The organism is Paraglaciecola sp. (genome assembly GCF_039964565.1).
Classification (GTDB): Bacteria; Pseudomonadota; Gammaproteobacteria; order Enterobacterales; family Alteromonadaceae; genus Paraglaciecola.
Map to the genome: position 1 here is coordinate 57,672 of NZ_JBDVXF010000045.1, position 230,686 is coordinate 288,357.

173 protein-coding genes and 2 pseudogenes (2 of these 175 only partly in view) are annotated in these 230,686 nt (G+C 41.8%); 85 read left to right on the top strand and 90 right to left on the bottom strand.

The genetic code is table 11. The annotated features are described in order from the left end of the window. The 10 genes from ABJK37_RS22110 to rsmI form a co-directional block, all read right to left on the bottom strand. Positions 1–814, bottom strand: partial view of an iron ABC transporter permease gene (locus ABJK37_RS22110; protein WP_348358351.1) — the 5' portion only. Its footprint begins 278 nt before the window's first position; the window shows 814 of its 1,092 coding nt (coding positions 1–814); it begins with the start codon at positions 812–814; the stop codon falls past the left edge of the window. Next, positions 804–1,658: an ABC transporter substrate-binding protein gene (locus tag ABJK37_RS22115; RefSeq protein WP_348358353.1), complete on the bottom strand. Its 855-nt coding sequence runs from the start codon at positions 1,656–1,658 to the stop codon at positions 804–806. The genes ABJK37_RS22110 and ABJK37_RS22115 overlap by 11 nt, the downstream gene beginning before the upstream one ends. Before the next feature lie 40 nt (positions 1,659–1,698). After that, on the bottom strand, positions 1,699–2,835 hold the full coding sequence (locus tag ABJK37_RS22120; RefSeq protein ID WP_348358355.1) for an HmuY family protein: 1,137 nt from the start codon (positions 2,833–2,835) through the stop codon (positions 1,699–1,701). Between the two features lie 14 nt (positions 2,836–2,849). Continuing rightward, entirely contained in the window at positions 2,850–4,760 is a 1,911-nt protein-coding gene (locus ABJK37_RS22125; RefSeq protein WP_348358825.1) for a TonB-dependent receptor, read from the bottom strand. Between the two features lie 346 nt (positions 4,761–5,106). Then, on the bottom strand, positions 5,107–6,414 hold the full coding sequence (locus ABJK37_RS22130) for an acetylhydrolase (RefSeq protein WP_348358357.1): 1,308 nt from the start codon (positions 6,412–6,414) through the stop codon (positions 5,107–5,109). Positions 6,415–6,430: 16 nt separating this feature from the next. Next, positions 6,431–7,639: a DUF3089 domain-containing protein gene (locus ABJK37_RS22135; RefSeq protein ID WP_348358359.1), complete on the bottom strand. Its 1,209-nt coding sequence runs from the start codon at positions 7,637–7,639 to the stop codon at positions 6,431–6,433. Between the two features lie 90 nt (positions 7,640–7,729). Beyond that, the gene (locus tag ABJK37_RS22140; protein WP_348358361.1) at positions 7,730–8,386 is read right to left on the bottom strand and encodes a 2OG-Fe(II) oxygenase; all 657 of its coding nucleotides are present in this window, start codon (positions 8,384–8,386) and stop codon (positions 7,730–7,732) included. A 214-nt stretch (positions 8,387–8,600) separates the two neighbouring features. Further along, the gene (locus ABJK37_RS22145; protein ID WP_348358363.1) at positions 8,601–9,146 is read right to left on the bottom strand and encodes an exonuclease domain-containing protein; all 546 of its coding nucleotides are present in this window, start codon (positions 9,144–9,146) and stop codon (positions 8,601–8,603) included. Between the two features lie 40 nt (positions 9,147–9,186). Further along, entirely contained in the window at positions 9,187–10,164 is a 978-nt protein-coding gene (locus ABJK37_RS22150; RefSeq protein WP_348358365.1) for an FAD:protein FMN transferase, read from the bottom strand. Next, entirely contained in the window at positions 10,161–11,000 is an 840-nt protein-coding gene (gene rsmI / locus ABJK37_RS22155; protein WP_348358367.1) for a 16S rRNA (cytidine(1402)-2'-O)-methyltransferase, read from the bottom strand. The genes ABJK37_RS22150 and rsmI overlap by 4 nt, the downstream gene beginning before the upstream one ends. A 145-nt stretch (positions 11,001–11,145) precedes the next feature. Here rsmI and ABJK37_RS22160 point away from each other — a divergent pair, with 145 nt between their 5' ends. Genes ABJK37_RS22160 through dolP form a run of 4 tightly spaced genes read left to right on the top strand, consistent with a single transcriptional unit; the run spans position 11,146 to position 14,668 of the window. Further along, the gene (locus tag ABJK37_RS22160) at positions 11,146–13,089 is read left to right on the top strand and encodes a penicillin-binding protein activator (protein WP_348358369.1); all 1,944 of its coding nucleotides are present in this window, start codon (positions 11,146–11,148) and stop codon (positions 13,087–13,089) included. Then, positions 13,076–13,450 (top strand): YraN family protein, encoded by a 375-nt coding sequence (locus ABJK37_RS22165; protein ID WP_348358371.1) that lies wholly within the window; start codon positions 13,076–13,078, stop codon positions 13,448–13,450. Before ABJK37_RS22160 ends, ABJK37_RS22165 begins: the two co-directional genes overlap by 14 nt. A 42-nt stretch (positions 13,451–13,492) precedes the next feature. After that, a complete protein-coding gene (locus ABJK37_RS22170; RefSeq protein ID WP_348358374.1) occupies positions 13,493–14,086 on the top strand; it encodes a phosphoheptose isomerase in 594 nt (197 codons plus the stop codon). A 3-nt stretch (positions 14,087–14,089) separates the two neighbouring features. After that, positions 14,090–14,668 (top strand): division/outer membrane stress-associated lipid-binding lipoprotein, encoded by a 579-nt coding sequence (gene dolP, locus ABJK37_RS22175; protein ID WP_348358376.1) that lies wholly within the window; start codon positions 14,090–14,092, stop codon positions 14,666–14,668. Between the two features lie 37 nt (positions 14,669–14,705). Here dolP and ABJK37_RS22180 read toward each other — a convergent pair whose 3' ends face one another. The 11 genes from ABJK37_RS22180 to ABJK37_RS22230 all read right to left on the bottom strand — a co-directional run bounded on the left by ABJK37_RS22180 (position 14,706) and on the right by ABJK37_RS22230 (position 24,022). Then, positions 14,706–15,647, bottom strand: coding sequence for a hypothetical protein (locus ABJK37_RS22180; protein ID WP_348358378.1), 942 nt, complete (start codon positions 15,645–15,647; stop codon positions 14,706–14,708). A gap of 271 nt (positions 15,648–15,918) precedes the next feature. Next, a complete protein-coding gene (locus ABJK37_RS22185) occupies positions 15,919–16,323 on the bottom strand; it encodes a ClpXP protease specificity-enhancing factor (RefSeq protein ID WP_348358380.1) in 405 nt (134 codons plus the stop codon). Positions 16,324–16,337: 14 nt separating this feature from the next. Further along, positions 16,338–16,970, bottom strand: coding sequence for a stringent starvation protein SspA (sspA, locus tag ABJK37_RS22190; protein ID WP_215927522.1), 633 nt, complete (start codon positions 16,968–16,970; stop codon positions 16,338–16,340). Positions 16,971–17,171: 201 nt separating this feature from the next. Further along, positions 17,172–17,906: a cytochrome c1 gene (locus ABJK37_RS22195; RefSeq protein WP_215927520.1), complete on the bottom strand. Its 735-nt coding sequence runs from the start codon at positions 17,904–17,906 to the stop codon at positions 17,172–17,174. Further along, complete coding sequence (locus ABJK37_RS22200) at positions 17,903–19,171, bottom strand: cytochrome b N-terminal domain-containing protein (RefSeq protein ID WP_348358383.1); 1,269 nt, start codon at positions 19,169–19,171, stop codon at positions 17,903–17,905. Before ABJK37_RS22200 ends, ABJK37_RS22195 begins: the two co-directional genes overlap by 4 nt. Before the next feature lies 1 nt (position 19,172). Further along, positions 19,173–19,805, bottom strand: coding sequence for a ubiquinol-cytochrome c reductase iron-sulfur subunit (petA, locus tag ABJK37_RS22205; RefSeq protein ID WP_348358385.1), 633 nt, complete (start codon positions 19,803–19,805; stop codon positions 19,173–19,175). A 275-nt stretch (positions 19,806–20,080) separates the two neighbouring features. Continuing rightward, positions 20,081–20,473 (bottom strand): 30S ribosomal protein S9, encoded by a 393-nt coding sequence (gene rpsI, locus ABJK37_RS22210; protein ID WP_215927513.1) that lies wholly within the window; start codon positions 20,471–20,473, stop codon positions 20,081–20,083. Between the two features lie 12 nt (positions 20,474–20,485). Further along, a complete protein-coding gene (rplM, locus tag ABJK37_RS22215; protein ID WP_348358388.1) occupies positions 20,486–20,914 on the bottom strand; it encodes a 50S ribosomal protein L13 in 429 nt (142 codons plus the stop codon). A gap of 239 nt (positions 20,915–21,153) precedes the next feature. Next, on the bottom strand, positions 21,154–21,960 hold the full coding sequence (locus tag ABJK37_RS22220; RefSeq protein WP_348358390.1) for a M23 family metallopeptidase: 807 nt from the start codon (positions 21,958–21,960) through the stop codon (positions 21,154–21,156). Further along, a complete protein-coding gene (locus ABJK37_RS22225; RefSeq protein ID WP_348358392.1) occupies positions 21,953–22,828 on the bottom strand; it encodes a 6-carboxytetrahydropterin synthase in 876 nt (291 codons plus the stop codon). Before ABJK37_RS22225 ends, ABJK37_RS22220 begins: the two co-directional genes overlap by 8 nt. A gap of 69 nt (positions 22,829–22,897) precedes the next feature. Then, entirely contained in the window at positions 22,898–24,022 is a 1,125-nt protein-coding gene (locus ABJK37_RS22230) for a nucleoid-associated protein (RefSeq protein ID WP_348358394.1), read from the bottom strand. Between the two features lie 114 nt (positions 24,023–24,136). On the opposite strand from ABJK37_RS22230, the gene ABJK37_RS22235 reads away from it, so the two are divergent. From ABJK37_RS22235 to ABJK37_RS22280, 10 genes are all read left to right on the top strand, one after another. Beyond that, positions 24,137–24,355: a DUF1414 domain-containing protein gene (locus tag ABJK37_RS22235; protein WP_215927505.1), complete on the top strand. Its 219-nt coding sequence runs from the start codon at positions 24,137–24,139 to the stop codon at positions 24,353–24,355. A gap of 15 nt (positions 24,356–24,370) precedes the next feature. Continuing rightward, positions 24,371–25,918 carry a DUF3413 domain-containing protein gene (locus ABJK37_RS22240; protein WP_348358397.1) on the top strand — a complete coding sequence of 516 codons (1,548 nt, stop codon included), beginning with the start codon at positions 24,371–24,373 and terminating at the stop codon, positions 25,916–25,918. Between the two features lie 138 nt (positions 25,919–26,056). Continuing rightward, complete coding sequence (locus ABJK37_RS22245) at positions 26,057–26,464, top strand: hypothetical protein (protein WP_348358399.1); 408 nt, start codon at positions 26,057–26,059, stop codon at positions 26,462–26,464. Between the two features lie 27 nt (positions 26,465–26,491). Next, a complete protein-coding gene (locus ABJK37_RS22250) occupies positions 26,492–26,953 on the top strand; it encodes a hypothetical protein (protein WP_348358401.1) in 462 nt (153 codons plus the stop codon). 83 nt (positions 26,954–27,036) lie between these two features. Continuing rightward, positions 27,037–28,434: an imelysin family protein gene (locus ABJK37_RS22255; RefSeq protein ID WP_348358403.1), complete on the top strand. Its 1,398-nt coding sequence runs from the start codon at positions 27,037–27,039 to the stop codon at positions 28,432–28,434. 73 nt (positions 28,435–28,507) lie between these two features. Then, on the top strand, positions 28,508–30,199 hold the full coding sequence (locus tag ABJK37_RS22260; RefSeq protein WP_348358405.1) for a di-heme oxidoredictase family protein: 1,692 nt from the start codon (positions 28,508–28,510) through the stop codon (positions 30,197–30,199). Further along, on the top strand, positions 30,199–31,644 hold the full coding sequence (locus tag ABJK37_RS22265) for a di-heme oxidoredictase family protein (RefSeq protein ID WP_348358407.1): 1,446 nt from the start codon (positions 30,199–30,201) through the stop codon (positions 31,642–31,644). Before ABJK37_RS22260 ends, ABJK37_RS22265 begins: the two co-directional genes overlap by 1 nt. A gap of 8 nt (positions 31,645–31,652) precedes the next feature. After that, positions 31,653–32,852, top strand: a complete 1,200-nt coding sequence (locus ABJK37_RS22270; protein ID WP_348358409.1) for an imelysin family protein — start codon at positions 31,653–31,655, stop codon at positions 32,850–32,852. Positions 32,853–32,898: 46 nt separating this feature from the next. Continuing rightward, the gene (locus ABJK37_RS22275) at positions 32,899–35,148 is read left to right on the top strand and encodes a TonB-dependent receptor (RefSeq protein ID WP_348358411.1); all 2,250 of its coding nucleotides are present in this window, start codon (positions 32,899–32,901) and stop codon (positions 35,146–35,148) included. 16 nt (positions 35,149–35,164) lie between these two features. Continuing rightward, positions 35,165–36,265, top strand: a complete 1,101-nt coding sequence (locus ABJK37_RS22280) for a DUF1513 domain-containing protein (protein WP_348358413.1) — start codon at positions 35,165–35,167, stop codon at positions 36,263–36,265. A gap of 247 nt (positions 36,266–36,512) precedes the next feature. Here ABJK37_RS22280 and ABJK37_RS22285 read toward each other — a convergent pair whose 3' ends face one another. Further along, the gene (locus ABJK37_RS22285; protein ID WP_348358415.1) at positions 36,513–37,502 is read right to left on the bottom strand and encodes a zinc-dependent alcohol dehydrogenase family protein; all 990 of its coding nucleotides are present in this window, start codon (positions 37,500–37,502) and stop codon (positions 36,513–36,515) included. A gap of 114 nt (positions 37,503–37,616) precedes the next feature. Between ABJK37_RS22285 and ABJK37_RS22290 the strand changes: the two genes are divergently transcribed. Further along, complete coding sequence (locus tag ABJK37_RS22290; RefSeq protein ID WP_348358417.1) at positions 37,617–38,507, top strand: LysR family transcriptional regulator; 891 nt, start codon at positions 37,617–37,619, stop codon at positions 38,505–38,507. A 180-nt stretch (positions 38,508–38,687) separates the two neighbouring features. Here ABJK37_RS22290 and ABJK37_RS22295 read toward each other — a convergent pair whose 3' ends face one another. Continuing rightward, positions 38,688–39,194 carry a ricin-type beta-trefoil lectin domain protein gene (locus ABJK37_RS22295; RefSeq protein WP_348358419.1) on the bottom strand — a complete coding sequence of 169 codons (507 nt, stop codon included), beginning with the start codon at positions 39,192–39,194 and terminating at the stop codon, positions 38,688–38,690. Between the two features lie 201 nt (positions 39,195–39,395). Between ABJK37_RS22295 and ABJK37_RS22300 the strand changes: the two genes are divergently transcribed. Next, entirely contained in the window at positions 39,396–40,388 is a 993-nt protein-coding gene (locus ABJK37_RS22300) for a helix-turn-helix domain-containing protein (protein ID WP_348358421.1), read from the top strand. Positions 40,389–40,402: 14 nt separating this feature from the next. On the opposite strand, the gene rlmA is transcribed toward ABJK37_RS22300, so the two are convergent. Beyond that, the gene (gene rlmA / locus ABJK37_RS22305; protein ID WP_348358423.1) at positions 40,403–41,239 is read right to left on the bottom strand and encodes a 23S rRNA (guanine(745)-N(1))-methyltransferase; all 837 of its coding nucleotides are present in this window, start codon (positions 41,237–41,239) and stop codon (positions 40,403–40,405) included. 163 nt (positions 41,240–41,402) lie between these two features. On the opposite strand from rlmA, the gene ABJK37_RS22310 reads away from it, so the two are divergent. After that, positions 41,403–44,732 carry a S41 family peptidase gene (locus tag ABJK37_RS22310; RefSeq protein WP_348358425.1) on the top strand — a complete coding sequence of 1,110 codons (3,330 nt, stop codon included), beginning with the start codon at positions 41,403–41,405 and terminating at the stop codon, positions 44,730–44,732. A 59-nt stretch (positions 44,733–44,791) separates the two neighbouring features. Beyond that, the gene (locus ABJK37_RS22315; protein WP_348358427.1) at positions 44,792–45,700 is read left to right on the top strand and encodes an MBL fold metallo-hydrolase; all 909 of its coding nucleotides are present in this window, start codon (positions 44,792–44,794) and stop codon (positions 45,698–45,700) included. Here the strand turns inward: ABJK37_RS22315 and ABJK37_RS22320 are convergent. Continuing rightward, positions 45,690–46,589, bottom strand: a complete 900-nt coding sequence (locus ABJK37_RS22320) for a LysR family transcriptional regulator (protein WP_348358430.1) — start codon at positions 46,587–46,589, stop codon at positions 45,690–45,692. The two genes, ABJK37_RS22315 and ABJK37_RS22320, sit on opposite strands and share 11 nt — an antisense overlap. 122 nt (positions 46,590–46,711) lie before the next feature. Between ABJK37_RS22320 and ABJK37_RS22325 the strand changes: the two genes are divergently transcribed. From ABJK37_RS22325 to ahpF, 5 genes are all read left to right on the top strand, one after another. Next, on the top strand, positions 46,712–47,161 hold the full coding sequence (locus ABJK37_RS22325; protein WP_348358432.1) for a DoxX family protein: 450 nt from the start codon (positions 46,712–46,714) through the stop codon (positions 47,159–47,161). Between the two features lie 23 nt (positions 47,162–47,184). Beyond that, positions 47,185–47,793: an NAD(P)H-dependent oxidoreductase gene (locus tag ABJK37_RS22330; protein ID WP_348358434.1), complete on the top strand. Its 609-nt coding sequence runs from the start codon at positions 47,185–47,187 to the stop codon at positions 47,791–47,793. Further along, complete coding sequence (locus ABJK37_RS22335) at positions 47,793–48,749, top strand: glutathione S-transferase family protein (RefSeq protein WP_348358436.1); 957 nt, start codon at positions 47,793–47,795, stop codon at positions 48,747–48,749. Before ABJK37_RS22330 ends, ABJK37_RS22335 begins: the two co-directional genes overlap by 1 nt. Before the next feature lie 561 nt (positions 48,750–49,310). Beyond that, the gene (gene ahpC / locus ABJK37_RS22340) at positions 49,311–49,874 is read left to right on the top strand and encodes an alkyl hydroperoxide reductase subunit C (RefSeq protein ID WP_348358438.1); all 564 of its coding nucleotides are present in this window, start codon (positions 49,311–49,313) and stop codon (positions 49,872–49,874) included. Positions 49,875–49,948: 74 nt separating this feature from the next. Further along, positions 49,949–51,538, top strand: coding sequence for an alkyl hydroperoxide reductase subunit F (gene ahpF, locus ABJK37_RS22345; protein ID WP_348358440.1), 1,590 nt, complete (start codon positions 49,949–49,951; stop codon positions 51,536–51,538). Between the two features lie 168 nt (positions 51,539–51,706). On the opposite strand, the gene ABJK37_RS22350 is transcribed toward ahpF, so the two are convergent. The 6 genes from ABJK37_RS22350 to ABJK37_RS22375 form a co-directional block, all read right to left on the bottom strand. Then, a complete protein-coding gene (locus tag ABJK37_RS22350; RefSeq protein ID WP_348358442.1) occupies positions 51,707–52,477 on the bottom strand; it encodes an EAL domain-containing protein in 771 nt (256 codons plus the stop codon). Between the two features lie 427 nt (positions 52,478–52,904). After that, positions 52,905–53,666: an SDR family oxidoreductase gene (locus tag ABJK37_RS22355; protein ID WP_348358444.1), complete on the bottom strand. Its 762-nt coding sequence runs from the start codon at positions 53,664–53,666 to the stop codon at positions 52,905–52,907. After that, positions 53,666–54,574, bottom strand: a complete 909-nt coding sequence (mmsB, locus tag ABJK37_RS22360; protein WP_348358446.1) for a 3-hydroxyisobutyrate dehydrogenase — start codon at positions 54,572–54,574, stop codon at positions 53,666–53,668. Before mmsB ends, ABJK37_RS22355 begins: the two co-directional genes overlap by 1 nt. Before the next feature lie 11 nt (positions 54,575–54,585). After that, positions 54,586–55,740 carry an enoyl-CoA hydratase/isomerase family protein gene (locus tag ABJK37_RS22365; protein WP_348358448.1) on the bottom strand — a complete coding sequence of 385 codons (1,155 nt, stop codon included), beginning with the start codon at positions 55,738–55,740 and terminating at the stop codon, positions 54,586–54,588. Between the two features lie 38 nt (positions 55,741–55,778). After that, complete coding sequence (locus tag ABJK37_RS22370) at positions 55,779–56,936, bottom strand: acyl-CoA dehydrogenase family protein (RefSeq protein WP_348358450.1); 1,158 nt, start codon at positions 56,934–56,936, stop codon at positions 55,779–55,781. A gap of 8 nt (positions 56,937–56,944) precedes the next feature. Continuing rightward, positions 56,945–58,441, bottom strand: coding sequence for a CoA-acylating methylmalonate-semialdehyde dehydrogenase (locus tag ABJK37_RS22375; protein WP_348358452.1), 1,497 nt, complete (start codon positions 58,439–58,441; stop codon positions 56,945–56,947). Between the two features lie 228 nt (positions 58,442–58,669). Between ABJK37_RS22375 and ABJK37_RS22380 the strand changes: the two genes are divergently transcribed. Continuing rightward, the gene (locus ABJK37_RS22380) at positions 58,670–60,343 is read left to right on the top strand and encodes a response regulator (protein ID WP_348358454.1); all 1,674 of its coding nucleotides are present in this window, start codon (positions 58,670–58,672) and stop codon (positions 60,341–60,343) included. Then, a complete protein-coding gene (locus ABJK37_RS22385) occupies positions 60,330–61,157 on the top strand; it encodes a transporter substrate-binding domain-containing protein (protein WP_348358456.1) in 828 nt (275 codons plus the stop codon). Before ABJK37_RS22380 ends, ABJK37_RS22385 begins: the two co-directional genes overlap by 14 nt. A 69-nt stretch (positions 61,158–61,226) precedes the next feature. On the opposite strand, the gene ABJK37_RS22390 is transcribed toward ABJK37_RS22385, so the two are convergent. The 3 genes from ABJK37_RS22390 to ABJK37_RS22400 form a co-directional block, all read right to left on the bottom strand. Beyond that, on the bottom strand, positions 61,227–61,766 hold the full coding sequence (locus ABJK37_RS22390) for a manganese efflux pump MntP family protein (protein ID WP_348358458.1): 540 nt from the start codon (positions 61,764–61,766) through the stop codon (positions 61,227–61,229). A gap of 254 nt (positions 61,767–62,020) precedes the next feature. Next, on the bottom strand, positions 62,021–66,364 hold the full coding sequence (locus ABJK37_RS22395; protein ID WP_348358460.1) for a family 16 glycosylhydrolase: 4,344 nt from the start codon (positions 66,362–66,364) through the stop codon (positions 62,021–62,023). Between the two features lie 95 nt (positions 66,365–66,459). Further along, a complete protein-coding gene (locus ABJK37_RS22400; RefSeq protein WP_348358462.1) occupies positions 66,460–67,179 on the bottom strand; it encodes a PEP-CTERM sorting domain-containing protein in 720 nt (239 codons plus the stop codon). 766 nt (positions 67,180–67,945) lie between these two features. On the opposite strand from ABJK37_RS22400, the gene ABJK37_RS22405 reads away from it, so the two are divergent. The 4 genes from ABJK37_RS22405 (at position 67,946) to ABJK37_RS22420 (ending at position 79,748) form a co-directional block, all read left to right on the top strand. Next, complete coding sequence (locus ABJK37_RS22405; protein ID WP_348358464.1) at positions 67,946–70,153, top strand: S8 family peptidase; 2,208 nt, start codon at positions 67,946–67,948, stop codon at positions 70,151–70,153. A 268-nt stretch (positions 70,154–70,421) separates the two neighbouring features. Next, positions 70,422–74,954, top strand: coding sequence for a two-component regulator propeller domain-containing protein (locus ABJK37_RS22410; protein WP_348358827.1), 4,533 nt, complete (start codon positions 70,422–70,424; stop codon positions 74,952–74,954). After that, entirely contained in the window at positions 74,944–76,710 is a 1,767-nt protein-coding gene (locus tag ABJK37_RS22415) for an EAL domain-containing protein (protein ID WP_348358466.1), read from the top strand. Before ABJK37_RS22410 ends, ABJK37_RS22415 begins: the two co-directional genes overlap by 11 nt. A 2-nt stretch (positions 76,711–76,712) precedes the next feature. Further along, the gene (locus tag ABJK37_RS22420) at positions 76,713–79,748 is read left to right on the top strand and encodes a sigma 54-interacting transcriptional regulator (RefSeq protein ID WP_348358468.1); all 3,036 of its coding nucleotides are present in this window, start codon (positions 76,713–76,715) and stop codon (positions 79,746–79,748) included. 80 nt (positions 79,749–79,828) lie between these two features. On the opposite strand, the gene ABJK37_RS22425 is transcribed toward ABJK37_RS22420, so the two are convergent. The 6 genes and pseudogenes from ABJK37_RS22425 to ABJK37_RS22450 all read right to left on the bottom strand — a co-directional run. Next, positions 79,829–81,508 (bottom strand): Mur ligase family protein, encoded by a 1,680-nt coding sequence (locus ABJK37_RS22425; RefSeq protein WP_348358470.1) that lies wholly within the window; start codon positions 81,506–81,508, stop codon positions 79,829–79,831. A 13-nt stretch (positions 81,509–81,521) separates the two neighbouring features. Continuing rightward, entirely contained in the window at positions 81,522–84,338 is a 2,817-nt protein-coding gene (cphA, locus tag ABJK37_RS22430) for a cyanophycin synthetase (protein ID WP_348358472.1), read from the bottom strand. A 175-nt stretch (positions 84,339–84,513) separates the two neighbouring features. Continuing rightward, positions 84,514–85,332 carry a cyanophycinase gene (locus tag ABJK37_RS22435; RefSeq protein WP_348358474.1) on the bottom strand — a complete coding sequence of 273 codons (819 nt, stop codon included), beginning with the start codon at positions 85,330–85,332 and terminating at the stop codon, positions 84,514–84,516. 2 nt (positions 85,333–85,334) lie between these two features. Next, positions 85,335–86,507, bottom strand: coding sequence for a beta-aspartyl-peptidase (gene iadA, locus ABJK37_RS22440; RefSeq protein WP_348358476.1), 1,173 nt, complete (start codon positions 86,505–86,507; stop codon positions 85,335–85,337). Between the two features lie 128 nt (positions 86,508–86,635). Beyond that, entirely contained in the window at positions 86,636–89,674 is a 3,039-nt protein-coding gene (gene amt, locus ABJK37_RS22445; protein ID WP_348358478.1) for an ammonium transporter, read from the bottom strand. Between the two features lie 348 nt (positions 89,675–90,022). Beyond that, positions 90,023–90,247: pseudogene (locus ABJK37_RS22450) on the bottom strand (hypothetical protein); the annotation flags it as partial. 350 nt (positions 90,248–90,597) lie between these two features. Here ABJK37_RS22450 and ABJK37_RS22455 point away from each other — a divergent pair. The 5 genes from ABJK37_RS22455 to msrA all read left to right on the top strand — a co-directional run bounded on the left by ABJK37_RS22455 (position 90,598) and on the right by msrA (position 96,048). Beyond that, positions 90,598–92,169, top strand: coding sequence for an NAD(P)/FAD-dependent oxidoreductase (locus ABJK37_RS22455; protein WP_348358480.1), 1,572 nt, complete (start codon positions 90,598–90,600; stop codon positions 92,167–92,169). Positions 92,170–92,481: 312 nt separating this feature from the next. Further along, the gene (locus tag ABJK37_RS22460; RefSeq protein ID WP_348358482.1) at positions 92,482–93,051 is read left to right on the top strand and encodes a gluconate 2-dehydrogenase subunit 3 family protein; all 570 of its coding nucleotides are present in this window, start codon (positions 92,482–92,484) and stop codon (positions 93,049–93,051) included. Beyond that, positions 93,039–94,748: a GMC family oxidoreductase gene (locus ABJK37_RS22465; protein ID WP_348358484.1), complete on the top strand. Its 1,710-nt coding sequence runs from the start codon at positions 93,039–93,041 to the stop codon at positions 94,746–94,748. The genes ABJK37_RS22460 and ABJK37_RS22465 overlap by 13 nt, the downstream gene beginning before the upstream one ends. A 353-nt stretch (positions 94,749–95,101) precedes the next feature. Next, positions 95,102–95,548, top strand: a complete 447-nt coding sequence (gene msrB / locus ABJK37_RS22470; RefSeq protein WP_348358486.1) for a peptide-methionine (R)-S-oxide reductase MsrB — start codon at positions 95,102–95,104, stop codon at positions 95,546–95,548. A gap of 2 nt (positions 95,549–95,550) precedes the next feature. After that, positions 95,551–96,048 carry a peptide-methionine (S)-S-oxide reductase MsrA gene (msrA, locus tag ABJK37_RS22475; RefSeq protein ID WP_348358488.1) on the top strand — a complete coding sequence of 166 codons (498 nt, stop codon included), beginning with the start codon at positions 95,551–95,553 and terminating at the stop codon, positions 96,046–96,048. A 74-nt stretch (positions 96,049–96,122) separates the two neighbouring features. Here the strand turns inward: msrA and ABJK37_RS22480 are convergent, their stop codons facing one another. Beyond that, the gene (locus ABJK37_RS22480) at positions 96,123–97,190 is read right to left on the bottom strand and encodes an ABC transporter substrate-binding protein (RefSeq protein ID WP_348358490.1); all 1,068 of its coding nucleotides are present in this window, start codon (positions 97,188–97,190) and stop codon (positions 96,123–96,125) included. 193 nt (positions 97,191–97,383) lie between these two features. Here ABJK37_RS22480 and ABJK37_RS22485 point away from each other — a divergent pair, with 193 nt between their 5' ends. Continuing rightward, positions 97,384–99,762, top strand: a complete 2,379-nt coding sequence (locus ABJK37_RS22485) for a penicillin acylase family protein (RefSeq protein WP_348358492.1) — start codon at positions 97,384–97,386, stop codon at positions 99,760–99,762. 79 nt (positions 99,763–99,841) lie between these two features. Here the strand turns inward: ABJK37_RS22485 and ABJK37_RS22490 are convergent, their stop codons facing one another. From ABJK37_RS22490 to ABJK37_RS22505, 4 genes are read right to left on the bottom strand one after another with little or no spacing between them, the layout of a single operon-like run. Then, positions 99,842–100,567 (bottom strand): response regulator, encoded by a 726-nt coding sequence (locus ABJK37_RS22490; protein WP_348358494.1) that lies wholly within the window; start codon positions 100,565–100,567, stop codon positions 99,842–99,844. Next, positions 100,564–101,619 carry a histidine kinase gene (locus ABJK37_RS22495; protein WP_348358496.1) on the bottom strand — a complete coding sequence of 352 codons (1,056 nt, stop codon included), beginning with the start codon at positions 101,617–101,619 and terminating at the stop codon, positions 100,564–100,566. Before ABJK37_RS22495 ends, ABJK37_RS22490 begins: the two co-directional genes overlap by 4 nt. A gap of 18 nt (positions 101,620–101,637) precedes the next feature. Next, positions 101,638–102,441 (bottom strand): nuclear transport factor 2 family protein, encoded by an 804-nt coding sequence (locus ABJK37_RS22500; protein WP_348358498.1) that lies wholly within the window; start codon positions 102,439–102,441, stop codon positions 101,638–101,640. Next, positions 102,438–103,979 (bottom strand): PQQ-dependent sugar dehydrogenase, encoded by a 1,542-nt coding sequence (locus ABJK37_RS22505; protein ID WP_348358500.1) that lies wholly within the window; start codon positions 103,977–103,979, stop codon positions 102,438–102,440. Before ABJK37_RS22505 ends, ABJK37_RS22500 begins: the two co-directional genes overlap by 4 nt. Positions 103,980–104,329: 350 nt before the next feature. Between ABJK37_RS22505 and ABJK37_RS22510 the strand changes: the two genes are divergently transcribed. From ABJK37_RS22510 to ABJK37_RS22520, 3 genes are read left to right on the top strand one after another with little or no spacing between them, the layout of a single operon-like run. Beyond that, on the top strand, positions 104,330–104,812 hold the full coding sequence (locus ABJK37_RS22510) for a hypothetical protein (RefSeq protein ID WP_348358502.1): 483 nt from the start codon (positions 104,330–104,332) through the stop codon (positions 104,810–104,812). Continuing rightward, complete coding sequence (locus tag ABJK37_RS22515) at positions 104,805–105,095, top strand: transcriptional regulator (protein ID WP_348358504.1); 291 nt, start codon at positions 104,805–104,807, stop codon at positions 105,093–105,095. Before ABJK37_RS22510 ends, ABJK37_RS22515 begins: the two co-directional genes overlap by 8 nt. Before the next feature lie 17 nt (positions 105,096–105,112). Then, positions 105,113–105,826: a CPBP family intramembrane glutamic endopeptidase gene (locus tag ABJK37_RS22520; protein ID WP_348358506.1), complete on the top strand. Its 714-nt coding sequence runs from the start codon at positions 105,113–105,115 to the stop codon at positions 105,824–105,826. An 87-nt stretch (positions 105,827–105,913) separates the two neighbouring features. On the opposite strand, the gene ABJK37_RS22525 is transcribed toward ABJK37_RS22520, so the two are convergent. The 3 genes from ABJK37_RS22525 to ABJK37_RS22535 all read right to left on the bottom strand — a co-directional run bounded on the left by ABJK37_RS22525 (position 105,914) and on the right by ABJK37_RS22535 (position 107,514). Next, positions 105,914–106,501: a CBS domain-containing protein gene (locus ABJK37_RS22525; protein WP_348358508.1), complete on the bottom strand. Its 588-nt coding sequence runs from the start codon at positions 106,499–106,501 to the stop codon at positions 105,914–105,916. 63 nt (positions 106,502–106,564) lie between these two features. Then, positions 106,565–106,825 (bottom strand): hypothetical protein, encoded by a 261-nt coding sequence (locus ABJK37_RS22530; RefSeq protein ID WP_348358510.1) that lies wholly within the window; start codon positions 106,823–106,825, stop codon positions 106,565–106,567. Between the two features lie 224 nt (positions 106,826–107,049). Beyond that, positions 107,050–107,514: an immunity 22 family protein gene (locus ABJK37_RS22535; protein WP_348358512.1), complete on the bottom strand. Its 465-nt coding sequence runs from the start codon at positions 107,512–107,514 to the stop codon at positions 107,050–107,052. 542 nt (positions 107,515–108,056) lie between these two features. Here ABJK37_RS22535 and ABJK37_RS22540 point away from each other — a divergent pair. The 3 genes from ABJK37_RS22540 (at position 108,057) to ABJK37_RS22550 (ending at position 109,874) form a co-directional block, all read left to right on the top strand. Beyond that, a complete protein-coding gene (locus tag ABJK37_RS22540) occupies positions 108,057–108,467 on the top strand; it encodes a BLUF domain-containing protein (protein WP_348358514.1) in 411 nt (136 codons plus the stop codon). Between the two features lie 81 nt (positions 108,468–108,548). Beyond that, positions 108,549–109,400 carry a M90 family metallopeptidase gene (locus ABJK37_RS22545; RefSeq protein ID WP_348358516.1) on the top strand — a complete coding sequence of 284 codons (852 nt, stop codon included), beginning with the start codon at positions 108,549–108,551 and terminating at the stop codon, positions 109,398–109,400. A gap of 45 nt (positions 109,401–109,445) precedes the next feature. After that, positions 109,446–109,874, top strand: coding sequence for an FKBP-type peptidyl-prolyl cis-trans isomerase (locus ABJK37_RS22550; RefSeq protein ID WP_348358518.1), 429 nt, complete (start codon positions 109,446–109,448; stop codon positions 109,872–109,874). A 78-nt stretch (positions 109,875–109,952) separates the two neighbouring features. On the opposite strand, the gene ABJK37_RS22555 is transcribed toward ABJK37_RS22550, so the two are convergent. Continuing rightward, positions 109,953–110,777, bottom strand: a complete 825-nt coding sequence (locus ABJK37_RS22555) for a ThuA domain-containing protein (protein WP_348358520.1) — start codon at positions 110,775–110,777, stop codon at positions 109,953–109,955. A 480-nt stretch (positions 110,778–111,257) separates the two neighbouring features. Here ABJK37_RS22555 and ABJK37_RS22560 point away from each other — a divergent pair, with 480 nt between their 5' ends. Then, positions 111,258–112,553 carry a PAS domain-containing methyl-accepting chemotaxis protein gene (locus ABJK37_RS22560; RefSeq protein WP_348358522.1) on the top strand — a complete coding sequence of 432 codons (1,296 nt, stop codon included), beginning with the start codon at positions 111,258–111,260 and terminating at the stop codon, positions 112,551–112,553. Between the two features lie 344 nt (positions 112,554–112,897). On the opposite strand, the gene ABJK37_RS22565 is transcribed toward ABJK37_RS22560, so the two are convergent. After that, positions 112,898–113,911 carry a hypothetical protein gene (locus ABJK37_RS22565; RefSeq protein WP_348358524.1) on the bottom strand — a complete coding sequence of 338 codons (1,014 nt, stop codon included), beginning with the start codon at positions 113,909–113,911 and terminating at the stop codon, positions 112,898–112,900. A 282-nt stretch (positions 113,912–114,193) separates the two neighbouring features. Between ABJK37_RS22565 and ABJK37_RS22570 the strand changes: the two genes are divergently transcribed. The 5 genes from ABJK37_RS22570 (at position 114,194) to ABJK37_RS22590 (ending at position 121,667) form a co-directional block, all read left to right on the top strand. Then, positions 114,194–115,504 (top strand): sigma 54-interacting transcriptional regulator, encoded by a 1,311-nt coding sequence (locus tag ABJK37_RS22570; protein ID WP_348358526.1) that lies wholly within the window; start codon positions 114,194–114,196, stop codon positions 115,502–115,504. A gap of 360 nt (positions 115,505–115,864) precedes the next feature. Further along, positions 115,865–117,262 carry a cytochrome ubiquinol oxidase subunit I gene (locus ABJK37_RS22575; RefSeq protein WP_348358528.1) on the top strand — a complete coding sequence of 466 codons (1,398 nt, stop codon included), beginning with the start codon at positions 115,865–115,867 and terminating at the stop codon, positions 117,260–117,262. Positions 117,263–117,264: 2 nt separating this feature from the next. After that, positions 117,265–118,266, top strand: a complete 1,002-nt coding sequence (gene cydB, locus ABJK37_RS22580; protein WP_348358530.1) for a cytochrome d ubiquinol oxidase subunit II — start codon at positions 117,265–117,267, stop codon at positions 118,264–118,266. 16 nt (positions 118,267–118,282) lie between these two features. Further along, complete coding sequence (cydD, locus tag ABJK37_RS22585; protein WP_348358532.1) at positions 118,283–120,007, top strand: thiol reductant ABC exporter subunit CydD; 1,725 nt, start codon at positions 118,283–118,285, stop codon at positions 120,005–120,007. Between the two features lie 4 nt (positions 120,008–120,011). Next, positions 120,012–121,667 (top strand): ATP-binding cassette domain-containing protein, encoded by a 1,656-nt coding sequence (locus ABJK37_RS22590; RefSeq protein ID WP_348358534.1) that lies wholly within the window; start codon positions 120,012–120,014, stop codon positions 121,665–121,667. 118 nt (positions 121,668–121,785) lie between these two features. Here the strand turns inward: ABJK37_RS22590 and ABJK37_RS22595 are convergent, their stop codons facing one another. After that, positions 121,786–122,214 carry a MarR family transcriptional regulator gene (locus ABJK37_RS22595; RefSeq protein ID WP_348358536.1) on the bottom strand — a complete coding sequence of 143 codons (429 nt, stop codon included), beginning with the start codon at positions 122,212–122,214 and terminating at the stop codon, positions 121,786–121,788. A gap of 110 nt (positions 122,215–122,324) precedes the next feature. Here ABJK37_RS22595 and ABJK37_RS22600 point away from each other — a divergent pair, with 110 nt between their 5' ends. The 4 genes from ABJK37_RS22600 (at position 122,325) to ABJK37_RS22615 (ending at position 125,304) form a co-directional block, all read left to right on the top strand. Then, positions 122,325–123,104, top strand: a complete 780-nt coding sequence (locus tag ABJK37_RS22600) for a siderophore-interacting protein (protein WP_348358538.1) — start codon at positions 122,325–122,327, stop codon at positions 123,102–123,104. 254 nt (positions 123,105–123,358) lie between these two features. After that, positions 123,359–123,664: a hypothetical protein gene (locus ABJK37_RS22605; RefSeq protein WP_348358540.1), complete on the top strand. Its 306-nt coding sequence runs from the start codon at positions 123,359–123,361 to the stop codon at positions 123,662–123,664. A gap of 227 nt (positions 123,665–123,891) precedes the next feature. Then, a complete protein-coding gene (locus tag ABJK37_RS22610) occupies positions 123,892–124,344 on the top strand; it encodes a DUF1294 domain-containing protein (protein ID WP_348358542.1) in 453 nt (150 codons plus the stop codon). 486 nt (positions 124,345–124,830) lie between these two features. After that, the gene (locus tag ABJK37_RS22615; RefSeq protein ID WP_348358544.1) at positions 124,831–125,304 is read left to right on the top strand and encodes a peroxiredoxin; all 474 of its coding nucleotides are present in this window, start codon (positions 124,831–124,833) and stop codon (positions 125,302–125,304) included. A gap of 86 nt (positions 125,305–125,390) precedes the next feature. Here the strand turns inward: ABJK37_RS22615 and ABJK37_RS22620 are convergent, their stop codons facing one another. Both ABJK37_RS22620 and ABJK37_RS22625 read right to left on the bottom strand, forming a co-directional pair. Then, positions 125,391–126,161 (bottom strand): DUF1080 domain-containing protein, encoded by a 771-nt coding sequence (locus tag ABJK37_RS22620; protein ID WP_348358546.1) that lies wholly within the window; start codon positions 126,159–126,161, stop codon positions 125,391–125,393. 153 nt (positions 126,162–126,314) lie between these two features. Further along, positions 126,315–126,734: an MAPEG family protein gene (locus tag ABJK37_RS22625; RefSeq protein ID WP_348358548.1), complete on the bottom strand. Its 420-nt coding sequence runs from the start codon at positions 126,732–126,734 to the stop codon at positions 126,315–126,317. A 119-nt stretch (positions 126,735–126,853) separates the two neighbouring features. Here ABJK37_RS22625 and ABJK37_RS22630 point away from each other — a divergent pair, with 119 nt between their 5' ends. Together ABJK37_RS22630 and ABJK37_RS22635 are read left to right on the top strand one after the other, a co-directional pair. Beyond that, positions 126,854–127,498: a TetR/AcrR family transcriptional regulator gene (locus ABJK37_RS22630; RefSeq protein WP_348358550.1), complete on the top strand. Its 645-nt coding sequence runs from the start codon at positions 126,854–126,856 to the stop codon at positions 127,496–127,498. Between the two features lie 604 nt (positions 127,499–128,102). Then, positions 128,103–129,269: a DUF5009 domain-containing protein gene (locus ABJK37_RS22635; RefSeq protein ID WP_348358552.1), complete on the top strand. Its 1,167-nt coding sequence runs from the start codon at positions 128,103–128,105 to the stop codon at positions 129,267–129,269. Positions 129,270–129,663: 394 nt separating this feature from the next. On the opposite strand, the gene ABJK37_RS22640 is transcribed toward ABJK37_RS22635, so the two are convergent. After that, positions 129,664–130,251, bottom strand: a complete 588-nt coding sequence (locus tag ABJK37_RS22640) for a TetR/AcrR family transcriptional regulator (protein WP_348358554.1) — start codon at positions 130,249–130,251, stop codon at positions 129,664–129,666. Positions 130,252–130,392: 141 nt separating this feature from the next. Here ABJK37_RS22640 and ABJK37_RS22645 point away from each other — a divergent pair, with 141 nt between their 5' ends. Together ABJK37_RS22645 and ABJK37_RS22650 are read left to right on the top strand one after the other, a co-directional pair. Then, positions 130,393–131,037, top strand: a complete 645-nt coding sequence (locus ABJK37_RS22645) for a peroxiredoxin-like family protein (RefSeq protein WP_348358556.1) — start codon at positions 130,393–130,395, stop codon at positions 131,035–131,037. A 35-nt stretch (positions 131,038–131,072) separates the two neighbouring features. After that, positions 131,073–132,170: an L-dopachrome tautomerase-related protein gene (locus ABJK37_RS22650; RefSeq protein ID WP_348358558.1), complete on the top strand. Its 1,098-nt coding sequence runs from the start codon at positions 131,073–131,075 to the stop codon at positions 132,168–132,170. A gap of 336 nt (positions 132,171–132,506) precedes the next feature. Here the strand turns inward: ABJK37_RS22650 and ABJK37_RS22655 are convergent, their stop codons facing one another. From ABJK37_RS22655 to ABJK37_RS22665, 3 genes are all read right to left on the bottom strand, one after another. Continuing rightward, positions 132,507–133,814: a type II toxin-antitoxin system HipA family toxin gene (locus ABJK37_RS22655; RefSeq protein ID WP_348358560.1), complete on the bottom strand. Its 1,308-nt coding sequence runs from the start codon at positions 133,812–133,814 to the stop codon at positions 132,507–132,509. Positions 133,815–133,817: 3 nt separating this feature from the next. Next, entirely contained in the window at positions 133,818–134,069 is a 252-nt protein-coding gene (locus ABJK37_RS22660) for a helix-turn-helix domain-containing protein (RefSeq protein WP_348356826.1), read from the bottom strand. A 731-nt stretch (positions 134,070–134,800) separates the two neighbouring features. Further along, positions 134,801–135,919 (bottom strand): hypothetical protein, encoded by a 1,119-nt coding sequence (locus tag ABJK37_RS22665; protein ID WP_348358562.1) that lies wholly within the window; start codon positions 135,917–135,919, stop codon positions 134,801–134,803. A gap of 581 nt (positions 135,920–136,500) precedes the next feature. On the opposite strand from ABJK37_RS22665, the gene ABJK37_RS22670 reads away from it, so the two are divergent. From ABJK37_RS22670 to ABJK37_RS22680, 3 genes are all read left to right on the top strand, one after another. After that, positions 136,501–136,641, top strand: a complete 141-nt coding sequence (locus ABJK37_RS22670; protein ID WP_348358564.1) for a hypothetical protein — start codon at positions 136,501–136,503, stop codon at positions 136,639–136,641. Continuing rightward, the gene (locus tag ABJK37_RS22675; RefSeq protein ID WP_348358566.1) at positions 136,635–137,789 is read left to right on the top strand and encodes a DUF4124 domain-containing protein; all 1,155 of its coding nucleotides are present in this window, start codon (positions 136,635–136,637) and stop codon (positions 137,787–137,789) included. Before ABJK37_RS22670 ends, ABJK37_RS22675 begins: the two co-directional genes overlap by 7 nt. Positions 137,790–138,348: 559 nt before the next feature. Next, positions 138,349–139,308: an ImmA/IrrE family metallo-endopeptidase gene (locus ABJK37_RS22680; RefSeq protein WP_348358568.1), complete on the top strand. Its 960-nt coding sequence runs from the start codon at positions 138,349–138,351 to the stop codon at positions 139,306–139,308. A 734-nt stretch (positions 139,309–140,042) separates the two neighbouring features. On the opposite strand, the gene ABJK37_RS22685 is transcribed toward ABJK37_RS22680, so the two are convergent. The 6 genes from ABJK37_RS22685 to ABJK37_RS22710 form a co-directional block, all read right to left on the bottom strand. Further along, positions 140,043–140,306 carry a hypothetical protein gene (locus tag ABJK37_RS22685; RefSeq protein WP_348358570.1) on the bottom strand — a complete coding sequence of 88 codons (264 nt, stop codon included), beginning with the start codon at positions 140,304–140,306 and terminating at the stop codon, positions 140,043–140,045. A 1-nt stretch (position 140,307) separates the two neighbouring features. Then, complete coding sequence (locus ABJK37_RS22690; RefSeq protein ID WP_348358572.1) at positions 140,308–141,252, bottom strand: hypothetical protein; 945 nt, start codon at positions 141,250–141,252, stop codon at positions 140,308–140,310. Beyond that, entirely contained in the window at positions 141,252–142,619 is a 1,368-nt protein-coding gene (locus tag ABJK37_RS22695; protein WP_348358574.1) for a hypothetical protein, read from the bottom strand. Before ABJK37_RS22695 ends, ABJK37_RS22690 begins: the two co-directional genes overlap by 1 nt. Beyond that, a complete protein-coding gene (locus tag ABJK37_RS22700) occupies positions 142,619–143,407 on the bottom strand; it encodes a hypothetical protein (protein ID WP_348358576.1) in 789 nt (262 codons plus the stop codon). Before ABJK37_RS22700 ends, ABJK37_RS22695 begins: the two co-directional genes overlap by 1 nt. Next, positions 143,404–144,738, bottom strand: a complete 1,335-nt coding sequence (locus tag ABJK37_RS22705) for a hypothetical protein (protein WP_348358578.1) — start codon at positions 144,736–144,738, stop codon at positions 143,404–143,406. Before ABJK37_RS22705 ends, ABJK37_RS22700 begins: the two co-directional genes overlap by 4 nt. A 223-nt stretch (positions 144,739–144,961) precedes the next feature. Then, entirely contained in the window at positions 144,962–146,845 is a 1,884-nt protein-coding gene (locus tag ABJK37_RS22710; RefSeq protein ID WP_348358580.1) for a class I SAM-dependent methyltransferase, read from the bottom strand. Positions 146,846–147,630: 785 nt separating this feature from the next. Between ABJK37_RS22710 and ABJK37_RS22715 the strand changes: the two genes are divergently transcribed. After that, positions 147,631–148,434 carry a restriction endonuclease gene (locus tag ABJK37_RS22715; protein WP_348358581.1) on the top strand — a complete coding sequence of 268 codons (804 nt, stop codon included), beginning with the start codon at positions 147,631–147,633 and terminating at the stop codon, positions 148,432–148,434. Between the two features lie 180 nt (positions 148,435–148,614). On the opposite strand, the gene ABJK37_RS22720 is transcribed toward ABJK37_RS22715, so the two are convergent. After that, positions 148,615–149,328, bottom strand: a complete 714-nt coding sequence (locus ABJK37_RS22720; protein WP_348358583.1) for an NYN domain-containing protein — start codon at positions 149,326–149,328, stop codon at positions 148,615–148,617. Between the two features lie 496 nt (positions 149,329–149,824). Here ABJK37_RS22720 and ABJK37_RS22725 point away from each other — a divergent pair, with 496 nt between their 5' ends. Beyond that, entirely contained in the window at positions 149,825–150,778 is a 954-nt protein-coding gene (locus ABJK37_RS22725) for a hypothetical protein (RefSeq protein WP_348358585.1), read from the top strand. Between the two features lie 10 nt (positions 150,779–150,788). After that, on the top strand, positions 150,789–152,369 hold the full coding sequence (locus tag ABJK37_RS22730; protein ID WP_348358587.1) for a S8 family serine peptidase: 1,581 nt from the start codon (positions 150,789–150,791) through the stop codon (positions 152,367–152,369). A 952-nt stretch (positions 152,370–153,321) separates the two neighbouring features. Here the strand turns inward: ABJK37_RS22730 and ABJK37_RS22735 are convergent. The 4 genes from ABJK37_RS22735 to ABJK37_RS22750 form a co-directional block, all read right to left on the bottom strand. Then, the gene (locus ABJK37_RS22735) at positions 153,322–155,481 is read right to left on the bottom strand and encodes a molybdopterin cofactor-binding domain-containing protein (protein WP_348358589.1); all 2,160 of its coding nucleotides are present in this window, start codon (positions 155,479–155,481) and stop codon (positions 153,322–153,324) included. Further along, entirely contained in the window at positions 155,478–155,939 is a 462-nt protein-coding gene (locus tag ABJK37_RS22740) for a (2Fe-2S)-binding protein (RefSeq protein WP_348358591.1), read from the bottom strand. Before ABJK37_RS22740 ends, ABJK37_RS22735 begins: the two co-directional genes overlap by 4 nt. Before the next feature lie 410 nt (positions 155,940–156,349). Beyond that, on the bottom strand, positions 156,350–157,234 hold the full coding sequence (locus ABJK37_RS22745; RefSeq protein WP_348358593.1) for a hypothetical protein: 885 nt from the start codon (positions 157,232–157,234) through the stop codon (positions 156,350–156,352). A gap of 57 nt (positions 157,235–157,291) precedes the next feature. Beyond that, positions 157,292–158,542: an AAA family ATPase gene (locus ABJK37_RS22750; RefSeq protein ID WP_348358595.1), complete on the bottom strand. Its 1,251-nt coding sequence runs from the start codon at positions 158,540–158,542 to the stop codon at positions 157,292–157,294. 536 nt (positions 158,543–159,078) lie between these two features. Here ABJK37_RS22750 and ABJK37_RS22755 point away from each other — a divergent pair. Continuing rightward, complete coding sequence (locus ABJK37_RS22755) at positions 159,079–160,014, top strand: WYL domain-containing protein (RefSeq protein WP_348358597.1); 936 nt, start codon at positions 159,079–159,081, stop codon at positions 160,012–160,014. 9 nt (positions 160,015–160,023) lie between these two features. On the opposite strand, the gene ABJK37_RS22760 is transcribed toward ABJK37_RS22755, so the two are convergent. Both ABJK37_RS22760 and ABJK37_RS22765 read right to left on the bottom strand, forming a co-directional pair. After that, the gene (locus ABJK37_RS22760; protein WP_348358599.1) at positions 160,024–161,154 is read right to left on the bottom strand and encodes an ADP-ribosylglycohydrolase family protein; all 1,131 of its coding nucleotides are present in this window, start codon (positions 161,152–161,154) and stop codon (positions 160,024–160,026) included. Positions 161,155–161,205: 51 nt separating this feature from the next. Further along, entirely contained in the window at positions 161,206–161,991 is a 786-nt protein-coding gene (locus tag ABJK37_RS22765) for a hypothetical protein (protein ID WP_348358601.1), read from the bottom strand. A gap of 382 nt (positions 161,992–162,373) precedes the next feature. Here ABJK37_RS22765 and ABJK37_RS22770 point away from each other — a divergent pair, with 382 nt between their 5' ends. Beyond that, positions 162,374–162,631: a hypothetical protein gene (locus ABJK37_RS22770; RefSeq protein ID WP_348358603.1), complete on the top strand. Its 258-nt coding sequence runs from the start codon at positions 162,374–162,376 to the stop codon at positions 162,629–162,631. 611 nt (positions 162,632–163,242) lie between these two features. Beyond that, positions 163,243–163,827 carry a hypothetical protein gene (locus ABJK37_RS22775; protein ID WP_348358605.1) on the top strand — a complete coding sequence of 195 codons (585 nt, stop codon included), beginning with the start codon at positions 163,243–163,245 and terminating at the stop codon, positions 163,825–163,827. 164 nt (positions 163,828–163,991) lie between these two features. Here the strand turns inward: ABJK37_RS22775 and ABJK37_RS22780 are convergent. Continuing rightward, positions 163,992–164,750 (bottom strand): annotated as a pseudogene (locus tag ABJK37_RS22780) (IS3 family transposase); the annotation flags it as partial. 361 nt (positions 164,751–165,111) lie between these two features. On the opposite strand from ABJK37_RS22780, the gene ABJK37_RS22785 reads away from it, so the two are divergent. The 7 genes from ABJK37_RS22785 (at position 165,112) to ABJK37_RS22815 (ending at position 173,127) form a co-directional block, all read left to right on the top strand. After that, positions 165,112–165,600: a hypothetical protein gene (locus tag ABJK37_RS22785; RefSeq protein WP_348358607.1), complete on the top strand. Its 489-nt coding sequence runs from the start codon at positions 165,112–165,114 to the stop codon at positions 165,598–165,600. Positions 165,601–166,075: 475 nt separating this feature from the next. Next, positions 166,076–167,722 (top strand): Calx-beta domain-containing protein, encoded by a 1,647-nt coding sequence (locus ABJK37_RS22790; protein WP_348358609.1) that lies wholly within the window; start codon positions 166,076–166,078, stop codon positions 167,720–167,722. A gap of 697 nt (positions 167,723–168,419) precedes the next feature. Next, positions 168,420–169,616: a hypothetical protein gene (locus ABJK37_RS22795; protein WP_348358611.1), complete on the top strand. Its 1,197-nt coding sequence runs from the start codon at positions 168,420–168,422 to the stop codon at positions 169,614–169,616. Beyond that, entirely contained in the window at positions 169,616–170,035 is a 420-nt protein-coding gene (locus ABJK37_RS22800) for a hypothetical protein (protein ID WP_348358613.1), read from the top strand. The genes ABJK37_RS22795 and ABJK37_RS22800 overlap by 1 nt, the downstream gene beginning before the upstream one ends. Before the next feature lie 122 nt (positions 170,036–170,157). Further along, the gene (locus ABJK37_RS22805) at positions 170,158–171,378 is read left to right on the top strand and encodes a porin (protein ID WP_348358615.1); all 1,221 of its coding nucleotides are present in this window, start codon (positions 170,158–170,160) and stop codon (positions 171,376–171,378) included. A gap of 133 nt (positions 171,379–171,511) precedes the next feature. Next, entirely contained in the window at positions 171,512–172,711 is a 1,200-nt protein-coding gene (locus tag ABJK37_RS22810) for a hypothetical protein (RefSeq protein ID WP_348358617.1), read from the top strand. Then, on the top strand, positions 172,711–173,127 hold the full coding sequence (locus tag ABJK37_RS22815; RefSeq protein WP_348358619.1) for a hypothetical protein: 417 nt from the start codon (positions 172,711–172,713) through the stop codon (positions 173,125–173,127). Before ABJK37_RS22810 ends, ABJK37_RS22815 begins: the two co-directional genes overlap by 1 nt. A 6-nt stretch (positions 173,128–173,133) precedes the next feature. Here the strand turns inward: ABJK37_RS22815 and ABJK37_RS22820 are convergent, their stop codons facing one another. From ABJK37_RS22820 to ABJK37_RS22830, 3 genes are all read right to left on the bottom strand, one after another. After that, complete coding sequence (locus ABJK37_RS22820; protein ID WP_348358621.1) at positions 173,134–175,179, bottom strand: EAL domain-containing protein; 2,046 nt, start codon at positions 175,177–175,179, stop codon at positions 173,134–173,136. A gap of 249 nt (positions 175,180–175,428) precedes the next feature. After that, positions 175,429–176,481, bottom strand: coding sequence for a diguanylate cyclase (locus ABJK37_RS22825; protein WP_348358623.1), 1,053 nt, complete (start codon positions 176,479–176,481; stop codon positions 175,429–175,431). 449 nt (positions 176,482–176,930) lie between these two features. After that, entirely contained in the window at positions 176,931–180,044 is a 3,114-nt protein-coding gene (locus ABJK37_RS22830; protein ID WP_348358625.1) for an Ig-like domain-containing protein, read from the bottom strand. Between the two features lie 422 nt (positions 180,045–180,466). Between ABJK37_RS22830 and ABJK37_RS22835 the strand changes: the two genes are divergently transcribed. Next, a complete protein-coding gene (locus tag ABJK37_RS22835) occupies positions 180,467–181,237 on the top strand; it encodes a hypothetical protein (RefSeq protein ID WP_348358627.1) in 771 nt (256 codons plus the stop codon). 65 nt (positions 181,238–181,302) lie between these two features. Here ABJK37_RS22835 and ABJK37_RS22840 read toward each other — a convergent pair whose 3' ends face one another. The 5 genes from ABJK37_RS22840 to ABJK37_RS22860 form a co-directional block, all read right to left on the bottom strand. Next, positions 181,303–182,226: an alpha/beta hydrolase gene (locus tag ABJK37_RS22840; protein ID WP_348358629.1), complete on the bottom strand. Its 924-nt coding sequence runs from the start codon at positions 182,224–182,226 to the stop codon at positions 181,303–181,305. Between the two features lie 176 nt (positions 182,227–182,402). Continuing rightward, positions 182,403–183,971 carry a sodium/sugar symporter gene (locus tag ABJK37_RS22845; protein ID WP_348358631.1) on the bottom strand — a complete coding sequence of 523 codons (1,569 nt, stop codon included), beginning with the start codon at positions 183,969–183,971 and terminating at the stop codon, positions 182,403–182,405. Between the two features lie 12 nt (positions 183,972–183,983). Then, positions 183,984–185,462: a mannitol dehydrogenase family protein gene (locus ABJK37_RS22850; protein WP_348358633.1), complete on the bottom strand. Its 1,479-nt coding sequence runs from the start codon at positions 185,460–185,462 to the stop codon at positions 183,984–183,986. A gap of 4 nt (positions 185,463–185,466) precedes the next feature. Further along, on the bottom strand, positions 185,467–187,104 hold the full coding sequence (locus ABJK37_RS22855; protein ID WP_348358635.1) for a DUF5060 domain-containing protein: 1,638 nt from the start codon (positions 187,102–187,104) through the stop codon (positions 185,467–185,469). Further along, on the bottom strand, positions 187,094–190,033 hold the full coding sequence (locus tag ABJK37_RS22860) for a glycoside hydrolase family 2 TIM barrel-domain containing protein (protein WP_348358637.1): 2,940 nt from the start codon (positions 190,031–190,033) through the stop codon (positions 187,094–187,096). Before ABJK37_RS22860 ends, ABJK37_RS22855 begins: the two co-directional genes overlap by 11 nt. A gap of 358 nt (positions 190,034–190,391) precedes the next feature. On the opposite strand from ABJK37_RS22860, the gene ABJK37_RS22865 reads away from it, so the two are divergent. Both ABJK37_RS22865 and ABJK37_RS22870 read left to right on the top strand, forming a co-directional pair. Further along, entirely contained in the window at positions 190,392–191,972 is a 1,581-nt protein-coding gene (locus ABJK37_RS22865; protein WP_348358639.1) for an alpha-L-fucosidase, read from the top strand. Between the two features lie 178 nt (positions 191,973–192,150). Further along, positions 192,151–193,929: a sialate O-acetylesterase gene (locus tag ABJK37_RS22870; protein WP_348358641.1), complete on the top strand. Its 1,779-nt coding sequence runs from the start codon at positions 192,151–192,153 to the stop codon at positions 193,927–193,929. A gap of 43 nt (positions 193,930–193,972) precedes the next feature. Here the strand turns inward: ABJK37_RS22870 and ABJK37_RS22875 are convergent, their stop codons facing one another. The 7 genes from ABJK37_RS22875 to ABJK37_RS22905 all read right to left on the bottom strand — a co-directional run bounded on the left by ABJK37_RS22875 (position 193,973) and on the right by ABJK37_RS22905 (position 203,760). After that, on the bottom strand, positions 193,973–195,463 hold the full coding sequence (locus tag ABJK37_RS22875; protein ID WP_348358643.1) for an arylsulfatase: 1,491 nt from the start codon (positions 195,461–195,463) through the stop codon (positions 193,973–193,975). 100 nt (positions 195,464–195,563) lie between these two features. Next, on the bottom strand, positions 195,564–196,931 hold the full coding sequence (locus ABJK37_RS22880; protein ID WP_348358645.1) for an SGNH/GDSL hydrolase family protein: 1,368 nt from the start codon (positions 196,929–196,931) through the stop codon (positions 195,564–195,566). A gap of 135 nt (positions 196,932–197,066) precedes the next feature. Next, complete coding sequence (locus tag ABJK37_RS22885; protein ID WP_348358647.1) at positions 197,067–197,945, bottom strand: AraC family transcriptional regulator; 879 nt, start codon at positions 197,943–197,945, stop codon at positions 197,067–197,069. Between the two features lie 33 nt (positions 197,946–197,978). Beyond that, positions 197,979–199,814 carry a sulfatase-like hydrolase/transferase gene (locus ABJK37_RS22890; protein WP_348358649.1) on the bottom strand — a complete coding sequence of 612 codons (1,836 nt, stop codon included), beginning with the start codon at positions 199,812–199,814 and terminating at the stop codon, positions 197,979–197,981. A 417-nt stretch (positions 199,815–200,231) separates the two neighbouring features. Further along, positions 200,232–201,596 (bottom strand): family 16 glycosylhydrolase, encoded by a 1,365-nt coding sequence (locus tag ABJK37_RS22895; RefSeq protein ID WP_348358651.1) that lies wholly within the window; start codon positions 201,594–201,596, stop codon positions 200,232–200,234. Between the two features lie 41 nt (positions 201,597–201,637). Further along, entirely contained in the window at positions 201,638–203,242 is a 1,605-nt protein-coding gene (locus ABJK37_RS22900; protein ID WP_348358653.1) for an alpha-L-fucosidase, read from the bottom strand. 161 nt (positions 203,243–203,403) lie between these two features. Beyond that, positions 203,404–203,760, bottom strand: coding sequence for an L-rhamnose mutarotase (locus ABJK37_RS22905; RefSeq protein ID WP_011573711.1), 357 nt, complete (start codon positions 203,758–203,760; stop codon positions 203,404–203,406). 165 nt (positions 203,761–203,925) lie between these two features. Between ABJK37_RS22905 and ABJK37_RS22910 the strand changes: the two genes are divergently transcribed. The 3 genes from ABJK37_RS22910 to ABJK37_RS22920 are packed head-to-tail and all read left to right on the top strand — an operon-like array spanning position 203,926 to position 210,646. Then, positions 203,926–207,165, top strand: a complete 3,240-nt coding sequence (locus ABJK37_RS22910; protein ID WP_348358655.1) for a glycoside hydrolase family 2 TIM barrel-domain containing protein — start codon at positions 203,926–203,928, stop codon at positions 207,163–207,165. A 2-nt stretch (positions 207,166–207,167) separates the two neighbouring features. Beyond that, positions 207,168–209,051, top strand: coding sequence for an arylsulfatase (locus ABJK37_RS22915; protein WP_348358657.1), 1,884 nt, complete (start codon positions 207,168–207,170; stop codon positions 209,049–209,051). A 14-nt stretch (positions 209,052–209,065) separates the two neighbouring features. Continuing rightward, positions 209,066–210,646, top strand: a complete 1,581-nt coding sequence (locus ABJK37_RS22920; RefSeq protein WP_348358659.1) for an arylsulfatase — start codon at positions 209,066–209,068, stop codon at positions 210,644–210,646. Here ABJK37_RS22920 and ABJK37_RS22925 read toward each other — a convergent pair. Then, a complete protein-coding gene (locus tag ABJK37_RS22925) occupies positions 210,643–211,524 on the bottom strand; it encodes an AraC family transcriptional regulator (protein ID WP_348358661.1) in 882 nt (293 codons plus the stop codon). The genes ABJK37_RS22920 and ABJK37_RS22925 overlap by 4 nt on opposite strands. Before the next feature lie 169 nt (positions 211,525–211,693). Here ABJK37_RS22925 and ABJK37_RS22930 point away from each other — a divergent pair, with 169 nt between their 5' ends. From ABJK37_RS22930 to ABJK37_RS22945, 4 genes are read left to right on the top strand one after another with little or no spacing between them, the layout of a single operon-like run. Continuing rightward, the gene (locus ABJK37_RS22930; protein WP_348358663.1) at positions 211,694–213,091 is read left to right on the top strand and encodes a c-type cytochrome domain-containing protein; all 1,398 of its coding nucleotides are present in this window, start codon (positions 211,694–211,696) and stop codon (positions 213,089–213,091) included. A 2-nt stretch (positions 213,092–213,093) separates the two neighbouring features. After that, positions 213,094–214,335, top strand: coding sequence for a 6-bladed beta-propeller (locus ABJK37_RS22935; RefSeq protein WP_348358829.1), 1,242 nt, complete (start codon positions 213,094–213,096; stop codon positions 214,333–214,335). A gap of 8 nt (positions 214,336–214,343) precedes the next feature. Then, positions 214,344–217,568, top strand: a complete 3,225-nt coding sequence (locus tag ABJK37_RS22940) for a DUF1553 domain-containing protein (protein WP_348358665.1) — start codon at positions 214,344–214,346, stop codon at positions 217,566–217,568. A 9-nt stretch (positions 217,569–217,577) separates the two neighbouring features. Beyond that, complete coding sequence (locus ABJK37_RS22945; protein ID WP_348358667.1) at positions 217,578–218,996, top strand: DUF1501 domain-containing protein; 1,419 nt, start codon at positions 217,578–217,580, stop codon at positions 218,994–218,996. A 453-nt stretch (positions 218,997–219,449) separates the two neighbouring features. Here ABJK37_RS22945 and ABJK37_RS22950 read toward each other — a convergent pair whose 3' ends face one another. Both ABJK37_RS22950 and ABJK37_RS22955 read right to left on the bottom strand, forming a co-directional pair. Then, on the bottom strand, positions 219,450–220,367 hold the full coding sequence (locus ABJK37_RS22950) for a DUF1080 domain-containing protein (protein WP_348358669.1): 918 nt from the start codon (positions 220,365–220,367) through the stop codon (positions 219,450–219,452). Between the two features lie 44 nt (positions 220,368–220,411). Beyond that, entirely contained in the window at positions 220,412–221,764 is a 1,353-nt protein-coding gene (locus ABJK37_RS22955) for a family 43 glycosylhydrolase (RefSeq protein ID WP_348358671.1), read from the bottom strand. Between the two features lie 694 nt (positions 221,765–222,458). Here ABJK37_RS22955 and ABJK37_RS22960 point away from each other — a divergent pair. From ABJK37_RS22960 to ABJK37_RS22975, 4 genes are all read left to right on the top strand, one after another. Then, positions 222,459–226,109: a TonB-dependent receptor gene (locus ABJK37_RS22960; RefSeq protein ID WP_348358673.1), complete on the top strand. Its 3,651-nt coding sequence runs from the start codon at positions 222,459–222,461 to the stop codon at positions 226,107–226,109. A 76-nt stretch (positions 226,110–226,185) separates the two neighbouring features. Continuing rightward, positions 226,186–227,886, top strand: a complete 1,701-nt coding sequence (locus ABJK37_RS22965; RefSeq protein ID WP_348358675.1) for an Ig-like domain-containing protein — start codon at positions 226,186–226,188, stop codon at positions 227,884–227,886. 88 nt (positions 227,887–227,974) lie between these two features. After that, positions 227,975–229,498, top strand: a complete 1,524-nt coding sequence (locus tag ABJK37_RS22970; RefSeq protein WP_348358677.1) for a tryptophan halogenase family protein — start codon at positions 227,975–227,977, stop codon at positions 229,496–229,498. 29 nt (positions 229,499–229,527) lie between these two features. Continuing rightward, complete coding sequence (locus ABJK37_RS22975) at positions 229,528–230,196, top strand: putative glycoside hydrolase (protein ID WP_348358679.1); 669 nt, start codon at positions 229,528–229,530, stop codon at positions 230,194–230,196. Between the two features lie 233 nt (positions 230,197–230,429). On the opposite strand, the gene ABJK37_RS22980 is transcribed toward ABJK37_RS22975, so the two are convergent. After that, positions 230,430–230,686, bottom strand: the 3' portion of a protein-coding gene (locus ABJK37_RS22980) for a sugar-binding domain-containing protein (protein WP_348358681.1). It continues 2,296 nt past the right edge of the window; the window shows 257 of its 2,553 coding nt (coding positions 2,297–2,553); its start codon lies off the right edge, out of view; the stop codon is at positions 230,430–230,432.

Here is a 230,686-nt window from a genome sequence, read left to right on the forward strand (position 1 = left end):
CCACCAGCCAAAGCGTGAGTCGCTTATATTTGGTTACTGCCAGCCCCATACATTGCGCTTCGTTTTCTCCTAAAGCTAACATATTCAACGCTTTGCGCAGATGTAAAAACACACCTATAGCCGGCACACCCACAGCGCCAACAAAAAGTACTTTTTGCCAATTTATCCCCCCCAAACTGCCCATGGTCCAATAGGTAATTTGACGCAATGCGTCATCATTTGCCATATAACTAATCGCACCTATGTGAGTAGTAGCCAAAGCATTCACTGCCACACCAGCCAGTATCAAAGAGCTAATAGCAGTTCCCATGGGGGTTTTAGCGACTAATAACACTATCCAAACAGCAAGTAACGCACCGATGAAAGCACTAGCGGCGATTAAATACTGGCCCGCTAATTCCAGTTCGGGGTAATGATTTATCAACGCCAAAGTCGTAGCCGCAGCTGCCGCTGCTCCAGCCGAAATACCAATGAGTCCAGGATCGGCTAAAGGGTTTCTCACTAATCCTTGCATAGCGCAACCAGACATTGCCAATAAGGCACCTACAAATATTGCCATCACCATTCTAGGCGCGCGCAACTCAGAGAATATGTACCAATGGATTGTTTGCTGATGAGTTAAATCTTGAGAGGTGAATTTTTGTAGCACCAACTGGAACATCTCAGTTGACGACTGTGCAACACTTCCCGCTTGCAGACCAACCACTACTAAAAGCAATCCCAAACCAGCCGTAAGCCAAATCCCTCTCTCGTACTTTTTCTGACGCTGAGCTAAGACCGCTTGTAAGGTAACGGGTAAACTATCAGTGTACATGTAGCGTATTCACACTTTCTATCACTGTTGCAAGTGCTTGCGGGTAACGTGGCGACAAACCTAGTGCTTCGCTACTATTCATCGCGACTAAAGCGCATTTTTTCCCCGCTGATGTAGCTTTCAAGGCCGGGTGTTGACACAAACTTTGCAAAGCCTCCGGCCCCTTGACTCTGTGACTGGCGACAAAAATCAAGTCGGGATTACCAGCCAAAATAGACTCATTATCCATCACTTTGTAATCTCTTAGATTTGCGGCAACATTGCGAATGCCCGCGTCGTTAAACAAAGACTGAGGCACGGTATTGTTACCCGCAACTGTTAGTCCGCGCTCACTATCGGACATCACAAACAAAGCACTTATGGAAGGATTTTTGTTTTGCGCTAGTTTAAGCTTGGCGACCTGTTGAGTAATACTTTCAACTAGTAAAGACGCTTGATGCTGCGCATCTAATAACCGCCCCACATCCTGTATTAGCTGTGTTAATCCCTGAAAGTCTCTTTGCTCTCCTAATATATCTACCTTTACTCCTGCAGCGGTCAACTGAGGAATAAGGCTAGCAGGTCCAGTGGATTGGGTACCGATCAAGTGAGAGGGTTGAAAACTCAACACCCCTTCAGTACTTAACTGCCTGAAGTAACCAAGCTTAGGTAAACTAGCTGCAGGCGACGGGTACAGACTGGTACTATCTGTTGCCACAATCAAGTTTTGCTTACCCAAAGCATAAATAATTTCAGTAATGCTGCCACCGGCACTGACTATTCGCTCGGGACTATCAGCGCGAGCATGAACTGCGTTTACCATAAGGATAAAAATGAGGGCAATAGCCACTACTAATTTATACATAAACTTACTCTCAAAAATGGTGGGCTATCACCCACCTAGATTAATCAGAAGATAACTCGTCAAAACGAAAACTATAATTTCCTGAGGTACCCGCTTCATCGTAATAACTGGTTATTTGAAGTTTGTAAGTAGCAGCATTGGTTTTAAGCAGGTAAACACCATACTGTGACCATAATAAATGACCACCATTTAAGTTGTACTGATACCAAGGGGTCGAATCAAAGGCTTTGATAGTGGTTAAATTGGATTGAAATCCATAATATTGCTCAGCTTCGCTGTCGATTCCTAGGTAACTGTTTTCACTATCTAACAGCGCGCTGGCTTCGTCAGCTATAAATATTTGGAAATCGGCTCCTATAATATCTTCATCTGTCAGGCAAGGTATCCAAATATCCCAAGAATCTTCTTGATTAACGACTTGTGCCAGATCAAAGTCGACGTATATACCGGTATCACAAGACGTTGCATCCAGCTCTAGGTCTATTTCAGGAGCAAATTCTGTTTCTCCATCTAAGGCACTTTGATGTTGAACACCTAGTGTAATAGTAGCCATAGTGCGACCAGAGGTCGTTAAGGATTTGGCTCTAAACTTAGTATATGCACTGTCTGCACTGACAATAAAATAAGCATCGTCTGCAGCACTTACTACGTGGGTAGTAAAATCGTAATTGTAAAAATTCGCTCCAATAACATATTCTTCAGAATCAATACTGTATGCGTCGTCATCAGGTAAGTCATCTGCACTTATTGCCAAATAATCTTCAAGCTCAGTGTCAGCATCAGCATTTAAAAATATTTCAGAGAGTGCGTTTCCTTGGTCATCGTAGAAGTCGCTGTTGACGTCTGTAACGTATGTGCCTACTGTGTTTTCGGCATGGGTATTAAGGGAAACTTTGGTACGATTGAACGCGATGTCCCACTGGCTATCTGATACCGCTTCTTCATCAGTTAACTCGAGTACTGTTGCCGTTTCTAAATCAAAATACACACTCTTTGGCTCAGATGTAGAGCCTGTGGTGAACGGACCGTAAACTTCTCCTTCTACGACCTCTTCTTCTACTGGTGCCGGATCGGGAATCACACCTGTTTCTGAGTCGTTGTTTGAGCTAGAACTGCCACATGCACTCATCAAGGCCCAAATACCAATACTCAGACCTGTAGTTAAATTTTTGTTCATTTCTTTGGTTTCCATTAATAAAATTGGTATGAGATACCAGCAAAAACACGTCTGCTCGACAGTGGTCTAACATCAAGTAGTCCAGCTGCAACCGCATCTGTGTTTTGGTGGTTATCAAATACGTTGTCAACACCAGCCACCCAGTGCCAATTTTGGTTAAAATTCTGACTAAGGCTTAGATTCAAGCTACTCCAATCATCTTGTTCGATCCCTAGTTGTTGTGCTGTTGGATAACTTCCGTTTTCATACACAAGGTAAATCAAGCCATGAATATCAAATGGTAATTGCCAATCAAGGTTTGCTTTAATTTGATGGGTGGGGCGGTCACTAAGATGCGCCCCTTTGTGATCGGTGGCATGTAAATAACTGTAACTAAGTTGATAATCTACCTTTCCCCAAGCTAAGTTAGCTGACAGGTCGACACCCTTGAGTACCGCTTCTTCTACATTGCTATAACGAGAGATAAGCAAACCAGTAGATGCTGATGCTTCGACATCTGTCACCGTTTCAATAAAACCTTCCGCTTTTGAATAATGTGTATTGACGCTTAAAGAAAAGTCTCGATTGGAGCTTCCTGACTGCTTAACAAATGTGAGTTCTAAGTTAGCACTTACTGCTGTTTCAGGCTCCAACTGTTCGTTACCTAACACCATGTAACCTAGGTTGCTATGGTCGAATACGTAAAAGCGTTCTTTGAGTGTAGGCACTCGATAACTTTGGCCCACGCCCATTCGTAATTTCCATTGCTGCTGTTGGGTTTCTGAAAAACTAAATAATGCGTTCACCCGCGCTGCACTGTGCCAACCAAATTCACTATCACGTTGAGCACGGATCCCAGCGAGAACTTCATGCTCGTCTATTTGCAAGCTTAATTGGGTATAAGCTTCAACACTATCTCGGGCTTTGTCATCTATCTCAACTGTGCCTGAAGTCCCTTGTTCGGTTGCAGTTTTGATTTGGAATAACTCGTCGGTATGCAAAACAAATCCTGATACCAACTCTAAATCCTCGATATTCCATAGATACTGACTGTCTATTTCCATCAAAGTAATATCCGCGTCCCGTAAGGAATTTGAGTCGCCGCTGGTTTCAAGGTGATTAATATAGCGGCCTTGTACCCGCCAAATTTCTCCTTGATTCAACGCGAGGTCGTATTGCCATTGCTCTACCTCAGATAAATAACTTATTTCTCCAGCTTGCCCTGGGATTTCGTAACGTTGTTTTTGTTTATCATCACTGAAATAACGCGCTTTCAAGCTCAGCCCGAATGCATCATCAAACTGTTTCGATAAGCCTAAATTTACGAAATGCTTGTCGGTACTCGGCGCACTTTGCGCGATGGTGTTGGGATCATAATCGAATCCGGGATCTTCAATTTTTTGCAGACTGATATTGCCACGCCAACCCAGTATATTTTGGCTAGCGTCTAGCTGAATTTGATGACCGATATCCGAAGAATCGATATTGTTTTGAGTGTAACTGCTGCTTTGATATTTTAGTTTGAGGTGATTTTTGGACTCTTTACGAGTAATAATATTGATGACGCCGCCCATGGCAGAACTACCGTATAAGACTGATGCGGCCCCCCTTAATACTTCAATTCGCTCAATATCAACCACACCAATTTGGTCCAAATCCACTGCCGATCCTGTTGGAGAAATCAAAGGCTGGCTATCCATCAATATCAAGACATGGTTCTCGTCAAAACCCTGCATTTGCACCGTATACCCGTCTTTAGCGTTACGTTTAGCCACCACCCCCGGAATATAATTCAGTGCCCCTGCTAGGGTGCCGTGACTGAGTTTTTGCAATTGTGCTGCAGATATCACATCAATCGAAACAGGGCTATCAGATTGGTCAATGGACGAGCGAGTGCCTGTTACTACTATTTGTTCCATTGCTGTGGATCTAGCTTGGTTAACCATACACAAACCAAACAAACACAATACTACTGCTGTCAACTTCATTTAATCTAAATACGAATCAATATCATTTACACTAATAATAAGGCCGATTCCTTATTAGAGTCAAGGTGTTTTTGGATAACAGGTGAAAACGAGGCGAATTAAGCAGCGACTATCGGTAAAACGACGGTAAATGGTTGTTAGGCAAAGGGATTAGAAGCTTGGTATTGGCTGAGCAGATAAACTCAAGAAGAAATAATATAAGTCACACTTAGCGCCAGTGACCATACTGACGCCAAGTGCAATCGGCTGGGCTTTGTAATTGGGTTTGCCCTACAGCTAGCTGCAGAGCAGTGCAGAAGCCTTGCTATTTACGAACAAACTTCATGCCAACCGCCCATCGGTTAGCAAAGCCAGGCCAAGGATCATTTAAGTTACCTTGAGCATCCTTGCTTTGAGCTGCGTTTTCACGTTTAGGCAGGTATTCACAAGCGCTAGTTTGTTGTTTAACGTAACAATCTAGGAACGCTAAAGTCATGTGTTGATTAATGCGATTAAGGGTTTCACTACTCCAAGCGGGTTCGTAATAATGCCCTAAATCCGCATCTGCTGCATAGGCGATAGCAGGCGCAGGGTGCGGCGCTACGTTATGTCGTGCATTTTCATACACCAGCATAAACGTGTCTTTTACTGGCGATTGCTCAAATAGTTTTTTTACGCCATTTTCAAATCCAGACACATCATCAAGGGAGCCACTAACGTATAAACTCGGTACTTTGATCCCATCTAACTTATGTAAATTTTGCTCTTGGCCCCAAGGGGCATAGGCCACCATAGCTTTCCAGCGGCTATCAACTTGTTCTTTTGCCGCATTGCAGATATTAAACACCCCTAACAACGCTTTTGCCGCAGGCTCTGGAAATCCAAAAGCTTGTAGACCTTGTTGGGTAAAATTGTAACAACCACCTACTGTATTAATTGCGCCAAAACCTCCCATGGAATATCCAATCACCGATGCGAGGTCTGTATTGACTACTTTTGCCAATTCAGACTTAGAAGAAGCAAAGTAATCCAATACAAATTGTTGATCCCGGGCTCGATTGATTAAGGTACTGGGAAAGCCCGAAAAAGGTGCTTCTTTGAAGTCTACTTCACCTGTGGTGGAGTCTGTATGATCAATGCCAACTACTACATAACCGTGGCTCGCTAAATGTTCACCAAGATAAAACATAATGGTGCGGTAGCCTGTATACCCATGAGATAACACGACCAACGGATAGGTTTTTTCTTGGCTGGCTTTAGCATCCCTAACACTATTACCCTGCAGTAAAAATGATTTATGAGTGCGGGTGACATTCTCGTAGGTTGCCAGCACATCAGTTTTTTGAGCCATGGCTGGATACCATACTTCTAGGGTCAATGAACGGTCTTGCAAGCTTTTATAATCTGTAGCACTGAGTTGTTGCGGGTTGGTTGCCTTAATAGTTGTGACACCCACAGAGTAACTACCACGCTTACCTAGTTCGGGGGTAACATCTGGTTGCGTTGTATATAATTGCTGGGCCTTATCACTTGCAATAACTTCGGTTGCAAAAACATGACAAAACACAGCACTACGACACGCAAAAAGCGTGGTTAATACGGTGTATCTAAACAGGGTTTGAAAAAAGTTCATTCTATGTTCCTTGGTATTATTGTTCTATTTGAAAAGCTTGATTTGATGCCATAAATTGGGTGACTCGCTGCATGGCGTTTTCACGAATATTGCCGTAAAACAAACTGTAGTCGAGTACGTGGTAACTGTTATTGGGCAGAGATAGATGGTTAGAAAAAGCGTTGTCGGTTTGCGACATGACTTCAAGTCGGCCATCACTCATGCATTGTGCCCAAGTTAACTCAGGAGTTAATCTTGGCAATTCTTGGAAAATAAATCCCGGGTTGTTGGCTAACAACATATCGATTGGCGTACGCTTAAACTCGACCGGCATCGCACCTAAATGTGCAGTACTTGGGATCTTGTCAGTGGTCATTGTCCAACTCAATGGATTCACACACAATGTTGGCTTGGTAGTGCCATCTTCCAATTGACTCGATTCCCAGCCCGTTGGATACCAATGGGGAACCTTCGCGTCTAATTCACCACCTTGACCATAAGTATCGAAGCTCACAACACAACCGGTTTGATTGGCTTCAGTGCAAGGTTGTATCTGCTGAAATCCCCTTTCAAATTTATCTTTAGGCAACCAATAACCTACTAAATAAGCAGCTACCAATTGTTGATACAGTGAGGTGTTATCTATCTTTTGTTCTAATAGTCGTAACGCATGAGTCGTACCTTGACTATGCCCAACTATGACAAAAGGCCGACCTTGATTGAAATGAGCTAGATAATATGAAAACGCCGCTTCGACATCTTGATAAGCTAAGTTCAGTGCTTGGGTACCTGCTGTAAACTTGTCTGGTATAAAAGCTTGAATATTGGCTTCACGGTAGTGAGGCGCATAAATATTACAGCAGCCATTAAATATACTCGCCATGCTAGATAACATGTATTCAATTGATTGAGCCTCAGAGTTTTTGTTTTCCATAGTAGAATTCCATCCACCAGGCCCGACAAAACCAGTTGAATGTATAAAAAACACATCGACTTCTTTTTGAGCTAAATCTTTACTGGTATCCAATGCCATTGGCACCAAATCAGAGGTATCATTTTTGTCTGGATGAGCGACCCAAAAATAGGCGTTGCTGTACTGTGGTGCAACAGGTGCGTCCGCCATCGCAAAAATTTCTGGTGGAGCAAGGTAACTTAATACCCATTGACGGCCAAACAAAATCAAAATTACGCATAATATCACTAGAGGAAGAATCAGCCAGTAGACAATTTTTTTGAGGGAGTTCATACAATACTCTATAACCAAAGCGCCTATATTTAGCCTAGTTCGGTACATATAAACAACTCAGCAATTTAAAGAGTAATTTATAACGCTGAGTTATTGGTTAGGATCCAGATGAGTTGTAGAGTTGTTGTTTACTCTATACCAGCCAGCAATACTGTATCGGTCAGTGTTACTCCTAAGTACTTCGTGTGGAAAAACGTCACTTAGAAATATAATGCAACTGTTAAATTGCGGCTTAACCACAAGCAAAGGAACGTCTTGCTCATCAGCATACATAACTAACTCGCCACCCGCGTTTGTTTGCCAATTGTTGTTCAAATAAAACACTGTACTTAATATACGATTACTGCGACCTTTAAAAGCATCAATATGTCGCTGGTAAAAGTCGCCTTCTCCGTAATGAGAGAAATGACATTCAAAATCGAACAATCCCATAAACAAACGTCTATTTAAGCCTAATCGCAATTGTTCCATAGAGTGTAAGTAATGAGTTTGCGCCTCTGATTTATTATCTTTTCCATCAAGCCACAAAGTAGAGTCGCTTCTAATTTGGGTATTAAGCTGTAGGTCGTCTTTGCGACCAATTCCTGCAGGCTTAAAAGCACTTGAAGACAAGAGTTTGGCTTCTTGCAACAACTGTGTAGCAAGCCACTGAGGCAGAAACTCTTGTAGCTGGATATAACCGCACTGTTGCAGAGCATCCGCTATTTCATCTATCAACAATTCACTTAAATAAGTATTCTCAATCACAGGCGTTTCATCGTTTTAACTGGCTGCTTATTTTAACAAGTGCATGGTTACTTTCGCCAGAATTAATCCGATAAAGTGTGTTTGACCTAAGAATGCTTGCTATGAAAAATGGCGAAACGTGTCGGTTTGAATATTAAAAACCAGCTGAGTTGATATGTGGGCCCCGTAAATGAAAGACATGTTTCGAATTAGGGCAAACCAGGCTAAGCTAAAATCAAGACAACTGCAATTGACTATTTTGTTGATTACACATCAGTTGCGTGGTTACAAAAGTCTTTTGAATAAGGGCAGCATCGCTACTGGCTCGATGACGCTGCTCTTGCATTTGTTGGAATAGGGTTTCCTTGGTGTCGTGCCACAAGGGCATTTGTATTTCCTTTAAAATCATTTCTAATGAGCTGACATGAAATTTCATCACCATTTTGGCCGCATTAAACAATTTTATTAACCAAGTATCATCTACTACCCACCCGTCTGAATAGACAACTTGGCCCGCTAAAAATTGATTCAGCTGTGAACACACCTCTTGTACAACCAAGCCTTTTTCTGCCAATACTTGGCGACTAATGCCGTGCAAAGATTCGGCTCTAGTATCCCAATGTGTCCAATCCTGTTGTGGTTTAATCAAACAACAGAATCGTTCTCCAGCTTGATTGATGACCCCTACTTCTATTGGATAACTGGCGGCACCAAAACCACTGGCCTCCACGTCAATAATATTAGGAATATGCAGGCCAGCCTGGCCTGTAGCTTTATTCATTGTTTCTACTCATTAAATAACATACAAAAAATAGTGAAAATTATTCAACCAAGGTATTGGAATAATGCAACTTGCGCTGATTATCCACAATAATGCCATCATATCCTGGTGTCCGATTTAGCAAGTCCATTCCTTTTTGCACACCTAAAACAAACACAGCAGTTGACAACGCATCATTCAATGTACTGCGGTTGCCAATTATGGATACACTTTGCACCTCGTAGGCTGATTCACCGGTTTTTGGCGATAAAATATGATGATAACGCTTTCCGTCTTGTTCGAAATAACGTTCATAATCACCTGAAGTCGACAACCCAGTGTTTGCCAATGGCAAAACTACACTTTGTTTGTGTTGATTTCGAGGATCTCGAATACCTACCATCCAAGGTTTACCTAACCTGTCGCCCAACAATTTAGTATCACCGCCAGCTGTCACTAAAGCATGTTTAATGCCACTTTTTCGCAACAATTCGATGGCATTATCTACTGCATGACCTTTGGCAATGCCACCTAAATCAATTTTCACATTGGGATGGGCGAAAAAAATTCTGTTTTTGTGAGAATCGAACCTTAAATGCCTAAAATTAACGGCCTTTAATAAATCAGTTATTTGGCTTTGTTGGGGTTTTAGATGCGCTCGGTAATTGTAAAGGTAACCCACGCTCGCAAAAGTAATATCGAAGGCGCCGCCGGTTTCCTTTGCGAGTTCCACAGATAACACGATAAGGTCGAATAACTCTTTAGAAACGGCTACATAGTCTTTAGCCGCGTGTTTATTGAGTAGACTCAATTCGCTACTTTCAATGTAGGGACTCATGGCCTGATCAATCCGCCGCATTTCATCCATTACCATTTGAATTGCCCCTTGACCTTGTTGCGGAGAATCACTCCACAGCTCTACATGTATATTAGTCCCCATTATTGCCTGACTGTCTTCAAACCATTTTGCCGTTAATGCACCTGAAAAAAGCAGATTGCAGAACATCAAAATGCAAATAAGTAGGCTTTTTATACTCATAAGTTAAGCTCTAACCCGAGTTGATAAAGCTGATTTTTCTTTAGTCCATATTGAGCAGCTGTGACCGCTGCAGCTTTTTTAAGCGGCAATTCTTTAACCAAAAGCTTTAGTAAGTTAAGTGCATCTGCAGACACTTCTGTTTGATCTTGTTTTTCACCGGCGATCATTAAGACAAATTCACCTCTTTGATGATTGGCATCGGCTTCGAGCCAAGTTAAACAATCTTCTGCAGTACCTGAATAAAAGGTTTCAAAGGTTTTTGTGAGCTCTTTGGCCAATACCATTTGGCGACTTTCACCCAACTCAATCACTATTTGTTTTACCGTTTCTGCCACCCTGCGAGGAGATTCGTAAAATACACTCGTACTGGTTTCAGTGAGCAATCGCTGCAAAACCTGCTGCTTAGCCACTGCCTTAACGGGCAAAAAACCTTCAAATTTAAATCTATCTGTAGCTAAGCCAGCAGCGCATAAGGCCGTTATAGCTGCACAAGGTCCTGGCAACGGCACCACTTTGACCCCAGCTGCGGAGCAGTGACAGACCAAACCATAACCAGGGTCGCTTATAAGAGGTGTGCCTGCATCAGAAATTAACGCAATGTTTTGACCGAGATTGAGTTTTTCAATCAATTGAGTGGCTCGCTGAGATTCATTGTGATCATGTAATGAGGTCAGTCGCGTTGAAATATCATAGTGCTGCAACAAACGCTGACTATGCCGGGTATCTTCAGCGGCAATTAAATCCACCTCACCTAAAATACGTAATGCTCTAAGGGTAATGTCTTCCAAATTGCCAATAGGCGTGGCGACAATATATAAGGTGCCTGACTCAATCAATGATAACTCTCCCAATTAATGCAATTGTCTAACCTTGATCCTAGTATGGGCTTTATCGCACATCCTAGTCACAAAGCATTAGATATTTATATCCGATACTATAAACTAACATGGTTATTATCACTTTATTTAATGGGTACCATCGATGAGTTTTCGAGCGTTAGTGATGTTTAGTATCACTATTTTGTGTTTTTTTTCATGTTCTAGCAGCCCAACTCGGCAACCTCAAAAAATTACAGTAAAACCAACTGAAAAAATCGTCGAACAAATCAAAGACAGTGCTTATTATTTGACCCAAGCAAAACAAAACTATGCGAGGACCAATAACCTCTACCAACGCAATGAGTATTTATTGCACGCCGCTGAAGCGTTGCAACTTGAGCAGCAATGCGAGAAAAGTATTCGAGTACTAAAAGTGCTACAGCCAAAGTTACAAGATAATCGCCACATCACTCATGGCAATGTGCTTCTAGCAGAGTGTTACTTAATACTGTCTGATGAGGTATATGATAATGTAGAAGTCATACTTGCCAATTTGCAAGGAGATTATGGTTACCAAAAGCGTATTGCCGCGATAAAAGCGCAGCTTTTCGTCAATAAAAAACAGTGGCTCAAAGCAGCTGAAGCGTTACAAGCCACCAATATTGAAGACTCCAAGAGAACTCAAACAATTTGGCAGTGGGTTAACAAGCTTTCCTTAAGTGATTTAGAAAAGGCGCGACTGTCAGATACCACTCTACAACCTTGGTTGCAGTTAGCGATTATCGTAAAACGTTTTGCTTTGGATCCTGAGATGTTTAACCAACAACTAGTCAATTGGCAAAATAGGCATTTAGGGCATCCGTTAGTTAGTAATCTTCCATTAGAGATCCAACAATCGTTATTAGAGTCTCCCATTCAGGCAAAACGCATCGCAGTGTTACTACCATTGACTGGCAGACTCGCCAATCAAGGCCAAGCAATAAAGGAAGGTATATTGGCCGCTTACTTGGAAAGTTTAGATTCTGCGGAGCTTTATTCAAATAATGCATCACAAGACGGAGAATTGTCTAACGATGCCTTAGCAGATACAGCAAAACAGTACCGCGAAATTCGCTTTTTTGATTCTGCGTTAAAAACGGCTCAACAACTAAATGAAATGGTAGCGGATTTTGATGTGGTATTAGGACCTTTAGTGAAAAAGCAAATAATTGAACTGCAAGCTGTATTACCTAAAGATAAAATATTGCTAGCCTTAAATAGAGTGGAGTTAACAGCTAAGGGCCCGGAAATAGGGAATTTGGATTCCCTTGAAGAATCCAATTCCTCAATAACCGAACACTATTTTTTTTCGTTAGCGCCAGAAGATGAAGCGCAACAACTCGCACAACATATTCAGAAGAATCAGTTGGTTCGACCGATCATATTTGCTGCAGACAATCCAACCACGCAAAGAATGGCTGCGGCATTTATTGCCACATGGCAAGAAACGCCTAATGCTACTCGACCAGACTTAAGCATTTTTACTGACAACAAAAACATGCGTACACAAGTATCAGAAAAGTTGGACGTTGCTCAAAGTGATAAGCGTATTAAACAAATCGAAACGCTGGCCGATGTTGAAGTGTTTGGCGTAGAAAGAAACCGTCGCGATATTGATTCCATAGTATTATTTGCCAATCCAGAACAAACTGCTCTGCTCAATCCAATTATTGAAGCCAGCCTCAGCCCTTTTGCTCGAAAATCACTTTCGGTATTTGCTTCTTCACGCAGCTATAGCGTTGATCTCAATAATAACAGTCTAAGAGATTTACGGAACCTCACCTTTACAGATATGCCTTGGATGTTACCTGAGCATCGTTGGCAACCCTTAGCGAATCAAAGTCAACAACTATGGCCGCAACGCCAAGACACTTTGTTACGGTTATTTGCTATGGGGTTCGATGCCTATAATTTACTGCCGAATTTACGTCGTCTAAAATCATTACCGCAAATCGTCAGCCATGGATTAACCGGCGAAATCAACGTAGATGAACAAGGTGTATTGCACAGAAGTTTACCTTGGGCACAAGTTGCCCAAGACAGAGTAAAATTACTTGCAATGGATTAAGCAAGCACTGTCCACTGTAATTGGCAGTGAAGCTGAGCGTTTTGCTCGAACCTTCTTGGAACAGCAGGGTCTCACATTTGTGATGCAAAATTATCGCTGTCGTACAGGTGAAATAGACTTAATTATGCAAGACCAAGATGAACTGGTATTTGTTGAAGTTAAGTATCGTAGTAGCAGTCAACACGGCTCTGCAATTGAATTTTTTCATCCAAGTAAAAAACGTAAGTTTGAGTCTGCGGTTATGCACTATATGCAAGAAAAGGGCTTTAATCCAAGTATCGTCCCACATAGAATTGACGTAGTGGGCATTGAAGGAAAAGATCGGCAACCACACAATGTCAATTGGTTAAAAAGTGTTTAATTCAAACGCACCAATCTTAAATATAATTTACGTAGGAGTGTTATGTTAGATAGCATTAAGGCCAATTTTACCGAAAGTATCCAAATAAAAATTGCCTCAATTGAGTTATTACCCGAAGCCATTTCAAACGCGACCTATATGATGGTCAACGCGTTAATTAATGGCAATAAAATATTATGCTGTGGCAATGGTGGCTCCGCGGTCATCGCGCAGCACTTTTCTTCGTTGTTACTAAATAAGTTTGAACGAGAAAGGCCTAGTTTACCTGCGCTAGCACTAACCGCTGATGGCGCCACGTTATCGTCTATAGCCAACGATTTTACATTCGATGAAGTGTACTCAAAACAAGTGAGCGCTTTAGGTCAAGCTGGCGACATTTTGTTTGTTATCTCCACCAGTGGCAATTCCCATAACGTGATCAAAGCAATGGAGGCTGCCCTAAGCCGTGATATGACTATAGTAGCGCTCACCGGTATGGACGGCGGCAAAATGGAAGGGTTAGTCAGCCAACACGATGTGGAAATCCGCGTACCGTCGAACCGCACCGCGAGAATTCAAGAAGTTCATTATTTAGTAGTACATAGTCTTTGTGAGGGAATAGATAATTGTTTATTCCCAGAAAATTTTCAGGAGTAACCCGTGTTTAAAACTAAAAATATTTGCCTAACATTGATACTCTCAACGGCCCTATTGTTACAAGGATGCGCAGGATTAATTATCGGTGCTGGCGTAGGTGCCGCATCTGTAGCCCATGACAGGCGCACTATAGGTACTCAGGTTGACGATACCACAGCCGCTAGCCGTATCTCGAATGCACTGGCAAAAGACTTGGCTGTACAAGAACAAACTAGCATCACAGTACAGGTATTTAATGGTACCGCTTTATTAGTGGGTCAGGCGCCCACTCAAGAATTGATACAACAGGCTCAAAACCTTGCTGCAACCGTTAAAAATATTAAAAAGCTCCATAACCAAATTCGTTTGGGTGCCCCCATTCCAGCAGGTGTTATTGCCAATGATGCTTGGTTAGCCTCAAAAATAAAAACCAAACTGATCGCAGATAAACGTATAGATGGCCTACATATCGAAATAGAGGTTGAAAACGGTGAAGTATTTTTAATGGGGTTAGTCACTGAACAAGAGTCCAATATAGCCGTAGATATCACCCGTAATATCAATGGAGTAAAACAAGTGATTAAGGCATTTGAATATACTTAATGGGGCTTCCTAAGCCACTATCCTAACCACAAGATTATTAAAGTAGGCCGATTGCCGCGAGAGCTTCTCTAAGCTGGACTTCTCTGCCCTCTTTCGGCCAACCTACAATCTGCCTTACCAAGCTATTTTGTTCGAAAAAATAAAAAGTGGGTGTTCCCCAATAAGTAATTTCAGACCATTGATCCTTTTTATATACAAAACTATATGGCTGATGGTCAGAGATATAGTTATATTCAAGAACTTCATTGAGCCGCAAGTCACCATTTTGTCGCGTTATCCAAGTTGAATGTTTAGCCATAATCTTGCGTAACTCTGGCTTGCCTTTTAACCACTCTGAGAATCTTTCTGAAGGCTGGCAAAATAGTGATCCTACCACTACGACGTGGCGTTCACTGAGCAACTCGTTTTTCTCTTGAAGTTTTCCACTCTCAAGAAAAGGTGTAATAACCTGCCTGCTACCTTCTAAGTTCCCTGAGAGTTTAAATACATAGTCGTCACGGTCCAATTCAAATTTTGTTTTCAACTCTTGTGCTTCAGCGAACATCCAATTAGCTATGTATCTAGAGTACAAAGTCTCGGCGTATCGTTTTTTATTTAAATCCTCGGAAGGTAGTTCTTTCAATAATCTAGTTATGAAACTAAGCATACTGTCGTTTTGAGAGTAAAAGGTGATTTTATGCATCAACTGATACAAGACATCTTTATCATTTGTAGATAAGTTTTTTAGCGTTGCATCGGTAAAATCTGACTCTATGCAATTTTCAAATAACGCAACGAATTTTTCAGCCCGAATATCTGTAACCACTGTTTGGTTATTCTCTTGTAACTTATCTTGCACACTTAATTGTTCTATCGATAAAGCTTCATTCCATAAATCAGTCACTGAACCACAGTTAGTCACACCTTCAACAACAGTCGATATCAACAATAATTGAAGAAGTAATGCATAACGGTAAATCATAAACAATAGAATGCGCACTGAAATACCTTCCTGATTAGTATTTAGTATTTTTCATCATTGGAATTTGGATACTGAGGAACTAAGCGTGATTGCTAACGGAGAAATGAGAATAGGCAGTTTCATTATTAATCCCTAAAATGAATATCAAATGTGCGGGCGCGCATTAGATATAATAAGGATAATATTTTAACCTGCAATCTTTTTATGATTTAGAATGATTTCGGGCATCATATAGAACCAACACTAAGGGTTGGTTCTATATAAGTTGAGGGCTTTTCGAAAACCCCAGCTACTTAACAACCGTTAAAGTAGGTTTACCCTTCTTCGGCTTTGTAGCAGGTTCTTGAGGTGCTGGCTTAGACTCTGATTCTCCTGAGCCTATGTTTTCTTCAACAGTAAAGACAGTACCTGCACCATTTTCTTTCGCGTAAATCGCTAATACGGCAGGGCAAGGAACAACCAGCTCTCTAGGCACACCACCAAACCGTGCGTTAAACATGATTTCGTTCAATCCTAACTGTAAATTACCCGTTGACGCAGGAGATACATTTAACACTATTTGACCGTCCTGGACAAACTCTTGCGGAACTTGGGTTCCAGCATAATGCGCATCGACCACTATGTATGGAGTGAGATTGTTATCTACAATCCAATCATAAAATGCGCGTAATAAGTAAGGTTGATTAGGTGTCATATCACTTCTAGCCGTTAAAGTGGGTTGTGTATTTCACGTTCTTGGTCTGTCAATGACGCAATGAATGAAGGTCTTTCAAAAATACGCTTCATGTATGCCTTGACGTCCTTACTACCAGTACCAGTTAATTCAATGCCTAATGCAGGTAAACGCCACAGTAATGGTGCTAAATAACAATCAACTAGGCTGAACTCTTCACTCATGAAATAAGGCGTTTCAGCAAATAATGGTGCTAAGGATAAAAAGGCTTCACGTAATTCATTACGAGTCGCTTCTAAATCACCTTTTTTGGCCATAATCTTTTCAGCCAATACGTACCAATCGTTTTGAATTCGATGCATTGTCAAACGACTTTGACCACGAGAAACCGGATACACTGGCATAAGTGGAGGATGCGGGAAACGCTCATCCAAATATTCCATTATGATATGAGAATTATATAGAACTAGCTCTCTATCAATTAAAGTCGGTACAGTACCATAGGGGTTTAGTTCAAGAAGATCTTCTGGTAACTCGTTAGGAACAGTAAAACTGATTTCTACGCCAACACCTTTCTCGGCTAACACTATACGTGCTTGGTGGCTGTATATATCTATCGTGTCTGAAAACAACGTCATTATTGAACGTTTATTGGCGGCTACAGCCATCTATATATCTCCTAAATGTCTTACATAATCGCATAGTGACTAAGATTGCCCTTAGGCGTTTACGCATTGTTTTTTCTTAGTAATTTGTGGGTCACAATCGACTAATTAAAAACGGAAAAGAAAGGGGCATATACGTGATATATAGCCCCTATCAAAATTTTCGCGGATTATACACTAAATTCATTAAAAATGTGCTACGAATTAATGTACATCTCTCCAATATTCTTTCTTCAATAAATATACCAGTACTAACAGCACTAATAAGAATATCATCACCCAACGACCAATTTTTTCTGATTGTAATCGTGAAGGCTCACCGATATAGACTAAGTAGTTCACCAAATCTAACACTGCAGTGTCGTATTCAGCTGCGCTAAGTTCACCACTGCCATCAGCTTTTATACCAACATAACGGTCAACCATTTCACCGTCTATCAACATTTTTTCTGTGGTTTTTCGTGGTACACCTTGCAGCTCTTGCAACGCGTGTGGCATGCCTACGTCAGGAAACACTAAGTTATTCACACCAAACTTAGTGCTTTCGTCTACGTAAAAGCTTCTTAAATAAGTATAGATCCAATCTGCACCACGCACTCGCGCAACTAGCGTTAAGTCCGGAGGTGGCGCACCAAACCATTTCGCACCTGATTCACTAGGCATAGCATTTTTAATGTGCTCTCCAGGCTTTTCACCCGTAAATTGTAAGTTAGCTTGGCCCAACTCAACAGGTATACCTAAGTCTTCGAAAGTACGTTGGTAACGCTGATACTGAGTTTGGTGACAACCTAAACAGTAATTCATAAACAATTTAGCGCCGGTTTGTAATGACGCTTTATCGGTTAGGTCATACTCAGCTTTATCAAGATGAACGTTGCCGCCAGCAGCCATAACACCCAAAGGCAATAACAAGGACAATACAAAAATTATCTTTCTCATTCTGTGATCCTCGCTGGAACTGGTTTAGTACGCTCATTTTTACTGTAAATAAACAACAACACAAAGAAACCAAAATACATAATAGTGAGTATTTGCGATGCAACGATTTTCCAATTCTCTTGAGGTGTGCCACCTAAGTAGCCTAGGAATATAAAAACAGCTGCAAAAATCATTAGATTCCACTTGTGTAATCCACAACGGTAACGCCAAGATTTCACTTTACCTCTATCAATCCAAGGCAATAGGGCTAAGAATATAATCGCTGCAAACATCGCAATAACACCGCCAAGTTTATGAGGTACCGCTTTCAAAATTGCGTAGAAAGGCGTGAAATACCAAACAGGGAAGATGTGTTCTGGTGTTTTTAACGGGTTAGCAATCTCAAAGTTTGGATGCTCTAGGAAGTACCCACCCATCTCTGGGTTGAAGAACATGACGTAACAGAAAGCGAGTAAGAAGAAACTAAAACCGACTAGATCTTTCAACACTATATGTGGGAAAAACGGCACGATATCATCAACAATGTCGTACTTGTCAGTGTAATACTCGTGTATTTTGTAGTTAGTTTTTTCGTCTTCCGAAAGAGAACCTTTCTTACGCTTGACGTCAGTACCGTCTGGGTTATTAGAACCCACTTCGTGCAATGCTACTATGTGCAAGAACACCAAAATCACGATAACCAAAGGTAATGCAATAACATGTAGTGCGAAGAAACGGTTCAGTGTTGCGCCAGAAATAACGTAATCACCTTGGATCCAAATCACGAGGTCAGGACCAATCACCGGAATAGCACTAAATAGCGATACGATTACCTGCGCCCCCCAATAAGACATTTGCCCCCAAGGAAGTACATATCCCATAAAGGCTTCCGCCATTAGCGCCAGGTATATAAACATACCGAACAACCACAGTAATTCACGAGGCTTCTGGTAAGAACCATAAATCATGCCTCTAAACATATGCAAATACACCACAATAAAGAAGGCCGACGCCCCTGTGCTGTGCATATAACGTAGAATGTAGCCGTACTCAACATCACGCATGATGTATTCCACTGAAGCAAATGCTTCTTCAGCGGTAGGAGTGAAACTCATCGTTAACCAAACACCTGTTACAATTTGGTTAACTAAAACGATGGTTGCGAGAAACCCAAACATGTACCAAAAGTTCATGTTACGGGGGGCGGGATATTGAATTGCGTGCATATTCGCAACGCGCATTATGGGGAGACGATACTCAACCCAGTCCATCAAATTTTTCCACATATTATGCTGCCCCTTCTTCGGAACCAATCAAAATAGTATTGTCGTCAACAAACATATAAGGCGGCACTACTAGATTTAAACCAGCTGGTACATTTTGAAACACGCGACCTGCCATATCAAATTTAGAACCGTGACAAGGGCAGAAAAAGCCTTCTTCTACTCCTTCTACGTACTCCGCGAACGCGCCGTCTTTCAAGTGTTGGGGAGAACAGCCTAAATGAGTACAAATACCCACCAATACTAGATATTCTTCTTTTAAAGAACGATAAGGGTTTTTGGCAAACTCTGGTTGTTGCTCTTCATCGGAGTTAGGATCTTTTAGTTGTTCGTCATGGGTAAGCAATGACGCAAGTAGCTCAGGTGTTCGACGCGCAATCCAAACGGGCTTGCTGCGCCAAATAACCCGAATCAACTGACCTGGTTCGATTTTACTTATATCAGCTTCTACGTCAGCCCCAGCAGCTTTTGCTTTAATGCTAGGGTTCCAGGATGCGATAAAAGGCACTGCTGCACCGACTACACCGACACCACCCACAACAGAAGTCGCCACCGTTAAAAATCGGCGTCTATTACTATTGACTGGCTGGTTTTCGGTTTCAGACGAATCATGCGCATCTAAAGATACATTGCTCATCCACTAATCTCCGAGGGTTAATTTGGCTGACACTTTATAATTTGAATAATATTTGACTCAAAAAATAAAGTTTTTCTGTTAACCGAAAATGATAAAAGAAAACCCACATAAAAGACAAGGAAATCGTTAATAAAATGAAGAATTACTGATACTTAAGGTATTTTTAAGAAAATATTGAAGGGATGATGTTTTTTTGTACAAAACGTAAACAATAAAAAACCCAGCAAAAGCTGGGTTTTTTGAATGTCTTTTGTAAAAAGACTGTCGCCTGACAATTAACGTTTTGAGAATTGAGGACGCTTACGTGCTTTATGAAGACCAACCTTCTTACGTTCAACTTTACGTGCATCACGAGTAACAAAGCCCGCTTTACGTAATGCTGGACGAAGAGTTTCGTCAAATTCCATCAAAGCACGTGTAATGCCGTGACGAATTGCACCAGCCTGACCACTAATACCACCACCAGCAACGGTGATGTACAAGTCAAACTTTTCAGTCATTTCAACTAACTCTAGCGGTTGACGCACGATCATACGTGCAGTCTCACGACCAAAGAATACGTCAAGAGGACGTTGATTTACTACAATGTTGCCACTACCTGCGCGAAGAAAAACACGAGCGGTAGAACTTTTGCGTCGGCCAGTGCCGTAATATTGATTATCTGCCATCTGTAATGCTCCTTAAAGGTCTAAGACTTGAGGCTGCTGAGCAGCATGTGAATGCTCAGGACCAGCGAAGACTTTCATTTTGCGGAACATATCGCGTCCAAGAGGACCTTTAGGCAACATACCTTTAACCGCTTTTTCAATGATCATCTCTGGCTTGTGGGCTTGTAACTTTTCAAAGTTAGTCTCTTTAAGACCGCCTGGGTAGCCACTATGAGCGTAGTACATTTTGCCTTTGGCTTTGTTGCCAGTAACAGTAACTTTCTCAGCGTTGATCACAACTATATAATCACCAGTATCCACATGAGGAGTGTACTCTGGCTTATGCTTACCGCGTAAACGGCTAGCAATCTCAGTCGCTAAACGACCAAGAGTTTTGTCTGCGGCGTCAACCACATACCATTCACGTTTTACCGTTTCTGGCTTTGCAACAAAAGTTTTCATTTTAAAATTACCCGAAATATATAAATAATCGTTACGTTGGTTTTATGTTCGATATTTAACTACCGACTGCTACACAAAACCGCTAAAAATCAATACTTTGACCCCTTCGAGTCGTATGATTCATCCGCTTTCCCACAAGCGGGGGCAACTGGGCAGGGCGCGAATTATACAGATGTTGAAGGAAAACGCGAGGGTAAATTTTGAGCTTTTTATGTGAAAATCATCTTTCTAAAGCAATTTTAACGCTTAGGCACTAAAAGAGCAGGATCGAGTCTCTCTTTAAACCAGTTAATTCGCCAGTCTAAATGGGCGCCAGTGACTCTGCCTGTGGCTCCAATTTCGGCTACTAGGTCACCTTGTTTAACCTGGGTACCTGATTCAACATGGCCTTGACTTAAATGTAAGAAAGTTGAAGTCACTCCAAAGCCGTGGTCAATTATCATAGTGCCACCAGAATAATACATATCAGGTACCCACAAAGTAACAACTCCGTCTGCAGGAGCAAACACAGGCGTACCTGTTGGCCCAGCTACATCTACACCAAAGTGAGGACGTTTGGGTACGCCGTTAAACACTCGTCTACTACCATACACACCACTAATGGGGCCCGCGGCCGGCCAAATAAAATCTTGGGTAAAGTCTAACCTATCGGCGTCATTTGCCCGAGCAACGCCGATTTGCTGGTTATCTTGTCTAATACGTGAAAGAACTGATTCAGGAGGACTGACGTATTTACTCTCAACTCCTTCTATTTTTTGTTCTACATAAGTGCGCTTTATTAATGTTAAAGTTTTTTCCTGCAGAATACCTTGATCGTTTTGCCACTTTAATTTTTGTTTCAGCTCAGCATCACGTCCAAACCCAAAAGCAAAGTAGCCCTGGTCTGAGACGCGCACCGGATGACCATTTAACCAAAATTGGCTGCCAGCAGGCACTTCTCCACGAATTAAACTACCTTGAGTCATTTCGCCTATGAGCTTGATATCTTCAGCAAACGCGCCTAGCGAAAACAAGCATAACCCACATATGGTTAGAAACTTACGCAAAAGCAATAGCTCCTTTTCCGACCCCTTCGAAGGCCAATACTTTAAAACAACTGTTTGTATTCATACGTTTATGTTCATCAGCCATAAACTGCGCTAAACATTCTACAGTTGTATCTGTGGCAATCATTTCAGATTCTGCTTTAGGGATAGCCAGTTCAAATCTACCTTGAGAAGATTCATAAGCGAATACATGATGAAGACTGGGATCTGAATAAAGCAACGAAAACGCGGTCTGTTTGATATCAACAATGTCTTCATTTGAACCTATGTATATATCACACCAACGTTTTGCCCAATATTCTTGCCATTTCGTACTTTCTTGCTGGTTTTCGAATACAACAACCTTAGACCGATGACCATGCGCAATCCGTTGGCAATTTCCGTCGTGCTTTTTAAGACCATGGGTGTAGTGATAAAAAGGAGTATTAATCACTTCTGCTCGTAAGTTAAGCTCAATACCAGCCACGTTTTCAGGTAAGTGAGTAGCAATAACGTCTTTAAGATAGTCGCTCACCGAAGGCATCGTCACATTTTGTGAATACACAAACGCATAGGCTTCTGCCGGACAATTTAAATGTATCGATTTTCCACTTGGACGCATAAATTCTACTGTGACTCTGTCAAATTTTTCATCGTGTTCAATACGGCTATAAGCATGTTCGACAGGTACCAACAACTTATGATCTATGTACTCATCAATTAGATACTTTAATTGCTTCTTCACTTTACCAAAGTCCAAAACCATGCTTTCTTCATTTAAATCACCGCTTAGAATCACGTCTACTATCCAGCTTTCCCCGACCATACCGCGCTCTGGGCAAAGGTAAGAAAAATCCATTACGGTTAAATCGTTAACAAATAGTTGCATAAATAGTGGTTATGTCCTGTTCTGAGTAAAGTGTTTGGTCGTTATATTATAAAGAATACTGATCAGATGTCAGCTTTGTGATTTCAAAAGTTGATCTTTTAAATTTGGAGGAATGCCTCTGATCATCAAAGTATCTGAACCAGCATCATAACTCACTCTATCACCTAGTAATTTACGCTCAAAACTGAGGGAAATACCGCCTCCTTGACCACTAAATTTTGCCAAGGTTTTTAAGGCGCTTCTGTCAGCTTGAAATTGCTCTTCTACCGGCGCTTCTGCTTGTTGGTTAAACGTTTCAAAACTAACATGGTCACTGGGTAACTTTGCCGCTAGCTCTTGAATTTGAATGTCTTCTCCGGCCTCAAGTTTTTCTTTATAATAATCAGACACGGTAGAACGTGCTTGATGTTTTTCTTCAGGATCTAATTGCTCAGCTGCCAAAAATGCATCAACAGTGGTTAACAATTGTTTATTTTGCTGTTTAATATCTACCAATTCTTCACAACCGATAAAATGCATAAAGAAATCGGATACTTTACGACCCATACGACCTTTAATAAAACTAATGTAGCGCTGCTGTTCAGCTGTTACCGCTAGTTGCGTCAAATCAATTCTCACCGCCAATTGCATTTTGGCTAGATCGAGATGGTCACTGCTGGTGAGCTCTAATTCACGATTGATTTCTACATGCTGCTTAGTATTAATAATCGCTATCATCAAATAATCGGTTGCTAGGAATTGGTAATGACTAAATACTACAAACCCGGTTTCCAACGTGCCGGTATCAATTAAAGATTTCTTCAATAACTCACTGGCTTGTATACTAAATTCAACAAAATCGGTTTCTTCAGACTGCATGGCTGTCAGCAGAGTTTTAAAAGACACTGGATGTGGAGTCAGAACTTGTGATTCTTCTCCCGCTGACGGCTCTTCTCCCGCTGACGGCTCTACTCCCGCTGACGGCTCCTCACCAGCTAAAGGCTCTCTACTAACACTGACTATTTCCGCATTTTCAGTGACGAACGCCCCTACCCCTTTACCGGGTTTAGTATTAAACGCGTGATTAATTTGTTGCGCTAAATTTTCTATTTCAGGACTTATTTCAAAACAACTCGCTCTGGGAACTAGTGTTAACTCTTGTTGTTGGTTAACGGCTAATTGGTGCACAACAAAATGATGGATCAATGCGCTCACATTTTTTCCTTACAAAAATCAATTAAACTTGGTCGCTGGTTTATTCGCATTTTATCTAGACCATTGTTATTATCGCTCAAATACACTGTACTACATATTCCTGAGTCAAATCACATGCCACAACAGTCCAAATACTCTGACAGCCAATTTGAAGCCATCATGCATGACATCATTATTGCTCTAGAGAAAAATAATGCGAATCGAGACCTTTCCCTTATGGTGTTAGGTAATGTCGTAACTAATATTTTCCAGCAACAAGTACCTGAAAAGCAACGCCAACAAATGGCCGAACAGTTTACACAAGTGCTGTTAAAAAGTATCAATGGAAAATAAAAAAAGGTCGGCAGAATGATCCTAGCAGAAACCCCACGTAGAAAATTAGTCACCCAATTAGTCAATTGGGGTCATTGGTTTGCACTGCTAAATATTGTAATTGCGGTAACCATAGCCGCGATTTATATTCTTAATTCTCCAGCCCCTGGTTCTGCAATCGGAACATTTTATTTGTTCACTAATTGGATAAGCCACATTGGTTTTTTGACCTTTTTTGGTTTCGTGATACTCATTTTACCACTGTGTTACTTGGTACCCAACGCCAAAGCAGTCAAAATCTTGAGTTCGGTTTTAGCCGCCTTTGCCTTAGCTTTATTAGCGTTTGATGCATTGTTGTACAACAAATATGGGGTACACCTAAGTCTTAATTCGGCACAACTCATTCGTAATGAAACACAAACTGCCATTGCGCAATTTGGGTGGCAGCAATGGGGATTTTTGCTGTTACTGTTTACCGTTTGGTTGTCATTTCAATTGATTGTGGCCAACGCATTATGGCAACGTATCAGTCGACTACAAAAACGCAAATTAGGCCTTCCCATTAGCATCTTTTTTGTTAGTTGTTTTGTTATTAGCCACGCCTTACATGTATGGGCCGATGCTAACCTTTATCAACCAATTGTGCAGCAAGATAACATGTTTCCTTTATCCTACCCTGCTACTGCCAAAACATTGATGGCCCGATATAGTTTACTCGACATTGAAGATTACCAACAACGCAAGGCATTGCAATTTAACCAGACCATCAAGGGCATTGCTTATCCTGCGGAGCCCGTTTATTGCTCAGTCAATACGAGTAACAAAGTATTATTACTGTCAGTAATAGAAGGAGACATGCCAAGTGCCATAACGGGACTGTCCAAGTTTGAAAATTATTATCAGCTCCAAACATCGGTAGACAGCGGTATTACTACAATCTTGTATGGCTTACCTGAGTTGTACCATGGCGCTTTACAAAACTATTCGCCGTTGCTCTTACAGTTGCCAAATTCGATGGGGCTGCGGGTTTCTTTATATCTGAAAAACACCAACAATCGCAGATTGTCTGCCTATCAAGAAAATTGGCAGAATTTTAAGCAAGGACTTTTGGATGCCAAAAGTAATTTATCAATTGGCTTTGTTCAAGCGCAACAAATTAGTGAACTTTTAAGCAGTGAAGTGTTAGCTGAATATCGCGTTATAGTGAACAACTTAGAGAACCAAAACGCTTTAGACAATCCATTGTTTACTAATGTCAGTATCCATAAATCTATGGGCAGCCTCGAAGATATAGCTCCCACTGCACTCAACCTACTTGGCTGTGCAGCAAAGTCTCAAGCTTACAGTACCGGGCATCCACTCACCCAAAAAAGTAATCTCAACTACATTGTTAGTACTCGAGGTAACAAAGTGTTATTACTAACTGACAAGCAACGAATTGAAATCATGAATAATGGCAATGTTCGTGTGTTCAACTTAAAAACAGGAGAAGAAGTCTTTAGTCAGGTTGATCCCAACATTCTTAGTCAGGGTATTAAACACTTGAGTCGCTTCTCTGCTAAGCGCACCAAGAAAGCGTTTTAAAATATTGTAGACCTTTAACTGGATATTTCATTATAGATTGCGCAACTTTCTGTTGTTTTTTTGTATTTCCATATTGACTTAAAATTAAAAGCACCATAATGTAAATGATAATTGTTATCATTTACATTATGGTGCTTTATGTCTTTTACTTACTGCTTTACTTTTTCTTCCGTAGAAATGTCGGTGCGTTATGGTGACAACGCCAGCAACGACGACGTTATCGGTTGTTATGTGCATCTGGGTTTAGAGCGAGCCAAGCAACTTGAAGATATTGTTGCCGTGCGCAATGCCTATATGCGAGTGCTAAACACCCTTATAGATACTATGTGTGACCACTGTCTAGCAAGCGTCTGGCGTAAACAGTGTTATCGTTATATAAAACGTTTACTACCATTGTTATATGAAATATTAGACCAGCACCAATACCTTCAAAAAATTAGCGAGATTCAAATTTTATACAGCTATTGCTTCGAACAAACGCCAGCGTCAAAGCAATCAAATAAAATGGAGGTTTCAGCCCTACCCATTGTGAAAAAACAGCCTTAGATCACCAATATTGAAGAGGAGTCTGTCATGACAGAGTACAAATATATCTGCGCTAAACATAGATTTTGGGTTGATGCACACCCAAAGGACGCATTTGAAAGCATACAACAAATCACGAAACTAGCCGAACAGTGGCTACAAAAGAATCAACCCAATCAAGCGATACCCTATTTAGGTACAGCCTATGAAACAGCAGAAATAATATTCGATAACCGTTTAGAATCACCACAACTCACCACCTGTTTAACTTCGTTGGCGATTATGCTAGCCCACGCTTATGCTGCAACTAATCAAATTAATGCTGCTAACTCCTTACTCAAGCATCTGAATACCAAAATGAAGTGCGCCATAGATTGTGCGTTAGGATACAACACAAAAGTCGCATTTTTTGAACATTGCTCAAAAGCAATAAACGAGGCCAAAAATGACATCATATTTGCCTCTGCGACATCCACAGTAACAACCAATCAATTTTCTCAAATTCACTAAAAACTGCTTTTAGCTATTGACATAACTTTAACACGATGGATAATGAGAACTATTCTCATTACTGCAACTTAAACGGATTCAACATGAAAAAAATTTCGATTTCCTTGGCTTTGCTTTTGGCTATTTCACTAAGCGCCTGTGTCGATGACGGTGAAGATGGGGCGCAAGGCACTGCTGGTGCGGATGGAGCATCGGGAACTGATGGTGTAGATGGAGTAAGCACTTTTGTTACAAGTACAGATGTCATTACTACAAATGCGAATATTGCATATGCTGCGTATGCTGACTCTTTAATTTCAGCACAAACTTTACGCAATAACATTGCTACTTTCATTGCAGATCCTTCTGAGACAAATTTTAGTAACGCCAAACAAGCTTGGCTAGATTCGCGCGAACCCTATGGTCAAACTGAAGTGTACCGTTTTAGAGAAGGTCCAATTGATGCGTTATTGGCAGACGGTACAATAGGTGAAGACGGAGAAGGTCCTGAAGGCCGAATCAACGCATGGCCTTTAGGCGAAGCTATTATTGATTATGTTGCAGTTGTTGTAGACGGTGACTCTGGCCCTGAAAGTGCAGCCAATGCACTAAGCGGAAACGTCATTGCCAATACAGCTGACTATCCAACAATTAACGCTGAAACAATCCAAAACGTGTTTGAATTCGGTGAAGACGAAAGAAACGTCACCACTGGTTACCATGCCATTGAATTCTTATTATGGGGACAAGACTTAAATGAAGATTTGAGTGGTTCAGGCTCCAGAGATTCAAGTGGAGGCCAACGCCCAGTAACCGATTACTCAGTGACTGTTGGTGCATGTACATCAGGTGAAGTAGCTGTAATCGATGATATATGTACTAGACGTGGACAATACTTATTAGCTGCAGCTGATGTCTTAATTGATGATCTAACCGCAGTAGTTGAAGCGTGGGAACCTAATGCTGGTGTTCATTACACATCCTTTGTTGCTGGCGGTGATGAATCTCTAGCGAAAATAATGGAAGGCATGGGACGTTTAAGCTACGGTGAATTAGCCGGAGAGCGTATCAATATTGCACTTAAAACTGACTCTCAAGAAGATGAGCACTCATGTTTCAGTGACAACACCCACAGAGATATTTTCTTAAATGCAAAAGGCGTTCAAAACTCTTTTAATGCTAGCTACACACGTATAGATGGCGAACAAATCGAAGGCGCTTCTATCTATGATTTGATGGTTGTTGAAGGACAACACGAACTCGCAAATAGTTTACGTGCCTCACTAGAAGCTACAATGGCAGCTGCTGCAGTAATAGATACTAAAGCGAAAACAGGCACACCTTTTGATGTATTAATTCAGCAAGGCATCAATCAACCTAATGTTGTAGCAGTCATTGATGCATTAGTTGACCAAACTGATTATATCGAACAAGCTATAGTAGCTTTAGGTATTACCGCCAACGATTTACGTCAAGATACAGAAGAAGATATTGGTGGCTAATACACTTTAAACAATCATTTTTTATTGGGGCGAATTCGCCCCTTTGTCGTTTTTAAAAAAGAGTGAAATATAATTGAAAACCTCAGTATCAGCTAATATTAGTAAGCCACTTCAACCTTTAATAGTTGCAGTGGCTTTAACGTTTCTAACGGCGTGTGGTGGTGGTTCAGACACCTCTGCCACATCTCCTGTTGTCGTTTCGCCTACTCCAGATCCACTACCTGTGCTTGACCATAGTGGTTTAACACCGTTAGAAGCTGACACTATTGATAATACTGAGTATTTATCAGGGGGCGATGCCACAGTATTTGTGACTGATGAAGACGCTTTCAGTACCCGTCCCGACCCGATAACCGATGATTTTACTTTAGATGGTAACTTCACTTCCGGTGATCATATTTTTAGAACACCTCACGATGGTGCCGGTCCATTACTTAATACCAGCAACTGCCAAGGATGCCATCTAAACGACGGCCGTGGTGTACTGCCTGATAATAAAGACCAACCTTTCACCAGTATGTTAGTTAAAATTGGCGATAGCTCAGGCGCAGCGGATCCTATATATGGTGACCAATTACAAACTTTTGCTGAACAAAGCTTTACTACTTCAGACTTTTCTTCTGGATGGCCATCATACAAAGGCTCCCTAAATGGTGATGTACTAGTGGGCGAGGCATACACTTATATTGAATTTGAAGAAATAATCGGTAGTTATCCAGACGGTACTTCCTACAGTTTACGCAATCCAATCTATAAAACTAAAGACTTAAGTTTTGGTGATTTCACAGCCGATATTCGTTTTTCACCAAGGGTGGCGCCACAGGTTTTTGGCGTCGGTTTATTAGAAGCGATTCCTGAAGAATACATTCTAGCTTTGACCGATGACAACGATGCCGACAACGATGGTATTTCTGGTCGCGCATCTATGGTCACAGACGCGATCACTAACGAATCCCGTTTGGGGCGTTTCGCCTACAAAGCGCAAAACCCAAGCGTGTTGCAACAAGTAGCGGGGGCTTACAGAGGCGATATAGGGATCACTAGTAACATATTTATAGAAGAACCTTGTACTAACGCTCAAACAGCCTGCCAAACACAAGCAGAACGCGAAACAAACGTAGCCGATCAGGCTGACATCAGCGACCTAGAGCTGGCGCAAGTTGAATTTTACAACCGCGTACTAGGTGTCCCCGCAAGACGAGGATTTGACAGTGCTAACTTACAGTGGGATGCCGACATAACTGCAGGACGACAAGCATTTTTTGAATCAGGCTGTGTAGGTTGTCATACGCCTAGGCATGTTACCGAAGAAGCAGCAGGCAGTGTATTAGGCGAAATAGCGTTTAGTGGACTGGAAGAAAACGCCTCCCCCATTGAAATGTTATCCAATCAAACCATTTACCCTTATACAGACCTACTGCTACACGATATGGGTGGCAGTTGTTCGGTGACGCGCGAAACACCAGATGAAGTCAATTGTACTAGTGGCGAAGAATGTATGTATGTGCAACGTTGTGATGGCTTAGCCGATGGCCTAGAACAAGGCATGGCATCTGGTACAGAATGGAAAACACCTGCTTTATGGGGAATAGGCCTTGTGCAGACCGTTAATCCTGATGCGACTTTCTTACATGATGGCCGCGCACGTACCATTGAAGAAGCGGTGTTATGGCATGGTGGCGAAGCCCAAAACAGTTTAACTGCCTTTAAACAACTGAGTAGTGAACAACGCTCCCATGTTTTAGCCTTTATTGAATCACTTTGATGACAAAAAATAGCATTTGGGTCATCATTTTGATTACCTTCGCAACCAGTTGTAGCAAAGTATCGGTACCCAAATTTGAGCAGTCAGAACACCTTCCAGCGGGAGGCATGACTGGTAAAGGGTTGTCAGATCGAAGTTTTGTGCAAGTAGGAAGAGATGTAGACCGAAGAGAAGAATTAGACTTCTGGACAGGATTCTCGCTTTTTCGCGATCCTTGGGTAATTGCTCCAAGTTCCACAAAAGATCGTGATGGTTTAGGGCCTTTATTCAACACGCGTTCTTGTATTAGTTGTCACTCATCAGGAGGAAAAGGCCCTGCACCGATTGAAGGTATCTCTAAACCATCAGCTTTAGTGATGCGTTTTGGTTCTAGTGATTTAAGTAGTTTTAGCGACCCTATCTACGGTGCTCAATTACAACCTCGCGCTATTGCCGTGACTCACTCTAGTGTGAAGCCTGCTCTTCAAGGAGAAGCGCAATTACAATTGAGCTATCAACTAATATCAGGGCAGTATGCTGATGGCACTAGCTATACCTTGCGCCAACCCAGCTATCAACTAGCCGATCTAGCTTATGGTGACTTAGATCAACGTACTAAACTTTCTCCACGTTATTCTCCGGTGATTTACGGATTAGGGTTATTAGATGCGATCAGCGAACAAGATCTCTTAGCGCAAGAGGACATCACGGATAACAATCAAGATGGTATCTCAGCTAAGTACAACCGCGTCCCTATCATGCCTTCCAACCACGACACGGCTACATTCCATAGTTCAGACTCGAATGCAAAAGGAATAGGCCGATTTGGGCACAAAGCCAAACAACCTAGTTTGTATCAGCAAGTTGCCGCAGCGTTTAGAGATGATATAGGCATTACCAATACGGCTTTTGCTGCTGAATCCTGCAGTAGCGCACAATCAAACTGCCAAGCTGCCGCTAACCTTGGTGGCCACCAATCAGTAGAGATTCCTGATAAATTACTTAATTTAGTCACCCAATTTAACCAATTGGTTGCGGTACCTGCGGCTAGAAACCTCAACTCGCCTCAAGCACAACAAGGTCGAGTACTATTTTACCAACTAGGATGTGAGTCTTGTCATACAGCTAAATACAAAACTGATTCAAAATATCCACATACTAGTCTTGCTAATCAAGTGATTTGGCCATATACCGATTTAGCGTTACACGATATGGGAACGGGTCTAGCAGATGGAGTAAAGGAATACGATGCTGATGGCCAAGAATGGCGAACCCCTCCTTTGTGGGGAATTGGCGCCAGAAAGAACATTCGTAAAGAAAATTTGTATTTACACGATGGTAGAGCCAAAACTGTCGCCGAAGCTATTCTATGGCACGGTGGTGAGGCGCAAACTAGTCAACAATTATTTATTCAATTAGATCTTGCACAACGAAATGCTTTACTAGCGTTTTTAGATGCCATTTAGGAGTTGTTATGCCCCCCCCTTTACAATATTTGCAGTCATTTACAAAACTCAGCTTAGCTGTTTCTATGAGTTTAACACTAGTGGCCTGTGGTGGCGGAGGTGGTAGCACCTCATCAACTCCTACAGTACCGGATCCTGTGGTCGATCCAACACCGACACCAGCCGCTGATCTAAATGCCGAATTTGCTTTGTATCTTACTGATTTGACCGATAATCATATCATTCCTGCTTATGCTGATTTTCAAACCAAAACCCAAACATTGCAGACTCAAAGCCATTCTTTTTGTACCGCGAGCTCTGCTAACAATTCGGATTTAACTAGTTTCAAACAAAGCTGGGTAGAAGCAGTTCAAGCCTGGCAAAAAATTCAATGGCTTAATTTAGGTCCGGTACTAGATGAAACACGTTCACTGCGTATTCAATTTTGGGAGCCAGGTACAACTGCGGTCGAAGATGGGGTAGAAGCTTTGTTATTAAGGCAAGGCGAAACCATTGATGCAGACCTAATATCGGGAGTTAACGTAGGTGCTCAAGGTATCCCAGCATTGGAGTATTTGCTTTATCCGCAAAATAGTAATGAATCACTCCTCAACGCTTCAAACAAAAACAAGCGCTGCGAAGTTGCAATCGCGATTGCTGATAACTTATTTAATATGTCCAGTAAGATACATAACCAGTGGCTTACTTCTGGCGGCAATTATCGAGAAACCTTAATTACCGGAAGTAATGAATTTACTTCTGTGCAAGATGCGGTAGAAGAACTTGTCACTCTGTGGCTCGAGCATATTAATATAGTGAAGGACGATAAAATAATTGCTGGACTTGGCGACGCTTCTCCTGGCATCGCAACCCATTCAGAACATTACTTAAGTGATGAATCCTTGACTAGTTTGACACTCAACGCAGCAACATTTTTAGATATATTTACTGCTGGAAGTGGACAAGGTTTTGACGATATTTTAACGACGACTTTGGAGCAACAAACAATATCGACTCAGGTGAACACTACCATTACCGCCGTCATTGATCGTATAGCAGGGATTGAGCAATCATTGGACACCTATTCAGCCGCTATTGCCGATGCCAACGGTCGTGCCGAATTAACGGAACTGGTAGAAGAACTCAACGCAATCCGTGACATATTAACGATTGAGTTTCTCGAGGCTTTAGATATTAGCACCGGTTTTAATGCCACTGACGGCGACTAGTTTCCCTGAACATCAACCAATACGACATTCAAAGGATCATTAATAAGTGACTAATAAGAAAACATCTGCGGGTTATTTCAAGATAAGCAGTATTCTCGGTGTAACTTGCTATCTTAGTGCTATTTTGGCGTTACCCAGTGTACATGCTCAACAGTCGCAAACCCCTGAAGTCAACGAAAAAAGCGCTGGTAACGCTTCCCAGATATCTGATGTAATCCAAATTTTCGGCGACAAAAACGCACTGGAAACAGCAACAGGTTCGGGCTTTGTATTAAACGAAAGCACATTAGAACAGTTTGAGTTTGATGATATTCACCGGGTGCTGCAAAGTGTACCTGGTGTATATATTCGTGAAGAAGATGGTTATGGATTACGCCCGAATATCGGCTTGCGGGGCGCAACTAGCGAACGAAGTAGCAAAATAGCTTTGATGGAAGATGGGGTATTAATTGCGCCTGCACCATACTCCGCTCCTGCGGCGTATTATTTTCCTAATGTATCTCGTATGACCCAACTTGAGGTATTCAAAGGCCCGTCTGCTATCACCTATGGTCCCAACACTGTTGGTGGTGCAATTAACATGTTGTCTCGCTCAGTATCGGCAAATGACAGCGGAGAGTTAGACTTAGCCCTTGGTCAACAAAGTTATGGTAAAGCACACGGCCACTATTCAAAAAATTTCGACAACCTAGGCATAATGATTGAAGGTGTACATCTACGAGCTGATGGCTTCAAAACTTTAGCCGAAGAAGACAACACTGGGTTTGTGAAAAATGAAATATTAGCCAAAGCTCACTACGACTTTACTGACGATCCCTACAATCAGCAAATCCAGATCAAAATTGGTTATTCAGAGGAAGTCTCTCACGAAACCTATTTGGGTTTAACTGATAGTGATTTTAGCGAGGATCCCTATCAACGTTATGCCGCTAGTCAAAACGACAAGTTTGATTGGGAACACCTACAAATGCAGGCGTCCCACTATATTGAGTTAAGTCCAGATATGACAGTGTTAACCCAATTATATCGTCGTGATTTTAATCGTGATTGGGATAGATTAAGCGGGTTCGATTCAAATCGTAGTATTGATAGTATCTTATCGTCCCCTGAAACCGGGCTCAATGCACGGTTTATGCAAATAATTAAAGGTGAAGTAGACTCACTCACATCTGATGAGACTTTGATCTTCAGCCTAAACGATCGCACCTTTTATTCTCAAGGCATTCAGTCAAAACTAACTTGGGAAAGTTCTTTGGGTGACGCTGATATGACAGTAGATGCAGGCCTACGTATTCATCAAGATCAAGTTGAGCGACTACACAGAGCCCGCTACGTAGATATGCTCAGCGGCCAATTAGTGTATGCCGGACAAGCAGATAAAGTCGAAACCAGCAACAAAGATACCACCACAGCTGTTGCCGCTTTTGTGAATACCAAAATACAACTTGGTAATTTACACACTTCATTTGGTTTACGCTTGGAAAGTATTGACGGCGAGTCTAACGATTACGTATTACAAACCGTTCAAAATAACGACGACACTGTCATTTTGCCCGGTGCAGGACTGTTTTATCAAATGAGTCCAACACTCGGTATTTTGGCTGGAGTAAATAAAGGTTTTGTGCCCAATAGTCCAGGTGAAGAAAGCAATATCGAGCCCGAAGAAAGTTGGAATTATGAGTTGGGGCTGCGTGCAAACATCGCCAGTTGGCAACTTGAAGCCATAGGTTTTTTCAATGATTACAGTAATCTAAAAGGTAGCTGTACCTTCTCTAGTGGTTGCACAATAGAACTTGATGTTGAATTTAACGGTGGTGAAGTAGATATTTACGGAGCTGAGTTAAGCGCCAGTGGTAATTTCAGCTTCGCTAAGGGTTTAGATATGCCCATTAAAATAGCGTATACCCACACTCAGTCCGAATTCCAAACCTCATTTAATTCAACTTTCTCCCAATGGGGTAATGTCACTATTGGAGACGAATTACCTTATTTACCAGAAAACCAATTTAATTTACAAGTTGGTTTAGCCGGCGAAAAGTGGCAGGTCGACTTAGCTTATAAATACATTACCGAAATGTCTGAAGCATCAGGTACAGGGGTAGAATTGGAAGGTGTGATGACTTCAGATATTAGTCAAATTGATCTCGCGGCTTGGTACCAAATAAACGAAAGTTTAAGGTTATATTCTAAGCTAGATAACCTGACTGACGAAGTTAATATTGTATCTCGCAGACCTTTTGGTGCAAGGCCAGGCAAACCTAGACAATTCGTCCTAGGTGCGAAATACGCCTTTTAATCGGCTAGGATAGTTAATGTCGTTAAGTCGTAGACAGTTTATTTGTGGGGCGAGCCAAGCGGCATTAGCTGCTTGGCTGTTACCCGCATGTACCACTCAAAAAGCCGAGCAATGGTTAGTCAGCACCTGCAATGATCAACAAGGGCAAAGTATGGCAGCTGCGATTAACAATCAGGGACAGATTGTAAGCACGGTTAAATTACCTGCCCGTGGGCACGACTCATTAGCCTTGCCACATAAGCCAGGTCATGCGTTAGTGTTTGCGCGCCGACCCGATCGTTTCGCCTTAGAGATCGATTTTATCAATGCTAAAGTTGTCAGTCATATTCAAAGCCAACAAGACACGCATTTTTATGGCCATGGCGTTTTTTCAAAAGATCGTCAATATCTATTCACTACCGAAAATCAATACGATAAAAAACGTGGATTAGTAGTAGTGCGCGATGCACAAAACTATCAAGTTTTAGACAGATATGATTCTGGTGGAATAGGCCCCCATGAAATAGCATTAATGCCTGATGGAAACACACTAGTGATAGCCAACGGCGGGATTGAAACACATCCCAACCAACCAAGAAAAAAACTCAACATTGAATCAATGCGCCCTAATTTGGCATATTTAGACATTAATTCAGGCAAAATCACAGCGAGTTTTGCGCCACCAGATAAACAATTAAGTCTTCGACATTTAAGTGTTCGACACGACGGAGCGGTGTTTGTAGGTGCACAATATCAAGGCCCCAAGGCAAGTATTCAGCCTCTCGTATTTTCACACCATGGAGAACAACAGTTACAAGCCTTTCATGCCTCACAAGCTCAGTTATTCAAAATGCAACAATATACCGCCAGCCTAGTAGTGAAAGATAGTTTACTGTGCGTAAGTTGCCCCAGAGGTTCGCACCTTAGTTTCTGGGATACCACCACTCACAGTTATATCAATCAGCAACCTTTTAGAGATGTGTCAGGACTGGCCTATTCAGATGGCAGTTTATTAGCATCTAGTGGTAAAGGGTTACTCAAAAAGTTGAATTACTTTGATCCTATTACCGGACCTGCCGGAATTAATACCTTGGCATTAAAGTTTGATAATCATATGACAATGATTGACGCTGCTTAAAAAGCCCAACGCCAATTAGAGAGTTGTAGATTAGGAGTATTCTCTTCTACAACTTCAGAGCGCTGACACAAATCGCAAAGCTCAGTCATATAAAAGAGGGATTGTTTCATCCCTCTTCTACCTAGAAGCTTACAATCGTTCAACAACAAAGAAATGACTTGTTGAACCCGCTGTACACGTATTTATACCAATCACTACTGCTTGAGGTGACATCAAATACCGAATATCCAGTCATCTCAGTCCCTAACTATTTAATATCAATAACCACTTTGCCCATGCCTTGACCACTTGCAAGACGGTCGTGGGCTTTACCGGCAGCTTCTAAACTAAAGCTTTGTTCGTCGAGAACAGGTCGTAAAGCTCCTGCTTCTGCGATTTCAGTTAACTTATTAAGGATTTCAGCGTGGGCTGCACGTTTGTAGTTGTGCAACATAGGGATCAACATAAATACAACGTGTAACGACAGTCCTTTAAAGTGCGCAACACTTAAATCAATTTCCACTAATGATACTGTTGAACTCACTTGACCATTTAGGGCCGCGGCGTTAAATGAATTTGTCATGTTTTCGCCGCCTACAGAATCAAATACCACATCGAAACCTGTACCACCGGTATGTTTATTCACATATTCTTCAACCGTTTCAGTTTTGTAGTTGATACTTTTTGCACCTAATTTTTCAATTAATGCGGTTTGTTTCGCACCGCCCCCAGTGGCAAATACATTAGCTTCCATATGTTTAGCCAGCTGTATCGCAATATGACCCACACCGCCTGAGCCTCCATGAACCAGAACATTTTGACCTTTGCTGGTATTGGCTCGAACCAAACCTTCATAGGCAGTAATTCCTACTAGTGGAATCGCTGCTGCTTCACGCATACTTAAGTTTTTGGCTTTCTTAGCGATTAAATTAACATCCGCTACAATATATTCAGCCAAGGTACCAGGCAGTTCAGCTAATCCACCAGCACAACCATACACTTCATCACCAACCGAAAATTGCGTTACACCTTCACCAATGGCTTCGACTGTTCCAGCAAAGTCCATACCTAGGACCGCAGGTAAGGGAGGCGCTAAAGGTAACTCAGCCCCCATTTGACGGATCATAGTATCCACAGTATTAACACTACTAGCTTCAATATTAACTAAAACGTGGCCTGCTTTTACTTGCGGTTTGGTTATATCCGCTAACTCAAAAACGTCTGAACCACCAAAACTCTTTATGACCATTGCTTTCATAACTATTCCTCAATTGACTTATTTGTGTGATTTAATGGAGTCAGTATATTTATTAATTACCAGTTTGATAATAAACTGCAAACTAGAATCACTTTATAGATTACGTTGATAATCATGAATATCGAACACCTGAAACTTTTTATCAGAATCGCCACTACCCACAACATTAGCTTAGCTGGAAGCGAATTAAGGTTGTCGCCGGCAGTAGCCAGCGCCCATATTAATAAATTGGAAGATGGCTTAGGAGTACGTTTAATTCATCGCACCACCAGAAAAGTCTCACTTACAGAAGAGGGCAAGGCTTTTCTTCCTTACGCAGAAGACGTGATATCTAGCGTTGAAGCAGCCAGAACCTCTGTCGGGGCCGGTAATTTTTTACCAATAGGGACTTTACGGGTCGCGGCGCCTGCTTCGTTTGGACGTATGCATATATTACCAGCACTGACTGACTTCCTAGCGCTGTATCCAGATCTCAATGTAGATTTAAAACTCTCGGATACCATAGTGGATTTAGTTGAAGGTGGCTTTGATATAGCAATTCGCAATTCGCAATTAAAGGATTCTAGTTTAATTGCTCGCAAGCTAGCTCGTGATACGCGTATCCTGTGTGCGTCACCAGAGTATTTAAGGAAAAATACCGCACCTGCCACACCACATGATCTAAATTCTCATCAATGTATAACATTAATGGGACTGGATGATTGGGCATTTCAAACCCCAAAAGGAGATGTTCACATTAAGGCAAAAGGTAATTTCAGAACGGACAATGGAGAAGCAGTGCGTGACGCTTGTATAAATGGATTAGGAATTACCATCAATTCTCGCTGGAGTATATATAACCATCTAAAAAGTGGAGAACTGGTGCAAATTCTTGAAGATTACCCGCTTATCAGTCACGCCGACATTTGGGCTGTGTATCCTAGTTCTAGATTACTGGCTCCTAAAGTAAGAGCCTTTATCGATTATTTTACTGAAAAATTTGGTGATACTCCCTATTGGGAATAAAAACGACGCTAATAACTTGTGTTCTTTACCTCAAAAACGCTGCTTAGGCGCCCAACAGGATGAAAAGCTTAGGTGCTGGCGACTTTATTAGGTACCGGAAAAATAGGCCGATTGCAGTAAACTGAACACTCCAATACGTTATTGTGGATAGTTCGATGACTGACGGCCCTTCGATTCATTTTAATTTTCCGCGATCTGTATACTGTCACTATCTGTCTCGATGAAATGATCAAGAATGATAAAATCATAGGCGCTGTTATCTCTGGAATACCTAGGTTTGCAATGGATCAGAACTAAAACATCTTGTGTTGTAGGCGCACCTAAACACTTTCCACTGCCTTCATTTTTGATTTTTCCTGCCTTGGTTATTTCCCAAGTATCGGTGCGATCCTTGCGACATGGCGCATAAGATAACGTTTTCCTACTACTGCCTTTATGCCCGGAGGTTGATAAACACTTCGATTGATTGTGATTGTAAATCACCATGTGTTGCACAGTCTCTGAAGATTGGGAAGTAAACAAACCAAGCTGCATTTGTAGCGCGACGTTATTTGGCTGAGCAGCATGGCTAGTATTCCAGCACAACACTGTGAGCATCAGCACCATAAAAAATGATCCAATTATGTTTTGTTTACTCTTTACCCACCCCAAGACGACAAGCGATTTTATTACTAAAGAACGATTCATAGTCAGCACTCTTATTTGCAAATGAGTCGTTACTTTAAAACTTTGCTTAACAACAAAAGAGTGGCCATTTACGCTACTTAAAGGTCTATTTGGACATTTTACAACAATGTCTAAAATGCCCCTTAAAATGTCTATATACCCACTTGGTTATGAGATACATTACTGTAATGATGTGAATTTCGAATGGAAATTTTGCTAAAGATGAACATCGCGATCCTCGTTACCGATAGATGCCAAGCATCTAGCATTCACTTAGTGTTAGATTTATTTATTGCGGCAAACTATATTGCCAAAGATAATTTTGGCTCTGATTCTAATGTGTTTAATATTGAGTTAGTGGGCGTAAACAAAAAAGCGAAAGCATATAACCAAACTTTTATTGATGGTATTAAACCTATTAAGCTGGCAACTAGACCGGATATCTTAATTATACCTAGCGTATTCGAAGCAACAATCAATGTAGAGAATGCGCTTAATTGTATGCGTCGCCACACCACTATTATTACAACAATAAGATCTTGGCACAACAAAGGAACACTTTTAGCCAGTGCTTGTACGGGAAGCTTTCTATTAGCAAATTCAGAGTTGATGAAAGGCAGAGAGTTAACCTGTCACTGGGCTTCTGCTAACCTTGCAACTCAACTTTTTCCTAAAGAGTCCTTTCAAATTAACAAGCTACTAATAGATCATGGGGATGTCATCAGTGCTGGCGGCTCCTCGGCAATTGCCCAATTGATTCTGTATCTGATGTCACGTGAGTATAGTCGTGAGCTAGCCGTGATAACTGCCAAGATCATGTTAATTGAAGTGAATTTTGAAGGGCAAAGCCGCTTTGCTATTTTTCGACCAGCCCATGACCATAATGATCCCCTAGTATTAGCACTTCAGGAACTACTTGAGACAAAGGTTAGTAGCCCTTTCGATCTGACGTTATTCGCCAAACAACAGGCTTTGAGCGAAAAACAAGTAGTAAGACGTTTTAAAAAGATGACAGGTGAAACCCCTTTGTCGTATTTGCAAAAAATGCGCATTGAAAATGTAAAGATGGCACTGGAATCTGGCGCAAAATCTCTAAACAAAACGATTTGGGATGTGGGTTACGAAGACACCACTTCTTTCAGACGTTTATTCAAAAAAAATACTGGTTTAACCATGCAAGAATACCGCACTAGGTTTTCAACCTTGTATGCCTAAATAACCCGGTAACCTTAAGAAAGTCTTGAATAAACACGAATGTCAAAATCCGTTGTAAACTGTTGTAAATTATCTACTAACTTTTGCTTTTTCTCAGCGGTTGCCGACCAATAATACGGTGTCATCATTAACAAATTTTCTCTTTGTTTCGATTCAGTCAATTGCATACCAAAACTGAGATGTTGTCGCTCAGTTTCAACAAATCCATGGGGAGTGAGTTGCTCAGTTTTGTGTTCGACCGGTTTATCATATAACGCCTGTTTAAACTCAATTAAGTGATTTGCCGCTGGATTGACTGTTATCCATATTCCCGCTGTTTTTAAGACTCTGTGGATTTCTTTCTCACTGCTAGGCGCAAAAATTTGTAAAATAGCGTCCTGACTAGTGTTTGCCAATGGTAATTGAAAGGTACTGGCTACCGCAAAATGATTTTTCGGATATTGCTTAGCGGCTTTCTGGACTGCAAATTTTGAGATATCCAAGCCGCTATAGCTCACGCGAGAATTAGATTGATCACAAAACTGGCTGACTTGTTCCATGTAATACCCCTCACCACAACCAGCATCAAAAAAATTCACTTCGGTTTGATCTTTAAGGCTTAAAAGATGCTGCTTAAAAATTGTTGCAATAGCCTCAGCTAGCGGTTGATAAAAACCTTGCTCTAAAAACGCCCTACGTCCATTAACCATTTCTTTGTTGTCACCGGGCTGCTTACTATTTTTATGCTGTGCCAATAATAGGTTAACGTAACCTTCCTTTGCCACATCAAAACTATGACCATTGATACACGCCCAAACTTTATTGCTAAGTAACAACATATTTGAGCAAGAGGGGCATTTCCACAAAGACATAAATTGTTTATTAACCTTGTTTAGATTGAAGTGATAGAAGGGTTAGATTGTAACACCATCATGGACTTGTTGAGCGCTTTGTTATTATCTGGGCTTTTGTTTTATTATGACGAGATATGTGAGATTGTTTGCCTCAGTACAGCAATCCCATAGGAGCCAATAAATGCGCGCAATGTTTTTAATCTGTTTACTGCTAGTTACTCAACCTGTTTTAGCCCTAGGAGGCTATTATCGTTTTCCAGATATACACCAAGAGACTGTAGTTTTTACCGCTGAAGGCGACTTGTGGAAAATAAAACTCGGGGATAAACACGCGCAGCGCTTAACCACACATCCCGCAGAAGAAAAACAAGCCAGCATTTCTCCCGACGGCAATTGGGTCGCCTTTGTTGCGAATTATAGCGGCACGCCAGAAGTACACGTAATGCCCATCCAAGGAGGCATTGCTAAACGTGTCACTTTTGAAAACGTAGCAGTAAAAGTACAAGGCTGGGACGCTAATTCGAACATTCTATACAGTTACAATGGCCGTGTTGGGCCCACCGGAAATTGGACCCTTAAACAGGTTAATCCCACCACCTTAATCACCACAACGATTCCTTTGGCAGATGCAGTACAAGGCAGTATTTCTGCCGACAACGTCTTGTATTTTGCTCAATTTGGCTTACAAATTTCTTCAGACAACGCTCGTGCATACCAAGGCGGTGCTAAAGGAGAATTATGGAAATACAACCTAGGTTCAAATAAAGAAGCCACGCAACTCACGAGTAAACACCAAGGGTCGGCACGTACCCCTATGATAGCCGGCAAACGTTTATACTTTATTAGTAACCAAAGCGGCATCGATAACATTTGGTCTATGAAATTAAATGGTAGAGATCAACAGCAACATACTGACTACCAAAATTGGGAAGTGAGAAGTGCACGGCTTACGGGGAATAAAATTGTTTATCAACTAGGGGCAGATATTAAAGTCTTTGATATTGGTAGTGAGGAAAGCAAAGTGGTGGATATCGCGCTTACATCGGACTTTCCGGAATTAAGAGAGCATTGGGTGAATAATCCGTTGAAGAATCTCAGCTCGGCTAAACAAGCTGGCGACGCAAAAAAAGTCGTGTTAACTGCTCGTGGTCGAGTCGCCATCGCCGCGACCGATGGCACTAGGTTAGTTGAAATCGCCACCCCAAAAGAGTCGCGAACCCGAAAGGCAATATTAAGTCACGATAACAAATTAGTTTATGCACTTAACGACAGCAGTGGTGAAATGGAAATTTGGCAATATCCAGCTGACGGCTCACTTGGTGGTGAGCAGTTAACCTTTGACGGCAACATTTTTCGCTGGGATCTGTACTTGTCTCCTGATGGAAAATCTATCGCCCACGATGACAAAAATGGCGATCTTTGGCTATTGGACTTAGCCACTAAAAGCAATAACAAAATATTATCGAACAGTGAAGGCATGTCTGCAATTGGCTCATTGACTTGGTCAAATGATAGTCAACTTATTGCCATTACCTACAGCGGGATCAAGGCCGAACGCAGCCAAATATTATTGATAGATACGGCAGATAATACCCAGCAGACACTGACAAGTGAAAAATATGAATCATTCTCTCCGGTCTTCTCTAACGACTCGAATTGGTTATATTTTTTGTCTAATCGTCATTTTGCCAGTTACCCCAATTCCCCCTGGGGAGACAGAAATATGGGCCCCAGTTTCGATAGAAAAACCCAAATATTCGCTATCGCTTTAAAATCAGACGCTAAATTTGCGTTCCAGCCACCGACTGAACTTGATGGATTAGAAAAGTCCAAAGACGAAGCTCCAGAAAGTAATGAAAAAGATCAAGCGGAAGATGTTTCCTCTGAAGCTGAATCGTCAGAAGATTCATCTGCAGTTGAATCGACTGCAACAGAGCCTGCTAAAGTAGCGGTCGACTGGCCCAACATCAGCGACAGATTATGGCAAGTGCCTGTTGCGTCTGGGAATTACTCCAAATTGTTAGCCAACAAGAAATTTCTGTATGTGTTAGACAGAATCACTGAACCGAAAGCGCAACCGAGTTTAAAATCAATAGCCATACAACCCAATACTCAACCCAAGACATTTTTAGGCGCAGTGCAAACCTTTAGTTTGTCTAACGACGGTAAAACATTGTTCATACAAAAATCTGGCAATAAAAAAGAGATGTATTTAGTGCCAGCAGGAGCCAAGTTTTCAAGTACCGCTAAAAACACCCGAGTGAGCACTTCTGATTGGAAGTTACGGGTCAACCCACAGCAAGAATGGCAGCAAATCTTTCATGATGCATGGTTAATGCATCGCGATTCGTTATTCGATAGAAGCATGCGTGGCTTAGATTGGCCGGCGGTCAAACAAAAATATCAACCATTGTTATCACGCTTAACAGATCGCCACGAATTGAACGATATATTCAAACAAATGATGGGCGAACTAAACACCTTACACTCCCAAGTACGTGGTGGAGATTTTCCAACTGATAACAACATGGCCAAAGCAGCGACTTTAGGGGCGCAATATTCTAAAGGCGCTCAAGGTGTAACGATTAAACATATTTACCGCAACGATCCTGAACTTGTTAATCGCCTATCACCATTAGCTAAGCCCGGTGTGGATGCCGAAGAAGGCGACACCATAGTTGCTATTAACGGTCTCACTATACAAACTATTCCAGACATTGCTCAAGCACTACAAAATCAAGCGGGCAAACAAGTATTACTCACTCTAAAAAGAGCGGAAGAACACATCAGTACCGTTGTTACACCGAGTTCGACACGAGACGATTATTACAATCGTTATTTCGATTGGGTCACCGAAAACCAACAAAAAGTGCATAAAGCAGATACTGAGCTAGGCTATTTACATCTGCGCGCTATGGGCGCTGGTGATGTAGCCACTTTTGCCAGAGAGTTTTACGCTCAATATAAAAAGCAAGGGCTAATCATTGATGTGAGACGTAATAACGGTGGTAACGTCGATAGTTGGATTTTAGAAAAATTACTTAAAAGAGCATGGTCATTTTGGCAGGTTCGAAATGGCGAGTCAGTGACTAACATGCAACAAACGTTTAGAGGGCATTTAGTGGTACTGGCAGATCAATATACTTATTCAGATGGCGAAACCTTTACTGCTGGCATTAAAGCCCTGAAATTGGGCACTGTGATAGGTAAACAAACCGCTGGTGCAGGGGTGTGGTTAACTGGTCGTAATCGGCAAATAGACGGAGGGATGGCTAGGGTGGCTGAACTTCCTGTATATGCATTGGACGGCCGATGGATCACAGAAGGTAAAGGTATTTCACCGGATATCGAAGTAAACAATTTACCCCATGCTACGTTTAATGGACAAGATGCACAGTTGCAGGCGGCAATTAAATTATTGAAGAAAAAAATTGCTAGAGATCCTGTAAAACCTTTAAAGGCCAAGGCTTTTCCTAAGGTCAATGTACCCGCTGATGACATAATCGATTAATCATTGTCCGAGTGCGAATGACAATGTGCAAAATTGAAGTTAACTAAGAGGAAAGCATTATGTTTAAACGAGTCTCAGTTCTGATATTAGTTTTATTTTGCGCCCATAGTGTTGCCGGTCAATGCGACAGTAGCCAAGTAAAATTACAAGTTTTGGGCTCTGGGGGCCCAGAACTTGACGACGGACGTAATTCCAGTGGTTATTTAATTTGGTATCAAAACAAAGGTCGTGTACTGATAGATGCTGGGGCAGGCTCAAGTGTTGAGTATGGCAAAAGTGGCGCAGAGTTTGCCGATTTACAAGGCATGCTATTAACCCACTTACATGTTGACCACAGTGCCGATTTAGCCGCCTACATTAAAGGTAGTTATTTTACTTCAAGAAACACTAATCTCGAACTCTTTGGTCCAGCTGCCAACAACCTTATGCCGGCAACGAGTGAATATCTGTTACGCTTAATGGGGGACAAAGGGGCGTTTTCGTACTTAAAAGAATATGTCAATAAGCGAGATGAGGCTGATTACAAAGTAGTCGCTACCGATGTTCCACTGGTTAAAGGGCAAACCTTCCAATACTCGCTTTCAGATGAAATCACGGCTAAAGCAACCTTTGTACATCATGGCCCCGTCGCCGCAGTGGCTTGGCGCGTTGAATTGGCAGGTTGCAGCATTGTGTTTTCAGGAGATATGAGCAATCAATTTGAGGTACTGGGTGATTTTACCAGCGAGGCTGATTTATTAGTTGCCAGTAACGCCGTACCTGACAACGCTTCAGGAGCAGCAATTAACTTACACATGACACCATCAAAAATTGCCCTAATTGCCAAACAGGCGCAAGTCAAACAACTGTTATTATCACATTTTATGAAACGTACGTTATCGATTCAGAATGAGACCTTAGGGATTATCCGCGCTAAATACACTGGTCCAATTGTACTTGCGAGTGACGGTTTAGTGATCAGTTTGTGAGTTGTGCAATTAATCTATCGGTCATAGCCTTTAACCCTTTGCCTTTATTATTGATTTTCCACGCTAAAAAAGAGGCTGAACTGTTGTTTTGTTGGATACTTAAAGGTAAAAGCTCGCCTTTACTAAGGTAACCTTGGATCCGATGTTTAGGGATATTTCCAATGCCTATACCCTCTAATATCGCGTGTATTTTTTGATCCATGTTTTGTACATAAAACATTTGGCCATCACTACTTAATCCTTCGCTTCGGGTTATGCCGGTAAAAGACGTATCGTGGATAACAATACGTCGCAGTTTTGACATATAGCTGTCAATATTTTGTACGCCTTTCAACTGTTTAATCAGCGGATGTTTAGCCGCAATAACGGGCACCAACTCTACCTGACCAATAGCAACAGATCTGTAACCTTGTAATGATGGTACTGGCCCAGGAGAACCTACTAACAAGTCAACTCTACCTTGTTCCAAGGCCTCCCAACCGCCGTTCAAAACACATTCAGATATATCAATTTCAACCGTTGGATATTCCATTAAAAACTCATTGATCACCCGAAAAAAATCAGTATATGACTGCAATGACTCAATGCCAATGCTGATCCGCGGCTCCCACCCAGTAGCCACTTCTTTGGCTTTGTCAGCCAATCTGCGAGTAGTCAACAAGATTTCTCTGCCTTCAGCCAAGATCAAACGTCCTGCAGGCGTTAGAACAGAGCGTCTTCCCAATCGCTGAAATAATGAAATTTCAAGTTGTTCCTCAAGCTTTTGAATAGCGTAAGATACCGCAGATGTTGCTTTATTGAGCTCTTCCGCTGCTTTGGCAAAGCTTCCGCGCCGCTCGATTGCGTCAATGGTTTCAAGTACTTCCATACTGATTGGATTCTTGGCCATAGCTCACTTCTTAACTGTTCTAAAAATTAGAACATATTAAACACATATACCCTCTTATTCCAATTATTCAATTCAGTAAACTAGCAGCATCCATTACTTAAATACCTTATTGGAACAACAAAATGAAGTCTTTAATCAATACATTAGTTACCACAAAACCCGGACTAGATTCCTTACCTCTTCGTTTAGGTGCAGGCGTAATCTTTACCGCTCACGGCGCCCAAAAACTATTTGCTTGGTTTGGCGGTTACGGTTTAGAAGGCACTGCGGGCTGGATGGAATCCATTGGACTCGCTCCCGGGACCTTAATGGCTATCTTAGCGGGCGGTGCGGAGTTTTTTGGTGGTTTGTTATTAATAGCCGGTCTTTTAGTGCGACCGACTTCAGTGGTTTTAGCCATAACCATGTTAGTTGCCATTGTGATAGTACATTTACAAAACGGCTTATTTATGACCAATGGAGGATATGAATTTGCGTTAGCTTTGTTAGTCATCACAGTGGGCTTAGCAGTGCGGGGCGCCGGAAGTTTAAGCCTAGACACACTATTACAAAATAGATTAGCGAATCAATAATCATCACTTATTTGGAGAATACTATGAGCGTATTACATATAGACAGCAGCGCCCGTTTAGAGGGCTCGAATACCCGCATTATTGGGCAATACCTAGTTAACGCATTAAACACTGAAGTGGTGCATCGGGACTTAGCGATGAATCCTTTGCCACCCATTAGTGCCCAAGATTTAATGGGCGTTCATGGCTCATCAGATGATAATCGCGATAGCTTGAACACCCACTTAACGATATCAGCGCAACTTATACAAGAGCTACAAGACGCCGACACTTTAGTCATTGGAGCGCCAATGTATAACTTTGGCATTGCAGCCTCGCTAAAACATTGGATTGATGCAATTTGTCGAGCAGGTGTAAGCTTTAAATATACCGAACAAGGTCCAGTGGGATTATTAAATATTCAGCGCGTTTTTATCATTACAGGCACAGGTGGCACACCTGTAGGTAGCAATATGGACTTTGCCAGTGGTTACTTAGCACATATATTTGGCTTTTTGGGTGTCAAAGACATCTTCCAAATTGATGCTAGTGGTTCAAAAGGGTCTCCGCAGCAAATCATCGATTCCGGTAAACAACGAGTTGATGAGTTATTGTCAGCTTCACACACCACTGAAGCTGTAGCGCTAGCATAATGGGCTTGTTGCAACGGGGAAAATGGGTCGACAAATGGTACGACACCCAAAAAAATGACGGCGAATTTCGCCGTCAAGACAGTCGCTTTAGAAATTGGCTAACTGCTGATGGAGAAGCAGGTCCAAATGGTGAACAAGGTTTTAAAGCTGAAAAAGGCCGATATCATTTATATGTGTCGTTAGCATGCCCTTGGGCCCACCGCACTCTGATTTTTCGCGAATTAAAAGGACTACAAGATTATATAGAAGTGACTGTTGTTGATCCCATTATGCTCGAAAACGGTTGGGAGCTTAAGGATCCGTTATATGGTTTTGAGTACGTCTATCAATTATACCTTAAAGCAGATCCTAGTTATGAAGGCAGGGTAACTGTACCCGTTCTTTGGGATAAACAGACTCAAACCATTGTCAGTAATGAATCTGCGGAAATTATCCGTATGTTTAATACCGCCTTTGATCACTTAACAGGCAATACAACCGATTATTATCCAGTGGAACTACAAGAGACCATTAACACTGTTAATAAACGGGTTTATGACAGCATCAACAATGGCGTTTATCTTTGTGGTTTCGCTACGACTCAAGTAGCCTACGAAAAAGCCTTTAATGCACTATTCGCATCACTTGATTGGGTAGAAGGCATTTTGTCTGAGCAGCGCTACTTAACAGGTGCACAACTTACCGAAGCTGACTGGCGTTTGTTCACTACTCTCATTCGTTTTGATGCCGTTTATTTCGGACATTTTAAAACTAATCGCCAACAAATCGCTGACTATCCCGCCATAAGCAATTATTTGCGTGAGCTATTTCAGTTTAAAGGCATAGCAGACACAGTGAATTTTGAGCATATCAAAACCCACTATTACGCTAGCCATCTAACTATCAACCCAACAGGAATAGTACCTGTTGGGCCGTTACAAGATTTTATGCAAGCTCATAATAGAGAAAAACTGTAAACAAAACGTGCTGTTAAATACTTCTAGCCCAGCAAGAAAACAGTCTGGGCTAGGAGACTTTATACCAATTCATCTTAACAATTAGTCACTCAGAGAACACCAGCGACTTTCAATCGAGGCGTAGTCCTGCAGGAATGGCTACACCCTTTCAAAGGGCTAGAACGAAGAGTGAAAGTCGCCGGTGTTCTCCCTTTGGGCGAGGTTTAAAAGCACCTACTCTGCGTTGCTCGAACTTACAATAGAATAACTATTTCTTCATTCGAGCGCCTTGATTAGGTGATTTTAAATCTCGCTGAGCGATCAATTGTTAGGATGGATTGGTATTAATTAAGAAATGCCGCTGAACTGGATTGGTTTATAACAACCCAATCTATTGCCCTATCAAATTTCCTTAAACTAATTCTAATCGATTTTTTTGATTCGTTGGTTCTGTATTAAGAATTATAAATTTTCACTCTACCACTCTATTCTTGTCCCCAGTTTAAAACACTACCTTGAACATTTGGTCACTACACAATTCAAAGCGACTGATGTTCCAACTTTAACAAAGAGGATATAACAATGGCGTTAATCAATACTGCAATCAAACCTTTCACAGCAAATGCGTTTAGAAATGGCGAGTTCATCGAAGTAAATAGCGATGAGATCAAAGGCAAATGGGCGGTATTTTTCTTCTACCCTGCTGACTTCACTTTCGTTTGCCCTACTGAACTCGGTGACCTAGCTGACAAATACGAAGAGCTTCAGTCTCGCGGCGTGGAAGTATTTTCAGTTTCAACTGACACTCACTTCACTCATAAAGCCTGGCATGATGCGTCAGACACTATTGGTAAAATCAACTACACCATGATTGGTGATCCAACGGGCGAAATCACGCGCAACTTCGATTGTATGCGTGAAACTATGGGCCTAGCTGACCGTGCAACTTTTGTTGTTGATCCGCAAGGCATTATTCAAGCAATGGAAATCACTGCTGAAGGTATTGGCCGTGATGCAGACGACTTAGTACGTAAAATCAAAGCGGCACAATATGTTGCCTCTCACCCAGGTGAAGTATGCCCTGCAAAATGGAAAGAAGGCGAAGCAACTCTTGCCCCATCTTTAGACCTAGTAGGTAAAATCTAAGCAAAACTAGCGGTACATCTGTGCGGGTGATTGAACCCGCACAACTCCCTGGTATCAAATAAGGCAGAACTATCATGTTAACTCAAGAAATTTTACAAGCATTGAAAAGCTACACAGCATCAATGCAGAAAAACGTAAAGTTTGTCATCCAAACTGGTGACCACAGTAAACGAGATGAGCTCGTCACCTTCCTGTCGGATATTGCAGGGGTTAGCGACAAACTTTCAATAGAGCAGCGCGACACATCAGGTGTGTTACGCAGTGCAATCAGCTTTTTATTAGAAGCTGATGGCGAAGACACAGGGATCCGCTTTTCAGGCATTCCTGGAGGTCACGAATTTAACTCTTTGGTGCTGGCAATATTGCATGCATCAGGAACAGCATTGAAATTAGACGACAGCGTCAAAAGCATCGTCAAAGGGGTCTCTGAGCCTCTCAAATTCGAAGTATTTATCAGCTTAAGCTGTCATAACTGCCCAGAAGTCGTTCAGGCACTCAATCAATTTGCGTTACTCAATCCGCTCATTAGTAGCGAGATGATTGACGGCGGCTTGTATCCTGAAGTTATCAAAACGCGGGACATCCAAGGTGTACCTAGCGTTTACTTAAACGGCGAATTGTTTGCAAATGGTAAAGTAGATGCCTCCACTCTTATCGACAAATTACTTGAACTACAACCCGAATTAAAAAATGCAAATGCTGGCGCGTCGCTGCCTACACAAGATGTAACAGTTATAGGCGCAGGACCGGCTGGCGTCAGTGCAGCCATTTATGCTGCTCGCAAAGGGTTAAAGGTGACCATAGTAGCCGACCGTTTTGGAGGTCAGGTAAAAGACACTATGGGTATCGAAAACTTAATATCAGTACCTAAAACCACTGGTCCTGAATTGGTTAATAACCTTCAGGCTCATATGCAAGATTACGACATCACCTTAAAAGAGCATGTGCGAGTCGATGAAATTAAGTCAGGCAATATTAAAACCTTGACCTTATCTTCAGGCGAAACCATTGAAACCAAAACTTTAATAGTCGCCACCGGTGCGCGCTGGAGAGAACTGGGTGTACCTGGTGAAAAAGAAAATGTCGGTAACGGGGTGGCTTACTGCCCACACTGTGATGGTCCTTTCTTTAAAGGCAAAGACATAGCTGTTATTGGTGGCGGAAACTCAGGTATAGAAGCCGCATTAGATTTAGCAGGCATCGTTAAGTCGGTCACTGTGTTCGAGTTTTTACCTGAACTTAAAGCCGACCAAGTATTAGTGAAACAAGCGGAAAAACGCGAAAATATCACTATATTGAAAAACGTCGCCGCTAAGCAAATCACCGCAGAGAATGGCAAGGTCAATGGAATCGAATATATCGACCGCGCTACAGATGATGTGAATGACCAAGCCTTATCAGGGGTATTTGTACAAATTGGTTTAGTACCTAATAGTCAATTTTTGAAAGGAGTAGTCGATTTAACTCAATATGGCGAAGTGGAAATAGACACCAAATGCAACACCTCAGAGCCTGGCATATTTGCCTGTGGTGATGTCACTACTGTGCCGTACAAACAAATAGTGGTCTCTATGGGTGAAGGTGCCAAAGCATCATTAGCTGCGTTTGAGTATTTACTTAGTCATGAAGACGAAGATCAGGTACAAACAGAACAAGCCGCTTAAGAATTAAGCGATGTGACAAAAACCCGCTGCTAATTTTGAAGGCGGGTTTTTATTGTTTTGTAATAAAGCAGAAAATTATCATTGAAACAACGAATTGTACAAAGCGTCGTTGGGTTACTAAAATCAATTCTTAATCTTTAAGTGAAACCCAAGTACTCGCACAAATACTTAGATTAGTTCGCTAAAATCCACCTCTGGCAAAGATTCAAAACCGGGTTTCGCGAAAAGATATCCCTGCATTAACTCAACCCCCGCGTCTTTTAACCAATGCATCTCCTCTATTGTCTCAATGCCTTCTGCTAACGGCGTAACATTGAGATCCCGTAGCAAATTCAAACAGTTTTTTACAATATACTGACGAGGTTTGTCTTGGTTTATATTACGAATCAGATCCATATCAAATTTTATGATACAAGTCTGAAAATCAGCTAATAATCCCAATCCTGCGTAACCCGAACCAAAATCATCGATTGCGGTTTTAAATCCCAATTTTTCGTAATACTCAACGATGCGTTTGACAACGGATACATCATCAAACTTTTCAACCTCGGTAAATTCAAACATGATCCTATCGGTCGGAAAATTGTATTTTTTGGCGGCTTCAAACGTTGTGCGAATACAACGTTCTGGTTGGTATATGGCTTTTGGCAGGAAATTAATACTGAGCATTGATTGTAGTTTTAACTCAGCCGCCAAAGAAATTGCCTTAACTCGACAGAGCTGATCGAATAGGTATCGGTTATCATCGTTCACTTGGGAAATTATCGAATAAGCTGACTCATTATTTACCCCCCGAACCAAGGCCTCGTAGCCAAATATTTGATTGCTTTGGCAGTTAATAATAGGTTGAAAAGCCATGGTAAAATCAAACTCTAACTTGCCTTTATCAGCACATCGTTCACATGAAAATCTATCATAAACATTGATTTCTTCTTGCATTTTACCTCTCCCTAATGAAACTGCAAAAATAATGAGTTCAGAAAAAACTAAGGCCACGCTAACTTTAGATTATCCTAATGTTCAAAATTTTATCTAAACATCTATTCTAATTATGACTGTCGATCACCAGTTAAATTACATTGAATTTTTAATAACGCAATCATCAATACAACGGCCACAAAGGGCATTACAACTTTTGGCCTGTTTCAGAGTTTGATGCTAGCACATCTCGGGCTCACTACTATTGTTGATGGGGGACTAAAATTCGTTGATTTCGATTCCACTAAGGACTTTCATGACGTCGTTACGACTAAACTGAGAAAAGTGATGTCTGAAATAGAATAAATAGTAGTTGAAACAAAAAATCATCAAAGTGAATTAAGTAGACTTCGGCTTAATTCACTTTGTTAAATTAAAAAGCTCGAACTTACACTCTAGTCCCCCCATCCAACTCTAACGTTCTACCTGTAAAATAATCATTTTCAAAGATAAACTTGGCTGCGTGGGCCAGTTCTTCAACATCGGCTAAGCGTTGTGCGGGGATGCTTTTTATGAACATCTCGCGCATTTCCGGGCGCATTTGTGCAGCCATGGCAGTTTCAACAAGGCCCGGTGCGATACATCCGGTACGAATTCCAAAACGTCCCAACTCTTTGGCCCAAGATACAGTCATGGTGGATACCGCTGCTTTGGAAGCGGAGTAATTGGTTTGCCCCATGTTTCCTGCTCGTGAAACCGATGAAATATTGATGATGACACCTTTACTTTTGGTTTCAACCATTTGCGCTGCAGCTTCACGGCTACACAAAAAAGTGCCCGTAACATTGACGTCCAATACCGATTGAAATTGTTGTAGCGGCATTTTATCTACCACTTTTCCCTCTTTCGCTTTTAACAACATGCCGTCACGCATAATGCCTGCGCTGTTAATTAAGCCGTTGATTTGACCAAAATCTGCAGCTATTTTTGCAAAGGTGTCTTCCACCTGTTTTTCGTCGGTTACATTCACTGCGTAACCACTGGCTTTAACTCCAAGCTTTTCGATTTCGCTGGCCGCCGCTTCAACCGCCTCTGCCTGCATATCTAATAAGGCAATATGTGCGCCTTGTTTAGCAAATTCTTCGGCCATAGCTTTGCCCAAACCTTGGGCTGCTCCGGTGATGACTATTACTTGATTTTTTAGATTCATTACTGCTTCTCTTGCTTGGAAAATAAATTAAAAATACTGGAAAAATCCAGTTGTCCGTTGCCTTGCTGACTGTGGATAGTATACAAACTTTGCGCAAGCGCTCCCATGGGGGTGGAAGACTGGCTTTTAAGGCCAGTATCCATTGCCAAACCTAAGTCTTTTTTCATCAAATCCACCATAAAACCTCCTTGGTAATTATTTGAGGAGGGAACGTTAGGCAACACATCCGGACAAGGATTGTATAATTCTAACGTCCAATTTCGCCCTGAACTTTGTAACATGATATCCGACATTACTTTAGGATCTAAGCCGTTATCAATCGCCATTTGTAGGGCTTCAGAGGTGCCTAACATCAACACAGACAACAACATGTTATTGCATATTTTCGCGACTTGACCGGCTCCGTGATCGCCTGCATGAAAAATGTTTTTACCCATTTCCTGTAAAACAGGTAGTGCGGTTGTGTAATCTTCGGGGTTACCACCAACTATGAAAGTGAGTGTACCTGCCGTTGCACCAGCGACTCCACCGGATACCGGCGCGTCAATAAAACGGATGTGATTTTCTGCTAATTTAGCGGCAACCATTTTTGAAGTGGCGGCGTCTATGGTGCTTGAATCAATGACTAAGGCGTCTTTTTTGAGATGGTTGATTAGTCCATTTTCACCAATATATAAAGATTCAACATGTTTTCCTGCAGGCAACATAGATACCACTAAATCGGCACCTTGCACTACGTCAATTGCTGTCTTGGCTGGTGTGGCTCCGGCTTGTTGTAATTTGTCCATGGCGGTTTGTACTAAGTCAAATACTGCAACGGTAAAACCGGCTCTTAATAAGTTATGGGCCATGGGGGCACCCATATTACCTAAACCAATAAAGGCTATTTTAGTATTTTGATTTTGCATTCTATTCTCCCTCAGTTTGCGCTTAGTTGGGCTAAAGGATGCGCGCCTAATGGCCAAAGTGTGGCAAAAAAACTATCAACTGTGGCCTGTGGAACTTGCTCTACCGACTTATAACGCCAGTTAGGTTGATTGTCTTTATCAATCATCAAGGCTCTCACCCCTTCTTGAAATTCACCAAATTCGCCACATTGGCATGACATGCCTAATTCCATTTGAAAACATTCGGCTAAGCTCATGTCTTTCCCTCTTTGCAATTGTTCAAATACCAAATGCGCGGTAATAGGTGATCCCGCTCGTAAGGTGTTTTGTGCTTTGTTCAACCATTTATTGTCCGTTGCACTCAAAGACAATATGTATTCAACGGCTGTTGTCACATCAGTCTGTTCAGCCAAATTAGTTAGCCATTGCTGATGCTTGTGCAAATTTCCTTGGGGTAATTGCCCAATATGTAAGGAATGAAACTCATCACAAATACTCGTTAATGTTTGTTGCAATAGGTCTTGTTGCCAATTTGCAGATAAAAGTCTGGCAAATAATGTGGCCTTTGCTGCGTGAGGTACAAAGTAGTCTGCCAAATTGCTATACAAAGCATCGTTGGCATTAATGCTGGCACCGGTGAGTCCTAAAAATAAACCGCAGCCTGCTGGCATAGCGTTTAAAAAGTAACTGCCCCCTACATCTGGATACAATCCAATGCTGATTTCCGGCATAGCGATTCGCGATGTTTCCGTGACTATGCGATGGCTGCCACCACTCAGCAAACCCAGACCACCGCCCATAACAATGCCATTCCCCCAAACTAAGACTGGTTTGCTGAAAGTATGGATCAAATAATCAAGCTGGTATTCTTCTGTGAAAAATTCTTGCAAGGCCAATTGTTCAGCTTCATCTGAGTTTGTTTTACCCGATTGCACGGCTTGCATAGACTTGTACATAGAGACAATATCGCCACCAGCACAAAACGCCCGTTCACCACTTCCATCTAAAAACACCATGGCAATCTTGGGATCCTGTTGCCATTTTTGAAGTTGTGGCATCAGTAGTCTAATCATCGGTAAATCTAACGCATTCAGGGCAGCAGGTTTGGTCAGGGTTGCATGGCCAATTTTAAATCCACACTCTGTGATTAATTCATCAAACATGACCACTGCATTTTCACTAGACATAATGTTCCTTACTTAGCTGAGGAGGGTTATAGAACGCTTTAAAAAATGTCACCAGCGTTTTCTGCCAATAAACGTCTGCCAATGATCATGCGCATTATTTCATTGGTGCCTTCTAATATTTGATGTACACGCACATCACGTACATACCTTTCTAAAGGATATTCTTTTATATAGCCGTAGCCACCATGAATTTGTAATGCTTCATTACACACGTTAAAACCCACATCAGTGGCAAAACGTTTCGCCATGGCACAATAAGCACTGGCTTCAGAATTTTGGTTATCGAGTTTAAAGGCGGCTAATCTCACCATTTGCCTAGCGGCTACGAGTTCGGTGGCCATGTCTGCGAGTTTAAATTGCAAAGCCTGAAACGCCGCCAAGGGTTTCCCAAATTGAGTACGTTCTTGCATATAGTTTTTAGCCGTGTCTAATGCCATTTGCGCGGTACCTAAAGAGCAAGTAGCAATATTAATACGACCGCCGTCTAAACCTTTCATGGCAAAAGTAAACCCTTGGCCTTCTTCACCCAACAAAGCGTCAGAGGATATTCTGACGTTGTCAAAGGTAATCAAACGTGTGGGCTGAGCATTCCAGCCCATTTTTTCTTCTGCTTTTCCGTAGATTACGCCTTGGGCATTGGCAGGCACCACAAAAGCTGAAATGCCTTTTGGCCCCGCTTCTCCGGTACGTGCCATGACAACCAAAACGTCAGTTTCGCCGGCTCCAGATATAAACATTTTTGAACCATTTAAAACATATTCGTTGCCTTGCTTTTTAGCGGTACTGCGCATCGCGGCGGCATCAGACCCTGAGCCAGGTTCGGTTAAACAATAAGAAGCCAGTTTTTCACCTGTGACTAAGCTAGGACACCAATGCTCTTTAATAACTTTGGTACCCCATGTGGCTAACATCCAAGTCGCCATGTTGTGAATAGTCATCATAGCCGTTGTAGCCGTGCAACCCATGGATAGCTGTTCGAAAATAATCGAGGAATCTAAACGACTTAAACCCATGCCCCCGTCTTCTTCTGGGGTGTATAAACTACAAAAGCCTAATTCTCCGGCTTTTTGAATCACCTCTTTAGGGAAAATATGTTGTTGATCCCACATGGCAGCATTCGGTGCGAGCTCTTGCTCTGCAAATTGTTTCGCTGTCTCGGCGAAAGCGAGTTGATCTTCTGTTAAATCAAAATTCATAAGGTCACCTATTTCAACGAGATAGTCATATTGGGCCCAGACGCAATATCGTCTTCAAACCACCTGGCAGTAACCGTTTTGGTTTCGGTATAAAAGCGTACCGCTTGTTTGCCGTACGCATGTAAATCGCCATAAAACGAATTTTTCCATCCCGTAAATGAGAAAAACGGCAAAGGTACTGGAATCGGTACATTAATGCCTACTTGGCCTACCTCAATTTCGTGTTGGTACTTTCGCGCCGCGCCGCCGCTTGCGGTAAATATAGATGTGCCGTTTCCATAAGGGTTACGATTGACCAAAGCAATGGCTTGTTCCAATGTATCTACTGCCATACAACACAACACTGGACCAAATATCTCTTGTTGGTAGATCACCATATCCTCAGTGACGTCAGAAAATACGGTGGGGCCAACCCAGTTTCCGTCCCTATAGTCTTGTTTTTCAATATCAAAATCTGAACCGTCCACTAAACAAGTGGCACCTTCATCTTTTCCTTGCTGGATAAGCGACAATACCCGCTGTTTAGCTTGTGGGCTGATTAAAGGGCCATAACCTGCTGCTTCATCGTTCCATAACCCGGGCTGTACGTCTTTGAGTAATGCGGCTAATTCAGCAATCCACTCTTTCGTATCACCTACGAAAACTGCCACCGATATTGCCATGCAACGCTGACCAGCAGCGCCTACCGAGGCACCCACCAAATTATTTAGTACTTGCTGTTTATTGGCATCTGGCATGATCACCGAATGGTTTTTTGCGCCAGCAAAACATTGGGCACGCTTCATGTTATCAGTGGCGGTTTTATAAATGTGTTGGCCTACCGGTACCGATCCTACAAATGATACCGCCCTAATTTCTGGATCTACCAGCAGCTTATTGACTTGGTCTTTACCACCATGCACTACGTTTAACACACCTTTGGGTGCTCCAGCTTCAACAAAAAGCTCGGCAAGTTTCATGGGGGTTAAAGGATCCTGTTCTGAAGGTTTTAAAATAAAAGTGTTGCCGCAAGCCACTGCCATTGGGAACATCCACAATGGTATCATTGCCGGGAAATTAAAAGGTGTAATACCTAAACACACGCCTAAAGGTTGGATGTAGCTGTATGTATCTATGCCACGTGCCACGTTCTCTGCGGTCTCACCCATCATCATTGCGGGAATATTCATAGCCTGTTCAACGACTTCAATACCGCGCCAAACATCGCCTTTGGCATCATCGAAGGTTTTTCCGGTTTCACTGCTAAGTAACGTAGCAATTTCATCATGATGTGCTTTGAGGAGTTGCTGGTAACGCATCATCACTCTGGCTCGCTCTGACGCTGGTACTTCTTTCCATGAATTAAACGCGGCTTTGGCACTGGCCACCGCCATTGATAATTCTGCGTCAGAGTTGCAAGGCAGTTCTGCAATCTGCTTATTATTTGCAGGATCTGTAACTGCTATGGTTTGCTGCGAAGGTGAAATAGTGAATTCACCGTTTATTAAAGATGGAACACGTTGCATAAAAGCGTCTCGTTAGATCAGATTTTCAGAGGTTAACAAAAATTTACCTTTACGTTAACGTAAACCAAACAAATTAGTTTGCAGCAACTGTTTCGTTAGATGTACAGCATCAAACACATCGTGAATCAGCTCCTTAGGCAATGAAGCAAGAAAGCGATAAAAATTGATTATTTTTATTTGTTTTGGCTGCTATGCTGCTAATCATGAGTAGAAAATTAATCCATTTATATGTCACTTTCTAAAGTTAAAGTCGCCGTTGTGGAAGACAATGGCATGGCACGCACTAACATCCGTAACCATTTATTGGATATGGGGTTTACGCAAATTAGCTGTTTTAGTAATGGCCGAGAATTAAAAAATAATTTAAAAAGTCAGCGTTTAGATCTTCTGCTGATGGACTTTCACCTTGGACAAAATAAAAACGGCGTAGAAGTAGTCCAAGACTTGCAAAAGCTTAAAAAAATCACCCACTCCACCTGTGTCATGTTTATTACCTCAGACCGTTTACCGCTAATCATTGGTCAGATAGTTGACGTTCACCCAGAAGCGTTGCTTGTCAAGCCTTACACAATTCGTAATTTGGTTAAGAATATTTCTAACTGTCTTGCCCTGCACCAATACTTAATGCCTGTGTTTGAAATGATGGATGAAGACGATTATCCACAAGCCTTGGTCCTTCTGGATCATTTGATTAAAGAAAATGAACACCCAAAGAAACGAAGTGCATTGACTAAATTGCGCGCTAGATTGTTAACCAAATTAGGACACTATTCTGAAGCGGCAGAGCTTTACAGAGCGATTTTGCAAAACTCTGATAAAGTAATTTGGGCCAAATGGGGCTTAATTCAAAATTTGTTTTTGGATGGCCATGTTGAGGAAAGTGAAACCTTATTACGAGAACTCACCGAGTCAGAATTAACCAATGACAAAGCGTGCGAATGGTTAGCGCGAATTAGTGTGAGTAATAATCAATATAATAAAGCTGAAAATTACATGCATAAGATCCGGGAAGGAGAACTATCGATTCCGGCTGCTCGTTTAAAGGCTTATATCTATCAAGCACAAGAAAGAGGCAACGAAGCCATCAGCTTGCTTGAAAAGAAACGCGAGTCTAATCGCTCTATACGCGAACGTTATGACGAAATATCGTTAGATCTGGCTAGATGTTACATTGGTGAAGCCGAACTAAGATCAAAATCCCAACGCACTTCAGATTTACAAGTTGCCAAATTTCTAATTGGAGCCGCTGGCAGAAAACTCTCTGATCCAAGTTTAACAGTCAGAAAAGACTATATGTTCGCGATGATCGCATTTATGGAGGGTAATGTAGAAAAAGCCAATGAAATACTGACCCGCCCTGGCATGAGTGAATTAGAAGATGCTGAAATATCCACAATTACCGACGCGGTCCAAGCATGGCGAAACTCCGGTGATACCGATAAAGCCAAAGAGTTTTTAAAACTAAGCCAAAAGAAATTAAAGGAAATAGAAGACGGTAACGAAAAAACAGTTTCAGGCATGTTGGTATCTAAGGGAGAAGATGCGATTGGAGAAAAACGACCTCAAGCACTTGAGTTTAATAAAGTGGGTTTACAAAAATACACCAGAAAAGATTATCAGGGTGCAACTGACGACTTTTATCAAGCTTACTTATTGTTTCCACGAGAACTCGCCTTCAGCCTCAATTTATTACAGGGTCTAGTTGATGCGGAATTACAATCCTACAAGAAGGTTCACACCTTAGAGTTTTTGGCTGAACTGCAAAACAGAGAACTAAATGAAGGCAATAAAAAACGACTAGATGAAATTGTAAGTCGCATCGCTAAGAAAAAAGACATTTATTACACCACCTCTGAAGATGCACAACAAAATGATGAAGAAGGCAAAGATGGCTCGAAGTAAAACAACACAAACATTGGGTTGTTTCCTATTCAAAGCGCAAAACTATATTTTATTGACTGGGCTTATATATCTTTGGTGTTTTTCATTACAGGCGCAGCAACAAAAAGTCGATAAAAAAGACGAACAATCAAAACTGTACTTCGATAAAGGAGAACAAGGCGGATGGGTACCTTTTAGAACAGGAGCAGAAACCGGTCGTCCCGGAGTATTGATTGAGTTAGCACAATCTATGCAACACCATTCTGGGATCGAATTTATTCCTGTTGACCTCCCATCGAAACGCGCCGAAAAAGCGCTTAAAGATGGTATTGTTGATTTCGATTTTGTATGTTTAGAATGGCTAAAAGGTGGTGAGCCAGGAGAGAACTATGTGACCACAGAGTCCTTTTTTGAAATTAATGAGTATTTAGTTACCCTCAAAAACAATCGACATTTGTTTGCTACTCGAGAATCAATGTTTGGTAAACCTGTTGGCACTATTGCTGGTTATTTCTATTTTGATGACCAACATTTTATTCGTACAGATTTTCTTAATGAAAGTCGGCTAATGTTAGGTTTAAAACGCGATCGCTTCAAAGTCATTATTATGGAACGAGAAACCGCAAAGCATTGGGCAAAACTTAACCAAACAGAAATTGGTTTTGCTGCTGTGCACTCTTCTGGCAACCTACTCATGAGAGTGCGAAAAGAAAACCAACATTTAGTTCCTAAATTGAACCAAACAATTAGGGCATTAAAATCTTCTGGAAAGTTAAAACAGATTTTGCAGAGTCACGGTGTTGAATCTAAAATTACCGGTTCTATTCTGGAATAGCCCAGATTATAAGAAGATATTGCAACACTGGTAGATAATACTTTGCCCCTATAAAATCCGCTTTATCAATTACGCCCAGAGCATTTTTATACCAATCATTATCAACACCACGCCACCTAAAAACTCCGCTTTGCTCTCAAGCCAAGTGCCACTTTTGACGCCAATAAACACCCCTAAATAACTAAAGATAAAAGTAGTGATCGCAATAATAAAACAAGCTAAAAAAGGGTTAATATCAAGTAGAGTCAAAGCAAAACCCGCAGCCATGGCATCAATACTTGTGGCGATAGCGAGAGTTAACAACACTCTATGAGTCACCTTTGTGAGATCTTCTTCGATGCCCTCAGAGAATGATTCGAAAATCATCTTTCCACCAATCAACACTAATAGTAAAAAAGAGACTATGGGAGCGTAAGACTCAACCCATCCCAACACACCTTTTCCGCCTAAATAGCCAATTAGTGGCATGAGTCCTTGAAACACGCCGAAATAAACCGACGCCAGCAGCGCTAGAAACATTGGACGAGTTTTTTGTTTAGAGCCTAGTCCAATGGACACGGCAAACGCATCCATACTCAAAGCAATAGCGAGAAGTAATACTTCAATCAATCGAAGTTAACCTTGATGATACTAAAGAGATAAATTGTAAAGTTAAATCGAAAGCAAATAAACGTTAGTTTCTTGGATGATTCATGCAATTACATAATAAACTCAATGAAAACCCACAGCGACTCGACGTTCTCATCGCGCACTATTTTATTTTAGTATATTCATTGTTTTACTAACGCTCATCCCAAAAAAAAGGCTTGATTGCTGTGAGCAATTCAAGCCTTTTAACATGAAATAACCTAGTTATATTGGATTTACTTAGACAAGTTATAATCCGTCAAAAAAACCTTATCGCCCGCTGCCCCTCCTACTCCAAATATGGCAATTTGGGTTAACTTAGATAAGTTAATTGGTATATCGGCGAGGTTAACACTGACCTCTGTCCAACTGCTGTTCACAGATAGCGGCACCTTAAATTCAGCACCGTCTACGATAAAGTCGAGGGTGTATTGTGAAAACGCGCCTTGCGCAGCAATTTTGAAATTAAGTGTGCTGAACTGAGCCACATCAAATTTGTATTCCTGCACGCTGCCATGAACATCACCCATCAAGGCCAATACTGCGCCCCAACCGCCACCACGAGTCAGTTCAAATGAACTTAAACCGTCGTAAGTTACGTCAGAAGCGAAAGATGTGCCCGTGGACCAGTCATTGATTGTCATGTTGCCATCATGGGCAAAGTCATCACCATCAAAAATCATGTCGGTTTGTTCTCCTGTCGAAGAAAAGAATACAAATTTATCACCCGAGCTATCTTTTACAGGACCTACTTTTCCAGTGTCGTAGGCAATTAAATCAGTGATATAAATATTCTGAGCAGCAGATCCGCCTTGGTACACACCAAACAACGCGACTTGACTGACATTAGATAAATTAATGCCATACATACCTAAGTCAATATCAATTTCATTCCATTGTGATGCATCCGCCAAACTGAAACCTACTTCTTGAGCGACTTCGTTATCGCCTATTTTTGACACAATAGACAAGGCATAACGTTCAAACCCACCTTCTGAAGCAACCTTCATTTTGATATTAGTGTATTGCGATAAGTCCACGTCGTAGTTATCAATGTTAGTACCATCAGAGATATCACCTTGTAAGGCGAGTACGGCGCCCCATGAGCCATTAGCGCTAAGTTGAATACCATCTAAACCGTCAAAAGTAGCATCAGATATAATCGTACCAGTGCTCCATTCGCCAAATATCACGTTACCCACATCGCTGAAATTATCGTCATCAACAATTAAATCAGAAGGAACACCCGCATCTGATGAAATAAACACAAAATCATCTTCGGTGCTGCTACCAAACTCTGTTGTACCTTCATTAAGTAAATGAAAGTCGGTCACGTAAATAGTTGAGATCCCCGCTTGACCGCCAATACCGTATACCGCAATCCAATCAACAGATGACAAGTTAATGTCAAGGTTAGCAGTATCTAGCGACACGGTTTGCCAAGTACTAATTGATTCATCTACCGGCAAACTAAACTCTTTGTTTACGCCATTACCAGAGATAGCAATTTTGTATCCTCCAGCATATGTGCCTGTTGTCGCTATTTTCAGCTCAATACGGTTGAACAAACTAAAATCGCCATTAATTCCATTTTGAAATGCAAGCACTGTACCCCAGTTTCCTGCCTCAGGTGAGTTAGCGCTAGAGGTCATTTCCCAACCAAGCACCCCCTCAAAAGCCACATCACTTTGAATGGTCGTCCCTGTGCTCCATTCGCCCACGGTATCAGGTGCAAAATCAATATCGCTTGCCTGTGTTGATGAAATCAGTACAAAGGTATCTTCAGCTACCGGAGCATCCCCGCCAGTGTCGCCTTGCAGTTTTACACTGACATCGTCGATGTAGACAACACCCGCTTCACCACCCAAATCGAAAAAGACACGGCTTTTATCATCGCCAAAACCCGTTAAGGTCATAGTGTAGCTAAATGTTTGCCACTCTCCCGTTAAAGAAACCGTTTCAACAACGTTACTCCAAGGTGAATAGTTAAGCCCAAGACCGGCAAGAATGGTACGGGCTGATGTTGTTTTCGCCTTAAAAGACAAAACATAAGTGGCATCTTGCACCAACGCCATAGGCTGGCTTAAATTAACGTCCCAAGGGTTACCCGCGGTCGCAATGTCTACCATATAAACATTGTTGTCACCTTCTTGAACAACATTTACTACGCCGTTCCAACCAGCGCCATTATTGTCGAATGAGCCGTTGTTGACTAACTCCTCACCCGGTACAGGATCATCGCCGTCATCGCCGTCATCACCGCCGTCATCTCCGTCACTTGCTACTAATTTGATATCATCATAATAAAATGTCCAATTAGCAGGGTCGTCTCCGGCTCCACCTTGAATGCCTAAGTCAAAAATAACAGTAACGGCTGGCACACCGCCACCACTTTGCCCCGTGAAGTCGAACTCAAGCTCTTCCCAACCAGAACCACTGTGAGTGACAGAACGCTCTGCATTCATGCCTTCAAGTTTAAACAGTACCGCTACTTCACGATCTGCCCAGACTTTCATACTAAATACCGAGCCCTGCTCAACAGTAAGCAAATTGTCCAATTCAATGGCAGTACCGCCCCAAGATTGCCCAGCAAACTTCTGCATTTTGACAATTTGTGCACTGCTGTTCATTCCCGAAATATCAGGATTTGGGATGACAGTAGACACACCACCGTCGAAGTTATTAAAGTTATATGAACCTGGATCGCTCTCAAAATCTAGGTCTAAGTCAGTGTATACAGGCGTCTGGGCATCACCTTCTAAAATAGTGACATTGTCGACTCTAAATACTGCACCTTCACCCTGCCCCCAGTCTGGAAATATCATGACGACATCGATGCCATTTAGATTTAGTCCGGCATTACTTAAGGTTTTTAACGACACACTGTAATGTTGCCATTCACTAGTCGGCGTTTCCAAAGGGATCACCACTTCTGTAGCGGCACCGCCCTGTTCTACTTTGAGGTTCCATCCAGCATTTGCATTGTTAGGAGGTGTCACCAACTTAAGATCAAACTCGAGCACACCTGTGTCTTCCATAGGTGAACCGTCGTATGGTGTTGGCACGTCTGCAAAGTTTGTATTAAAACCTAACACTGTTGGCTGGGCGCCAACCACAAACTCCACTACGTTTAAGTAGTCGCCGTCTTCATATTCAATTGTAGGAGTGGTTCCACCACAACAGTCCCATGCAGGCCAAGCTTCATTTACTGCCTCGTCAAAAATAATTAAATCCCGAGCAATGCCATCAGATGGAGCAATTGGCGTAGGCGCAGCGCCTTCATTTAAGGTCCCCCCTGCGTCAATCGACTCAAGATACCCATCGGTCACTGTTGCACAACCTTGCCCAGTTGCAGGATTAACTGAACATTCGTAAACCCTCACATAATCAATTTCAAACTTATTGGTACCATCAAAAGCAGATCCATCAATGCCACCTTGGTTAACATTTGAAGGCCAATCGCCACCCACGGCAAAGTTTAAAATCATGTGAAAACGTTCATCAAATGGAGAATTGTCATAATAATATTCGCCACCATCTTCGCGGTACCAGCCACGATGAGCTAATCCATCAGCATGGCCAGCAGTGTTATACGTCGCCTCAGATTTCAACTGAGTCTGATACAATACCCCGTCCACATACCAACGCATCTCTCCTTCTTCCCATTCGATGGCATAAGTATGAAAATCGTCAGCTGGGTTTTCACCACTTGGCAATAAATAGCTGTGTCCAGAACGGTCGTTATTTGGCCAACTTTCGCCATAATGTAATGTGCCGTGCACGGTTGATTCAACACCACCGTCATTTAACGGTACGCCTAAATTAACCGATTCAAAAATGTCAATTTCACCGGAATGTGGCCAACCGCCATAAGTGTTGTCTGTAGGTAACATCCAAATGGCTGGCCAAGAGCCTTGTCCCCTTGGAGCTTTAGCTCTTATTTCAAATCGACCATAAGTCCAATCGCCTTTTTCTTTTGAAACCATGCGTGCAGAACTATAAGGTAACGGTTGACCGCTTTCTGGCTTAGCGACAATTTTTAAGATGCCATCTTCCACATAGGAATTGTCAGCACTGTCGGTGTAACATTGTTGTTCGTTGTTGCCACCACCGTTACAGTTAACTTCGTGAGTCCACTTATTGCTGTCTATTGCAACACCGTCAAACTCGTCATTCCATACCAATTCCCAACCCGCAACGTCATTTTGCAATGTAGCGGTAAAACTTAGACTCGCACGTAGTAATTCAAAATCGACTCTAACCTGATGCGACTCGCCAGGCATAAGTTGTGTTATATCTACATCAAGGTAAGGCACACCTGCATCGGTGCTACCTTGAGCATTAACAACAGGCAAAGTAGCATCATCGATCAAGACGCGGAACGGCCCTTCAATGGCTTCTGGGCTAGTATTTTGAACTGTTACATAGGTAAAATAAACGCGATTAACTCGGTCTAATGCAGCGCGTGACTGAGTCAAGTTGACATCGCTATTCACATCTTCCCAACCCGCCAATGCGTATTCAGAAGACATCATTATAAGCGCGCAACAGGCTCCTTTTATGAGTTTTAAATGATTCATAATTTCCCTCTAAAGGTAAATATTAAATTTAGACAAACCTAATTACTCTCTGAAAATGCAGCAAAAACAGATTTGTCATGGGGAGAAAAATTCGATTAGTTGCGTTTTTTACGCATATACAAACCAATCAAACCTAAAGAAAAAAGACTGAGTGCAGCGGGCTCAGGCACACTTTGACTTGTGTTTTCAATCAAAGACACGCTGTTCAGTATGAAGGTCGAACCATAAGCATCTGAAAAGCCTTGAGCGTCTACACCAATATTCAATTGGAAATCTAAGAACCATCCGCCTTGGTTAACAAAAGAACTGTCTAATTCAAAAGACAATATTTGGCTGAACGCACCATCAATATCAGTAGGCGCATACAAAAAACCTAAAGCTCCGGTTTGATCGTAATAGTTACCAAGACCATCATTTAATCCGATCAAAAAATAATCGGCAATAAAGTCAGGGTCGTTGCTGGTAATTTCACTATCTAAGGCAAAATCTATTTCGAGTGAAAAAGTGCTATCTGCGGCGCCAGTAAAATCAAGCTCTTGATATAAAGTATTACCAAACCACGCTTCATCCAATGGAGTACCATTAAAATCACCTGCAGGGTCAAAATGATCGACGTTAATAGAGGCACTGCAATCACTGCCGTTATTTACCATGCCAAAATCATTGCCTAGTGACACGTCACCAAACCCATCCGTATCTTTTTGCCATCCTGAATAATCACAACTAGAAAAATCACCATTGACGATTGCACCACCAAAAGCATTTGAACTTCCTATACAAAGCGTTATTAACGTAAGACCTGTAGTTAGTTTCATTTTAATCCTATACATAAGTTAGATAACGTCCGAATAGCGTGTATTTATTTCGGTATACAAGTTGAACGCTTTACACATTCAGCTATTTTTTTAGTTAGCTACCCGAGACATTTGACGTTTTAATAGATCCCGCTAAAGGCGTAACCATAAAGGAGCTCTACCCCATTAGGTTGAATAACCGCTTAAAAACACACATTAAATTAACAGTTACTTAACAAGAAGTAGCGTAAGCCCAAGTAGTCTATACGCCCATACTTTTGCGCTAAAAAGGAGTGTTCAATAAGACAAGAAGGACTAAAACTTTGAGCATTTATTTTGCGGCACCATGAGAAGGACTTTTACCGCGATAAAGCGGACTCTACCTTTACAAATAAAATAAATCATAAAGTTGAAATGGGGTAAAAAAACTAAAATTTGAATCTGCCAAATACCTTAGTGATTCAAATCTCAACAACATACCATTTTGTATCGCACTTAAATACAGATTCGACTTGAAGGTTCTTATCTCACTCTATCGCTACAAATTAACTTTCGCCTGCCCTTAAAAATGAAATAAATGATTGCTACCAACCAGTTTTAACATTCAAATTTTACACCCGCTTATTTCAAATAAAACCATTCATAATTTTCACAATAGAAAATAAACCAATTAAATCAACATCATACAAACTGGCATATGGATTGCTTATAGTTTATGAATATTGGACGGGTGCATTTAACTTATTCACTGAGTCAATCACTTCTGAAACTTGAAGGAAAATTTAAAGTGAAACTTAAAATCTGTAAGAAAAAATTAGTGATTACAGCAGCAATGTTGAGCTTGTTAACTTTGCCAGCTGTTGCGGGTGGTAACGGCAATGCAGGGGAAAACAGTAATGCAGGTGGCAATGGAAATGGTGTCAGTAAAGGTTTATTGGGCCTTAATCTAGAAGAAGTTGTAACCACCTTAGATGCTTCAGAAATAACATCTTCTTTAGGGTTGCCGTCATTACCTGTACTTGACAGTATTTTTGAATTAGACAACGAAATACTAATCCAAGGGGCCAATGTTGGGCTGCTCAAGCAACTTATCAAAAAAATTGGCGGTGTAAGTACTCATGATTTGCCTTTGGTCAATGGTATCGGTATCCGTGTTTCAGACCTGCAATTGAAAATACTGAAAAAAATGCCAGGCGTGATTTCTATCACTGAAAACCAAGCGGTTTATACTTCTAGTGCCCTAGATCATTGTTTGGTATATGGAAGTCACGTTGTTGACCTAAGTTCGAATAAAATCCGTTGGAACATATACAACGCCAGAGACATGCAAGCTAATGCAAAAGAGATGACATTTAATTGGCCCGAGAGCTTAGGTAATGTGCGTTCTGTTAAATTTAATGGTTCAACCGTTTATTGGAGTTTATTTGGTCGTCACAATGGTGAGTTAACATTAGATGCCTATGACTTAAGACGTAATGGCAATCTCGATGCATTTGAAAGCGCTACAGTTGAGCTGACTTTTTCGCGTTCCAAAGCGAGAAATTACGACCAAGGTGATTTCTCAATGAATGTTGAATTTGAAGAAAATTGTGATCGCACTTTAGTGAAAGGTTATGACACTCAAGCCAATGATAACGACAGCAACAGTTATTTTGTCAATAACATTGGCGCCGATGAACTTCACGATAAGGGAATAACAGGTAAAGATGTAACTGTAGCCGTTATTGACAGTGGCCTTTGGGCTCAGCATCAAGCGCTAAATAAAAATACGAACAATAGAGACAGAATACTCGCAGCTTATGATGCGATAAGTGACAGTGAAGTTGCCCCTAACCAAATGACAGATGAAAATAGTCACGGTACACATATAACCGGGATTATTGCCAACAGTGATCGCGCTGTAGTCAACGGAAAAACCCGTAGTTTCTATCGCGGCGTTGCACCTGATGCAAACTTAGTTGTGGTCAAGGCATTTTACGAAGATGGACACAGTACCTATTTAGATGCGCTTCGCGGACTTCAATATATCGCTGATAATCACGAACAACATAATATTCGTGTAGTGAACTTGTCTTTTGGCGCGCCGCCGCGTTCAAATTATTGGGCAGACCCCATCAACCAAGCTGTAATGGGTTTGTGGGAAAAAGACGTAGTGGTAGTAACTTCTGCAGGTAACACTGGCCCGAAAGCAATGACTATTGGTGTCCCAGCTAACGTGCCTTATGTGATCAGTGTAGGAGCCATAAGTGATAACTACACACAAGACAACCCTAACGATGACACTTTATTGTCGTTTTCTTCACAGGGACCAACCCATGAAGCCTTTATCAAACCTGATTTGGTTGCTCCCGGTGGACATATGTTTAGTTTGGCCAATGAAGATATGTATGTACCCAGTAAATTTCCACAGTACATGGTAGGCGATGACCGTTTTATTATGTCTGGCACGTCTCAAGCGTCAGGTGTCGTCAGTGGTGTGGTTGCGTTAATGTTGCAAAACGATCCTAGTTTAAGTGCCAATGATGTGAAATGTCGCTTGATGAGCAGTACCACTATGGCGCAAGTAGATGGAAGATTAGCTTACAGTCCATTCCAACAAGGTTCTGGAAGTATTAATGCGATTAAAGCAATCGAATCTGCGAGAACAGGTTGTGCCAACAACGGTATGGACATTGCTGCAGACTTAAGCGGTGAGCAGCACTACATGGGCGCGGCTCGTATGGACGAAAACGGAAACTATTATATTAAAGGTTTCGAATTCGAAGTATGGGAAGAAGCGTTCATGTGGGATGAAGCATTCATGTGGGACGAAGCGTTCATGTGGGATGAAGCATTCATGTGGGACGAAGCATTCATGTGGGATGAAGCATTCATGTGGGACGAAGCGTTCATGTGGGATGAAGCATTCATGTGGGACGAAGCGTTCATGTGGGATGAAGCATTCATGTGGGATGAAGCTCATATGAATCAAGAAAACTTTATGTTACAAGAATAAGCAGAGCATCAATATTTAGCCGCCATACTCTTGGGTTTATCCCTTTAGTCTTGGCGGCTTATTTGTATTTCCCCAACCTCAACACTATACCCATCGATAATATAAGCTCATACAAGGCCAGCCATCCTCTGAATGTTTTGCTTTAAACAAATCTGCCTCCTTACGCCCAGATACGCAAAGTTTATCGTAAGAATCGCTATATGTTGGCATCACAAGGCCTTTGCGTTAATCTAGCTTCCTAAATTAAAAAATAAGACGTCATTTGCGTATGTTTACAAATGGAAAATTTTGGTTTGTATTTTTCCTTTCTTGCTGCCTTAAAATCCCACCAGCTTACAGTAGCAATTTTAGCTTTACACCGAGTGAACTGAGTAACCAATTATCCCAAAAAACAGTACGCCAAATATACCAAGACAATACTGGATACATGTGGGTTGTCACCCAAGAAGGTGTCAGTCGATATGATGGCTATCAGATACTTAGTTTTGTGCACGATTCCCGCAAATCCGACTCACTCAGTTCTGACAATGTGCGTGCCGTACTGGAAGACAATCAGAAACGCTTATGGCTCGCCACAGACGGCGGCGGACTGAACTTATACAATTCAGCAAAACAAACATTTTCTGCATGGAAGCAAGGGACTGATCTAGAAAAGACACCAAGTTCTAACCGTATTAGAAGTTTGACCTTAGATAAACTAGGTTTTATTTGGCTAGGTTATAACAATGGCAATTTTAGCCGCATGAATCCGAACGATATGACGTTCGAACACTTTGAAACCCGCACTCTTTTGCCAAATTTAGATAAAAATGCAGCCATTACCGCAATGATTGAAGATGGCAGCGACCTATGGCTAGCAACAGACGGTAATGGCTTACTCAAGCTAAATACGCAAGATAACCACCTCACTCGTATTCACAGTAACTCCGCTGAAGCACTGTTTAGTGATCGATTAACCGAACTATTTATCGACGTTCAACAGCGTCTTTGGTTAGCCAGTTATGATGCCGGAGTGAGTGTATTGGATGCACAGCGAAATAAGTTTACTACTTTTCGACATGATGAAGCACAACCCAACAGCCTTGCCAGTAACCTTGTCCATACTATTTATCAAGATCAACACCAACGACTATGGTTTGGTACTGAGGCAGGAGCAAGTTTGTGGGACGGAAACAATAAATTTAGCACTTTTAATATGGATGACGGGCTGAGCGATAATAAGGTTCTTTCGATTTTACAAGACCCATCAGGGTTATTGTGGTTTGGCACCTTTAACGGCATAAGTAAAAGTATAGAAATCCCCTTTGTGCACATAGAAGCTGGCTTGGCCAGTAAAGTTGTATTGGGATTTGCTGAAACATTATCTTCACAAGGTGAACGTTCTATTTGGGTTGCCAGCTACGGAGGGATCACCCAGTTAAATAGTAAAGGTGAAATAAAGCAAGTTATCAATAAAAACAGCGTACCAGCGCTACGCGATGCGCGAATAATGACAGTGCGTGGCAATAACAACATATTGTGGTTTGGCTCACGTAATGGCGGCTTAGGGAGATTAAATGTCGACAACATGCAGTTGGATTATTATGTCCATGACCCTGAAAATCCTAATAGCTTAAGTTTCAACGGTGTCACTAATATTCTTCCAGATCGCGAAGGCAATCTTTGGGTGGGAACCTTCGGTGGAGGTTTAAATTTTCTCGCAGCAGGAAGCAATGACTTTGTGCATTATCGCTTTGACGATACCAACCCTAGAAGTCTAAACAGTGACCGAGTATTGGCTGTCTACCAATTAGTCGACGGCACTATAGTAGTTGGCACAGTCTTAGGTATTAATATGTTAGATCACAAGAGATTGGATTTTGATCATATTGAACACCAACCAGATGACTTTGATAGTTTGTCGGCGTCTATGGCTTGGACATTTTACCAAGATCCCAAAGCGCAACTCTGGGTCGGAACCCAAGGAGGTGGCTTAAATAAATGGTTACCTCAAGATTTTTCTGCTTTAAAAAATAAATTTGAACACTATGATAGTTTCAGTGGCCTACCAAGCAGTCATATTTACTCCATTCTTGATGATAATAAAGGCCATTTATGGTTAAGCAGCACTGCAGGGTTAACACGGCTTAACCCTGAGACCGGAAAGATGCGTCACTTTGATACCTCTCAAGGTTTAAAAAACAGTGAATTTAACTTTGGCGCTGGCTTCAAAGATAGCCAAGGCATTATGTACTTTGGGGGAAACACTGGCTTAGTGCGGTTTCATCCAGACGACATTAAAGACAATGCAGTAATACCTCCAGTTGTGCTGGTTCGCATTAAAAAACTCAATGAACAGGTATGGTTTGACCAACCTTATCAACACTTAGAAAAGTTAAAACTGAGTTACAAAGACTACTTTATATCGTTCGAGTTTTCGGCCCTAGATTTTAATTCACCGGGTCAAAACGAGTATCGCTATAAACTTGAAGGATTGGATCCCCATTGGATTGAATTAGAACATAGACGCCTAGCAACCTTTACAAATTTACCCGCTGGTGAATATGTCCTCAAAGTACAAGCCAGTAACAATCAAGGACTATGGAATACCCAAGGGGTAGCGTTACCAATTGAAGTATTGCCCCCACCATGGAAAACCCTTTGGGCTTATAGCCTCTATGGCTTATGTGTACTGTTAATTATCATTAATTTTGTGTGGCGCTATCGCCGCAAGCGTCAACTTGAAATGCAACAAGTAATCGAGTTGGAAGAAAAAGTAGCAGAGCGTACCAAAGAATTACGTAATGCTAATACCCAACTTGAACATGCCATGGAAGAAACCGAAAAAGCCCGGCGTCTTGCAGAACAAGCAAGCAAAGAAAAAGGTGATTTTTTAGCCATCATGAGTCACGAAATACGTACTCCAATGAATGGCGTGTTAGGTATGACCGAGGTGTTATTAAGCTCAGACTTGAAACCAAAACAGCAACACTTTGCGCAATTAGTGTATCGCTCGGGCAGGTTATTACTCGATTTACTGAATAATATTTTAGACTTTTCAAAATTAGAAGCGGGAAAAGCTACTTTAGAATCTGTGCCTGTTGACCTAGAAGCGTTGCTAGAAGATGTATGTGACTTATTCAGCGAATCGGCCTATAACAAAGGCTTGAACATTAACGCCATATTATCGGCTGTCCCTTTACCACAAGTGTATGGCGACCCTGCCAGATTGCGCCAAATAATCGCAAACCTAACCAGTAACGCGATAAAGTTTACCGAACGTGGCGAAGTGAACCTCAGTGTGACCATGACCGAGTGTTTCAGTAAAAGTCCTCAGAGAATCGCCAGTAGCGACAATTACAGGGGGATTATTTTTAGCGTACAAGACACTGGAATCGGCATGGCGCCAGATCGTCAGCAAAAAGTATTCGAGATGTTCACCCAAGCAGATGCCTCTACTACCCGAAAATATGGCGGCACGGGTTTAGGCTTAGCTATTTGTAAACAACTCACCGCTTTAATGAATGGCACTTTGAAGGTGCAATCAAACATTGGAGAGGGCAGCCGCTTTAGTTTAGAAGTGGATTTACCATTGATAGAAAATTCGTTAATCGAACCTCAATCAATTCCTGATTGCCCCACTGTACATCTCGTTAATTTGCCAAATGGTCTGGGTAAATCTATCGAAACTATGCTAGCGAAGTTAAATATTAGTACAGTGCACGTGTCGCGGATCAAAACAGAATTGGCCACCGCAAAAAATGGTTTATGGATCAGCCAAGCAGAACATCAACATAGTATACAAGAATCTGGGATTGCTTTAGATAATTGGATATGTTTGTTACCTACTTCACAATGGCAAGAAAACGATACCCGTAATATTTTACCCCTTCCAGTGAATGGCAGAGGCTTACAAAATAGCTTGTACCGCGCCTTAGGTATTGAAAATGAAGTTCAAAAACGTCTCGACGAGAATCATTCAAATCATCAATATTTTAATGCCAATATTCTAGTCGCAGAAGATAGCCTAACCAATCAAGAAGTAGCTAAAAGCATGTTAGGGCTTTTAGGCTGCGAAATATGGCTAGCGGATAATGGTGCCGAAGCCGTTGAACAGGTCAATTTGAAGCAACCGGATTTAATTTTAATGGATTGCCAAATGCCGGTAATGGATGGATATGCAGCAGCCAAAGCAATCCGCCAAAATTGGCCTGAGATCCCAATTATCGCCCTTACAGCAGGTATGGGAGATAACCTGCGCCAGCAATGTATTGATGCAGGCATGAATGAGGTCATGTCTAAACCCTACTCTTTGCAAGAGTTAGAACAGACTCTACTGCGCTTTTTACCCGTAACAGAAAATCCAAATTACTCAGACTCAAAACAGTCACAAGAATCACAACTAATTACTGATTCCCAAGGGCGTGCTCTAGTCATTGATGAGCAAGACCCAGCTACTGAGCAAACCTTGTTAGATATGAGCACAGTAGACACGTTATTGAAAATATCCAAAGACACGGGGAATCCAGTATTCAATCGAGTACTGGATGCGTTTATTCAAGAATCACAGAAATTAGTCGCCCAACTTAATGAGCAAAGTAACGCAGATGAGCCTAATTTTAGCGAGATTGGTGAAACGGCCCATGCACTAAAATCTATGGCAGGAAATTCAGGGGCGAAAGCCTTATTTGAACTTTGCAAGGAGCTTGAAGAACAAATGAAAAATTCTCAAGCTGACAACATTGTGTCCTTGACGCAACGCGTTCAGGCAACATTGGTTATCAGTTGTGAGAAATTGGAGCAATTTAAATATGTCGAGTGATGTGAAAACCAAGATTTTGATCAGCGATGATGATCTCACAGCACGGATCTTAATGAAAGAAACCTTAAGCAGCGATGTTCTTGAAGTCATCGAGGCTGCAAACGGTAAACAGGCTATTGAGCAATTCGAAAAGCATCACCCGGCTTTGTTGTTACTCGATGTGTCTATGCCTGAAATGAACGGTTTTGAGGTATGCGAAACTATTCGCGCACATAAAGATGGCAAACACATTCCAATTATAATGGTGACGGGTTCGGACGATATCGCGTCAATACATAAGTCATATGCAGTGGGGGCAACGGATTTTATCGCGAAACCTATAAAATGGCCGATTCTGGGTGAGCGAGTTAAGTATATTTTGCGGGCTAGTCAAGCTTTTGAAGACTTAGTGACGCAACAACAAGAGTTACATCAATTAGCCTTTTATGACACCTTAACCGGATTACCTAATCGTCAGTATCTAATGCAAGATTTGCAGCGTTATTTAGCCATGGCTAAACGTAATAACTATCAAGCTGCGATGTTGTATATTGACCTTGATCGTTTCAAACGTATCAACGATACCATGGGCCACAGTTACGGTGATAAGTTACTGCGTAAAGTAGCGCTGCGCTTACAGGCAAACTTACGAGACAGTGATATGTGCGCCCGCACCACTAAAGACTCTGAATCTCAGGCGACGCAGTTATCCAGTTTTGGAGGGGACGAATTTACTATCTTTCTAAGTCGCCTAAATAACTCTAACGAAGCGATGTTGGTGGCTGAAAGAGTGATCCGTAGCTTTAGCACTCCCTTCCAATTGGAACAATTTGAAGTGGTGATCACACCAAGCATCGGCATTTCAGTATTTCCTCACGATGGTGAAGATGCCGAAAGCTTACTTAAAAATGCTGATACAGCCATGTACTTTGCTAAGGAGTCTGGCCGCTGTTGTTATCGTTTCTATCAAGACTCTATGAACTCTAAAGCCGCGGCTCGGTTACAACTAGAGCAAGACTTACGTAAGGCATTGGACAATAATGAGGTGGTCCCATTCTACCAACCACAGGTGTGTGCCCAAACAGGCCGTATCTTAGGAGTAGAAGCTTTGGCCAGATGGCAGAAACCTCAAGGACAACCAATCTTTCCTGACGAATTTATTCCTATCGCTGAAGAAACGGGAATGATCATCAAATTAGGTCAACAGATACTCTATCATGCTTGCCAACAAGCCAAAAATTGGCAACAAAGCGGTCATGCTATTCGCGTAGCGGTGAACGTATCAGGACATCAATTTAAGCAACCTGATTTTCCAAACGTTGTAAAAAAAGTACTCGAAACATTTCAACTTCCAGCCTCCTTGTTGGAATTAGAACTGACTGAATCAGTCATTATGAGTGACGCGGAAGAAAACATTGCGCGATTAAAAGAGCTCAAAGCACTAGGGGTAACCTTAGCAGTTGACGATTTTGGTACTGGTTACTCGTCTTTAAGTTATTTAAAGAAATTTCCCATTGATATTCTTAAAATTGATCGATCTTTTATGTGTGATATCAATTCACCACCGGATGATATCGCGATAGTCGAGGCTATCTTAGCACTAGCTACGAGCTTAAATTTGGGTGTAATAGCTGAAGGCATTGAATACAGCGGGCAGATCACCACTTTACAAAACACCAAAAACCTTCTTTTGCAGGGATATTTATTCTCACGTCCCATGGCCTCGGAATTTATTTCTCCTTTACTTCAACAAAACTTCAACCACTTGATGCCGTAATAATGATTAAACAAACGCCACACATTCCAGCTGCTTTTGAAGATGTTGAAGTGATCTTATTATATGTAGAAGCAGCAGCGCGCCCAAAGGTTGCAGAGTTATTACAACACTTAGCCAGTTCCCAATATAAGATTGAGGTGATTACCCTAACGGCAGAGTTTATGGCGCGCGCTGTACAGCAGCAATCCCTGCCGCTTTTAATGATTTGTCAAAATTTGGATCATGCCTTAGCGTTGAATTCAAAATTTGGATTAGCTGATTGCAATCTATTTTGGTTGCCTGCTGAAACTCAAGGATGGCACGTGAATCAGTTACCCTCTAAACATCAAGTAGTGGATTGGCGAGCGTTTGGGGTTATTGACCTATTGCTACAACTAGTACAACAACAAACTCAGGCGTTTCAAGAAAAATTGTATGCACAGCACAAGTTGGCGCTGTTATCGAATTGTCTAGGAGATCTATCACTTACTCTGAGCCCCCAAGGTAACATAGTTGATATTAACCTTAAGTTGAGCGGGTTATTGCAAAACCATGGAATCACTGCCATGGGTCAGAATTGGCTAGAAAGTTTACATATACCCTCAACTACGGCTCAAACCCGCATGCAGCAAACTTTGGCAGACTTGAAACATACTCATGCTATGACGCGGTTACCGCCTTTCCCTATCCAGTTAGAAAACACGGTCATGATGGTGGATGGCTTTGTCGGTTCTTTGCCAAGGGAAGAGAGCTTACTGATTTTACGTCAAGTCGCCAGCTGGGAGAGTCATGAATGGCACGAACAACTTAGCCAACAAACGACTGCTGTTACCTTACTGTTGATTAATCCCGATGACTTTTCTGATTTTAACCGCTCTCATGGTCGAGAAATGGGCGATCAAGTTTTAAGGGAGATTATTCAAGGTATTGCCAAAATCTTACGTAACGACGACTTTGCAAGTCGTTTTAGCGGCGCCGTATTTGCCGTTCATTTGCCTGATACAAATGAGCAACAAGGGCAAGTTTTAGCGGCACGTATGTTACAAGTGTTGCGTACTCAAAGGTTTTCAAAAAGCAAAGTTAAACTAGAATTTAGTCTAGGACTCGCCACATTAGAAGCCGAAGAACAGCTGGGCGAACAGTCACAGCTGGAGTTATTTCGTCGCGCCAATGCAGCTTTGCAAGCAGCGCGAAGTGTAGGTGGTGGTAAATTGGTGAGTTGGCAACCTCAATTTGACGCCAACATTCTGGCTAACCTAGATCGTATGAGCGGCAAATTTTCTGAAGCGCCCAATGATGATTTTAGATTGATGAATTTACAATGGGATATTATTCGTTTGATAGGTAACACCCATTCGTTACAAGGTTTTTCGTCGCAACTTTGTCAGTTATTAAATTCTGGATTACAAAGCGAGTTTGTTGGCCTATATTTACCACAAAGTGGTCATTTAACTCATTTAGCAAGTAGTACAACCAACGCTGAGGTAGCGGTTCAAAAAATTCACAGCAGAATACAAAACAGCATTAGTCTGCAGTCCCTTGATAGTTATGAAACTCAGACCAACACGACACTTTTATCTTACCAAAATATCATCATTCCTCTTACTACTCGCGAACAATGTTTAGCCATTTTAGTGGTGTGTTGGCGACCCGAAGTGAATCTTGAAATCCACAAATCTAGCGAGCAACTTGAACAAATCTCTCCCAATTTAGCCGCGGCTCTTGAGCGTATTATTCTTCTTGAACAAGAAAAAAATAGAAATACCTCAGCTGAAAAAGATAATGGAGATGGACACGAGTTAATTTTTAAGTCCGCCGCGATGCGTACTTTAATGCATCAAGTGCAACTTGTTGCGCCAACCGACGCAACAGTGTTAATCACTGGTGAGTCGGGTACCGGCAAAGAAGTGATCGCTGAACAACTTCACTACCAAAGTTTACAGCCGGATAAACCTTTTATCACCCTTGATTGCTCAACTATTGTCGGGCATTTAATTGAAAGTGAGTTATTTGGTCATAGAAAAGGCGCATTTACAGGAGCAATCAATAATCAGCCAGGAAAAATTGCACAAGCGGACGGTGGCACGCTATTTTTGGACGAAGTGGGTGAGCTTCCTTTAGATATCCAGTCAAAATTATTACGATTTGTGCAGGAAAAAACCTATATTGCTGTAGGTGATCAACGAGTTAGAAAAGTAGATGTGCGCTTGATCCTTGCGACCAATCGCGATTTACCAGAGGAAGTCACCGCAGGACGTTTTCGCGCAGACTTGTATCATCGTATCAACGTATTTACGCTAAATTTACCCACACTCCATCAACGCGGTGAAGACCCACTGTTACTGTGTCGGCATTTTTTAAGAAAATTTAGCCAACAATATAAAAAAGACATCAGCGACTTTTCCGAAACTGCGGTGTACAAATTGCAAAATTACACTTGGCCAGGAAACGTTCGCGAACTCAAAAATTGCATGATGCGCGCCGTAATACTGTGTTCGGGCCAATATATCGAGACAGAACATTTGCTGTTACAGCAACACAAGGTAATCAACAGCAGTGTAACTACCCCCTTGACCAATACTTCGATTGTTGCGCCGGATCTTTCAAGCAGCACTGCGTTGAATTCAGACCACTGTGTGCAAATAACGAATTTGTTGGCTAACTTAGTGGATCTTGCAAGCCAACAAACGGAGTTATTTTCTGTCCGTGACTGGTTAGAAAAACAATGGTTAGCACAATGCCTAGACAAATGGGGAAGTTTGTATCAAGTCGCGCAGCGACTTAACCAATCAGAATCCACGACACGGCGACGTTTCGCCAAGCTCGAGACCCAAGTATTTGAATTGCCTCTATTGCAGCCTTTTTCAGAAGATTGTACTCAACTTTTCGAAACGATATTACGCAATCAATCTCATAATACATTTTGGCAAACTATAGAAGATTCATTACATTCCATAGTGTTGCAACGAGATATTAGTCAACAACACAAAGCCAAACTACTCAACGTTACACAACCCACGTTACGTAAAATTATTCAAAAGACTCAATCAGTCAATTAGCAAGCATTTTTTCGAGGGCCAATGGGCGTACCACTATTTTAAGCAAAGTTATAAAGTTTTAGCAATCTACTTCACCAATACTATTGAGATAAAAATTGGTGTACTTGTTCCCTTTCAGATAACACAAATAGCAAAACCACGTCACCTGGTTGCGCAAAACTCATGGCAATTTTTGCACCTGCTAGTGGGTCAGTCGCAAACTGAATTTTTTGTGCAGGTACCGATTTTTGGCGTAAGTGCTCAGCAACTATTTGTGGTACTTCGCCTAATTCACGTCCCCGCAGATATCGCTGCAATTCAGTAACGACATATAAACTGGCATCTAAGGCTAAGACTGCGTCGGTGAGATCACAAATTTCTTGATCACTTCTGTCACCAGCGTGACTAAACATCACAATCTTGCGTTTAGCCGGTAATTGATTAACGGTTTTTACTACCGCTTGCATACTGTGTTCATTATGAGCAAAATCCACCAGCACCTTAATCCCTTTAGTCTCGTAAAAATTGCCTCTTCCGGGATTGTCTTGAGCATTACTGCCGAAGCTCAGTAAACCTTGACAAATTGCCTGTGTAGATAAATTCATTGCTTTACATAAACCCACTACACCTAATGCATTTTGAACATTATGCTGGGCAGCCCCATTCAGTGTCATAGGAACCTGCTCCAACGCTGCGATACATTCCTCTTCACTACCCAGGGCATAAATAATATGCTTATCACGTATAAATACCGCTGCATTACCTGAACTTAACTGGCGCTGGATCAAAGGGTTCGTTTCTTGGGTGCTAAACCAACAGATCTTTTTACCGAGTTGCACAGCCTGTTCGACTACGAGTTTATTGTCAGCATTCAATACTAACGTGCCATTAGCATCTAGTCCTTTGGCCACCACAAACTTGGTTTGCGCTAGTTCTCCAACGGTATTAATACCATATTGGCCTAAATGGTCGCTGGCAACATTAGTAATCAACGCCGCGTTAACTGCATCAATTGGAATGCCTCTTCTTAATATTCCACCACGAGCCACCTCTAAAAACGCGAGTTCAGTGCGTGGATCCCTGAGTAACATTCTCGCCCCGCCCGGCCCCGAGTAATCACCGGTGTCAATGATGTCTTCACCCACACGAATAAAATCAGTCGAAGTAACTCCAGCAACAAAACCTGCGGCTTTAGCAATGTGCGAGGCTAAGCGCACGCTGGTAGACTTACCATTGGTACCAGTAATAAACGCCCGTGGAATATCCTGATATTGCTGCCACTGAATACTGGATAGCGCGGGTAAAGCGCGAGCTGGCCAAGTTTGCGATGATTTTCCCATTCCTAAACTGACTTCGTCGTCATCAACAATACAACTGACATTATGTTGATGTGCCGCTTGCAAAAGAGCGATCAGTTCAGGATTGCGCTCTTCAGCCAGTTCGACTTGCATTTCATTGAGCCGTTGCCTCCAATCGGGTGTAGCTGCGTTTTGTAACTCTGCTACAGTGCAATGCCACGCTAGTTCAGCAAGATCGCAAGCACAATAAAGCGCGTCCATAGGAGCGCTGAGAGCCAAATTCGCCCCTTCGCTATGCACACGGTAAATAGTTTGCTGCTGCCAGCCAAATTCAGACAACAACTTTGCCGCCCAGTGCTGCCAAAGTGTCACGACCGCATTTTTATCTATGCCAGTAATCATTACATCAACGATGGCACCGGGATGATCCCACAGTAAGTTTGGCCCAGTTAAACGCCTAGCTTCATCTAGTTCTAATCGCATGGCCTGCTTTTCCTTAATCAGAATCTTCATCATGCTCGATCACTAAACGCACCCCACGTTCATCATGAACTAGGGACTCTCCTGCATTTAATTCGAACTTATGCTCAGTGGGTTCAAACAGTTTTTCTGGGAAATCTTGAGAAGGCGTTTCGTCTTGCTTATCTAAGTCGCCACTTCCCTTAAAGTGCACAATCTGTTTCCAACAACGGGTAATGTTGTCGCCCAAAATAATTAATAAATCACCCTTGTTACAATCTTTGAGTCCTTGTTCAACAGCTTCTTCTTCAGATGGAATAATCTGAATATTTACTTCATCGATTCCAGCTTCAATTAAAGTTTGCTTCAGTAATTGCGGCACCTCATCGTGCCCTCTGCCGCGTCTATCATCATCTGCTTTACAAATGAAGCTATCGAATCCTTTAGCAGTGATATTTGAGGCAGCTAAAACGTCTTCATCTCGTCTGTCTCCCGGCATAGCCAGTATAATTCGGCGTTTACCGGTGACATCTAATCGTGTTGCTAAATCAGTGATGGTTTCGATTGCCGCTGGATTATGGGCATAATCGAGAATCACTTTAAAAGGTAATTCATCGTATATATTGAGTCGACCGGGCGCTTGATAGAAAGACGTATTAAAAATTCGCAAACCTTGACGAATATTTTCCAGCGAGGTATCAAAACTATAAGCAATGGCTGCGGCAAACATAGCATTTTGCACATTGTGCATCGCTTTACCTTCAACGGTTGCCGGGATCAAATGGGTCCAAAGTAACGGTATATGCGCACCTTTATCATAGATTGTGATCATATCGCCATTGATACCCTTTTCGAGCACAGCCGCCAATCCACCACTGCGAATATGTTCTCGCACTAATCCATGCCCCGAGTCCATGGTTACATAACAAATACGCTCAGCATCACAAAAGTCAGCCATTTGTAGACATAAATGATCGTCAGCGTTGAGTACCACCACATCTTGAGCCACCTCAACCACAACGCGTTTTATTTGCGCCAGTTGCTCTACTGTATTGATCCCCCTTTGGCCTAGGTGGTCAGCGGTCACGTTGAGACAAGCGCCAACGTTACAGCTGGTATAACCCAAACCGCGTTTAAGGATCCCACCTCTTGCGGTTTCCATTATGGCGAAATCAACATTAGGGTCACGCAATACAATTTGCGCTGCAGTGGGGCCCGTCATGTCGCCTTTTACGCTTAAATGCCCGTCAATATACACCCCATCTGTTGACGTCATGCCCGTTGTAAATCCACACGACTTCATGATGCTGGCTAACATACGAGAGGTGGTAGTTTTACCATTGGTTCCGGTAATAGCGGCAATCGGAATCCGCGAATGACTGCCAACAGGAAACAACATGTCGATGACTTTTCCAGCGACGTCTCTAGGTGTACCTTCACTGGGTGCAACATGCATTCTAAAGCCTGGCGCTGCGTTACATTCACAAATACCGCCACCAATTTCTTTATAAGATTTACTGATGTCATCTGTTAAAAAGTCTACCCCGCCTACATCAAGCCCAATGGCTTTAATCGAGCGTACTGCCATATCTCTGTTATCAGGGTGCACAATATCTGTCACGTCAATAGCGGTACCGCCAGTTGACAAATTAGCCGTAGATCGTAAAAAGAAAACTTGGCCTTTCTCCAGCACAGTGTGTTTGTTGTAGTTTGCCTCTTCTAGTAAGCGTTCGGCTTGGCTATCTAACTCTAATCTTGTTAAAACTTTTTCATGCCCAATACCACGACGAGGATCTAAGTTTACAATATCTACCAGCTTTTCAATGTTGCTTACGCCATCTCCGACAACATGGCCTGGAACCCGCTTCGCAACGGCAACGAGCTCATCGTTAACCACCAACATTCTGTGATCAAAACCAGTCAAAAAACTCTCGATTAGAATCGCTTTGCTGGTACCGTGTTTCTGGGCTTCATGGTAAGCGGTAACTACCTCTTCATCTGTTGTAAGGTTAATACTCACGCCTCTACCGTGATTAGCATTGAGAGGTTTAACTACCACAGGGTAACCTATACGATTAGCCGCCCGTGTTGCTTGCCTTTCGCCATAAACCATTATTTGTTTTGGTACCGGCAAACCTAAATCATTCAGTAAATTATGGGTATCTTCTTTATCGCAGGAAATTTCTACTGCAATATGTTTAGTTTGACTGGTAATAGTCGCTTGAATACGTTGTTGATACTTACCGTGACCAAACTGCACTAAACTATATTCGTTTAACCTTAGCCAAGGAATATTACGTTGTTCTGCCGCTGCCACTAGTGAACCAGTGCTTGGGCCAAATTCTTTGCGCTGCGCCATACGCACAAAACTGCGGAGTTCATCGTTAAAGTCAAAATCGTCGTCAATATCTGCTTGAATCGCTTGTTGCACGTTGGTAGGCATCAAGTGGGTTAATAATCGCATGCCTAGCGCACCCGCTTCGAGTCCTACATCTCTTTGTTGATATTGATAAACAACATTGTAGCAGCCAGCTTTTTCCAAACTCCTGGTGCGACCAAAGTTAACTGATGAGCCTGCTAAGTTTTGCAATTCAAGCGCTACATGCTCCCAAATATGTCCTATCCAAGTGCCCTCATCTTCTCGCAATCGCCTGATGAAGCCCCCTTCTTCTCCATAAGAACAACCATGACTGTGCAAAGTAGGCAGGGCTGCAATCAACCCTTCAATAAATTCCGTTCCTAATTTAGCGGAGGGCCATTGTTCTAATTCGCCGATATCAATTTGATAGCGTATAACCGGGAAGTTAGCGTAGATATTAGGACCAACATACACATTTTTGCTGAGGATTTTCATAGGCTAAGTTTTCCTGATCGAGAGTGACTGAAATAAGAATGCGCAGATTGTTTACGCACCAATCTAACTTATAGAAAAACGTCCACTAGCGCCAATTTTTTTAGCGTGTTTGCAACAATTGTTTGGAATGAAAATGGGCCACGATGAATATCAGCGGCCCATTTAAAAAGAAGGATTATTCGATGTAGGCTTTTCGATCGTTAATGTTGTAGCGACTTCCATTCGCCAATATATGTAACTTTAAATTTAACAATGTAAGGGCATCACCACTGCGCGCTTCAGCCATCGAAGAATGTTCAATATCTGAGGGATCAATAACAGTAATTGCGCCACTTCCTACAACAGTAAATTCATTGTCGCCATTAATAAATGCTGCAGTATCTTCATCTAACCCCATACCAAGCAAAAACGGATTGTAAGACACAGCACTTAATAGTCGCGACAATCTATTTCGCTCATTAAAATGTTGATCGACGACTATGGTATTGATTAGTCCCATGCCTGGCGCTAAATTCACGCCGTCTTCAGTAGGCACTATGCCAGTATTACCACCGGTGATCATATGTTGTGACACTATAGCCGCACCCGCTGAGGTGCCAGCTACATGAACACCTTGAGCGTTTAGCTTTCGAATCGTTTGGGCAATGGGCGTGCCACCTAAAATAGTCGATAGCCGCAATTGATTTCCGCCGGTGATAAATATGCCAGTGCAACTTTCTAATTGAGTAACATATTGTTCTTTTTTGGCGTCATTGCGATCGCTAATAGGTAACCAATGGGTATTCCCCGCGCCGAGATCTCTGAATATATTTTGATATCTCTCACCGGTATCTTGTAATTGTGAAGCCGTGGGAACGATACAAATATCGGCTTCACTACCACCACATAACTCAACAAACTTTTTTAAGATTTCTGGGTTATCAATTTTTTCTTCAGCACCACCAATAGGTATCACAAACCCGCGTTGCTGCCCTTTAATATCTGGAGACGGCATTTTTATTCCTCAAACGTACCTTTCTTAACAACTGTTTTTTTGTAGATATGCCATACACCGTTTGCCATCACATGGCTTATTCGGTTTTGACTATCTAAAACGATTAAATCAGCGTCCATTCCAAGTGCTATTCGACCTTTATTTTTAAAGTTCATTAGCGTTGCAACATTGCTTGTAAAAAATGCCAAGCAATCTTCAATTTTTGTTCCTTGATCCACCAGTTCATAAAACACGTGAGTCATAGCAATCGAATTGGCAAAATCCATTTTGGTCATATGACCATGGCAATCAAAATTTGGTAGACACCCACCACCATCTGAACTGATGGTTAATTTGTCTTGGGGGTAGTCGCTATTAATATAACGTAGTAGAGCGTCTGCTGGTTCATAACCTACTTCACCGGTTTCAAATGCGGTGACGTCTATCCAGCAACCTTGTTTAGTTAATTCACAAGCCTCCGCGAACAACTCTCTGCGTCTATTAACGTGAGTTGGGTTAAAGGTTTTAGCCGGTATTTCAGAAGCGGCTAACGCTTGGCGCACCAGTTCTAAGCCCCGCGCTCCATCACCTAAATGTAAATGCACTATTCCGGCTTTGCCTGTCATCAGCCTTGAAACATGAGCTTGTGAGGCAACCTTTAATAATTCATCAAGTGTAGGTTGCGATGACCTATGATCACTAATCGCCAGTTCACCTACACCTACAATAGCTTCGATAAAAACAATATCTGACCTTACAGAACCAGTGAGTGTAGTGGGTGGTAGGTGATATCCACCGGTATAACAATAGGCGGACAAGCCCTCTTCTCGCAATGCGTAGACCTGCGCAAGTAACGATTCAGTACTACGAGTGACATCGTCTGTACCCAGCAATCCAACCGCTGTGGTCACTCCGGCTTGAGTAAATTGACTTAAAGGGACAGCCGGAACACGCGTAGAAAAACCCGCTTCACCGCCACCACCGGTAATGTGAGTATGGGCGTCGATAAAGCCAGGAAGTAGCGCTTGGCCATGCAAATCGAGCTCATCAACATTAAGAAAAGGATCCAATACCGGTAGTTCATCCCCCAAATAGAGAATTTTTCCACCACCAATCACCAGATGTTTAAGACCTATTGCCTCTGGAGCGTAGACATTAGCGTTTTTAAGTAGGGTTATCGTACTAGCTGAAGCCACAGAATTTACCGACGTATAGTATAAAAGATTAAAACAGCGTGATCCTAAAGCACTCAGGGGCGCTTAGCAAAGGCTTTAATGAAATACGCTGTTTTAATCACTTACTAAGGCTCGCGGCAATTCTTCTGTTATTTTTGGGCGAGTAGTTTAGTGGCGTTTGCTACACTTTGTGGTTTGTGGAAATAATAACCTTGAAAGTATTCACATCCCATTTTCTGTAAGGTAGCGAGTTGCGATTCAGTTTCTATCCCTTCAGCAATAGCGGTTAACTTAAGACTTTTCGCTAGATTAACGATAGTCGCACAAATTTCGGCATCTTCTACTTTTACGTCACTCTCAGCAACAAAAGAACGGTCTATTTTGAGGATATCCAATGGTAGTATTTTTAAATAGCTAAGCGACGAGTAACCCGTTCCGAAATCATCAACCGAAACGTTGCAATTAAGAGATTTCAGTTCTTTTAAAATAGAAACACAGGTCTCTATATCTTCAATTAACATGCTTTCAGTAATTTCTATTTCTAGGTACTTACCGTCAATGTTGAAATGCGCTAATTGAGATTGAATAAAAGGCAAAAACTCTGGACTAATAAGATGTCGACCAGCTATGTTGATAGAAACCGGCAACACTTGATAACCTTCTTGAGACCAATTTTTTAGCGTTTTTAGGACTTCAACAATAACAAATTCTCCAATAGCCACAATCAAATTACTTTGCTCAGCAATGGGAATAAATTCCGCTGGAGAAATACTTCCTAAAGTTGGATGATGCCATCTTATTAAAGCTTCAAATGAAACGATTGTACCTTCGGCAGTCACTTTGGGTTGATACACCATACTGAGTTGATTGCGCTCTAAAGCGGCTTGTATCCTTCTTTCATATTCGCCATCTTCAAGGGCTTTTTTACCCATCGAGTGCGTGTACAATTGATAATTATCCCTACCTTTAGTCTTAGCATGATACATAGCAATATCAGCATACTGGATCAGTTCGTCTGGCGTAACACTACCGGACTCAGAAATTGCAATACCGATACTAGTAGGAATCCGATAGCTTTTTTCATTGATGGTGATGACATCACGTAGAGCAGTTAATACCTGTTGTGCTTTTTCACAAATACTTTCGGTATTCAGATCTCCTTTCGCAACAATAATGAATTCATCTCCCCCTAATCGAGCCACAACATCATTGTCTCCACACACCTTATTTAACCTCGAAGCAACCTGAACTAGCAAAAAGTCGCCGGCTTTGTGCCCTAAGGTATCGTTAATCTTTTTAAAATTATCTAAATCTAAAAAAAATAAAGCGATGACGCTTTCATTGAGTTTAGACTCACTTACCGCCAGGTTGAGCTCGCGCATTAGGTGGGTGCGATTGGAGAGATGAGTGAGAGGATCTTTGTACGCTAAAAAGTGTAACCTCGACTGAATTTTTTGCTCTTGAGTGACATCTCTCAGATGCAAAGTAAATTCTAGCCTCTTATCCATGCTCACTCTGGCACTGGTAATAGTAATTTCAGCGGGAAAGGATTGTCCCGAAGCGCGTTTTAATTGCAGCTTAGAACGCCTATCTAGCACTAATCCATTTGCATTTGAAAATTGATGAGACAAACTCGTCATAAAGAGCTCTTGGTCTTGGTCCTGAGCAAAGTTCTCAATAAAACTGAGACCAGAAATGTGATTTTTCAAGATCCCCAATGTGCGCTCAGCAGCGGGGTTAAACTCGATAATGTGACCTTTATAATCAATAGAAATGATGCAATCCATCGAAGAGTCTAAGATGGCGCTTTTACGTTTTTCGCTCAACTTAAATTGATTAATTGCTTGTTCGCGGGCACGCATTTCTTGCGATACTTGTGAAATAACCTGATTATACTTTTTAGCGATTTGTCCCACTTCCGTGAATGGCTCTTCTTTTACAGGGAAACTATAATTGCCCTGAATTTGATGGGTTTGCATGTCATCTAATAGTTCAATCAACTCAGTAGTAGCGTGATGTTCGCTTACATTTAACCCTCTGTTTTCGTCACTTTGCGAAACTCTAAGTGGGTGTACACGATTGAGAACAACAATGAGTACAAAACTTACGCAAAAACTAAAGGCTCCAATTGCAGTGGTACCCGTTAATTGCACCACTATCTGCTCAATCATTGATAACCCAGTACCAAGTATTAACGGGTCGCCAAAAATCCCCACAGCTAAAGTACCCCAAGCGCCTGCAAATAAATGTGTGGGGATCACCTTTAAGGCATCATCCACTTCCAATATATCTAACAATATCGAACCATAATGTGCGATAACGCCTGCCATTATACCGATGAATGCCGCTTCAATTGGCGACACTGCGTGACAGCCCGCGGTCACACCTACTAGTCCAGCGATAATACCGTTTAGACTTGAGCCAACATCAACGTATCCTTGGGTAAATTGATGCAAAAGAGTACTAGCAAGTCCCCCCCAAATACCGGCTAAACAGGTATTTAAAATAATGACAGGCACTAATTCATCAAACGTTAACGCACTACCACCATTAAAACCGAACCAACCAAACCAGATTAACATGGTGCCCAAAGCCGCCATAGGTAAATTACTACCAGACGGAAAGGCATGTTTTGACTGAAAACGCCCTAACCTTGGGCCAATAACTAGCACTGCAGCCAGCGCTACCCAACCGCCAACCGAATGCACCACAGTCGCGCCTGCAAAATCAATAAAACCGAGTTTCTCTAGCCATCCATGATTATTTTCGGTAAACGCACTCGCCCATGTCCAATGCCCAACCAAAGGGTAAATAACAGCGCTTAAAATGATAGTGATATAGATATACCCTGAAAACCGCATACGTTCTGCTACGGCTCCAGACATGAGTGTTGCTGCAGTGCTACAGAACATCATTTGAAACAGAAAAAATAAGATTTGATAAGGTGTGTTATGTTGACCGAATAGAAATTCTCCGCCTCCTATCCACCCTCCAAGGCTTGGCCCAAACATTAAACCAAAACCAAATAACCAAAAAACACTAGCGGAAATAATAAAATCGGTCACATTCTTAGCTGCAACGTTGATATTATTTTTACTACGCGTTCTGCCACTTTCTAAACATAAAAATCCCACCTGCATTAAAAAAACAAACATAGTAGAAATAAGCAGCCAAAGGTGCTCTAACATTTACTTCTGCACTCAACGTTTTGGGTATATTTCGACGAGTTCTGCAAATATTGTTCCTGCTAAAATACCCCTCATTGCGCATAAAAATACCAACAACTCCCCACTATGGTGCGCCCATGGAAAATTACCGTATTAATGCCCCAAACTAGGGCTCTTTGAGTGTTTTGGGTATGGTAGTAACATCAAACACTTGAAGGCGCTTTGCGAGATACTATTGGTACACACGCTTCAAACGATAATGATCCCGTGTAACAACGTTTTTTGAATTTTCTGAACCACTAGGAGAGAAAACTTTCAGTAGCCAAGCTATTTTTAACAGCAGCATAGGCGTCTGAAAACCTTTCATTCTTAACACAAAACCTGCAAATACCAATTTAAGAAACGCTGTTGAAAACTTGCCATTTCAGATAAACATCCAGATTTATGAAACCTTGAATTCACGCTCTTTTGGTTATTCATTATAATGCTTTTATCTGCGTGGGTAGTCACATCCCAAAACCAAGTTAACTGCTCTAGCTGGTAATCTTGGCGCTCTACCGCTGACTCATTCACAAACCAATCTACCTCACAAACACATTCATATGAGCTTTTACTTCACCATTGTTGGCGCGTACGGTTACCACCGACTCGCGATCAAATTCCACAGTAAAATATTTACCTACGCTAGAGATTTGCGATACATGGCCGGCGTATAACCAATGTTTGAAGAATACATTTTTTATCTAAGTCTGATACGCATCAGGATCCGAATAAAATCCCTGAGCGAGTGAATATCCATGGCGCTGGGCGCCGACAAGCGGCTTAATTTTGGCTGATTGTGAAAATGGCATACTTAAAATATTCCTGCTAGAGCAGTGTGATTGACAGCATTGAACGAGTATTAAATACTGTCAATCATCGCAGTAAAATTCTCAGGTAATCAGATGGTAGACGCAATCATCATTGGCGCAGGACATAACGGGTTAGTATGTGCTAACTATCTTGCTATGGCAGGTAAGAAAGTACGCATCCTAGAACGACGCGAAGTGGTAGGTGGTGCGGCCGTGACCGAAGAGTTTCATCCCGGGTTTCGAAATTCTGTGGCGTCGTACACCGTTAGTTTACTTAACCCTAAAGTAATCGATGACCTAGAACTGCATAATAATGGACTAAAAATCCTGCACAGGAAAGTCAACAATTTGTGGCCGCATGATAACGATGATTTTTTAGCATTTGAAGTTGGCTCAGATAAGCTCAAAGCTGAAATCGCTCGCTTTTCTCAACATGATGCCGATGCCCTGACGCGTTACTTTAGAGACACGGCTATGGTGGCCGATATTATTCGTGATTTTTTACTTGAGACGCCACCCAACGTTGGAGGCGGTATAAGAGACATTTTTAAAGCGGCAAAGTTTGCTAATAGACTACGTAAGTTGTCAATTGAAGATGAACGCATTGTGTTGGATATATTTACCAAATCTGTTTCTGATTTTTTAGATCTATATTTTGAGGATGAATATGTCAAAGGCGCATTTGCTTTTGATGGCATTGTTGGGAATTATGCCGATACCCAAACTCCCGGTTCTGCTTATGTTTTGATGCATCATGCCTTTGGTGAAATCAATGGTGAAAAAGGAGTGTGGGGCCACGCTGTCGGAGGAATGGGCGCAATTACTCAGGCGATGGCAAAATCGGCAACATCCAAAGGCGTAGAAATCCAAACAGCCACCGCTGTAAAAAAGGTACTAGTGCGCAACAATAAAGCTTTCGGTGTTCTGCTAGAAAATGGAGAAACCATCGAAGCGGATATCGTAGTATCTAATCTAAATCCAAGTTTACTGTATAACCAATTGCTTGAAGCAACGCAGTTGCCCGAAGATTTTTCGCGGCGCATGAAACATTACAAAAACGGCTCAGGCACTTTTCGCATGAACGTAGCGCTAAGTGAACTCCCCAAATTTACCTGTTTAGAGCAACAACAAAGAGCCTCCACAGCTCATTTAACAGGTGGCATTATTATTGGTGCAACTTGCAACTATATTGATCAAGCGTATCGTGATTCAAAACAACATGGCTGGTCCAAAGCCCCCATAGTCGAAATGCTAATTCCTTCAACACTGGATGATACTTTGGCTCCACAAGGGCAACACGTCGCCAGTTTGTTTTGCCAACAATTTGATCCAGACATTGATTGGGATATTCACCGTGAAACCGCAGCCAACTTAATCATCGAACAAGTGGACAAATATGCACCGGGTTTTAAACAATCAGTATTAGGAAAACAAGTATTAAGTCCTATTGATTTAGAGCGTAAATTTGGACTCACTAAAGGTGACATTATGCATGGTAATATGAGCCTAGATCAGATGTTTAGCACCAGACCTCTGTTGGGTCATGGCAATTATCGGGCTCCTATTGAAGGCTTATATATGTGTGGTGCAGGTACTCACCCAGGGGGCGGTGTAACCGGTGCTCCAGGGCACAATGCAGCACGTGAGATCATACGAGATAACTAAATCTGCTTAAACACCACGAATATTTACAGTAAGTAATTAACCGCGACCAACATCAGTTGCATTGTTGCTGCGGCGCCTTGAAAATCATAAATATAAAACCGGGCATACTTGCTCACTGCCGCCTCATCAAATATTTTTCAAATAATCACTATCCAAATAGGTCGTGCCAATATTTTTTACGGCATCCATGGCGATAAAACGAAAAATCATAAGTTGATAATTAACATTAATTAAACATAAAAAAAGCAAAAACAATACAATTTTGCCTATCTATGCTTTGTATATAGGCACACCAATGATGAAGAGGAAAAAATGGATAGACGTCAAATCTTAAAGTACACAGCTATGCTCACCGGTACAGCGATTTGTGCACCTTTAACGGGGATCATGCTTTCTGGTTGCAGCGACACAGCAAACGTCACCTCAACCGCCCTTGCTCCGTCTGTATTTTTTAGCGCCGCAGACTTTGACTTAATCACTCAAATTATGGATGTAATTTTACCAAAAACAGATACGCCCTCTGCCTCAGAAGTGAAAGTCAATTTCATTCTAGACGGCATGTTTGCAAATGTTTACAAGGCAGATTATCAGCAAAAGTTCACTAGACTATTTAAGGACTTTAGCGCTTTTCTAGAGTCTAAAAACTTTAGCTCTTTAACTAAAAGCGAGCAAGAGTCCTTGTTGTTATCCGTAGAAGCTCGTCCCGAAAGTGGACGTGATAATGCTTATTGGTCTTATATCGATATTAAACAACAAACGGTGGCGTTTTACCTCAGTACTGAGGAAGTCGCTGAGAATCATCTAAATTATTTACCTATTCCCGGAGAATACAAACCCTGTGTGTCCGTTGAAGATTTAGGGGGCAAAGCATGGGCGATATAAAAATGAATCCAAATAATAAGTTTGATGCAATAGTCATTGGCTCAGGTATTAGCGGCGGCTTTGCTGCAATGGAGCTTTGCACTAAAGGTTACAAGACCTTAGTTTTAGAGCGCGGTCCTATGGTGCAGCACGGCGATTACCCTAGCGCACATTTAGATACATGGGATATGCCCAATCAAGGAAAGGTATCAAAACAAGAAGTCGAGAAACACTATCCAAAACAAAGTCGCTTAGCTTGGTGGGTGAACGAAGAAAACAAATCCTTTATCAATAAAGATGATGAATATCCCTACAACGAAGATGAACGTTTTGATTGGATCAGAGGGCATCATGTTGGAGGGCGTTCTCTTATGTGGGGACGTCACTGTTACCGTTGGAGTGATATCGACTTTGCAGCTAACGCTAAAGAAGGTGTAGCAGTAGATTGGCCTATCCGTTATGCCGACATCGAAGCTTGGTATGACTATGTAGAGACCTTTGTTGGAGTCAGTGGCCAGGCAGAGGGCTTAAAACAAGTACCAGACGGTGTATTTTTAAAACCCTTTCCTCTGAATTGCGCCGAACAAAAGTTTCGTGAAGCAATAGCCGAAACTTATCCCGAGCGTGTTGTGACTCCGGGACGTGTTGCAAACTTAAGTGAATACAATCCCGAGGTACACAAAGGCGCCCGAGGGCAATGTCAAAATCGTTCACGTTGCTGGCGAGGTTGTCCGTTTGGTGCCTATTTCAGCAGCCAATCAGCCACATTACCAGTCGCCACCGAAACCGGTAATTTAACCCTTAGACCCGATAGCATAGTCATGGAAATTTTATACGATGCTGAGTCAGGCAAAGCCTCTGGAGTCAGAGTCAAAGACGCCAAAACAGGAGAAGTAATCGATTATTCAGCGCGAATAATATTCTGTAATGCCAGCACTGTGGGTACTACAGCCATCTTACTTAATAGCCGTTCTGAAACCTTCCCTAATGGGTTAGGTAATAGCAGCGGTGAGCTTGGGCACAATATAATGGACCATCACTATGGAATGGGGGCTTATGGTGAGCTTCCTAATCATAAGGACGATTATTACCAAGGACGCAAACCCGTTGGTTTTTACATTCCACGTTTTACCAATATAGATGAACAAAGCAAACGAAGTGATTACTCCCGAGGTTTTGGGTACCAAGGGCAAGCTATGCGAGGCAAAAACATACCTGATGGGAAAATAGGCGCCGACCTTAAAGGTGAAATATTTAAACCTGGTGGTTACCAAGTCAGTATGACCTGCTTCGGTGAAATGTTACCTCATCACGACAATCGTATGTACCTCGACTTCGAGCAGCGGGATCAACACGGGATGCCAATCATCACATTTGACGCCAAATTGCGAGAAAACGAAATGGCGCTGCGTGAGCATGGCGTAAAATGTGCGGTAGAAATGTTAGAAGCTGCGGGTTGTACAAATGTAGGAAGTTACAACAGCCTTACCGCTCCAGGAGCATGTATCCATGAAATGGGCACCGCACGTATGGGCCGCGATCCAAAAACCAGTGTTTTGAATAAATGGAATCAAATGCACGATGTACCCAATGTTTTTGTTACCGACGGTGCCTGCATGACCAGTTCAGGAACACAAAATCCCAGTATTACCTATATGGCGCTCACTGCTCGTGCAGTGGACTACGCCCATAATCAAATACAAGCTGGTAAGTTATAGAAGTCTGTATTTTGTAATTGAAGTTCAACGCAGTGCACTTAATCACAGTACTAAAACAGCAACTCATTGAGATGCACTGCTTGTGATACTATGCTCCAAAGATAAAACTTAAACAAAAGCTCAGCTTTGGCTGAGCTAATTTCACGCCTTGTGCTCAACACTCGTATTGTTTTTACTGCTACGAACTCAGTCCGCTCATCAATGGTTTTACTTATAAGTTAAAAATAGTGATCTTTATTGGTGATTCGCAATAAAATACTCATAGTGCAGGTCTGTTAAAAGTGCAGGTCTGTTAAAAGCACAGGTCTGTTAGACTTCACCGAGTATTTGTCGTGAGTAGCAATGAGGAAAGTATGAATACCTACCAAAAATCTCTGCAATCAATAGCAGCATTGACGCCAGAGCAATACCGGGTAACCCAAGAGAATGGAACCGAACACCCAGGAACCGGAGAATTATTAGATAATACATTACCCGGCATATACGTAGATATCGTTTCTGGCGAGCCATTATTTGCTTCATCTGCCAAATACGAATCGGGATGTGGCTGGCCGAGTTTCACTAAAGTAATAGATACAGTTAACATAACTGAAATTATCGATCACTCCCATGGTATGACTCGTACAGAAGTACGTTCATCACATGGCGACAGTCACCTTGGACATGTATTTCCAGATGGTCCAAAAGACCAAGGTGGTCTGCGTTATTGTATTAATTCTGCTTCACTACGTTTTGTTCATAAAGATGAAATGGCAAACCAAGGGTATGAAGCCTATTTAGATCAAGTTGAGGATATTTAGACATGGCAATTGAACGTGCAGTATTAGCCGGAGGCTGCTTCTGGGGCATGCAAGACCTTATTCGCAAACGCCCTGGTGTCAACTCCACTCGAGTGGGATATTCAGGAGGCGAAGTCGCAAATGCGACTTACCGTAATCATGGCAATCACGCAGAAGCGATTGAAATAATGTTCGATAACGAGGTAATAAGTTATCGAGATATTTTAGAGTTTTTCTTTCAAATTCATGATCCTAGCACGGTAAATAGACAAGGAAACGATACCGGAACATCGTATCGCTCTGCCATTTATTATACCTCTGAGGATCAAAAAGCAGTGGCGATGAATACCATCACTGATGTTGATGCATCAGGATTATGGCCTGGAAAAGTAGTCACAGAATTAGAACCAGTTGGAGATTTTTGGGAAGCTGAGCCTGAACATCAGGACTATTTAGAAACCCGCCCCGATGGTTACACTTGTCATTTCCCTAGACCTGATTGGAAGTTACCTTCTGCGTAAATGATAGTTTAGGCTCCCCCTCTCTAACTTAGTTAGGGGGATAAAAAAGTGATAGGCAGTCATTCTAAAAATCGTCATTCATTCAATGAATTAATAATATTTTGCATATTGAGAATTTGCGGTTCTTTGCCTACTTTAAATTCTGAAAACTGACTAAAATTCACTTTCTTCCATCTCTGATTTTTCACAAAATCTAGATATTTATTTACGTTGTTCTTACTGATTACTTCAAAATCATAGAGTGTATTGTGGGCAGAAAACCTATCCGCTGCGTGTTGGTAATCAAAAATTTTGACAACAGCGATAGCTCCCATTAAAAAGTGCCCACCAACTGATGCCGTAAGTTCACCTTGTTGGATTTTCAATAATGCATCTGGAAGCCAATCAAACCCACCAATGACTACAGGATTGTTAGATAAAAGCTGATATTGCTGCCAAGTTTTCAGAGTAAGCTGACCGCTAGCGCACCAAAAAATATTAGTTTCGGGATAACGCTTTAGTATGGTTTCAAAATTAGCAGCGACATTTTTCGGGTCCCAGTAGGTAGGAAATATTTGATTTAAATCGACATCTTTACGTCTATATAAAGTGGTTAAAACTTGCTCTCTAGTGCGGGACAAAAAATCAAAATTGCCTCCAATACCCGTTATTGATGGTTTGATATCGGGGTGGCGACGACGATGTTCCTCAAGCAAAGTATTTAACAGTAACGCTCCTCCTTTGACGTTATCGTATGCCACTTCACCTATCCAATGTTTGTATTTTTGTCTAGGTTTTAATAGCTCGGTTGTCTCATTATCAGTAAACGCCTGCTCTAGGGTAACAAAATCAATACCGTTGGCTTCAATTGTGTCAAAAACACTCGCAGTATTGCCATGATATGGACGAAAAATAAGGTAATCGGGTTTTGCGGGTTGGGCAAGAACTTCCTCAATTATGTCTAGAGTAGTGAAGCGGTTATCTCCACCATAAATCACATCAAGTGACACCCCTAAACTCTTAGCCGAAGCTGAGCTCGCTTGATACACCAGATCCCAAAATGCTGCGCCCTCTTCATCAGGAATGATTAGAATGACCCTGATGGCAAAAACACATTGTGAAAACAATAGGGTCGAAAGTAGTGCAAATAATCTAAAGTTCATAAGCAGCCAAATCCATTTCTACAACACATGAATACGACTTAGCATAGTTGAAACTTTTTGGAAAACCTAGAAATCAATCAATCCAAGCCAAAACATTGATTTCCATCTCCTGATCCGCGCACAAATGTGGTGCATGATTCACTGGTCTGATGTTAGGATAATGTAAACAATTCAAAATAATAGACCTCAAACAATGCTCCGTTTTTTAAAAATTTTCCTTTTAGTTGTTATTGTTTTAGCCGCTTTGGGATCTTGGTATATCTTTCATAAACAGCCGCAGCGCAGCGGTGAAATGACTTTGTCCAATCTCAAAGCACCAGTTAAAGTACGCTATGACGAACGTGGTGTACCGCATATTCAAGCACAGCACGAATCCGACATGTATCGAGCGCTTGGTTATGTCCATGCCCAAGATCGCTTGTTTCAAATGGAAATGGTACGGCGTTTAGCCCGAGGGGAACTGGCGGCAATACTGGGACCCAAATTGCTCAACAGCGACAAGTTATTTCGTAGCTTAGGAATACGCGAGCACGCGGATAACTACGCCCAAAATATGGATGTAAATACCCCAGCAAACAAAGCCCTAGAAGCCTATTTAGATGGAATCAATCAATATCAAAATACCCATCCGGCCCCTATAGAGTTTGACATACTCGGCATCAAAAAGCGTCCTTTCACTGCTAGAGATTCGGTAAGTGTTGCAGGTTATATGGCCTACAGTTTTGCCGCAGCGTTTCGCACTGAGCCAGTATTGACCTTTATCCGAGATCAACTAGGAAGCGAATACCTTGAGGTATTTGATTTAGATTGGCACCCCACTGGAGTTATCACACCACAATTGGCAGCCCATGATTGGCAAAACCTCAATCAACTTGCACACCTCAGCCAACAAGCGGTGTCGGATAGTGGTTTAGCCTTGTTTGAAGGCAGCAATGCTTGGGCAGTCTCTGGCAGTCGCACAGCCAACGGTAAACCTTTATTGGCAGGCGATCCCCATATTGGATTTGCCGTACCGTCAGTGTGGTACGAAGCACATTTGTCTTATCCCGGATTTGAACTTTACGGTCATCACCAAGCCCTAAGTGCCACGGCGTCTTTGGGCCACAACCTAGATTTTGGTTGGAGCTTGACTATGTTTCAAAACGACGATATCGATCTTATTGCCGAGAAACTCAACCCAGACAATGCCAACCAAGTTTGGTATCAAGGTCAGTGGGTAGAATTACAGAGCCGTAGCGAACAAATTGAAGTTAAAGATGCCGACCCCGTCACGCTCATCTTACGTCGTTCGCCTCACGGTCCTATTATCAATGATGCTCTGAGCGACCAGACAGGCAAAACACCTATCGCAATGTGGTGGGCATTTCTTGAAACTGAGAATCCAATTCTAGAAGGTTTCTACCAACTAAATCGCGCTGAAACGCTCGAAAAAGCGCGGGCAGCGAGTGAAAAAATTCATGCTCCAGGACTCAACATAGTCTGGGCCAATGCCGAAGGTGATATAGGTTGGTGGGCAGCGGCTAAACTTCCGCTGCGTCCAAAGGGAGTGAATCCTAATTTCATTCTAGATGGCAGTAGTGCTGAATCCGATAAACTCGGTTTTGTGCCTTTTAGCGCCAATCCTCAGGAAGAAAACCCAGATCGTGGCTATATAGTGTCGGCTAACTATCAACCTGTACCAGACAGTGGCATTGAAGTGCCAGGCTACTATAACCTGCCCGCTAGGGGCATTCGCCTCAATCAACGCTTAGCCGATAGTGGTGTGAAGTGGGACACACAAAACAGTCAGGCTTTGCAACTTGATGCAGGCAGCGGCTATGCACAGCGATTGCTAGAGCACTTGCTACCTGTCATACAGAGCAATTCTGATCCAGAAGATCAAGCGTTGCTGCAGTTGCTCGCTGATTGGAATGGAGATCACCAAGTTAACGATATCGCACCAACCATATTCAATCAGTTAGTCTACCAGTTGGCCTATGAGGCGATGCAAGACGAAATGGGTGAAGACTCTTTTAAAACCTTACTCAAGACTCGTGTCATCGACTTTGCGTTACCCCGGTTAGCCGCAGACGTCGATTCTGCGTGGTGGGATAACCGTAACACGCCTGATATCGAGGATCGCACCACAACAGTCAACTTAGCTTGGCAAGCAAGTTTAGAACACCTGCGCGTGACACTGGGAGTCGATAGCGAAAATTGGAAATGGGGAACGGCTCATACTCTCACCCATGGACATCCATTAGGCCAACAAAAACCTTTGGATAAATTATTTAACGTGGGGCAATTTGCCGCTCCAGGAGGTCATGAGACTCCGAATAACTTATCCCATAAATTAGGGCCTGCCCCGTGGCAAGTGGTTTATGGCCCCTCCACTCGGCGCTTGATTGACTTTGCACAGCCAAGCAAGGCCCTTGGAACCAATCCTGTTGGGCAAAGTGGCGTGGTATTTGACCAACATTACTACGACCAAGCCGAGTCCTATATTAAGGGACAATACATAAAACAGCACTTTAGCGAAGTCGATGTTGCGGCTAATACCCAAAGCACCTTGCGACTGGTACCGTCTAATTAATCCTCCAAAAAAGCAAAAATTTCCCCCAGCCTATCACCAAAAGCTGGGGGTAAGTGTTTTATACCTATCATTATTACAATTATGAAAACTGTTGCTTAAATTTACTGGCGTAACGTCGACTGACTGTAAATAAACGGCTGCTATTTTTTAAACTGAGCTCCATAGTGCGATTAGGGAGTGTCTCGATAGCGTCAATTTGACTAATGTTTATAATAGTTGAACGATGAATGCGCGCGAAAAATTTATCGGGCAGACGAACTTGCCATTCTTTGAGAGACTTTTCTACCAAAAGAGCATGACCTAACGCTGCGTTTGCGGTAAATACCTCGCTATAATCACCACTCGCACAAATGTGTGAAATATGCTGGATTTGTAAAAACTGTGAGCGCTGTCCCAAATTCAAAAAAATGCGGTCCTCAATATTAAGCTTTTGTTCTGATACCTCGGCTGTGTCTGGTTTTTGTAGTTTATCAATCGCTGCTTGTAACCTTTTGGGATTCACCGGTTTAAGCAGATAATCTAAGGCATTGATTTCAAAAGCTCGAATCGCAAATTCATCAAAAGCGGTGACAAAAATCAGTTTAAAGCTATGCCGCACTTTTTCGAGCAAATCAAAACCGTTTTCTTGACGCAGTTGAATATCTAAAAACACGATATCAGGTTTTTCACGCTCTATGATGTTGACGGCTTCAGTCAAATTTTTTGCTTCACCAATTATCCGAATACCTTCAAAGTCGGATAGCAACTCCCGCAATTCTTGACGCGCCAATCTTTCATCGTCTACTAACAGCGCTTTATAGGTCATGATTGTAGAATCTCTATTCTGGCAACCACCTCTCCCGCTTCTTCATACAGTGAAAAAGATCCAGCGTTTGCTAACTGTTTCTTTAGGCGTTGCTGTACGTTATTCAAGCCAATCGTTGTTTTTTGTTTCGCCTTATCAATATTGAGAGAGCCAGTATTTCTCACTTCAATAACCAATATATTGTTTACTATCAATGCTGACACTTTTATTTTTAATACTTCAGAGCTCGTTTGAAAGCCATGTTTAATCGCATTTTCTACCAGTGGGTTAAGTATAAAACATGGGACCATGATTTGTTTGACAGCCTCGTCTATATGAAATTCAACTTCTAAGGCTTCTTCAAAACGAATTTTCTCGATAGCTAAATAGTTTTCGAGCGCATCAAATTCTTGATTTAGCGTATTCTGATTGCTGTTTTTACTCATTAACGAGTGCCGCAAAAACTCGGAGAGTTGCGTAATCATTTGTTTAGGCACGGGGTTGTCAGGGTTGATGGAAGCACGAATAGAATTCAACGCATTAAATAAAAAATGTGGATTCACCTGATATCGCAACATATCGAGTTGTGCAGTTTCGGCTAAGACTTTGGCGTGTAAGGCATTTTGATGCTCGACTTGTACCTGTTTCCAATATTCAATTCCAAAATATATAGCACTCCAAGCTAAAAGTGTCACCGTATAGGTTAGCGCCACTCTGGGTTTGAATTGCAGCGAAGTCATCAAATCATAACTGGGCAAAGTAAGCCAAAAGAACAGGGTTTCTAGCGCAGTCCACACTATACCAAAGATGCTAGTGGCAGTTAGCACAATTAACAATGTGCGAGACGTAGTTTGGCACTTCATTAGGTTTCTATAAATCAACCATAATAGGCAACTCAGAGAAAAACCCACCAAAGTACGAAACGATTTAACCAGAAAAATAAAAGCGATTGACTCTCCGGAGTCTCTAGGCAAAAAGGTTAAAAACATCAACAAAAAATACAGTGACCAACCAATCACCTGCCATTTCCAAAGTGAGTTACTAAGCTTTACAAAATTCATTGGTTGCGACACATCGATTTAAAATCCTAACTAGTTAACAGTAATTGCGTTGTTGACTACCTTCCATTGTTCATCAATTCTCAATAACGACAAATATTGAGTAACAGTTGAATTGGGGTAAATCAATAATATTTTTGCCACTGCTGCATTTCCGGTGGTATCTAGGCTTTGAATTTTGTGGCTTAGCAACGCTTGGTCCTTAGTGGGCATTTGAGCAAAGCTATCTTCAAAATTATTAAGTGTCACTGCGGTAAATTTGCCGTTGGCACTGGACATAACTTTAGCTTCTGAATGAAAAATAGCTGTCAAGTCTTTCAGGTCACCGCTTTTTAAAGCCTGCTCATAACGTATAAGCAGCGCCATAATCTCAGAAATATTGGCGATTGCGGCTTTGTTATTTTTGGGATCGCGCACCGAGTAGGCGATTTTGTTGGTGATTTTCCATTCACCTGCAATTTTTAGCAAAGTCATGTAGTCAGTAAATACTATACTCGAATAATCCAGAACCAATTTTGCTACCGCCACATTGCCTGTCACATCAACACTTTTAATATAGGGAACACGTTCAACGGCATCATCTTTTTTGCGCAGTTTCATCCTATTTAGATAATCAGGAAAGGCTATTTTTGCGTATTTCCCGTCACGTAAATAGCTTAATTTCCCTTCACTATGCAAGGCTTTACCAAGAATGTTTTTATCGCCTTTAATGTGCCCGCTTAGGTAATTTTGTAAGGGTATTGTGATGGACTCTATATCAGTCAAATGAGTCTTTTGTTTCGCATCAACACAAAAGGTTAACAGCATAAAAGTGAATATCATTAGGGTGTTTTTCATGGTTGCTTTTTCCTTATGCTAATAATTTTGCCGTCATCTTCATCTGTTAGTAGATACAACTTGCCGGCGGGACTTTGCACTATTTTTCTGGAACGAACTCTATCGTCAACAAACAACTCCTCAACAGCTTTGATGGTGTTATCGACTATTCTAAGTCGCCACAGACTGCCGCGACTGAGGCCTGAAACCAACAAATCATTTTTCCATTGAGGGAAGTCGTTGCCGGTATAAAAGGTTAACCCTGTTGGCGCTACTGTATGACGCCAATACCAAGTGGGATCAGTGAAAGTTCGCTCGGATAAAGTGGGGGGCTTGTAGGTTTTGTGGCGATAAGTACCAGTGGTTTTTATGGGCCAGCCATAATTAGCACCAGCTTGTAAAAGGTTGATTTCATCCCCTTGGTGGGTACCGTGTTCTGAAAACCAAATATGACCGGTGTTGGGATCAACAGTTAAACCTTGAGCGGCCCTGATCCCAATTGCATAAATGCTAGTTGCAGTGTTGTTGGCAAACTTAGGGTTGTCGAGTGGGATCGAACCATCGGGATTAATTCGGTGAATTTTTCCTCTTTTGTCTTGTAAGTTTTGCGCTATTGGCATATCCGGTTGATTCACTTCATTAAACAGGCGTTCACCAATAGTGATATACAACTTACCGTCGATTGCGAAGGTTAGACCGCCCCCAAAATGCCATGCACCTGGGGTATAAGGGTCCGCCACAAATATGGGTTTGACGTCAATTAAACGATCATTTTGAAGTGTGGCTCTGATCACTTTTGTCGTAAAGCTATCTCTTTTTTGAGCAGCGTATGCGACGTACACCAATTGATTGGTAGCGAAATTAGGATCGAGCACCACATCAAAGATCCCCATGTTGAAACTACCCGTTCTGCCATTTAAAGAGCTGGGATAAATTCCAGCTTCGTACTGTGACGCGTCAATAGTAATGTTATTGGCAAGATCCTCTGGAAATCCGTGAATGACTGACTTGTGTTTTGTTAGTAAATTAACTTTGACGAGGTGACCGTCTTTTTCGCTGACCAACACTTCGTCCTCAGATAAAAATGCCATGCTCCAAGGGTGCGCTAACCCGTCTATCACAACCTCTTTTACGGGCTCATTAATAGTTGGCTGTGTTAGCTGCTCCCCTCTCCCCATTTTGACAAATACGCTTTTCCTAAACTCGTTAGGCTGGATTGTGTTGAGCAGTTTTACGGCTCCGCTATGAGCCATGATTTGTTCAAAGCGAGCTTCTGCTTGCTCTTGATCACTTTGAGTTGCGTACTTAGTAATCAATAAAATATCGAATTCTGAAGGGGTCTCTAAATTGGATTCCATTAACTCAAATGACTGTACGTAGCCTAGCTCTGATGCCTCTTTGCGAAGAGCACGCCAATTATTATTGTAATAGAACAACGCCTCATCGCGATGGCCATTCTTAATTTTTATCCCTTCAATTAAATTAATAGTCTGACTTTCGGCTGGCAAAGCAACTACCAGACAAAACAGCAATAAGCGCTTTATTAAATGTCTATACATAAATCCATCCTTTACAGGTAACTCTGCTTACACAACTTGTATGCTTGGTGACAATTCACAGTGACACAATAAGGCTATTTTTAAGAACAATTACGAGAAATCTTTAAATGGTCTGATACAGGGTTAAGCGGTCAAAATAGCGGATGAATATTCCGCTGCCCCCCCTTGTCGAGCTGGCATTCGCTGGCCAGTTATTTAGGAAGATTCATTTCAATAGAAACTTTGCATTAAATTAACCTCATTTTAAGCAAATTCAAGCATCACTTTCCAAATTGGAAAATTATAACTTGCCATTGTGGAAAGTGTAGTTTATATTACTTTCCACATTGGAAAGTAATTGAGAGTTCTCTATGACTAAAAACACGCAACATATTTCAGTAGCCGAGGCTAAATCAACCCTAGAGTCATTGGCTACGATCGAAAAGGACACAGCTATTTCTCTTAGAGCACCACTATGGCTTAACGTTATTATCTCCTGCTCTTATGGTATGGGGATTTTCTCTTGGGCATCCACACGCCACGATAACCAGTGGATTTTGGGGGTAATACTATCAGCCATAGTGTTTTGTATTGGTGTAGGAATTTATCTATATAGAATCCGGTTGTTAGGTGTAAAACCTAAAATCGCCCCCAAGAGTCGCTCGGAGATAGTATTTGGCGTGTTGTTAGCGATAGGTTTTGGTGTGGTTGTTGCGTTTAGCAGGGAGTTGTCCAAGGATGACATCTGGTGGGCATCCTATGTCGGAGCATTAATCACTGCTGTGGCTTTGGGTTATGTTATGCATCGTTTTCCTTCAGGTGATTATAAAACAGGCATTTACAAACATGACTAGCGCCAATTTTAATCCACTGATTCATGCCCAGTACAGACTGCAGATATGCGCCATATTAGCGCTAACGAGCGAACTCGAATTCAAAGTATTGCGTGATAAATTAAAGGTCAGTGATTCTGTGCTTTCTAAACATCTAAAATCACTTGAAGAAGCGAATTATGTGCGCTTAAACAAACGTAAGGAAATGGGACGGCAACGGACTTGGCTGTCCTTAACATCAGAAGGACGTAGCGCTTACAGCGAGCATGTTAAAGCGCTACAAAACATCGTTGATAACGTTTAGAGCTTGGATTTGACTCGATGTACTCCATAAAACCAAAAGGCGCAGCACAATCTTCATACACTAGATATCCATGGGTTTTGTTTGTTGATTTAATCATCTATCTAGCGGTGATGTTTTTGATTAGAGAAGTCTATTTTTCTCAATTTAATTTTATTGCCAACGGTCTTTTTTGGTCATTAACTACCTTAATTGTGGCTACGATTTTAATGAGGATACGCGGTATTTCTTGGAAAGAATTGGGGTTATGTAAGCCCGAAAATTATAAAAACGCTTTGTTTGCCACCGCCTTTATTTTTGCGTTCACCATTATTTCAATTGTTATTTTTCAAACCCTTAAAGAACATCTAGGTATACAAACAGCCGCTGATATGTCGAATCAAAAGGCCACCTCTAAATTTGGCAATCTATCAGGTAATTGGCCTCTGTTTTTCAGCATCATTCCTTTCATTTGGGTGCAATCAATGTTGGAAGAACTGCTAGACCGAGGATTTATGTTAAATTGGATTGAACGAGCACTGGGTAGTTATTGGATTGCAACATTAATCGCAGTGATATTACAAGCATGTATTTTTGGTTTTCGGCATTCTTACGATATCTCTGATAGGTCGATTACTGTCGGGCTAATTGGACTCGCTATGGGGATCGGTTACGTTTGTTTTGGTCGAAATCTATGGCCTTTGATTATTGCCCACTGCATACTTAATACAATGTCAATGTTAGATAGGGTTTAGAAAATACTCCCTGATTATTGATAATTAAGAATAGGGGAGCTTATTGCAGCCTCCCCTACTATCAGGGTATTTTAGTTTATTACTGCATTAAACCAACTCTTCGTGTTCGTGCAACACATCAAAAAAGTCCTTAAAGGAATGCGCTGTGGCATTAATATAAACAGGCTCATGCAACACCCTACTTATATCGGTCGATGAAATAACGCCACATATTTTGTTGTTTTCATCCACCACCTGGATATGTGCTACACCGAGAGATTCCATGGTTTGTTTGATATCACCAACACAAGCCCTAAGCACTTGATTTTTATGCAATGCAGGCATCTTGTAAGTATAATTCATGACATCCGCGACTGTTAAATCCGCTCGTGCCACTCCTTTTCTTTTTGCCACCATTAGCACCACTCGACTCACTAAAGTTACACCGCTAATCACACCTAATAATTTAGTATCAACGCCAACATAAAGTACTGACCTATTATTGCTTAGCTTCATTATGGTCAGCGCTTCATCAATACTAGTATCAGGAGAAATCATTTGTGATAAAACACATTTAGTGTCGTTAACAAGGTATTCTGCGGGGCTATCAATACTCATATTCGTCAGCGCTAGGTCTGACATACTTGCACAGGAAATACTGCTATCTACAGTCGGAATTATTTTAAAAGTATTCATTTTTATTCACCAAAAAAAATCTATAAAACTACCTGCAAAATACTTTGCAGACTTGAAAGATGTTTAAATAGTGACTTTGGGTGGAGCGCGAGTATGGGGCCGCAGGTGACAAAGGTTAGAATAATTGGCTGTGTTGCGTGCATCTACATAACTATAAGCAGTGCCAAAGTTTGCGATTGCTGCATCAGATAGGGTAGCGTCATACTCATCTGAATCCGTTTCAGATGCACTATCAGCAATACAGAAAAAGTCACCTAAGTGAGGAGTTTTGTCATAAAACGCCAGTTCGCGGGATTGCGCAACGTTAAAAAACGATACCGACAAAAACGCCAGCAACAACAATGTTAAATTGCATGTAATAGTGCAATTTTTAATTGGGTCTTTGACAAATAAACTAGGCTTCATATAACCAATAGTAGGGGTGCAACTAAAAAATACAAATAGAGTTGGTCGCAAATTTCAGTCGATTCAACCTAATAATTCTAAAAGTTAGTAATTGACGCCATTTTTTGGCAGCGAACAATCACAATTAGATCATTTTCTTTAAGTTACTCCGACTCATTTTCCGCAAACAAACTTTCACTAGCAGCATCATAATTAAAAGCGCCTAAAAATGTAGTGAATTCGTCTTGCGAGACACCACTAGCTTTCACACTATATTGATGTTCAAACAGTAAAATAATCCACGTTACTTGCAGCATATTGTGTTTCTTAGCTTTACTCATCAAATTAACAATGAAAGAACTTGAGCAAGAACAACCGCCAGCCGCGGCATGTATATCAATGGTGCCAGTGTGAGCGCCATTGGTTTCCATATACTCTGGTGAAAAATATCGAATCTTATAATTGTCAGACCAAGTATTTTTTGCCCTAGTACCTTTTTTAAAAAACGTTTCCTCAAAATACTCATCTGGTATATCTGCATAGGGGTGCTGCGACGCCCATACAGACACCTTGCCCTTAGTATTAAAAAGAAATGTTTCGTCAGAAGAGGACTGTGTATCTTGATTCATTAAAAGGGCACTGCCGGTGGCTGGGTATGAGCTCATTCTATTATAGTGACCGGTGAATGCATAGGATGGCGCTTACCTTATACACATCAACACTGGTATAACAAACCTCAATTGATACTGCCTTTAGTATTCCTATGGATTGATGCAGCGGCGCATCGCTGATATTTCTAAGTTATGTAGAGCTTACAGCAATAACGCAGCAGCGACAGTATCCCGCACCTCTCGACGTATTGGTAGCGGACGAGTAGAGGCTTGAGTGAGACGAGTGTTTCGCGAAAATAACTGACTATGTAACATGTTATTCTTCCTTAAAAATTCTGTACAAATCCCATTAATGATTTGGACCCTGTTTCAACAAGACATGAATCGATACGCAATTCGCTCAAAAAAAAGGGCTGAAAAAACGCTTTGCTAAATCTAACGAGTATTGCAAAAACATGCTTTACCCTCCCTAAAACAATAAAAAAGCTCAAAACTAATGGCTTCCACAGCCAGAGTGCTTTACCTTGTTGATACTTTAATCACCGAGTCTTGTGTTGACTATGTATCAACTAATCTATGTGAGCGACAAAATAGCGACATTTAAGCCAAGTGATATGGATGAAATTCTGTATAAGGCTCAGAAAAATAACGCAAAACATGGCATTACTGGTCTGTTGGTGGAACTTCCCGAGCATTTCATTCAGATTCTAGAAGGTACGCAAGGTAACGTTGAGTTCACCTTTAACCTCATTTGCGAAGACACCAGACATAAAAATATACGAGTACTATTGACAGAAAAAACAAGAGCAAGAGAAATGGAAGGCTGGGATATGGGATTATCGTCAGACTTGGAGCAATCGCAAATAGATGACGCGCTACTTATATTGAACAACTTTAGTGAAAAACAAAATTTTAGCGATATTCATCGACAAAGTTTAAAGTTGCTACTCAAGAGTTTATGTCATGAATAACGCTAAAATTAACCACCGCTAACCCTCGACCACTATAGAGTTTAACCAGCTAATCAACACTCAATTACCAACCAAAAACCTATGCGCCAAAATCTAATATATTGTTTACTGAGTCTGCCTTTTTTGATCATGTTGGTTTGGTTTTACTTAGAAAAACACAACATTAAAAAGCGTGAACTTAAACGCCAACAGTTGAGAGCCCAGCCGTTGCCATCTGAGTACCTCAACATTCTACAAAATGAATTTCCGTTGTATTTACGCTTACCAGATGAATTGCAGCTTAAGTTAGCTGGGCATATTCAGGTATTTTTAGATGAGAAAGACATTGTTGGCCGCGACGGCCTCGAAATAACAGATAGAGTGAGGGTGTTAATTGCCGCTCAAGCATGCATATTAATCCTCAACCGACCGGGTAATTATTATCCAGGATTTCGCAGCATATTGGTTTACCCTAGTACCTACATAGCCAAAAATACGCGAAGCGAAGGTATGTTACAAATTACCGATACCAGTACCCGAGCGGGCGAGTCATGGCATCGAGGTCCAATAGTATTAGCTTGGGACCATGTATTAAAAGGAGCGAGAGACAGCAGAGATGGTCGCAATGTGGTAATGCATGAATTTGCCCATAAGTTAGATGAAGAAAATGCGGCAATGGACGGATTACCTTTATTACCCACCCCTGAGCAATATCAGCAATGGTCACAAGTACTCAATGCCGAATTCAAAGTGCAACAACAAAAGTGGGTTGACGGCGATGACGACGTGATTGATAGCTATGGCGCCACTTCCCCAGCGGAGTTTTTTGCCGTAGTGACAGAAACATTTTTTGAGAAACCACTGCAACTCGAACGCTATCATCCGAAACTATACGAACAGTTTAAACAGTGTTATTTACTTGATCCCAAACCATGGGCAAAATCCAAGGACTAATGAAGTCTCCCTCTGAGATACCACTTAAATTGAAAAGAAGAATAGATGGCAAAAAATAAAAAGGCGCTCAACAAAGGTTCTAAAGGTCAAAATCGTAAAGGAAGCGAAGCCTTTGTCGCAAAATACGCTAACAAACCCGACGTTTTCCAACATGACACTGGGCTTATGTATCGAATTTTAGAGGCGTCAACGGGGCCCTCTCCCACGATGCAAAATGAAGTAGTCGTGAATCAACGTATTTTGAATTTTGATGGCAGTGTGATTGCCGACACCTATAAAAGTGGGTTTAGCGACCGTTTTACCCTGCAAGAAGCTATCCCAGGATTGCAACAAGGGTTGCAGTTAATGACTCTGGGAAGTCGTTTTGAGTTTGTTGTTCCCCCAGAACTCGCATGGGGGAAGCGCGGAGTAGGCAATAAAATTGGTCCAAATGCAGTTTTGATATTTGATGTACGACTTATAGATATCGCTTGAAAAACCAGCTATTAAGTACAGCCTAACATGCGTATTTTTAGGCTGTATCTAATCAAGTTTCGTCAATCAAAATAGTGCTTATTTATTGCAGCCCTTTGATTGAGGATCGGTTTTCTTAGCAGCCCAATTCAGCATATTTTTCAATAATAGCAAGGCTTCCTTAGTTTCATAGGTTTCGTAGCGATGTCCCATGGCGGTGAAAACCGTACGCGCTTGATTGTCACCTAAACAACGAGCCCAAACGATAGGATGATCACTAGGTTTTGGCCCCATTCGTAAATCAGAGCGATCACCATAAACCTTGTTTACTGGGCTATAGGTACTTTCATCCAAGCCTGCAAGAATGATAAAATCATCACTTGGGGGCGCTTCGAATGTGTACCACTCATCAATCGCCATAAATTCCCTGGGCATTCCTTCCATAACTGGATGGGTAGGCGCTAACACTTCGACTCGTGCTTCTTGGAATTGTGGTGACATCGGATGGCTAACAAACAATGCACCTAACAATTCCTTGTGATAAAACCCCCAATCCTGATGTGACGAATCGCCTGCCCCATGAATCAAAACACTACCATTTCCCTTAGACTGCCATCTAGCAAAAGCGGCTTCTTCTTCAGGAGTTAAGGAATCACCGGTCATATTGTTAAAAACGACTACATCAAAACGGGACAAATCTTTATCGTTAAAAATACCACTGTGCTCAGTGGTGAAGTAACCATGTCCCATTTCCTTGGCAATTTTCATTATAGCCAGAGTTGCACCTGCAATCCCCTCCTCATGACGCCAATCACGAGTTTCGGAAAAAACTAAAATAGAGGGCGTGGGAACGTAGTCGAAATAGCGACCAGTTGTGGTTACTTGTTCACCCATTACCGTAATTGCGGGTTTAGATTCTGGCACCGTAGACTCGGTTGTATGTGAAGAACATGCGGACAAAAAAAGAAAGGCAATGAAGTAATAGTGTTTCATATGTAAACGTTATCATTTGATTATGTAAATCAAGTATAAAGCTCTTTACATAGAGTTTGCAATCAATCAGGAGAGGTGAAAATATTTCTCGCAAACTCACATTTAGAATAACTATGTGTTGAGTCGCTGCTCCACTATTGCCTAGATATACCTTCTGTAGCGGCGTATTCAACGCTTACTTTATTTGCCAATAGTCTGACCTAGCCGCTAAATAACAATTTATCTTTGTGCTATATGAAAAAACATAACTACCTGATAAATAAAAGTAATAATAAAAACAACGAGTCAAAAATTAATCTGAGAGCAAAATTCAATTAGTCTTTAGTCGTATTGCCGACAAAAGCTAACAATGTTTAGATCCTTGTAAATAACATCATTAGATTATGTTAATGACTCAAATCGGAGCAGTAGATGTTTTTTAAGAGAAACACGCAAGAATTGGATGATTCTGCTAAAAAAGTCATGGATTTGACAGCAATGATTAACTCAATTGAAAGAAACATTGCAACCATCTCTTTTACCCCAGATGGTACAATACTCTCGGCTAACCAAAGTTTTCTGGATCTAATGGGTTACACCATAGAAGAAGTGGCTGGACAACATCACAGAATATTTTGCGATACAGATTATATAACACTCCCAGAGTATGCAGAGTTCTGGCATCAACTCTCCTTGAAGCAAAAACAAACTGGAACCTTTTTAAGATATAAAAAAAATGGTGACTCGGTGTGGCTTGAAGCGACATATTTTCCGATTCTCGACAACGACGGTAAGCTTACCCGAATCTACAAAATTGCCTCAGACGTAACGCTTCAAACGGAAAACATTAGAGACCTAAATAGTGTAAACCAAGCATTGGACCGTTCAATGGCGAGAATTGAGTTTACTCCAAGCGGCGAAATAATTACTGCCAACAAAAACTTTTTAGATGTAGTGGGTTACAACCTTAACGATATTAAAGGTAAACATCATCGGATGTTTTGCTATGACCAATTTTACTTAGAAAATCCTAATTTTTGGGGGCAATTAGCGGATGGTGAATTTAAATCTGGGCAGTTTGAAAGACAAAATGCCAGAGGCGAAAAAGTTTGGTTAGAAGCATCTTATAACCCAATATTTGACGAAAAAGGTGTTGTGGAAAAGGTCATCAAGTTTGCCACTGATATCACCGCCAGCGAAGAGCGCAATATGGCCATCACCCAAGCTGCAGAATTGTCTTTTTCAACAGCTGAAGAAACGGCACAAATAGCAATCAATGGCGCTGACTTATTAACAAAATCTGTCGCAGACTCAAACGGTATCGTCGAGCAAATCACTAAAACTAATGCACTTTTAGAACGTTTAAACGAACAATCCAAAAATATCGCTACCATAGTGTCCACAATCAAGGGCATTGCCGACCAAACCAACTTACTCGCTCTCAATGCCGCAATTGAAGCCGCCAGAGCAGGAGACTTAGGAAGAGGTTTTGCTGTGGTAGCAGACGAAGTCAGGTCGTTAGCAGCAAGAACCAGTCAATCAACGGTAGAAATTGAGCAAGTCGTTCAAGAAAACGAAGCATTGACAGTAACGGTTACCGAAAATATGGGTTTAGTAAAAGAAAACGCCGAACTAAATAACGACCAAATAATGCAAGTTGCCTCGGTAATATCAGAAATACAAGAAGGGGCAGAAAACGTCTCTAAATCTGTATCTGTGCTGCTTTAGCCATCAGTATTAGACTATCAAAAAAACGGCCAACATTAAGTGAGCTTGGCCGAATCTAATATGTAAGTAGCGAAAAACGCTTATCTACAGCAAGATAATGCAATTTTGATTACTTACGTGCCTAGATATAAGCGTTTTTACTGGAAGGCTACTAATTGAATTACAAAAATTACTGTCTGAAAAAGTAATAGTGACCGGTGCATCCTACGGTGATGTGTTTGCTCCAACGCCTAAATCCACTTAGCTCATGGCAACGATATTTTGGAAAAAGGCGTCACTGCGATACCTGCATTTTACTTTTTTAAACGATAAGTTAAGGGGATTGGGGAATGTAAATTGCGCTTTTAATTTTCGCTGTGAAAAGTAAAGCGCTCAATCACTCCATCTTTACCTACGCCAATGCATCCCAGACTATCATCACAGGCGATACTCCAAATATTATTGTCACTGAGTTTTGTCCATGAATTGGCGCCCTCTTGCCAAATGGCAACGCCTTGAGGGTTACCAATCAGTATCTGAGTTTTGTTGTTTCTAATAATAATATCCGAACCGTATATTGCTCCCTTTAATGGCACTTCAGGTAAAGCACTCCACTTTTTATCCTGTAAATTGTAGCGCTGTGCTTTCGCAGGGCTCTGCTGGTCCTTTAAGCTTCCGCCAAAAATGTAAAGCCACTCAGCGGATTGTTGCACACTAAACACCCCCGCCGCTTCACCTCCCTTAAATGGTGTATCAAGACTGTGCCAATTTTCGCCGCCATTTATCAGCACTCTGGGAGCAAGCGCATTACCGGTGCCAATGTAAATATTGTTATCATGTCCTTTATTTAGGCAAGTACCGCTAGAGGCAAAACCGCCCTCACTGGCTTGAGCGTCAAAAGGTAATTTCTCTCTTTTCCAATGACTTCCACCATCGACCGTACCCAATATAAACAAACCCTGTTCATCAGAATCGCCATATAACCAACCCTGCTGATCGTTTATAAAATGCATACAATCGTAGAAGGTAGCAGAGCGTTTACCGGCAATTTGTAACTGCCAATTTTTACCATCATCAGTACGATATATGCGCGAATCACCGCCTTCTCCGGCCGCCATCACTGATAGTCCACCCTCACTGAATAACTGAATATCTCTAAACTGCAAAGCAGCGCTATTCTTTGGGCCTATAACCTTGCTCCAATGTTCACCGTTGTCTGTACTTTGATAAATACCACCATTGGTACCACTAGCGACTATATGTTTACCAATACGATGAACCGCCTGAAAACTCACGTCAGGACCAACCACTTGCACTGAACCAGCAAACACTGAAACGCTAAGTAAGGCACTCACTAAAAAAGATAAGGGTTTAATCATCGCATTTACACTTTTTATGTTTATTTTCATTAGGTTAACATGAGATCTTGTAATTAAGAACAGGGTGCAACTTGATTTGGTTCTTATACTGCTAGTCAAGCACTATCAGCAGAGATCTGAACTCGCTTAAACCAAACCTAAGCCGCGTCATTAAGAATTAGCAACACGCTTGTTTCGTCTCCTTTTCGTTTCCTTTTCGTCTTCTTGTTTAAAGAAAACTTGATATCGTTGTCAATTTTGACACTATAAATTTCAATTTTGACATGGGCTTAAGGTAAGTGAATGAATATTTCCGTTGTTCAAAGCATGATAAATGCCGTCGACAAACCCGCCATTTTTATCGACACCCAGTATACTATTTTAGCGGTGAACCAAGCCTACCGTGAAACCTACGAAAACGAAGTAGTGCTAGGTAATAGTCGCTGTTTTGAAATATCCCACGGCAACACTAGCTCTTGCGATAATCACGACGAAGACTGCCCAATTCAAACCTGTATGCACACCCAAAAAGCAACCAGTGTGATGCATGTACATAATACCGAGTTCGGCAAAACCTATTGCGATATTTTAATGAAGCCCATTAAAGATGACGATGGCATCACTATTGGTTTTCTTGAAGTATTGGACAAAATTGATTTTGCCACGACCGAATCCCACAACAACAAAATGATCGGTTCATCCACGCCTTTTAAAGCCATGTTATCGAAAATTAATCGCGCTGCCAAAGCAGATATTTCGGTGTTACTCCATGGCGAAACGGGCACAGGCAAAGAGCTAGTAGCAAAAGCTCTGCACGACGCCAGCTCAAGGGCAACTAAACCTTTTGTGGTAATAGAATGTACTGGCCTAAACGAAAACCTGTTTGAGTCCGAATTATTTGGTCACGAAAAAGGGGCCTTTACTGGCGCGATTCAAAATAAAAAAGGCTTAATAGAAATCGCCAAAGGCGGCACAGTATTTTTTGATGAAATCGCTGATGTGTCTTTGAGTATGCAAGTCAAATTGTTACGACTCATCGAAACCAAAAGTTATCGAACAGTAGGTGGCACGCAACAGAAAAAAGCCGATTTTAGATTGATTTGCGCCAGTCACAAAAACTTATTTTCATTGGTGCATCAAGAGTTATTTCGTAAAGATCTGTACTACAGAATTGCAGGCTTCCCTATTTCTTTGCCCAATTTATCAGAGCGTCAAGACGATATCCCGGCACTGAGTCTACATTTTTTAGCCTCAGCTAAAACCCATCCCAAAACGTTAAGCAAGGCAGCTCTTAAAAAACTCTGTGAATATGATTATCCAGGCAATATTCGCGAATTAAAAAATATTATTGAACAAGCAACGCTGTTAACTGATGACGATGTAATTGATGTTCGCGACTTACCCGAACAACTCATCCACGGGTCAGCAGAAAAAGTAAGCGCTAACTTTTCTAACACATCCAATATCATCAGCCTAGAAGCGCTCGAATACCAATACTTAAATCAACTATGTGAACACGCCAGCATAGATATGGATGCCCTCGCCTTACATCTGGGGATCAGTGTTCGAACCTTATATCGCAAATTTCAAAAACATGGCCTTAAATACGAGTAACAAAGTGTTCCAAATTTTCAAACCTGAATGGCATTTTACTGAGTCGCACATCCATTTTGCCAAATTTGGCATTCCCTAAGACAAATTTGACAAGAAAGATTCAATCAACATCAAAAGCCGTAGTTGCGCTGATTTTTTTATTGATTCTGATCAACAAAAACAATGATCACACTTTACTTTGCAACACCTCAGCGCAATCATCTATCTAATTGAAAACATTAAGATAAAACTTAAAAAAACAACACAGAGAAACACATTCCATCTGTAATTTTGGCTCTTTTTTATGAGTTGACTATATTTGGAATGCTTTGTGCTAAACACTGTGTGTAAAAAAATTTCAATTCATGAATAGGTAACAATATGGAATTAGATCCCCTCATACTGTCACGAATACAGTTTGCGTTCGTGGTGTGTTTTCATGCTATTTTCCCAGTATTTACTATTGGGTTAGCGAGCACTATTGCAGGTTTTGAAACCTTGCACCTTAAAACGGGGAATCCGATTTGGCAAAAGTTGTCGAAATTCTGGATCCAAGTTTTTGCTGTAGTATTTGGAATAGGCGTAGTCTCGGGCATAGTGATGTCTTTCCAATTCGGTACTAACTGGAGTAACTTTTCTTACGCCACTGCCAACTTTCTGGGGCCCGTATTAAGTTACGAAGTAGTCACTGCCTTCTTCCTTGAAGCGGCGTTTTTGGGCGTGTTGTTGTTTGGTCGCGACAAAGTGCCACAAGGGGTGCATTTATTTGCGGCGATTATGGTGGCCACTGGTACCTTTATTTCATCTTTCTGGATCCTCGCTGCTAATTCGCTCATGCAGACTCCACAAGGTCTGGAGCTAATTAATGGCATGTATTATGTGACCTCTTGGAGCGACTCGTTATTCACCCCCTCTTTTGGTTACCGATTTTTACACATGGCATTGGCGTCGTTTTTAACCGCCTCGTTGGTAGTGGCAGGTGTGAGCGCGTGGTTTGTATTACAAAAACGTGAATTAGAAGCAAACCGTAAAGCGCTATCTGTTGCCTTATGGTTTTTGCTGGTATTAGCCCCAACCCAGGCAGTAGTAGGTGATTTCCACGGCTTAAATACCCTAGAGCATCAACCTACCAAAGTAGCCGCGATGGAAGGTAACTGGGAAACCAGTAAAGGTGTGCCATTGGTGTTGTTCGCCATTCCCGACAAAGAAGCACAAACTAATCATTTTGAAGTAAAGATTCCTAAACTTGCCAGTTTTGTACTCACCCACGATTGGGATGGCGAAGTACCCGGCTTAAACGAAGTCCCTATCGAAGAACAGCCACCAGTATTTGTGGTATTTTGGTCTTTTAGAGTCATGGTGGGCTTAGGCTTTTTAATGATTGGTTTTGCGATTTGGGGGCTGGTATTACGGGTTAAAAATAGGTACTACCAATCACCACTGTTTTTAAATGGCTTAAGGTTAATGAGTTTAAGCCCATTTTTAGCCGTACTTGCAGGCTGGGTCGTCACCGAATCCGGCCGCGCACCTTGGCTGATTTACGGCCAAATGACTCATGCACAAGGGCTAACTCCTTCACTAACTGGTGGTATGGCTCTGTTTACCTTAATAGGTTACATAGTGGTGTATTCGTTGGTGTTTAGCGCCGGTATTTATTATCTGTTAAAAGTATTCAGAGGCGGCTTAGAAAAAGCCAACGCACCTCACGAAATGGAAGAAATAGAACGCCCAATGAGACCATTCTCTGCGGCCCATGTTGCAATCGACGAGGAGGCATAATCATGGAAGCTACTTTTGATTTAACCATAATTTGGGCAGGTATCATTGGTTTTGGGCTGATGATGTATGTATTGATGGACGGCTTTGATTTAGGCCAAGGTATATTGTTTCCTTTTGCACCTGACGAAAAAGCCCGAGACACCATGATGAATTCGGTGGCTCCGGTATGGGATGGCAACGAAACATGGCTAGTACTAGGTGGTGCAGGCTTATTGGCCGCCTTCCCGTTGGTTTACTCAGTATTTCTACCGGCTTTGTATATTGGGGTATTTCTATTGCTGGCGGGATTGATATTTAGAGGCGTGGCCTTCGAATTTAGATTTAAAGCAAAAACCTCGAAGTACCTATGGAGTTGGTCCTTTTCGGTGGGTTCTACTGTTGCCGCCTTTGCTCAAGGTGCGGTAGTAGGCGCTTACATTCAAGGCTTTGAAACCACGGGTATGGTTTATTCAGGTGGGCCTCTCGATTGGCTCACGCCTTTTTCTGTGCTTACCGGTTTTGGTTTAGTGGTGGGATATGCCTTATTAGGTAGTACCTGGTTGATTATGAAAACCGAAGGTGAATTACAAGACTGGGCCTACAAAATCACACCTCGACTTTTAGCAGGCCTACTGACGGTGTTTGCCATAGTTTGTATTTATACACCTTTTGTCGACCCATTTGTAAGAACGCGTTGGTTCGACCACATCAGCGTTTTGTGGGTATTACCTGCCATGGCTCTGTATTGTTCTTATTTGGTTATCCGAGCGGTGAAAAAGAAGCAAGACGGCTTACCTTTTGTAGCCACAATGGGAGTATTTTTATTCAGCTACTTAGGGCTTTTAGCCAGTAAATGGCCTTACATTGTGCCACCTAAATATACTATTTGGGACGCGGCATCTTCGTATAACTCTCAGTTGTTTTTATTGCTTGGCTTTTTGTTTGTTATTCCAGTTGTGCTGGGTTACACCACTTGGACCTATTGGGTTTTCAGAGGTAAAGTCAAAGAAGGCGGTTACCATTGAGGGCAACTAACCACTGATGCCCCAAACCAATCAACAATCTGGGCAACAGCCAAGTCAACGACTCGAAGCAGCACAAGCTACAACGGGTCGTGTTTTTTTAAGTGGTTATGTACAACAGCAAAAAGCAAACCTATGGTGTGCGGTTGGCTGTGGTGCCAGTGCATCGCTATTGATGATTGTACAGTGGGTGTTATTTAGTTTTGCCGCGCATCAAATTATTGTCGAAAATGCCAGTTTTAAGCAGCAAGCTAATGTTTTACTTGTCATTTTAATGGCAATGCTTGGCCGAGCCTTTTTAACCCGTTTTCAAACCCATTTTTCGCTCATCGCCAGCACCAAGGTGAGAAAACACATCAGGCAAAAAATGCTGCAATATTGGCGAACCGCCAGCCCTCTTTATCTCAAACATACTTCTGCTGGCGCCTATGCCAGTCAATTTGTCGAAGACATTGAAGCAATGGATGGCTATTTTGCTCGCTACTGGCCGCAACAAGCACTGGCGTTAATATCGCCTTTATTTATTTTAGTGGTGGTGGCGTATTTAAACTGGCTCTGCGCCTTATTATTGCTGATATCCGCTCCGCTTATTCCTCTTTTTATGGTGTTAGTTGGCATAGGTGCTGAAAGACTAAATCAAAAATACTCCACTATTAGGCAACGTTTAGCCGGACATTTTTTAGATAGAGTAGCGAACCTATCAACTATCAACTTACTAGGTGCCAGCAATGAAGTGCTCCAAGAAGTAAAAGAATACAGCGACCGCTACCGCCAAGTCGTGATGCGCACGCTAAAAGTAGCGTTTCTGTCTTCTACCGTATTGGAGTTTTTTACCAGTGTCGCCATTGCGGCATTGGCGATTTATATTGGTTTTGCATTGTATGGCGCGATTACCTGGGGGCCAGCCGATAGCCTAACGTTATTCAGCGGATTGGCGATACTGATTTTAGCGCCGGAATTTTTTCAGCCTTTGCGTACCCTATCTCAATATTACCACGATCGCGCATCGGCCTTAGGTGCAGCAAATAACTTAGTCGAAGCATTTGAATTTGAGCAATATAACTCAAATACATTCAATGCCCCTAACTCAGCTACTGGCCCCACTATTCGTCCGCTCAGTCAATACAGCTTGGTGTTAAAAGACTTATCCATAGGGCACGCAGCAAATACACCCCAAGCCACTCACTTAAATGCAGCCCTTAATTTAGGTGATGTGTTAGTGGTGTCAGGGCAATCAGGTAGCGGTAAGTCAACTTTACTACATACCTTAGCGGGCTATTTACCAGCACTTGCGGGCTCTGCAATAACCCCCACCGACACAAAGGTAACTGCAGCCTACTTACCACAACAAGCCTGGATCAAAAACGCGAGTATCCGCGACAACTTGTTAGCTCTAGCACCCAACGCTAGCGATCAGGAGATGCTCGACGTGCTCAACCAGTTGGATTTAATCAACGAACTCAACATCCATCAACACGGATTAGATACACTGATTGGTGAACACAACCAAGGATTATCAGGTGGGCAAATCCAGCGTATCGCTTTTGCGCGATTGTTACTTAGCCCCAGCCCAGTGATGTTACTCGACGAACCCACAGCCAGATTAGATACAAAAAGTAAGGCCTTGATCATCAAAGCAATGAGATTACTGCAACCTTCTAGCATTTTGGTGATAGCCACCCACGATCCCGATGTGATTGCCCTTGCTAGTCAACATATCAACCTTGATCGTGCAGGGGCTTAGTCAGATGCTGTATTGGTTTAAGTTAATTCACCGCACCCTTGGCAATCGTTTATACATTGGCATTTTCTGGTCGTTTTTGACTATGTTGTCGGGCGTTGCTCTTTTGATGCTTTCAGGTTGGTTCATTACCGCAACTGCCTTAATCGGGATGAGTATTGCTGCAGTGATAGTAGTGACCTTTGATATGTATATGCCGGGCTCTGGGATCCGCTTTTTTGCTCTAAGCCGCACTGTAGGACGCTACGTTGAGCGCATGTACAACCACGACTCAATTTTGCGTTTAGTGGCGGCTTTTAGAGTGACCTTGTTTAGGCAGTTGTCAATGCTGCCAGCCAAGCAATTACGCGCCAGCTCCGACAGTGAATGGTTAAGCAGGCTAACCGCCGATATTGATGCCCTAGATGGCATATTATTACGCTATATCATTCCCCCCATTGCCGCGCTGTTACTAATTATTACTCTGTGTATTTTTATGGCATTTTATTGGCTTAATTTTGCGTTGTTTGCTGGTTTGGTGATGTTGTTATGTTTAGGTCTAACAGTGCGACTTAAAATTAAACATTCAAAAGCCGCTGGGGTGGCTTGTTCTAGTTTATTAAACCAAACGCGTGCCGCTATTATCGAACATATTCAAGGGGCATATGAATTACAAACTAGCCAATTAATGCAACAACACGAACTTGCCACTCATCAAGCTTTAGACGGTTTTTATCAAGCGCAACATGAGGTAAATAACAAACTTGGCAACTTCCAGCTGGTCCTAGACATCATCTTAAGTCTTTGTACTGTCGGTGTTATATCCATAGTGCTGTATATGGTTACTATCAATGAAATGCATGGGGGCATTGCTGTGATGTTAGTGATGATGAGCCTAGCAATGACTGAAGTGTTACAAAGTTTCCCAGCATTATTCAGTACATGGGGCAAAACTCACTACGCTGCAAATCGATTATTAACCTTAAACACGGCATCGCCTTTACCGCAACCAGATGACCATTTTAAGCTGTCACTGATTGACATCACAATTCACGATCACCCCCAAATTACCCTTAGTCAAAGTCAACCTATAAGACTTAAATTTGCTGCCAACCAAGTTATCAATATTCAGGGTAAATCGGGTGCGGGTAAGTCCACCATTGCAAACCTACTGATTGGCAGCGAGCCAAGTAACAAGCAAACAAAAATAATCGTCAATAAACAGCACGATTTATCTACCATCGCAGCCTCTACATGGCATAACACTGTGGGCTATTTACAACAATCTAATGCTATTTTATCAGGCAGTTTAGGGTACAACCTTGTTATCGGACTAACAGACGTCAGTGAAGATGCGGTATGGGACACACTTAAAATGGTGGAATTAGATAAATGGGCAAACTCACTACCCGAAGGCCTAAACACTTGGCTTGGCGAAAGCAACGGTAAAGTGTCAGGCGGTCAGGCCAGACGCATTTGCCTAGCTCGATTGATACTAAGACAGCAACCTTTGGTTTTATTAGATGAGCCCTTTAACGGCATAGATCATCAGATGGCAGCACGAATTTGGAATAATCTAAAGCCTTGGCTTAAAAACAAAACAGTAGTGTTACTCACCCACCACAAACCAGAATATTTAAACGCACTGCCAAACCTAATAGAAGTAAACGTAAATCCAAAGTAACTCAAGCCCTAAACAACGTCTTTCTTACTATCTACTACCCCCTATCTCCTATCCACTATCCCTTATGTACTATCTCCTATCTCCTATCTCCTATCTTCTATCTCCTATCCCCTTCCTTTCATTCCCAACTATGCTCAGTCAAATTAGCCAACATTTTTGACGAAATACGACTAAATTCGTCTAATTCCTGCGTAGTTAACCCAGATTTAAAGCTTTGCTCTAGCTGTTTTTCAAGCTTAACCAGTTGTTGTTGGATCTGTTTACCACTGCTCGACAAACTCAAAATTTGGCTGCGTTTGTCAAACTCGCTAGCGTGTTTCTCTAGCCAGCCTTTGTCTAACATATCTTTAATTAAACGAGCAATTTGTGCTTTGTCTCTACCTAATTGGTTCACTATGGCGTTAGCGGTGCACTGCGGGCAATTTGCAATAGCGTGCAAACACCTAACGTGCATACCATTTAGGCCTAGCTCATTGGCGTTCACCGCTTCTTTAATATGCATTCGATAAGCCTGAGCCAATGCGAAGATGTTTTCTCGTAAATTCATTATCACTCCCACATAGTTGACTTTATCAACCTTGCATGTATACTTGACTTTATCAACCAATTATAACAGCTTCCTGCTGTGTATTACCAGTTTTATAAGCGAGACCTAATATGAATCCAGTACGGCAAATGTTCAATAAAGTCATGAACCGAAAATTTCGTTCCACCCAAGTAGCTGAAATCCACCAGCTAACGCCACACCTAAAACGTTTCGTTTTGAGTGGCGATGATTTACATGATTTTCCCACCGACCAAGACGGCGCTCACGTTAAAATTATATTTTTAGCCGATGGCTCTCCTATCACCTCAAACAATCAACACGATGCCATTAAACGCTCGTACACTATTCGCGAATTTGATGCGAAGAGCCAACGCCTGACACTGGATTTTGTAGTGAACCGCCATCAAGGGCCTGCAACCCAGTGGGCACAAAATGCCAAAGTAGGCGACCCATTAACAATTGGCGGCCCAGGCACACGCAAGCTCACTAACTTTGAGGCTTCAAGTTATCTACTGATTGGCGACATCACCTCGGTGAACGCTGTGAATGGTTACGCCAAATTTATCTCATCAGAAGCATCCATCACCGCCATAGTCACAGTACCCACGGCCGATGATGTTATTGAGATGGATGGTGCGCAACAGGTTCATTGGCATATCGAAGACCAATCAACTCTGAGTCTTGAAGAATTGACGCGTACACTAGCAACCAAAATAAACAAAGATAGCCAAGTTTTTATGGGCCTTGAAGCCAGCCAACTCAGGACAATAAAAGGCATGTTACTCGGAGAACTCGACTTCTCACGCCTTAACATGCATGCCACAGGTTACTGGAAACAAGGAATGGACGCCGATAAATTTGGGGCAGACAAAAAGCGCAATCCGTTATAACCCAATCCGTTTTAACTAGTCGCGCTGTTTAGCACTGTTTCTACTTCAAAACTTCGTATTTATAGCATTATTGCGATTCTCTGATTGCTCGAACGAAATAAATGAATCTGATTTTACGAAGTGGGAAACAGACGTTTTGGATCTATACACACAACATAAATCGCATACTTAATTTACCTAATTGTTTGTTGCGTCTACTTTGTTAAGTTTGACATACTCAAGAAAAACACTACCCACTTACAGGATGTGAAGCGTTGAAAACATTGATATTCGTGTTGGTTGTAATCTTATTTAGCGCCGCTGCGCAAAGCCAATGCGAAAATGAAAAAATGCGTGTAGATAAATGGAACGACTCCTTGAGACATAAAGTTACTGAATTTGCTCGCAAACAGCACCGAAAAGCCAAAAAAGACTTTTTAGAATGTTTGCGACAACCTGAGAGTAAAGCATCAAAACAGTCACCACCACTGCGATCCAAGGCTAAAACGTCTCCTAAGAGCAACAACATATACGTACCCAAGGGCCATAAACAAACAAGCCATGTAACCGTTTCTGACTAAACCAATTTTAAGGGCAAAAAGAAATTAGCTTGGTATGACTATTTCCAAGAATCCGACCAATGTTTAGCGAACAGTAACGACATGAAAATATTCGTCGCCTGTGCAAAAATCAGAAAACAACAACTTAAACTCTTCAACGCCAGATGGAATGATCGAACACAAGAATTAATGCCATTGCTGGATAAAAATTAGCATGGTACAAATTGCGACAATAACGGAGCCTGTAAATGCGAGGTAAAGGAAAGCTAGTCAGTTGGAATGCAGATAAAGCGTTTGGCTTTATAGCGCCATTTGATAAAAGTAAAGATATCTTTATTCACAAAAGTGGATTCAATAACAAGGCCAGAGTGCCCGCAATTAACGACATCATCACTTATACCCTCTGTGTTGATAAAAATGGGCGTTCAAAAGCCATTGAAGCGACCTTTAGTGGCGAAAAACTCATTCAGAAATCAGCCGCCAAAAGTAATAAATTTTCTTTATATTTGGCGGCGTTTTTTATGGTAATAATCGTTGTTAATTGGTTGCTAGGTAAAATTCCACAAATGATTTTGGTGGTTTATAGCGTGTTAAGTCTGTTCACCTATATTGTTTATGCAAAGGATAAATCCAGCGCCAAAAAGGGAAACTGGCGAACCCCAGAAGTCACCTTGCATGCACTAGCTTTCGCCGGGGGCTGACCGGGCGCCGCATTTGCCCAACAACTATTACGACATAAATCACAGAAAAAAGACTTCAGGTTTGCATTCTGGGTTACTGTGATAGGAAATATTGTAGCGTTAGTGTGGTTAGTGAAACACAGTGGCTTGATAAACTAGAATCATCTATTGACTTCAAATAAAGTTTACTCTTCCCCATGATACTCCAGCCTCCTAGATACTCCCAGGTACTCGTAGATACTCCGTCATTCCGGTGTGCTTTTTAGCCGGAATCCATTTTTTTCTAACGACGGCTTTACCAAGCTTTGGCACCGTTGGTTATGCAATATCAAGCCTATCCTGTTGATCCATCGGTCCTGTTGACCCATCGCAACAATATAACGACCCCATTCACGTACTAGCTATGACAGTAACCTTTACTTAAAAACAAAAAACATTTGGGTGATACCTGTTTTACGAATAAAGTACTATGACGACAAACGTTAATTAACCATAAGTGGATAAAACATGATTAAAGTAGGTGAAAAATTACCCGAAGTATCTTTTAGTTTACGCAAGGCAGGGCAAGCAAGTAATCCCACTACTAGTGAATTATTTGCAGGTAAAAAAGTAGTGCTATTTGCGGTACCTGGCGCGTTTACGCCAACCTGTTCAGAGGCACATTTACCGGGTTACATCACCCTAGCCGATAAGTTACAGGCTAAAGGTGTTGACGATATCATTTGTTTGTCGGTCAACGACGCATTTGTCATGGCCGCTTGGGGTGACACCCAAAACGCTGAGGCTGTGACTATGTTAGCTGATGGCGGCGCAGAGTTTACCCAAGCGATTGGTCTAGAAGTGCAAACCGCTACCTTTGGCGGCGTGCGTTCAAAACGTTATTCAATGTTAGTAGATGACGGTATAGTGATGGCACTAAACGTTGAAGCTGCCGGCAAATTTGAAGTCAGTGATGCAGAAACTATGCTGAATAGTTTATAAATAACCTACTGACAATATTAACGATAATTTATAGGTAAACCAAGCCGCTAGTATTAGCGGCTTATTTGTATCAACAACTAAAGACTCTATTCTAGTAATTTAATTCTTACGTTCCTAAATTCGATAGGTTGACCTTCACTTTGTAGCCCAATATAGCCCGAGTCCAATGCCTTACCGCCTTGTGTAAACTCGGCTGCCGCACCTTTTACCGTTTGGTCATTCGCGTCAATTGTAGGGTTGCTATACACAAGTACCACTTCGCCATTAATAAGCTGTGTTATTTTGGAATCTTTCACAATTAACTCAGCCGTTACCCATTGATCTTTAGGCAGGGCTTTTTTGCTTGATTGTAAACAATGCTTCGGATATACCTTGCCATTAAATACAATGTTGGTACCAGGCGAACACATATTTCCAGTTGTGCGCTTACCATCACCTAAGTCTGCGAGGTATTGCATTTCTACCGATACCGGCCAATTTTGTTCTTTGTTTTGAGATCCAGCCGACTGGCTATGAAACATCACACCACTATTTAGCAAAGCGTAGCTAGGCGCATTGTCTTCAAATTCCCCACTAAAACGGTAATCAACGCTAAGGTGAAAGTTTTTAAAGGGGGTTTTGTAAAATATATGCCCAAATTCGTCGCTAAAGTCATATTGGTCATAACGCACTTTTAGCATTCCCTGCTCTACTCTGAAGGTATTGCCGTAGTTATGGCCCGCTTCATAATGATGAATTTTCACCGTCCAATCGTCTAAATCTTTGCCATTGAACAGGGTTATCCATTCGTCTGAGCTAGGCGTATTGCTGCACCCAAGTGTGAATAATATGCATAGAGTCATTAAAAATAATTTCATGGTCATTACGCTATGTACCTATTTTATAAATTGATTTTTATATATGAGCGCCGAACATTTAACCCTAATTTTCTATTACTTTCACTTTTTAAATCGCTGTTCAGTCTAATAAACGCAATTAATTTTGTTGTGGTGAAGGGCAATGTATTTTTTTTATGCTGTAGCCAGTTTCCAAGCTACTTGAAAAAGCATTGCAATCAATACAAAGCAACCTATCAAGAATAACCGAAGTCTCATTGGGACATAATTAGAACCAATATGCACATACGCATGAGCAAACCTACTCAACGCAAATAACCATGCTAAAACAATAGCCACTATGCCAACAGCATTGATACTGTAGAGCACCAAACAAAGAACGTAGAACAACACTGGAGCTTCAAATTGATTAGCAATATTGTTAGAAACCTTAATCACATCCTGCGGCCATACTTGATTGTTCAAAGCAGCCTGCTGGCGATTAACTGCCCCCGCTTTTACAGCCTTAGCTTTCCTCACTCCCAATATAATAAACATTATTAGGGTCAAAAATATTTGCGCTAGAACAGGCCAAATAATCTGGTTCGAATTCATTGGATCCCTCGTTGATATTAATCAGTAAATAGTGCGTTTAGATCGAGGCGTAGGCCTCTTCGCAACCACTATACAGCTTGGCTAAAATACAAGCTGCTGTTAAAATGGACAGCGTCAGTATGTCGAACAAAATGGACAGTGTCAATTTGAAAACAAAACCCAAACGTAGCGCAGGACAAAAGCACGGCGATCTCAGAATGGCACTACTTAAAGAGGGATTAGCAATACTCGATATTCACGGAATGGAGGGTGTCACTATTCGCGCCGTGGCACGCAACGCAAATGTAGCCCATTCCGCTCCCGCCAACCATTTCCCAACAAGACGAGCAATGCTGACCGCCATAGCTACAGTAATTTTTTCTGAGCTCGCAGATCTAACCACCGAAGCAATAAGCAAATTAGCGGATAAACCCGAACAAGCTATTCAAGCCTTCGCTGAAACCTGTTTCCAATTTGCTTTCGACACTCCAAATCGCTATCAACTGCTCTGGCAACGCGGGCTAATCGATCAAGACGACCCCAGTCTGGCTAAGGAAATGGATCGCGTCTATTCGGCACTACTTTCACTTCTGCAACAAGACAAAATAAACCACCGAGTAGACATCGAGACCGATGCCATTGCAATATGGTCAATGATCCACGGTTACATAAGCATGCGACTAGACGGAAACCTTGTGGCTGCAGAAGATACAATGACAAATCTTCCTCGACACAAGGCCATTATGCTGTCGCTTATTGATGGTATTTACAATCGTAAACATTGACCCGCACCCAATGTGAGACAATTGAATCTATGGACATTAGAATATGGCGCACCGAAATAAAAATAGAAGTCCAATTAATACAATTTAAAATAACGTTGTTCTGGCCAAATGATGTTCATTGTTCTATTCCAAAATTTAAGACGCTAAAGGGTATTTTGATATAGTTGGAATAGCTACAACCTATAAGTTGAATAACGCCGCCATCGACTAACGATAATTGAAACATCGGGAAAAATTAATGTGACGGCTCAGTTAAGTATTGATATTTCAATCGGCAAAGACGATGCCATTGTATTTTGCCCTTCCCACGCATGTATGCGAATCAATTATTTCTGAGAATGAGTAGATAAACTTAAATGCGATAGAAACTAGTGGCCACTCCTCTCAAAATGACATCCACAAAGTGGGCTCTAACGCCTTGTATGACGTTGCCATTTTTATGAGCGAACATTACTCTAAATAGTATTTAAGATAGCTGACTTGTTTTAGTCGTAACCTCAGTAAGAATCATGATGTAACCGATTGCATTTTATTGGGATAGTGCATTGAGATCGCAATATTTATGTGTATGATACCTCTCAAATTAAATTAAAATCACGATGATATGCCTACTCATACCAGAATCGAATCAATTGATATTTTACGTGCCTTAACGATGTTATTTATGCTTTGGGTGAACGACTTTTCCACTCTAAGTGAAGTCCCCAAATGGCTTGCCCATGGTCCAGCAGGTGAAAACTATATCGGTTTTTCTGATCTTATCTTTCCACTTTTTCTATTTGTTGTTGGCATGAGTATCCCCTTAGCGTTACAAATAAGGTTAGATAAGAATCACAGTTCCTGGTCGATTACAAAACACATTCTAATTCGAGGCGCATCGCTTTTGTTAATCGGTGTTTTTATTGTTAATTATGAAATCGCACACAACGCAACTATCGTTTTTGGCTCTCAGTGGTGGGGCTTTATCATGGCACTGGGGGTAGTGCTGATATGGATTGACTGGCGTAAAAGTCCAATTGCCCAAAAGTTCTATCTACCAATACAGTGCATTGGCGTGTGTTTACTGGTTTTTCTGGCTTTTGTTTATAGCGGCGGGGAAAACGGTGAACTAGGCATGCGTACTCACTGGTGGGGAATACTTGGTCTAATTGGCTGGGCATACCTTGCTAACTCACTACTTGCTTTGATTAGCCGCAATAAATTGCTCATCTCGATTGTCTTTTTTGTTATTTTTAATATTCTTTCAATTCTCAATTTTGCGGGCCCACTGAGCGAATTGCCCGGGGTGCTTAGCTATTTTGGAACGGTACTTCAAGGATTTATCCCAACTTTCACCGCGGCAGGCGTTGTATCCACCTTACTCATTCAACACTTTAGACAAAAAAGTCAAATTCTTACTTTTTGGATACTGCTGTTGTTTGCGGCTATAAATATACTGTATGCATTCTTAATGCAGCCCTACTATTGGATGATTTATAAACTGGGCGTATCCATTGCGTTTTCCATTATTTGTTATGCAATGCTTTATTTTCTGGTTGAAATTAAAGGCTTTACCAAATGGGCCTCGTTCTTTACTGCTGCCGGTACAGCTACTTTAACCTGTTACTTAATCCCCTATTTTTACTATCCCATGAGGGAGATTACCGGTCTAAGGCTTCCGGATATGTTAAACAGTGGCAGCATTGGTCTACTTGTTTCATTTGGGTACGCTTACCTAGTTGTATTGCTCGCTAGCTACATGGAAAAGTCAGGTTTTAAGCTCAAGTTATAAAATAAGAGCTGATAAAACAACGGTCGCCTAATGATCAATGCATTCCCGCAGCGACTCATGCGACCGAATGAATATGACTGTCTTGATAACTTACAACACCGTCATTCCGGTGTGCTTTTTAGCCGGAATCCACCCTGTTAAAACAGTAAGCAGTGGCTAGGTGAAAGAAAAAAGTAAAAGACTAAAACGTTTCACCACAGCGCGCTACGCTGCAAGAGCACACGGACAATAGATCTAGAAATAGGATAGTAAAGCCCCTACCCTAATCTAACTATTTTACTGTTGAGTTAATTTACTCCCGCAGATCTAGGTTATTAATGTGGTTTTGATCTAGTTGTCTAAATAACCTTATACAGACTCTGATATTACTTCACCAAACTACTGGTCTACCCCGTTACCCCTGCTTAATGTTTTTATTAGAATCATCTTTCAACCATGGCAATATGGATAAAATAAATTCCTTAATATCTGCAGGTTGCTCACTTTGATAACTGTAAACACGAATACCAAAAATTATGAGCATAAGCTGTTTTGCATATTGCACACTGATTTCAGGCGAGAATACCGTCTTTAGGTGAGCGCAGTAATTTGCTTCGATTTTCGCAAACTCTTCAGAAACATTAGTAAGTATCGACTCATTGTGAGCAGACAACTCCAATTGCGTTTTTACTAAAAAGCAACCACAGTAATCCTTAGCTTTGGCCGCTTCGAACAAGTCCAGCAGTATCGACTTTATGCCATCAAGAACACTTGAACTGCCTTGTATACGCGCGTTCACGGTCGTAATAGTGTCCGCGGCATAGCGACTCAGAGCAAGCAAGTACAAACCTTCTTTGCTTTCAAACTCTCGGTACAAGCTACCAGGGCGTAACCCCGTGGCTTGTAACAATTGCTGCATAGAAGTTCCATGGTAACCATATTGCCAAAATATGTTAATTGCCTGCTCAAGCACGACATCCACATCGAATTTTTTAATCGCCATAACGCTCATTACTTTATTGAGTACAGGTGATATTTAATAACATTTTGAATGGTTATTCAAATTAACGTTGACAAACATCGCTCGCGGAAATAACATTTTGAACGTTCATTCAAAAATAAATTTAATCTCAAGGAAATCCATATGAGTCTTAAAGAGCAACTAACTGAAGTGCGTGAAGCATCTGCTAAAAATATCCCTGCTGAAAAGCTATCTGTCATGCTGGCTGAAGTCGAAGCTCTAAAAGCAAAAGAGCTTGAGAAGCTTGCTCCTAAAGTGGGTGAGGTATTTCCTGCATTCTCTCTTTCAGACCAAGTTGGCAACCAAGTTACGTTGTCAGAAAAGCTCTCTCAAGGCCCGGTAGTACTAACACTTTACCGTGGTGGATGGTGCCCATACTGCAACTTAGAATTGCGTGCGTACCAAAACGTGCTTGACGATATCAAATCACAAGGGGCTAGCTTACTGGCGATAACTCCTGAGCTACCTGATGCATCACTTTCAACAGCAGAAAAAAATGCGCTAACCTTCTCTGTATTGTCTGATCCTAATTCTGAGTTTTCTAAAACCTTAGGTCTAGTGTTTACTCTACCGGACTCAATCAAGCCTATTTACAGTGGGTTTGGCATTGAAGTCGAGGCTCATAACGGCAAAGGCGCTTTCGAATTACCTCTTGCGGCAACCTATGTCATTGCCCCATCAGGCAAAATCGTATTTGCTGATGTGAATGCTGATTACACACAGCGCGCAGAGCCTAGCGAAGTTGTTGAATCGTTGCAGCAAATCTAAACACGTGGCAATAACCTACCAAAAGGAACGTTAAAATGACTCATTCATTCAAACTATTAGTGTCGGCCGCTATGATTGCGACCAGTGCATTTAGCCTAAACATTGCAGCAGCCGATAAAGTAAGGCAACTTGAAGTAGTTGCCAACCTCAGTGCAGAAACGCCTCCAGGCAACATTGCGGTGGGCTCTGATGGCCGAATATTTCTCAGTATTCACCACTTTTATGGCAAATCTCTGCGGATCGTTGAGCTGTTACCAGATGGAACAACCAAACCTTACCCCAATGAAAACTGGGCGTATGCGGCTCAAAGCCGAGAGTCTGGTGGCCTTTACGGGGTACTTGGGTTGAATATCGATGCCAATGGTATTTTGTGGTTGTTAGACACGTCTGGGCCTGATCATGCAGGGCGATTAGTAGGATGGAACACCAAGAAAGAACAACTGCATAAAATAATTTACCTAGCTAAGCCTGTGATTACTGACTCAAGCTTTCTAAATGACTTAGCAGTTGATAGCAAAAACAACGCAATCTACATCGCTGATACGGGCACGGCCTCAATCATTGTGGTTGACTTGAAAACCGGCATAGCTCGCCGAGTATTGAAAAAGTCTATGTCAACCAAAGCCGAAGACATCGATATGGTCATTGATGAGAAAACTGTCTACCTAAACGGCCAACCAGTTCGCATGGGCGTGAACCCAATCACCATAGATAGTAACTTTGAATATGTTTACTACGGTTCGATGTCTGGCACAAGTTTGTACCGAATTGCCACCAAAGATCTATTAGATACAAGCCTATCAGAGCGAGAACTAGACAAAAAAGTACAGCGTTATGGTGACAAGCCCATTTCTGACGGCATAACAATGGATAACTCCGGCAATGTGTATGTCACTTCAATAACAAATGACGCAATCGGTTACACTCAAGCAAATGGTCAATATAAAACCCTTATTCAGCGTGATGATGTGTCATGGCCTGACGGGCTTGCTGTCGGCTTAGATAATTACATCTATGGCACTGTGAATGAACTACACCGCTCTCCCGTATTAAATAACGGCAAAGACGGTACACAGGGCGAATTTAAGGTTGTACGCTTTAAGGCATTATCCGATGCCAATACCGGCCGATAATTAGGCCGGCAATATCGCTCATCCTAAGTAAAAACTTGAAGCGTTATACTCTCATTTTAAAAAGAATGTAACGCTTCAATCTTAAACTTTAATCTGTAGTAAATAGCTGCACTGACCATGACAGAATTTAAAAATGCGCCTTTTCCGAAGGTTAAAAGCATTTACCACAAAGCGCTTCGCAGTGCAGAGAACAAAAAAAACCACAAATTGGGATAGAAAAGCCCCTACCCTTATCTAACTATTTTACTGTTAAATTAATTTACTCCCGCAGATCTAGGTTATTAACGTGGTTTTGATCTAGTTGTCTAAATAACCTTGTTCTGATATTCACTGCGACTATAAAAGCCGCGCACTCATTTTTCGCATACCTGCAAAAATAGGTTGTGAGATAAAGGTAGGAAAGTCGTTCGGTAGCGACTTTTCGACTGTTTCGATAACGTTTTCTGTTTTAGACGACATGTCTTCAAGCATTTTCTTCATTGCTGTTTCGCTGAATCCTACTTCTTTTGCAGTAGCAATGAAGTGCTTAGGGAAAATCATGTTGCATTGGTACTTCCGTTTTTTCTTGCCCTTGAGTGACATTGCAAGTCTTAAATCTTTCTCATGTAAGCCCTTTTTACTGAGCAACGGATAGGCTGACAGAATATCGTACACAGGGGTGAGACAATATTGGTTATTAGGCTTAATAAATATAGAAAAGTTTTTTGCATGCCCGTCTGTTGCACCCAACAACCAGAATAATATTTGCGCCCCCATGAAGGTCGCACGATCTTCCAGTGGCGTCTGCGATCCCAGTAGTTCTTTCATTATCTGATTGATCCCAGGTCCGCCATCTGATTCATATTTTTTTGCAGGCGACACGCCAACTACCTGGCAGAAATCTTCTTGCGGCAGTCTGACGATCCATGACCCATCTTCTGAAAATCGCCTGTCAAATCGTTTGACGGCTAACGCCTTATAGCCGTTTGCCGCAATGATTTCACAATCAGCCACAGCAAATCCGTAGGCGCGAGCTATACGTAAACACAAAAACTCATTTTCAACACTATGAGTCATATCAATAATACGGTCGTGAGAGCGTATTTCACCAATTGGCAGCTTAATAATATGAGTAGTGGGCGTTGCTTGCTGGGGCAAGTACCAATTACCATTTTGGTATAGCAGCGCGGTTTTTTCTTGAGCACCGGCCAGTGATATACGAAAGTCATTTTCTTCTCTGAGCATGCCTAATGGTGCGGCAGATTGATATCCATTAAAGATAGCCGCCAGTTGCTTATCATTGAGTGGCTTGGCATAAATGGTTTTTATCTCAGGTGCTGGTGATGGGTGTAACAACAACTGTATTGCACCTACGCAGTCTCTGCCAATTTTTGACAGAATATCAAATGGCTCAGTCGAGTCAGCATCGTAGCGAGCGACTATTCGCTCTCTAATTTCTCGCGCATCAGGCAGTAAGTTGTCGAAAAAATTATATACTTGAGCGCCTTGATAGCCTGACTCCCGTAGTGGCATAGATAAAGAGATGCTACGTTTTCTAGGGTTATCAAGCCAAGCGCTATCATAGGTAAAGCGGTTTGCACCGCTTTTGGTACGCGTGTACTCGCCCACTTTTATCCCATTCATGTAGACATCAAGTATGTTCATTAGTTACCAGTTCTCATCCAAATGATTTTCTTTATGCTGGTTGCTGTCACGAGAGCTGACATCCAACTGCAAATTAAGCGCAGCTAAGATCTTAAATAGTGTCTCAAGCTTAGAGGACTCAGCTTTATTCTCAAAGTCAGATACGGTAGCCGGGCGAATACCAATAAGGTCTGAAACCTCTTTCTGGGTCAGACCCGTTTTTTTGCGATGCTCTTTAATCAAATTACTCAGTTGTTCTGGCCGAGTGATGTTCATTGTTCTACCCCAAATCAAATACGCTATAGCGTAACTTATCACAAAATACGCTATAGAGTATACACTATCAATATACGCTATGGCGTAATTATAATAAATATACGTTAAAGCGTATTTTTAGTTCTGCGGTTGCAGGGCTGGTTATGGGGTCAGGTTCGTTGAAAATCAGCGATTAGAATCGAGTAAAAGCAAAAGACAACAGACAAAAGCTATTCACCACAGAGCGCTACGCAGTGCAGAGAACAAAAAGAAACAACCCACAAATTGGGATAGAAAAGCCCCTACCCTTATCTAACTATTTCACTACTGAATTAACCTGCACCCGCTGGTATAGGTTATTAACGTGGTTTGATCTAGTTGTCTAAAATAACCTTGTTCTGACTCTGATATTCAAAACAATCAACAACGCCTCGCTTTCATTGTGCTTTTTAGGGACAAAGAAAAAGCCAAAACCCACACAAAAAAACTATAACAACATGATTTAATTCGATTTTTACCATTTTGTTACAGTGAGTGTCTTTGAAATTTATTTCAATCACAAGAATCACGAAATTTCTGACCTAAGCAATATTGATTTTAAATTATCTATATGATTTTTATATTTTATCGGTGGGAATACCTCAGACACCTTTCCTAATAATCAAAACCGTGATCTTCCCCCAGTTTTGTCTTACTGGGCGAAAGATAGTCAGCGAAGAGTAAACTTGACCAACTACCTTACCACTTGATTTTTAGTCGGTTAGACAATTAGTTTTTTGCCCTTGCAGATAAACATGTGGATAGCCAAATTGCACTGCATTATACGGCCATGTAGTATTCCCAACATTCCCATAAAAATAGCTCTCAGAACCATCAACAATGCCGTCAAAGTCTCCATCGTATTCTCTGAGAGTAATGCGATCTTGGCTACCGAATGTTATCTCCATTGATTGTTTTTTATCAATCTCCCCAGAATCATCATATAAGCCAGAATTAAAGCTAATGAGACATCCCCTGTCATTATAAGAATACTCAACAATAGAAGATAATCGTGGTGGAGGGAGTGACATGTTGGCATCGTTGGTGACAATCGCCGAGCTTATTAATCCATCCGATGAATAATTGAATATTGTTGCAACCAAAAATTCATCAAGATAGTTGTAGGTTGGAATTGAACCAATAGTATCTGAATATTCATACACTACACTATACAAATATCCTGGATTATTTATAGAAGTCGAACTTACAGACGGGTCATATTCACGAACAACATTTTCTAAACTATCTTCCTCATTATAAGTAAAAATATCTGTATGCCGATAAAGAGGCACGTCACTTTCATCCAAATAATTTTCAGTAATCGACATGGGATATTCTGAATCGTCTTTATATTCAAAAGTAAAGTCAATAGTTCTTGATGCTCTGGATGAGGAAGCATCAGGCGAAGTATTGGATACTGCGATATTATTACTTTTTATTACCCTTCCTATGTCATCGTAGGTATACGTTATCTCAACAGTCATGAAGCCCCTATGAGGATTCCCAAAACTTGCAGGTAAATCCGCTGTGCCATCTGCTGTGTATAAATATGTACTTAATACAAGCCTACCAGAATCATCGTAACTGAAAGTTTCTACTCCTTCGGCAACACCATTATTGTCATAATCGTAGTCGATTCTTTCTAGCCCGAATGTCTGGAATGTTAAAAGTGAATTTAGCTCACCACCTCCATCACCAGTTCCACCACCATCACTAGTTCCACCACCGTCACCAACTACTCCACCGCTGGTTTCGTTGCCGCCCCCACCACCACATGCAGTTAATAAGATAAAGCTAGAAAATAGCGTATTTACCACGATTTTTTGCAACATATATAGTCCCTTAAAGTCAGTTGAAATTGATTAAAAAACAAACAAATATTCTATTTTCAGATAGTACAACAAAAATGAATTAAAGATGATAAAAATATATGGGACACCGATAATTTATCCTTAATCACTAGTGAGATAAAATCTGGCTTAGGTATTGGTAATACTTAGATTTGATTTACTCTGTAGCGTATTCCTATTTCTATTCGCGAGTATATTTTTCTAGGTTGCCTGTGCGGCAGTGAACTTTGATGATTTTGCAGAAGAGGCCCTAATTCATGGGGTCACCCATAAGATTCTTGCTTAAAATACATTCTTTGCTAAATCGATGGTAATTGTTTTATATTTCATCTTGAACGTTCCCTATGTAAATAGTCTATTTGAAAAGACTATTTTGGCGCACTGACGCCGTATTAGGGAGCGTCCATCTCATCACTCACCTAACAACTTTTTAGATAAAAAATACCAACAGAATTACATGAGCTACCAAATATAAAATCCCATAACCAGTTATTACACAACACATTGCACAACCATAAATTACGGGTATATTTAATCCCTGAATCAAAAATCATGGATTGATCATGAGTCGCAAAAAACCTCCACTTCTAAAATCGTTTTTCTATTTATCTTGGTGGACACATGATATGGCGGGCAACGGTGTGGATGTTGCCCTTAAATTTGTACTTGCTAATTTATGCTTACAAAAGGCACGGGCTTGTTAAAATTTATAAGAAACGGAATTCTGATCCTGCTAGCGTTTATAGCCAGTTTTCAGATAGTTCATTACCTAGAAGGTAATAAACTCTATTTGCCACCCTTTTTAAACCAGCTGTTTGGCTATTTTGGTAATACAAACTTTGAGGGAACATCGCCTTTAGACTTGGCCTCAATTGAAAAAGAAACAATAAAATCGGATTCACCAACTCTACACTACGAACCGCAAGAATTACCTCAGGAGCTCCCTCGCGCTCAACGCAAAAATGCTAGCTGTATCGATCACTCTCTTGGCAACGTAAAAGTCAAACCTCAAAGCAAGATTTACACTTGGAAAGACGAAAATGGAGTCACTCATTTTAGCGATAGCAAACCAGAAGATACTGACTCGCAACCTTTGACATTAGCTGGGTCCAAAATATTTAATTACTTTAAATTGAATATCAGTGGAGCAAATGTACCTTTTGAATTTAAAGAAAAACTCACCCACTCCATCAATAAATTGTTTGCCCTATACGGCCAATTAATTGCCAAAGAAGACCTGAGACAAGTAGTCGTCAATCTAAGATTTTTCACCTCTAAACAGCGTTTTCTCGCTTATTCCAAAAAACACGCCCCCAGCCTTAAACCCACTGCAGGCTTTTATGACAATGGCACAAATGAAGCCGTGATTATGTACCAAAGCTCAGAACAAGCCATTACCACTGCCATACATGAATCAGTGCATGCCATTAATCGCGGCATTATTGGCAATAGCAATAAATGGTTTAACGAAGGCATGGCCGAATACCTAGAAAACATCACCATCAATCTCAGTACTGCAATAATCAACCGTAATAAAAGCTGGTATAAAAATGGCAAACTCAAATACCGCCCGCTTCCTTTACGCAAGGTATTAAGCGCCTCAAGAAATGACTGGAACAGCCAATCAAAAAGTAATTTATACAGCACAAGCTGGGCGTTTATTTATTTTTTAATGGACGACACAAAACGAAAAACCAAACTGATAAAAATGCTAAAAGCCGAACAAAAAAACCTGTGTAATACCTTGTCATTTCAACAAACCATGAAGATTTTTAATATGAGCGACAGAGAATTACAAAATAGATTTTCGAGGTGGTTAGCTAAGGGGGATAAGTTTACGCATCAGATATAGGGCTGCGAATAATTAAAAAACTAAAAGCACGCTGCGTGCCATCATTTGTGATGGTTTTTGTCTCGAATCCTTTCGAGCCAGTTACTCTTTTTCAACAGCAAAAAAGAGTAACCAGACAAAATGGTCGGGAACCATTTTAAACATCTGCAAGATGGCCCGAAGGGCAAAGTACATGGATGCACTTTGTAAAATGCCGCTCGCTACTAAAGTTTTTAACCGCACAAAAAGGCTTAGTTTATGGGCGCCAACCGCGTTGTCGTTCCAAATGTGTCCATCCAACTTTCGCTCAAATGGCAACCCACGCGGCGTCCGCTTGCCATTTTCCCCTAAAACAAGCCTTTTTGTGCTGAAACTTTAAATGTGGAAAAAAGCAGTGGCGGAGCCACCAAAGATGGTAACGACAAAGTCGATTCTATTACGATGAGTGATTTTGTGATTATTTCAACGAAGTCCCCTGCAGTTGCCCCTTCCCATTAAGTAACTGTTCATTTTTTGGACACACCATCAAAATATATGTATGATATTTAACCACTTATCATGAAAAATATAGGTCTGTACTATGTCGCAATCTAATATCGAGACACAAATAATAAAGTCAAGAATTCTACTTAAGAACCCATACGCGTACCTCGATGAAAATGGTCTATTCTCAGCAGAGGAACTTAGTGCAAACTCATCGGCAAGTAAAATTGAAGCTTTAAAAGTGGATAGGTCTAGTAAACAAAATCCATATGCTCATATTGAAAAAATACAACAATCACCGTTAGAAACAAGCAGTAAACAACCGCAATCATTTAGTGAGTTAGCCCAAGATGCCTTTAAACTTTATTCCGAGAATCAAACCCGTAGCGACGCTCAAATTGAGCAAACAGTTGAATTACTGAAGCAGATTATTTGGAAATGTCGCAATGAAATTTGGGGAAGCCATATCGACTCGGATCCAATTAAACTGTTAAATCCTTCACTCATACTTGAAAAGTTGGGTTTTGCGATAGAGAGAACTTCTTCTCTTGGCACATTTCAGTATGTCGGTAAGAGTTACGAAGTTGCTGGTGAAATAGATAGGGATTCAAATACAATTAGACTTTCCGATCAGGAACCTCATATATCACGTAACTTTACTCTTGCACACGAACTGGGCCACGCATTAATGCATGCTCAAACCGGGTTGCATAGAGATCCTCGTCCAGAAGATAGAGTAAATTTTGAACGTGAGCAGGTAGAAAAAGAAGCTGATAAGTTTGCAACTTTTTTCCTTATGCCGGAAAAATTAGTACGTGCCGAATTCAAAAATATATTTATGGTCGATGAGTTTATTTTGAATGATGATCGTAGCTATGCTTTAAATCCCTCAAGGAACGAGAAAATTAACCGCCAAATACAATCACGGAGAGGCCTAGCTAGATTACTAGCGCAAACAGATAACTATAATGGGGATTACCTAGAGCCTCTGTGTAAAAGATTTAATGTATCTATAGAATCAATGGCAATTCGCTTAGAAGAGCTGGAAATAGTCTGACATTCCTTTTATGTTTCTGACTTTAATTCTACTCACCAAAGAAAAGCTTTCTACTCGTTCTAGTCCACTTTTTACCAAAATACATCAATTGATGCATCTAGCTTAACTTTAAAGTGGAACTTTCGGGGTGAGGTTAATTGAAAATCAGCCTAACTGATGCATTTAAGTTCTTGATTTGCCTCGGTTCAAGGCTCGCCAGCTATTAGACCTTTATAAAAACTAAAAGCACGCTTCGCGCCATCGTCTTGATGGTTTTTGTCTCGAATCCTTTCGAGCCAGTTACTTTATGTTATGAATTACATCCGTGTAATTCCCCCTTCGGGCCAGCTAAAGCTGTTCCATATTTATCCTGTAAATATGGTCTACAGCTAAGAATAAAGTAACCAAAAAGAAGCCGCCGCGACTAAAGTTTTTAACCACAAAAAATGGCTTATTATTGGGGTGAAACTGGATTATTTAGAAGCACGGCTTCGCCCAGTTGAACATCTCTACAAGGACGTCGAGATTGGGTGCTGATCATCATGGACGTGCGATTTACAAGCTTAAGGGGTATCCCAATCATTTAATGGCATCCTTGCCATTTGCCCCTAAAATAAGCCTTTTTGTGCTGAAACTTTAAATGCGGGAAAGCAGTGGAGATGCCACCAAAGATGGTATCGACAAATTCATTTCTATTACGATGTATGTCCATACAGTTCATCAAAATAACAGTAAACATTTAAGAGTAAGATTATTTAGGACTTTAATCGTCGAATCCAATTAACAAACTTGGTAAAACCTGATGTGACAGTTGATTCCAAATCTGTTTTCTTCTCCGCATTATCAGATTTGGTCAATTCATTTTTTGTTTTTACAATTAATTGCGCAATTGAGTGAACATCATTGCCTGCGGCAAGTTGTCTTGTAATTAAGTCGTCAGGTAGTACATTCCCTAGCTTTCTATTAACGGCAAAGACATATTCCCTGTTCTGAATTTTAATGAAACCTTCAATATTCATATTATTGCAGTAAATATTTGTAAAATATGGACTCAACGGTTTTTAAGCCCTGTTTGTATTCATTCTTAGAATCTGATGAGGTGGCATCTTTTACCTGAACAAAAAACCTGCACTCTGGAACGCTTGTAACCGCAGTTGTATAAAAGATGTTTAATGTTTTCTTGAATTCATCTAAAGATAAAGGCTGCTTATCAAAATCAGAAGTCATTAGTTTGAAGTATTCGCTTCGGCGTTCTTCTGGATAAATTGAATTCAAAACAAGCGAATCATCTAAAACAGTAACCATATACGTATATTGAGCCTTTCCCTCTTGAGTAGCCCAACATGGAGGAAACTCTAGGCCGTTTGATAAATTTTCTACTTGACCTATCAAATTTTCATTCTCTGATTTAGTTTGTTCCAAAGCTTTCTGCGAGTCAGATAATTCCTTTTGTAAATCATCTATTTCAGCCGCTTGTTCAGTCGATTTATCAGCCAATTCTTTTAGTTGGGCCTCTAATTTTTCTTTCTCTAAGAGACATTCTTCAAGCTCTTTATTAATCTCATTTAGAGTGGCTAAAAGTTCTGGAACATCAATATTCGAATCGTTGGCTTTAGTAAGAGAAGTCCAAACATCATCCAACTTCATTTTGGCAAGAACTTGTGCTGCTTCTTCAGACTCAACCGAGTGCTTGAGAGCTTTAACAAGCGCCTGCATTTGAGCAATGGCGGCGCTAAGTTCTATGCTGGCAGGCTTAACTGTCGGGCTTTCTAGGCCTAATTTATTATTTACATCGATTAATTGTTGAGTAAGTTGGGTAAATTCTTCAAAGGTTTCTTTTTTTGTTTCAACTTCTTTTTGTAATGAAGAATTTAGTAATACCATTGCCACTAGCAACGAGAACATAATAATTAACAACAACTCAGTTACTGAAATATTAAACACATCATCCTTGGAAGATTTCATTAACTAGCTTTTTCCATTTCTGTTGTTTCTGCTCCTCGTAATTCGCGAGCAATGAATTTAGAGGTTTTAACTAAGTTTTCTGCAAAAAGTTTGGAGTTATTGGACATGTTTTCAGTGTCGTTACTCCATTGCTGCGCCAATTCTTCGAGGCTTTCTCTTCGAGTTTGAAGGGCTTCAATCAGTTTGTATTCTTCCTGTGATATTTGTTTAATCCCTATTCCCTCAACCATTTTTTTGAATTGTTCTAATACTTCTTTGTATTCATTAGTTAACTTAGTGAGGTGATCTGCAATCTGATTTTCCACTCCCAATACACTTTTGACCTTTTCATTTAGTGACGTTGAGAAACTCTCTAAGTTATTAATATATTCGTTTTGACTAGCAGCCATCGATTCCATATTAGGCTTGATTGATTCCAAATCGGCCATGTTTTCAGCTACAGAAATGAACGACTTATTTAATTTTTTGGTATTTCCATTTGCTTCACTAAAGGCTTTGTTAAGGGTTCCTGCTGACTCAATTAAGCCTCCTATAGATTCAAAAAACTTTGATGTGATTTCCTGTGTCATCGATTCTAGTAGCTGCTTAATTTCATCACTACTAGTCTTCGCATTCTGTGAATTAGAACTTAAAATTTTCTGCACCATTTCTTCAATGACAGATGAGGTTTTTCCAGCATAATTATTTAACTCGTCAATGGATTGACTAATTAATGCGTTGGTTTTTGTTGATAAATCATTTAGAGAGTCTTCACTCAATGTGACAATTTTCTTTTGTGTAGATTCGTACAACTCAATCGATTTTTCGTTTCGAGATTCTGTATCTTCAATATTTTTATTCATGACCTCAGAAAGTCGCGCTAAGCTTTTATTAGTGCTTCGCATCTGAATATTAAATCCTTTAACAGTCTCATCTAGCGCTTCTCTGGCAGATAGTTGAGCAGATTCCAGTGTTATATCAAACTGTTTGTAATATATCCGAAAAACCATTCCTAACAGCGTTGTTGTCATGGCCGCTCCGAATTGGGCCAGAATGTATGACGCAGATAGCGCGCCTTCATCAACATTAAAAAACATCATGGAAATGATTAAGGATAGGAGGGTCAATATAAACCCAAGATAGTAAACACTGTCAGCGAATGTATCGACAAGTCCATGAGGCTCTCCCCCTTTTTTAAATTGATAAAGATACGAGCACATTAGTGCGGCACATAATATTACAGCAACTAAAATGTGAGCTTCAATTAACCGAAGTAGAAGTATTAAAACTGTTCCTCCAATACCATGATAGATAAATGCTTTTCGAAGAGTTGGTGCGTCAATTTTATATTCTTGTGCCGAGAGAGTCCCTGTTTGGTTTGTTTCCATTATCTGACCTTCATTATGCTAAGGTTATTGACTGTTGCAGCTTCAAAGGTGCGTTCCCACCAATTAATCAAACCACTATTCTGAATTTTTTGTTCATTATTCTCACGTTGAATCCAATAAATCTGAACATCAACACCGAACAGATCAGGTATAAATGATGAAATATCATCTATTTCTATGGCTTCAATGTCATTTTTATAAAAACTAATGTTGGGTGAATGCTGTAGGAGATCTGAAATTACGACTAGCCTTTCCACGTTGATATGTGAATCAATTTTATACAAGGTTGATATATCGCTTAAACTTTCGATAATTGGAGAGCTTTTAGCGTCACTTTTTTCGTCTAAGGTAGAAGTGATTAATTGAATTTTTCCAAGAAAATCTTCATTAAAGCTCTTCTCTATCATTTGTTTATTTTCAACTAGCTGATTTACATCAGTGCCGTCTTTAGGTCGACATCTGTCAAATACCGGCTTAGACAAACCTTCATATAAACCATCATCTACTTCATAAACGGTTAACCTTTTGTCGGTTTCTAGTTTTTCTATTTCTGCTTCTACCGCCCGCATTAAGACTCGCTTTTGATTAGGACTAAAACCGCCGGTTTTATCAATTAATAATACTGTTGTTGCTGATATTGCACCTTCTTCGCAAAGAGTGACACTGTCGTATTTTTTCTTAGTTAAAATGCTCCAAGCTGCACCTGAGGCTAAAATTATGAAAAGCGCCACTCCAATATACAGTAGCCAATTGTGTGTACTTTTAGCGTCATCTTCTAACAAGCTCATTGTGCACCTTCATTTAGCGTAATTTTATTGGCAGAAGCTATGATAGATGCCCTAACTTGGCTAAAATCGGTTTCTCTAAAGCTCCTTATTTGGGCTTTTATTTCTCTAAATCGCTCAATGTCTTCGTTCTTGAGTAGGGGGGTGAGCTCTTGAAATTCAATTTTTTCTTTTTCTTTCGAGAATACCGCTGTTTTGTCTAAAATTTGATTAACATCGTGGGAAAAACGTTGTCTGCATAGCTCGCAATAAGCTTCGTACTCTAATGCCTGCTGAGATAAAAAGGACTGATAATCTCTTTCTAACTGCTCTATCGATTCTCCATCTTGTTCTAAGCTGTGAGATAATTGGTTTAGGGCTTCATATTTCTGCTCAAATTTCTGTATCAATTCAACCCTCATCTGTTTGACAAGGGCATCAGCTTTTGTTTTATATCTCGAGTATTTAGCAATTTCTGCGTCTGTCTTTCTACTGATTTCACCATAACCTGGATACGGATCATCATTCTTAAAAAACTTCCAAGTAACTAACATAAAGATCGCGAAGGTAATGCAAACCAAAATCCAGCTATCAAAGGTTGAAATTCCCAATGGAGCGTCGGCCATATTTTTAACGGCCTGAAATGAGGCTAATTCTAAATTTTCGTCAAGAGCTGCTCTATAGTGGCCAATGAACAGCGCTAGAGTTGATACTGCTACAGCGATTATTGCCGCAAAAGTAAATCCCATCATGCTTTTTTTAGAATCATTGTAATGTGCATTGCGAATGCATGTAGACATAAAAAATGCTAACAATATGTTCAACGCTGATATTCCTGCGGCCATAGCGAAGCCGCCAGCTAAACCAAATTCACTTGCTTTAGACAAGAAAAAAGCATTTAAACCCGCCTCTAAAACACCCATGAAAACTAATACACCAATAAGTTTATTTTGGTTGCTAGGGTAGACCGAAGCCTTGGTTAGCTTGTGATCTTCTCTAAACTTGTTTAGCTCACCGATTTGACTGTTTTTGCTATTAAGTGCTGATTGAAGATCCTTTTTGATAGCATCTAACTTCATATTCATTTCAGGCATTGAGGTTGTTTCCAATTGGCGAACTTCGTCGATGCTATCTTGAATTTTTGAGCTGTTATTTAGTTTTTTGTAGGTTGATGCCTGATCATGTAAAGCTTTTCTTGTTTGACGTTCGTGCTCGATGACCTTGGTTTTACATTGCAATTCAATCAATCCATCATAATTTTCATTATTCTGATTTTGAATTGAAGTAGTAATTTCACGTTTTGCGTTAGTTGACTCCAAAAGAGCTTCGGAGGTTAGAATATCAAAGGTGTTCATACGACTTAGTCCTTTAAATTACTGCTTGTATTCACTAGTGTGGTTGAATTCTTGTGCTTAATAAACTACAAAATTCACATAGAACAATAGCTTATCTGTGGAGGTCCATAATTTACACTAATTTCACCTGATGACAAAATTTTGTACATTTATATCATTGACCACACAATTAAAGTTTCCACTATTTTAAACTGACACATCGAACAACTCTAGTTTATCTAGGCTACCACTCCCTCAACTGCTGCATCTCTCTCAACCTACCTCTTTGTACCATCAGCGCTTCAAACAAGTCGTCGATTGATTCGTTGTTTGAGTTTAAGCCAGGTAAGGCGATGTTGGCCTCTGCGAAAAAGCGTTTGTTTTGCCATGGTTGGTGAGTGGCTTTTTGCTCTAATTCTGTTGAGGTATTTGCGTCAGCGGTATTAACTCGGCTGACTTGGTAGCCGGCTGTTTGTTCTTGTATTGCTAAGTTTGTATCACTTGGTTTCAGCCATGCTTGTTGCCACCAGTGTTGAATGCGTTCTTTGGCGTCTTTTAACTTTTGTTCTGTGGGTAGTCGGTCGCTTTTTTGGTTATTGATTTTGCAGTCGGTGGGTAATAGGTTCCATAGGTCGTTATTGGGCCAGCGGGCAAAGGGCATACTGTGGTCAATATCGTATTGTTTGTTTAGTGACTTAGCCGACCATACACATTGAGCTAGCTCGGGGGTTTGTTGTTTCACTTGTTCAAAGCGCGTGCGTACTTCAGTCGTGGTGCGTTTTGGCTCTAACCAGTTTAATGCTTGTTGCAAATAATACTGATTTTCTGCTGCAGCATAATGTTGATTGCCTGCATAACTGGCCATGGTTTTTACCCATTCGCTGACCAATACTGGCTCTATCCAACAGGCGTATCGGTTGAATGCTAACCATGTAGATTCTGGCAGTGAAAACTCGCCCCATTGTTCTAGAGTTTGCAGGTCTAGAAAAAGGCTGTCTTTGGCTTTGACATTTTTTTTGTCTACTTCAAATACCGCTTTGTCACTATTTGGCAAAGTGATGAAACGACAAGGCATGTCTTTAATGTTGGTCACTGCAGCCGAAATAGTTTTGTGTAAGGCGATGGCATCGTCGCCCACAAACAAGTTACCAATACGATAATCTGCCGCGGTGCGATGGGTTAACTTATGCCAACCGTCGGCTTTCATAAAGCCCATGTTCGGGCTTTTGTTGGGTGTTTGGTATAACTGGTGAGTATCGATTAATTCTTTATATTGATGACACCAATACAAGGCCACTAAACCAACAGGTAAAATCACCCTGTCACCGCTTGGGCTAGATTCTCGGCGTAATACTGCCCCTGGATGGCCGTCGGCAATGCGTAACAACACTCTTAATAACGCCAACTTGTGAGTGGCAGATTTGCCGTCGTTAATTGCCACATGGCGAATAAAGGGGAATGCACCTGTGCCGTCATCTGGCATTTGCAGCACAAGGGTTTGCCAATGCACCTCGTCACGGCCTAGTTTGTCTGTTTGGTTGGCTGTGACTAATGTTGAAAACAGCCCTAGGTTTTGCGCTAAAGCTTCAACTTCTTCCACACTCACATTGTACATACTGCGTTCTTGTTGCTCGCTTGCTGTCATACCAAACTTGAGAGAGATAACAATTTTGCCGCCAGGCTTAAGTAAATTAGCCAGTTTACGTAAGGCGCGGGTGCGCTGCGATGGTGGCACATGCATCCAAACGGCACTGAGTAGGATTAAGTCAAAGCTGATTTCTAGGCGGGTGATTTTGTCGAGAGACGGCAGAGAATCTTGCAGCCAATGCACTTCATGTGCGGCAGTGATTATCTGCCCAACTTTCATGAGTTCTTCTGCCGGTTCAACCGCGTAGATTTGGCAAGAGTTAGTTATGGTTTGGTCTGGGGTTTGAATGGCGGCTGCAAGTTCAGCGATACGTTTTACATCGCGCCCTACCCCAGCGCCAATATCTAAAATAGAAGCATTAGGCTTTTCTAGGATAGGAGTTAAATGCTGTGACCAAGTACTGTGTACCTCTTCAAAGGTAACAGACAAATATTGCTGCTTAATCTCATTCACTTGATTATTGTAATAGTCCGCAGACATTGTATTCCTTTTATTGCAACAGCAAACCCGTTAAACCAAGGCTATGCATAGGATTTACCCCTTTTTAAATTGAGGTATTCATCCACTTCTTTTAACACCATCCTAACAACTTTTGGGATAAAAGAAATACCAAAGTCATCTAGAGTCAAAGCCACTATTTTTTAAAAAACCTAAATAAAAAGCAATTCACCACAGAGGACACAGAGCGCTTCGCTGCACAGAGAAAAAAAATGATTGTTAAGACTAAATACCCTTAACAATTAAGTACGACTCCGCAAACATAAACTTTTTTGCTTTACCTCTGTGACCTCAGTGGTTCAAATTCTTTTGTTTTTATCTTGTCATTAGTCCCTGATTTGTCCAAAAACTAAATAAAAAGCAATTCACCACAGAGTTCACAGAGCGCTTCGCTGCACAGAGAAATACAAAATTATTGTTAAGACTAAATACCCTTAAGAATTAAGTACTACTTCTTACACATAAACTTTTTTGCTTTACCTCTGTGCTCTCTGTGTTCTCTGTGTTCTCTGTGGTTCAAATCTTTTTTGCTTTTATCTTTTCACTTGCCACTGCTCTTAATGTTTTATGGATCCCGGCCTAAAAGCACAACAGAAGACCTGCGGGATAAGGTTCGTTGAAAATCAGCGTAGCTAATGCTTTTAAGCTCCGAAATTACGTGACCCACCCCAAAATATAAAATCCAATAACTAGTTATCAAACAGCACATTGATCAACTTTGATTCACGGGTATATTTAATCCCTAATTTAAAAATCACGGATTGATCATGAGTCGTAAAAAATATTCACTTCTACTAGAGCTTTCTTATTTACCTTGGTGGGTAAGTGTCATCATAAGTATCTGTGTGTATGCTGCGCTTAAGTTTGTGCTCCCTAATATGGATTTTAGCAATCTATACATATCATCGTTTGTGGCTGCTGCGCCAAACGTAGCTGAGTGGTTTGCTGGTCTATTTCTGGTCCCTGCCATTTTTTCCATATTTAACCACCAAAAACGTAAACAACTAATTAAAAAACAAAGCAGTATCGACACCCTTCGAGAAACCTCTTGGAGTGATTTTGAGGTACTGGTGGGAGAGGCTTTTCGTCGTAAGGGCTATGCGGTACAAGAAAACATGGTGGGTGGTGCCGATGGGGGTATCGACCTTACTCTACGCAAAGACGGAAAGTTGCATATAGTGCAATGCAAACAGTGGCGCAGATCTAAAGTAGGTGTGTCTATTGTGCGTGAAATGTTTGGTGTAATGACCGCATCGAACGCTGAACGTGTTCATGTTGTCAGTTCGGGGCATTTTACCAGTGATGCAATTAAGTTTGCACAAGGCCTGCCTATTGAGCTGATTAACGGCGATCAATTACTTGAATTAATTGCTGAGGTGCAAACCACTAAACCTTTGCAAGCTTCAGTTAAACCAATCGATAAGCCAATTGTTCAACCAACAATTACAACTACATGCCCAAAATGTGCTTCGCCTATGATAAAACGGATCGCAAAAAAAGGGGTAAACATAGGTAACGAATTTTTGGGTTGTAGTAGTTTTCCCAAATGCAGGCACATTGAACAACTCTAGTTTCTGCAGATTAAGAACCGCTATTTTTTACACAAAGCGCTAAAAGAAAATTGGCAAACGACTTTCACTAATAACCCAAAACGCTGTTATTAAGATGAGTAAAAATACACTAATCAAACATATAGTTACTCACCGCTGGCACTGCGCGTTATTTATTGGTCTTTTGGGGAATTGACTCAGTTATGTTCCTTTAACCTTACGCTTATCTCTAACCCAAGTGCCAGAACCATTTTTTTGTTTTACTTCAAACAAATCAATGGCTGCAAACAAATCACTTAATTTCTTAAAACCATAGTTGCGTTGATCGAAAGATGCATGGTTGGAAATATGTTTTCCTATTGTGCCCAAGTTAGCCCAGCCACAATCGTCTTCCGATGCTTCTATTGCTTGGCGTAGCATGTTGATTAATTTTGAGTCACATTTGATGCTGGGCTTTTGGTGTGGTACAGGTTTTTCATCGGGTTGTTCTTCGTCAAGATACAGAAACTTGGAGCAACTATTCACAAAGGCAGCAGGAGCTTTGCGTTCGCCAAAACCAATCACAAACTTACCATCGGCTAAGGCTCGGGTGACAAGAGGGGTAAAGTCGCAGTCTGACGAGACTAAACAAATTGAGTCTACATCTTTGGTGTAAAGGATATCCATGGCGTCAATCACTAGCGCTATGTCGGTGGCATTTTTACCTTTGGTTAAATCGAATTGTTGAATGGGTTGAATGGCGTATTCGTGAAGCACGTCTTCCCAAGGTTTGATGTTGGGGCTTTTCCAGTTTCCGTAAGCCTTGCGAATGTTCACCACGCCGTATCGTGCTAGTTCCGACAATATAGTGCCTATTTTTGCAGCAGGTGCATTGTCGGCATCTATAAAAAGTGCGATTTTTTCCTGTTCTTTCACAACCAAGTCCTTTTAATTTTTATCAGACGTAGCACAGATAATGGAAGTCCAGCGGCTAAAAATCAAATCCGAAAAATAACCAAGAGTATCATTGAGAATACGTATCTATTCTACTTACCGGACACCAGCTGATTCATTGCAAATGTTGTTTGTTGTGTGCCGACCATACACACACGGCTTTATTCCTAGCGTTTTATCAGTGTTTTTCTTTTTGCTTGGAACAATTTATTTGAAACCCAATTGGGGACCCATGTAATTAACACGCATACCTAAAACTGGTTGTGTCATTTCGTCATAACTACCACTGCCAATGAAACAAAAGTATTAAACCTCATACATAGGTATAGCGTTTGATCTGTCTTCTTCGTTTTTGGAATGTAACTATCAAACTCAACCCAAGCGACTGATTTATATAAATAAATTGTATAAAAATCAGTCAAAAGTTTTGCAACTTGCGATGACTTCTAAATTTTCATCAGCAACTTATGGACGAAAAATGAATAAAAACGTTACGACTGGTTTATTAGTATTATGGGGATTAGCTCTTAGTGCATGTGGCGGTGGCGGTTCTGGCAGTACAACCGCTAACTCAACTACCCCAGTTACACCGCAACCCGTTGCAACATTATCCATCGAGGTCGCTGAGTTGGCAGTAAGCATGGCTGATACAGAGCAAAAAGTCGTGCCTGTCACTGTTACATACACCGGCACTAAAACCTTAACTGCCGAATTAAGCGATGTAAATATTGAAGGACTGAGCAAGTCTCAATCCCCAAACGAGGGGAATTTTGAACTGACGTTTGCGGCGGGTGATCTGCTCGGTAAAATTGAAGAAACGGCTGAAGTAACGGTTACTGTTACAGACGGCACTTTAACAGACAGTGCCACTTTAACCATTAGCTTATCTAACACATCACTTTTGCAGCTTATGGACAAAACATCTGCAAAATTCGATGCCTTAGATACCTTTGATGTGAGTGATGAATTATCCAATATCACTGCCTATGTGGCCGACAAAGCCTACCTTTATGGCAGATTGACCCATGACGAAAAAGGCCCATGGCTGACAGACATGCATTCACTTGTCAGTACAATTCAATCCACAGTCGCTAGTCAAACCAAAGACTTACTCGCTGCCGTACTTAACCAGCGCAATGAGTTAACCGAAACCGATGCCATTAGCCTAATCAATCAAGCAAACGACGTATTAAGCGCTGCAGGCTCAGAATTTGATCAGCTGTCGGAACAAATCAACGCCTTAGATGTGCCTAACCTCACCCCACTCGAAACCTTTGTTATCAGCCAATACAACGGGCAGTTTTCTCTTTTTTACGGCAATAACGCCTATGGCTCCGAAACCAACAACCAATGGCTGTTTGCTGAAAAGTGGTTGCTATTAAACACGTTATTACCTTTTAACACTCAATCTTGCCCTACTAATAATGCATAAGGAAAATGCCATGAAATATAGTCTAATTGCCTTATTAATGATTTTACCAAGTACACCTTATGCGCAAGAAAAGGAACCCATGCTTAAAACCCAAAATATCGGGAAGTTTGAAAAAGAGGTAGTAGTAGGCACGCCACAAAAACGCCCCAAACTTTATTCTGGTATTACGGATATGTCGCCTTACTTAGATAAACATACCGCTAAAAATGGATATAGCGTTAGTTCAGGTGGCAATTATAATTACGTGCCTAGCGACCCATATTTTGATCAACAAGTTTACTGGCAGCCCTCCGATGAACAATTTTTGGCCTATAACAACATTTTACCTAGTGTCCAAACACTGGCTCCCAAACGCCGCCCAGTAATAGGCATTATTGATAGTGGTTTTTATCAACATCCAGACCTCGATTATATGGATGGTTACAATATGGCAAGCTTTGGGACGGCAAACGAGCGAAGAGAGTATTTTTATATAGACGAAAAATTTAACACTTCGCCTGAAGAGCGCAGAATAAATTGTAGTGCTCATGGCACAGGTGTAGCAGGGGTTGTAGTTGCATTAAGGGATAATGCTATTGGTGTTGCAGGAATTGTAGATGCCGATCTTTTAGCGACGCGCTCTCTAAACTGCGGCGGCGGCATACTAAGTGACTCATCAGATGCAGTATTGTGGCAAATAGGTGAACAAGTTGACGACATACGTAAGCCCGTATCTACAGCAGATGTAATTAACTTAAGTTTAGGGGGAGCAGTAGATCATTGCCCCACTTTCATGCAAGACGCGATTGACGCAGCCAACAACAAAAATGTACCTATAGTAGTCGCAATTGGTAATCAGCAAATTGACGCTAGCGGATTTACTCCAAGCAATTGTAAAGGTGTAATCAACGTTGCCGCAGCGACTAAAGAAGGTGACCTCTTTCAATCGAGTAACTTTGGTAAACAAATAGATATTGTAGCGTTTGGAGACGGTGTGGCATCTATGACTGTTGATCCTGAAGTAACTGGTTGGTGGGAAGAATCAAGTTTCGCAACCCCCATAGTCACAGGTGTAATCGCTAACGCTGTATCTGAGCTAGGCAAACTAACCAATGCCGAAATTAAGTTTTTTCTAAGTGCAACCGCCACTCCCTTTGCCCCTGGTCAATGTGACGATAGCAATCGATGTGGTGCGGGTATCATGGACGCCAATGCTTTTCATAGCGCGATACGAGACTATAAAAAAGGCACAACCGTTATCTTACAGCCGGCTTTATCTAATACCGAGTTTTGTGACAAAGACTTATACGCCACCAACGACAACGAACTGGCCAGACTGTGCGAAACCTACGAATTAGTTTTACCCCAGCACCAAAGCAACCGCTCCGACATACGCTTTGAAATCTTGGCCTTCGACAAAAGCGAAAACATGGCGCACGCTAACGGCGAATTAGTTGCAACCTCAACCTCTGCGCGCATGCTCCTGAGCACTTTGGATATGAGCAGCAATGATTACGGAGTAAGAATGTGCAACTCAGAACGCTGCTTTGGTGATACCGCGATAAAAATTGGCGATAATTCAGATGAATTGCCGGCTATTTGTAAGCAATAACACATAGCGTTTTTAATACTTGAAACTGCAAGAGATACCTGGAGGCGCAGCAGCTAAAAAACAGCCAAGATAAAAAAGTATATTTTTAAGCAAGGAAGCTGAGCTACAGCAGCTAATTAATATCTGGGATAACACGCTACAAGACGAGCCTCATCTAACCGTGTTACTTAAAAACTCTAACGTCAATTAGCCGTTAGCTCTCACTAAGAACAGGTATTCATTCTAGTTATCAAGGGTCACCTGATACTTTTCAAGTAGCTTTTGTTGTGGTGCGCCTTGCATGGCCACACGGCCTTGATCCCAGATTTTGATTAGTTGTTTTCTTTTTTCAGAAGAGAGCTTTTTTGAAAAGATGGGCATTTCAATCAATGGTTTTCTAGACCTGACTTTACGAACAACCAAGAATATTCAGACTATTGTTATAGCCAACTGCTACAACCCTTTGTGAATTTTTTCCTCAAACAACCGGATTACCGTATGTAAGTCTCGTTCATTATTCATTCTTGATTCATCAACGGAATCAAGAAAGAAATAAGCTTTCTGGCCTCCTGATAACCATTCACTAAATAAGTCTATATCGCCAATTTTGAAGCTATTTCAAAATTATGATTTAAATCTTCCCGCCTTAAGAGAAAATCCAATAACCAGTTACCAAACGGCACATAGAACAACTTTGATTTACGGGTATATTTACCCCTTAAGTTTGTGTTCCCTATTTTGGCACGTGAAAACCCAATCTTGCTAGCGTAGCCACTGTTGGGGAAACATGGCTTGGATGTTTGGTAGTTTGTTTTTACTTCCGGCCGTTACTGCTTCTTTTATAAACACGTTGTTCCAATCTGGCAAAAAATATCTGTGGAAATACTCCAACAAAACCAAAATCACATGAACATTCATAGTAACAATAGGCAGAGACCTGCAAACTCAGGGATATGACCTAACTCAACTCGCGTTAACTATTTAGCACCTGTAACACGCGCTCAGGTGTAAACGGCATATCGTTCAAATACTTACCGGTAAGTGCGGCAAACGCCGAGGCAATGGCGCCACCGGTTGCTGGCAACCCCGTTTCACCTAAACCGTGAAGAACCTCCTCGGAATAAATAAAATCAACATCGATAGATTCAGGCATTTCAGACATACGCAAAATGGGATAGTCCGTATAATTTGATTGGACAACTTTGCCTGCGCTAAAGTCAACTTGTTCCTTTAACGCTAAAGAGATACCCATGATCACCGCTCCCTTTATTTGCCTTATGGCGTTTTTAGGTTGAACCACAACTCCACCATCACAGGCACACCAATATTTATGTACTCGAATCACCCCCGTGTCACGATTCAAAGATATCTGAGCCACGCCGCAGGTATAGGCATCTCGGTCGGCAAAAGCGATGCCCATGGCTGTGCCCTCTTTGGGTATTGGATCATAAGCAGACATTTCTACTGCACGTTCTAATACCTTTCTGGCGCGAGCATTGCCCTGCATCATAGCCAAACGATATTGATAAGGGTCCTTATTTTGCGAGCGCGCTATTTGATCAATGAAGGTTTCTATTGCAAATTTGTTGGTGCCATGACCCACTGAACGAAAATGCTTGGTTCTAATGCCGTGGTCTAGCTCTTTGCGTAAAAGCCGAACATGAGGAATATCGTAGTGGGATATTTCTGCACCTCTACTCGACATATTCCCACCGGGCCCAACTGCGGTTTGTTGCCAAGCGGTTATCCGACCTTGTTTATCAATGCCTGCCTTAAAAAAGTTTCTGAGCTGAGGCCTGAATGCACCGTAAGCCAAATCGTCTTCACGGGTCCAGATTAACTTTACCGGTAATCCCGGCACGCTGGCAGCAAGTTCAGCACATTCGGCAACATAATCCGACAAGGATCTGCGTCCAAATCCTCCGCCCAAGTAAAGCAGATTCATAGCCACATTATTGACTTCAAGGCCTAATTTTTCGGCCACTGCCTTTTGTGCTCTATCTGGCGCTTGGCTTCCAACCCACACCTCTGCACTTTTTTTATTAGTAGAGAAAAATACTACCGCATTAAGTGGTTCCATTTGGCCGTGGTAAACGTATTTATTGGTGGTGCTTGCTTCAATAATGCTGTTGGCCATTTGAAACGCCGTTTGCACATCTCCTTGTTGCCTTATTTCTTGGGCTCCATCTGGTGTATATTTGGCCAAATCTTCCACACTGTTATGGGAGTCTGACAAAGTGCTCCCCCATTCAATTTGCATCTGACCTTTGGCTTGCAAACCCGATTCGATAGACGTCGCTAACACCCCTATGCCATGCGCCAATTCAACGACAGATTTCACCCCTTCAATTGCAAGAATGGCCTGCTTATTAGTCAACTTGGGTTTAGCACCATGGGCCGCAGAGCGATTGATAAAGCCAAACAACATTCCAGGGAGCTGGACATCGATAGCGTATTGCGCTGTGCCATTGGTTTTTTCTGGAATATCCTGGCGAGGTATATCTTTGCCAATGAGTCTGAATTCTTTGGGATCCTTGAGTTGCAAAGTATCGACGCTGGGTAAAATATCAAAGTTCCCGAACTTGGCGACCTCAGCAAAAGACATTTTACGATTCGACTTTTCATGTAAAACTTCGCCGGGTTGGGTGATCACCTCAGATACATGCACTTGCCATTTATTGGCCGCATTTTGGCGTATGGCCATACGGATTTGTGCGCCCGTTTCTCTCATTAATTGATAATAGTGTCTAATTGACCGACTGCCCGCGGTCGTCATGTGTTTGTCTCTGCCGGGCGACCAACCCAAACCATAGACCTCAGCATCTACTGGGCTTTGGAGCACCCGCACTTGACTCCAATCGGCATCCATTTCCTCAGCCAAAATCAACGGTACCGATGTCATCGACCCCTGTCCCATTTCAGCTGAGGGGGTATAAATAATCATTTGGCCGTCATACAGCAATCGCACCCACACCCCCACTTCTTTTTCGACCCACTCCACATCGCCTGACATTTGTGCATTTTGCTGCGTGCAGCCTGGGAATAAACACGCTCCAAACAGTGCAATCGTTACGCCGCCGGTGGTTGCTAGAAACTGTCGGCGGCTAATCTGTGACTGCTGCTTGTCTATCATGACCGACCCGCCTGCACGATGTTTTTAATTGCTTTGAGGATTTGCGGATAAGCGCCACAACGACATAAAACGCTATCCATATGGCTGACAATCTCAGCATCGGTGGGTGTAGGATTTTCATTAAGAAGAGAGGCTGCTTGCATGACCTGCCCCGAAAAACAATAGCCGCATTGCGGTGCCTGCTCCCGTTGGAAGGCTAGTTGAATCGCGTGGTCGTTGTTTTTTGAAAGCCCTTCAATGGTGGTCACTTCACGGCCTTCAACAACAGACAAAGGCAGGCTACATGAAAGAACGGGTTTCCCATCGAGATGGACTGTACACACACCGCACGCGGAAACCCCACAACTATACTTGGTACCAGTAAGCTGCAAGCGTTCACGAAGGGTCCAGAGAAGCGTAGCCTCTTGCGGGGCATCCACTGATATCTTCACTCCGTTCAAAATGAAATTGGTTTTCATAAAAGGTATGAATTAGTTAATTTCCACTTTTGAAGAATAACTGTCCTGTTTTCTGAAGTAAACTACTGCTTGGGATATGAAGAACTGTGAGCTTCAGGTCCGTTGAAAAGTACAATTCATTTGAAATAGCATACTGTGTTTTCAAATATCCAGACAAAACTGCACGCTAGTAATTAACCACCAAATATATAGAAATGCCTAAACCAAAGGAGGCCGTGAAAGTTGTTTTCTGAATTGCTTATACGTTATAGGTAGTTGTTACCATTGACTGAAGTGCTCGCCATATAGCACGCTCTCTGAGTCTGTATTGTGACTAAGTAAAGGTAACAATAACGCTCAAGAAATCCCTGTATAACTGTTACAAGTGTAGTGTACGTTACCAAAACATCATTGCGGTATACCTAACACTATTACTGAAAACAAAACTGCCAGTTATCATTTAAATTTATGTAAGCATCTACCTCAGCTGATAAATTCAGGAACTCCATGGTATTCTCTAAAATGTCTTCGTTATCTACATTGGCAATAAAAGGGATTTTTTTACCATTAAGAGATAACACACATAAGAAAGGTATGCGTAAATCGGTGTAGTGAACAACGTTTAGCTGCCGAGATTCTGGTAGATATTGCCCCAAATCAATGGAGTGACCTTCAGAGCGTACATTTAATAAATGTCTAAAGTAGGCTGATTGCGCAATGTTTAAAGTGCAATTGTCAGTTTCTGTCGGTACGAATCTGGGCTCAGTAAAGTCACTCTTAATATCATCCTCTAGCGCTAGACTAGTTCCTTCACGTATCTTGCCTCGAGTAATTGTACTCACGGGTAATGGGGGCCATATACTTCGACTGAGCGTATTCAACGTTTTATTGTAAGTATTAAACACTAACTCACGCTCTGCACTTGGGCTGTTTTGGTTAAGCACATTAAAACCGATATTAAATATACGCTTATCCGTTTTTAGAAATGACTTTAAGCTGATGTTAGTTTTTTGATTGAACAATTCGCAATAGGTTTGTATTTCAGAAAAATCCAATATTGCTGAGGCTATCATATTGAATTGATTGATAAGCTGCACTTTTTGACCATTTTTAGCTAAACATAATTTTTGAAGAAGCCGAGTCAACTCTAGGTTGATACCTCGATAGGGGGATTGCCATTGAAGCACACTCTTTCGGTTAGGTTTGGTTTCAGTCAGTTTCGCTAATTTATCAGAAAAATTTGCGTACATGCCTGAATAAACAATGCCTTGTTCACCGCTTTTCAAAAATCCAAAACACTCTGCTTGATTATTCATTGATTCTCCTAAGCTAAAACTACGAATAAATGCCCTACCGAATATGCCTTTTTGGTTTCAGTGCAAAACGCGCAGACACTCGGATACATCTGCTTGAGTGCTTTTTTCGAGTAAATTTAAATCAGCGAGCGTAACGGCAATTTGGGTAGCTGTGAGTGAGACCGCTAAAGAACGTTTATAAGCCTGACTAATTGCTCGGGTCAGTAAACGTTTTATATGCCGCAGGTTGGTATTCTGTAGCTTAGCAATGACAGTTTCATTTAGATTCTCTGAGAATATGTCTGACAACTCATTTTCAGCGACCAGACCTCGATAAATATTTTGAACTACCCGTGAGAATTGCTGACCTACCGGCAACTCTATTTGATAGTTATTCAAACGAGATTGAATATTTTCTGGTAAGCGCGAAAATTTATTGGTTGTAGAAATAAAAATTACACCAGAAAGATCAATCTCTAAATTGTAAAACTGGTCTTTGAAACGTTTTGCCTGATGAGGCTCTAATATATTGAGTAGCACTGGCAACAGAGTATGTTCAGACTCGCTACCTGTATATACAGAACACAAATCGTCCAATAATATAATCGGTTGGAAATTATTTGTTTGTTCAAACATAATTTTTGCCAATCGCCCGCAACTGGCATTTTTCCAATTTGGATTGAACCCACAAAGTTCAAATTTAGCCACCATAGAACTAATCGTCAAATCAAAGAAATCGACACCTAATATTGTTGCCAGTGCGCGCACAAAAGTGGTTTTACCAGCCCCTGGAGGACCATCAAGATTAAGTGATTGCACAGACAACTTTTTTGATGAAATAGATAACAACGTAATTCTATCTACTAGATCTTCAATAACTTGATTAAAGTTTGGAAAGTCAACACTCAAAGAGGCCACTTTTTGAGCCATTTCAACGGTGCACACCAATGCATTTTTATATGGGCTTATAGTCGCTAACTTATCCTCATTATTGAGGAATACATCATCGTTATTTGACCTGTTTTCTTTTACTAAACTTTTAAGTTTTTGCGGATCGACAATGGCTATTTTATTTGGGTCAAACTTATCGTTTTGGTAATCTATTTGACCATTATCTCGAACAGGCCCCAAGGCTTTCAGATCTTTTTTAACAGAATCATACACGGCTTCCTCGTTGTCTAAATCTAAAAGTTCATCGAATATTTCTGCAAAATCCTGATCAAACTGATCGGTGCTTAGCTTGCCCTGTTTCGGCTGATTTTTATTCAACAAAGGATCTTTACTAATTTCACGATGAAGATTGGTTTTCATAGTTTTCTTATTGCTCATAAAAATTCCTTAATCAAAAGTCATAGCTAGCCACTCTTTAGAAACGAATCTTAAGAGGGCATTTATGTCGTGTGTTAGGCAGGAGGGTAATCACCGTAAAACTAACCTGCTAAAAAGATCGCAATCGCACCTTTCACCATGCTGGCTGTTCGAGAATGGCAGCTATATTAACGAGGAAGTCGGAAAGAATATTTCCTTTAATGGAAAAATAATAATGACGAGTTGATGCTAGCAATACCGTAAAACTCTGCGAGGTATTACAAAAGGCTGCTCGCAAAACAAACCTCACAAAAAATTTGACATATCATCAATAATCTGATTCACACTTGACTTTTCTACTCAATTAGTGTAAGATGCTCGCCGTTGTCAATAGACACGTTATTTAACTAACTCACTTTTATTCACATGAAATAGCCCTTCGGGCGAAGAAATAAAACGGTAGCTATTTTGCTAATTAGTTTGGCTACTAACTTTCAATCCTAAAATAATTTTTCGTTTAATTGTTATCGATCATTTCATTACTTCGAGGTTTTTTTATGTGCTTATTTAGTCCATCTTTTGAGCTTGCTCGTTTCATTACCGCAACAACAATCAGTGATGCTATATCGGTAGAAGAGCTTTTTGAAAGGCTACCTATACCTCTTCGTGGTAACGGAACTCCCGAAAGCGAAAAGAGAAATCTTAGGAACCGTCTAAAGCCTCTTTTTGATGATGGCCACATATGTCGTGTTGAGGGAGGGCGCGCAGCGAGGTTTTATAAAACCCCCCACTTTAATACCCTACTGACGCAATTGAGTGCAATTGAGAAAGGCAGAGTCAATAAAGCTTCTTCAGAGCGCTTAAATGACTTTGAGTTACAGGAGAGGCTGATTGGATTAGGAGCCAATGTCGTTGACCGTTTAGACAATGGGCTAATGGAACGCGTCGGTATTATTAAAGATGCGATTCAGCATAAGCGTAAGTTAGTCTTCTCTTATGTTAAGAGTAAGCAAGGCAAGAGTGAGCGCATTGTAGAGCCCATAGGCATTATTAAAGACGGTAGACACACTGTCATGATCGCATTTAATAAGCATGGTTCAATTAGGGCTTACACCGTAATGAAGATGCTTGAGTTATTTAAAAAGCATGGCGAAAAGCATTTTCATCCTTTGTCTCAAAGTGACGCCATAGCTATTCTACAAAGTGGGATTGAGGAGCATTTTCTTAGCGAGCATAAAGAGCATATTGTTTTGGAGTTGTCTTCTAAAGCAGTGGATCTTTACCGCGAGGAAAGACCGCGTTTTTGTGAGGACTGGCAGTTTGAAAATACTGACTCTTCATTCCGTAAGGCTCGTGTAACCTTTAAGCGTCGTTTGAGTGTTAAATTTATAGAAGATTTAATGTCCCTTGGCCACCACGTTAACATCATAGGTTCAGAGCGTCTCATCAATGAGATCCGTGAAAACCAACTCGATTTTAGTCGAGTTGGTTGATCGGACTGACTAATACGTTAATTTTTCAGTTATTCCTTTCACCACTTCCTTCAGCTCTAGTTTTTCTAACAAATAATCTGGCATATCCTCTCCACCTCTCGCTGAAACAAAAATCGACGCAGCTAAACTACAAGTAGAATCAGAATCCCCAGAGTGACAGGCACCCATAACCAATAATTGTTCGAATGTTTCGGCATAAAGAGCACAGTGTAAAGCCATCGCCAATGCCTCATCAGCAAACCAACCCTGTCCATAAGCAGATACACATTTAGCACCATTGTAATAATCGTTATCAAGTAACTCGATTATGTGTTCGATATGACTCCTTTGAATATCAAAGCCACGCCTCAAAATATTCGCTAAGTTACTAATGATTAGCTCTTTGGTCATTGCCATGGAATACAGCAATGTGTTTGAACTTGGACCTCGTTGTAAATTAAAAAAGAGGATTGTAGCAATAGTCGCCGCTGTTAACTTCGCAATTGGATGGCCGTGAGTGATTTGCGCTACTTTGAACCCTAAATCAAAACTTGCCAACGCTTTTTGATGACAACTTAAAGAATGTAAACTTAACGGTTGAGCTGCATACACCATCGCTATCGGCAGGTTTTTAATGGTCACGCCAGAGCCTTTACTAAAATTGTATGCGCTATCTGAGGGATATTGCATATCTTTCAATGCGCTAAGACAAGTATCGCCAGGTTCGACTCGCTGGTTTAATTCGGGGAAAGAAACTAATCCTGTTTCGATATCAATTTCTTCACAAAAAATACTCGCTTCGCTTTGCGTATGGAGCCAACGCTGATATGCGCGAGCCACTTCACGGACTATGGTGTCGTTCATCAGTTGGTAATCATTAACGCTATGTTTGATAGTGTATTTAGAGTAAATAATGCCTTCTGCGGTAAATAGGTTTAATTGTGTGTCATCACTGCTTTTACCTAAAAAAGTTAATTCATCATCACCATTGTTTAGGTGAAAACCCGACTGCTTGATTTTTTGTTCACAAAAAAACTCCATAGGAAAACCAAATGCATCACCCATTGCTGCCGCTAACATTGCCCTCTCAAAAACCGCAAAAATGGAATTTGCAGCTTGTGAAATAGGTTTGTTGTTACTTTTTTTAGCTGTACTTTGCATAGTTACCTCACTAATTAGATGACCATATTTGAGCTCTTTACCCGAACTTACTCATTTGAAAATGAGATTGCCCAAATTGGACTTAGTCGCATTGTTTTGTAAAGAACAGTTCATCAGATTGCGAAAAGCCTCTTCTAAATAGTTATCAATGTTCGAAAAATCGTCGACAGGTAAACTAAGAACACCTATATAAGGCAGCATCCAAGTAGGCTCGAACTCTCGCTTGATAAAAAACTCGTTAAAAAGATTGGCGATTAATTGTTGTGAAAAGCTCTTAGGTGATTGTTGATTGATTTTTTGAGGCAATACAAAATATCGTTGAATGTCTTCTGAGCTATTTTTTTCAGCTGAATTGAGGCTATTTACCTCAAATAAAACGGTATTAATCACGGTTTCAATTTGAGGAGCATTCGACGAATAGCCAAAGATAAAAATCCACACTTCTTCATTGGCATTAGGATTGCTAAATACTTTTATGTGATGGTTTTTACATACTAGCTTAGCCACTTTTTGGATGGCTGTTTTTGCATGACCTTCTAACCTATGTTTAGCTCTAATGAACACCACACAATCTTCACCATAAAGGCTAATTGGCCAAGGTGCTTTACGAGCCAATTCAATTTCACCTAAATACTGTCCTATTAGCATCTCTAAAATTACTTTGTCATCAAAAGCATCAAGCCTCCCCGCATCATTAACTAGCTTTTTCATAAACTCAATACGGTGACTAGAAGCAACCTTAATCGGTTTACAAGGCGAACTAATGTCAACCAAAAATGAGTGGGATTTTGCACGTATTAGAATATTGTGGATCGCTTGGTTTATATCATGCTGCATACACACTCCAAGGTAGAATGAATTAGCCGAATACAAAATGTATTTCCACAATTCAGTAACTTGAATATATAGCCCTAGGCAGAATAAAACTTTCCGTTAGCTAAAACGCCTAAATCTCATAACTATTTTATTGATGGAAAGATCTATTCCGTCTGTGTCGGTATATTTACTGCCATCAATTTAGGTGAGTTTACTAACATGGCTTAACGTTTTTAGTCGTCAATTGTCGTTCACATATCACACAGTAATATTTGTTACATATGAAAAATAATCAGCCGTATCAAAACGAACGAACAACAAAATATTTACCATAATATCAACAAGTTACATTCACCCAAGTGTTAAATAATAAGATCCAAACAATGAAAAGAGGAATACGAATATGGCCGAACAAATATTTGCAGTATGGATTGTTTTCGTAGCAATAGCTGATTATTTTATAAATGATTGGATTACGGAGGTAAGTAGATACATTGGAAGTAAATTAATACTCGCAGAGTGGTACGATACAGGATTTATTTTCCTTAATCTGGCACGTACTATGGAATCATCTGGAGCCGCTTTTATTGTAGGACTTATCTTAACTCTGATGGCTTTCGCTTCAATGGATCCTGAAAGTTTTAGAGAGATTGATGAATAATATATAGCCACAAGCAGAATAAAACTACCGTTAGTATAAGTACCTTTGTTGTGATCAAGTGTGAGTTGACTACACGATTGCAAAACTCTTCTCAGTTGATAATAAATAATTTTGGTGCATTTACAAATAATATGTAAACAAAGCTAGCGACAGGTTCGAAAACATTCTTGTTACAAAATACCTAAATTGACGAAGGGCAAGCTCTTATCATATAAATATTTAGAGGGATGGGATAGGCTGCAGGTTAGAATCAGGCAATGAATGGCTAATTTAAATCTCCTCAATAAAATATTTATTTCAACGACAACACCGCTGTTAGTGCATTAGTTTTTGAAATATTTGATGGTGAAGGCATCGTACTTATTAATTATCATTGTGCATAATTGCGGAGCATACAAGTGTTGACCATTTACATCTCATTAAATCCGACTTTGATTCGTGGACTCTGTAAAATTTGGATTTTCTGTTCGTTTGAATCTGCAATATTGAGTACACTCTGGCGAACTTATACAGGGAGATAGGTCAAGGCCACATCGGTCACCTTTTTTGCTAAATGGTACTTTTGACCTTTGTAAGGCACACCTAATTAATTAAAAATTAAGGAAGTTGAGTTGAATAAACAAAAACATCTGGCATTAATCAAATCTAAAGCCATTAAAGAAAGTAAGGAAATAAGTTACAGAAGTTATTTCAAATTATGTAGTAATTTTGATTTTCATTGGCATTTTCATGATGAACCTAAAATCCGCAACAGCCTAGAAAAAAAATATGGGCAAATTAAAAAAATTTCGCAATTACATTCTGAGTTTAAAATAATATTTGATGCTTTTTTCCAATATTTTCATTCAGGTGAATCATATAATAAACCACAAGCACCAAAACCAGTGCCTCAAAATGTAGAAATTAATATTACTTTTGAGGAGCCTATCTTCGAGCATGACGCCTATCTCGTATTTTGTCACAAACGTCAAGGTAAGTTAGGAGGAAAAGTATGGGATAGAACCACAGATGAAAAGGGAGCTTTTGCTATCCATGCAACCTTAGATGATGAATTAATTGCGGTTTGTGATGGGTATGAAAATGCTAATGCATGTGGAGAATATTGTTCGAGTGAACAATATGGAGGGTGGGGGGATGTTGTCATTTCGAATGTCGCTTATTTTCCTTGCATACCAAATGGAAAAATATACTTCTAGCTATACTAAAGGAGCTGATAGCGAGTTGTCCAGATTTTCACACATAGCAACAAGGGAAGAAAATGAGTTTAGAATTAAACTTTCATTAGATAAAAAAGTATTTAGATATGCTTGGGTAATATTAAAGTTTTACCGTTATTACCCAAAGTTTAAAGATGAAGTGGTTAAGTAATATTGGCCACAGTTTTATAGTAAAGCCAGTATCTTCTTTCTGACTCGTTTGGGCTTAAACTAGCATTGTACTGATGTGGCCTAGTCTGGCTGTAATAACCAACAATATAATCCGTTATGTGTTGTTTAGCTTCGGTGAAATTCCGATAGCCATTGGTAGGTATCCATTCGTTTTTTTAACTTCTAAAGAACCGCTCCATTGGGCTATTATTCCAGCAATTTCCTCTTCGATTCATGTTTTGGGTTAACTGGTAACGCCAAATCAATTGTCTAAACTTTCTGCTCGTATAAAGGTTTCCTCGGTCACTATGAAACATGACACCTTTTGGCTTCCCTCTGCGCTCATAAGCCATCGTTAATGCTTGCATCGTTAATTCAGTGTTAGGCGAAAACGACATTGCTCAGCCAATTGATTTTCTGGCACATAAGTCTATAACAACAGTTAGGTATGCCCATCGGTTACCTGTCCAGATATAAGTCACATCACCACACCAAACTTGGTTCAGCTCTACCGCTGCAAATTGTCTGTCGAGTAAATTGGGTATATCTACATGTTTTTTCATTCCTTTTTTATAAGCATGTTTGGGTAATTGACAACTGACTAAATTAAGTTGCTTCATAAGCCTGCCTGCTCGATAGTCTCTGAGATGCGTGCCTCGCTGCGTGACAATATCCGCGAGGGTCCTAGCGCCTGCTGAGCTGTTACTTTCATTATGCGCCACCCGAATTTTACTGATTAAACGTACTTGTTCTGGGCAAATGTTATCTTTGACGAAGCTGTTAAAAAAGCTATCACTGCTAATAAAAGTAAAATTGATAACAAAAAAATTCAAAGTGAGGTCTTAGCCTGATTAATTGAACATTAATTTTAGAAAAGCCTAGTCTTCACAACATGCTACCAATAAAACCGACTAGGCTCACTAATTCAAATTAGCTAATCCCTCAATAAAGGTTAAAACCCTTTGTTAACTAAACCCCATAAATTACTTAACTTTTTTTAGATGGAAAGATCTATTCCGTCTGCGTCGGTATATTTGCTGCCATCAACAACGAGCCAATGAATTACAAATTTATTAAAAGCAGCTTTATCGTTTACTAAATAGAGGATACTAAATGAGTAAATTATTATGTGGTGTTGTATTAACTTTTTCATTCGTATTAACAGGTTGTTTTGGTGACAGTCAAGATACTGATGGGAATGGGAAAATATCTGCAAGCGAAGCGTTTCCTGCGTATGCAGAAATGTTAAGAACTGATGGTGTGGGTAACTTTCATGATTTTGTTGCGCCTTCAACTGCTGATTTTCTGAAGAGCCACATAGCTGATGAAACAAATACCTCAGACGGTTTTTCTGAAGGCAGCATTTTTGCTTTTAAAATGCTGCTTGGGAGCGAAAAGCTATTCTGCTCTAACTACACAATTCTAGAAGAGAAGGTTTATAACAATGTTGCAAGGCTTAGAGTAGAATTAAAGCAAAAAGTCATGGAAGACCAAGAATGGTCTGATTATTGTAGTACTAAAGTTGGCTCAGTTCAGCGCCATACATTTCATTTGCAATATGATACGGAAACAAAAAAATGGGTTATACCCACTCAAGATTGAACACCATATATTTAGCGAACGGGCCCGTTTGATAGAAAGCTCAGACATGGATGTCTAGCTAGGAGAATATCAATATGGTACCCCCGGGGGTAACCCCACAAAGTATTCATGCTTTGAATATAAACACTATGTCAATTAATACCCTGTAACTTGCCATTCTTAATATGCATAAAAATTGTGTGCAGCTACCATCCTGCTCACACAGTTTGGCTCCTTGGAAATGGGTACAAACTTGCTTGGACTGGTTGTCCTTTCACGGCCTTGCAATGGATATTTATGATCGTGGTCTATGGTTTGCTGGAGACGGTTGGGGCGGGATTTTAAGTGCGTTCCTATTTACAGAATTGATGAGGAGTCTTTTATTCTTGGAGGATAAGCAAGAACTTAACGCCAGAGCTGATGGAACCTATTAGCGATTTCAACCCCAGTTAGAGTGTGCAAAAACTGTTTTCCTTTTTATATCGAGGTGTTTTGTATGAGAGTATTTATAGTATTAGTTGGTTTATTTTCATCAGTTTCTATTTTAGCTGAATCTTTTCCGCCGCAGTATGTTTTTACTCAGCAGCAAAGTAGTTCAGATAGCAATTTTACATACCCTGAGTTGAGCCTCCTTGAGACGGAAGTCACTTCTCATGACATTTTATTTTTTTATACTCATGACATGCTTGATTATTTTGATAATGATGTTGAGGAGTTAGTCACTTATGTTCAGGAGTCTGTTGATTTTAACAATGCTTCTTTCCAAAGGCAAAATATCCCTCTTAGTCGCAACATAGCCGGAATTGTACGGATTCCTGAAACGCTATCCTACGATGACCAAATGGATGGAGAAGAACGCTTAAACGCCCTAAAAAGAGTATATTCCGATGAAACATATAATTTTAACAGGCTCTATGATGCCTCTTATGTTGTTGCTTTAAACCGACACTATCCAGATATTGTAAACAATATCGGTCTTGCATACGTTGGAGGGCAGTTCTCGTGGGTATCACCTTATAGACTAGGAAAACCTGACAGAACCTTATCTCATGAATTGGGACACAATGATGGCTTTACTCATGATGAAGAAGCCGCAAACAAGCCTCGTGGGAGTGGAACAATTGCTGATATTTTACAGCGTAGATATGCCATTGGTGAGTCCTGTGGCACTCATGACAGTATTATGAAAAGTGGTTCTGGCTCACGGGATGAAGGTTTTTTTTCTTCGCCCCTAGTGTTTAACGAACAACAAGTTAAATGCGGAAGAGAGGATATTGCGGACTCTGCAAGAGCATACATTGAAGCTGCTTCGAATGAAATTCCAGCTAGAACGGGCAGTTTTCGTAATAACAAACCCAGCCCTGTAAAAACCGGCAGTGTGGGAATATCGTTACCTTCACAAATCATTTCAGAAGGCAGTAAAGTTGCCATTGAGCTATTCTGGACCGGTGCAGAGGTTGGTGACTCAGTGCAATTACTAACACGAAAAGGAACGGCCGACTTCGCTGATTTTAAGCCAACACTTACGCGAGCTTACTACGATGGTGAAAACACAACTTCTGTCATCGAAATAAATACTGTTGATGATGACATCTTTGAATTTGATGAGACCTTTACAGTTGAGTTACTCTATCCACGAGGGATTCACATTGAGGAGAACGCAGTATCAAAAGAGGTTATAATCACCTCTGAAGATTATGGTGAGCCAGGTCGAATTGGCTTCGAATACCCTACGCTTTTAGTCCAAGAAGGCGAAACAAAAAACATCAGGCTTGTTCGCACAGGGGGTACTGATGGAGCGTTGACTGTCTTAATAAAAGCTAATCTTAGTACCGCATCAGATAATGATTTCTATATGTCTCATGACACGCTGATGTTTGCTCAAGGTGAACAGTTCAAAACACTTAGCATTACCGCAATATCCGACAATTTGAGCGAATCCACTGAAGAGTTTTCTTTAGAGCTAATTGGAGAAGCGCAATTTCTTGCAAACACTCGAAATATCAACATAACGCTTCAAAGTAAACAAAAGAAAAAAGATAACAGCGAAAGTGGTGGCGGCAGTTTATCTATAATTGCAATGTTAATGGCTCTTATACTAGTAGTGTTACGAAGGTTTCACGTCGTTAATCAATCATCATAAACTACAGTCTTAAAAAATGGGGGCATTCTCTATGTAGCAGAGTATTTTTGAGTTTTTATGCAGTTGAAATCGTTAAATTTATTTGTTCAACAACTCGTAATCTAAAATGTACTTTTGTTGCAAATGCTACCTGCTCTATTCACTTAATGCTTCGAAAACCCCCCTTTAATTAGAAGGCTTGAAATGGGGGTTGAGGTTACTAAAATGTTGTGAATCTCTTATTTTATCTGATGCTGGATTTACACTACAAGGTTGGGTGAATGAGCTGAATACAAGTGTATTTCCACAAATCATTACACAGAATCTGTTACAGGCTCGCAGAATCAAACTTTCCGATAGAGACAGAATAACAAGAATCATTTTGAGGTTTTAATCTGATTAATTGAACTATGACTTTCGAAAAACCTCTATGAGGCTTCTGTGCTTAACAATCATTAGAGTAGACTAAAGTAGTATGTATTTAGACACATTGTTTCCGTCACACTGTCGATATAAATAGTATCTAGAAGCTTCACTAAGCTATTTTTGGATTATTGAAAGGGAATTAAAAGTAAGGGAATAAAAGTGTTCGCGAACTAACTCCCTGTATTTCATTTAATTACCTTGACCTAGCTCAATAACTCACAAATTAGCATTTGACACTTAGCGACGCTCTAGTATTTTCTCTTCGCTAACTTAAAGAGTGATTATTCACATCATGAAACCAACGAAAGCAGTGACTTTGTCTATTGTATTATTGCTAAGCAGTATGCCAAATTATGCTGCCGCTAATGATCAGGACAAGCTTCAATTTTCTGGTTTTACTCGATTAATCTTAGGCCATTTAGATGATAAAAACGCCGAGTACGTTGGCTACGACAATAGCATTAGTATGGACCAACAATCACTTATAGGGCTGCAAGCTGATTATGCATTTAATAATGAAATCTCGCTCACTGGGCAATTCATTGGGCATACTGGAAAGCAGCGATCTTCTGGCTTAGAATGGCTTTACCTAACCTATACACCCAATAAAGCGTGGCGTATCAAACTAGGAAAACAACGGATCCCATTTTTTAACTACAGTGACAGTTTAGATGTAGGCTTTGCTTATCCATGGCTAACATTGCCCCAGCAGTTTTACGACACTGCTTTTTTCTCTACTTTTGAGGGACTATTAGCTAATTATGAATACAATTTGGGTAGCTGGGTAATGAACTTCGAAGGTTATTGGGGGATCTACGACGACAAAATCTACTTAGCCAGTGGTGAAATAGACACTAAAGTCACCGGTTTATATGGTTTTAATACTAGCGCGGCCTATGATAGTTGGACGTTTCGTGCCGCGTATAATCAGGGCAATGCTGATCTCACTTTACCTGGTGCAGCCCAGTTTGTAGAAGTACTCAACCAATTTGGCTTTAACCAAAGTGCTGAAACCTTAAATCCTGATGGTTTAATTCGCTTTTATCAACTGAGCGCAAATTACGAAAATCTCAATTATTTTATTCGTAGTGAAGTGGCGACTATGGTTGGTGAAAGTGGTCCAGTGCCTGACATCGACAGCTTTTACATTTCCGTTGGTTATCAATTTTCACCTTATACTCTTTATGTTTCATATTCAGAGCGAGACGTACACTATGACCACCCAGCCAATGAAATTCCCTATGGTGTTTCTTCAGGATTAGACGAGTTGGCTGCGACCTATGAATTGGTTCTCGCTGGGTTTCCAGATGATAAAACTCAAGGTACAAAAATCGGTTTGAGATGGGACTGGCGATACAATGTCGCTTTAAAAGGAGAAGTGACCCATGTTAATGCTGATAAAGTCAGTAATGACTTTGCATTGAAAAATTTAGGTCGTTTTGATAACAGCGCAATTCTGTATCAGCTTGGCGTAGAGTGGGTGTTTTAATGGCAAGAGTTCTCACTTTATTGGTCGTGTGTTATCTAGGATTTGTTCAACCATCTTATGCTGCAGAAGCAGTCATAGTAGTAGCAAATACCGCAGATAAATCAATTCAACTAAGCCGTCAGCAAGTTCGCAATCTATTTATGGGTGGGGCTTTACCCTACGATTTAGATGCGGTGGCTTTACCGCCAGAAAACCATACTCGTGTGCTCTTTAATACTAAGGTTGTGGGTTTAACCGAATCACGTATTCAATCATATTGGGCACAAATGCGTTTTACGGGTCGTAAGAAAGGGCCTGTAGAGCTCAAAAACGAAAAATTGGTCGTTGAGTATCTAATGAGTAATGTTGGCACGATAGGCTATCTACCCGCAGGTATGTCAATTCCTGACGAATTAACGGTCCTATATTCCACCAATTGATACATAGATGGCCAAGTTTGCGATTCGACTTTAACGCCGTACCGTGACATCAGTAAATTTAATGGTTTAGCAACTTAAGATGATTTGTTAGCCACATATGTAAACTATAGATATTAGAGATAATGAATAGCATTAACGACCTTTTGGCAACCATTTCAAAAAAAACAATATCCGTAGTTTTTTTAGTTCAACTCGGTATCACAAACTCCCATGCTGCGAGCCAAGACTCAATGCAGTTTTCAGGCTTTGCACGTGCCATTATTGGACATCTAGATGATGCAAACGCAGAGTATGTCGGCTACGACAACAGCATTAGCCTAGACCAGCAATCATTATTAGGCTTACAAGCAGATTACCAACTCAGTGATACGGTCGCGGTTACCGCTCAAGTGGTTGGTTACACAGAAGAGCAACGTAGTTCAGGCCTAGAATGGTTATATCTCAGTTATGCCCCTAACAACGCCTTGCAATTTAAGTTAGGCAAACAGCGTATTCCTTTTTTTAATTACAGCGACAGCTTAGATATTGGTTTTGCTTACCCTTGGTTAACCTTGCCACAACAGGTATACGACACCGCGTTTTTTTCGACTTTTGACGGGGTACTCGCCAATTATGGCTTCTCTTTCAATAATTGGCTGATTGAATACGAAGCATACTGGGGCCACTATGACGACAAAATCTATTTAGCCAGTCAGGAAATCAATACCGTAGTCAACGGCCTAGTTGGTGCTAACGTAACGGTGAATATTCGAAACTTTACCTTTCGCGCGTCATACAACCACGGAGATGCCGAACTAGATCAAGAAGAAGCGAGTGTATTCAGCCAACAATTACGGCTGTTGGGGTTTTCGAACAACGCTGATTGGCTCAACGCCAACGGCATTATTCGCTTTTATCAATTCAGTGCCAACTACGAAAATTTAGATTACTTTGTGCGCAGTGAAATCACAAAAATGGTCGGCGAAGCAGGGTTAGTAGCCGATATTGATAGCTTTTTCGTGTCGCTTGGCTATAACTTTCATCCTTATACCCTGTATATTTCATATAGCGAAAAAGATTTACATTTTGACCACCCCAGCAATGAAATTCCCTTTGGTTTATCCGATGAACTCGATTTTTTAGCGGCGACCTATCAGGGAGTATTAGCAGTTTTTCCAGACGATAAAGCCACTGGCACTAAAATAGGGCTTCGCTGGGATTGGCGTCCTAATCTTGCCTTCAAAGCTGAAATGACATTCGTTAATGCAGATGACGAAGTGAGTAACGATTACGCGGTGAAAGATTTAGGTGGCTTTGACGGACAAGCCGTTTTATATCAAGTCGGTGCTGAGTGGGTATTTTAATGTTTAGTACAATGGCGAACCAACTAACAGCAATGTATCACTTAATGATAAAAACCTTAGACGTCACACCATCAACGCGCGCGTTAACAGTAGGTTGTTTTGTTACACGAACAATTAAAATTTCGATAAATATATGATTATAAAACTTTTTCAATCTACCCTAATAGCTATCTGTGTTTCACTCACGTTGACTTCAGTTGTATACGCTGATGACGACGGTAACGTGCGATTTTCTGGTTTTGCTCGAGTAGTAGCAGGTTATATTGACGAAGAATACGCAGAATTTAATGGCTACGAAGATAGAGTTAGTCTAGAACAGCAATCTCTTTTTGGTATGCAAGCCGACTATCAAATAATCGATAATGTTTCTGCCACAGCCCAAGTAATTGGCCGCACAGGTGATGATAACAAGTCAGGCATAGAATGGCTTTATTTCACTTATGCGCCAACTAAAGCGTTAAAACTTAAGCTCGGCCGTCAACGCACCCCCGTATTTAGTTATAGTGATTTTTCAGATGTTGGCTTCGCTTACGAATGGGTGTCATTACCTCAGCAAGTGTACCAGCAGTTTTTATTTCCAAACTTTGACGGTTTACATGCCCAATACGAGTACGTTAGTAAAAGTACATCATTGAATTTTGAGTCTTACTATGGAGAACTAGATCGTGAGTTTACCTATCAAGGCGACAGTTTGGATGTCAAAGTCAGTAACATGTTCGGCATCGTCAGTACATTGGGTTATGAAAGCTGGACATTCCGCGCTTCATTTCATCAGGGGGACGCGGATGTCACTCAACAAGAATTATCTGCGTTCAGCGATATCTTGCGCAATGTGGGTTTTACCCAAAGCGCAGACTCACTTTCAAATGAAGGGGTTGGCAGATTTTATCAACTCAGCGCTTTTTACGAAAACGTAGATTATTTCTTTCGTTCTGAAGTCACAAGACTAAGAACCGAATTATTTCTAGCCCCCGATTCAAACGGTTACTTTATCTCTGGCGGCATGCACTTTTACCCCTTCTCTATATACACTTCGTTGTCTCGCGACACGAACAAATACAGTGCAGATATTGCTGAAATCCCTATTGGGGTTAACGCCCAACTCGACCAGCTAGCTTTGGGCTATCAACAGATTGTTGGTCAAATTGGCAACAATAGCACTGTAAGTTATAGCGTTGGAGGACGCTGGGATTGGAAAGACAATTTAGCATTTAAAGCACAAGCTACACTGCTAAAAGAAAGAGATGGATACCATGGGTTATTTACCGCTCGTGACGAAATGTTCGGCGGCAAGGCCATGTTTTATCAATTAGCCTTAGAGTGGGTATTTTAATGAAAACGTTATTTTTCCCTCTCATTTTCAGCGCTTTTATTGGAGTTCATGCCTCTGCGAACAATTCAATTGTTGTCGTGGCTAATACAGACAATAAACAAATACAGTTAAGTCGCCAGCAAGTTCGTAATTTATTTATGGGTAATGCGCTGCCTTATGATTTAGAAGCAATTGCCTTGCCGCCTGATAATCAAACCCGAGTTTTGTTTAACACTAGAGTCGTTGGCTTAACAGAATCGCGCATTCAATCGTATTGGGCACAAATGCGCTTTACCGGCCGTAAGAAAGAGCCCAAAGAAATCGGGACTGAGCGAGCCATTCTAGAATACATTCTACATAATCCCGGTAGCGTCGGATATTTACCATCTGGTATATCTATCCCTGATGGGCTAACGATACTTTATAGCGCACTTTAACAGTCATTAAACATCGAGCAGTTCAACTAAGCTTTTGGGTTTCGAAAACAAATAGCCTTGCAACTGGTGGCAACCGTTTTCGATTAAAAACTCTGCTTGTTCTCGAGTTTCTACGCCCTCAGCGCATATTGTTAAATTCAACTGTTTCGCCATTTCGATAATGGTTTTAGTAACCAAAGTACTGCGCTTAGACACGTTCAAGTTATCCACAAACTGTTTATCAATTTTCAAGGTGTTTAACTCAATCTGAGTGAGGTAGCCCAATGAAGAATAGCCAGATCCAAAATCATCTAGGGCGATAGAACACCCCATCTCCCGCAATTGCGTAAGAAACAGGTTGGCAATGTCGAAGTTTTCTAAGTAGGCAGATTCTGTCACTTCAAACTCAATGCAGGCACTGTTCACATTGTAACGCGTGAACATATTACGAATATAATCAACCAGAGTGGTATTTTTTATGTCATGGGCCGACAAATTGACCGACACCACAACCTCTGTCTTTTGCAATCCTTGCAATTGTGCCAGTTCTTGGCACACCCGCTTGATCACCCATTTAGTGATAGACAAAATTTTACCACTTTGCTCCGCTATGGGTATAAATTCGGCTGGAGATACAAAGCCCAAGGCATCATTTTTCCAGCGTATCAATGCTTCATAGCCGACTATATTCTCGTCAGCACCCACTTTGCCTTGGTAATGAACACTGAATTCGTTGGACTTAATCGCGTTGGCGATAGAATTGGCGATAAGCAAGCGACGTTTGTTATCTTCCATCATTTCTGGCACAAACACAGTGTGAGTGCTACGACCCGCTAATTTAGAACGATACATAGCGATGTCAGCATTACTGACGAACTCACTAACATTAAAATTTGAGTCGCTGGCACGTGCAATACCAATACTGACACCCACTTGTACTTCCCAAGACTGAATTTGAAAGGGCATATTGAGCCCGCTAACTAGGCGCTCCGAAATTTCGTATAGCTCCAAATCATTTGGTTCATTGTGTAGCAAGATAAGAAATTCATCCCCCCCTAAGCGAGAAATTAAATCACCGTCACGTAAAATATTTTTAGTACGACTGCATACTTCCATCAATACCAAATCGCCAATTTCATGGCCAAATGAATCATTGACACCTTTAAAACCGTTTAAATCAAAATACATTAACACTCGGTTGAGATGGTCGCGCTTAGCTTTTGCTAATTCTAATCTCAATGTTTCCATAAAAAATTGACGATTGGGTAAACCTGTTAAACCATCAAAATTAGCTAAGCGTTCCATTGTTTTTTGTTGATCTTTGAGTTGCTGAGTGTACCTAGCATTTTTTTGTGTTTCGGCGTTGATAGTTTCCATCATACTATTGATATCACGGCTAAGCTCAGCCACTTCTTGCTTACCATTAGTATCTATACGTAAAGAGTAATCGTGAGTATCTTGGATTTTTTTGGCAACTTGAGAAAGTCGGCTAAGGGGCTGAAATAAGCGGCGTTGAATGAACATCGAGCCACAGATTGCGATAAATAACACCAGTAACACTAGAGGTAAGACACTTTTAAACAGGGTCAATTTACTGTTATACAAAGGGCCCGATAAGTCGTTCACTATCAGTAGGTAGCCAAGAGGTAATCGCGCATCACCCACTAACTTTAAAGCAACAAGCTCGCTGTTTTTTACAGCGACTCCCAGTGGTTGACTTTTAAGGGCATTGATATCGATCGCTGAATCGAGTTCTTCTGGGATAAACAACGGGCCAAAATAAACATTGAGTTGCTGCCAATTATTATCAAAAACGACCGCATATTTCACGTTTTCGTAGCGGTCTAAGCGTAATAAGGTGGTGGTGACTTCAAACATATCGGGATCTGAGGCAATCAGGTGCACGAGATCGCTGGCTAAGTTTTCAGAAAGCCCATCAAGATCTCCTCGCGTTGCTTCAAGGTATAGCTTTTCGTATTCTTCAATCGAAGAGGCTACTACAGCAACGCACACCAATACTATCGCAACCACTGTAAGGGTTGTTGTGGTGTTCTTTATTGTTCTAAACAGCATTTATTAATCCCTTGATACCGTACCACATCATCATAATTCGTGTAGTTTAGCGAGTCCTTTTACCAGCCGAATAGTATAAAATTAGATGCTGAAGTAGTAAGACGCTTAATCTTTACGGTACCTCAACAATAATAGTTAATACCCATGTTGGGTATTAGACTATTGGCTAATATTTCATTATCTATTCGCAACACAGAGCTAGGATACACAGCCTAAGTTAGCGAAATTTAAAATAACTAATAATTTGAATCAAGCTTCAACTCGATTCCTACCACCTTCTTTACCTTTGTAAAGTGCTCGATCGGCACGTGCAATTGCCGAGTCTAAGTTTTCGGTATGTTTTAACTCGCTAATTCCTGCAGTGATTGTAGGATTAACATCAACACCAACTTCATTAAGCCAGTGACAATTAAGAAATGCTTCTCGTATTCGCTCCGCGCTTAACTTAGTATCAGTTAGACTGGAGTCTGGGAGTGTGATCAAAAACTCTTCTCCCCCCCAACGAGAGATTAAATCTTGTTGGCGAACTTCCTTCTTTAAAATCTGCGCAACCTTGACTAAAACGTCATCTCCGACCTTGTGTCCATATTCATCGTTTATTTTCTTGAAGTGATCGATGTCTATTAAAATAATACCGATAACCTGATTGGTATTAGTGGACCTCAGTAACGCTTTATCGATTAAGTTATTCATATGACGCCGGTTGTATAACTCTGTTAACGGGTCAGTTGTCGCCATGATATTCAGCTTTTTCTGAGCACGACGTGCCGTCTTTAAATAATAAAATGACAAGTAACTGAACATAAAAAACACAACACTCATGTTAAACATATGCACAATTTTTAAAGCAAATGGGTTAATCGGTTCAATGGGCGCAATAAACCACGACATTAAATCAAGCCCGATAAGACACGCGAATAACACCGCCAATGCCATTAACGCAGGTTTAAAAGAAGTGGATAAAAATATCGCCGGAATAAACATGAACAAATAATAATGAAAACCGCTTCCCCAGCCAATTAGCGCCACCCCAAGGGCAGCATGTACAATCACTTCAAACCAAATAAGAGCGACGGCTATTTTTTTCCTACGGTTTTTCGACGCGTAATAAACAACGATGTAAATCGCCACACTAATCACATTAAACCAAGCAAGAATCGGCGACCCTAGTGCGTGAAAAAGAAAAAAGAATGCGACATCAATTAACGACGCTACCTGAGCACAACGCATAAACACTAACCAAAACTCTGGTCTTCGATGTTTACCTAATGCATTAAATATAGGGTCTTTAACGGTGGTCATTTACTAAACATACCTTTTGGAGATCCGGTGAAACATAATAATAGCAGCGTCCTCGAATTGGCAGCTGCAATGAAAGCTAATAACTTCTCAGCAACGACTAGCGGAAAAAATTTAGGGTTTAACTCTACAATAACAAGTCTACCCTAGACAAAACGACGACCAAATAAAAGATGTAATAAGAAACGATATTAAAAGGTATTTCATACGAAGAATTAGAATTACAAGATCCTTTACGAAATATTTGAAAATTGCGATTGCCTAACTAGTGATGTGAACGACCATAGGTTTACGCAATAAAACCAGCGACTTCAGTCATTTGCCATAAATTAAAATATGGCAAATGAAAAAATGAATGGAAACAAAAACTACATAATTTGACTGACTAGGAAAAGCTTATACAAAAACTTTAGCCGAGTATTGACACTCGGCGTGATCTTAAACAAAGGACATTACTCTTGAGTAATGTCCTCTAAGATGAAGTCATCAGCGTACCAAGTATGCCCTGACGTCATCAAATTAACCTCAAATGAGGTTTGAGTATCAGGCCAATCGACACCATCAAATTCGATTTCTACCAACTGCCACTCCCCTGTTAGAGTGCCGCCAAACCATTTTTGTCCTGAACTTTTCCATCCACCGTCTAAATTAATGAACTGACTCATACCTCCAGACCATGCCCCTGTAGACAGGCGTTTTAAATAAAAACTCAATTTAAACTTCTTGCCTGCCTTTATTAATGAGTGGGGTAGTACGGTCTCATCTATTGAAATGCCAACTCTTCCATCAGATGTATCGAACTTAATACCATAATTTCCGCTGTAAGCCGCGTCCTGAATAATTTCTAGCGCTCCATTAGAACCAAACACCAATTGCCAATCACCCAATGAACCTTGCTCAAAGTCGCCGTTAATTCCAAGTAAATTATTGACTGGATTAGGTGTGGTGTCTGTAGAGGTGATTTCAACTCCTGTAATAGTATGGCCATCAACACTGGTCCTCCAGTCCCCACCGACCTCTCGAAGCGCCGCTATGATTTTATAGCCTTTACCTGAAGCAAGGTTTTCGCTGAAACTTAGGGTGACTTGAGTGGAGCCTTCTCCTCCAGGTACAGTCACTGTGCTCAATCCCAGCCAGTTACCTTCTGGGCTTATCAACTCAAAGGCAACGTCGCGTTCGATACTTGTCGAGTAATCAATATCAAGTGTGATGCTATTAGTTGGTGCCATTGACGAAACATCGTTTGTAATAACGATAGTATTTCTCACGGTTAACTCATCTTTTACCTCAACATTAGTAGAAGCAACGTATTCGCCGTCATCACTGTGAGCACTGATCACAACAACGCCAGGGGAAACCGGTGTTACAAGTCCCTCATCAACCTTGGCAATAGACTCATCACTGGAATGCCAACGCAAGAATTTGTTAGTGGCCGATTGTGGCAAAACATTGGCAAACAAGCGATAAGGACGATCTTTTTTGATGGCCACTGACGTATTTTGCATTTCAACACCCGACACTGCGACCGATTGCAGTGGCTCTTGCTTATCAACCTCTAAAATTAAAGAACTAACGTGCCCTTGAGAGTCAGGAAACACTAGCTCCACCTCGGTATTGGGTTTCAAGAACTTAGCAGGTACTGGAATTTCAATGACCCCAAAAAAGTCATCTCGAGAAACCTGATCATAACCGCGCCAGTCATTGGGTACATCAATTTCATGTCCATTAACCAAAACTTTAGGCTGTTTAGATTTGTCGTGTTTACGGCCAATCCCCATTTTAAGCATTGCAACTCGATCTGAAGCATTGTATCCGTGCAAAGCATAATGATACTGCAAAGCTTTTGCTGTGGTGGGTGAGCGCTCCGCTCTTTGTGTTAAACGCGCAAACTCCGCACTATCGCGCCATTCATCGGGAAATTTACTTATTATACTCGTCAGTTGTCGATCAAAACTGCGCATAGTTGACGTTAAGCGATTTACTTCGTTTGGCTTAATGGCGTCGACCACTGATTGATCAAACTCTAGCCCCTTATAAGCATCTGCAAAGCCCCTAATCTCTTCCTCTACATCAATATTATTAAACGTAAACGACAACCCAATGTTTTCAACTATGGGCTGCAAATAGCTTTGCGCATAATAATTACTCTTTCGCACAATACCTTCAGGTGATATGGGATCAGCAAAGATGTATTCCAGCACTATGGTTTCATGCCCCGCCATGGTAATAGTTGGCGGAGTTGTCGGTAGAATTTTGTCTGTGTAGTTTGCTCCTTGAGCATAGGGAACATCGAGGCGTTTAGCTCGGACTTGTAACACTGGATGACTTTGATTCAGGAAAAACAAGTCTACAACTTTGTTACCGTCTTCATAATTATTGAGCGCCAAGTATAGCTTGTTGCCGTAATTGAATGCTTGAACTGCGATGTCAGGATCCAAGAAATCCACCGCCATTCGATTACCCTTAACATCTGACCAAAGCTGATAAAAGTATGCTTTTTCAGTAGGCAGATAACCATTTACTTTGTTTGAGGTAATTTTGTCTGGGTCAGGTCGCAGCACTGCAGCTGAGTATGGATTGAAATTGTTAGCATCGTAAAACCATTTTGATATTCCAGTAATGAAAGGGGTCGATGTTAGTATTCTGTCTTCCCTTTCTAACAACGAAAACAAAATATGGTTATAGGAGCGCAGCTCTTGAGCACTTTTCGCAGCACTGTATTCAAGTGGGTAACCATCAATTATTCCACCATACTCGGTAACAGCATGAGCTTTGACCTCTCCCCATTTGATGTGACTGTAAGCTTCTATCATATCGATAATGGCTTCTGCATTACTTCCAGAACGAAAATTGTCTTGGCCAGCCACATTCACACCATCGTACAAGTGAAAAGAAAACCCATCCATGTGATCACCTGCCACATCCATAAACATCTTTTGACGGGACTGCCAATGGGAAAAATCTGACAATTCAAAGGATGGCCAAGCGGAAGAAAAACCAATGACATTAGTGTTCAGACCGCGCTGTGCAAACTCTTTTCCTATCTCAGCAAACCAGTTGGCCATGTGTCTTTGCACTGCTTCATTTGCGACAGGATCCCAAGGACCATCGACAAAATCCGATGCATGAACAAAAGGCTCGTTCATTGGTTCGTAAAATAGCGGCCGTCTATCGTCTTCAAAATAGTACTCGAAGTAATCGGCTGCCCAACGAGCCCCTTCGACAGGATCATTGTCTTGCACCAACACGCTTCTAGGATGTTCTGTAGCAACGATTCGATTAGTACCGAACTCATAAAAAGCGCCCGTCTTACTATTGGCGATTGACTGTTCACCATCAAGTATTGCCTGTTGAGTGTCTGGATAGTTTGCACTGCCGCTCAAGGCCATTGGCCCCCAAAATACACGTCCATACTGCGCATTCAGTTCATTTCGAATATATAGCATGTCTTGTTCAGCAGCCCCTGGTTCGCCTGGACTTGAATGGATATTAAAGAACTTATTACGATCTAACTCTGAGCTATCCCCCACGTATAACTGTTTACTCAAATCAATACTGACACGCACAGCTTGTCCATATGATGAGTGCAGGAATCCCGAACATAAGAGACCCCCAATTATCGCAAACGTGGTTGAACTTGATTTGAACAGCTTCATTTAACGCCCCAATTGTTTACATATGATTTACAATAATTACAAATAAATCAGAAAATGTAAAACACTCTTCACTGAGAACATTTGTGTAAACTGTTTTTCTGCTATTTTTTGGTTTTAGACCGAGTTCGCAAAATTTACTATAGAGTCTCGCGAACAATCACCGCCAGACATACTTTAGTAAAAGGAGTATTGGAGTTTTCTAGCCTAGAACCGTAAAAATAAATCGTGATACCAACTAAGTAATGGCCAAAATGTAATTAAAATGTTAAACATCTTGCCAACTTACAATTATTCATTTATAAACAATTAAATTCACATACAAACTCAATATTATGAAAAAGAAACTTAAAGCCATACACTTATTGTCATTCTTAATATTTCCTACGGTTTCTCAAGCCGGCTTAATACCCTCAAATATTACCGTAACCGCAACGGTTGCATTTGACGACATCAGCTCATTCATATTGGATACACAACAAGCAGACAGTTTTAGGATTGGCACCCAAGGTAGCCAAGTTAACGATGGACTGATTACTGGGAATAACCCTGTTAATGGGTCACTGAACGAGTCTATTGTTATCAGTAGTACACTTGGGGCGCAAAACATTAATGTAGATTTTGAATATGTTCGCTATTTTTTCGACGTAAACCTAAGTAACACCGCTGCTGATAACACTGCTGAGTTTGTGTTTGATTATGGTATTTTCCAACAAGTATCTACTGCGGTTTCAGACCCTTTTACAGACGATGCTTTCGCAGATTCGGCTATCGCTTTGTTCGACAACAACAATTTAGAGTTTGTATTTTCTGCTATCTCGTCTGATATCAACCCTGGGCCACAAACTGTTGCCAAAAGCGGAACATTTTCTTTCTTACTAAACCCAGGAGAGTCGCTTTCATTTGGCGGTTATTATGAGTCAAACTTATATAGTTTTGGAGACGCAGCATTTTCATCACTGACGAGCATTGAATTAGCCCTAACAGCCGTCAATATGACAATAAACGAGGTATCTGAACCTTCAAGCTTCACCTTAACATTTATGCTTGCATCGCTAGCAATGGGATATCGCCGCAAAGCTACGCATAAAAATATTGCTGAATAAACTCATACCAACAAAAGGTAGACAGGTCGCATTGAGAGAGCACGATACAGAGGCCCCCGTTTCTATCATGGTTTTGGTATATCAATTCGATCTATAAAGGCAAAGATCTCACGATAAATGACTTGAAATTGTGTGTCTGTAAACCCTAAGTGACGACCACCGGGTATCATAGTGACATGATTGGGTACAGAAAACTCCTCGAGCGCCCTATGCAAACGCAAGGTCTGTTCCAAGGGCACAACCTTATCAGAAGAACCATGAATACTCAGCACAGCGGCAGTGGATGAATTTACATAATGGATAGGGGAATATTGACTTACAAGCCTCTCAAAAACCTTGTCACCTTGCGCCCATTTTCTTGGGTAATTCCAGCCCCCTATTTTCGCTAGGTAATGCTCAAGATGCTCAATATCAGATATACCAAACCAATTTATTATCGCCTTAACGGTCATTTCGTTACCCGTGTATGCAGCGTGACTTGGCACGGTATTAATAAAGCCAGCGAGTAGCGCTAAATGTCCGCCAGCCGAATCCCCAGACACCACAATATTGTTACGATCTATTGCGTATTGCTCGGCATTTTTTGTTAACCATTGCATGGCTTGAAGCACGTCATCTGCCCCCTGTGGCGCTGTGCCACCTCCAGTCGTATACTCAATATTGACCACTGTCCAGCCTCTTTCCACAAAGGGCATAATAGACCAAACAGAAGAAGCTTTACTGCCACCATGCCAAGCGCCACCGTGAATATAAACTAGGGTAGGCCTAGTTCGCGATCCAGCAACAAAATAATTAGGTGGCCCCTGCCATTGTCCTTGGCGGTAAATATCTAGGGTTTGTGAAACCGAAGTGCCATAAGAAATGTCATAGTCGACCCCGAAACGGTGCGACCAATTACCTCTATCAACTTCAATATTTGGTGTAACCTTATGACAACCTGACGAAGATAATATCAGAACACTCCATACCAGAAACTTACGAATAAGCATTTAATTGTTCATTTCCATCATACTAACCTTTTGTGAAAAGTCGCTGTCAGTTCAAGTTTCGATATAACACCTTTATTGCCCCATACATTTAGCAATCTGCTATTTAACATTGAACGCCACCAAGAAATTCATTCAGCGAAAAACAACAGATTACTCATGTATTATTCTGGACTACATTACCACCAAGTCGCATATAAACCGGTTAAAATAATGATCACCCCAATAGCCGCAACGGTAAATCCCGTAGTCGTTTTAAAACTTATGTCTTTTAGCTCTACACCTTTGTTTACCTCTGGCGCAACTTCAAATAACGAAACGACATACGCTAAAGCCAAACACAAAAGGAACACCAAGCCGATTCGATCCATAAAGGGTAAGCTAGGCCACAGTACAGCAATCAACACTGAGAACGCAGCTGAACCTAAGGCTGCAGCAAGCGCGGCTGTTGAAGTGGTACGTGACCAAAACATGCCCATTAGAAAAATCACTGTAATGCCGGGAGAAAATAAACCGGTAAATTCCTGAATATATTGAAATGCCTGTTCTGATTGGCCGATTAGCGGCTGAGCAACGGACACTGCGATGATCAAAGAAACCAAAGTAGTGACTCTCCCTACGTTAACGTAGTGATGTTCACTTTTCCCCTCATTCAATGGACGGTATAAATCCATAGTAAAAATGGTAGAAATACTGTTAGTCATAGACGCCAAGGACGAAATGATTGCGGCCACAAGCGCAGCAAAAACTAACCCCTTTATGCCCACAGGCATTAATGACATCATAGAGGGATATGCCTGATCTGGCTTATCTAGGTCTGGAAACAACAACACTGCTGCGATGCCTGGTAACACCACTATTATCGGCATTAACAACTTTAAGTAGGCGGCAAAGGCAATACCTTTTTGTGCTTCCTGTATGTTTTTAGCCGCTAAAGCGCGCTGAATAATATATTGATTAAACCCCCAATAACCAATGTTCATGACCCACAAGCCACCCACCAGCACTGATATACCAGGCAAGTTCATGTACTCATTGTTGTCTGGGCTCAATATCATGTCAAAGTGACTAGGGACTTTCTCGGTTAAAATACCGAAGCCCTTCATTAATCCCTCACCATCTGATATTTGCTGCAACGCAAGGTAACTAAGTAATAAGCCCCCGAATACCAACAATACCACCTGAATAATATCAGTATATGCAACTGCTTTTAGCCCACCATAAGTGGAGTAAGCAATAGAAAATATGGCGAGAAACAGCATACCGTATAGCCAATCAATACCCGCCACGCTTTGTATAGCTAATCCCCCTAACCACAGTACCGACGTTAAATTAACAAACACATAAACCGCAAGCCAAAACAAAGCTAAGGTGGTTTTTACTCGACCATCAAAGCGCTGCTGTAAATATTGCGGCATAGTATAAATTTCATTTTTCAAAAAGATCGGTAAGAAATACTTTCCCACGAGAATCAACGTAATGGCAGCCATCCATTCATATGATGCAATCCCTAAGCCCAGAGCAAACCCAGAGCCCGACATACCAATAATTTGCTCTGCTGAGATGTTTGCTGCAATAAGTGATGCCCCTATCGCCCACCAAGGCAGAGATTTACTCGCAAGAAAGTAATCTTTAGTGTTTCTTTCATGGGACTTTTCATTTCGAGAAATCCACAATGCAATTCCAAGAAGTACCAATACATACGCCAGAAAAACACCAATATCTAAGGGTGCTAGTGTAAATGTCATGCTGAGTTCCTTTTACACAAACCAGCTGTGTTGATTATTGTTTAAAACCGGCGCTAGATTTTTATACGCCGTTACCAATGCAGAATTAAGTTCGCTATTAGCGACCAACGATGCTGGAAATATAGATGAAATGGACAAGAACAAACTCACATCACTCTGAGCATTTCCACTACATGATTTACCCAATTTCTCTAGTTGCGAAGCCAATGGGTCTACCAATCTCTCGTCTTTGGCGAGTCGTAGACGAACAAAATGCATCCAAGCAGCTAAAGCGTGACACAGTAACCTAACGCTGCGTCCTTCCTCTAAATTTTGCTGAATAATTGGCAAAATGCGCATTGGAATTTTTTGAGAACCATCCCAGGCAATTTGACTTAAAAGGTGGCGTATAGCGGGGTTTCTGTAGCGTTGCAAAATATCTTGGCTGTATTGCTTTGCATCAAGTTCTTTTGGTCCATCGATAGACGGCAAAATTTCCTCGTCGATCATTTTTTCAATGAATGTTATCAACTGAGTATTCTGCATAGCGTCATAAACTGTCTCAATACCCATTAAGCTCCCTAAGTAGGCGAGACTCGAATGAGTGCAGTTAAGAAGGCGCAATTTAGCTTTTTCGAATCCCTCTACGTCTTGGGTTAGCACGGCGCCAACTTCCTCCCAAGCCGGTCTATCTGAGGGCAAACAATCTTCTATCACCCATTGCAAGAATGCTTCACGTTTTATGGGCCAGTTGTCTTTTATGTCAAGCTTTTGACTTATAAGGTCTCGCAGTGCGTCGTCGGTGGCTGGAGTAATACTATCTACCATAGTACTCGGGCAAGTCAGTCCTTTAGCTAACCAGTCACTCAGTTTTTTGTTGGTTTGGCTTGCAAAAGCAACAATCGATTTTTTTAGCTTTGTGCCATTTCCTGTGATGTTATCGCAGCTAATAACGGTAAAAGCGGGTAGACCTTTTTCATGCCTAATAGATAACGCCTCAACTAAAATTCCGACCGCTGAAACACGCTCAGTTACCCGTTGAAGATCATGTTTGATGTCTTGATGTGTTAAATCAAGTTCACCTTGGCTATTAAGGCAGTACCCCTTCTCGGTAATAGTCATTGTGACAAATTTTGTATCAATATTGGTGAGACGTGCAATGACCTGTGCGTACTGCTCTCTGGCGACAAGCACTTCCTTAATTGCACCAACCACCTCAAAGTGCGTTTCTTTGTCTAACTCTGCCAAACAATACAATCCGTCTTGATCAGTCAGTGCCTCGCTGACACCTCTTGAACGAAGCGATACCGCACTGATACACCAGTGACCCCCTTTATGTTTTAAAGCCTGATGTGTGTACCAAGCTTGATGGGCTCTAAAAAATGCACCGGGTCCGATGTGCACTATGCCAATTTTGGTAGTACTCGGAGGCTTACGGTATTGAGGAACATTAATCCCTCTATTAGAGGCGTCTTCAAGACTATTTTCGTTAAGATAGATTATCTGGGTCATAGGATTACTCTACTACTTTGCTGATCAATATGGCGTCGGCGCTTCCACGCCACGGGGAAATAAATAATTGCTCTTTGTTAATTTGACTGACTTGGGTCATTTCGCCAGTTAAGGTGTTAAACCACTGCATTGTACGATTTGGCTTTTTACCATCGGGGATCAAATACCAGTTCCCTCGTGACATCTGAAAGTTGTCTTTCGATACATAAATTAGATAGGTTTCTTGCTCATCAACCATGGTGAAGCCCGAACCGTTCTTACCTGGGGCCGGTGTAAATGAAGAGAAATTAAAATGCTCGAAAAATGTTGTCATAGCCCTAAAGTAGCCAAACTTGGGGTGATGCCTAGCGTCTGCTTGTTCAAATGGGTTATAAATAATGACGTTCCATGCATTTGCTTGCCAATAATAGGTGCTGTATACGCCAGCAAATATGGTCATCCAATTTCTTCTAAGTGCCACCTCGGGGTCGGTGTAATCACCAGGGAACACCTCGTATGGTGAGGCCTCATATGCACCATGTTCTATGTTGTAAATCACCTTGTCGCCAAAGCGTTTTCTAACATTTAACATACGATTATAGATGTCATAACCCCAATCTTGAGTGGATATAAAATCAACTTGCTCAGGGTACTTTGCACAGTAATTAAAGTCATGAACCGTTACTAAACGGTTAAAGTGATTGAGACTGCGTAAACGTTCGATTCGGTCCTTGATATAAGCTTCATCCGCGCGGCCATAAAATAACGCTTCTTTTGAAATATCCCACACAATATTCGGAAACGCTTGATAACGTTTCACGACATAATCAAAATACATATTGTCGGCATCTGAATTCATTTCTGGCCAACTAACCATTTTGTTCCACACGTAAATCATCAAATGACTCACCATACGCTTGTCGTGTAGTAACTGAATACTGCGGTCTAGTTTTTGGAAAAATGCCACGTTCAAACTTGAAAAGTCAGGCTGCTTGTTAGAGCCTAGAAAAGGGTAGATGTCTTGACGCCCGCCGAATTCATGTTCTGGATGTGCAGCCAGCTTTGCGTCTTTTTTCCAATTTACGTCATGAGCATACACATTCATCACCACATGATTAAAACCATGCTCTTTGATGCGTGACAACAAGTGTTCACTCTTTGGAGTTGCCTCGTCATTGGAATAATCCAAAGCAAACAACCAATCAAGCTCATATCCCAATAGAAAGTATTCACTGCCATCTTCATAAGCAAATGCTTGTTTGTTTTGAGATGACAACACCATAGCACCGTGATTAGAAGGATCTTCATTCACTGTCACCCGAACACGGCCACTTAACCCATTAAGTTGTAGAACATCTCCTTTGACTTGATAATGCCACTCTCCAGTTTGTGCAGCTGAGAATCTCAATAACCAGTTATTGTTGCCATTAAAGACGATAGGGACAGTTTGTTTTTCACCTGTTGCGAGGTGAACAAAATAAGCATTTACTTGAGCTTCGAAAGGTGTTTCGGTTGACGTTTTGGTCGTTAAAGTAATATCTAAAACTTCCCACTTTTCAACCTCTAGGTGCTGTGTAAAAGTGCTGTCAGGCTGTGCAGAAACCACTCCTACCATCATTAGAAAACTGCAAAAATACAATGTCGCTTTGATACTAAAACTCATTACCAGCTCCTTGGACTAATTGAGTAAGGCGAAAGCCATTTAGACGTACCTGCTGGTTACCATTGGGCGCGGCCATGATCAAAGACGCCTCACCTTGTGAGTCCACAGCGAAGGTGTGAAGTGCAAAACCAGCTGCACCTTTATTTGAACCGCCATCTCCCCTTTCTCCGCCGCCAGCTTCAGTGATAGCAATACGCTTACCAAATGTAGGTCGATAATTAGTAACGCTTTGTGAGCGCGAATTTTTCGGCATATTAAATCGAAACGGTCGAATAGCTTCGCCATCATCGCTTAGCATATGATGCCAAGTTTTCAGCTCATATTTTCCTTGGGGTAACTGACTGAAATCTAATCTAATGGGTTGCCCGTCTACGTTGTTGACGCCATCTTCAATTAGAAAACTAAGATCCCCTGGTACTCCCCAAGTATTATCCCAACTCAGAGGTAAAGTTGCTCCCGATAACGCGATTTTTACCTCTTGGCCATTTGCCGCGGCGATCAAACGAGAGTCATCACCTGACTGATGAGACCAAATATAAAAATTCTCTTGAGGATGTTGTTCACGATTGCCAAAGTCGACAGCAATCGTCAAAGGGTCAAACATATGACTAGACGTAACGTTCGACTTTGCTTCATCTGCGTCTTGTAGGTCGATACTGGCAGTGCCAGTTTCCAGGCCGTCGGCGTGAGCACTTAATTTCAAAGTCGTAGCCGTTGTTCCTACCCGAATCATAATAGGCGCATGACCATTGCGCCAGGTAACTGGATTCGCACCAATGGTCTCATCACCTATGATCTGCCCATCCCCTTGTAGTTCAAATCTGACACTAGGCGTGTCGTTATCGATGAGCTCCCCATTATTGTTTGTCACTTTTGCGTAAGCTAGAATGATACTCGAGCCATCAGCAATCTTGTCAAAGCCATCAGTATCAAACGTTACTACTAGCTTTTCCCCTCGGGCCTCTTTTGTTCTATGATGTTTTGCTACCACACGCTTTTTATCAGCGTGGTAAGCCAACGCGGTTAGGGTGCCGCTTTGCCAGTTGAAAGGAATCAAAATTGAAGGCGAATTGAGATGCTGGTTTTGCTCCAAACGCTTCGCTTTATAACGACCTAACGAACGATTGTTATGCAATAATTCAATTTCAGGTGCATTGGTAAAAACCTGCACTTGGTCTTCAAACTGCCCCCGAGTATCGGCAATATGGACCATAGGCTCAGAGGTAAGCTCTGATTGATACCAAAAGTAATTTGGTTTGGGTAATCGAAATGCGTCCCAACTGGATGCCTGCCATACTGACAAATTTGGATATTGTTTATCGCGCTTTATGAAAGATTGACTATCATGGGCGCTCCAAGATGCTAATCCAATCAAGTTTGGATCACCCTTATAGCGAGACACAATTTCTTGCAGTGAGAGACTATCAATAGAACCGGTGTGCTCCATGGCAAATAACAAGTCGTCGGCTTGACGCTTTGCTCCGCGGTAATCCATAACGGCATAAAGATCAGTAATTCCTGAATGCTGTTCGCCCGTCCACAAGGTGCCGTTATTCATGCTAATGCGCGTGGGATCTTCTTCTTTGGCGGCAAAATGTAGCCGTTTGATTGTACCTCTGTGGTTGATTCCCGCTCCCCAGCCTAATACCGATGGGTGATTACGATGATTTCTAATCATGCGACGGGTCGCAAGTTCTAACCTTGTCATCCAAAGTTCATCGCCCATGCCAATCCAAGTAGGGGGTTCCTCTACCACAATTAAACCCAACTCATCACAAGCTTGTAAGAACGCATTGTCATGAGGGTAATGGGCCAAGCGCACTAAATTCATACCCGAACGCTTAAACTTTAAGGCATCTAACCGATGAAGATTATTTGGGACTGCATCACCGATATAAGGGAAGTGCTGATGACGATTCGCTCCGATAATTTCAATTGGCTCACCATTAATTAACAAACCTTTACCTAATGCCAATTCAAATTTTCGTATCCCTAAAGGATTGGTTTTACTATGTAATACCCTTCCATTTTCATCGAGCAGTTGACTGACGACCTTGTACAAATATGGACTATCTGGTGACCAAAGATGCAAATTTTCGTCAATACCGGTGGTATGCCTCACCAAGCGAGTAGCACCAGCGTTAAGGTTATGCTCAGTACGTTTTCTTTGAATAACTATAGACTGTTGGTCGACAATATAAGTTTGCACATAAAACGTACGAGGTTGATTACCCATGTTTATGATTTCACTGCGCACGGTAACCGTTGCATCTTTTTTTGTTACTGCCGGTGTAGTGACAAAAACCCCCGACGTGCTGGAATCCCAATCAAATGTAAAATGCAGTGAATCTAATACGTTAATGTAAACATCACGATAAAGTCCTCCGAAAAGCACATAGTCTGCAGTATGGCCATCAGGTGGAATATGTTTGTTGCGTCGATTATCTAACTCAATAGTAAGGGTATTGGTTTGATCGAAAGTAACAAATTCAGAAATATCAAAATGAAATGGAGTATAGGCACCTACCGCATGTTCACCAACATATTGGCCATTAACCCACAATCGCGTTTTTTGGTGTGCCCCTTCAAACTCAAGATAAACCTTACTGCCTGGACTGCCACTAACGTCTATTTTTCGTTCATAGAAGCTAAGATCACGATGAAAGGTCAGTTGAGATTTGTCATCATTGCTGTTGTCTAAGTTAATAGATGTAAGTGCATAACTATGTGGAAGGCTGACTTTTTGCCACTTTTCAACAGACCATTGTTTGCTATTTGGTTGATGTTTGGTGCCCCCTTTATGATAACGCCAGTCGAGGTTTATATTCACTCGAGAACTAGTTGAAGCCGTTTCTATGGTTTTAACTTGGCCGTGAACATCTAACACTAGGTAACTTATTAAGCACATGAAAATGGCACGAAAAGACATAAACCACCTTATATTAATTATATAATAAAGCGACAATACATCATTCAAATACAATTGTTAATATTTATATATGATAATTATTTATCTAACAGTTTAAATGTGAACATGCTTATATTAGTAGTTTAATTGCATATAAATTGAATTAACCCACTAATTATAAAAGTGTTCCATTAATGTGCAAATTGGTAAAATACTGTTATTTACAGCGCCCGAGACGCGCCAAAATTCATTGTTAAAACGACACTCACTAAAAATGCATATAAAAATATTAAGTTTCATATGTAAATTTTATTTGCAATGTGCGGGGGTTTATATTTATAGTGTCGCTAACATTTTATTAACCTGAATGACTCTAAAAATGGTTCGAAAAAATATTCCAATAAAAAGTGTGTTAGCAATCACAGTGGCCACTTTATTAACTGCGTGTACTGAAAAGCCACTTGAATTAGCAACTACGGTAACTGACAAAGCAGATTATAGTGAAAAGCTATCTGAGATTCGTAATGTTGCAAACCAAGGGCCTTTTAAAGCGAATTGGGATTCACTTAAGGAATACAACATTCCCCAATGGTATCAAGATGCCAAGTTCGGGATTTTTATCCACTGGGGAGTATATTCTGTGCCGTCTTATAACGGGGAATGGTATCCACGTAAAATGTATCTAAGCGATACCGAGGAGTTTTCCTATCAACAAGAAAAGCATGGCTCGCTGACAGAATTTGGCTATAAAGATTTTATCCCACAGTTCAAAGCGGAAAAATTTGATGCTGACAAGTGGCTTGAAGTAGTAAAAGACTCAGGCGCTAAGTATATTGTTCCAGTAGCAGAGCATCACGACGGCTTCTCTATGTACGATAACTCATATTCTCGCTGGGATGCGGTCGAAATGGGCCCTAAACGTGATGTTATCGCTGAGCTAAAAACCGCCGCACAAAAAGCAGATATTTACTTTGGGTTATCGAGCCATCGAGCAGAAAACTGGTGGTTCTTCGAGGGTGGCAGAGAAACCCCAAGTGACGTGCAAGACGATACTTACCGCGGTCTTTACGGACCAGCTGTTAGCCGCGAAACTTCTGAAGCAGGGGAAACGCCTCCGACTCAAGAGTTCTTGGATGATTGGCTATTAAGAACGGTGGAAATTGTCGATAAGTACCAACCTGACCTTATTTGGTTTGACTGGTGGATGGCATCTGAGCCCTTCCATCAGCATGTGAAGGAATTCACCAGTTACTTCTATAATAAGGGTTCTAAATGGGAAGATATGCCAGCTCTTAACTACAAAGATCTAGGAGACTTTCGTTCATTTCCGCCAGGCTCGGCAGTACTTGATATAGAGCGTGGACAAATGTCTGATACTTATGAGTATTTCTGGCAAACAGATACGTCTGTGTCAAAAACCTCGTGGGGCTATGTCACCAACCCATCCTACCGTGACGCCAACTCATTAGTCGACGATTTGATTGATATCGTCAGTAAGAATGGCTCCATGCTTCTCAATATCGGCCCCAAACCAGATGGTACCATTCCGCAACAAGAAATTAATCTACTCGCTGAAATTGGTAGCTGGTTAAAACTCAATGGTGAAGCGATTTACAGCACTCGCCCATGGGTTACCTTTGGTGAGGGTTCTACCGTTGTTATTGATGGAACCAACTCCAATGATGCTGAAGCACATCGTAAAGATTTTAATAGTAGTGATATTCGTTTTACTCAAAATGGTAATGCGCTATACGCCACTTTAATGGCTTGGCCAAAAGGAAAAGACGAGCTTACAATCCGTTCGATTAACAGCGAAAATTATCCCGAAAAAATAACCAATGTCACCATGCTAGGCCATGATGGGGAGTTAAGCTTTTCTCAAAATGAAAATGGTTTAACTGTAAAACTGCCCGCTTCTTCACCATCACGTTTCGCTCAAGTAATTAAAATTTCGAAATAGGTTCCATAGGCAGTCATTGGTTGTGTCCTCTGATGGCTGCCTTTTTTATATGAAAATCCATTTACTTCCATCAATTTTCACCGCAATATTTTGTACCCTGCTTCAGGCGACGAGCCACGCCATTGAGCTTCCTTCTATATACTCTGACCACATGGTAATACAGCGCAACGAGCCTATTGTGATTAAAGGTAAAGCTGCCTCTAACGCAGAAGTTACCTTAACTATCGCTGGGCAACGGCATAACACCATTGCGGATCACAATGGGCAGTGGCAAGTTACCTTAACCGCTCGCTCAGCTGGCGGCCCGTTTACCCTGCACGCATTTGAATCGTCATCTAGTATTAAAATTAGCGATATTTATTATGGTGATGTGTGGCTAGCTTCTGGTCAATCGAATATGGAATGGAAACTTGCTTGGCAAGTAGACAATTGGCAACAAGAAGTACAAGACAGTAACTTTCCGCTGATCCGCTACTTTGACGTACCAAACCACTATACGGCCGACGAGCAAAACATCATAGGCCACGCTAAATGGCAATTGGCTTCACCAACCACTGCCGGTGATTTTTCTGCAATCGCATGGCTATTTGCTAAGCAACTGCACCTTGAGAAAGGCGTACCAGTAGCCATCATAGATTCCACATGGGGTGGAACTCCTGCAGAAGCTTGGACACCACTGCCAGATTTACTGAAACATAACGCATATAAGTCTCAGGCAAACGATCTTATTTCAAAGCCAAACCATTGGAATCAAGTTTTCCAACAAACCAGAGTTGACGAATTCAAAAAACAACAACGTCTGAAAAGCAAAGATGGACATTATATTTTGGGCTTATCTCACCCAAACTTAGATGACCAACACTGGGTAACAACCGACCTTCCTTTAACCAAACCTCTTCCGAATGTACTCTGGACACGTAAGCGATTCTCACTCACACAACTACAAGCTCACTCAAATGGGGCACTTTTTATTGGCTATACCCCATCACATTTTCAAGTTTATTTAAATGGGACGCAGGTACAAAAATCAATAGGCGCGCAACGAGACGATCCATATATTTTACCTAAAGAGCACTTTATTGCAGGGCAAAACCTCATCGCCTTTAGAGCAGTCAATAGTTGGGACAATCATGTTAATATCGCAAGTAAAGACGCGTTAACTCTGCACCTAGATAACACCCAAATACAGTTAAACAGCGGATGGAAAATCAGCAATAAAATGGAAGAAGCGGTTCCTATGCCACCCAAGTTGTGGCAAAAACCAGGAGTGCTTTACAACGCCATGATCCACCCCCTCATCGATTTTCCATTGAAGGGTATTATTTGGTATCAAGGAGAAAGTAATGTCAAACAAGCGACTCAATATGCCTCTTTGTTTACATCCTTAATACAGAGTTGGCGTGAACGTTGGGGTCAAGCCGAATTACCTTTTGTTTACGCCCAACTGGCAAACATACATGCTGTAAAAGAGACACCATCCACTAGTAACTGGGCGTTGTTACGAGAAGCGCAAACTCAAGCTCTCGTGCTCCCAAAGACCGCAATGGCGGTACTAATTGACGCAGGCGATCCATGGGATATACATCCTAGAAACAAACAAATAGTGGCCCAACGTTTATGGCAAGGAGCCAAAAAGGTCGCCTACAATAGTAAAAGTGTTACATCTGGACCCATGGTCAAAGAAATGCAGGTTGAGGACACCGATTTGCTACTGAGCTTTACTGACATAGGGCAAGGTCTTCGCTCGAAAGGGCGTACTTTGCATGGTTTCGAAGTAGCAGGAAAAGATGGACGCTATGTAAACGCTCAAGCCACCATCGAAGGTGACCGCGTACGCTTACATTCTCCCACTGTATCGTCCCCCATATCAGCACGCTACGCATGGGCCGATAACTCTTTGGCGAATTTGTATAACATCAATGGGTTTCCTGCTGTCCCTTTTCGCATTGGGGAATAAGTCACTACGCTCAGTCACCCCTTTGCATCGCCACAAACCCATTTTAATGATTGGAGTTAACTGTGGTGACGCCAGATAGCCTAATCTGTTTGTAACGTTTCAGCATTTCGGTGATTCTATCTTGGTGTTTGGAGAATTTAAGCAAATTTTTAGTCTCTCGCTCCTGCCGATTGCTACCTAGATTAAATAACGCTATGGGCTCAAATTTTGAGATTTGATGATCGCTTTGTATTATCAGTTTCCAATCACCTTCGCGATATATCAATTCATTTTTTGACCCACCCTGCAACATCATAAAGTCTCGAGCTTGCCAGGATTCGTTGGAAAGTAGCGGAAGGAGGTTTTTAGAATCAGGCGCGGCTATGCTATCTAGAGGTGTACCAGCCGCAGCGGCAATAGTGGCTAATATATCTTGTACTAAAACGGGGGACGTTAGTGACATTCCACTCTTTAAAACCTTGGGCCAAGAGACAATAAAAGGCACTCTGTGCCCTCCCTCGTAAGCGCTATTTTTACTTCCTCTATATTCGCCGCTAGGACGATGTCCAGCCTCAAGTGTTCCAGGAACACGATAGGTTAAGCCTCCATTGTCAGAAGTAAAAATTATCAAGGTATTTTCATAACGGCCCGCCTCTTTAAGCGAAGACACAATTCTCTTCACTTGCAAATCGAGTTCATGAATCATATCAAGGTGTACAGAAGGCATGGTCCCTGCGACTTTTTCTCCATCAAAGTATTCGGGGGGTATATGGGGTAAATGAGCCATTGGGCTTGCATAATACAGAAACAGAGGCTGCTCTTTTGGCTGCTCTTCAATAAACGCTACCGCTTTTTTTGAAAGTAAATCGCCTATTTTTCTAGTATCCCAAGCGCTATCTCCCATGCCGTCACCTTTGTCAGAAATGGTGCTTAAGGATGGTGCTGTTTCTTGATTAACATGAATGATTTTTGACGAGTCAGATAATGGCGCCCATCGCTGATTTTCGTATGCCAAATACAATGGCCCCTGAATACCGTCAGGTAGCATAAAGCTGTAATCAAAACCGATATCATTCGGCCCACCTGCAACCATAGTTGATAAATCTACTTCTGGAATAAAACCTTCGTCAGAACCTCGGAAAATACCAGTGCCGTCGGTTCGCATAAAATCTCCGCCTAAGTGCCACTTGCCGATAAATCCGGTTCTATAGCCAGCCTTTTGCGTTACATTTCCCAATGTATGAGAGCTAGTTGAAATAGCATTTTTCTGAAAACTCCCCCACACACCCCAAGGTGATTCAGAGCGATAGTTATTATTGCCTGTCATCACTGCATAACGCGTAGGGGCGCATAGTGCAGTCGCCGAATGTGCATCATTAATCCACACACCTTGGTAAGCTAAGGCATCAATATTTGCCGTACGCAGCACTGGCTTTTGCTTTAAAACGACATCAGTATAATAACTAATGTCACCTATTCCGATGTCATCCGCCAAAATCACTACTATATCCGGCTGTTTAGGATTGCTATGGAGGTAGAAAGGCAATAACAGCAAAAATGTTATTCCTAAGTGGTTGAGTTTACATTGGGTTTTCACGGAAACGCTCTCAGGTGGGTTTAGATTGAAATAGCCACAATCCCTAACATCGGCAAAATCACAAACCAACAAATTTGATACTGTAATGGTGTGTGCGTGGTTTGTTTTCTTCATAAAGCTGTTTATGTAACGCCATCAATTCCTTTTGATACTGTGCCTCATTATCGATTTCAGCTAGGTATGTATTTACTTGTTTTTTTAAATATTCATACCAAGGCTCAGAAACACTCTTCTCGACATGAGCAAATAAGACGTTGGAAACTGCTGTCAGATCTGATTTGTCAGTTTCAGGATATTGGTCGAGCATCGAGTATTTAACCTGCGCTATATCTCGTAATTTGCTTGCTATAATTGCTCGGCGATCATTGAGTGTTTTGACTAGTAAAGCTTGCTGATACATAGGCGTAGATTCAATTGCCGCTAGGTTGATACCCCGAGAAAGCAAGGTATTTGAAAAACTACCAATCGCTTTTTGGTCAAGTTGAATACTATATTGCCCAGGTTTTAGTCCACTTATTCGGAGCCGCTGTTGATTCAATTTATTCATAAAAGGTACCCACTGTAATGCTACCTTTTGTGCTTCCGAAACAGGGAAGGGTAATGCCTCAGCTTTACACGTAAACTCAACAAAATCCTCAGCCAAACTCAGTGCACCTACAAGCGGACACTTTTGAAACTCGTTGTCTCTATTGGCATTAATATCAATCGAAATATTTGCCACATATTGATCGGTTTGTTTAGCCATTAAAAACGCGTACGACATGACAAAGTGTCCGGCCTCGCCAGGATGGACTCTGTCAGTTCCCACTATAGTGGTTCTTGGATCGTTTTCTTGCAGCTTAGCATTGATCTCTAGCATGGGCTGATGAAAGTCCACCCATTCAACACTTAGGTCTTTGGCTAATTTTGTGACCTCTACCGAAAGGTTCCGCAGTGCATCGTTTACACCGTAATAATCTACTGGTGCAAACAACGCAGTTTGATCGTAGATAGATGGTGTTATCACCACGACCCGCGTTCCCATCTTAATTAACTTTTGTATAATTTTACGCACGTTGTCCAGATACGCAGCGACTATATCTGAAGCTTTTTTGTCTCTTACAGCCCTCGCCACTCGGTCTTTTTTGGGCTGCTTGTATAAATAGCGTCCAACATCATTCATACCAAGCATTATGGTTGCAACAGTGGGGCGATGCGGCGCTATGTCCCTGTCAAACCTGCGTAATACGCCTGTCGCAGTATCACCAGAGATGCCGCCATTCACAAACACAATGGGCGTATGCGGAAATCGCGTCGCATTAAAAAGTGCAATATTTGTGTGATAACTACCTCCATGAGTGATCGAATCACCTATAAACACCAATACATCTTTTTCTTTCAAAAATGCAGTTTTGGAAGCAGCATGTAATTCTAATCCTGTAGTCAAACCGATCAAAATCGTTAGAAATTTTACACAAATAAGCGAGCGCTTTAAGGCATAGGAAGGCCAACAACCGATATTTGGGCATTTTTTAGTGTTGATTGTCAAAGTCAAAACGTCCTATTCAAATTCATAAATTCTTCACGCCTCTTGCTTGTTGTATTTAGCAATGATGGCTTTTCGATAACGATTAGGCGTACAGCCATATTGCTTTTTAAATTGTGCGATAAAGTGCGAAGGGTTGGAGAAGTTCAAGTCATAGCTAAGTTGAGTAATGGAAACTCGGCTTTGTCCAAGCATTCTTGCCGCATGATATAACCTATGTCGTACAACATACTCAGAATAAGAGAAGCAAAAAATGCTTTTAAAAACCCGAGAAAAATAAGATGGCGATAAATGACACTTCTTCGCCGCATCTTCCAAACTCAAGATAACACTTGTCTGCTTTCTAAATATTTCCATAACAGGTTGAATTTTAGCGCTAAGCAATTTAGAGCTTAAAATACGTGGCACTTGGACATTTAGCACTTTTCCGTGCTCCTTGAGCATGACTAAAGCTAAATTAAGTAACGCAATACTTTTTGCATGATACTTATCTGTCTTAAAGCTTTCATGTGCCCATCGAATTATTTGCAATAGTTGCCCTTGAAACTCTGGAGGAAGACGCAGATGCATACCGACCTCAAACAACGAAGACAAAGCCTCAAACTGATGGGTTTCAAATAGTACTTTGGGAAATTGAACGATATACCACGACTTAGCCTGTTCAGTTAAGTCAAAGTCATGGGATTCCATCGCCGGGGTATACACCACGTCGAAAGGTTCTAAGGTTGTTTCCCCTTGATGATAATGAAAAACTCCTTCAACCTGTTCGAAAAAAATAAGTTCTTGCACCTCATGAAAATGCATTTCACAATGATAATCTTCATTGTCGATATAACCCACATGGTGTATTTCAATTTCATGTCCATCCTTGATGCAACAGGGTTCGCAATACGCATCTGACTTAGAAGTATTCATTGTGTTGATCCTTTAAAACCTAATGCCGTAGTCTCATGAACTCACCGTAACTATTACAGATGCTGATAGCCCGGAACGCAAAAAGGACGGTGCAGTGTTGGCAGCTAAAGGCTCAGCATCTTCCCATGAAAAAGCACGAATTGTGGCTTGCCCAACCTTCAAAGCATGTATCTGCCCGAACTTGTCCACACTTACAACATCTGGATCGCTAGATTCCCAAATAATGCCTTGCCTCTGAGCGTGCTTGGGAATGATGTTGATATCTAGTACCCCACGCTCACCGAGAGATAAATTCCTTCGAGAATCATCTATAATTAATTGAGTAACAGGAGTCAGTTTATGCTTGTCTAAAATGGCGCCTAGGTAACGATAAGCATCGGACTGTTCTGGGGTTAATCGGCTTACATCTAACCCGCTGTAGCGCTTTAATTGCCATGCCTTTTCAACGACTTTAATGCCTTCTCGCTCTAAGGGATCGTGTCGTAAATCAAAAAATCGGCCTTGAGGGAAATCGTTGTCTGGTGCGTAGCGTTTAAAATGTTTATTGAATGCGTAACGTAAGACTTTGTTTTCGTCTTTGTATGATTCGTTGCCGATATACCAAGTGTAAATATATTCTCGGTGTTCTTTGATTTTCTGACCCGTTGCTTGAGGCCAGAAACTGATGCCGTCTATCTGCTGAGCGGCAGGCAATTCAATACCCGCCGCTTGAGCAATCGTTGGGTAAATATCGGTCAAGTTAACCAACCCATCGTATGTGCGATAATCAGCATGCTTGCCACTTGGTATTTCCCCGGGATGATGTAAGACCAGAGGCACATGTAACCCATTGTCTGCGTTGCCTCCTTTCCTGCCAGGATAAATGCTCCCGTCAGGTAACATATGTCCGAAACTTTCCTTGGTTCCGTTATCTCCCATCACCACGATCAAGGTATTGTCGAGCAAATCTTGCTGTCTCAACTTTTCAACCACCTTCCCTATCATTTTGTCCATATAGCGGATCATGTCGGGAAAGTACTGGCGGTCATCTCCGCGAGTATTGTTATAATCCGCATTTTCGGGAAACCCATCAAATATCGACTCTGGCTGCGTATCGGGTGTAGGTTTGTGGTCATCGTGTACTAGGATCATGGGGTAGTACAAAAAAAACGGTTTATGTTTGTTCTCATCTATAAATCGCAAAGCATGTCGATTAATAATATCCGGTCCATACCAGCGTCTGCCTGTCTGTGGATCTAGGTCCTTTCGCCGTTTGTAGTTGCGCACCTCACCATTGATCACAAGATTAGGGTTAATATAGCGCTGCCCTTCTGTAACGACGTCAAACGCAGCGTAATAATCCCAGCCAAACTGGCTTATATAGTCCTTACCAGGAATTTCCATCGTGCCTCGAGTTTGTTTCCATTTACCAAATAATCCTGTGGTATAGCCAGCTTTTTTAAATGCATCTCCAAAGGTTAGATCAGAACTATGCTGAGATTTTGGCTGCAAATAGTTCCTATCGTTTCGTTTGCCACTCATTAAGGCAATTCGTGTGTTTTCACAGATTGGATAGGCGAAGGCGCGGTCTATTCTTAAACCTTGCTGTGCAAGCGTATCAATATTAGGCGTGGCAAACTCTGCTCGAGTAAACTCACCATCGTAGCTGTGTAAGCGGTTCGCACCATAAGCCGTTACACCATAATGACTTAAATCATCAATCAAAATCAGCACTACATTGGTATTCGGCTTATCTATCACTGATAAATTGGTAGGTTTAAATACAGTTTCAACTTCAAAAACGTCAGTTTCGCCTGATTGTTTAACGCATGCGGTAAAAATTAAAGAGAAGACTGCGAAAAAAAATAAACCGACAAGTTTTACCCGCATATATATTCACCCAAAAAAAGCCAATATTAATTTACATATGATAAACATACTTTATATTTAATGTATACTGTATAACCTCAATCTGTTGCACTAATGTAAATAAAGAATGAGTAATGATAACTAAAAACGCAGCAATCACCTTGCTAGCTTTGTAATTGGCTATTTGAGGATGGAGTAAAGCCATGATCAATGGCCGATAATATATTTCCCACTTTGGTCAACACTGAAGCGGAGACTATCCACAAACAGCCAAGTTAGTAGTTAAATATGGTTTTGTTGGTAGAGGTGATATGTGTGGTGCAAAAAGAGTTGAACAAAAAAGGCCAGCATCATCTATGTCGGCCTAACTTTTGAACTACGGAAATACGCTTGGACTGATTACATCGCATTTCAGTGATGTGTGCGTATTAGCCCACTTCAATTGGGCTGTACCTTCATCATTGCTATGTTATCAAAAACTGCATTACCCTGTTGAGAACCGCTAAATCGCAGAGTGATTTTCTGACCTTTGACACCAGAAAAACGTAAACCGTATGCTGAAAATACATCACCAGAAACGATAGACGACGTCATTACCTCGCCTTGTTCATCCAACACGCTTATGCTGCCTGTAGTCATAATTTTCTCCCCCGTATTTTTAGCATACGCAGAAATTTCGAACAGGCCTCTTTCTGGCAAGGTTACCCTTTGCTGTGCATAGCTATCAGCTCCAACTTCAAGCCCCCAGGAATGGGTATAACTCATTTGAGGCTCATCTGTGAAGTGAACTTTTTCGCCCATAAACTCCCAATTGTTGCTCCGCGTCGATGATTCGAATCCCGCATCTTGTATTAGATTTAAAGGGGATGTTCTAAGTTGGTAACTGCGTACATGATCGTAATAGGCTGTATTTATTTCTGAGTCATCCAACTCAGTCTGACTTGGGTATGGCCCATGCCCTTCCGGAATCCATTGCGGTTGCCAATCGTATGTCTCGACCACCATTCGCAACGACATTTCACTATTGAACGGCAGTTGGTCGCGCTCATGAGCCAGATTAACCGTGCCTGTACGATTGCCGTTAAAATAAAAGTGCATTTGATTTGGCGTTACCCACCACATTGAGTAGGTATTGAAGTCTGCCGAGAGCTTATTTTTACTGTCATATTTTGCGCCCTTTGAAAGGTATGGTGCGCCTTTACACTTACCATCAACCATTTCGCTCGGTTTATAGTGCGTGTTTGAACGCATCACATTAGCCCAGCTATCCTCTGGCCAGCCGCCAATCGTCTCAAGAATATCCAATTCTGTGGAGTGGTATTTACCGCATCCTTTGTGCCGATCATCAGACTCATCTGAGTGCAACCAAAACGTTGTCGACATTTTGGTTTTGGACGCTTTAATGCGCGCTTCGAAGTAACCGAAGGTGGCAGGAGTCTTGCCAGACACCGCAGAGCCCCCCATGGAATAGGTTTCATTCGGCTTAGGGTGAGTCGACGTTTTTAGCTCAAGATTGCCGTTCGCCACTTTCACGTTTGATGTCAAAAACTCGGCCGGAGGGCGCCCCTGCCACGTCGTAATGTGGTCGCGCCATTTTGTGCTATCAAGTTCCCCAGCGTTAAATTCATCAGACATACTGTGAATGGGCAGCCATTCAAAGCCCTTAGGTGCATCGGGTAAAAAGCTCGGGACAGGGCTTTTTGCCGTTGCCGCCGGTATATCGCTATTGCCTTGCTGGCAGCCAGCCAGGCAAAACGCTGCCGCTAAGGCCGTTAGTAGCGGCCCGTTATTGTAAGCAATCATAAACATTCCTAATGTTAGATAAAGAATAATTCCCTGAGCAGTTAAAGCACGTCAGGGGGAGGATCAGCTAATTCGATTTTGATCCCAAGGGCATAGTTTCCCGCGGGCTTGCTCGGTAGCGTTACTGTGAGTTTGTCGGCATCTTGTTGCCAAACCAGTTCCTCGTCGTTGGCCAACAGCGAGATACGTTTTATCGGATCGATAAGATGATGTTGCTCACTGCCAAGGGCGTTGAAGGAAACAGTGTCTTGCTTTTCTGGCCAATCAAGCACAAAAGCATAAACAGACTGGTCTTTGCGGGTATAACGGATATCGCGGGAGGTATAACCTGTGTCTTTGTGGTTGCCGTGCAACACGAGCTTAGCATTGGTGGGGCCTTGACCGAAAACACTGAATGGCCTTGTTTCGTAAATCCCCTCGCCATTTTTATCCAGCCATCCCCCTAGCTCCATAAGCACGTCGACTTGATCTTGAGAAATAATGCCATTCACATCTGGCGCAACATTGAGCAGAAGGGAACCGTTTTTACTGACAATATCAATCAGGTCACCAATCAACTTATCCGCTGGCATGGTTTGCCAATCGTCATTGTAAGACCAGCGCCAACCACCTAACGACATGTCGGTTTGCCAAGGCATATCTCGTATTCGGTCTAATTTACCTGACTCCACATCAAGTACCGCAGCGCCATCAGGTATAGGCTTGTAGCTTATGTTTTTGTAGTTAAGTACAACGCCTTGCTCATTCTTAACCCCCTGATTGTAGTATTGAGCTAGAAGCGATTTACGCTTTTCTTCGTACTCAGGATTAGAAAAGCCTAAATCGAACCAGAGCAAGTCAGGCTCATACTGTTGCATCATGTCCATACTACGAGCGAACCATTGGTTTACATGTTCTTCACTGTGGGGGGCGGTAATCGCATGCGGTTTGCCATAAAAGTCCTCAAAGGCGGGGTCAACTGTGTCCGTCCCTTCTTTGTATCCCCACCAATACCAGCCGTAAGCATAGTGAGATGACATGCCGACCTTCATACCTTTTGCTCTAGCGGCTTCGAATATTTCCCCCACAACGTCCCGTTTAGGGCCCATATTGACGGCGTCCCAGCGAGTAATGTTGGAATTATACATGGCGAAACCGTCGCAATGCTCGGCAACAGGGACCACATATTTAGCCCCAGCTTTTTCGAATAAGGTTATCCATTGCTTTGCATCAAAGTCTTTACCATGAAACTTTGGAATGAAGTCCTTGTAGCCAAATTCTTCTGTGCCACCATAGTGTTCTATGTGGTGCTGATACACTTTATTCACTCTATCTGGATTCGGATTACCTTTGATATCAACCGTTTGCTCTCGATACATATGGTATCCATAAAATGGCCCTAAATATTTAGGCACCACATAGGGACCCCAATGTATAAAGATCCCCAACTTTGAATCTTGGAACCACTGTGGGGTTTGATACTGTTTTAGTGAGTCCCACGTGGCTTCATACGGACCAGAAATAAAGGCTTCTGACTGGGCAGACGAGACGCCTTGCGTGCCTATTTTCGCATTTAATTGAGTTTCTATTTGCGCAACTGCGTGTGTCGTTAAAAATCCACTCAATAACGTCCCTATTATCGCGCTAGCATATGTAAAGCGAGCCATCAGTCTATTTCCTCATCTATCACTTAGTAACCAATCTAGTTATTCATTCAGCCGTTAAATCAGTCATATTTCGCACAACAAATTATCACATATAAATATAATACTTTAAATTTAAATCAACAACCATTCAAAAATTATGACTTTCCAACCCGTATTTCAAACTAGGTTAACGCGAGTTTCAGGTCATATATTTTGTTCATCTCAATCCACTTCTGGCCTTCTTCTGCCCAAGGCAATGGTTTTTGAAATTGCCACATGAGCGCTTCCCATTCATCACTCTTCGCTCTGCCTTCTGGGGTAGCCGGTTCCGCGTTTGGATCATAATGCTCGTTGGTTTCCATTATCATAAAAAGCCTATCCCCTAGATGATAAATCTCCATATCAACTATGCCCATTTCTCGCATGTTTTGCGTGATTTGTGGCCATGCTTTGTCTGGCGTATGAAACGCTAAGTACTGCTCTATCAGCGCTGGATCGTCGATTAAATCTAACGCCAAACAATAACGTTTGTGAGTCATGTGTTTTCCTTCATCAAAATTTCTGCGTGATAAATGCATAAAATAATTGTTGTCAATTTGTAAATACGGTACATTTAAATTAAATATGAATCAATTAATTAACATGTAAATTTCAAAAGCGCTTGTTTGAGCTAGATTTACATATTAAAAGAGGTGTTCTACCAAATGCTTTACGCCCGCTATGCCACTTTGTTCGTCATTACCCAGGTATGTTTGTTGTTCTCTTTTACAGGTAGCGCAAAAACAGTTCAGGTCAAAAACGACTGGGAGAACCCAGACGTGATACAAATCAACAGGTTACCCGCCAGAGCAACCTCCTATTCTTTTGATACGCCAGAACAGGCTTTGACCCGAGATCGCAACCAATCCACCATACAAAGCTTAAATGGCCAGTGGAAGTTTCATTTTGCTGAAAAAAGTCAAAATCGCCCCATGAATTTCTTTCGCACGGATTTTGACAGCCAATCTTGGTCTACCATCACCGTCCCTGCCAACTGGGAGCTAGAGGGCTATGGCACGCCAATTTATACCAACTCGGTATATCCGATGTTTAAAGATGAAAATGACATCGTTTTACCCTTAATCACCCGTGACAATCCTGTAGGTTCCTATTTAACGGACTTTAGCGTTCCTGAAGACTGGCAGGATGAGCAGATTATTTTGCACTTTGGTGGCGTAACCTCGGCCTATTACGTTTGGGTTAATGGACAAAAAGTTGGCTATGCTCAGGGCAGTCGCCTGCCATCTGAATTCGATATTACCGATTACTTAGTCCCGGGCAATAACACCTTAGCAGTGCAAGTATTCCGGTGGAGTGATGGTAGTTATTTGGAAGACCAAGATCACTGGCGATTAAGCGGCATTCACAGAGAAGTCATGCTGATGGCTCAGCCTAAAGTCGCTCTGAACGACTTTTTTGTGCAAACCCATTTAAGCGACAATTACCAACAGGGTATGATTGAAATCAATCCTAAACTGTCTAACCCTGAGCGTCAGAAATTAGCAGGTTGGACAGTCAAAGCTGCACTATACGACGCCATGGGTAAAGAAATCGACGATACCCGCATGCAAGTTGACGCGACAAAATTAACCCGCGTCGCCTATCCTCAGCGTGATAATTTCGCTTTCGGGTTAATGAAAACCAAGGTAGATAAACCAGCACTATGGACATCAGAAACCCCTAACTTGTATACCCTAGTGTTAAGTTTGCACGGTCAACAAGGTGAGCTGGTTGAAACACGCAGCACCAGAGTAGGCTTTCGCGATGTGAAATTTGGCCCCGAAGGAGAATTATTGATAAATGGCCAAAGTGTTGAAATTATTGGGGTAAATCGTCACGACCATGACGCGAAAAAAGGTAAAGCGCTGGATCGCGAAGATCTACGTCAAGACGTTATCATGCTCAAGCAATTTAATTTTAACTCAGTACGCACCTCTCACTACCCCAATGATCCGTATTTTTACGAACTTGCGGATGAGTACGGTTTGTACATTATGGATGAAGCAAATATTGAATCTCACGGTGTGGGCGGCCTGCTTGCGAACTTACCCGAGTGGAACTATTCCATGAGTCAACGTGCCATGCGCATGCTTGAAAGAGATAAAAATCACCCGTCTATTATTTCATGGTCTATGGGTAACGAGTCAGGTACCGGCCCTAACTTTGCCGCGATAGCAGGCTGGTTAAAAGATAAAGATCCTACGCGATTTGTGCATTATGAAGGCGCACAAGGCGATCCAACGCACCCACAATACGTCGGTTTAAGTCAACGCTACCCGACCGATGAAGAGAAAAGTCAGTATTACACCCCTCTTGCTAATCCGACGGATCCAAAGTTTGTTGATGTCATTAGCAGAATGTACCCCACCCTTGACGAGCTTAAAGGCTTAGCTGACAGTCCGCATATTGATCGTCCTATTTTAATGTGTGAATACGCCCATGCGATGGGTAACTCCTTGGGTAATCTTGCCGAGTACTGGGAAATGGTTCGAGCAAGACCAAACCTCATCGGCGGCTACATCTGGGACTGGATTGACCAAGGAATAGAGACACAAAACGAGCAGGGGGAAACCTACCTTGCCTATGGCGGAGATTTTGGTGACACGCCAAATGCATCTAACTTTTGTTTAAATGGCGTGATGGACTCCTACCGCCAACCTAATCCTCATGCATGGGAAGCAAAATATGTTTTCCAGCCAGCGGAATTTACCTTAGTGGAACCTGCGAAAGGTAAAGTATCAGTACTTAATCGCTTTTTCTTCAACAACCTAGCTAACTACGATATTAGCTGGTCGCTTTCTGAAGATGGTAGGCGAATTGAACAGGGCCTTATTCAGCCAGGTGATGTGGCACCTGGTGCACACAAGAGCCTAGTGATCCCCTATCAAAAACCGAGCATTAAGCCAGGTGCAACCTATTGGTTAAAGGTCAGCCTATTACTTCGCGACGATACGTTGTGGGCGGCCAAAGGCCATGAGTTAGCGAAAGCGCAATTTAGTTTGCCTTTCTCTCGCCCAGCTGAAGAAGCTCCCATCAGCGCGAGTGCATTGCAAGTGGATGACACTGCAGCGAAGTTAACCATCGCTGCAGACACAGTTAGTGTGACCTTCAATAAAACAACAGGTTACTTAGATAGCCTCATTTCTGATGAGCTGAAAATCCTACACGAACCGCTTAAACATAACTTTTGGCGTCCACAAACTGATAACGATCGCATCGGTTGGAAAACTCTCGAGAATAAGAAAGTATGGTTTGAGGCTACGCAGCAATTAGCACTTGGCACCTTTGATTACCGCCAAACTGATACTGGTGTGATAGTAAACACCCGCCATAATAACGGCGCTTCTGTGATAGTAGACACCCAATATCAGATTGACGCAGCGGGTAATGTCACCGTGCACGTCGCACTGGATGCCGATAAAGACTTACCCGATTTGTTGCGAGTGGGTATGTCTACAGCTGTGAGCGGCACGCTCGAGCGCATGGCATACTATGGCAAAGGCCCTCATGAGAATTATATCGATCGTAATCAAGGCGCCGAAACTGACGTATATCAAGGGGTAGTTTCAGACTTTGTACACAGCTACGCCCGCCCTCAAGAAAATGGAAACCGTACTGGAGTGAAGTGGTTAACCTTAAGCGATTATGCTCAGCACTTTTTCACCGTAAAAGGCAAACAAGACCTCAGTATGTCAGTATGGCCTTGGTCAGCTGAGAACTTACAAGAAGCAAACCATCCATATGACTTGGTGGAACGGGGAATATTTACCGTTAATATCGACCTTATCCAAGCTGGAGTAGGCGGAATTGACTCATGGAGCCCCAATGCGGCACCCATCAAAAAGTATCAGTTGCCATCAGGTCAGTATCAATACCAATTCACCCTAGCTGTAGGTAAGCATTAATCATGTGGTTAAAAAGACTGCACGCTTTGGCGGTAGGCCACATCACGCTGCTAGTAAGCAGTTTGTTGTGGTCGCTAACAGTGTGCTCAGCCGAGCAAAATAGAAGCGCCTCAGCTGAGCCCCCCACCAAACCCAATATTGTGCTTATCGTTACAGACGATCAGGGCTATGGGGATATTGGTCGTCACAGTAACCCGATTATTCAAACCCCCAATATTGACGATATTGCGGCGCAAAGTGCCAGGCTGACTAACTTTCATGTAGACCCCACATGTTCTCCCACGCGATCTGCTTTGTTAACGGGTAAACACTCCCTGAGAGCTGGCGTTTGGCACACTATTTTAGGGCGTTACATGCTGGGCCCTGAACATGTCACTCTCGCTGAATCGCTTCAAGAAAATGGCTACAGAACCGGCATATTTGGCAAGTGGCACTTAGGTGATAATTATCCTTATCGCCCACAAGACCAAGGGTTTGACGAGGTACTCATTCATGGTGGCGGTGGCGTAGGGCAAACCCCAGATTATTGGGGCAATACCCAGTTTGATGACACCTATTACCGCAACGGTACCCCCGAAAAGTTCAGTGGTTACGCCACTAAAATCTGGTTTGATGAGGCCAAGAAATTCATAGATAAACAACACGACACACCGTATTTTGCCTATATCGCACTCAATGCCCCACATGGGCCTTACCGCGCCCCAGAAACTCACATTGAGCCCTACGAAAAACGGGGTTTAAACCGAGACATGGCAAGCTTTTACGGCATGATCAGCTACATTGACGAACAAGTCGGCGAGCTGCGTGCTCACCTGCGCGCCCAAGATCAACTCGACAATACCATTTTTATTTTTATGACAGACAACGGTAGCTCTTATAAGCCTACCGATGAAAAAACCCATTTAACTAAGCGCCACCTGCCGTTAGCTGAGCAGAACCCTGATTGGCAGCCGAACGACAATATGCGCGGCTATAAAGGGGAAGTGTATGAGGGAGGACATCGGGTACCGTTCTTTATCTCTTACCCTAACGGCAATATCACAGCCGGGGATTACGAAGCAATAACCGCCCATTTTGACGTTATGCCAACGCTCTTAGAATTGGCAAATATTCCGCCGGTAAATAGCACCTTAGATGGCACAAGTTTAGCAACATACCTTAAGGGTGAGCAGGCAAACCGCTCTTTGGAAAGCAAGTTATCCGAGCGAGCGATAGTGGTGACCAACCAACGCGTATATCACCCCAGCGTCAAACGCCCCATCGCTATTGCGTTTTATCAGTGGCGCTACATTTCAGCCAATGACAGCGAGCAACTGTTTAACCTTCAGCAAGACCCAAGCCAGCAAAACGATATTAAAAGTGACCACCCTGACATACTCGCCAATATGCGCCAGCGCAAGCAAACTTGGTGGCAAGAGATGCAAGCCAGTGGTTTTAAAGACCGCTATATTTCAGTTGGCAATGACGCAGAAAATCCAGTACGTCTTAACGCGATGGATTGGATGGAGGTACCGGACAATCAAGCCGTGCCCTGGTTCATTGGGCATCAGGCCCCAGCGCCAGAATGGGACTATGTACATTGGTTAACAGAAGAAGATAAATACCAAGCGCTACCTTGGTATATCGATGTAGAGCAAGCGGCAAACTATCAAGTCAAAGCGTACTTTCATGATATACCCGCCGCGACGCCGGTAAACAAACAGCTGTGTGTTATACAAGTTGGCGACAAACAGCTTTCCGCTCCCGTTTACGGTCGTGCCTCCCACTGTGCTATTACCGTACCCTTGGCCAAAGGCAAGCAAAAAATCAGTGCTTGGTTTACCGATAACAAACAAAGCCTGTCAAAAGAAAAAGCCGCCTTTTATCTCTATCTTGAACGTATCTAGCACGAGGAATTAACATGTCAGCCATCAATGGAAAAACGCTGCTCGTAAGCACTGCTTTTTTATTACTATGCGGTTTAAGCATCTGTGCAAAAGCCAATACTCGTACTCAAGTGCACAGTGAAAGTGAAAGTGAAACAGTAAAAAATAAACCCAATATCGTTATCTTTTATGTGGACGATCTCGGTTACAATGATATTGGTGCTAATGGAGGGACACAGGTCAGTACACCAAATATCGACCAACTCGCCAGCAAGGGGATCCGCTTCACTGACGCCCATAGCTCGTCAGCGACCTGCACCCCTTCGCGCTATTCCTTGCTCACAGGGGAATACGCTTTTAGAAACAACGCAGCCGTACTACCAGGTGACGCCCCTCTTATCATTGACGTAAATAAGCCAACCTTGCCCAATATGCTCAGCAAGGCCGGCTATACCAGTGCCATGGTAGGTAAATGGCACTTAGGGTTAGGTGACGGCGAGAGCCCAGTCGATTGGAATCAAGAAGTGAAACCCGGCCCACGACAAGTGGGGTTTGACTACAGCTTTATCCTGCCCTCAACCGGTGATCGCGTACCGTCTGTATACATGGAAAACGGCCGAGTGCTGAATTTAGATCCCATGGACCCGCTAAAAATAAGTTACGTGGAAAAGATTGGTCAGCGTCCCACAGGACGTGAAAACCCTGAATTACTGCGCCAGCAAGCTGATAATCAACACAGTGATACCATTATCAATGGCATTAGCCGTATTGGTTTTATGCAAGGGGGTAAATCCGCTGAATGGAAAGACGAAGAGTTCTACCAAGTCTTCACAGATAAAGCCAATCACTTCATCGAACAAAACGCGAAAAAGCCGTTTTTCTTGTTTTTCTCATTTCATGATATTCACGTACCACGTTTGCCTAACGAGCGCTTTTTAGGAAAAAGTCCTTTGGGTATTCGCGGTGATGCCATTATGCAAATGGACTGGATCACTGGACAAATCGTTTCAAAACTCAAAGAATTAAACGCCCTAGATAATACACTCATTATCTTTACCAGCGACAACGGCCCTGTGTTGAATGACGGCTATGAAGACGGCGCCGATGAAACATTGAATCTACATCAGCCAGGGGGAATATATCGAGGCGGTAAGTACAGCGCCTATGAAGCTGGCACGCGAGTTCCCACCATTGTGCACTACCCAGCAAAAGTGCAAGCTGGCATAAGTGATGCGCTAGTGAGTCAAATCGATATTTACGCGTCATTAGCGGCAATGCTCAATATTGAATTGGATGACAAAGAAGCGATCGATAGCCAAGATTATTTAGCAACATGGTTAAACAGCAATGCAGACGGGCGAACTGATTTAATTGAAGAGTCATACACCTTGGCACTGCGGTCGGGGAATTGGAAATTTATCGCTCCCACAAGTAAAGTCAACCTCTGGATTGCCAATGATAAGGGCATCGAATCAGGCATGGCCACTACAGCCCAGCTATTCAACCTCAAAAATGATCCTCAAGAACAGCGTAACCTGTTCAAAAAACATCCAGAGATGGGAAGGCAATTTGAAAAGCGAATAAATAAAATTATTCAGAAAACAACAAGGCATTAGTTTTTTGGTTTCAGTAACCTGCGTACGTCATATTCTCGTCGAAAGGCTGATGGCGTAACGCCCGTTTCTTTTTTAAATGTACGTGAGAAGTGGAAGATATCACAAAAACCGCAGCTTTCAGCCACCCTGTCAATACTCTCAGCTCCCCGCAAAAGACGTTGTTTCGCTAGGGCTATTTGCTTATGCAGCATATAACGTTTGGGTGAAACATTAAATGTAGCTTTAAATTTTCGTGAAAAATGCTCTGGGGACATATTTGCTGCCTCAGCGAGTGTAATCAAACTTGGTGGATTTACTACCTGCTGATTCATCAAGCTAAGACATGAGACGAGTGACGGATGCAGTAAATGCTTACTTTGCTGAGATGTGTCATCAAAAATATGCATAAATGGCAATAGCAAATTGAGTAGCAAACTCTGTCGTTCAAGCGCAGCACTAGGGCGCTTAATCATCATTTTTTGAATTAACGTATCGAACTGAATGCTAGTGTCATCAGGCAAAGGACATTTGACCCGACAAGGCTTGCCAAAAAGCATAAATAAATCCAAACCTTCATTTAGGCTGGCCTGAAAATGGACCCACTTAAAAGACAGTTTACTTAAAGCAGTATGCGACAACAGTTGATAGGGCGGAATGAGGTACAAGTACCCTGGCTCCATTATGAGCACGCGATCGGTAAATTGTAACTCGGCTTTACCTGACTCAACATAGTAAATTCGATTATAGTGATTTACAAACTGGCTACCATTCCACTCAGCACCTATTTGCATATCGAAGGCGGCATAAACATGAAATTGCACCTTACTGAATAATGCGTCTGGCTGTAGATTTTCCCACACAAAACCGCCAGAACCGGTCTCAAATTGCTCAATTAACACTTCTTCTTTTCACCTTAATACACAAAGCATCTTTATCATAGGTACTGAAAACAATCAACTTTACTAGTAAAACATCAAATTTACACAAATATACATCAAAATTATCAATGGTGACACTCTTAACAAGTACGTAACATTGATTACATCGAAAATACACTTAAAGTTAAATATGGATTTATTTCAATTCTTTGCACGCTTTCATGTTCTCGTGTTGCATTTGCCTATTGGTATTCTTATGCTGGCTGCACTGGTTGAGATGGCCATTCACTTTAAACAGCAAGCCCGTAGTGCACTACTCAATGTGGTTTGGTTCTGGGGTGCCATTTCAGCTGTGGCTGCATGTGTTCTGGGTTGGATGTTATCTCAAGCCGATGGCTACAGTGCAGAGGCCATTTTTATACACCGTAGTTTTGGCATTTCCGTAGCCGTCGCCGCTTGGATTTGCTGGTGGGTATTTAAACGTAACAGCCCAGGGATAGTGATTTATACCTTATCAAGCATTGTGTTGGGGCTGTTATTTTCTACTGGCCATTACGGCGCCAATATGACCCACGGTGAAACCTATTTAGTCGAGTACGCACCGAACCCGATTCGCCAAATAGCAGGTTTTGAACCACATAAAGCACCCAGAGCCCCAATCACCAGCCTTGCTCAAGCAGATGTGTATCTAGATGTCATTTCCCCAATGTTTGAAAAACGCTGTGCCAGTTGCCACAACGACAGCAAACAAAAAGGCGGCCTCAGCCTTGCCTCATTTGAAAGCCTGAAAAAAGGCGGAAAAAGTGGTGATACCGTCGTCGCAGGTAAGCCTGAACTCAGTGAACTTTATCAGCGCGTAACCCTCGATCATGACGAAAAAGGATATATGCCAGCAGAAGGCAAGAAGCCCCTTAGCGCTGAGGAAATTGACGTGATTAAGTGGTGGATAGCCATAGGTATACCTCATCAAGGCCCTGTGACTGATTTTGTGCAAAACAAAGAGCAAAAAGCCTTACTCACTGAACTACTGGCCATTAACCCAACCTCTTTAGCGGACATTGAGCCGATTAGCGACAAACAAGCTCAACAGTTAGTCAATGCGGGCTTTGTGGTTAAGCAAATTGCCCAGCAATCAAACTACCTAGACCTCGACATGTCTATTTCACCATTGCCGCTTTCTGTTGACACCTTAGCCCTGCTAACTGAGGTGAAATCCCATGTGCTGTATTTGAATCTTGCTAAGAAAGACGTGACCAAAAGCCACATGGAAACCATTGCCCAGTTGCCTAATTTGCAAAAACTGCGTTTAGAGCACTCAACTGTGACCACCAGCGCTCTGGCTCCCCTGAAACAAGCCGCTAATTTGTATTACCTCAATCTTTACGCCACCAAAGTAGATAACGATGTACTACCAATGCTCAACGAATTTGCCGCATTGCAACAAGTGTACTTGTCAGCCAGCAAGGTCGATGCGGAGGCATTTGCTCGTCACTCCTTAAACGGTGACACCAAGATGTATTACAGCACGGTCGCAAGCAACGATACCAACATTACCCAAAACAATAAACACGGATCGAAAGTGGAATAATGATGCAAAACACGAAACTGAACACCACAGAAACAGCGCGCGCTCATTCAGCCCTTGATTCGGCCTGTCACTCAGCGCTTGACGCACCCAATGTAGATACAAGTAAGCGCCGGTTCTTGCAAGGTAGCGCAACACTCGGTGGCGCTTTGCTATTAGCCGGCATGTCGTCTTCCACCCATGCTCATGAACCCGAGAAAAAGCAGCTGCCCAAGGCGGGACGTTCACCTCACGGCAGCATAGTTGGCCACGGCGACTTTCAATATAAAGTGGACTACAACTGGGGCAGATTAGATCCCCACAAAGTGCCCGTTGAAAACAGTCACGGTCTGGCTATCGACTCTAAAGGCCGAATCATCATGGTCACCGATAGCGACGTAAATAACTTCGTGGTGTACAACAAAGACGGCAAATTGCTCGACGCTTGGGGCACACAATATCCGGGGGCGCATTCCGTTAAAATTTCCCATGAAAATGGTGAAGACTTTATCTATATCGTTGATAGCGGATGGGTGCTTGATCGCAACCGCCCTGACGATCAATGGAAAAATAAATGGTATCCACAAAGTGGTTTTATCGCCAAGCTAACAATAGACGGCAAGCTGGTTTACACCATAGGTCACCCCGTCACCATAGGTATTTATACCCCAGACATGCGCTATCAACCGACAGATCTCACCGTCGCCCCTAACGGAGACTTGTACGTCACCGACGGCTACGGGTCAGATTTTGTTATTCACTACGATAGCAATGGTAAATATCTGCGCCACTGGGGAGGCACAAAAAACGCCGATAAATCACTGAACTTGGTCAATACCCATGGTATTGGAGTGGACACACGTGACCCAAATAATCACCACTTACTTGTCAGCTCAAGGGGCGAACAAGCTATCAAAAAGTATTCAATGGACGGAAAGTTGCTCGGTGATATTCATTTACCTGGGGCCTATGTAGGCGGTCCGGTGTTCAAAGGTGAGCATTTTTACGCCCCTGTTTGCTGGTCGCACATAGACGCAAAGATGGCTCCTAACTCTGGTTTTATCACCATACTCGATAAAAACAACCGTGTGGTCTCTAACCCCGGCGGTTTAGCACCTGAGTATGTCAATGCTCAGCTACAGCCTATGCAAACCAACTATCAGGTTTTTAATCACTGTCATGCTGTGTGTGTAGATGATGACGAAAATCTGTATGTGGGTCAGTGGAATGCCAATCAGATGTACCCCATTAAATTAGAACGCGTGTAGGTCAAGCCATGAAAATTCATTTCCCTCTTATCACTACTGTTATTGTTGGTTTGCCCATGGCAATGCTTGTCGCGGGTTGCAACGACGATGCAAGCGATGTGGCATTTAAAGAGCCGCTGCCTGATGTGGTCGATTTTAACTACCATGTTAAGCCGATCCTGTCAGATACCTGCTATTTGTGTCACGGCCCGGATGTAGCCAACGCCAAAGCGGGCTTAAGCCTGTCTAATTTTGACAGTGCCACCAGCCACAAGACCGATGACGGACTGGCCGCCTTAGTCGCAGGTTCAGCCAAAAACAGTGCTGCCTATCGTCGTATCATGTCTAATGATGAAAACATGGTTATGCCGCCACCTGAGTCAAATCTATCGCTGTCTCCCCGGGAAAAAGCACTCATCAAAAAATGGATAGATCAAGGTGCTGAATACAAAAAGCACTGGTCTTTTATTGCCCCAGAAAAAACAACCTTGCCGACACCCGCTAACTCAGACTGGGCGGCAAACCCAGTGGATAATTTCATACTGAAAGCCATCGAGGATAAAGGCTTAACGGTCAGTTCTCGTGCTGACAAAGAAACACTGATACGCCGAATCACCTTCGATCTTACAGGCCTGCCCCCCACTTTAGAGGAAATCGATGCGTTTCTTGCTGACACCAACCCTGATGCCTATCAGCAAGTGGTACAACGACTGCTTGCCACCCCAGCTTTTGGTGAACGCTTAGCGACACAGTGGCTAGATGTTGCGCGCTACGCTGATACCCACGGATACAGCACAGACTTTTACCGAGACATGTCTCCCTATCGTGATTGGGTCATCCAAGCATTTAATCAAAACATGCCATTCGATGAATTTGTTACCTGGCAGCTTGCCGGCGACCTGCTACCTGACCCAACAAAAGAGCAGGTACTCGCCACAGCCTTCAACCGTATCCATGCACAAAATGGCGAGGGCGGGATCGTTAACGAAGAATTCAGAGTGGAGTACGTGAAAGATCGGGTACAAACCGTAGGCACAGGCTTACTGGGTTTGACCATGCACTGCGCCCAATGTCACGACCATAAATACGACCCTATATCTGCCAAAGAATATTACGCCACGACAGCGTTTTTTAACAATATCGAAGAGTCAGGGCAAATATCCTACGATGCCAACGATATGCCTGTCCCCTCATTACTGCTGCCTAGCGATACACAACAGATAACACTCACTCGTATCACCCAAAAAATTAATACGCTGACTGCACAGATGAAATCTCTCTACACAGCTGACAACAGTGCATTCAAACAATGGATAAATAAAAATTTAACTACCCCACCCCGTGATAATGAGCAAATCTTAGTCGCTTACTATCCTTTGACGACGTCAGACAGCAACGACAACATAACGAATCAGATAAACAATGGAGCTCCTGGTAAAGTCATCTTTGGTTCCGATCCTAACAAGAAAGAAGGAGAAGAAATGGTCCATGTTAGCAAAGATGGACGAGAATCTATCCGACTAAATGGTGACGACCCCCTTTACTTTCCGCACGTAAACGGTTTCGAGCGTGCCAAACCTTTTACCATCAGTTTAGATACGCAAATACCGGATTCATTAGAAGAAGGTGTACTGTTTCATTACAATAAGGCCGGTATTCTTTATAACTTCAAAGGCTTCGATGTGTCTATTGAAGACGGACACTGGCAGGTGCGATTTGCCCATACCTATCCATTTAATGCCATTACATTGACCTCAACAGAAGCAGTCAAGCGCAATCAATGGCAAAACGTCACTCTGACTTACGACGGCTCATCTAAGGCCGCAGGTGTGAATTTCTATATTGATGGACAGCCAGTAAAAATGCGTGTTGAGAAAGACAACCTATACAAAGATTTTAAGCACACTCATAAAGGTGTGCTCAAAGAAATGGGCCTTAAGATTGGCGCGAGATGGCGCAGCCGAGGTACGCCAGACACATTAGTAGACAACGTGCGAGTGTACAATGCAGACTTAACTCACATTGAAGTCGCCAAGGCGTTTGGTGAGCAAAATAGCGCTAATGATTTTAACCAACAACAATTATTGGCGCTATATAACCAACGTTATAATGAAGACTTTCAGCAAGATGCGGCTCGACTCGCCGATTTACGTGTTCAATACAGTGGTTTAGCTGAACAAATTCAAGAAATTATGGTCATGAAAGAAGGCCCTAGCCCCAAGCAAGCCTACGTACTGAATCGTGGAAGCTATGCAGAGCATGGGGAGCCAGTAGAACCCGGTGTCCCTGAGACGGTCCTACCGTTTGATAAAAGTTTATCTAAAAATCGTTTGGGCTTAGCCAAGTGGCTAACGGATGCTAAAAACCCACTGGTGTCTCGGGTTGTGGTTAACCGCTATTGGCAGATGATTTATGGCCAAGGTTTGGTGACCACGCCTGAAGATTTTGGCAGTCAAGGCAAGCTACCTTCGCACCCAGAATTGCTCGACTGGCTGGCAGTGGAATTCATCGAATCTGGTTGGAATGTTAAACAACTCATCGCGTTGATGGTCAATTCATCGACTTACACTCAATCATCCAAGGGCTCGCCTGAGCTAAAAGAGCTAGACCCAGAAAATACGCTACTGGCTCGCGGCCCAAGTGCTCGTTTAACAGCTGAAATGATACGTGATAATGCGCTGGCCAGTAGCGGGTTATTAGTCAAGCAGGTGGGCGGGAAAAGCGTACACCCTTATCAGCCTAATGGTATTTGGCGAATGAACAACATGGATTACGTGCAAGGCTCAGGGCAAGATCTGTATCGCCGTTCCATGTACACCATTTACAAGCGCAGCGTTCCGCCACCCAATATGACCGCCTTTGATGCTCCATCCCGTGCGCACAGTGTGGGGGTTAGGCAAGCAACCAGTACCCCGTTGCAAGCGCTGGCGCTATTAAACGACCCACAAATTGTTGAGGCATCTCGTGTGTTAGCACAACGCGTATTAAGCGACACCGCAAACACCGAGGAACAACTCAAGAAAGTATATCGTTTACTGACCAGTCGTATGCCAAGCGAAGCAGAGCAGGCTCTGATCCTAGAAATGTATAGCGAGATCGAGCAAAGCTTTAGCCAAACACCTGACAAAGCAGCTGAATTCCTGTCTGTGGGCGAATCACCTACCAATACTGAGCTCAATCAAATTGAGCTGGCTGCTTTGGGCACAGTGACCAATATGTTAATTAACCACGACGCTAGCGTCATTAAACGTTAGGAGCCGAACATGACAAACAGACGAGATTTTTTAAAAGGTACGATGCAAGGTTTAGCAGTTGGGGCAATGGCCAGCGCCATTCCGAATTTCGCCCAAGCACGAGACCTTAATCCTGGCTTAAATGGTATTTTGGGCTCTCCGCATACACCGGCCAAAGCCAAACGGGTTATCTACTTGTTTCAAAGCGGTGGGCCATCTCAGCTGGAAACCTTTGACTACAAACCCACGTTAGACAAACGCCATGGTCAACAACTGCCAGCAGAAGTTAGAGGCGATCAAGTCCTAACGGGCATGAGTGCGCAGCAAAGTTCGCTGCCTTTAGCTCGCTCAGTGTATGACTTTAAGCAATATGGCGAATCTGGGGCGTGGGTGAGTGAATTGTTACCACACACCGCAAAAATTGTTGATGATTTATGTATCGTGCGCTCAATGCACACAGATGCGATTAATCATGACCCCGCGATCACGTTTTTACAAACCGGATTTCCCATTGCTGGGCGCCCCAGTATTGGTGCATGGTTAAGCTATGCGTTAGGGTCTGATAATCCCAATCTACCGCCTTTTATCGTTATGGTGTCGACAAATGCAGGTGGTCAACCTCTCTATTCACGATTGTGGGGAAACGGCTTTTTACCCTCGATTCATCAAGGAGTGCAATTTAGAGGTGGCGCAGATCCTGTTCTGTATTTAAATAACCCACCTGGGTTAGACGTAAAAAATCGCTCGAAATTGATGGATAAATTCAAACAGCTGCAAGACGCACAGTATCGGCAGTGGCAAGACGAAGAGATTATGTCTCGGGCTGCGCAATACGATATGGCTGAGCGCATGCAAAAGTCAGTGCCAGATGCCACTGATTTTAGCGATGAGCCTGATTGGGTATTTGATATGTATGGGCCTGACTCACGCAAACCGGGCACCTACGCGGCTAATTGCCTTTTGGCGAGACGCTTGGCTGAGCGTAACGTTAAATTTACTCAGCTTTATCATCAGGGCTGGGATCAACACGATAACCTGCCTGGCGGCATTAAAGCCCAGTGTGAAAAGACCGATCAGGCTTCGGCAGCGCTTGTAACAGATTTAAAACAACGCGGATTACTAGACGATACCCTAGTCGTTTGGGGAGGCGAATTTGGCCGCACTAATTACTCTCAAGGCAAGCTGACAGAAACCAATTATGGCCGTGACCATCATCCTGGATGTTTTACAATGTGGATGGCGGGCGGCGGCACAAAACCCGGAATATACGGTGAAACAGATGAGTTTGGTTACAACATAGTCAAAGACCCGGTTCATGTACATGACTTTCAAGCCACCTTGATGCATTTGATGGGGGTTGAGCACGAGAAGCTCACCTACAAGTATCAAGGCAGACGTTTTCGGTTAACCGATGTGCACGGTAAGGTAATGAAGAATCTATTAATATAGCTCGCTGATCTGACTGCAATTTACACAAAAAAGCTACAGAGTTGTCGCCTCCATACGATTACTTTCGCTTCGGACTAATTTTCTACGGCTTTCGAGTGTTTTGCCATTTTATTGTGCACTATGTCTGCAGGCTTCTTCTTAGAGCCAATACGATAGCTTTACCTTGTCAAAGATAATCACTCGACTTTAGTGGTAATGCCTTAGTTAAGCGCACAACAATGCCGCCGTTTTAACCGAAATACAGTGCGACTTGTGAGGATTTATTTGGTTTCCTTGTCGAGTGATGCGATTAGATGCTGGTTTTATTCTATCGAGCCTACTTGGCTGCCTAAGTAGCTTTCAAATAGGCTCTACTATCCCTTTGTACCGGCAACCTACTACATTAAAACTAGGTACAATTGATAGACTAGCTCTGCAAGGGATATAACCTAATTCTTCTAAGGGGCATGCAGTTCATCGGTTAAGTTCCTGCAAAATACGACGAGGTAATGCTGTTATTTGACGGATTTTCATATCTCGGAAAAACACCTCAGCCCCTTCAGACTGCAACTGCAATTGCCCAGAGGTTAGTGGTTCGTTGTGTTCATCCCTCGAGTCTGTAACCACCATGACCACTTCATCGTTAACAACGAAAATTGCATTATCTGCTAATGCATAGAGTTCCACAGTGTTCCATTGACCATGGGGTTTGTCGGGCTCTATATGTGCGTGACTGTAACCCCCAACTTGACTTTTATCGTGGCTATTTGGGTCATAATACTGCTGCCCATCTTTAAAGGTTGAGCGAATGGTGCCTTCGGGTCCTGCTAGGGGGATATAGTCGCCAAAGTCACTTTCTTGAATTTGTAATTCTTGGCAAGCCTTCCACACTTTCCAAAATGCACCATGTTCACCTTGGCAATGAAATAATAAACCGCTGTCCCGTTTAGCCTCTAGCCTAGGCGCCCACTTTTTGTCGCCCCATTTAACTTGTAGGCTCAGATGATAATTCTCAAAGTCGTTTTTACTAGTTAACCCACCATAAATTTCGCCAGTTATATGCAAGACGGGTTGTTCATTTACTATGCTGACACTAAATACATTTTTAAAATCAGCATTTAAGCCCATAGCATCATTCGGATCGCCATTCACATTCAAATTTTCAGCTTGGTACGTTCCTTGAGGTAACCCTTTTACCGTTGAATGTGGCACCCCCATCCAAACATCCCATTGACTTAGTTCCTTGTCTAATAGGTAATGCCATTGGCTATCAGATGCCTTATTAGACACATCTTCTATTTGGATACAACCGACTAAATATGTCGCTGAGCATAACGTACTCAAAACACAATACTGCTTCGCTAAGCGCGGAGAAATAAATGACTTATTCATTTGTGAACCTACCTTTATATGGGCACCTTTGGCGCCAGTAATCGCTATTTAAAGCTGACCCAATCTATGTTGAACAAATAGCCTTCTTCGGCACCCAAAAAAACAAATGAAAGGTTGTGAATTCCTGTTAGCTTTGCCTTTAGTGGAGCTTCAAATGTTTGCCACTTTTTCCAGCCGCCTGTACCACTAATTGCCACCTCCCCAATGATTTCACCTTGTGGGCCGCCTAAGCGAACCTGAACAGTCCCTCCTGCAGTTTGAGATGCTGCTTGAACCATGATTTTTTTGGATTTACCTTGCTCGAAGTTAACTCGGTCATAATTTAACCACGATCCATTTTCTACCCAATCTACTTGCCAATTTGCAGGTAACAAACCGCCACTAGTTTTAGATGCCTTGACTCCTTTGTCAGATAACATGCTATATCTGTCAATTTGCAGCTTTGCTGTGGCAAGTGGTGTGCCTATACCCCGCTCTGTGGGTATCACAGCTTGAATACGCCCTGCGTTATCGAAAAATAAAGCGTCTGCGCGCATTGAACGTAAATGCTGATCCTGACTAATTTGGTGATGATGGTAGAAGAGGAACCACTGATTCTCGTATTCGACAATAGAATGATGATTGGTCCAAATACCGTCACGCCAGCGTTGCATAAACATACCTTGATATTTGAACGGCCCTAAAGGATTGTCTCCAGTGGCATAGGCTAACTCTTCTGAGCCGCTTGGAGAATGCGGAAAAGTAAAGTAATAAACGCCGTTGCGTTTAAATAAGAAAGGACCTTCTTTATATTTGGCTGGTAGGCCCTCAATTTCTTGTGGCGCACTGGCTAACTCCACCATATTCGATTTGAGCTTGGCGACATATAGTTTCTCACCACCACCAAAGTATAGATAAGCTTGTCCATCATCATCAATAAATACATTGGGATCTATACCACTAACACCCGCTATATAATTATCCTGCACAGTAAAAGGACCTTCAGGAGATTTAGCCGTTGCTACACCAATACGTCTAAACCCACTTTCGTCCAATGGGATATCTGGAAAATAGAAATAGTAAGTCCCGTTTCTTTCAATCGCATCTGGTGCCCACATGCCAAAACCATCTTTCTTGCCCCAAGGTACGTCACTTTGATCAACAACTGTACCGTGATCTTGCCAATCATGAAGGTTGCTCGATGAAAATACATTATAACTAGGCATACAGAAACCGTTGTTGCCAAACCCCTCTTCACAAACGACGTCTGTGGAAGGGTATATATAGACTTTATTTTCAAACACCCTCGCAGTGGGATCTGCTGTAAACATGTGAGTAACTATAGGGTTATCGGCTAATATCGAGCTAGAAAAACAACATAAACCTAAGAGCGTTAATTTCAAACGACATGCGATCATGACTTTTGTTCCGTGCAATTAATGTATATTTGAATATACATTTTCATATATACACTTACAACCGCATTTTAAAGGCAACAATTAATAAGTTTTCTCCACCTGCATGGGATGGACACTGTTTTTGATTAAGAATAGCTTAAGCTAAGTGCCGCAACTCATAAGAAACGCAACTAATATAACTAGTTAACCAAAAATTAATAGTTAACTCATGCACGAAAAATTAAGTTTTATTCAGTCTATCAGCACTAGACGCGCAATAGTAAACTACAAATAGGGGATGTAGTACCGCCCAATAATTGTAAAAAAAATGTTACTAAAAGTACTTTTCTTATTGAACGTGATTAATTTCCCTCTACAACAAAGCAAATTAAAAATCATTGTTCACAACATAGAACAAAACAACTTTTCACTATAATTTCAATCGCTTAGCTAACATCTCTCGGTGAGTAACGTGCCTCATTAACACATATAATTATAATGACAATTTACTACATTGATAAAACTCATGATTTATATGTGAATTTTCTTTACATAAAAGAAACAACTAAATATACTCTTCAACATATAAAAACACTATTTTATATATAATACCAAAACACACACAAACATTTAGTAATACTAGACCTCAGCAGAGTCCGATTGCCAAGTGCAATCTAGTGGCTCCAGAGTCGGTATTGAATAGGAGAACGAATAAATGTCTGCAAGTTTCAAATTAAAGCCACTCGTCCTTGCGATGATGCCTCTTTTATTTGCTACCAACTCTGCAACTGTATTTGCTCAAGATACCAGTGCGGACAACACACCCAGCAGTGAAGAAGAGAAAAAGAAAAAAGCTGAAGAAGATTTAGAGGTCATTACAGTTTCAGGCTATAGAGGTAGCGTGATTCGCTCTATCAATGCCAAGAAATTTTCTGATGGCGTGCAAGATTCGATATTTGCAGAAGATATAGGTAAATCAACCGACCAAAATATTGCCGATGCCTTGTCTCGCGTAACGGGAGTAACTGTCCAAGAAGCTGACGGCGAAGGTACTCGAATCTCCGTTAGGGGAGCAGGCGCTGCCCTAAACCAAATATCGCTTAATGGCGTGGCGTTAACATCTGGATTAAATGGCTCAGGTTCAAATCAGAGTGTGTCTGATGAAAGTGTTGATTTAAGTACGTTTTCATCTGACATCCTTTCCTCTATCAACGTAATCAAAACAGCAGCAGCTGATCACGACGAGGGATCGCTAGGTGCCAACGTTATCCTAAAAACGTTTAAACCTTTAAGTGTTGAAAAAGATCGCCGTTCACTAGAGATACAAGGTAGGCATAACGAATACGCTGAAAAGAACAACTTTAAAATCAGCGGTACCGTATCAGAAAAATTCTTGGATGATAACTTAGGTATTATTGTCACTGCGTCAAAAGAAACCCAAGACACCCGTCGAGATTCATTGGGGGGAAACTGGCTTTCACCCTATAAAGTAGCGCGAATTCGCGAAGGCGGAGCAAGAAACTTAGACGGTGAAATTATTGGAGAAGAACGTGATGCGCTCATCGCTAACGGGCGTTCTTTTAATACCTTTGTTAATACGCGAGATCGTGACACACTAACAATGGGCATTCAGTTTCTTCCTACGGACGTAACCGATATACAGTTAGACTTGAGCTATTCAAAGCAGACTTTCGAACAAGACTCTCACAGCATATCAGTTACCACCCCTGATTTATCAGTCCTTGGGTCATCTGTTACCAACTTTTACAATTCCGAATTCAACGGTACCATTCCTGAAACCCAAGCTCATTTGGGTTCAGTATTTACGGATCCTCAAGAAGATTGGTGGATACTGGACGAGCAAAGTAACACTTTAGTCAAATCAATCAACCGTTTTGCTTCCGGGGGATTCTCCCGCCAACTTTCAGGCAACGAAACCGAAAACAAGGTCGCAACCTTAAAAATTAACCACGAAATAACAGAAGACTTAGCCGCTGAATTTACTGCCGGATATTCGAGAACTGATTTTGAATCACTCCCCAATGCATCGTTAAGAACGCAAAACTGGAATAGAGTACCCATTCCCGATCTCGCAGAAGTTCCTATCGTCGATCCTGATGGCAACGCTGTATTACAACCAGTGGGTTTTGACTGTAGTACGGGTCAATGCGTACTAGTAACGGGTGATCAACCAGTATCCTATGTTCCTATTAATGCTGGCGGTGCACAATCGAATATATCACCTACAGGTTTTAGCCCTTATGACGTGAACGCAAATCATTTAGGCGGTTTATCAAGATATAATGAAGAACAAATTGATACCAACAAGTCCGTTTTCTTAGATTTTGATTGGGTTGTTGATGTTGCTGGTGTCAATATGGTGGAGTTTGGCGCTAAGTACTCAAGCCGTGATAAAGAAGTGTTCACCGACTACCAAGACTTCACTTCTACGGACGATATTGTTCTAAATCCGGAAACAGGCGAAGTTATTTCTGGCTTAGCCCAAGCCGACATCACTGTAGCTGATTTCACATCAGGCACAGGTTTACCTGTGAGTAACTTCTTTGAAGGTTTGCTTGGTTCAAATGCCGATCAGTACAACACTGACTACCTTAAAGGTTGGGCAATTCTGGACCCCGAGAAAGCGTTTGCCGAACGCTTCCAAATTCCAAATTCTGTGTTAGTTAGTAATAACAACGGTGATAGAAAAATAACCCAAGACAACGTGTCTGCCTACGCCAAACTCAATTTTGAATATTTCGATTCCAAACTTACCGGTAATATCGGAATACGCTACGTTAAAACAGAAAACACCTCTATTGGTAATTCTACTTTTAGTTTCAATTCACAAAACGTTGCGTTTGATCCCATCGCCTTAATTTACGATAAGCAACTAGCCAACACCTCGTTGGCACCATGCCCTGAAGCGGTCTTCGTAGATGGCTCTGTTATTGACGCAGATCCCAACATTTACCCTTGCTACGATGATGGTTTCTCTGGAATTGTATTAAACGATGCGGGTGATTCTGTCGATCGTGGTTTTGCTGTTGAATACGATGCAAACGGTAATGTAATTAGTCCGGTAGGGCAGTTCCCTCAAAACGATCCTGTGACCAATAACTCCCGAAATTGGTACCAATTGCTCGATCATAGAGATACGTCTACCCAAGGAGCTAGCGCACAAGCATTACTTGATGCAGGATTAATTTCTTCGTTAAGAGAAGTCAATAACCGCGCCTTCGCAGGTACAGGCGAAAATGAATCTGAGATCTGGTTACCTAGCGCAAACTTAAACTATGCGATTAACGATGAAATCATCGCTCGCTTTGCAGCCTCTAAAACAATGGCGCGACCAAGATTCGATTCACTCACACCAGGATTCAGTGCCAGTGAGAATCCATGGGGTGTGGATAGTAGTAGTATTCGTACCAATAATCCGCAATTACAACCACTTACCTCGAATAACCTCGATATCTCATTGGAATGGTATTTCAATAAATCTGGTATGGTTTCTGTAGCGCTATTCAGAAAAGACATGAAAAATTTTGAGGAGCGTGTCAGCGCTGAAGTTTTCTTAAAAGATATACGTACTGATTACGGCTTAGAGTCTATCTCTCTTAATGAAGTCATTATTAATCCGGGTGCAGAAACCGAAGTGACCAATCCAAACGATGGTCGCATAACTTTGGTCAATGAAGTCACGCCGTTAAACAGCGAGTGTTTACCCTTCAGAGTTGTTCAAGTGCAAATAGCAGATGTATTGCCAGTGAAATGCCGCAATTTCCAAGCCAGCGTTTTACGTAACGGTAAAGGGTCACTGACTCAGGGACTAGAGTTTGCCTATAACCAATCTTATGATTTCTTGCCAGGTTTTTGGTCTGGCCTCGGAGTAAACTTTAATTACACCTTTGCTGATTCAGAAAACGACACCGATTTTGATGAAACCTTGCAACGGGCCGTACAGCCAGTTCCTCAGGCCTATACCCCTCGACATAGCGCAAACACTACTTTTTTCTGGGAAAAAGACGGACATCAATTGCGTTTAACCCACAGGTTTAATTCTGACCAATTTGTGGGAGAGGTAACCAATGGTAACTCATGGCAGGACTCAACGACTCGTCTCGATTTCAGTGCAACCTACAAATGGGACGAAAACACTACGTTTACCTTCCATGCACTTAACTTAACCGATGACATTACGCGCACTTACTTTACTTCAAGAGATATTACATTGAGAGACGCTGAGGGCAACGTAACCATATTGAGTGAAGGAAATGCATTGACGGATGATGTTTATGAAGGGCGAACCATAGCAGAGTACAAAACAGGCCGACAGTTCCGTATTAGCGCTAGAGTGAACTTCTAACTTTCATAAATCGTATCGTAGCGCTCGTAATGATTCAGATCTTAACGAGCGCACAAAAAATTGGAGAATTGGTAAGATGTACATTAACTTACTTAAAAAATGTAGTTTAGGCTTGGTCGTTTCTATGGCATTAACCGCGTGTGGTGAAGGCGATGGAACACAAAAATTATTTGGCGATAACGTTGAACCACCACAAGTCGCCGACACTAGCCCGTCATGGACGTTTAGCGAGAATGAAACCGTTACCGTTGACCTCACTGCGGATGTGACTAATCCCTCAGACACCCCCATTTTCATCAGAAAACTCACATACCTTGAAAAAGTCATAGACGAGTTTGGTACCGAAATTTTAGATGCAAACGGCGAAGTGCAAAATCTATTCGTAGGGCCGCCACTACCTAGCCGAACTGTTACCGCCATTGAGAACGAACTTACTTTTGATGGCTCAAAGTTCGAAGATACCTTGGTACACCCTTATACCGTTGAGCAACGTGATGCATTAATTGCACTAGTGAATGCTCAAAATAGTCAAATTGAGGCGAGTAATAACGCCGATGATGATCCGAATAACGACGAACCGCTATTAGATGTGCCCGAAGAACTGTTTTCACAAGGCGTATACCGATTCACCTATTCAGTGGATAACGGTGCTGATACCCTACCGGAAGTTGAGCTTACTATTACGGTCAATGGTGCTGAAGTAGAAGCAGAATCAATCAACTTACTAAGTGCGGCCAACGTGGAAGTAGCGCAAGGTTACAGTGCGCAAATCATTGCTAACTTGTTGCCAACAAACACCACCTATATCAATCCAGTATTTACCAGCATGGACCCACAAATTGCCACAGTGAGTACTCAAGGGCTCATCACTGGTATTGAACTGGGTAGTTTTACCATCCTAGTTTCCAACTTCGACGGCACACTGACCACTGAAGTTTCTGGTGAGGTGGTTCCACTAACTAACCCTACTGGTGTAGACATCATTGATGATGATAGCGCCGATTCACCCGTTACTTTAACTAAGGTAGACGTCAAGCTAGATACTCCTTTAGATTTAGATTACCTATTGCTGCCGGTTACCGATGAAGTAGATTTCAGTAACAAGGTAATCTGGACGTCTTCTGATACGAATAAACTCACAGTTGACGAAGACGGTCTTGTTACTGCACTTTCGTATAACAATGCAGTGGATATGCAAGACGATAATAAAGTGATAGTAACGGCTATGATAGAAGGCACCAGCCTATCCTATGACACCGAAGTTACAATTATCCCTGGTGATAATTTAATGGCAGCAAACAAACGTGAGTTTTCATCAGAAGATGCCCTTGGCCCAGACTTTTTGTTCGCAAGAACGGAAGCAGACCAACTCAATCTTGGGGAGATTGAGTTGCGTGACGACGCCAACTCTATCGACGGCCAGAGTTTGTATGTAAACTCGATGGGAGGCAACGGTGTGAAAGCACAGTTTTCACCTAAGGCATTTGCTCATTCTGCCATAGATACAACTACAGCTCACGAAGTAAGCTTTGATGTGAAAGTCATTCAAGGTAGTGCTATTCAAGTTTATTTCCAATCTCCAGGTGTAATCAATTGGCAAACAACTATCTTGAGTGTAACGCCAGAACAGGTTGCCAATGGCGAGGTTGTACGTTTCACTCACAGGTTTAATAGCCCAGGCGAAAGCCGTAACGACGGTAGCTTTTACTTCAACTTCCATGTTGAACCCAGCGTAGAAGCTTACATAGATAACCTATCTTACAAGAATGTTGAATAAGCGTTAATCACACTAAAAAGCCCCGTTAATCGGGGCTTTGTCAGTAAAAGATTTCATGTTTTCAAACCCCAAAAAGTCGGTTGCTTATATGAAAAAAACAACGCTCACAATATTAGGCGGCGGCACAGCAGGTTGGTTGTCAGCAGCCATTCTCGCCAAAGGCTTACCTAAAGACAGATTTCATATCTGCTTAGTAGAAAACCCTGATATGCCAAGTGTTGGCGTCGGAGAAGCAACAATCCCACCGTTCACCTCATTATTGAAGTATTTAGAGATAGAGGAGAGCTGCTTTTTAAAACGACTTAACGGTACTTTCAAATACGGTATTCAGTTTGAAGATTGGTCTGAAATTGGCAGTCGATACATGCACGCATTTGGAAAAATTGGTACGCCACTTAAGACGCCACAAGACCCGCACCACTGCGAACTTCCTTTCACTCAGGCATGGCTTAAATCGGCAAACACGTTAAAGCTTAACGAAGTCGCCAGTTACATACCAAGCGCGGTAGCAGCCCAAGCCGGAAAGTTTCATCCACCGGTGTTCCCCCCTAAAGATGCCGACCCACAACATTTTTATCCTCTTTCTTTGCTATTTTATGCCTACCAATTTGATGCGACTCAACTCGTTGACCTGTTGAAAGATTACGCGATTGACCACTCAATTGATCATATCGAAGGGATGGTTTGCCGTGTGAATAACAAGCGAGATGGGAACATTTCAAGCTTGAGTTTAGGCGATGGCCGTAAAATTTTCGGCGATTATTTTATTGATTGTTCAGGCTTTCAAAGTCGCCTGAATAAAATGCACTATAGATGTCAATTTGACGACTGGAGCAATGAATTACCCTGTGACTCTGCCATCGCTGTACAAACTAAGCGGGATACCCCCGCCCCTGCTTTTACTAAGTCCATAGCAATGGGATCAGGGTGGCGCTGGCAAATTCCCTTGCGTAATCGTACTGGTAACGGGTACGTATACGCCAGTCAGTTCATATCCGATGAAGAAGCCTTAGCCGAGCTAAAAAAAACGCTAACAGGACATATATTCCTCACACAACCCAAAATCCTGCGTTTTAAAACAGGATGCCTAAAAATGCCATGGTTTCGAAATAGCATAGCCATTGGTCTTGCAAGTGGTTTTATGGAACCTCTTGAATCTACCAGTATCCATCTTATACATAAATACGCCCTTGAGCTAAAGGACGCATTACTTCTAGGTCAAGAGATGCCACTAGAGGCACAACGATTTAATCATCGTTTCTACCAAGAAGCCACGAGCATAAAAGACTTTTTGTTGGCGCACTATCATGTAACAAACCGCACTGACACTCCGTTTTGGCAGCACTGTAAAAATATGCCCATTACTCAGACGTTGAAAACTTACTTGGCCGAGTTTGCTCGAACTGGGTATATCACGTTACCAAACGATAGTTTATTTCCTTTTCAGAGTTGGTTTCAGGTGCTGATTGGACAAGGATATTTGCGAGACTATTCCGCTTTTGAAGACAAACAGTTCGATGCAAAGCAAGTAGAGCCGTTTTTCAATAATGTAAAACTCGCCATACAATCAGAGGTGGCACGTTTAGCTCTGCATCAGTCCTACCTCGAATAATTCCCAAATAGAAAAATACGGTGACATTTATGCAATACATACTAAAATCGAACATGGGTTACACTTTAGCGCTCTTCATTACAGGCCTATTTACTGCACAGGCATTGGGTTTCGGTACGGATCCAGTGTCCAGTTATCTTACTCAAGGCAGGTCAGTTGGCAGTTGGACTGCTTCTATAGGTAATGGATTAAATTACTATATTCCTCTACAGGACCAGCATGCTGCCACTGTGAGGGGAAATCTAAAGGTAAGCCCTGCGACGCAAAATAAGCAGGGGGATTCCCTTCACCTTAAATGGAAGGGCAGAAAGGTCAAGAATGAGTGGGGAGGCAACGCCCTCTACGATAGCACTTTCAGCATAGGTAAAAGTAACGCGGATATTTCATTGGTGAAAGACGTGGCTGCACTGGTACTGAATTTAAAGGTACTACGGGCACCAAATGAATTGACCAAAATCACACTTCAATGTAATAACTCAAACACCTGTATAAGTGAGCTACCTATTAATAATGCCCTGGGAAAATTAAATAAAAATCAATGGCTTAATTTACCTATCCCCCTTAGCTGCTTCAATGGTTCTGAGCTATTTGATTTTAGCAACCTCACCAGCATATCGATTGGTACCCAAGGAAAGATGGAAATAGAGCTTTCAAACTTAGGTTTAGCGCCTCTGCCTGAAGGCGTTACTGGCTGTTAATAGTGGTCCATCGAATTCATCGGTAAAGCGTAAACTTAATGCCCATATTCCTTCATTAGTCTAATGCGACAAAGGAAATCTATGATTTTTCCTTTGCGCTAAATCACTTTTTTGGTCTATGGCTGCATAGCCAGGCGGCGGCACTGTTAACTCCTAGGCATAACTGGCTGCACCCGATACCACTGCTACGCCTGTGAAAATGGCATGATTCAATGAACTCATAGTCCCCTCCCTTATTTACGACTTGTTAGAGAAATAGAAGTAGGCTTCGCACCTGACGTATGAACTCTAAGGGTTATTTCGCCCGGTTCAGCTGTACTTTGAATAATGGCTAACGCACGCCCTTGATGAGGGAATATCTGATCTGAACGTTCGTCTTGGACGCTGAGCTGTGAGCCATTATCTACAGCTAATAAATGGCCTGGACCAGTCACTCTAAATCTCACACTATCATCATGATTGAGCACGGTATTTCCATTTTTATCCACCA

Coding starts and splice junctions, on each gene's coding strand:
- ABJK37_RS22115 (WP_348358353.1), bottom strand. CDS start 1,658: ATGTATAAATTAGTAGTGGCTATTGCCCTCATTTTTATCCTTATGGTA.
- ABJK37_RS22120 (WP_348358355.1), bottom strand. CDS start 2,835: ATGAACAAAAATTTAACTACAGGTCTGAGTATTGGTATTTGGGCCTTG.
- ABJK37_RS22125 (WP_348358825.1), bottom strand. CDS start 4,760: ATGGTTAACCAAGCTAGATCCACAGCAATGGAACAAATAGTAGTAACA.
- ABJK37_RS22130 (WP_348358357.1), bottom strand. CDS start 6,414: ATGAACTTTTTTCAAACCCTGTTTAGATACACCGTATTAACCACGCTT.
- ABJK37_RS22135 (WP_348358359.1), bottom strand. CDS start 7,639: ATGAACTCCCTCAAAAAAATTGTCTACTGGCTGATTCTTCCTCTAGTG.
- ABJK37_RS22145 (WP_348358363.1), bottom strand. CDS start 9,146: ATGAATAAAGCTACAGGCCAGGCTGGCCTGCATATTCCTAATATTATT.
- ABJK37_RS22150 (WP_348358365.1), bottom strand. CDS start 10,164: ATGAGTATAAAAAGCCTACTTATTTGCATTTTGATGTTCTGCAATCTG.
- ABJK37_RS22160 (WP_348358369.1), top strand. CDS start 11,146: ATGAGTTTTCGAGCGTTAGTGATGTTTAGTATCACTATTTTGTGTTTT.
- ABJK37_RS22170 (WP_348358374.1), top strand. CDS start 13,493: ATGTTAGATAGCATTAAGGCCAATTTTACCGAAAGTATCCAAATAAAA.
- ABJK37_RS22185 (WP_348358380.1), bottom strand. CDS start 16,323: ATGACACCTAATCAACCTTACTTATTACGCGCATTTTATGATTGGATT.
- sspA (WP_215927522.1), bottom strand. CDS start 16,970: ATGGCTGTAGCCGCCAATAAACGTTCAATAATGACGTTGTTTTCAGAC.
- ABJK37_RS22195 (WP_215927520.1), bottom strand. CDS start 17,906: ATGAGAAAGATAATTTTTGTATTGTCCTTGTTATTGCCTTTGGGTGTT.
- ABJK37_RS22200 (WP_348358383.1), bottom strand. CDS start 19,171: ATGTGGAAAAATTTGATGGACTGGGTTGAGTATCGTCTCCCCATAATG.
- petA (WP_348358385.1), bottom strand. CDS start 19,805: ATGAGCAATGTATCTTTAGATGCGCATGATTCGTCTGAAACCGAAAAC.
- rpsI (WP_215927513.1), bottom strand. CDS start 20,473: ATGGCAGATAATCAATATTACGGCACTGGCCGACGCAAAAGTTCTACC.
- rplM (WP_348358388.1), bottom strand. CDS start 20,914: ATGAAAACTTTTGTTGCAAAGCCAGAAACGGTAAAACGTGAATGGTAT.
- ABJK37_RS22225 (WP_348358392.1), bottom strand. CDS start 22,828: ATGCAACTATTTGTTAACGATTTAACCGTAATGGATTTTTCTTACCTT.
- ABJK37_RS22235 (WP_215927505.1), top strand. CDS start 24,137: ATGCCACAACAGTCCAAATACTCTGACAGCCAATTTGAAGCCATCATG.
- ABJK37_RS22240 (WP_348358397.1), top strand. CDS start 24,371: ATGATCCTAGCAGAAACCCCACGTAGAAAATTAGTCACCCAATTAGTC.
- ABJK37_RS22245 (WP_348358399.1), top strand. CDS start 26,057: ATGTCTTTTACTTACTGCTTTACTTTTTCTTCCGTAGAAATGTCGGTG.
- ABJK37_RS22250 (WP_348358401.1), top strand. CDS start 26,492: ATGACAGAGTACAAATATATCTGCGCTAAACATAGATTTTGGGTTGAT.
- ABJK37_RS22255 (WP_348358403.1), top strand. CDS start 27,037: ATGAAAAAAATTTCGATTTCCTTGGCTTTGCTTTTGGCTATTTCACTA.
- ABJK37_RS22265 (WP_348358407.1), top strand. CDS start 30,199: ATGACAAAAAATAGCATTTGGGTCATCATTTTGATTACCTTCGCAACC.
- ABJK37_RS22270 (WP_348358409.1), top strand. CDS start 31,653: ATGCCCCCCCCTTTACAATATTTGCAGTCATTTACAAAACTCAGCTTA.
- ABJK37_RS22280 (WP_348358413.1), top strand. CDS start 35,165: ATGTCGTTAAGTCGTAGACAGTTTATTTGTGGGGCGAGCCAAGCGGCA.
- ABJK37_RS22285 (WP_348358415.1), bottom strand. CDS start 37,502: ATGAAAGCAATGGTCATAAAGAGTTTTGGTGGTTCAGACGTTTTTGAG.
- ABJK37_RS22290 (WP_348358417.1), top strand. CDS start 37,617: ATGAATATCGAACACCTGAAACTTTTTATCAGAATCGCCACTACCCAC.
- ABJK37_RS22295 (WP_348358419.1), bottom strand. CDS start 39,194: ATGAATCGTTCTTTAGTAATAAAATCGCTTGTCGTCTTGGGGTGGGTA.
- ABJK37_RS22300 (WP_348358421.1), top strand. CDS start 39,396: ATGAACATCGCGATCCTCGTTACCGATAGATGCCAAGCATCTAGCATT.
- rlmA (WP_348358423.1), bottom strand. CDS start 41,239: ATGTCTTTGTGGAAATGCCCCTCTTGCTCAAATATGTTGTTACTTAGC.
- ABJK37_RS22310 (WP_348358425.1), top strand. CDS start 41,403: ATGCGCGCAATGTTTTTAATCTGTTTACTGCTAGTTACTCAACCTGTT.
- ABJK37_RS22315 (WP_348358427.1), top strand. CDS start 44,792: ATGTTTAAACGAGTCTCAGTTCTGATATTAGTTTTATTTTGCGCCCAT.
- ABJK37_RS22320 (WP_348358430.1), bottom strand. CDS start 46,589: ATGGCCAAGAATCCAATCAGTATGGAAGTACTTGAAACCATTGACGCA.
- ABJK37_RS22325 (WP_348358432.1), top strand. CDS start 46,712: ATGAAGTCTTTAATCAATACATTAGTTACCACAAAACCCGGACTAGAT.
- ABJK37_RS22330 (WP_348358434.1), top strand. CDS start 47,185: ATGAGCGTATTACATATAGACAGCAGCGCCCGTTTAGAGGGCTCGAAT.
- ABJK37_RS22335 (WP_348358436.1), top strand. CDS start 47,793: ATGGGCTTGTTGCAACGGGGAAAATGGGTCGACAAATGGTACGACACC.
- ahpC (WP_348358438.1), top strand. CDS start 49,311: ATGGCGTTAATCAATACTGCAATCAAACCTTTCACAGCAAATGCGTTT.
- ahpF (WP_348358440.1), top strand. CDS start 49,949: ATGTTAACTCAAGAAATTTTACAAGCATTGAAAAGCTACACAGCATCA.
- ABJK37_RS22350 (WP_348358442.1), bottom strand. CDS start 52,477: ATGCAAGAAGAAATCAATGTTTATGATAGATTTTCATGTGAACGATGT.
- ABJK37_RS22355 (WP_348358444.1), bottom strand. CDS start 53,666: ATGAATCTAAAAAATCAAGTAATAGTCATCACCGGAGCAGCCCAAGGT.
- mmsB (WP_348358446.1), bottom strand. CDS start 54,574: ATGCAAAATCAAAATACTAAAATAGCCTTTATTGGTTTAGGTAATATG.
- ABJK37_RS22365 (WP_348358448.1), bottom strand. CDS start 55,740: ATGTCTAGTGAAAATGCAGTGGTCATGTTTGATGAATTAATCACAGAG.
- ABJK37_RS22370 (WP_348358450.1), bottom strand. CDS start 56,936: ATGAATTTTGATTTAACAGAAGATCAACTCGCTTTCGCCGAGACAGCG.
- ABJK37_RS22375 (WP_348358452.1), bottom strand. CDS start 58,441: ATGCAACGTGTTCCATCTTTAATAAACGGTGAATTCACTATTTCACCT.
- ABJK37_RS22380 (WP_348358454.1), top strand. CDS start 58,670: ATGTCACTTTCTAAAGTTAAAGTCGCCGTTGTGGAAGACAATGGCATG.
- ABJK37_RS22385 (WP_348358456.1), top strand. CDS start 60,330: ATGGCTCGAAGTAAAACAACACAAACATTGGGTTGTTTCCTATTCAAA.
- ABJK37_RS22395 (WP_348358460.1), bottom strand. CDS start 66,364: ATGAATCATTTAAAACTCATAAAAGGAGCCTGTTGCGCGCTTATAATG.
- ABJK37_RS22400 (WP_348358462.1), bottom strand. CDS start 67,179: ATGAAACTAACTACAGGTCTTACGTTAATAACGCTTTGTATAGGAAGT.
- ABJK37_RS22410 (WP_348358827.1), top strand. CDS start 70,422: ATGTTTACAAATGGAAAATTTTGGTTTGTATTTTTCCTTTCTTGCTGC.
- ABJK37_RS22415 (WP_348358466.1), top strand. CDS start 74,944: ATGTCGAGTGATGTGAAAACCAAGATTTTGATCAGCGATGATGATCTC.
- ABJK37_RS22420 (WP_348358468.1), top strand. CDS start 76,713: ATGATTAAACAAACGCCACACATTCCAGCTGCTTTTGAAGATGTTGAA.
- ABJK37_RS22425 (WP_348358470.1), bottom strand. CDS start 81,508: ATGCGATTAGAACTAGATGAAGCTAGGCGTTTAACTGGGCCAAACTTA.
- cphA (WP_348358472.1), bottom strand. CDS start 84,338: ATGAAAATCCTCAGCAAAAATGTGTATGTTGGTCCTAATATCTACGCT.
- ABJK37_RS22435 (WP_348358474.1), bottom strand. CDS start 85,332: ATGCCGTCTCCAGATATTAAAGGGCAGCAACGCGGGTTTGTGATACCT.
- amt (WP_348358478.1), bottom strand. CDS start 89,674: ATGTTAGAGCACCTTTGGCTGCTTATTTCTACTATGTTTGTTTTTTTA.
- ABJK37_RS22455 (WP_348358480.1), top strand. CDS start 90,598: ATGGTAGACGCAATCATCATTGGCGCAGGACATAACGGGTTAGTATGT.
- ABJK37_RS22460 (WP_348358482.1), top strand. CDS start 92,482: ATGGATAGACGTCAAATCTTAAAGTACACAGCTATGCTCACCGGTACA.
- ABJK37_RS22465 (WP_348358484.1), top strand. CDS start 93,039: ATGGGCGATATAAAAATGAATCCAAATAATAAGTTTGATGCAATAGTC.
- msrB (WP_348358486.1), top strand. CDS start 95,102: ATGAATACCTACCAAAAATCTCTGCAATCAATAGCAGCATTGACGCCA.
- msrA (WP_348358488.1), top strand. CDS start 95,551: ATGGCAATTGAACGTGCAGTATTAGCCGGAGGCTGCTTCTGGGGCATG.
- ABJK37_RS22480 (WP_348358490.1), bottom strand. CDS start 97,190: ATGAACTTTAGATTATTTGCACTACTTTCGACCCTATTGTTTTCACAA.
- ABJK37_RS22485 (WP_348358492.1), top strand. CDS start 97,384: ATGCTCCGTTTTTTAAAAATTTTCCTTTTAGTTGTTATTGTTTTAGCC.
- ABJK37_RS22490 (WP_348358494.1), bottom strand. CDS start 100,567: ATGACCTATAAAGCGCTGTTAGTAGACGATGAAAGATTGGCGCGTCAA.
- ABJK37_RS22500 (WP_348358498.1), bottom strand. CDS start 102,441: ATGAAAAACACCCTAATGATATTCACTTTTATGCTGTTAACCTTTTGT.
- ABJK37_RS22505 (WP_348358500.1), bottom strand. CDS start 103,979: ATGTATAGACATTTAATAAAGCGCTTATTGCTGTTTTGTCTGGTAGTT.
- ABJK37_RS22510 (WP_348358502.1), top strand. CDS start 104,330: ATGACTAAAAACACGCAACATATTTCAGTAGCCGAGGCTAAATCAACC.
- ABJK37_RS22515 (WP_348358504.1), top strand. CDS start 104,805: ATGACTAGCGCCAATTTTAATCCACTGATTCATGCCCAGTACAGACTG.
- ABJK37_RS22520 (WP_348358506.1), top strand. CDS start 105,113: ATGTACTCCATAAAACCAAAAGGCGCAGCACAATCTTCATACACTAGA.
- ABJK37_RS22525 (WP_348358508.1), bottom strand. CDS start 106,501: ATGAATACTTTTAAAATAATTCCGACTGTAGATAGCAGTATTTCCTGT.
- ABJK37_RS22535 (WP_348358512.1), bottom strand. CDS start 107,514: ATGAATCAAGATACACAGTCCTCTTCTGACGAAACATTTCTTTTTAAT.
- ABJK37_RS22540 (WP_348358514.1), top strand. CDS start 108,057: ATGTATCAACTAATCTATGTGAGCGACAAAATAGCGACATTTAAGCCA.
- ABJK37_RS22545 (WP_348358516.1), top strand. CDS start 108,549: ATGCGCCAAAATCTAATATATTGTTTACTGAGTCTGCCTTTTTTGATC.
- ABJK37_RS22550 (WP_348358518.1), top strand. CDS start 109,446: ATGGCAAAAAATAAAAAGGCGCTCAACAAAGGTTCTAAAGGTCAAAAT.
- ABJK37_RS22560 (WP_348358522.1), top strand. CDS start 111,258: ATGTTTTTTAAGAGAAACACGCAAGAATTGGATGATTCTGCTAAAAAA.
- ABJK37_RS22565 (WP_348358524.1), bottom strand. CDS start 113,911: ATGATTAAACCCTTATCTTTTTTAGTGAGTGCCTTACTTAGCGTTTCA.
- ABJK37_RS22570 (WP_348358526.1), top strand. CDS start 114,194: ATGAATATTTCCGTTGTTCAAAGCATGATAAATGCCGTCGACAAACCC.
- ABJK37_RS22575 (WP_348358528.1), top strand. CDS start 115,865: ATGGAATTAGATCCCCTCATACTGTCACGAATACAGTTTGCGTTCGTG.
- cydB (WP_348358530.1), top strand. CDS start 117,265: ATGGAAGCTACTTTTGATTTAACCATAATTTGGGCAGGTATCATTGGT.
- cydD (WP_348358532.1), top strand. CDS start 118,283: ATGCCCCAAACCAATCAACAATCTGGGCAACAGCCAAGTCAACGACTC.
- ABJK37_RS22590 (WP_348358534.1), top strand. CDS start 120,012: ATGCTGTATTGGTTTAAGTTAATTCACCGCACCCTTGGCAATCGTTTA.
- ABJK37_RS22595 (WP_348358536.1), bottom strand. CDS start 122,214: ATGAATTTACGAGAAAACATCTTCGCATTGGCTCAGGCTTATCGAATG.
- ABJK37_RS22600 (WP_348358538.1), top strand. CDS start 122,325: ATGAATCCAGTACGGCAAATGTTCAATAAAGTCATGAACCGAAAATTT.
- ABJK37_RS22610 (WP_348358542.1), top strand. CDS start 123,892: ATGCGAGGTAAAGGAAAGCTAGTCAGTTGGAATGCAGATAAAGCGTTT.
- ABJK37_RS22615 (WP_348358544.1), top strand. CDS start 124,831: ATGATTAAAGTAGGTGAAAAATTACCCGAAGTATCTTTTAGTTTACGC.
- ABJK37_RS22620 (WP_348358546.1), bottom strand. CDS start 126,161: ATGAAATTATTTTTAATGACTCTATGCATATTATTCACACTTGGGTGC.
- ABJK37_RS22625 (WP_348358548.1), bottom strand. CDS start 126,734: ATGAATTCGAACCAGATTATTTGGCCTGTTCTAGCGCAAATATTTTTG.
- ABJK37_RS22630 (WP_348358550.1), top strand. CDS start 126,854: ATGTCGAACAAAATGGACAGTGTCAATTTGAAAACAAAACCCAAACGT.
- ABJK37_RS22635 (WP_348358552.1), top strand. CDS start 128,103: ATGCCTACTCATACCAGAATCGAATCAATTGATATTTTACGTGCCTTA.
- ABJK37_RS22640 (WP_348358554.1), bottom strand. CDS start 130,251: ATGGCGATTAAAAAATTCGATGTGGATGTCGTGCTTGAGCAGGCAATT.
- ABJK37_RS22645 (WP_348358556.1), top strand. CDS start 130,393: ATGAGTCTTAAAGAGCAACTAACTGAAGTGCGTGAAGCATCTGCTAAA.
- ABJK37_RS22650 (WP_348358558.1), top strand. CDS start 131,073: ATGACTCATTCATTCAAACTATTAGTGTCGGCCGCTATGATTGCGACC.
- ABJK37_RS22655 (WP_348358560.1), bottom strand. CDS start 133,814: ATGAACATACTTGATGTCTACATGAATGGGATAAAAGTGGGCGAGTAC.
- ABJK37_RS22660 (WP_348356826.1), bottom strand. CDS start 134,069: ATGAACATCACTCGGCCAGAACAACTGAGTAATTTGATTAAAGAGCAT.
- ABJK37_RS22665 (WP_348358562.1), bottom strand. CDS start 135,919: ATGTTGCAAAAAATCGTGGTAAATACGCTATTTTCTAGCTTTATCTTA.
- ABJK37_RS22670 (WP_348358564.1), top strand. CDS start 136,501: ATGAGTCGCAAAAAACCTCCACTTCTAAAATCGTTTTTCTATTTATCT.
- ABJK37_RS22680 (WP_348358568.1), top strand. CDS start 138,349: ATGTCGCAATCTAATATCGAGACACAAATAATAAAGTCAAGAATTCTA.
- ABJK37_RS22685 (WP_348358570.1), bottom strand. CDS start 140,306: ATGAATATTGAAGGTTTCATTAAAATTCAGAACAGGGAATATGTCTTT.
- ABJK37_RS22690 (WP_348358572.1), bottom strand. CDS start 141,252: ATGAAATCTTCCAAGGATGATGTGTTTAATATTTCAGTAACTGAGTTG.
- ABJK37_RS22695 (WP_348358574.1), bottom strand. CDS start 142,619: ATGGAAACAAACCAAACAGGGACTCTCTCGGCACAAGAATATAAAATT.
- ABJK37_RS22700 (WP_348358576.1), bottom strand. CDS start 143,407: ATGAGCTTGTTAGAAGATGACGCTAAAAGTACACACAATTGGCTACTG.
- ABJK37_RS22705 (WP_348358578.1), bottom strand. CDS start 144,738: ATGAACACCTTTGATATTCTAACCTCCGAAGCTCTTTTGGAGTCAACT.
- ABJK37_RS22710 (WP_348358580.1), bottom strand. CDS start 146,845: ATGTCTGCGGACTATTACAATAATCAAGTGAATGAGATTAAGCAGCAA.
- ABJK37_RS22715 (WP_348358581.1), top strand. CDS start 147,631: ATGAGTCGTAAAAAATATTCACTTCTACTAGAGCTTTCTTATTTACCT.
- ABJK37_RS22725 (WP_348358585.1), top strand. CDS start 149,825: ATGAATAAAAACGTTACGACTGGTTTATTAGTATTATGGGGATTAGCT.
- ABJK37_RS22730 (WP_348358587.1), top strand. CDS start 150,789: ATGAAATATAGTCTAATTGCCTTATTAATGATTTTACCAAGTACACCT.
- ABJK37_RS22735 (WP_348358589.1), bottom strand. CDS start 155,481: ATGATAGACAAGCAGCAGTCACAGATTAGCCGCCGACAGTTTCTAGCA.
- ABJK37_RS22740 (WP_348358591.1), bottom strand. CDS start 155,939: ATGAAAACCAATTTCATTTTGAACGGAGTGAAGATATCAGTGGATGCC.
- ABJK37_RS22745 (WP_348358593.1), bottom strand. CDS start 157,234: ATGAATAATCAAGCAGAGTGTTTTGGATTTTTGAAAAGCGGTGAACAA.
- ABJK37_RS22750 (WP_348358595.1), bottom strand. CDS start 158,542: ATGAGCAATAAGAAAACTATGAAAACCAATCTTCATCGTGAAATTAGT.
- ABJK37_RS22755 (WP_348358597.1), top strand. CDS start 159,079: ATGTGCTTATTTAGTCCATCTTTTGAGCTTGCTCGTTTCATTACCGCA.
- ABJK37_RS22760 (WP_348358599.1), bottom strand. CDS start 161,154: ATGCAAAGTACAGCTAAAAAAAGTAACAACAAACCTATTTCACAAGCT.
- ABJK37_RS22765 (WP_348358601.1), bottom strand. CDS start 161,991: ATGCAGCATGATATAAACCAAGCGATCCACAATATTCTAATACGTGCA.
- ABJK37_RS22770 (WP_348358603.1), top strand. CDS start 162,374: ATGGCCGAACAAATATTTGCAGTATGGATTGTTTTCGTAGCAATAGCT.
- ABJK37_RS22785 (WP_348358607.1), top strand. CDS start 165,112: ATGAGTAAATTATTATGTGGTGTTGTATTAACTTTTTCATTCGTATTA.
- ABJK37_RS22790 (WP_348358609.1), top strand. CDS start 166,076: ATGAGAGTATTTATAGTATTAGTTGGTTTATTTTCATCAGTTTCTATT.
- ABJK37_RS22795 (WP_348358611.1), top strand. CDS start 168,420: ATGAAACCAACGAAAGCAGTGACTTTGTCTATTGTATTATTGCTAAGC.
- ABJK37_RS22800 (WP_348358613.1), top strand. CDS start 169,616: ATGGCAAGAGTTCTCACTTTATTGGTCGTGTGTTATCTAGGATTTGTT.
- ABJK37_RS22805 (WP_348358615.1), top strand. CDS start 170,158: ATGAATAGCATTAACGACCTTTTGGCAACCATTTCAAAAAAAACAATA.
- ABJK37_RS22810 (WP_348358617.1), top strand. CDS start 171,512: ATGATTATAAAACTTTTTCAATCTACCCTAATAGCTATCTGTGTTTCA.
- ABJK37_RS22815 (WP_348358619.1), top strand. CDS start 172,711: ATGAAAACGTTATTTTTCCCTCTCATTTTCAGCGCTTTTATTGGAGTT.
- ABJK37_RS22820 (WP_348358621.1), bottom strand. CDS start 175,179: ATGCTGTTTAGAACAATAAAGAACACCACAACAACCCTTACAGTGGTT.
- ABJK37_RS22825 (WP_348358623.1), bottom strand. CDS start 176,481: ATGACCACCGTTAAAGACCCTATATTTAATGCATTAGGTAAACATCGA.
- ABJK37_RS22835 (WP_348358627.1), top strand. CDS start 180,467: ATGAAAAAGAAACTTAAAGCCATACACTTATTGTCATTCTTAATATTT.
- ABJK37_RS22840 (WP_348358629.1), bottom strand. CDS start 182,226: ATGCTTATTCGTAAGTTTCTGGTATGGAGTGTTCTGATATTATCTTCG.
- ABJK37_RS22845 (WP_348358631.1), bottom strand. CDS start 183,971: ATGACATTTACACTAGCACCCTTAGATATTGGTGTTTTTCTGGCGTAT.
- ABJK37_RS22850 (WP_348358633.1), bottom strand. CDS start 185,462: ATGACCCAGATAATCTATCTTAACGAAAATAGTCTTGAAGACGCCTCT.
- ABJK37_RS22855 (WP_348358635.1), bottom strand. CDS start 187,104: ATGAGTTTTAGTATCAAAGCGACATTGTATTTTTGCAGTTTTCTAATG.
- ABJK37_RS22860 (WP_348358637.1), bottom strand. CDS start 190,033: ATGTCTTTTCGTGCCATTTTCATGTGCTTAATAAGTTACCTAGTGTTA.
- ABJK37_RS22865 (WP_348358639.1), top strand. CDS start 190,392: ATGGTTCGAAAAAATATTCCAATAAAAAGTGTGTTAGCAATCACAGTG.
- ABJK37_RS22885 (WP_348358647.1), bottom strand. CDS start 197,945: ATGAATACTTCTAAGTCAGATGCGTATTGCGAACCCTGTTGCATCAAG.
- ABJK37_RS22890 (WP_348358649.1), bottom strand. CDS start 199,814: ATGCGGGTAAAACTTGTCGGTTTATTTTTTTTCGCAGTCTTCTCTTTA.
- ABJK37_RS22895 (WP_348358651.1), bottom strand. CDS start 201,596: ATGATTGCTTACAATAACGGGCCGCTACTAACGGCCTTAGCGGCAGCG.
- ABJK37_RS22900 (WP_348358653.1), bottom strand. CDS start 203,242: ATGGCTCGCTTTACATATGCTAGCGCGATAATAGGGACGTTATTGAGT.
- ABJK37_RS22905 (WP_011573711.1), bottom strand. CDS start 203,760: ATGACTCACAAACGTTATTGTTTGGCGTTAGATTTAATCGACGATCCA.
- ABJK37_RS22910 (WP_348358655.1), top strand. CDS start 203,926: ATGCTTTACGCCCGCTATGCCACTTTGTTCGTCATTACCCAGGTATGT.
- ABJK37_RS22915 (WP_348358657.1), top strand. CDS start 207,168: ATGTGGTTAAAAAGACTGCACGCTTTGGCGGTAGGCCACATCACGCTG.
- ABJK37_RS22920 (WP_348358659.1), top strand. CDS start 209,066: ATGTCAGCCATCAATGGAAAAACGCTGCTCGTAAGCACTGCTTTTTTA.
- ABJK37_RS22930 (WP_348358663.1), top strand. CDS start 211,694: ATGGATTTATTTCAATTCTTTGCACGCTTTCATGTTCTCGTGTTGCAT.
- ABJK37_RS22935 (WP_348358829.1), top strand. CDS start 213,094: ATGCAAAACACGAAACTGAACACCACAGAAACAGCGCGCGCTCATTCA.
- ABJK37_RS22940 (WP_348358665.1), top strand. CDS start 214,344: ATGAAAATTCATTTCCCTCTTATCACTACTGTTATTGTTGGTTTGCCC.
- ABJK37_RS22945 (WP_348358667.1), top strand. CDS start 217,578: ATGACAAACAGACGAGATTTTTTAAAAGGTACGATGCAAGGTTTAGCA.
- ABJK37_RS22950 (WP_348358669.1), bottom strand. CDS start 220,367: ATGAATAAGTCATTTATTTCTCCGCGCTTAGCGAAGCAGTATTGTGTT.
- ABJK37_RS22955 (WP_348358671.1), bottom strand. CDS start 221,764: ATGATCGCATGTCGTTTGAAATTAACGCTCTTAGGTTTATGTTGTTTT.
- ABJK37_RS22960 (WP_348358673.1), top strand. CDS start 222,459: ATGTCTGCAAGTTTCAAATTAAAGCCACTCGTCCTTGCGATGATGCCT.
- ABJK37_RS22965 (WP_348358675.1), top strand. CDS start 226,186: ATGTACATTAACTTACTTAAAAAATGTAGTTTAGGCTTGGTCGTTTCT.
- ABJK37_RS22970 (WP_348358677.1), top strand. CDS start 227,975: ATGAAAAAAACAACGCTCACAATATTAGGCGGCGGCACAGCAGGTTGG.
- ABJK37_RS22975 (WP_348358679.1), top strand. CDS start 229,528: ATGCAATACATACTAAAATCGAACATGGGTTACACTTTAGCGCTCTTC.